The organism is Cellulosimicrobium sp. NPDC057862 (genome assembly GCF_042797035.1).
Classification (GTDB): domain Bacteria; phylum Actinomycetota; class Actinomycetes; order Actinomycetales; family Cellulomonadaceae; genus Cellulosimicrobium.
Map to the genome: position 1 here is coordinate 133514 of NZ_JBHVMH010000003.1, position 230038 is coordinate 363551.

Below are 230038 nucleotides of genomic sequence, written 5' to 3' on the forward strand. Positions count from 1 at the left end.
CACGACGTGAAGGCCGTCGAGTACTTCGTCAAGCGCCGCCTGGCCGCCGCGCCCGACGCCCTGGGCGCGGAGACCGTGCTCCCCGGCGTCGGCGAGCTCGTGCACTTCGCGTGCACCAGCGAGGACGTCAACAACCTGTCGTACGCGCTCATGGTGCGCGGCGCCGTCGAGCACGTGTGGCTGCCCGCCGCGACGGCGCTCGCCGACCAGCTCGCAGAGATGGCGCGCGACCTCGCCGACGTGCCGATGCTCTCGCGCACGCACGGCCAGCCCGCGACGCCGACGACGCTCGGCAAGGAGCTCGCCGTCCTCGCGCACCGCCTGCGCCGCCAGCTCCGCCGGGTCGGCGCGGCCGAGTACCTGGGCAAGCTCAACGGCGCGACGGGCACGTACGGCGCGCACACCGTCGCCGTCCCGGGCGTGGACTGGCCCTCGGTCTCGAAGCACTTCGTCGAGGGCCTCGGCCTCACCTGGAACCCGCTGACGACGCAGATCGAGTCGCACGACTGGCAGGCCGAGCTGTACGCCGACGTCGCGCGCTTCAACCGCATCCTCCACAACCTCGCGACCGACGTGTGGACGTACATCTCCCTCGGGTTCTTCACGCAGATCCCCGTGCCCGGCGCGACCGGGTCGTCGACCATGCCGCACAAGGTCAACCCCATCCGGTTCGAGAACGCCGAGGCCAACCTCGAGATCTCCTCCGCGCTGCTCGACACGCTCGGCTCGACGCTCGTCACCTCGCGCCTCCAGCGCGACCTCACGGACTCGACGACGCAGCGCAACGTCGGCCCCGCGTTCGGCCACTCGCTCCTCGCGATCGACAACGTGCGCCGCGGCCTCAAGGCCCTCGCCGCGAACGCCGACCTCATGGCGGCGGACCTCGACGAGAACTGGGAGGTGCTCGGCGAGCCCATCCAGTCGGCGATGCGCGCGGCGTCCGTCGCGGGCGTGCCGGGCATGGAGAACCCGTACGAGCGCCTCAAGGACCTCACGCGCGGCCAGCGCGTCGACGCGGCGCGCCTGCGCGAGTTCGTCGCCGGCCTCGGCCTGCCCGACGAGGTCGCGCAGCGCCTCGCGAACCTCACCCCGGCGACGTACACGGGCCTCGCGTCCCGCCTGGTGGCGGACTACCTGGACTGACCCGGCCCCGCGCCGACCACGACCTGAGGGCCGTTATCCACCGGATAACGGCCCTCAGGTCGTTCTCACGCAGCGTTGCGCTGGACGGCGCGGGCGTCAGACCGCGGTCGGCTCGACGGGGGGCGGCGCGGCCGGTTCCCGCGTCCCTCCCGCGGCAGCGAGCAGTGTACGGTGCGAGGCCCGGGACGCGGCGAGCTCGTCGAGGCGGTTGACCACCCACCGGGCCACGAGCGTGACGACGGCCGACAGCGCGACCACCCCGAGCACGTTGCCCAGGTTCACGACCGTGGTGTCGAGCGCGCCGGACCAGAAGACGTCCGAACCGCTGAGGACCAGGGCGGTGAGCACCCCGGCCAGCGCGGGAGCGGACTGCCGCACGGGGCGGACGGCCACCAGCAGGACCGCCACGGCCACGAGGATCGCGGCGTCCGCCGCCAGCGTGAAGGGGTAGCCCGGGGCGGTGACCCAGACGCCCTCGTCCGCGACGACCGTCGCGCTCCGTGGCACGGAGACCGCCAGCGACACCGCCGTCAGCCAGAGCGCGGCCACACCCGCGCGCGCTCCCAGGGCGGGTTGCACGAGCCGCACCCGGGCGACGACCGCCCCGAGGAAGGCCACGAGGGCGACCACCCACCCGACCTCCTGGAACGCGACGGGCGCGCGCTCCGCCGCGACGAGCGACCCGACCGCGACGACGCCCGCCGCGGCGGCGAGCGCGGCGAGCACGACCCCGGTCCGCCGCAGGCGCGCTGCCAGGGCCACGACCGATCCCGCCCAGAGCAGCCAGGCCGGGGCGGGGGGCACCGCGACGAGCGCCGCCGCGACCGCCAGCCACGCCGGCGAGGCGGCCGTTCCCACCACCTCCCGCGCGGACTCGTCCCCCAGCGCGAGGCCGACGCGCAAGAGGCCCTGCGACGCGGGGGCGGCGAGCACCGCCGTCAGCGCGACGAGGACCACGACCGCGGCCGACGCACGCTGCCGCTCGGTCGGGCCCAGCGCCGCGAGCGCCCACTCGCGCGCGGCGGCACGCAGGAGGTCCCACCGCTCGGCACGGGTCGGGCGCGACCGGCCCGGCTGCGCGCCGTCGAGCAGGTGGCCGAGCATCTCCGCCTCGTGCGCCCGCCGGTACGTGTACGGGAAGAGCCGCAGGAGACGGCGGTAGTCCCGCACGAGCACCGGGGTGACGAGCACCGTCGCGCCGGGCTCTGCCCTCGGGTTCGCGGCTGCCGGCATGTCGGCCCCGGAACCCGCGGCGCGGGCGCGGCGCTCGCGGCCCTCGCTCATGCCGGCACCGCCCCGCCGTCGGCGAGGCCTCCCGCGAGGCCGCGGGCGGGGCGCGCCGCGGCGTCGTCGCGCGCCGCCGCGGACGCACGGCGTCGGGCACCGAGGCGCTCGAGCGCGCGGCGCGCCTGGGCCTCGGCGCGCTCGGCCTCGGCGGCGAGGCGCGACCCGCCCTCGGTGGTGAGCCGGTAGTAGCGGCGCAGGCGGGAGTCGACGACCTCCTCGTGGTCGACCTCGACGAGCCCGGCGGCGACGAGCCGGTCGATCGCGCCGTAGAGCGTCCCGGCACGCAGCGTCACGCGGCCGTCGGAGCTGGACTCGACGTCCTGCGCGATGCCGTACCCGTGCAGCGGACCGGCGGCGAGCGCGGACAGGACGAGGAACGCGGGTTCCTGGAGCGATTTGGATGCCATGGCGACAAACATACCCTCGCGACAAACCTATAGACCCGACTCGCTACAGGCCGAAACGTTTCGCACCCTCTCCGCCGCTCCCCGGCAGTCCCTACCGTGGCGATGTCCTGACCCCGAGGCGACGGAGCCCCGAGCATGAGAGCGACCTCCCCCACCCGACGACCCCGTGCGGCGAAGCTCGTCGCCGTCGCGACCCTCGCGACGCTGGGCGCCACGGCGACCGCCGGCGCCGCGCTCGCGACCTCCAGCGCGGCGGCGACGTCCACGGCCTGCACGGTCGACTACCGCATCACGAGCTCCTGGTCCGGCGGCTTCCAGGCCGACGTCACCGTCACCAACCTCGGCGCCCCGCGCTCGGGCTGGGAGCTGGCCTGGGACCTGCCGGCTGGCGAGAGCATCGGCCAGCTCTGGAACGGCACGCTCGTGCGCGACGGCGGCCGGGCCACCGTGGGCGACGTCGGCTGGAACGCGTCGCTCGCCACGGGCGGCAGCGCCTCCTTCGGCCTCGTGGGCACGGCCGCGTCCGCTCCGGCCGTGCCCGCGAGCTTCACGCTCGACGGTGTCGCGTGCGGCGGCGACGCCCCGCCCGACCCCACCGATCCCACCGACCCGCCCGAGACGCCGGGCGACGTGACGTTCCACGTGGACGAGACGAACCAGTCGTGGGAGGCCTGGCAGGCGGCGTCGGGCAGCGACCGGGACCTGCTCGCGAAGATCGCGCTCACGCCGCAGTCGTCGTGGGTCACCGACGCGGACGCGCAGGTGTCGCGCGCGAAGGTCGCCGCGTTCACGAGCGCGGCCGCGGCCGAGGGTGCGACGCCGCTCCTGACGGTCTACGCGATCCCCGGCCGCGACTGCGGCTCGCACTCGGGCGGCGGCACCGCCGAGGCGGCGTACCGGAGCTGGGTCCAGACGGTCGCGTCGGGCATCGTCGGCGAGCCGTGGGTGGTCCTCGAGCCCGACGCCCTCGCCCAGCTCGGCGACTGCTCCGGCCAGGGCGACCGCGTGGGCATGCTGCGCGACGCGGCGCGCATCCTGACCGACGCCGGGGCGCGCGTCTACGTCGACGCGGGCCACTCGGCATGGCTGAGCCCGGCGACCGCCGCGGCCCGCCTCCAGCAGGTGGGCCTCGACGACGCCGTCGGGTTCGCGCTCAACACGTCGAACTACCGCACGACGGCCGAGTCGCGAGCGTACGGCGAGCAGGTCGCCGCGGTGCTCGGCGGGGACGTGTCGTTCGTCGTCGACACGTCGCGCAACGGCAACGGGAGCAACGGCGAGTGGTGCAACCCGCGGGGTCGGGCGCTCGGCGAGCAGCCGCGCGCGGTCGACGACGGCACGCACCTCGACGCGCTGCTGTGGGTCAAGCTGCCCGGCGAGAGCGACGGGTCGTGCAACGGCGGGCCGCCCGCCGGACAGTGGTGGCAGGAGGTCGCGCTCGAGCTGGCGCGCAACGCGTCCTGGTGACACGACGCCCTCGAGCCTGACCTGCTCGCCTCGAACACGACATTGCAGCCGTTATCGCCCGGATGACGGCAGCAATGTCGTGTTCGGCGTCTCCTGGGGCGGGGCCGCAGCGAGCACGGTTCGCCGGTCGGTGTGACGATCGTCTGTGCCGGGCCCGGCCCGGCACGATCGCCCTTCGCCGGAACTGGGGCCGCGCGAGGGGCAGGCCCGACGGCGCGTGGCTCGCTGGGTGCGCCACGCGCCGTCGGGGTCCCGGCGTCGTGAGCCGTCGGCGCCGGACGGCGCCGCGGAGAGGGCACGACGGAGATGGCACAGTGGGGGCGTGACGTCGCACGACCTTCCCCGCACCGACCCGCCTTCCCCCGAGCCCGCCGCACTGCCGCCGCTGCGCACCGTCGGCTGGGTGAACGTCCGCGACGGGCGCCTGCTCGCCGTCCGCACGACCGGCAAGGACCGCTTCTTCGTGCCGGGCGGCAAGGTCGAGCCGGGCGAGTCGGACACCGATGCCCTGGTGCGCGAGATCCACGAGGAGCTGGGCGTCCGCCTCGACCCGACGTCGGTCCGCCCCGCGTTCGTCGCCGAGGCCCCCGGGCACGGACTCGGCGGTCGGGTCGTGCGCATGCACTGCCTGTACGCCGAGCCGGTCCCGGGCTCCCCCGAGCCGGCGCCGAGCGCCGAGATCGCCGAGCTCGCCTGGCTCACGCCGGCCGACGCGCACCGCGTCCCGCCGGCGGGCCAGATCGTCCTCGACCGGCTCGCGGGGGTCCTCTCCGCCTGACCGCGCGCCGCGCTCCCGTGCCGTGCGAGGCGCGCCATGGGGACCTCGCCCCATGAGCCGGGCGAGACGCGGTGGCGCCCGCCCACGTACGCTCCGGGTGCACGATCCGCAGCGACAGAGGGACGACCATGGGGTTCTACGGTGCCGACATCGGCGAGCTGCACGCGCTCGCGCAGAACCTCACGACGGCGTCCGAGGCTCTCACCACGACGCGCAGCACGCTGGACTCGACCGTGAGCGGCGCCCGCTGGGCCGGCCCGGACGGTGACGAGCTGCGCGGCCGCTGGTCCGCCGAGCTGGGCCCCGCGCTGGCCGCCGCGACCGCGACGCTCCGCGACGCGGCGGACAAGGTCCGCAAGAACGCCGACCAGCAGGAGAGCGCCAGCTCCGACGGCACGGGCGGCCCGGGCGGGGGCGGCAGCGGCGGCCCCGGCGGCGGGCCGGGTTCCGGCGGCGGTCCCGGCGGCGCCGCGGGTGGCGGGTCGGGCTCGGGCGACGAGAGCCCCGGCGGCCCCCAGGTCACGGTGAAGGGCGACCACGAGTCCGGCACGGACAACGGGAGCCTGGGCAACCCGGCGACCGAGGGCACGGACGCGAAGGTCGGGTTCGGGGTGACCCACGACCCCGAGAGCGGCGAGACCACGTACTCGGGCAGCGGCTCGCTCTCCGACTGGATGAAGACGACGAACGGGTCGAAGATCTCGTTCGGCGTCACCGGCGGTGCGGAGTACACGGTCGGGGAGAAGTCCGAGGACGGCTTCACCACGTACACGTCCAAGTCCGACGTCTCGATCGGCGTCGAGGGCGGTGTCGACAAGGGCGGCACGGGCGTCAGCGGCGGGTACACGACCGGCGTCACGTCCGAGTACACGGTCAAGGTGCCCGACGGCGCGGGCGTCACCGATCCCGGGAGCATCAACCCGTTCGACCCCCGGAGCATGCCGGTCGGCTCGTCCGTCACGATGGACGGCGGCAGCTACTCGGAGACCGAGCTCAACGCGGCGTTCCGCCACATCGCCGTCGAGTCGTCCGTCAAGGACGCGAGCGGCGTGACGAGCCTCATCGAGCGCACGGGCGACGACACGGTGCGCGTCACCGCTGGCCCCACCGAGGCCATCGCGAACCACGCCGGCCTCGGCCTCGACTTCGACGCCGTGAAGGTCATGCTCGGCAACACGACCTCGCTCGACGGCGCGTCGCTGCGCAGCGCCGAGTTCGACCTGTCGACGCCCGAGGGCCAGGCGGCGTACGACACCTACCTCGTCACCGGCGAGATCCCCGCCGACGCGTCGACCGGGATCTCCGGCACCACGAAGATCGAGCGGGTCGAGTTCGACTCGACGTCGACCGTCGGCTTCGACACTCCCGTCGGCGGTGCCGAGTGGGAGATCGGCAAGAACACGGGCTCGCTCGTCGCGACGACCAACCCCGACGGCAGCACGGAGCAGCTCCTCACCGCGACGTACGGCGACCGCGGCGACTTCCGCATGTCGCAGGCCTTCGACGCGTCGGGGACCGAGGACGTGTCCGCGCGGACGTACTCGTTCGACGTGACGGCCGACGACATGTCCTCGCAGTACTTCAACACGAAGGACTTCTCGGGCTTCTCCCCGTCGAGCGAGGTGTCGTCCGGCCAGCAGGTGACGATGACCCTCACGGAGTCGCAGATGAACCGCCTCGCGGACAGCGTGCGCACGGCGGTCGAGAACGACAGCCTGGGAATGCAGACGCGCATGATCGTCACCGACTACGACATGAAGCCGCTCACCGACCCGTACCAGCTCGCGACCAGCCTCGCCCGCGCGGCGGACTCCGACCTCGAGCTCGTCATGATGATCTCCGAGATCAACGCCGCCGGCGACGGGTCCGCGACCGACCGCTCGGCGGCCCGGTTCCCCGGCACCGTCACCGTCGGGCACTGACCCGGGCACGCGACCGGGGCGTCAGCGCGGCTTCGTGGCCGAGAGGTAGGTCGTGGAGACGTAGCCCGTGAGGCTGCCCACGGGCACCTTGAGCCAGCCCTCCGACGCGGTGCCCGCGTGCACGTCGGGTCCCGGTGGCGCGCCATGCGGACGCTCGCCCCGGACACACGGTCGGAGCCGGCGTAGCGTCGTGCCGTGGGAAGCACGACGGCACATGCCGGGCGCGGCCTGCTCGCGGGCACGCTGCCCGTCCTGGAGCTCGCGGTCGCGTCGGTCGTCGCCGTCCGCGACGCCGCGGCTCGTGCGGGCCGGTTCGACGCCGGAACGCCTCCCGACCCCGAGCGAGTCGCCGCGGCCTTCGCGAGCGACCGGCTGCTGCGCGTCGACGGAGCCCCGGTGGACGGCTTCGCCCCGCTCTCGGGCTTCTTCCGGACCGCGGACGGCTGGGTCCGCACGCACGCGAACTACCCGCACCACCGCGCGCGGCTGCTCGCGCTGCTCGACCTCGCCGACGACGTCCGCAACGTCTCGTCGCGCGACGTCGTCGCCGCCGCCCTCGCCGCGCGCTCGGCCCAGGACGTCGAGGACCGAGCGGCCGAGACCGGGGCGATCGCGGTGCGCGTGCGCTCCGAGGACGAGTGGCGCGGGTCCGCACCCGGTCGCGCCGCGGCGTCGGGCCTTCCCGTGCGGCGCTCGGTGCGCGACGACGCCGCTCCCCCACGCCCGCTCGAGCGCGGGCAGCGTCCGCTCGCCGGGCTCCGGGTGCTCGACCTGACGCGCGTCATCGCGGGTCCCGTCGCGACGCGCACGCTCGCCCTGCTCGGCGCGGACGTCCTGCGCGTCGACCCGCCAAGGCTCCCGGAGATCGAGGTCCAGCACCTCGACACCGGGCAGGGCAAGCGGTCGACGCTGCTCGACCTCGCGACGCACGACGGCCTCGCCCGCGCTCAGGAGCTCCTCGACCGCGCCGACGTGCTGGTGACCGGCTACCGCCCGGGGGCGGTCGAGGCGTTCGGGCTGCGGCTCCCGCTGGGCGCGGTGCACGCCCGCGTCACGGCGTGGGGCGACGACGGCCCGTGGGCCGACCGGCGCGGCTTCGACTCGATCGTCCAGGCGGTGAGCGGGATCGCCCTGGTGGAAGGGGCGCGGAACGACCCCGCTCCCGAGGACGCGACCCCAGGAGCTCTGCCCGCCCAGGCGCTCGACCACGCGACCGGCTACCTCCTCGCGGCCGCCGTCGTGGACGCCCTCACGGACCGCGCGGCCGACGGCCGGGGTCGCGAGGTCGACGGCGCGCTCGCCCGGACAGCCCACACCCTGCTCGCGGCTCCCGGCCGCGACCCCGCGCACGACGCGCCGCGCACGCCCGGCCCGCGCTGCGTCGTCGAGCACCCGGTGCGCCTGGACGGCCGCGAGGTCGTCGCGACGACGACCCGCCCCGCGCTCGACCGCCTCGGCGACGCCCGGGTCGACGACTACCCCGCGCCCGCCCGGCCGTGGGGCGCCGACGAGCCGCGGTGGACGTGAGCGTCGGGCCGACGTCGCGGTCCACCTGCGACCCCTGAGCGTGCGTGCCGCGCCGGCGTCAGCCGTGCGCCGGCGTCAGCTGTGGTCGAGGCGGCGCAGGATCGCACCCTCGCGCAGCGCCCACGGGCAGATCTCGACCTCGTCGACGCCGAGCGCGCGCATCGTCTCGACGGCGACGACGCCGCCCGCGACGATCTGGAACGTGCGCTCGGGCGTGATGCCGGGCAGCGCGGTGCGCCCCTCGGCCGTGATGCGCGCGAGCCGCGGCACCCAGTCGGCGAGCTGCGAGCGGCGCATGCGCCACCGGTCGTCCGGGCCGACGGACTCGATCTGCATCCCCGCGAGACGCGCGAGCGAGCGGAACGTCTTGGACGTGGCGACGACGTGGTCGGGCGCAGGCAGCGCCCGGAAGGCCTCGACGGTGGGGGCGAGCGTCGCGCGCACGTGCTCGCGCAGCGCCTCGACGTGCTCGGGCGCCGGCGGGTCGTCGGGCAGGAACGCCATCGTCATGCGCCCCGCGCCGAGCGGGACGGACGCCGCGAGGTCGGGCTCCTCGTCGACGCCGGACGCGATCTCGAGCGAGCCACCGCCGATGTCCAGGACGAGGAGGCGCCCCGCGGCCCAGCCGTGCCACCGTCGTGCGGCGAGGAACGTCAGGCGCGACTCGTCCTCGCCCGACAGCACGCGGACCGGCTGCCCCACGCGCTCGCCGATCGCGGCGAGCACCTCGGGCCCGTTGGTCGCGTCACGCAGCGCCGACGTCGCCATCGGCAGCATCTCGTCGACGGCGGACTCGCGCGCGAGCGCCATCGCGTCGTCGACCGCGGCGAGCATCGCGGCGACGCCGTCGGGCGACAACGACCCGTCGGGCTGGAGGTAGCGCATGATCCGCACGACCGTGCGCGCCCCCGCCGTCTGCACGGGGCGCGCCGCGTACGCGGCGTCCACGACCGCGAGGTGCACGGTGTTCGAGCCGATGTCGAGGACGCCCAGGCGCGTGGTGGTGCTCACGCGGCGAGCCTAGCGGCGAGGGCCGCCGTCGGGCGGGTTGCCCGACGACGGCCCTCGCGCGGGTGCGCGGCTGCGCCCCGTCCTGACCTGGCTGCGGGTCAGTCGCAGTCGAGCGCCTCGTACGCGGCGTCGACCCGGGACGTCGTGCCGTCTGCGGCGACGACCGTGACGGTCGCCGTGCCCGCCTCGACGGACGTGGCGCGCGTCGTGAACGACTGGTAGGCGTTCTTGCCCGGCTGCACGTGCCGGACCGTCCGCTCGCCGAACGGCGTCGTGAGCGTCACGTCGACGGGCTCGTCGGCCGTGCTGGTCGCTCGGACGGCGACGAACGCCCGGCCGCCGAGGCAGCGCGCGCTCGCCTCGACCGTGACCGGTGCGGGCGGGGCCGCCTCCGAGACCGACGGGATGCGGTCGGCCGCCCCGGTGCCCCATGTGAGGCCCGCGCTCGTGTCGGACAGGTCGAAGTCGAGCGTGCCGCCGTCCTGGAGCGCCGCGACGTCGAGCCACGCCGCGGTGTGCGCGACGCCGTCGACCTCGAGGCCCGCGACGTAGCTCGGGAGCTTCTCGTTCGCGCCCGCTGCGTCGATCTCCAGCGTCGCCCCGGCGTCGGTCGTGAGCGTCGCGGCCTGCACCTTGGGGGCGTTGAGCGCGAGGATGCCCGAGCCCGGCATGACCGGCTCGAAGCCGAGCGACGCCATGACGTACCAGGCCGCGAGCGTGCCGAGGTCGTCGTTCCCGACGCCGCCGCCCGGGGTGTCCGGGAAGCGGTTGAGGTTCGCGGCGAGGACGTCGTTCGTCTTCCACGGCTGGCCCACGTACCCGTAGAGCCACGCGTTCGTGATCGTCGGCTCGTTGCCGGGGTTGTAGCGGATCGTCGTGTAGTACGAGCTGCCGCCCTTGGCCCACGTGCTCGGCGAGACGCCGGGGTTCGCGGCGAGCGCCGGCTGGTCGAAGTAGTAGTCGAGCCGCTCGACGAAGCCGTCCTCGCCGCCCATGACCTCCTGGAGGCCGGTGACGTCCTGCGGCACCATCCACTGGTACTGCCACGGCACGCCCTCGTGGAAGCCGGAGCGCGTGACGTCGGTCAGCTCGGGCAGCGTGACGAACTCGCCCGTCGGGCGCTTCGCGTTGACCATGCCCTGGAAGCCGCCCGAGAGCTCGACGTCCGGGTTCCACAGGGTGCGCCAGTTACGGCCCTTGTCGAGGAACGCCTGGCCGCCCTCGCGGCCCGTGCGCTCCGCCGCGGCGCCGAGGCTCGCGTCGGCGAGCGCGAGCTCGAGCGTGGCGGAGCCGCCGTGACGGTACTCCTCGAACTGGCCGCCGAGGCCGCCCTCGTTCTCGGGGTAGAACGGCACGTGGCCGTGCTCGGCGTAGAACTCGGTGCTGCGCCGGCCGACCGACGCGACGTCCGCGGGGGGCGTCGTCGTGGCGTTCTCCACGACGTAGTCCCACAGCTCGTCCGCGATGTCGTCGGGGACGGTGCCGAGCGCGAAGTTCTCCGCGAGCCACGGCGTGACGGGGTCGCCCGCCATGATGTTCGTCTCCAGCGCGCCGAGCGACCAGCGCGGGAGCCAGCCCCCCTCGACGCGGTGCTGGTACATCGAGCGCACGATGTCCTGCGCGCGCTCGGGCAGGAGCAGCGCGTGCAGCGTCGCCTGCGTGCGGTACGTGTCCCAGAGCGAGAAGTTCTGGTAGTAGTCCCAGCCGTCGGCCTGGTGGACCTCGAGGTCCGTCCCGCGGTACCGACCGTCGACGTCGCTGCCGATCGTCGGGGACAGCAGGGTCTTGTAGAGCTGGGTGTAGAACACGCGGCGCTGGTCGGGCGACGCGTCGATCGCGGCGCGGCCGAGCTCGACGTTCCACGCGTCGCGGGCCTCCTCGCGCACGGTGTCGAACGCGACCTGGCCGCCCTCGTCCGTGGCCTCCGCCTCGCGGTTCGCCCGCGCGCCGTCGACGCTCACGAACGACACACCGACGCTGACCTCGACGTCGCGGTCCGTCGTCGTGTCGAACACCGCGACGGCACCGTTGTTGCCCTGCGCGACCTCGCTCGTCGGGGACCCCGCGACGTAGCGCGCGTCGGTCCCCCACGTGCCGCTCGACGCGACAGGGCGGTCGAACGTCGCGCTGAAGAAGTACCGCTGCTTGTCCGGCGTGCCGCCGCAGAACCCACCGTTGTCGACCCAGCCCTCGAGCGTGCGGTCGTCGACCCACGTCACCGAGCTGGCCCCGGCATCGCGCAGCGTCTGGCCCACGTTGAACGACAGGTGCGACGTCGTCGAGGCGGGGAACGTGTAGCGGTGCGCGCCGACGCGCGTGGTCGCGCTGAGCTCGGCGTGCACGTCGTTCGCGAGCGTCACCTCGTAGAACCCGGCGGACGCGTGCTCGGTGTTCTTCTGGTCCTTGATCGCGATGAAGGAGCGCGACGTGCGCGGGGTGGCGCTCGTGTCCGGCGTGACGAGCAGCTCGCCCGCCGCGGGGCAGCCCGCGCTGTTGACGTGCCGGTGGCTGAAGCCCCACACGCGCCCGGCGTTCGTGCTGTACGACGTCGAGGCGTAGGAGTTCGTGTTGTCCGGGCTGAGCTGGACCATGCCGAACGGCATGGTCGCTCCCGGATAGGCGTTGCCCTCGCTCTCGGTGCCGACGAACGGGTTGACCTCGAGCGTGAGGTCGGCGCCTGCGTCCGCGGTGACGGTGCCCTCGGAGCCGGGGGCGGCGCCCGCGGCGGCGGGCAGCAGCGTGCCCGGCGCGACGGCGAGCGCGAGCCCTGCGGCGAGCAGGGCGAGTCGTGGTCGTCTCATGCCATGTCCTCTTCGACGTGCGACCGGGCGTCGTCGCCCGGGGCGCCCCGGGTCCGTCGAGCAGGTGCCGCCCGTGACCGCTCGTGGCGGGGGCGACGGTGCTCCTGGTCGACGACGGGCGTCCGCCGGTCACTCTCTCCCGGCTATGACTGCGCTGTCAATTGCATGCCCGAACGAACGACTTGGTCGGCGATGAAGAGGTGCGGCACCCGAACCCGGGGTAGTTCCTCAGCGTGCGGCGGGCGTGGGGAGCGATCCCGGGCTCGCCGGCCGCGCCGTGCCCGCTGCCTCGTCGGCCAGTGCCTCCGCGTCGGCGACGACGGCGCGCTCCTCCGCCTGCGCGGCCGCTACGGCCTCGGCGCGGGCCTCGACGATCGCACGGTGCAGGTCGGCGTGGACGCGTCGTCGCACGTCGCGCGCGATCTCGTCGGTCTCGTCCGGCTCGACCAGGTCGCCGTCCGCCTCGCGCAGCGCGACGACGTCGGCCACCTCGAGCGCGATGCGTCGCTCCGCGTCGGCGAGGAGCGCGACGACCGCGGTGTCCGCCGCGCGGCCGAGCCGCGTCTCCTCGAACGCGCGCGTCGCGTCGTCCACGATCGCGCGCGCCTGCCCGACGAGCTCCGACGCGATCGACGGCGAGTGCGCGGCGAGCGTCGCGAGGTCGTAGAGCAGCACGCCCTCGACGTCCGCGACGCGCGGGTCGACGTCGCGGTGCAGTGCGAGGTCGAGCACGACGGTCGGGCGGGCCGCGGGCTCGTCCCCGGCACGGACCGCGGCACGCTCGCGCGCCCGGACCACGGCGGCCGCGTCGAGCACGTGCTCGATGGCCTGCTCACGGCGGTCGGTATCCCCTCCCGGACGCGCGGCGTCCGTCGCGAGCGCCCGCCCGCGCGCGCCCGAGCACGACACCACGAGGTCGGCGTCCTCGAGCGCCTCGACGAGGTCGGTCACGGCGTCGACCCCGCGCGCGGCGGCGAACTCCTCGGCGCGGCCGGACTGCGAGTAGACGCGCACGTCGTCGCACCCGAGCGCGCGCAGCGCGGCGAGGCTCGCGCCGGCGTACGACCCGGTCCCGATGAGGACGGCCCGCACCTGGTGCCACGGCGGCAGCTCGGCCGCCGCGAGGTCGAGGCCCAGCGCGACGACGGAGCGGCCCGCGCCGCCGAGCGTCGTGGAGGTGCTGACCTTCTTGGACGTGCGGGACGCCGTCTGGAACAGGAGCTCGAGCGTCGAGGAGGTCACGCCGTCGGCGTGCGCGGTCTCGAGCGCACGCTTCACCTGGCCGGCGATCTCGCGCTCGCCCACGACCATGGAGTCCAGGCCCGACGCGACGGCGAACAGGTGCTCGGCGACCTCGGTCCCGGCGCGCGTGCGGAACGAGGCGAGGGCCTCGGCGGGCGTGACGCCCGACGCGCCGGCGACCATGCGCGCGACGTGCTCGGTCGCGTGCTGCACGCCCGTCCCGTCGAGGGGCGCGTCCACGTCGAGGTACAGCTCGAACCGGTTGCACGTCGCGAGGACGACGGCACCGGTGATCACGTCGCACGCCGCGACCGCGGAGCCGCCGATCGAGTGGGCCCCGGTGGAGAGTCGTTCCAGGGCGTCGAGGTCGAGCTCGTGGTGGCTGGCCGTGAGGGAGAGAAGAGCCACAGTGCCTCCGATTTAATCATTCCACCGGGAGAGAGGCAGAATCGGTAGCTGTGATTCCTGTCGCCCTTTCCCCGGGCCATCCCCTGACCGACGGCCGTACGGACCGTTCGCCGCTCGTGCAGGCACTGCGCGCGGGCACGACCGGAAATCGCCCGGAAATCACACCGGTGTGGTTCATGCGCCAGGCGGGCCGGTCGCTCCCCGAGTACCGCGCGGCGCGCGAGGGCGTGAGCATGCTCGACTCGTGCCTGCGCCCGGACCTCGCCTCGGAGATCACGCTCCAGCCGGTGCGCCGCCACGGCGTGGACGCGGGCATCTTCTTCTCCGACATCGTCGTGCCGCTGCGGCTCGCGGGCGTCGCGGTCGACATCGCCCCGGGCGTCGGCCCCGTCATGGGCCAGGCGTACCGGACGCCCGACGACGTCGCGCGCCTCGTCGAGACCGAGCTCACCGAGGAGTCGCTCGCCCCGATCCGGGAGGCCGTCGCGCTGACCGTCGACGCGCTCGGCTCGACGCCGCTCATCGGGTTCGCGGGCGCGCCGTTCACGCTCGCGGCCTACCTCGTCGAGGGACGGCCGTCGCGCGACCACCTCGCGGCCCGCGCGCTGCTGCGTGGCGACCCGGAGACGTGGCAGCGCCTCGTCGACTGGGCCGCGGACCTCACCGGCACGTTCCTGCGCACGCAGGTCCAGGCGGGCGCGAGCGCCGCCCAGCTCTTCGACTCCTGGGCAGGCTCGCTCTCCCTCGCGGACTACGCGACGGGCGCCGCCCCGGCGAGCACGCGCGCGCTGTCGCACGTCGCCGACCTCGCCGTGCCGGTCGTGCACTTCGGCACCGGCACCGGCCACCTGCTGCCCGCGATGCGCGACGCCGTCACCGCGGCCGGGGTGCGCGACGTCGCCGTGGGCGTCGACTACCGCACGCCGCTCGATGACGCCGCCCGGCTCCTCGCCGACGGGCACGCCCCCGTCCCGGTCCAGGGCAACATCGACCCCGCCCTGCTCGCCGCGCCGTGGGACGTCCTGGAGGCGCACGTGCGCGACGTCGTGCGGCGCGGGCGCACCGCGCCCGGGCACGTGGTGAACCTCGGCCACGGCGTCCCGCCGGACACCGACCCGGACGTCCTCACGCGTGTCGTCGGCCTGGTCCACGCGCTCGGCGCAGACTGGACGGGACAGGACGACGCGCACGAGGAGGCGACCCGACGGTGAGCACCGAGCCGACGACGTCCCGCACCTCCCCCGGGGCCGTCCCCGAGGAGGTGGACGCGGTCGTCGTCGGCGCGGGGGTCGCGGGGCTCACCGCGGCCCGGACCCTGCGCGAGCAGGGCCTGCGCGTCGCCGTGCTCGAGGCCGCGGACGTCCCCGGCGGGCCCGTCCGCGGCGGTGACCTGCCCGGCCTCGACGGCGTCCACGTCGACCTGGGCGCAGAGTCCTTCGCGGCCCGGGGCGCGGCGGTCGGCGACCTCGTCGCCGCGCTCGGCCTCGACGTCGTCGAGCCGTCGGGTGCGGGCGCCTGGGGCTACGCCGCCGGCCGCGCCTACCCGCTGCCCCGAGCGGGCGTGCTCGGCATCCCGGCCCACCCGTGGTCCCCTGACGTACGCCGCGCGGTCGGCGTCGGCGGGGCCCTGCGCGCGAGCCTCGACCGCGTCCTGCCCCGCCGCTTCACGGACCTGCGCACGCTCGAGACGTTCGCGCGCTCGCGCATGGGGGCTCGCGTCACGGAGCGCCTCGTCGCGCCCGTGGCTGCCGGTGTGCACTCGGCCCCGCTCGACCGGCTGGACGTCGCCGCGGTCGCGCCGGGGCTCCGCGAGGCGTTCGAGCGCGAGGGGTCGCTCGCGCGCGCCGTCGCGTCGCTGCGCGCGCTCGCGCCCGCGGGCTCGGCCGTGCGTGGCATCGACGGCGGCATGCACCGGCTCGTCGAGGAGCTCGCGGCAGGCACCGACGTGCGGCTGCGCCAGGAGGTCACGGAGATCGCCCGGCGGGATCCGAGCCGTGAGCCGTCCGGCGACGGAGCGACCTCTGGCTCCTGGGCCGTCCGTGCCCAGACGCCCGACGGGCCGCTCGAGCTCGCCGCGCCGCGGCTCGTCGTGACGACCCCCGCGCTGGTCGACGCGCTCGGCCCGCTCGTCGGCACCGCGGCGGACCTGCTGCCGGACCCGGAGCCCGGCGCGGACGTCCGCCTCGTCACGCTCCTCCTCCGCGCGCCCGAGCTCGACGACGCGCCGCGCGGGACCGGCCTGCTCGTCGCGCCGCCGCACCGGGACGCGGGCCGCGCCGCTCCGCCGTCGGACGTCGAGGCCAAGGCGCTGACCCACTCGACCGCCAAGTGGCCGTGGCTGCGCGACCGCGTGCGCGGCGCCGTCGGACCGGGCCACCACGTGGTGCGGCTCAGCTACGGACGCATCGGCGCGACGACGGAGCCCGACCTCGACCGGGTCGTCACCGACGCCTCGCGGCTGTTCGGCGTGGACCTGCACGGTCGCGTGCTCGGGCACGTCGTGACGCGCTGGAACGGCGCGCTCCCCCCGCCGACCCCCGCGTTCCGGCGCGAGGTCGCGGCGTTCGTCGCGCGCGTGGACGCCGTCCCCGGGCTCGCCGTGACCGGGGGCTGGATCGCGGGCACGGGGCTCGCGGCGATCGTCGGGCACGCGCAGGAATGCGCGCGCGGCCTCGCCGTGGTGGAGTGAGGTAATCCTTACCGGAATCCCGAGAAAGGGGTTCGGCAATTCCTCAGGAATTGTCCTGACACATTGTCGGGACGTTCCTGACCGAGCGTCAGGACCACGTCACTCCCGTCCGCATTTCCCCCACCGTGACGTGCGCATTTCCGTGCACCGCCGAAGTGGGGAGAGACTGGGACCGTGAGCCCTGCAGGTACCCCTCCCCTCCGCGTGGGCACGCGCGGCAGCGCCCTCGCGACCACCCAGACCGGCCACGTCGCCCGACGCCTCGAGGAGCTGACCGGCCGGGACGTCGAGATCGTGCGCATCCGCACCGACGGCGACGTCCTCACCGGGTCGCTCGCCCAGATGGGCGGCACCGGCGTGTTCGTCACCGCGCTGCGCGAGGCGCTGCTCGACGGCCGCTGCGACGTCGCGGTCCACTCGCTCAAGGACCTGCCGACCGAGCCCGCCCCCGGCCTGACCGTCGTGACGCCGGAGCGCGAGAACCCGCGCGACGTGCTGTGCGCGCGCGGCGGCCTCACCATCGCGACGCTCCCGCGCGGTGCCCGCGTGGGCACCGGGTCGCCGCGCCGGGCCGCGCAGCTCCGCTCCGTGCGGCCCGACCTCGACGTCGTGGACATCCGCGGCAACGTCGACACCCGCCTGGCCCGCGCGCTCGGCCCGGACGCCGACCTCGACGCCGTGGTGCTCGCCTACGCGGGACTCGCGCGGCTCGGCCGGCTCGACGCGGTGTCCGAGGTCGTCGACACCGCGATCATGGCGCCCGCCGCCGGGCAGGGCGCGCTCGCGGTGGAGGTGCGCACGACGTCGCTCGACGACCCCGTGCTCGCGCGTGCCCTGCACGACCTCGACCACGAGCCGACGCGCCTCGCCGTGCTCGCCGAGCGGTCGCTCCTCGCGCGTCTCGAGGCCGGCTGCGCCGCGCCGGTCGGCGCGCACGCCCTGGTCGAGGACGGCGAGATCGCGCTGACGGCCGTCGTCGCCCGGGTCGACGGCGCCGAGCAGCTCACGCACTCCGGCCGCACGACGGTCCCGGTCGGCGCGCCGTCGCAGGACGCCCGGGACGACGCCGCACGCGCGCTCGGCGCGCGCGTCGCCGACGCGCTCCTCGCCGACGGTGCCGCCCGCCTCGCCCCGCTCCGTGAGACGGGAGCCGGTGCCGGGGCGGCCGGGTCGGTGCCAGGACCGGCCCCGGCCGCCGACGCCGCCCCGTCGCCCGAGCGCGCCGTGGAGACCGCGCGCGAGCAGCTCCGCGACGGCGGCTACCGCGGCGAGGCGGAATGAGCCCGGGCCCCCTGCGCGACCCGTCGCGCGGCCCCGCGCCCGTCGTGCCGCCCCCGCCTGCGCGGACGAGCCCGCGCGCCGACGCCGAGGTTGCCGGGCCGGCGTCGACCCGGCGCGGCGCGAGCCCGCCGCTCACCGGGCGCACGGTCCTCGTCCCCCGCGCGCCCGAGCGCGCCGCCCGGCTCGCGGCGACGCTCCGCGACGCCGGCGCGCGCGTCCTGGTCAGCCCCGCGATCGAGCGCGCCCGGGTCGAGGACACCGCCCCCGTGGACGGCGCCGTCGCCCGCCTCGCCCACGGCGACTTCGCCTGGGTCGTCGTGACGAGCGTCAACGCGATCGACGAGCTCGTCGCGAGCGCCGCCCGCGAGGGCGTCGACCTCGGCGACGCCGCTCGCCGGTCCCGCTGGGCCGCCGTCGGCCCCGCGACCCGCCGCGGCCTCGAGGCCGTCGGCATCCAGGTCGACCTCGAGCCGGCCGAGAACTCGGCCCGCGGCCTCGTCGCCGACTTCGCGGCCCTCGCCTCGACCGACCACGCCTCGACCTCGCCGAACCGAGCCTCTACCTCGGGGAACCAGGCCTCTACCTCGCGAGGCAGAGGCCTGGTGCTGCTCCCGCAGGGAGACCTCGCCGCGCCGACGATGCACGACGGCCTGCACGACCTCGGGTACGTCCCGCACGTCGTCACCGTCTACCGCTCCGTCACGCACGCCCTCGCGCCGGACGTCGTCGCGGCCTGGCTCGCGGGAGAGGTGGACGCCGTCGTGCTGACCTCGGGGAGCGTCGCGCGCGAGATCGCGGGCCAACTCGGCCCGCGCGCCGACGTCGCGGGCGTCGCGATCGGCGACCCGACCGCCCGGGCGGCTCGCGCCGTCGGGCTGCGGCTCGACGCGGTGGCCGCGCGCCCGACCGACGCCGCGCTCGCCGCCGCGCTCACCACCGTCCTGTCGGGCGACGCGGTCGCACCCCCGGCAGCCGACCCGACCGACGCCGTCGACCCGACCGACGAAGGAGATCCCTCGTGACCCACCCGCTTCCCGTCGGCCACCACCGGCCGCGCCGCCTGCGCACGAGCCCGCGCGTGCGGCGGCTCGTCACCGAGACACGCGTACACGCGTCGGACCTCGTGCTGCCGCTGTTCGTCAAGGAGGGCCTGGACGCGCCGCGCCCCATCTCGTCGATGCCCGGCGTCGTGCAGCACACCGAGGCGACGCTCGCGGACGCCGTGCGCGACGCCGCGCGCGCCGGGGTCGGCGGCATCATGCTCTTCGGCATCCCCGCCGAGCGCGACGCGACGGGTACGCAGGCGGACGCCGAGGACGGCATCCTGCAGCGCGGCATCCGGATCGCGGTCGAGGCGGCGCGCGAGCACGCGGGCGGAGGGCCGGTCGTCATGGCGGACACGTGCCTCGACGAGTTCACCGACCACGGGCACTGCGGCGTGCTGGCCGAGGGTCGAGACGGGGGCGTCGTCGTCGACAACGACGCGACGCTCGACCGCTACGCGTCGATGGCCGTCGCGCAGGCGCGCGCGGGCGCGGACGTCGTCGCGCCGTCCGGGATGATGGACGGCCAGGTCGGCGTGATCCGCGAGGCGCTGGACGCCGCGGGGTTCGACGACGTGGGCATCCTCGCCTACTCCGCGAAGTACGCGAGCGCGTTCTACGGCCCGTTCCGCGAGGCCGTGGACTCGGCGCTCCAGGGCGACCGCCGCACCTATCAGATGGACGCGGGCAACGCGCGCGAGGGCCTGCGCGAGGCCGACCTCGACCTCGCCGAGGGCGCGGACCTGGTCATGGTCAAGCCCGCCGGGTCGTACCTGGACGTGCTCGCGGCCGTCGCGGAGATGTCGCCGGTGCCGGTCGCGGCGTACCAGGTGTCGGGCGAGTACGCGATGATCGAGGCCGCCGCCGCGAACGGCTGGATCGACCGGCGCGGCGCGATCACGGAGTCGGTGCTGGGCATCAAGCGCGCCGGCGCGGACGTGATCCTCACGTACTGGGCGACGGAGCTCGCGGGCTGGCTGGACGAGAACGACGGAAGGACGCGGGCATGACGGACACCGGAGGCTTCGGGACGGCCGAGGCGGTCCAGGCGGAGCACGCGGCGCTGTTCGGCGCGCCGGGTGCGGGCGGGGCGGACAACCACGCCGCGTTCGTGCGCGCGCAGGGCGTGCTGCCGGGGGGCGTGAGCTCGCCCGTCCGCGCGTACGGGTCCGTCGGCGGCGACCCGCGGTTCCTGGCCTCGGCCCGCGGCCCGTACGTCACCGACGTCGCGGGGCGCGAGTACGTGGACCTCGTGTGCTCGTGGGGCCCGGCGCTGCTCGGCCACGCGCACCCGGACGTCGTAGGGGCGGTCCAGGAGGCCGCGGCCCGCGGGCTGTCCTTCGGCGCGCCGACGCTCGGCGAGGTCGAGCTCGCGGAGGAGATCCGCCGTCGGGTCCCCGCCGCGGAGCGCGTGCGCCTCGTGTCGACGGGCACCGAGGCGACCATGACCGCGGTCCGCCTCGCGCGCGGCGTGACCGGGCGCGACGTCGTCGTGAAGTTCGCCGGCTGCTACCACGGGCACGTGGACGCGCTGCTCGCCGAGGCCGGCTCCGGCGTCGCGACGCTCGCCCTGCCCGGCTCGGCCGGGGTCACCGAGGCGACGGCGGCCGAGACGCTCGTGCTCCCGTACAACGACCTCGCCGCCGTCGAGGCGGCTTTCGCGGAGCGCGGCTCCGAGATCGCGGCCGTCATCACCGAGGCGTCGCCCGCGAACATGGGCGTCGTCCCGCCCGCGGAGGGCTTCAACGAGGGCCTGCGCCGCATCACGGCCGCGCACGGCGCGCTGCTGATCCTCGACGAGGTGCTCACGGGCTTCCGGGTCGGGCCGAGCGGCTGGTGGGGGCTGGAGAACGCGGTGCTGCGCGGCCAGGGCGCGGACGGATACACGCCGGACCTGTTCACGTTCGGCAAGGTCGTGGGCGGCGGGATGCCGGTCGCCGCGGTCGGCGGCCCGGCGACCGTCATGGACCAGCTCGCGCCGCTCGGGCCCGTCTACCAGGCGGGCACGCTGTCCGGGAACCCGGTCGCGGTCGCGGCGGGCCTCGCGACGCTGCGCCTCGCCGACGACGCCGTGTACGCGCGCGTGGACGAGGTGGCGGGCGTGCTGTCGTCGGCCGTGGGCTCGGCGCTCGACGTCGCGGGCGTCCCGCACCGCGTGCAGCGCGCGGGCTCGCTCTTCTCGGTGTTCTTCGGCGACCTCGCGGCGAGCGCCGGCGTGCGCGACTACGCGCAGGCCCAGGCGCAGGAGACGTTCCGGTACCGGGCGTTCTTCCACGCGATGCTCGACGCGGGCGTGAGCCTCCCGCCGTCGGTGTTCGAGGCGTGGTTCGTCTCCGCGGCCCACGACGACGCCGCGGTGGCCCGCATCCTCGACGCCTTCCCCGCGGCCGCCCGCGCCGCCGCGGAGGCGACCCCGGCCTGACTCGGGCGGCCGCCCCCGCCCGGACCCCGGGGGCGGCCGCCGCGCGTCAGTAGGTCGCGGCCTTGCCCGCCTGCCTGCCGAGCGAGCGGATCTGGACGCCGAACGCGATGAGCATGACGCCCCAGAGGATCGCGAAGATCGCGAGGATCCAGACGATCGACACCAGGCCGGCATTGACGTTGAACAGCACGAGCAGGCCGAAGACGAGGCCCAGGATGCCGGCGAAGACGCCCCAGCCCCACCCGCTGCCGGGGACCTTGCGCAGGTCGAGGCTCGCGACGGTCTGGAACAGGCCGTAGACGACGGCCCAGAACCCGACGATCCACGTGAGGACGATCGCGGTCTTGCCCGGCCACACGAGCAGCACGATGCCGACGGCGAGGCTGAGCACGCCCATGGTCACGAGGAACGCGGTGCCGCTGCCCGTGCCGCGGCGCCGGATGCCCTCGATGATCTCGACGATGCCGTCGACGACCGCGAAGATGCCGATCACCCAGATGATCACGGCCGCGGTCTTGTCCGGCCACGCGAGCGCGATGATGCCGAAGAGGATGGCGAGCACGCCGCGGAGCACTGGCCAGTACCAGACCTGCTTCGCGGTGCTGGAGAAGGCGGTGAGGATCGGGTCCTGCGTCGTCATGGTCACTCCCCGTGCTAGGTGACGGGCCGGCTCACCGGCGGCCTGGGGCCTGTGTCGCCTCCCGCTTCGCCTCCATGGAACACCCAGAAATCCCGCGTGTCGCGGCGAAGCGCGCGTTTCGCCCGCTCGTGCCGAACGGTCACGCCCGCGCGGGTCGCGGCGCGAGGGCCGGCGCGGGTGCGCGCCGCCGTCGGCCGGACCAGACCACGAGGGCGGCGAGCGCCAGCACCGCCGTGAACGCGAGGACGGGACCGGCGAAGAACGGGCCGATCCGCTTGTCGGCCACGACGGCGAAGGTCGGCGCGTAGGCGACGTCGGCCGCGGCCTGCTCGAAGGCGAAGTCGGAGACGATCTCCGTCCCCGGGTCGGTGAAGACCTGCTCGTGCGACGTGACGAAGCTGCCGGCGGCGAGGAGCGCGGCGAGCTCGTCGGAGCTCACCGACGCCGGGTCGACGCGCCCCGCGAACCGCACGGTGGGCTCCTGCGCCGCGGCCGTCGCGTCGGTGCGGTCGACCCGGTGGTCGCCCAGGACGTACGTGCGCGTGCTCTGGGTGTCGTCCGCGACGACGGACATGCGCATGGGGTAGACGAGCGACCCGCTCGCGAACGTGACGCGCAGGGGCTGCAGCGTCCCGTCGAACGCGGCCGCCTCCTCCGGCGCGAGCCGGGCCGCGACGAACGACCAGCCCTCGCTCACGTAGGGCGCGAGCGCGGTCTGGATCGACTCGGGAAGCTGGAACCCTCGCTCCGTGAGCCACGCCCCGAGCTCGCCCGGGTCCGTCGCCGCGAGCGTCGTGACGTCGAGCGGGCCGAGCCGGACCTCGTCGAGCACCGCGACGCCCGGCGCGGCGCCGGCCCCGTCGGCACCTGCCGCGCCGAACCCCAGCTCGGGCCACCACCGGTAGTCGGAGACGACGGCGCGGGGCTGCGTGAGGTCGTCGAGCTCGCGGAAGACCTGCGGGTCGGCGAGCGCGACCTCGGCCGGCGCGGGTGTCGGCAGCAGCAGCCCGACCTCCGGGGCGTTGGACAGCGCGTCGAGCTCGAGCAGCATCGTCTCGGTCGTGCCGTCCCACTGGAGCACGGCCGTCTCCTGCGAGACCGACGTGTCGTACGCGGGCCCGTCGACGAGACCGCCGCACGCGCACGCGACGGCGGGCGGTGCCGCGACGACCGCCCCGCCCGCCAGCGCGAGCGCGACGACCGTCGCGCGGACCGCCCGTCCTGCCCCGGTTCCCCTGCCCATGCTTGGGAGGCTAGGGGCGCTCCGGCGGCCTCGCGCGGTGAGCGCCGCAATCGTGATGAGCCCGTGACAGCAGCGTGACCCACGGCCGCGCGAGCGGCGCGCGAGCCGCCGTCGGGCAGGCTCGGCGGGCCGTCAGGCGACGGCCGCGCTCACGCCGAGGTGCACCAGGACGCCGAGCACGACGGCCCAGGCCGTCACCGCGGCGACCCCCCACGCGAAGACGCGAGCGCGTGGCGCGCCGAACCCGACCATGGCGGCCGCGGTGACGTGGCTCGGCAGGAGCAGGGGCCCGAGGAGGCTCACGCCCGGCACGCCGTACCGGTCGAACACCTGCCGCATCCGCTGCCGCTTGGGCGACTGCTCCGCGGCGCGCCCGCGCGTGACGCCGGTGCGGGCGGCGCCGATCAGCCAGACGACGAGCGCGAGGGCGATCGCGTTGCCGACCACGGCGGCGAGGATCGCGACGACGGGGTTCACCCCGGCGACGACCCCCAGGATCGCGGCCCCCTCGGCCTCGACGTACGGGATCGCGCCCGCCAGGAGGACTCCGACCCAGCGCAGCAGGGGCGGAAGGCCCTGGGTGAGCTCCTGGAGCCCGGTGACGATGTCGGTCATGGTGCGCCTCTCGTAGTGGGTGCCTCCAGCCTCTCGGCGGCGCGGGGCCGCCGACAGTGCGCCCGCTCACCGCGGGAGGTGGACCCGTCATCGCGTGGGCATGACGAGTGTCACGACCGTCGCCGTCGTGCGACGAGAGCGACGTACCCTTGGGGGGTATCCATCAGTTACCCTGGTGGGGTATAGACGACGATCGACCCGCGGTCGCGGCACCGCGCCTGGACGAGGAGGAGAGCATGACCGACACCACCGAGGCCCCCGCCGTCGAGCACGAGCACGCGGCCCACACCGGTCCGCACGGCTACGCGTCCGACAAGGAGGCGTACCTCAAGCGCATGCGCCGCATCGAGGGCCAGGTCCGAGGCATCGCCCGCATGATCGACGAGGACGTCTACTGCATCGACATCCTCACGCAGGTCTCCGCCGTCACGAAGGCGCTCCAGGCCGTGAGCATCGGTCTCGTCGAGGACCACCTCGGCCACTGCGTCGTCGACGCGGCCCGCCAGTCCGAGGAGGAGGGCGCGGCCAAGGTCAAGGAGGCCGCCGACGCCATCGCCCGCCTCGTCCGCAGCTGACCCACCCCACCACCGAGGAGCACCATGAGCACCGTCACCACCCTGGGCGTCACCGGCATGACCTGCGGCAACTGCGTCGCGCACGTCACCAAGGACCTCGAGGCCGTCTCCGGCGTCGAGAACGTGAGCGTCGAGCTGCGCGTCGGCGGCGCGTCCGAGGTCACGGTCTTCTCCGACGACCCGCTCGACGAGGCCGCGCTGCGCGAGGCCGTGGACGAGGCCGGCTACGAGGTCACGTCGGTCGAGGTCCAGGAGGACGCGCTGGCCGCCCAGTACGCCGAGCAGGCCGCCGAGAAGCAGGAGGCGCACGCGTGCGCGTGCGGCTGCGGTACGGCCCCGAGCACGTCCACCGGCGACGCCACCCCGGCGACGAAGACCTACGACCTCCAGGTCCCGCCGCGCGCCTGACCCGCTCACAACCGGTCAGCACCCCGCGGGTCCCCGTGCTCGTGGGGTGCTGACAGCTCTTTCCCGGCCCGACGCCGGAGCACCCGTCGAGGAGTCACCCGCATGACCGCCCAGCCCACGCCCACCACGACGGCCGCCACCCCTCCGGGCGACGACGCGGGGCGACCGTTCGCCGAGGTCGACCTCGCGATCGAGGGCATGACCTGCGCGTCGTGCGTCGCGCGCGTCGAGAAGCGGCTCAACCGCGTCGACGGCGTCACCGCCACCGTGAACCTCCCGCTCGAGAACGCGCACGTCGCCCTCACGTCCGACGTCACCGACGCCGACCTCGTCGCCGCCGTCGAGAAGGCCGGCTACACCGCCCGGGTCACGACCCGCCGCGACCTCACCCCCGCAGACCAGGGCTCGACCGCGGCGGACCAGGATTCAGCCTCCGCCGACCTGGGATCTGCCTCGGCAGAAGGCGGGACGGACGCCGCGGCCGCCGGACCCGACCCGAGCGCCTCCGGCCGCCCCACCACGGAACGTGACCACGGTCCTGCCTCCCAGGACCAGGGCTCCACCTCGCCCGACCGGGGTGCCGTGCTGCTGCAGCGCCTGCGGGTCGCGGCCGTCCTCACCGTGCCGGTGGTCGCGGTCTCGATGATCCCCGCACTGCAGTTCACGGGGTGGCAGTGGGTGGTCGCGGCGCTCGCGCTGCCGGTCGTCACGTGGGGCGCGTGGCCCTTCCACACGGCGGCGTTCCGCGCGGCGCGACACGGGGCGTCGACGATGGACACGCTGGTCTCGCTCGGCGTGGTCGCGGCGACGCTGTGGTCGCTGTGGGCACTGCTGCTCGGCGGAGCGGGCGAACCGGGGATGCGGATGCAGCCCACGCTCGTCCCGTCCCGCGACACGATGGGACCGCCGGAGCTGTACTTCGAGGTCGCGGCCGTCGTCACGACGTTCCTGCTCGCCGGCCGGTACGCGGAGCACCGGTCGAAGCGGCGCGCGGGCGACGCGCTGAGGTCGCTGCTCGAGCTGGGCGCGAAGGACGCGGAGCGCGTGGTGCTCGGGCCGGACGGCTCTCCCCGCACGGGTGCCGACGGCGCGCGGGTCACCGAGCGCGTCCCGGTCGCGGATCTCGCGGTGGGGGACGTGTTCGTCGTGCGGCCGGGCGAGAAGGTCGCGACGGACGGCGTGGTGCTGGAGGGGTCGAGCGCGGTCGACACGTCCTTGCTCACGGGCGAGCCGGTGCCGGTGGACGTCGGCCCGGGCGACGACGTGACGGGCGCGACGGTCAACGCGGCGGGCGCGCTGCTCGTCCGCGCGACGCGCGTGGGCGAGGAGACGACGCTCGCGCAGATCGGGCGGCTCGTCACGCAGGCGCAGACGGGCAAGGCTCCGGTGCAGCGGCTCGCGGACCGGATCTCGGCGGTGTTCGTGCCGGTCGTGCTGGCGCTCGCGGTCGCGACGCTCGTCGGCTGGCTGCTCGCGGGCGCGGGGACGCAGCTCGCGTTCACGGCCGCGGTCGCGGTGCTCATCATCGCGTGCCCGTGCGCGCTCGGTCTGGCGACGCCGACGGCCCTCCTCGTCGGGACCGGCCGGGGCGCGCAGCTCGGCGTGCTCATCAAGGGCCCGGAGATCCTGGAGTCGACGCGGCGCGTGGACACGGTCGTGCTCGACAAGACCGGCACGGTCACCCAGGGTGCGATGGCGCTCGAGGCGGTCGTGACGCCGTCGGGCACCGTGCCGCTGGACGAGCTGTCACCGGACGGTCGCGCTCCGGCGCCACGAGACGCCGACAGGTCGCGCGAGGGCGTCGACGACGCGCGCGACGCCCTGCGGCACGCGGGCGCGGTCGAGGCGCTGAGCGAGCACCCGATCGCCCGGGCGATCACGACGGCCGCGCGCGACGTGGCCGCGGACCCGGCTTCGGCCGGCGGGGACGTACCCGTGGGGGCCGACGGCGTCGCGATCGGCTCGCTCCAGGCGTTCGACTTCCGCAGCGCCCCGGGCGGCGGGGTCGAGGCCGTCGTCCGCACCGCGCACTCCGGTCTCTCGCTCGGCGAGGGCGGGGGGCTCACCGCGCGGCGCGTGCTCGTCGGGCAGCCGTCGTGGCTCGCGCGCGAGGGTGTCACGAGCGACCCTGCGCTCGACGACGCGTTCGCCGCCGCCGAGATGACGGGGGCGAGCGCCGTCGTCGTCGCGTGGGACGGCCGGGCGCGCGCGGTGCTCGTGCTGCGCGACCCGGTGAAGCCGACGTCGGCCGAGGCCGTCGCCGAGCTGAAGGACCTCGGCCTGCGGCCCTACCTGCTCACGGGCGACGGCGAGGGCGCGGCCCGCGAGGCGGCGCGCGCCGTCGGGATCGCGGAGACGGACGTGGTCGCGCGCGTGCTGCCGGACCAGAAGGTCGACGTCGTCGCGCGGCTCCAGCGCGAGGGCCGCGTCGTCGCGATGGTCGGGGACGGCGTGAACGACGCCGCCGCGCTCGCGACGGCGGACCTCGGGCTCGCGATGGGCACGGGGACCGACGTGGCGATCGAGGCGAGCGACCTCACGCTCGTGCGCGGCGACCTGCGCAGCGCCGCGACGGCGATCCGGCTCTCGCGCCGGACGCTGCGGATCATCCAGCAGAACCTGTTCTGGGCGTTCGCGTACAACGTCGCGGCGATCCCGCTCGCGGCGGCGGGTCTGCTCAACCCGATGATCGCGGGGGCCGCGATGGCCGCGAGCTCCGTGCTCGTCGTCGGGAACTCGCTGCGCCTGAGCCGCGCCGCCTGACCCGACCGTCCCGCGCCGAGCACGCCACCACCCGCCGTCGAGCACGACATGAGGGTCGTCATCCTCGGGATGACGACCCTCATGTCGTGCTCGACGCGTAGGGGTCAGCGGAAGCGGCGGCCCTCGTCGCGGCGGTAGGCGCCGACGGCGAGGGCGGCGAACAGCACCGTCCAGCCGAGGAGCACGAACCACGCACCCGCGTACGCCGGCTCGCCGGTGAGGGCCTGGACGAGCAGGTCACGACCGGCGCGGGTCGGCGTGGCCATCGAGATCGCGTCCAGCCACGGGGGGAAGAGGAACGGCGGGAGGAACAGGCCACCGGCGAACGCGAGCGGGAAGAGGATCACCTGCACGACCGGCAGCGCCGCCTTCGCGGACAGCGAGTACCCGATCGCCATGCCGAGCAGCACGAACGGCACGGACACGAGCAGGACTGTCCCGACGCCCGCCAGGAGCTGGCTCCACGTCACCGTCGCCGACGTGAACAGCCAGCCGATGAGGATGAGCGGCACGAGACCGAACAGCGAGAAGATGCCGCCGTTGAGCACGCGCGCCGCCATGCGAGGCGCTGGGCCGGCGGGCAGCGAGCGCACGAACGGGTCGAACGGGAGCTGGCGGTCCTCCGCGACGCCGAGCCCGTAGGTGAAGAGGCTCGCGGAGCAGATCGCGAACAGGCCGAGCGAGGCGACGGCCGTGGTCGCGGCCACGGGGTTGCCGGCGGTCGCCTCCTGCGGCACGACGAAGAAGAACATCGCGAGCGCGGGGAACAGCAGGTTGCCCAGCACGGCGACGGGCACGCGCACCGTCTCGAGGAACTGGTACTTGAGGTGCAGCCAGGTGAGGCGCAGGGGGCCGGGCAACGCGGCGGCAGGTGCGGCGCCCCGGGTGGTCGTGGTGGTCATCGTGCTCGCGCCTCCGTCGTCGGGGCCGCGTCGCGCGCGACCATCTGCTCGAACGCCTCCTCGAGGCTCGCGCCCCGGATCTCGAGGTCGTGGAAGTCGACGCCCGAGGTGACGAGCTCGCGCACGAGCGCGTCGGCGTCGGGCGTGTAGAGCTCCTGGCGGCCGTCGCCGAGGCGGTCGGAGCGCACGACGCCGGGCCGGTCGGCGAGGTCGGCCGTCGACCCGACGACGACGCGCCGCAGCGACACGCGCCGCAGGATCGCGTCGAGCGAGTCGTCCGCCTTGACCACGCCCTGGTCGATGACGACGACGCGCTGCGCGAGCGCCTGCACCTCCTCCAGGTAGTGGCTCGTCAGGAGGACCGTGCCGCCGTCCGCGTGGTACGAGCGGATCGCGTCCCACAGCGCCTGGCGGGCGCTCACGTCGAGGCCCGTCGTCGGCTCGTCGAGCAGGACGACGCGCGGTCGGCCCACGAGGGACAGCGCGACGGCGAGGCGGCGCTTCTGCCCGCCGGACATCGCGCCCGTCTGGCGGCCCGCGAGCTCGGCGAGCCCGAACTGGTCGAGCAGCTCCGCCGTCGGGACGGGGTCGGGGTAGTGGCCGGCGACGAAGTCGACGACCTCGCGCACCTTGAGCGTCGCGGGCAGGCCCGTCTCCTGCGGCGTGAGGCCGAGGCCGACGCGGCTGCGCGCGTCGCGGGGGTCGCCGCCGAGCAGGCGGACCGTCCCCGCGTCGGGCTTGCGCTGACCGCTGATCAGGGAGAGCAGCGTCGACTTCCCGGCCCCGTTCGGGCCGAGCAGACCGACGAGCTCGCCCGCCCCCACGGTCAGCGACACGTCGTCGAGCGCGACGACCGTGCCGAAGCGGCGGGTCACGTGGTCGGCGGTCACCACCGGTCGGGCGTGGTCGGTGCCCGACGGCGCGGGGTCGGGCCGGGTGGTCGGGGCGGCGTGCTGGGCGTGGTCGGTGCTCATCCTGCGGCTCCCTTCAGGAGGGTGTTCAGGGCGGTCGTGTAGTCCTCGAACGCCACGCGACCGCGGGCGGTGAGGGCGAGGTAGGTGGCCGGGGTGCGGCCCTCGTGGGTCTTGGTGACGGACACGTAGCCCGCGTCCTCGAGCTTGCGCAGATGGGTCGAGAGGTTCCCGGCGGTCATGTCGAGAAGCTTCTGGAGCTTGGGGAACGACAGCTCGTCCCCGGTCGGGAGGGTGGCGAGCGTCGCGACGACGCGTAGCCGCGCCGGGGCGTGGATGACGGGGTCGAGCTCGGTGTCAGGCATCGGCCGCGCCCTCCCCCGCCACCGGGGCGGGCGGGGTGCCGGCGGCGAGGCGGCGCCGTCGGACCTTGAGGACGTGCTCGACGACGGCCATGACGAGGAAGCCTCCGCCGCCCAGCGCGCCCATGACGAGATAGGTGAGCGGGAGGCCGGCGATCGTCGCGACCCCGGCGACCAGCAGGATCCAGACCCCGACGGCGTAGAGCCGCTGCTCGCAGAACGCGACGCCGCCCCCGAGGTAGAGCAGGCCGACGACGACGCACGCGAACGCGTTGCTGGCCAGGGCCATGACCTCCTCGGACGCCCCGGCCCGGGCGAGGCCGCCGAGGACGAAGCCGTAGGACACGAAGCCGAGGGTCCACGACCAGCCGTACAGGGTCCCCTGCCGGGCGCTGACGCCGCGGGTGCCGACCGTGCGCGTGACGGTGTGGACGATCGTGAACGCGATGGCCGCCGCGATGAGGCTGAAGAAGACCCAGAACGCCCAGGGCTCGGGCTGCGCGCCCACCATGCTCCCGGTCCCCGCGCCGCCGTGCACGGCGCTCGCCCAGAGGCACAGGTAGCCGACGAGCCAGGCGACGCCCCACGCGAGGAAGAGCAGGCGGGCGTCGGGCTCGGTCGCGTCCCGCGCGCGGTCCTGCTGCTCGCGGATGAGGCGGAGCGTCTCGGCGACGTCGAGGGCCGGCTCGTCGGGCTCGGCGGCAGCTCCGTCGCGAGGGACGTCGCCGTGGTCCGTGGTCATGATGTCCCCTCGGGATCCTGGAAACTACTTTGTGCTGCAAACCTGTTTGTAGAGTCGCACGGGCGGTGCCGATCGCGCAACCCCCTCGGGCCGGGGCTTCGACGGGCCGGCCGGCGCCATCGACGGGACGGTCGCTAATGTGATATCACTTTGCTATACACGACGTGCGCGGCCGCCGGCCGCAGGAGAGGACGGGCCCCGTGACCGAGAGCGCAGCACCCCCGCAGGAGTCCGTCGGCGGCGAGCCGACCGGCCGGCCCGTCGGCCACGACGGCACGCGCGTCGACGTCACCGAGCAGCCCGCGTGGTCGCTCGGCGCGGGCGGTGGCGGCCTGGTGATCCTGCTCGTCCTCGCGTTCCTCGGCGGGTCGATCCCGCTGTTCGCGACCGCGACCCCGGTCGGTGCCGTGCTCGGCGTGGTCGCGATCCTGCTCGGCCTCTTCCTGCTCACGATGGTCAAGGTCATCAACCCCGGGCAGACGCTCGTCGTCCAGTTCTTCGGCCGGTACCTCGGGACGATCCGGCGCACCGGCCTCGTCGCGACGGTGCCGTTCTCGACGCGCAAGCGCGTGTCGGTCCGCGTGCGCAACTTCGAGACCAGCGAGCTCAAGGTCAACGACGCCGACGGCAACCCGATCAACATCGCCGCGATCGTCGTCTGGCAGGTCGCGGACACCGCGAAGGCGAGCTTCGCCGTCGAGGACTACACCGACTTCGTCCGTGTCCAGGCGGAGTCGGCGCTGCGCCACGTCGCGATGTCGCACCCCTACGACGACGCCGAGGCCGGCGAGCAGTCGCTGCGCGGGGCCACCGAGGTCGTGTCGGCGGAGATCGCGGCCGAGGTCGCGGCGCGCGTCGTCGTGGCGGGCGTCGAGGTCATCGAGGCCCGCATCTCCAACCTCGCCTACGCGCCCGAGATCGCCCAGGCGATGCTCCAGCGCCAGCAGGCGGGCGCGATCATCGCGGCGCGGTCGCGCATCGTCGAGGGTGCGGTGTCCATGGTCGAGGACGCGCTCTCGCGCCTCGAGGCCGAGGACATCGTCACGCTCGACGACGAGCGCCGCGCGACCATGGTCTCCAACCTGCTCGTCGTGCTCTGCGGCGACAGCCGCGTGACGCCCGTCGTCAACACGGGGTCGCTCTACCAGTGACCCCCCGCACCCCGGACGCGCCCGGCGACGGCGAGCAGCCGTCGTCGGGCCCCGGCGTGCCCGCGGACGACCCGCGCGTCGTGCCGGAGGGTGACGCGCCCACGGAGGGTGAGCGGCCCGCGTCGGGCACGGGCCGGGCGCCGCGTCCCCAGCGCAAGTCCGTGCTGCTGCGCCTCGACCCCGCGGTCCACGACGCGCTCGCCCGCTGGGCCGGAGACGACCTCCGCAGCGTCAACGCACAGATCGAGATGCTGCTGCGCCGCGCGCTCGACGACGCCGGCCGCCTCCCCCGCGACGTCCGCCCGCCTCGCCGCCCGGGGCGCCCACCCCGCTCCTGACCGGCGGCGGAGCGCCACCCGCTGACCCGCCGAGCACGACGATGCTGTCGTCCTGGGGCCGAGAACGACGGGAGCCCCGTGGTCGGCGCGGAGCAGGCTCGTGCTCGGCGGACAGCGGGCGTCCAGGCGACGTCGAGGCCGCTCCCGGCGACCGGTGCTATAACCGGACGGTGCCCGATCTGACCACCTCCACCTCCGCGACCGCGCCGGAGCCGCTGCCGGTGCCCGGCCCGGCGGCCCCACCGGTCGCCACAGCCGCCGCCCCCGCGCGCCCCGACCGTGCGACGCGACGGCGCATCGGCGCGGAGATCTGGATCGTCCTCGGCCTGAGCCTGGGCAAGTCGGCGGTCTACGCGATCATCAACATCGTCGCGCGGCTCACGGCCGGGACCCCGCTCGGCGAGCAGTCCGCGAGCCTCAACGTCAGCCAGTCCGCACGCCCCTACCTCGACCTCACCTACCAGCTCGTCGGCATCTTCTTCGCCGTGCTGCCCGTCGCGCTCGCGCTGTACCTGCTCAGCGCGCGCGGGCGCTCGGCCGTCCGGGCGATCGGGCTCGACGGGTCGCGGCCGCTCAAGGACGTCGGCTGGGGGTTCGCGCTCGCCGCCGCGATCGGCATCCCCGGGCTGGGGTTCTACGCGCTCGGGCGCCTGCTCGGCATCACGGTCGAGGTCCAGGCGTCGGCGCTCAACGCCGCGTGGTGGACCGTGCCCGTGCTGATCCTCGCCGCCCTCCAGAACGGGCTGCTCGAGGAGGTCATCGCCGTCGGCTACCTGTTCGAGCGCACGCGCGACCTCGGCTGGGGCCGCGTGAAGTTCGTCGTGTGGAGCTCGCTGCTGCGCGGCTCGTACCACCTGTACCAGGGGTTCGGCCCGTTCGTGGGGAACGTCGTCATGGGCGTCGTCTTCTCGTGGTTCTACACGTCCCGCTGGGGACGGCACCGCGTCATGCCGCTCGTCGTCGCGCACACGCTGCTCGACGTCGTCGCGTTCGTCGGGTACGCGCTCCTCCCCCTCGAGTGGAAGCAGTCGCTCGGCCTCGCGTGACGGTCGCGCTTCGCGTGCCGGGCGGTCAGGCGATCTCGAAAGCGCCCGTCTCGAGGTCGACCAGGTGGGTCTCGCGGTTGCCGTAGTCGACGCCCCACGTGGGGGTGGACAGCTCCAGGTAGTGCGGCGTGAAGTCGCCCGGGAGCGAGTCGACCATCGCCTCCGACGTCCCGCCGAGGTGGTCGTCCGCCCAGGGGCTCTCCCCCTCCGCGTACCCGGTCCACTCCTCGTCCCACGGCGAGACCCAGCCGTCCTCCTCCCGGCCCGGGGCGACGCCCGCGTTCGGGTCGTCGACCCTCGGGACGAGGTAGGCCCACCGGGTGACCGTCATGTCCTCGCCACGACGCGTGCCGAGCGGAGGGTCCCACGCGTTCTGCCCCTCGTCCGTCGCGACGTGCTCGCCCGGCCGCCGGGTGTCGGGCGGGGCGGGGGTGGGGCCGGCGGCGAGCTCCTCCTCGGTCAGCCAGAGCAGGGCGAAGCGCTGGCCGATGAGGTCGCTGAGCACGAGCGCCCGCGGGTGCTCCCGGGCCGCGCGCAGGTCCGCCACGAACGGGTCCTCCGGGTCGTTCGCGTCGTGCCCGACGGCGAACTGCCCCTCGCCGAGGAAGTACGCCACGCCCGGGAACCCGGGTCCCCGGCGCTGGTACTCGGCCGGGAGCCGCAGCGTGACCGCGTGCCGCATCGGCAGACCGGTGCTCGGGCTCCGCGGCCACGTCCGCGGCTCGATCCCCGGGCCGGCGTCGCCGATCCACCCCCAGGCGGCCTCGCCCCAGGGAGCGACGGGCGGCGGCAGCAGGTCCGCCGTCCCGACCGGTGACCCGTCCACCGCGTCCTGCGGGGTCAGGCCGAACAGGATGTCGTACGCAGCGACCACCGGTGCTCCTCGTTCTCGACGGACCGGAGTCACATGCTAGGGGCAGCCACCCCCGTGCCCGACCCGGCCCTGACCGGACACGTCCGGGCCAGGGTCAGGTCAGGACCGGGTCAGGTCCCGCGGAGGGCGCGGAGCCGGTCGCGGCGCTCCGCCTGGAGCACCGGGTCGGGGACGGGCAGGGACGCGAGGAGCCGCTGGGTGTACTCCTCGCGCGGGTTGCCCAGCACCTCGGCGCCCGTGCCCTCCTCGACGAGCCGCCCGCGGTAGAGCACCGCGATGCGGTCCGAGAGCAGGTCGACGACGGCGAGGTCGTGCGACACGAACAGGCTCGCGAAGCCCAGCTCGCGCTGGAGCTCGGTGAACAGCTCGAGCACGCGCGCCTGCACGGAGACGTCGAGCGCGGACGTCGGCTCGTCCGCCACGAGCAGCTCCGGGTCGAGCGCGAGCGCCCGCGCCAGCGAGGCGCGCTGCCGCTGTCCGCCGGAGAGCTCGTGCGGGAACCGGTCGCCGTACGACCGTGGGAGCTGCACCGCCTCGAGCAGCTCGTCCACGCGCCCGCGCGCCGCCTGCGGCGACTCCGCGCGCCCGTGCACGACGAGCGGCTCCGCCACGCAGTCCGCGATCGTGAGGAGCGGGTTGAAGCTCGTCGCCGGGTCCTGGAACACGAAGCCGATGCGCGGGCGCACCGGACGCAGCTCGCGTTCCTTGACGCCGTGCATCTCGACGCCGAGCACGCGCAGCGACCCGCCCGTCACCGGCGTGAGACCTGCCACGGCCCGCGCGAACGTCGTCTTGCCGGAGCCGGACTCGCCCACGAGGCCGAGCACCTCGCCGGGCCGGATGCTGAGCGAGACGTCGTCGACCGCGGTGAAGCCCGGGCGGCGCAGCCGGCCCGGGTAGGTGACCGTCAGCCCCTGCGCCGCCACCACGGGCTCCGCGTCCTCCCAGCCCGCGGCGCGGGCCGACGCGCGGGCCTCGGCCCGCGCGGTCCCCTCGCCGACGCGCGGCACGGAGTCGAGCAGCGCCTTCGTGTACTCCGCGCGGGGCGCCGCGAAGAGCTCGCGGGCGGGTGCCTGCTCGACGACCTTGCCCTGGTACATGACCGCGACGCGGTCGGCGAGGTCCGCGACGACGCCCATGTTGTGCGTGATGAGCACGATCGCGGTGCCGAACTCGTCGCGGCACCGGCGCAGGAGGTCGAGGATCTCGGCCTGGACGGTGACGTCGAGCGCCGTCGTGGGCTCGTCGGCGACGATGAGCCCCGGGTCGAGCACGAGCGCCATGGCGATGACGACGCGCTGCTTCTGCCCGCCCGAGAACTGGTGCGGGTAGTGGTCGACCCGGGTCTCCGGGTCCGGGATGCCGACGCGCCGGAGCACGTCGACCGCGCGCTTGCGCGCCTCGCGCCGGGACACCTTGGCGTGCGCGCGGATGCCCTCCATGATCTGCCAGCCGACCGTGAAGACGGGGTTGAGCGCGGCGGACGGCTCCTGGAAGACCATCGCGACGTCGGTCCCGCGGACCTGGCGCAGCCGCTCCCCGCCCAGCGTGACGACGTCGTGGTCGGCCGTCCCGTCCTTGTTCGTCAGCACGACGGCGCCGCGGGCCGTCGCGGTCGGCGGCAGCAGCCCGAGGATCGTCTTGGCGGTGACCGTCTTGCCGGAGCCGGACTCGCCCACGACCGCCAGGACCTCCCCCGGGACGACCTCCAGGTCGACGCCGTCGACGGCGCGAACGGCACCGGCGTCGGTCGCGAACGAGACCGCGAGGTCGCGGATCGTCATGACCGGGCGCGCGGCGTCGCCGTCGGTGCGGCGGGTCGTCTCGGTCGCGGCGCTCATCGCCGGTCCTCCGTCTCGTCGTGGGGTGCGTCGGCGGGTGCCGGGGCAGGGTCCTCCGGAGTGCCGCCGGGCCGCCCGTCGAGCCCGACGGCGTCGGGGTCGGGTCGGCCGGGGACGGCGGCGAGCTCGTCGGAGCGCGAGCCCGCGCCCTCGATCGCGTCGAGCCCGCCAGGGCCGGCGGTGAGCGTGCCGCCCGGCACGACCGACGTCTCCGCGACGTCGCCCGACACCTCGACGGTCGCGCGGCGCGAGCGCAGCCGGGGGTCGGCGAGGTCGTTGAGGCTCTCGCCGACGAGCGTGATGCCGAGCACCACGAGCACGATCGCGAGGCCCGGGAAGAGCGCGGTCCACCAGATGCCGCTCGTCACGTCCGAGACGGCCTTGTTGAGGTCGTAGCCCCACTCGGCGGCCGCCGTCGGCTCGATGCCGAACCCGAGGAACCCGAGCCCGGCGAGCGTGAGGATCGCCTCGGACGCGTTGAGCGTGACGATGAGCGGGAGCGTGCGGGTCGAGTTCCGCAGGACGTGGCGGAACATGATCCGCCGGTGCGGCGTGCCGAGCACGCGCGCCGAGTCGACGAACGCCTCGCCCTTGATCCGCACGACCTCCGCGCGCGTGACGCGGAAGTACTGCGGCACGAACACCACCGTGATCGACAGCGCCGCGGCGAGGATGCCGCCCCACATGCTCGACTGTCCCCCCGAGATGACGATCGCCATGAGGATCGCGAGGAGCAGGGACGGGAACGCGTAGATCGCGTCGCAGACCACGACGAGCAGACGGTCGGCCCAGCCGCCGAAGTACCCGGAGACGAGCCCGAGCAGCACCCCGACGACGATCGAGGCGAGGATCGCGACGACGATGACGAGGAGCGCCGTCTGCGCCCCCCAGATGACGCGCGACAGCACGTCGTACCCGCCCACGGTCGTGCCGAGCAGGTGCTCGGCCGACGGCGGCTGCTGCGCGCCGAACGGCCCGTCCGCGGAGCGGAGCTGGCTGTACCCGTAGGGGGCGAGCACCGGCGCGAGCGCCGCGGTGAGCAGGAAGAGGCCCGTGATGACCAGGCCCGTGACGAGCATGCCGCGCTGCAGCCCCACGCTCTGCCGGAGCTGGTGCACGACGGGCAGCCGCTTCCACCACGCGACGCGGCCGCGCTCCGGGACGACGACGGGGGTGGGGCCTCCGGTGCCCGGACCAGCCGGGACGACGGTCTCCGCGACCATGTCAGTACCTCACCCTCGGGTCGATGAGCGCCGCGATGATGTCGACGAGGAAGTTCGTCACCGCGACGATCACGGCCATGAGCACGACGATCCCCTGCACGGCGACGAAGTCGCGGGCCTGGAGGTACTCGGCGAGCTGGAAGCCCAGGCCCTTCCACTCGAACGTCGTCTCGGTGAGCACGGCGCCCGCGAGGAGCATCGCGACCTGGAGACCGATGACGGTGATGATGGGGATGAGCGCGGGGCGCCACGCGTGGGCCCGCACGAGCCGCGACTCACGGACACCGCGCGAGCGCGCGGCGGTGACGTAGTCGGTGGAGAGCGTCCCGATGACGTTGGTGCGCACGAGCCGCAGGAAGACCCCGGCGGTGAGCAGCCCGAGCGCGAGCGCCGGCAGGACGGCGTGCTGGAGCACGTCGCCCACGATCGCGGGGTCGCCCGTGCGGATCGCGTCGACCAGGTAGAAACCGGTCGGGTCGTCGAGGAACTGCAGCTCGATCTCGGCGTCGGTGGACGCGCGCCCGGAGACGGGCAGCCAGCCGAGCCACACGGAGAAGACGAGCTTGAGCATGAGCCCGGCGAAGAACACGGGCGTCGCGTAGGCGAGGATCGCGGAGACGCGCAGCATCGCGTCGGGCACGCGGTCGCGCACGTACCCCGCCAGCATGCCCAGCGGGATGCCGACGACGAACGCGACGAGCAGCGCGTAGACCGCGAGCTCGAGCGTCGCGGTGCCGTACGTCGCGAGCACCTCGGTGACGGGTCGGTTGTCGCTGATCGTCGTGCCGAAGTCGCCGCGCACGATGCCACCGAGGTACTCGAGGTACTGCACGATCACCGGGCGGTCGTACCCGGCCTCGTGGATCCTCTCGGCGAGCTGGTCCGGCGTGAGCCGGCCGCCGAGCGCCGCGGTGATGGGGTCGCCCGTGGCCCGCATGACCACGAACACCGTGGTCACGAGGATGAAGACGGTGGGGATGATGAGCAGCGCGCGGACCAGGACGTAGCTCCCGAGCCCGCCGCCGCGTCGGCGGGTCGGGCGCGGCGCGCGCGCAGGTCCCTCGCGGCCGGAGCCGCCACCGGCGGCGTCCTCGCCGACCGGTGCGTCGGTGGTGGTGGTCGTCATGTCGTCTCTTCCTCAGGTGCCCGGGGCCTCGGCGTGGTCGCCGTCCCGGACGAGCGGTGCCCGGCCCTCCCCGCGGGTCGCGCGAGGAGGGCCGGGCGAGCGGGTCAGCCCTTGGACAGCGCCGCGTAGCGGAACTTGAAGGACGGGTCGAGCGTGTCCTCGGCCCCCTCCACGTCCGTGCCGACGACCGCGACCTGCGCACCCTGGAGGTACGGGAGGGTCGACAGGTCCGCCGCGACCTTGTCCTGGATCTCCTCGATGAGCGCGGTGCGCTCGTCGGCGTCGGGCGTCGCCGCCTGCTGGAGGATCAGGTCGTTGACCTCCTGGTTGGCGTAGTGGTTCACCAGGAAGTTCTCCGTGAGGAAGAACGGCGTGAGGTAGTTGTCCGCGTCGGAGTAGTCCGGGAACCAGCCGAGCTGGTAGGCCGGGTAGACGTCGGACGTGCGCTCCTCGGCGTACGTGACCCACTCGGTGGTCTGCAGGTTGACCGTGAAGAGGCCGTCCTTCTCGAGCTGGTCCTTGATGAGCGCGTACTCGTCGGCCGACGACGGGCCGTAGTGGTCGTTCGAGTACTGCAGGTTGAGCGTCACGGGCGTCTCGACGCCGGCGTCGGCGAGGAGCTGCTCGGCCTTCGCGGCGTCGGGCTTGCCCGCGCCGTCGCCGTACATCTCCTTGAGCGGCTCGACGGCGCCGGTCAGGCCCGCGGGGACGTAGGAGTACAGCGGGGTGTACGTGCCCTTGTAGACCTGCTCGGACAGCTCGTCGCGGTCGATGAGCGAGGCGGCGGCCTGGCGCACGGCGAGCGCCTTGGCGGGGTCCGCCTCGGGGGTCTTGGCGCCGAACGGCTGGGTGTCGAAGTTGAACGTGATGTACCGGATCTCGCCGCCGGGGCCGTCGACGACCTTGACGTCGTCGTTGCCGCGCAGGTCCTCGATGTCCGTCGCGGACAGGCTGCGCCACGCGACGTCGATCTTGCCCTGCTGGATCTCGAGCTTCATGTTCGACGCCTCGGCGAAGTACTTGACCGCGACCTTGTCGGTCTTCGCCGGGCCGAGCAGGCCCTCGTAGCCGTCGTACGCCTCGTAGGAGACGAGCTCGTTGAACTTGTAGCCCGTGATCGTGTACTGCCCGGCGAACGCCTTGCCGTCGACGATGTCCTGGTCGGAGGTGAGGGCGTCGGCCGCGAACACGTCCTCGTCGACGATCGGGCCGGCCGGGCTGGACAGGATCTGCGGGAAGAGCTGGTCGTTCTCGCTCTTGAGGTGGAAGACGACGGTCGTGTCGTCGGGCGTCTCGACGCTGTCGAGGTTGTAGAGCAGCGACGCCGGCCCGTTGGGGTCGTTGATCGCGACCTGGCGGTCGAACGTGAACTTCACGTCGGACGACGTGAGGTCGTTGCCGTTGGCCCACTTGAGGCCCGGCTTGAGCTTGACGGTGTACTCCGTCGGCGACGTGAACTCGGCCGACTCGGCGATGTCGGGCTCGACGTCCGGGCTGCCGTACGGGGTGTTCAGGAGGAACGGGAAGATCTGGTTCATCACGGCGAACGAGCCGTTGTCGTACGAGCCGGCCGGGTCGAGCACCGTGACCTTGTCGGTCGTGCCGATGACGAGCGAACCGCTCGACGAGCCACCGCCGTCGCCGTCGCCCTCACCACCGTTCGAGCCCCCGCCGCACGCGGTCAGGGTCAGCGTCACCGCCGTGATGCCGGCGGCCGCGGCGAGGAGCCGCTTCTTGGACACCGCTGTCATGTGTCTACCTCTTTCTCGGGTTTCTCGGGGTGCGAGACACCGGTGGCGCGACCTTGCACGCACCAGGACCCCGACCTGTCGGCGGAGTGCCGTGATTTCTAGCACAGCGCCGTGTCGCGCAGGTGTCAGGATCGGCAGAAACCCGGACAGAACGCCAGCGTTGTTACCCGGTCGTAACCCTGAGCCCCGGGCAACCGTCGTGACGTGAGACACACTCACGACGTCTCGGCCGCAGGTGTAGAGTCCGCCCCTTTTCGGGTCGACCGGCCCTGGCGGACGGCGCACCCGACGGTGCACCGGCCCCCGGACGGCCAGCGCGGCCTCGCGGTGGGGTCAGAGACGCCCGCGACCCTCCACCTCGTCCGCTCCCGGCCCGCCGGGGGACGGTGCGTCCGGGGAGGGAGCGCGTGAGGCGGGGTCGGGAGCGGGCTCGACGGGCGCGGGCTCGACGGGCGCGGGCTCGTCGGGCGCGGCCGGGCCGGGCGCGGCCGGGGAACCGGCGGACGCGGCGCCGACGGCCGACGGCGGTGCGACGCCCGGGTGGGCGGCGGGAGCGCCCAGCACGGACCCACCCGTCACGACGACGCCGGCGGCGACGGCCTGCGCGCGCAGGTCCGCGAGCTCGCGCGCGACCGCGCGGACGGCGAAGCCCGACACCACGTGGATCGCACCCGTCACGAACGCGTAGAGCGCGAACACGACGGCGACGAGCCGCAGCACGTCGAAGGAGTCGAGCGGCCGCGTGACGAGGAGGACCCCGAACAGCACCGAGACGATCCCGACGGCGAGCATCCACGCCCAGCCCAGGTCGCGGTTGCGGACGAGCGCGGCCGCCCCGGCGATCGTCGTGATCCCGAGCACGAGCACCCAGACGGCGAGCACGTAGTAGAGCGCGGTCGCGGTGAGGTCCGGCCAGAGCGCCACGACGACGCCGAAGACGACGTTGACGCCCGCCTGCGCGAGCCACCACGCCGAGCCCACCTGCTTGCGGTGCACGAACCCCTGCACGGCGACCAGCACGCCGTCGGCCACGAGGAACGCGCCGAGCACGACCCGCAGCGTCCCGAGCTGCTCCAGCGGCTCGATCATGAGGAGGAGCCCGAGGACGACGAGGAGGGTCCCCCGCACCACGGGCAGCCACCACACCTTGCGGAAGGGGTTGCGCTCCTGCCCGTTCGCGTCGGGCGTCGCCGGGCCGTCGGGACCGGCGGGGCCGTCCGCGGCGCCGCGCTCCGTCGTCGTGCCACGTGCCATGCCGACCTCCCGGGTCCGTCGCTCTGCCCATGCTAGGGAGGCCTTGCTCACACCCGCCCGTCGAGCGGGGGTCACGAGCCGTCCGGCATGCGGGCGAACGGGGCGAATCACCCGGAGGAATCGGCCAAATACCGCGCCTGCTCAGGGCCCCCGACCTAGACTCGCTCGCATGGCCTCCCCCGCCCCCGAGCCGACCGAGCGCGACGCTCCCCACGTCGGCGCGGTCGTCGAGGTCGGCTCGCTCGCCCGTCCCGGGCAGGCGGACCCCCGCCCCCAGACCGGCGCGCTCGAGGCCCTCCTCGCTCGCCGCGAGCACGACGACGAGGGGACGGTCCGCGTCGTCGACACGGCCGAGCAACGCGTCCGGCACCCGATCGACCTGGTCAACCTCGTGCTGTGCGCGGTCGGCGTCGCGGTCGTCATGCTCATGTCGGTGTACGCCCACGGGACGACCGAGGGCGTCGCGGAGGACGTGCAGAACTTCTCCGACGTGCTCGCCCGGGTCCTCTTCCTCCCGGTGACCGTGCTCGAAGGGCTCATCACGCTCTTCGTCCCGCTCGCGGTGCTGGTCGAGCTCGGCCTCCGCCGCCTCGGGCGGCAGGTCGTCGAGTCCATCGTCGCCGCCGCGCTCGGCCTGCTCCTCGGCGTCCTCGTCGTGCTCGCGCTGCGCACCTGGGGCTCGGACGACCTGATCCGCGGGCTCTCCGCGTTCATCGACGGGTCGTGGCAGCTCACCATCCCGGACTACCTCTACGTCGCCGCGATCGGCGGACTGCTCACGGCGGCGGGGACGCGGACCCGACGGCGCACGGTCAAGTGGTCGTGGAACCTCCTGTTCGTCGCGATCGGCGTCGTGCTCATCACCGGCCAGGTCTCGCTGCCGGGCATCATCATCACGCTCCTGCTGGGCCGCATCGCCGGGCTCGCCGTGCGCTACGTCTCGGGCGTGCGCAGCGAGCGCGCGTACGGCCCCGACCTGGTGGCCGGGGTCCGGCGCGCAGGCTTCTCCCCGACCGCCCTCGTGCGGGTCCGCGACGTCACGGACGACGAGGAGCTCGCCGAGGCGGCGGACGACCCCATCACCGAGGTCGACGCCGAGGGTCGCATCACGGCGGAGGTGCACGTCGGCGTGCTGCGCGCGCCCGGCGCGGCCGCCGACGCCGGGACCGTCCTCACCGCGGACGCCGCCCTCGCGGCGCGGCACCTCGGGGCCGCGCACGCCACCGAGGGCGCCTCGCCGGACCGCACGGACGGCGCCACCCCTGCTGCCGAGTCGCAGGACGCGCCGTCCGACTCGGCCGCCATCGCGCTGACCCGCGCGGGAGACAACCGCGTCTACGCGATGCTCGCCGAGGACGACGTCCGTCGTGACGTCGTCGTGCTCGACGGCGACCGGCAGGTCGTCGGCTTCCTCGCCCGGTTCTGGCGGTCGCTGCGGCTGCGCGGAAGCGAGGGCCGTGCGGCCATCTCGCTGCGCGCCGCGGCCGAGCGCGCGGCCCTCCTGTCCTACGCCGCACGGGCGGCGGGCGTCCGCACCCCGCGGCTGCTCGGCGTCGCCGAGTCGGACGACTCCATGGTCCTGGTCCAGGAGCACGCGACGGGCGCCGTCTCGCTGCGCGACCTGCCCGTGGAGGACCTCACCGGCTCGGTGCTCAACGAGGCGTGGCGCCAGCTCCGGCTCGCGCACGCCGCGGGCATCGCGCACCGTGCGCTGACCTCCGACGTCATGCTCGTCTCGCACGAGCCCGCGACCGGCGCCCCGCAGGTGTGGCTCACCGGGTGGGAGCAGGGCGACATCGCGTCGTCCGAGCTCGCACGACGCATGGACCTCGCCCAGATGGTCGCGCTCCTCGCGCTGCGCGTCGGGGCGAGCCGCGCCGTCGAGTCTGCCGCGAGCGTCCTGCCCGACGACGACATCGCCGCCATCGGACCTCTGCTTCAGTCGGTCGCGCTCCCCCCGAGCACGCGCGAGGAGATCCGGCAGAACAAGGAGCTGCTCAAGGAGCTGCGCGCCGCGCTGGTGGAGCGGCTCCCGGAGGCGGACGTCGAGCCCCAGCGCATCACGCGGTTCGGCGCACGGACGGTGCTCACCATCGCGCTCGTGATCGCCGCCGTGACGGCCCTCGTCACCTCGTTCAACTTCGAGCAGATCGCCGAGGCGGTGACCGAGGCGAACCCGTGGCTGGCGGTGCTGTCGTTCGTCCTCGGCATCCTCACGTGGGTCGGCGCCGCGCTCACGCTCACGGCGTTCTCGCCGAAGCGGCTGCCGTTCTGGCGCGTGAACCTGACCCAGGCGGCCGGCTCCTACGTCGCGCTCGCCGCGCCCGCCGGCATCGGCCCGGCGGCGCTCAACCTGCGTCTCCTGACCCGACGTGGCATCTCGACGCCCATGGCCGTCGCGACCGTCGCGCTCGTCCAGGTGTCGCAGTTCGTCGTGACGATCCTCATCCTGGTGGTCCTGTCGGTCTTCACCGGAGAGGGCGGCCTCGTCCAGCTTCCCTCGACCACGGTCCTCCTGGCGATCGGCGGCGTCGCCCTGGCCGTCCTCGCGACGTTGCTCGTCCCGGCCGTGCGCACCTGGGCGCTCGCCAAGATCCGGCCGACCGTCCAGCAGGTGTGGCCTCGCCTGTCGGAGATGCTGGGCCAGCCCGGGCGTCTCGCCATCGGGTTCGCCGGCAACATCGTCATGACGCTCGGCTACGTGCTCGCGTTCGACGCGGCGCTCGCCGCGTTCGGGCAGGAGCTCGACCTGGTCGACGTCGCCGTGATCTACCTGGTGGGCAACGCCGCCGGGGCGGCCGTCCCGACCCCTGGCGGCCTGGGCACCATCGAGCTCGCGCTCACCGCCGGCCTCACGGCCGCCGGGGTCCCGGTCGCGCTCGCCACGTCCGCCACGCTCCTCTTCCGCGTCGCGACGTACTGGGCGCGCATCCCGATCGGCTGGGTGGCGATGCGGTACCTGCAGAAGAAGGGCGACCTGTAACCTCCGTCAGCCCTGCGGGGTCTCGGCGACCTTGACGTCCACGTGGTACTTCGTCCCGTCGACGTCGGACAGCGTGACGGTCGTGTCGTAGACGTTCCCGGACGCCGGGTCGGTGAGCTCGCACTCGACGACCTCGCCGTCCACCAGGTCGACGTCCTCCTCGCCGCAGTCGACGTCCGCCTCGCCGATCTCGGCGAGCGCGCCCTCGGCGTCCTGCGCGATCTTCGAGGCCGGCACGGTGAGGTTCGCGTTGACGGAGCACGCGGCGAGCGCGAGGGCGCAGAGCGCGACGACGGGCGCGAGGACGGTGGTACGGCGCATGGTTCCCCCTGGGTTCGGAGCGGATGGCGCCCCGATCCTCGCGGACCCGGCGCCCGGGGCGCCACCTCGCGCGATGGTGAGAACTCCCCGCTGGTCCTCGCGGGGCGACGAGCGCCCACCGGGTCGAGGCTCGTCCCCTCGGGGACGTTCGGCCCGGGACGACGAGGGCGACCCCCGATAGGCTCGCCGCGCACCCGCCGTCTCCGGTCGCGCGGGCGCCCACGATGCTCGACGAGGTGAGGAGCCCGCACGTGAGGATCGGTGTCCCCCGCGAGGTGAGGGACGGGGAGCGGCTGGTCGCCGCGACCCCGCGCACGGTCGAGCGCCTGCGGGCGCTCGGGTACGAGGTGGTCGTCGAGCACGACGCCGGTGCGGGCGCGACGTTCTCCGACGCCGCGTACGGGGCGGCAGGCGCCGCGGTCGTGGATGCCGCGACCGCGTGGGGCGCCGACGTCGTCACGGCCGTGAACGGGCCCACCGACGCCCAGGTCGCGCTCCTGCGCCCGGGCGCCACCCTCGTCGCGATGCTCGGTCCCGCGAACGACCCGGACCTCGTGCAGCGCCTCGCGGCCCACGGCGTCACCGCGCTCGCGCTCGACGCCGTGCCGCGCATCTCGCGCGCGCAGGCGCTCGACGTGCTGAGCACGCTGTCGAACGTCGCGGGGTACCGCGCCGTCGTGGAGGCCGCAGGCGAGTACGGCGGGATGTTCGCCGGGCAGGTCACGGCCGCGGGCAAGACGCCGCCCGCGAAGGTCTTCGTCATCGGCGGCGGCGTCGCGGGGCTCGCCGCGGTCGGCGCGGCGGCGAGCCTGGGAGCGCAGGTCCGCGCGTTCGACGTTCGGTCCGAGGCGGCCGAGCAGATCGAGTCCATGGGCGGCACGGCCGTCCGCGAGCCCGCGGCGCAGCAGGGCATGTCCGCAGACGGCTACGCGAAGCCGCTCACGCCCGAGCAGGAGGCGGCGGCCCTCGCCGTGTACGCGCGCGAGGCGGCCGAGGCCGACGTCGTCGTCACGACGGCGCTCGTCCGCGGCCGGGCGCCGCGGACGCTCACGGCCGAGGCCGTTGCGGGGATGCGACCGGGGAGCGTCGTCGTCGACCTCGCGGCCTCGGGCGGCGGGAACTGCGCGCTCACGGTGCCCGGCGAGCGCGTCGTGACGGAGAACGGCGTCGTGGTCGTCGGCTGGACCGACCTCGCCGGGCGCCTTCCCCAGCACACGTCGCAGCTCCTCGGGACGAACGTCGTGCACCTGCTCGAGCTGCTCACGCCGGGCAAGGACGGCACGCTCGCGCTCGACCTCGACGACCCCGTGCAGCGCGGCATGACCGTCGCGCGCGACGGCGAGGTGCTGTGGCCGCCGCCGCCCGTCGCGGTGAGCGCCGCGCCCGCCCCCGGGTCGACCGTGCCGCCACCACCACCCGACCCGGCCCGGGAGGCCGCGGAGCGCGAACGGGCCGCCGCGGAGGCGGCCTCGGCCGCGAGCCTGCGCCGGCGTCGTCGGACCGTGGGCGCCGCGCTCGCCGCGGTGCTCGTGACGCTCGCGCTGTCGTTCGCGCCGCCGTCGCTCGTCGGCCACGTCACGGTGTTCACGCTCGCGGTGATCGTCGGCTACTACGTGATCTCGAACGTCACCCACTCGCTGCACACGCCGCTCATGGCCCAGACCAACGCGATCTCCGGCATCATCCTCGTCGGCGCGCTCCTGCAGATCGGCTCGGACGACTGGGTCGTCACGACCCTCGCGCTGCTCGCCGCGACCGTCGCGAGCATCAACATCTTCGGTGGCTTCCTCGTGGCGAACCGCATGATCCGCATGTTCCGCAAGGACGCCCCGGCGCGTGCGCAGGGGGTGGCCCGATGACCGCGACGTCCGTCGCCCAGGCGGTCTACGTCCTCGCCGCCGTCCTGTTCGTGCTCAGCCTCGCGGGCCTGTCGAAGCAGGAGTCCGCACGCCGCGGCAACCTGCTCGGCATGGTCGGCATGGTCCTCGCGCTCGCCGCGACGATCGTCCTCGCGCTCGGCACGAGCGCACGCCCCGTGCTCGTCACCGCGCTGCTCATCGCGCTCGTGCTGCTCGTGGGCGCGGCGGTCGGGACCTGGCGCGCGCGCCGCGTCGAGATGACGCAGATGCCGGAGCTCATCGCGATCCTGCACAGCTTCGTCGGGGCCGCGGCCGTGCTCGTCGGCTTCAACTCGTACCTCACGGCCCACGCCGCCGGGGCCGACGACGTCGCGCACCTCGTCGAGGTCTCGCTCGGAGTGCTCGTGGGCGCGGTGACCTTCACGGGGTCGGTCGTCGCGTTCCTCAAGCTGTCCGGGCGCACGCGCTCGGCGCCGCTCCAGCTCCCCGGCCGCAACCTGCTCAACCTCGCGGCGCTCGTCGTGAGCGTCGGGCTCGTCGTGTGGTTCGTCGTCGCGCCGTCGATCTGGCCCCTGCTCCTGCTCACGGTCGTGTCGCTCGCGCTGGGCTGGCACCTCGTCGCGTCGATCGGCGGCGGCGACATGCCCGTCGTCGTGTCCATGCTCAACTCGTACTCCGGCTGGGCAGCCGCCGCGGCGGGCTTCATGCTCGGCAACGACCTGCTGATCGTCACGGGCGCGCTCGTCGGGTCCTCGGGTGCGATCCTCAGCTACATCATGTGCAAGGCCATGAACCGGTCGTTCGTGTCCGTCATCCTCGGCGGGTTCGGTGCCGAGGAGGGCGCGGCGCCCGCCGGGGGCGGCGAGGGCCCGCAGGGCGAGCACCGCGAGGTGCGCGCCGACGAGGTCGCGGCCCTCCTGCGCGACGCCCGGAGCGTCGTCATCACGCCGGGCTACGGCATGGCGGTCGCCAAGGCGCAGTACCCCGTCGCCGAGCTCGTCGAGCTCCTGCGCGACGGCGGCGCGGAGGTCCGCTTCGGGGTGCACCCGGTCGCGGGCCGCCTGCCCGGGCACATGAACGTCCTGCTCGCCGAGGCGCGCGTCCCGTACGACATCGTGCTGGAGATGGACGAGATCAACGACGACCTGGCGCAGACCGACGTCGTGCTCGTCATCGGCGCGAACGACACCGTCAACCCCGCTGCGCTCGACGACCCCGGCTCCCCCATCGCGGGCATGCCCGTGCTGCACGTGTGGGAGGCCGGGCAGGTCATCGTCTTCAAGCGCTCGATGGCGGCCGGCTACGCGGGCGTGCAGAACCCGCTGTTCTTCCGCGAGAACACGGGCATGCTGTTCGGCGACGCGAAGCAGCGGGTCGAGGACATCGTGGCGGCGCTGCGCGTCGGGTGACGCGTCGACCTCCCCGACCCGCCGCGCCGCGCTCGGGACCTACGGCTCCGGCCGCTACAGCACGCGCTCGAGCGCACCCGTCAGCGCGACGGGCGTGATCTCGAGGCGGTCGATCCGCCAGCCGACCTCGGTGCGTCGCGCCCCGTAGCGGTGGACCGCGGCGGCGATCGACTCGGTCGTGTCGTCGACCACGAACACGGCGAGGTCGTGCGCGCGCACCGTCGCGGAGTCGCCGTCGACCTCGACGACGAGGTTCCCCTTGTGGTGCAGGGTGCGGGCGTAGCCGTCGTGGCCGCGTCGTACGAGCGCGACGAGCGCGTCGAGGCCCCGCGCCTCGCCGCGCAGCGAGCTGACGACGACGTCGTCGGTGAAGAGCCGGTCGGTGTCGTCGTACCGGCGCTCATCGATCCACAGGCTGTGGCGGGCGACGAGGTCGGCCAGCTCGGCACGGTCGGCGAGCTCCCGGACGAGCGTCTCTGTCGTGGTCGTGCGCTCGGTCGTGGTCATGTCTCCTCCTCATATCATGAGAGCAACTAACGTTTGCTCGTCTCACGAAATCTAGATCGTTAGTTCGACTAACACAAGGGGTAGGATCGGGCCGTGGACACCGAGGACGACCTCCGCTTCGACCGCGGCGACGAGACACCGGCGCGGCTCAGGGGACAGCTCTCCCGGCTCGTGGGCATGACCGCGGCCCAGACCCGCCGTGTCGCCGGCGACGCCCTGCGGGCCGTCGGCGCGCACAAGGACCACTTCGTCGTGCTCGCCGCGCTCGCGGAGCTCGGCCCCGCCAGCCAGTCGGCCCTGTCGGACCGCACGCGCGTCTACCGCAGCGACCTGGTCTCGGTGCTCAACGAGCTCACCGACGGGGGCTGGGTCCGCCGCGCACCGGACGCCGCCGACAAGCGCCGCAACGTCGTGTCGATCACCGCCGCGGGCGAGCGACGCCTCGACGAGCTCGACGCGATCCTCGGCGACGTCAACGACCAGGTCATGGCGCCGCTCTCCCCCGACGAGCGCACGGAGCTCTTCAGGCTCCTGGAGCGGGTCAACGCCCACCTCGCGGCCGGGACCGACCGCGCCGGAGAGCCCGGAGCGTCAGGGCTCAGCCGAGCACGCGCTCGCGTGCGTGGCCGAACGTGAGCGACGGCAGCGTCTCGAGCGCACCGTGCCTCGCGACGTAGTCCTTGAGGTCGCCCCGGAAGACGACTCGGCCCGGGAGGTCGAGCAGCGTCTGCGGGCGCACCTGCCAGCGCTCGACGCCGAGGTCGCAGACCCCGGCGCCGTGCAGCACGTGGTAGACGAACTCCGAGCAGAAGAACCGGTCCTCCGCCTCGTGGCCCCGGCCGAAGCGGGCCCCGACGAGACCGCGCACGTTGTAGGAGAACGCGTGCGAGTCCAGCAGGAACTCGGTGATCCGCACGCGGATCGCCTCGTGCTGCTCGGGCGTCACGGGGACCTCGAGCACGACCCCGGGCACGACGTCCATGCCGCGGTACAGACCGTCGTCGAACCGCTCGCGCCGGAAGCACCCGACGAACGGGTTCCCGGCGCGGCGGCGCCCGAAGCTGAACATGAGGTCGAGCCCCGGGTCGAGCGCGAGGGAGGAGTGCGTGAACTCGTCGCGCGTCGCCAGCGCGATGGTCCGGGAGAGGACCGTACGGCTGCGGGACAGGGCGACGTAGACGTTCACGCGAGTGACCATACGATGCCCAGGCCCGCAAGTGGAACGGGCCGGACGCGTCTTTTGTCCGGTCAGCCCGCGTCGAGCGCTCCGAGGACCTCCTCGGCGAGCCGCGGGGGGAACTGGGCGGCAGCGTCGCGCACGTCGAAGCCGAGGTCCTCGGCGAGCGAGAACGCCCGGCCGGCGCGAGCCGGGTCGGGCAGGGAACCATCCCCCGTGAGCATCATGACGCCGGCCGTGAACGCCGCACGGCCGTTGCCCTGGTCCCCCGCGGCGAGGTAGAGCTCCAGGGCCCGCGCGGAGTCCCGCGGACGACCGCGGCCCGTCGCGTGCTCCGCCGCCAGGTTGTAGAGCGCGCGGGGGTGGCCTGCCTCTGCGGCCTGCTCGAGGAACGCGCGCGAGCGCGCCTCGTCCACCGGTGTGCCCTGGCCGGTCGCGGTGAGGACGGACAGCTCGAAGAGCGCGTCGGCGTTCCCCCGCCGCGCCGCCTCCTCGTGGTCGGCGACGGCGGCCGCGGCGTCCTGCGCGAACCCGTAGCCGTTGTACCGCATCCACCCGCGCAGCACGTGCGCGCCGCCGTCGGGGTCGTCCTCGGCGAGCCGGCCGACCCGCTCGGCGGCCTCCGCGGCGAGCGGCAGGCGGCGGAAGTACGCCTCGCGCACCCAGGACGTCGCCGCCTCGCGCGACACCGCGTCCGCCCCGCCCGCGTCGGCCCGGCGGTACGTGTCGACGAGCACCTGCTCCGCGTCGCCCGGCAGCAGGCCGATCACGTGCTCGTTGCGGACGAACGCGTCGCGCAGCCCGTGCGCGGCGGCCAGGACCCGCTCGCGGCTCACGGCACGGTCGTCGAGCGCGTCGCGCGCGGCCCCGTACGCGACGCTCCCTCGCGGGCGGGTCGTGCCCGACTCCGCGGCCGCGGGCGCGCTCGCCGGGGCGTCGCTCGCCGAGGAGGTGGCAGCCGGGGTCTCGGCTGCCGGGACGTCGCCGGTCCCCGTGTCCGCCGCCGGAGCGGGTGCGCCCGTCGGCGTCTCCTGCTGCGCCGCAGCGGCCGTCTTCGCCGCGTCCCGCGCGTCGGCGTCCCAGACGAGCTCGCCGTCCGGGTTCCAGATCTGGTTCGTCCGGTTCTTCGCCCACACCGCCCGGAAGCCCTCGGGGAGCGAGAGGTACCGCACGAGGTGCGGCGCCCGGCGGTACAGCTCGTGCGCCGGCACGGGGAGGAGCCCGCCGCGGGGCTGCGCGGCGATCGACTTCACGACCCACCCCGATGCGCCGTCACCCGCCGGCCGGGTGCGCTCGACGTACATCTCCGGGGCGTCGTACACGTCGTTGTAGACGAGCACGGTCTCCGTGAAGCGCGTGCTCTTCGAGCCGACCTTGCAGAACGCGACCATCTCGCGCTGCTGCCGGTACGTGTCGAGCATCGGGTCCACGTCCCACGTGAGCGTCGAGATCCCGTCCTTCGTGAGGTCCGTGACCGCGACGCGCAGGTCGTCGCCCGACTCCGCCAGCACGACCCACCAGAAGCCGTGCCAGACCTGGTAGCCCTGGACGACCTTCTCCGCGGGGAGGGTCGCGACCCAGTCGAGGAACGACTGCGCGGTCGGGGCGAGGAACGGCGTCGTCTCCGTCCACACGCGGCGACCCGTGACCGACCGGACGTCGAGCACGACGCGCGCGGGCGGCGTCGTCGGCGTGCCGTCCGCCCACCAGCGCACCGCGTCCGCGGCGGGCGGCGGCCACGCCGTGCGCCCGTTGGCGATCGGGTCGAGCGCGACCACGTCCTCGCCGTCGAAGAAGGCGACGTACCAGTGGCCCGGGCCGTGCGCGCGGTCGACGCCGACGACGACGAACGCGCCCTTGCCGCGGGCGCGCAGCCGCTCGGCGATCTCGTCCGGCGTCGTCGGCTCGAAGCCGCTGCCGACGAGCTCGGCGAGCTCCGCCTCGCTCGGGCCGGTAGGCGTCGCGGGCTGGGCCGGGCCGCCGCGCAGGATCCCGACCATCGAGGCCACCGCGGACGCGGCGTGGTTGACCGGGAGGGTCGCGGCGTTCGCGTCGTTGCGGTGACCGGCGTGGAACGCCTGGACCAGCTGAGCCTGCGTGAAGCACGACTCGCGCACGTACGCCGACCCGTCGAACCCGACGATCGCCTGCGCGCCGCCGCGGCCCGGGGTCCACACGTGGAAGCCGCCCGGGACGACCTTGTTGTGGCGCGCGACCGTCGCGACGTCGACGCCGAGCAGGGTCGCGGCCCGGTCAGCGAGGTGCGGGAAGCCCTCGGTCCAGTGCTGGTGCTGCGGGTCCTGGGCGTTCGCGTCGGTCACGGGGAGAGGCTATGCGGCACCCCCGGCGCGCCGCACCGACCTGGCATGGGGACCGGTCCCCATCGTGCGACCGGTCAGGTGCCCGCCCGGCGCAGGACCGCCTCGGCGTGCCGCAGCACAGGGCCGTCGACCATCCGGCCGTCGTGCGTGAAGACCGCGTCGGGGCCGCCGGGGTTGGCGGCCGCCGCGTCGAGCAGGGCGCGCGCGGCCGTCACCTGCTCCGGCGTCGGGGCGTACGCGGCGCGGATCACGGGGACGTGGCTCGGGTGGATGCACGCGGTCGCGGCGAACCCCGACGCCGCGGCGTCCTCGGCCTCGGTCCGCAGCCCGTCGAGGTCGCCGACGTCCACGTGCACCGCGTCGACCGCGGCCTTGCCCGCCGCTCCGGCCGCGAGCAGCACCGCGGACCGCGCGTGGCGCGCGACGTCCCGGTACGACCCGTCCGGGCGCCGGCTCGACGTGCCGCCGAGCGACGCGACGAGGTCCTCCGCGCCCCACATCAGCGCGACGACCTCGGGCCGCCGGGCGAGCTCCGGCGCCGCGAGCACCCCCGCCGCCGTCTCGCAGAGCGCGAGGACGCGCACGCCCGGCAGGGTCGTCGCCAGCGCCCCCAGGGAGCCGAGCAGCTCCGGCCCGGCCTTGGGGACCATGACCGTCCGCAGCCGCGTGTCCGCGAGCGCCGCCACGTCGAGCGCGTGCTCGGGCGTCCCGACGGCGTTGACCCGCACGACCGTCCGCGCCGGGTCGAGCGTCGCGGACGCCTCGACGACGGCGCGTCGGGCCGCGTCCTTCGAGGCTGCGGCGACCGCGTCCTCGAGGTCGAGGACGACGGCGTCGGCGCGGTCGGCGGCCTTGCCGAACCGGTCCGGCCGGTCGCCGGGGCAGAACAGCAGCGCCGGCCCGAGCCCGAACCCGTCGCTCACCACGCGCTCTCCTCGTCGCCGCGCTCGAGGACGGGCTCGTGCGCCCCCGCCGCGTGCTCGCCGAGCCCGGGTCTGTCGTCACGCCCGGTGCCGAGCCCGGGGATGTCGCCGGGCTCGGCGGCCTGGGTGACCACAGACCCGGTTTCGGCGGACTGCCCAGGGGACCGGGCGTCGTCGGGCACTGCCGCGGACGCGGCCTCGTGGGCGGCGCGGGTCCAGAAGAGCGCGGTGCGGACGGCGCGCGCGACGAGGACTCCGTCCTGGTTGAGGCCGCGGTGCTCGAGCGTCACGACGCCCTGCCCCGGGCGGGACGCCGACAGTCGCTTCTCGACGACCTCCGTCTCCGCGTAGAGCGTGTCGCCGTGGAACAGCGGCTTCGGGAACTCGACCTCGCGGAAGCCGAGGTTCGCGACGATCGTGCCCTGCGTGACCTGCCCGACCGACAGCCCGACGAGCGTGGACAGCGTCATCATCGAGTTCACGAGCCGCTGCCCGAACGGCTGCGTCGCGGCCCACGCGGCGTCGAGGTGCAGCGCCTGGTGGTTCATGGTGAGCGTGGAGAAGACGACGTCGTCCGCCTCCGTGAGCGTACGGCCGGGCCGGTGGCGGTACACCACCCCGGTCTCGAGCTCGTCGTAGTACAGGCCCCGCTGGACCACCTCGCGCATGCCGCCCCTCCCTAGCCGTCCAGCCCCAGGCTCCTCGCGATGATCATGAGCTGCACCTCGGTGGTGCCCTCGCCGACCTCGAGCACCTTCGCGTCGCGGTAGTGGCGCGCCACGGCGTTCTCGTTGAGGAACCCGTAGCCGCCGAAGATCTGCGACGCGTCGCGCGCGTTCGCCATCGCGGCCTCGCCGCCCACGAGCTTCGCGACCGACGCCTCCGCCTTGAACGGCTTGCCCGCGACGAGCTTGTGCGCGGCGTCGAGCCACGCGAGGCGGGCCGTGTGGACGCGGGCCTGCATGCGCGCGAGCGTGAACGCGACGTGCTGGTTCTCCCCGATCGACCGCCCGAACACGACCCGCTCCTTCGCGTACCGCAGCGCCTCCTCGAGGCAGCCCTGCGCGGCGCCGGTCGCGAGCGCGGCGAACGCGATGCGGCCCTCGTCGAGCGCGCGCAGGAAGTTCGCGTAGCCCCGGCCGCGCTCGCCGAGCAGGTTGCCCTCCGGGACCCTGACGTCGGTGAGCGTGAGGGGGTGCGTGTCGGACGTGTGCCAGCCGACCTTGTCGTACGACGCACCGACCTCGAGCCCGGGCGTCCCCGCGGGGACGATGATGCTCGACAGCTCCTTGCGCACCTCCCCGTCCTGGCTGACGTGCTCGCCCGTGACGGCGGTGATCGTCACGAGGCTCGTGATCGGGGTCCCCGAGTTGGTGATGAACTGCTTGGAGCCGTCGATCACCCACTCGTCGCCGTCGAGCCGCGCGGTGGTGCGCGTGCCGCCCGCGTCGGAGCCGGCGTCGGCCTCCGTGAGCCCGAACGCCGCGAGCGCCCGCCCGGCGAGCAGGTCGGGGAGCCAGCGCTCCTGCTGCTCGCGCGACCCGTGCCGGAAGATCGGCACGATCCCCAGCCCGACCCCGGCCTCGAGCGTCACCGCGATGGACTGGTCGACGCGCGCGAGCGCCTCGACGGCGAGGCACAGGGACACGTAGTCCTTGCCCTGGCCGCCGATCTCGCGCGGGAACGGCAGGCCGAACAGCCCCAGCTCCCCCATCTGCGCGATGATCTCCATCGGCAGGCGGCGCTCGGTGTCGTACCGGTAGGCGGCGGGCGCGACGACGCTGTCCGCGAAGTCGCGCACCACCTGGCTGAGCTTCCGCTGCTCGTCGTCGAGCAGGACGTCGGCCTCGATCATGATGCTCCCTGGGTGTCGGGTTGCGGGACCGGGGCGGCGGGGTCTGCCGCGCCGGAGTCGTGGGGGTGGACGACGGCGACCACCTGGTCCCGGCGCACGAGGTCGCCGGGGCGCACACGCACCGTCGCGACGCCGTCGTGCGGGGCGAGGAGCGGGTGCTCCATCTTCATGGCCTCGACCGTGACGAGGACGGCCCCGGCGGCGACGGCCTCGCCGTCCGCGACGGCCGTCACGACCGTGCCGGGCATGGCCGCGCGCACCTCGGGGTCCGTCGCACCGGGCGCGTCGCCCCGGGCCCGACGGCGCTCGTCGCGCGCCCGCGCGGCGCGCCGCTCGCGGTCCGGGGCCGCCAGGGCGACGGTGCGCCCGCCACGCCACAGCCACACCGCCGCGGGGTCGCCGTCGGCGGGCGGTGCGTCGAGCACGAGCCGCACGCGCTCCCGGACGCCGTCCACGGTGAGCCACCACGCGCCGTCGGCCCCGGTGTCGCGCTCGATCGACGCCCGCACCGCGCGCGGCGGCGCGCCCGCGGGCTGCCACCCGTCGTCGTGCCGCGCGGGGAGGTGCACGACGGCGTCGCGCGCCACCCCGGAGACCCGCACCTCGTGCGCGTCCCCAGCGACATCGACCAGCACGACCCGTCGCGCGGCAGGGGGAGCGTTGAGCCGCCACCCATCACGCACCCGCCACGGATCGTCGCCACCAGCCTCCCCCGCCCCGCCGAACCCGGGGTTGTCGCGCGAGCCCGCGGCGAACCTGTCGACAACCCCAGGTTCGGCACCACCCGAGGTCGCGACGAACAACGCCGCGGCCACGAGATCGACCCACGCGACGCCGTCGGCCGGCCCCTCGCCGGACTCGGCCGAAGACCCCGACCCCGACGAGACGAGCCGGTCGATCAGCCCCGTGTCGAGACGGCCCGCCCGCACGTCCCCGTCCGCGAGCAGAGACCGCAGGAACGCCGTGTTCGTCTCGACCCCCAGCACGACCGTCCGCGCGAGCAGCCCGTCGAGACGGTCGACCGCCTCGTCGCGCGTCTCGCCCCACGCGACGGCCTTCGCGAGCATGGGGTCGTAGTGCCCACCCACCACGGCACCGGCGGAGATCCCGGAGTCGAGGCGCAGCGGCGAGGCGCCGGGCCCGGAGGGGACGCCGCCGTCGTCGTACACCAGGACCGACCCGGTGGCCGGGAGGAACCCGCGCTCGGGCGACTCGGCGTAGAGGCGCGCCTCGACGGCGTGGCCGCGGAGCACGACGTCGTCCTGGGCGATCCCGAGCGGCGCGCCCGCCGCGACGCGGAGCTGGAGCTCGACGAGGTCGAGGCCGGTGACCATCTCGGTGACGGGGTGCTCGACCTGGAGCCGCGTGTTCATCTCGATGAAGAAGAACTCGTCGGGGCTCCCGGCGGGGACGAGGAACTCGACCGTCCCCGCGCCCACGTACCCGACGGACCGCGCGACCTCGCACGCGGCCTCGCCCATGCGGGCGCGCTGCGCCGCGGTGAGGAGCGGCGACGGCGCCTCCTCGACGACCTTCTGGTGCCGGCGCTGGAGCGAGCACTCGCGCTCGCCGAGGTGGACCACGGTCCCGTGCGTGTCGGCCAGCACCTGCACCTCGATGTGGCGCGGCGCCTCGACGAGCCGCTCGAGCAGGAGCGTGTCGTCGCCGAACGACGACGCCGCGACGCGACGCGCGGACGCGAGCGCGCCCGGCAGGTCGGCTTCCGTGCGCACGACGACCATCCCCTTGCCCCCGCCCCCGGCGGACGGCTTGACGAGCAGCGGGAACCCGACGGTGCCTGCGGCGGCGAGCAGGTCGCCGTCCGACATCCCGGGCTCGCCCGCCCCCGGCACGACCGGGACGCCCCGCGCGCCGACGATGCGCTTGGCCGCGAGCTTGTCGGCCATCGCCTCGAGGGCCTCCACCCCCGGGCCGACGAACGCGATCCCGGCGCGCTCGCACGCGCGGGCGAGCTGCGGGTTCTCGGACAGGAAGCCGTAGCCCGGGTGGACCGCCTCGGCGCCGGTCGCGACCGCCGCCGCGACGACGGCGTCGACGTCCAGGTAGCTCTGCGTCGCGGGCGCGGGACCGAGCCGGACGGCGACGTCGGCCTCGCGCACATGGCGCGCACCGGCGTCGGCGTCGGAGAAGACGGCGACGGACCGCACGCCGAGGCGTCGCAGCGTGCCGATCACGCGGCACGCGATCTCGCCCCGGTTGGCGACGAGGACCGTGCGGAACCCGGGGCCACCGGTCGCGAGGTCGGCCGGCAGGGTGGAGGGCCGGTCCGCCGGCCGGGCGGTCGCCTCGTGGGGGGTGTCGGAGGTCATCGGCTCACATCCGGAAGAGGCCGAACCGGTCGCCGGTCCAGGTCTCGGCGAGGGGCCTGCGCGCGCACACGCCGAGGGCGAGGCCGAGCACGCGGCGCGTGTCGGCGGGGTCGATCACGCCGTCGTCCCACAGGCGCGCGGTCGCGTAGTAGGGGCTGCCGTGCTCGTCGTAGTCGGCGCGGATCCCGGCGGAGAACGCGGCCTCCTCGTCGGGGTCCCACGTCTCGCCGCGCGCGGCGAGCTGGTCGCGCGTGACGGTCGACAGCACGGACGCGGCCTGCGGTCCGCCCATCACGGAGATGCGGCTCGCGGGCCACGACCACAGGAAGCGCGGCGAGTACGCACGCCCGCACATCGAGTAGTTCCCCGCCCCGAACGACCCGCCGACGATCACGGTGAGCTTCGGGACGCGCGTCGTCGCGACCGCCGTGACCATCTTGGCGCCGTCCTTCGCGATCCCGCCGGCCTCGGCGTCGGTGCCGACCATGAACCCGGAGATGTTCTGCAGGAACAGCAGCGGGACGCCACGCTGGTCGCACAGCTCGATGAAGTGCGCCCCCTTGAGCGCCGACGCCCCGAAGAGCACGCCCTGGTTCGCGAGGATCCCCACCGGGTGGCCGTGGATCCGTGCGAAACCGGTGACGAGCGTGTCGCCGTACTCGCGCTTGAACTCGTCGAACCGGCTGCCGTCGACGAGCCGCGCGATGATCTCGCGCGGGTCGTACGGCGCTTGTACATCGGTCGGGACGGCGCTGTACAAGCTTCCGCTCGCCGCTCCCTGCCCGTGCGCTCGGGCGTCGTCGTGCCCGACGGCGGGCGGCAGGCTCGCCGCGACGTCCCACGCGGGAGCCGGGTCGGGCGGGAGCGTCGCGACGATGCGGCGCACGGTGTCGAGCGCGTCCTCGTCGTCGTCGGCGAGGTGGTCGACGACGCCGCTCCGCCGCGCGTGCAGCTCGCCGCCGCCGAGCTCCTCGGCCGTGACGACCTCGCCGATCGCCGCCTTCACGAGCGGCGGCCCGCCGAGGAAGATCGTGCCCTGCCCGCGCACGATGACGGTCTCGTCGCTCATCGCGGGCACGTACGCGCCGCCCGCGGTGCACGACCCGAGGACCGCGGAGATCTGCGGGATGCCCGCGGCCGAGAGGCGCGCCTGGTGGTAGAAGATGCGGCCGAAGTGGTCGCGGTCCGGGAACACCTCGGCCTGCCGGGGCAGGAACGCACCGCCCGAGTCCACGAGGTAGACGCACGGCAGGCGGTTCTCGAGCGCGATCTCCTGCGCCCGCAGGTGCTTCTTCACCGTGAGCGGGTGGTACGTCCCGCCCTTCACGGTCGCGTCGTTGCACACGACCATGACCTGCCGCCCGCTCACCACCCCGATCCCGGCGACGACCCCGGCGGCCGGCCACGCGCCGTCGTCCACGCCGTACCCGGCGAGCGGCGCGATCTCCAGGAACGGGCTGCCCTCGTCGAGCAGCCGGTCGACGCGGTCGCGCGGGAGCAGCTTGCCGCGCGCGACGTGCCGGTCGCGCGACGACGCCGGACCCCCGCGCGCGACGCTCTCCGTGCGCTCGCGCAGCTCGTCGGCGAGCGCCCGCTGCGCGGCGTCGTTCGCCCGGGCCGTCTCGGACCCAGGGTCGACGGCGCTCGTCAGGACCGTCATCCGGTCACCCCTCCTTGCCGAACCCGGGATCGCTCCCCACCCGAGGCCGATCCTGGGGAGGCATCCAGGGCTCGGCCGGGCGCGGTACCGCCGACAGGCGACGAGCCACCAGCCAGGAGCGCGAGTGCCGGGTCCTCGAGCAGCGCGCCGAGGTCGGCGAGGAAGCGCGCGCCCTGCTCGCCGTCGACCACGCGGTGGTCGAACGACAGGCTCAGGGTGACGACGTCGCGCAGCGCGGCCTCGCCGTCGTGCTCCCAGGGCCGACGACGCACCGCGCCCAGGCCGAGGATCGCCGCCTCGCCCGGGACGAGGATCGGCGTGCCCGCGTCGACGCCGAAGACCCCGACGTTGGTGATCGAGACCGTCCCGCCGCTGAGGCGCTCGGGCGTCGTGCGGCCGTCCCGCGCCGTGACCGTGAGGTCGGTGAGCGCGGCGGCGAGGTCGGGCAGGTCGAGGTCCTGCGCGTCGGGCACGTGCGGCACGACCAGCCCCCGGTCCGTCGCGACCGCGATCCCCAGGTGCACGCGGCGGTGCCGCACGATCTCCGCGGTGCCGTCCGGGAGGTCGTGCCACGCGCTGTTGAGCGCGGGGTGGCGCGGCAGCGCGAGGCACAGCGCCCGGGCCGCGAGCGCCAGGACCGTGATCCGCGCGCCGCGCGCGAGGCGGTGCGTCCGCAACCGCTCCAGGAGCTCGACGCTGCGCGTCACGTCGACCGTGAGGAACACCGTCGCGTGCGGCGCGGTGAACGCGCTCGCCACCATCGCCGCCGCGGTGTGCTTGCGGACACCCCGCACCGGCACGACCTCGGGCTCGAGCCCGGCCCGCGCGTCGGCGCCCGAGGCTGCCGAGACGGGAGACGTGGCCCCTCGGACGAGGTCTCGCGGGGCCACGTCTCCCGACTCGTCCGCGGCCGCCGTCGGGCCGGGGGGAGTCGCCGTCGGCGCGGGTACCGCCCCGTGCGCGTCGCGCGGCGCCCGCACGACGTCGCGGTGGCAGCTCACCGCCGCGAGGACGTCGTCGCGCGTGATGAGGCCGTCCGGGCCGGTGCCCTCCACGCGGTCGATGCGCACGCCGAGCTTCTTCGCGAGCGCCCGCACCGGCGGCGTCGACCGCGGCCGCTCGCCCACCCGACCGGGAGTCCCGCCGGACGCCCCGGGCGCCGTCGTGCCGCCGAACCCGGGGATGTCGCCGGGCTCGACGAGGCGAGTGACCGCAACCCCGGGTTCGACGACGGGCGCGGCGAGGTGCGCTGCGGGGGTCGGCGGACCGTCGGCAGGGCGGGCGCGACGGCGTCGCGCCGGTCGGCCGGTGGTCTCCGGCCGCGCCCCGTACCCGACGAGGTTGGGCTCCGGCCCGTCGTCAGCCTCCGGCGGACCGGCGGGCTGCGGCGCGTCCTCGGACGTCGCGTCCCCGGCCGAAGGCGCGCCGAACCCGGGGTTGTCGTCGGCAGCGGCGCCGAGCCCGGCGACATCCCCGGGTTCGGCGCCGTGCGGGGCGGGGGTGCCGTCGTCGACCTCGAAGGTCACCAAGGGCTCGCCGACGGTGACGGTCTGGCCCTCCTCGGCGTGCAGCGACGCGACGACGCCGGCGTACGGGGACGGGAGGTCGACGAGGGCCTTGGCCGTCTCGACCTCGGCGATGACCTGGTTGAGCTCCACGTGGTCGCCCGCGTGGACGTGCCAGCTCACGATGTCGGACTCGGTGAGGCCCTCCCCGAGGTCGGGGAGGCGGAACTCGCGCATCGTCATCATCGGGCCACCGCCTCGGCGGTGCGGACCGACCCGGCGTGGCTGCCGACCCCGCCGGACGAACCGGCGTCGGGCACCGCGCGCGGCACGAACGGCTCGACCCGCCCCAGCACGCGGTCGACGCCGTCGAGGATGCGGTCGAGGTCGGGCAGGTAGTGGCCCTCGAGCTTCGCGGGCGGGTAGGGCATGCCGTGGCCGGTGACGCGCACGGGCGCGGCCTCGAGGTACTCGAAGCAGCGGTCGGTCACGGTCGCGGCGATCTCGGCGCCGAGCCCGGCCTGCCGCGGCGCCTCGTGCGTCACGACGACGCGCCCCGTCTTGCGCACCGACGCCGCGACGGTGTCGTGGTCGATGGGCGAGAGCGAGCGCAGGTCGATCACCTCGACGGACACGCCGTCGTCGGACGCCGCGACGGCGGCGTCGAGCGCGGTCCCGACGAGCCCGCCCCACGTGACGAGCGTGACGTCGTGGCCCTCGCGCACGACGCGCGCCCGGTCCATGGGCAGCGGGTCCACCGGGTCGGGGTCGACCTCGCCCTTGAGGTGGTAGCGCCGCTTGGGCTCGAAGAAGATCACCGGGTCGTCGCACGCGACCGCCTGGCGGAGCACCGTGTACGCGTCCTGAGGGTTCGCGACCGACACGACGCGCAGGCCCGCGACGTGCGCGAACAGCGCCTCGGGCGACTCGGAGTGGTGCTCGGCCGCGCCGATGCCGCCGCCGACGGGGATGCGGATCGTGATCGGCAGGCGCACCTTCCCGCCGGTGCGCGCGTGCATCTTCGCGAGCTGGGAGAGGATCTGGTCGAACGCGACGAACACGAAGCCGTCGAACTGGATCTCGCACACCGGCCGGTAGCCGCGGTACGCGAGCCCGACCGCCGTGCCGATGATCCCGGACTCCGCGAGCGGCGTGTCGAGCACGCGGCGCGGGCCGAACTCCGCCTGGAGCCCGTCCGTCACGCGGTAGACGCCGCCGAGCCTGCCGACGTCCTCGCCCATGACGACCACGCGGTCGTCGTCCGTCATCGCACGGCGCAGCCCCGCGCCGAGCGCCTTCGCCACGGTGAGGGTGCTCATCGCGCCACCCCCGTCACGGTCGCCCCGGTGCCCGACGCCGCCCGGTCGCCCGCGGCGCCCGGCCCACCCGCGCCGTCGTCCCCGCCCTCGCCGTCTCCGAACGACCCGAGGTAGTGCGCGTACTCGGCACGCTCGCGCTCCAGCGCGTGGTGCGGCTCGGCGTACACGTGGTCGAAGAGCGACAGGGGCGGCGGGTCGGTGAGCGCGACGCACCCGGCCCGCAGCTCGGCCGCCGCGGCGTCGGCGACGCCCTGCACCCGGGCCGCCTCCGCGTCGTCGAGCACGCCGACGGAGCGCAGGTACGCCTCGAACCGCGCGAGCGGGTCGCGCCCGGCCCACTCCTCGACCTCGCCCGCGTCGCGGTAGCGCTTGGGGTCGTCGGCCGTGGTGTGCGGGCCCATGCGGTAGGTGACGGCCTCGATCAGCGTCGGGCCGCCGTCGTGCCGTGCCCGGTCGAGCGCCGCGCGCGTCACGGCGAGCACGGCGAGCACGTCGTTGCCGTCCACGCGCACGCCGGGCAGGCCGAACCCGCGGGCGCGCTCGGCGAGCGGGACGCGCGACTGGAGCGCGACCGGCTCGGAGATCGCCCACTGGTTGTTCTGGCAGAAGAAGACGACCGGCGAGCGGTACGTGGACGCGAAGACGAACGCCTCGTTGACGTCGCCCTGGCTCATCGCGCCGTCTCCGAAGTACGCGACCCCCACGGGGAGCCCGGCGGACGCGTCGACCCGACCGGCGTCGACGTCGTTCTGCACGCCCATCGCCCAGCCCGTCGCGTGGAGCGTCTGCGCACCGATGATGACCTGCGGCGACGCCATCCCGATCGCGTACGGGTCCCACCCGGAGACCGCGACGCCGCGCCACACGCGCACGAGGTCGACGAGCTCGGCGCCGCGCACGCGCGCGACCGCGTGCTCGCGGTAGGAGGAGAAGACGAAGTCGTCGTCGCGCAGCGCGCGCGCCGAGCCGACCTGAGCTGCCTCCTGCCCGAGCAGCGGGGGCCACAGCGCGAGCTCGCCCTGCCGCTGGAGGGCCGTCGCCTCGGCGTCGATGCGCCGCGCCACGACCATGTCCTCGAAGAGCCGCAGGAGCGTCGTCCGGGCGGTCTCGCGCGCGTCGTCGTCGAGTGCCGCGGGGTCGAGGTCCGCGAGCCACCGGTCGAGGTCGGGGTCCGGGAGCCGCGTGCCGTCCTCGGTCAGCACGCGCAGGGTCGGCGTCGACGCGCCGTCCCCCGGGTCCTGCCGCGGCACGTCGGTACGCGCGTCGGCACGCCCGTCCTCGCGCACGTCGTGCGCCACGTTCTTCCGGTCTGCTCGTGCGTCGCGCGGGGTTGCCGCCCGGTGACCGTTCTGCGCCTTCGGCGGGGTCGCCGCCTTCGGCCCGGTCCGCACCGCAGGTTCGCTGGGCATCGTCGCCACCTCACCTCGGGGAGCCGGTCCTCACCGTCGAGGACCGAGGTAGGGCGAACGTAACCCCTGCCGCGCACATGGCTCCACCGACGTCCGACACGCTGTGCAGTGTGACCGCCGTCACTCGGCTAGGGTGAGCACCATGCACAGCGCCGACGCTGTCGACCTCGACCTCCTGCTCGCCCTCGCCGACGACCCGCGGGCGACGATCGTCGCGCTCGCCGACCGCCTCCGGCTCTCGCGCAACACCGTGGCGGCGCGGCTCGCCCGGCTCGAGGCCGAGGGCGCGTTCCTCGACCTCGACCGGCGCATCGACCCGCACGTCCTGGGTCACCCGCTCACGGCGTTCGTCGAGGTCCAGGTGCGGCAGAAGGAGCTCGCCCGGATCGTCGACGACGTCGCGCGCATCCCCGAGGTCGTGCAGGCGTTCGGGCGCAGCGGGACGGCCGACCTGCGCGTCACCGTCGCGTGCCGCGACACCGACCACCTGTTCCGCATCGACGCCGCGATCCTCGCGATCGACGGCGTCGAGCGCACGGAGACCTCGCTCTCGATGGGCGAGCTCATCCCCTACCGCCTGCGGCCCCTCATCGAGCAGCAGCGCCGCGCCGCCCGGTGAGGCGGGCGGCGGCACCGACGCCTGCCCCGGTGTCGGCCCGCCCGGTCAGCTGAAGCCGATGGCGCGCTGCGCGACCCGGTAGGCCAGGACCGTCACGCGCCGGCCCGCCGGGCCGGGGAGGTTGGAGATCTGCCCGAGGCCCGACCAGCGCACCTGGTGGTAGAGCTCGGGGTCCTGGGCGCGCAGGCGCGACCAGAGCCGCTCCTTCTCCACGAGGCACGCGGGCGTCCCCGCGCGCACGAGCAGGATCGACGACACCGCGCAGATGATCTCCACGTAGTGCAGGAGGTAGCGGCGCAGGCGCCGGTCGGTCACCGGGGTCCGGGAGACGTGCTCGAGCATGAGCCAGTTGACGCGCAGCTGCTGGTCGAGGCGCTTGAGCATGACCGCCTCGTGCACCGACTGGTCCTCGCGGCCGATGAAGTACCGGTAGAGGTCGACGTCGAGGTAGTACAGCGTCCGGACGTGCGCGAGCGGGACGAGCGCGTACAGGTTGTCGACGTAGAACGTGTGCTCGGGCAGCCGCAGGCCCGCGTCGCGCAGCACCTGGGTCCGGTACATGAGGGCGTGCATCATCATGTACTGCCGCTTGGCGAAGCGCCGGGTCTGCGACCACGTGAGCACGCGCCCGCGCGGCAGCGCGCCGCGGTACCGGACCGTCGTCTTGACGCGCTTGCCGACCTTCTCGTAGACGAAGTTGCTCACCAGCAGGTCGACCGGTGCCGCGCCGGGGGTCCCGGGGTCCACGAACCGGCGCACGAACCCGCGCAGCGTCGTGAGCACCTGTGCGAGCGCGGCGCGGTCCACCCAGTCGTCCGCGTCCACGACCTTGAGGTACTCCCCGCGCGCGTGGTCGAGCCCGGTGTTGATCGCCGAGCCGTGCCCGCCGTTGGCCTTGCGGAGCACGTGCAGCTCGCCCGGGTGCCGGTCGGCGTAGCCCTGTGCGAGCGCCGCCGTGCCGTCGGTCGAGCCGTCGTCGACGACGAGCACCTCCACCTCGGGCCCGAACCCGACGAGCGAGTCGAGGGCGCGCGCCAGGTACGGCTCCGCGTTGTACGCCGGCACGACGACGGTCAGGAGCGGGGTCACGACGCACGCACCTCTCCGGCGTGCTCCGCCTCCGGGGCGGCGGGCGCCTCGGGCACCTGCTTGAAGATGACCTTGAAGATCGGGAAGAACACCCAGAACGAGATCGCCGCGTTGATGATCATCGTCGTGAAGTCCGCGAGGGTCTCGCCCGCGGCGCCCAGGCCCCACGTGTCGATGAACAGCTCGTAGATCGGGGTCTTGTACAGGCCCTGCGCGGCAGCCGCCGCGATCGAGATGACGACGTACGCGATGGTGTACCAGAGCGCGGCCTTCGCGACCGACGAGTTGGACTTGAACGTGATGTTGCGCTGAGCGAAGAAGTTGATCACCTGCGCCACCAGCAAGGTGATCTGCACGGCGAGGAAGTATGCCAGCCCTCCGCCGCCGCCCGGGAGCGGGCCGGCGGCGTAGTCGAACACGTAGTACGCCGACCCGTCCGGGTTCGTCCCGATCGGCCACACCTGGAACGCCACGTCCACCAGGGCGGTCATGCCGAAGACCCACTTGATGAGGGGCATGAGCGCGAGCTGGAGCACGGTGATGCCGTTGCTCAGCACGAAGAACACGACGAACTGGGCGGTCCCGGGGCGCTTCTCGGAGAACCGGCGCCAGGCGTCGCGGAGGCGGGTGAACATGGGTCTTCCCTTCGAGCAGGTCAGGCGTCGCCGCGGAGGGTGCGGGCGGTACGACGGTCGGCACGGCGGTTGCGGACGAACCCGCGCAGGACGGCGCCGGTGCCGCGGAAGAAGTGGCCGTTGACGATGTGGACGATGCCGTCGACCATCGCGGCGTCGACCAGGCCGCCGGTCATCTTCCCGATGGCCCGGAACGGCATGTTGAGCAGGAACAGGATGTTGAGGTCCGGCGTCCCCTTGCGGTCCGCGGCGTCGCGCCGCCAGGACAGGATCCGGAACGCGAGGCGGGCCAGCGGCGAGCGCGCGTCCGTCAGGCGCGACAGCGGGTCGTTCACGCCGAGCGGACCCGACCACGCCGCCGCCGGGACGGGACGGCCCAGGAGCGCCGCGAACTGGGCGTCCGACACGTCGTGGACGCGGCCGGTGCGGTACGGCTCCGGCAGGTCGTCCTCGGTGCGGGGCGGCACGGTGCCGGCGAGCTCGACCGTCGCGCCGAGCGGCAGGTCGTCCACGTGGGAGCCGACCAGCACCGACCACGCGCCCTGCTCGACCTGCCACGCACCGGTCGCCACGTCCCAGTGCCGGAACGCCGCGTCGCTCAGCGGGACGGTCACCGTGCGCGACTCGCCCGGCTCGAGCTCGACGCGCACGAACCCGGCGAGCGTGCGGACCGGGCGGTGGACCCCCGGCGTCTCGCGGCTCGCGTAGACCTGCACGACGTCGGCCCCGGCGACCGGCCCGGTGTTCGTCACGGTCACGGTCGCCGTGACCGTCGCGGGGTCCGTCGTCGAGGCCGTCGCCGAGCCCGTCGTCGGGCCGGCGTCGACCACGAGGCCGGAGCGCGCGAACGTCGTGTACGACAGGCCGAACCCGAACGGGAACGCCACGGGGACGTCGGCGCTCGTGTAGTAGCGGTAGCCGACGTACAGGCCCTCGCGGTAGACGGCGGTGCGCCCGGTTGCAGGGAACGACCCGGCGGTCGGGGTGTCCGCGAGCCGCACGGGCAGCGTCTCCGCGAGCCGGCCCGAAGGGTTCACGACGCCCGTGAGCACGTCGAGGATCCCGCCGGCCCCGGCCTGCCCGGAGAGGTAGCCGTGCACGAGAGCGCGGGCCGAGCCGAGCCACGGGGTGGAGATCGCGCCGCCGCCCGCGAGCACCACGACGGTGGCGGGGTTCGCCGCGGCGACGGCCTCGAGCACCTCGACCTGCGCCGCGTGCAGCGCGAGCGTCGAGCGGTCGAGCCCCTCGGACTCGGCGATCTCGTCCAGGCCGAGGAAGAGCAGCACGACGTCGGCGCCGCGGGCGGCCTCGACGGCCTCCTCGCGCAGCGCGGCGTCGGGGGTGCCGTCGCGGTGGAATCCCGGCGCGAACGACGTCAGGTCGAGGCCCGAGTCCCCGATCACGTCGAGCACGCTGTCGAGGCGGGTCGGGTTCACCGCGGACGAGCCGGAGCCCTGGTAGCGCGGGGTGCGCGCGAAGTCGCCGACGACCGCCACGCGCGTCCCGGCGGCGAGCGGCAGGATCGCGTCGTCGTTCTTGAGCAGCACCGCCGAGCGGGCCGCGACCTCGCGGGCGAGCGCGTGGTGCGCGTCGACGTCGACCGCCGGGGCGGTGCCCGGCTCGCGGGCGTCGGCGACGAGGCGCAGGACCTCGGCGGCGCGCGCGTCGAGGTCGGCCTCGTCGAGGCGTCCGGACCGCACCGCGTCCACGAGCTGGCGCGCCGAGCCGAGCCCGGCCGCGGGCATCTCGAGCGTCCCGCCCGCCGCGGCGGCGGCGACGACGTCGTTCGACCCGCCCCAGTCGGAGACGACCGCGCCGTCGAAGCCCCACTCCCGGCGCAGCACCTGCGTGAGGAGGAACGGGTCCTCGTGGGCGTAGACGCCGTTGACGAGGTTGTAGGAGGACATCACCGTCCGGGGCCGGGCCTCCGCGACGACGATCCCGAACGCCGTGAGGTAGACCTCCCGGAGCGTCCGCTCGTCGACCACGGAGTCCGAGACCATGCGGCGCAGCTCCTGGGAGTTCACCGCGAAGTGCTTGGGGCACGCCGCGACGCCGCGGGACTGGATCCCGCGCACGTACCCCGCGGCCATCCGGCCCGCGAGCAGCGGGTCCTCGGAGAAGTACTCGAAGTTGCGCCCGCCGAGCGGCGAGCGCTTGATGTTCAGGCCCGGGCCGAGCAGCACGTCCACGTCCTGCGCCGCGGCCTCGGCGCCGAGCGCGGCGCCCACGCGCTCGGCCAGGTCGACGTCCCACGTGTTCGCCACGGCGGCGGCCGTCGGGAAGCACGTGGCCTCCTGCGAGGCCGCGATGCCGAGGTGGTCGGCGGCGCCGAGCTGCTTGCGCACGCCGTGGGGGCCGTCGGCCAGCCAGAGCGAGCGGATGCCGAGCCGCGGGACGTCGTGCGTCTCCCACACGGTCTTCCCCGTCAGGAGCGCGGCCTTCTCCAGGAGGGTCAGGCTCGCGGTCGGGACGACGCCGGTCGGCGCGGTCGTCGTGCCCGGGGCCGAGGCCGTCTCGCCGGCCGCGGCGGTGGTCTCGCCGTGGAGCTGCACGATGTTCTCCTTGCGTGGTCGTGGGTGGTGCGTGGTGGGTGCCCGAGCGGTCTCCGGGCATGCCGGGTCCGGCCGTCGGCGGCGTGCCGACGACGGCGCTGCTCGGGTCGTGCGGTTCCGGGGACCCGGTGCCGGACGGCGGTCCGGGGTCCCGGCGTCGGGCCGGCGGTGGTGGGCGCCACCGGCCCGACGGCGCCGGGTGCCGGGTCCCCAGGCGGTCGCCCGCCCGGGGACCCGGTGGCCACCGGCTACCGGGCGGCGGGGACCGCCGGCTCGGAGGTGGGCGCGGGGGACGCGTCGGTCGCTCCCCGGTGCCGGCGGACCCGCCGGACCACGAGGAAGGTGCCGACCAGGACCAGCAGCCCGAGGAGGACCGACACGCCGATCTGGACGTACACCCACGTGGGCGGCGTGTAGGTGACGGTCGCTCCCGGGGCGAGCCCGTTCATGGCGTTCGAGTTGGCCACCGTGAACAGGATGTTGTGGGTCGCGTTCCGGATGTCTGTGACCGCCTTCGCGGACGTCGTGTCACCGAACGACTTCGACGGCTGGAAGGTGAGCGTCAGGTCCGTGCCCCCGTCGATGCCCTCGTTGGGGTTCATGTACGGGTACAGGTTGAAGTCCGTGATCGCGAAGCCCTCGAAGCCCCACTCGCCCCGCAGGACGTCCGTCATGAGCGGCTTCGAGCCGCCCGTCCACGTCGCGCCGATCCGGTTGAACGAGCTCATGATGCCGAGCGCCCCGACCGTCGTCTCCTCGATCGTGCCCTCGTCGTCCGCGATGTACCGGACGTCCAGGGAGACGTCCTTGATCGCGAGCTCGAACGGCTTGAGGTAGATCTCGCGGATCGTCTGCTCCGTCGCCCAGGTCGCGGGGCCGTTGTCGACGCGGTTCGTCTCCTGCTCGTTGAGCGCGAAGTGCTTGAGCATCGTGTAGACGCCCTTGCTCGCGGCGCCGTTCGACACGGCGGCGGCCATCTGGCCCGAGAGGAGCGGGTCCTCCGAGTAGTACTCGAAGTTGCGGCCGCCGAACGGCGAGCGGTGCAGGTTCACCGCTGGCGCGTACCAGCCGTTGAGGCCCTTCTGGAGCGCCTCCTCGCCGATCATCGTGCCCATCGCGGTGCCGAGGTCGACGTCCCACGTCTGCGCGATGAGGACCTCGGACGGGTAGGCGACACCGTTGATCGACGAGTTGATGAAGGACGAGAAGCCCGCCGGGCCGTCCGGCTCGACCGTCTGCGGCTTGGCGATCGAGGCGATCGCGGCCGTCTGGTAGGCGCCGTTGAGGAGCATGTCCGTCATGTCGCCGACCGTCAGGGAGTCGAGCAGCTCGTCCCACTGCGGGTCGTCCTTGGGCAGGCCGCGCAGGTCGACGAGCGTCAGGTCGGAGCGCTCGCCCGTCGTCGGCATCTCGCCGTCGAACGCGGCGGCCTCGGCGTCGTGGTCCCAGGCGGCGAAGCCCTCCTGGGTGGCCTCGTCGGCGACGGACTGCTCGGCCGTCGGGGCCTGCGGGAACGTGCCCGCGAAGTCGGCGCGGGACATCGGGACGACGGTGCCGGCGCCGCCGTCGGCGCTGAAGCGCGCCGAGACGTCGTCGAACCGGTTGGTCACCTCGGCGAGGTCCGTCGCGCGGTGGTTCTCGCCCGAGTACACGACGTCGGACGCGACCGGGTAGGTGATCGGCTCCGTGCCCGCCGCGACGGTGTGGGAGTCGGTGCGCAGGCTGATCGTGTAGTCGCCCGCCTCGAGGACGTACGCCTTCTCGCCCAGGTGGTCGTAGGACGCCATGTCCTCGACCGCGAGCTCCAGCGTCACGGTCTCGCTCGCGCCGGGCTCGATCACGCCGGTCTTGGCGAAGTCGCCCAGGACGACCTCGGACTTCTCGATGCCGCCGGGGGTGTAGGGAGCGGTGTAGTAGAGCTCGACGACGTCGCGGCCCGCGACGGCGCCGGTGTTGGTGACCTCGACCGTGACCGCGACGGTCCCGTCGACGTCGCCCGCCTCCGTGCCCGTGACCGCCCAGGTGAAGTCGGTGTAGCTCAGGCCGTACCCGAACGGGTACACGACGGCGTCGTCGTAGTCGACGAAGCCCTCGGCCGCGGCGGTCTCGTAGTACCGGTACCCGACGTAGATGCCCTCGGTGTAGTCGACGAACGGGGCGTTGCTGGTGACGGTCGCGTTGGACGTCGCCTTCTCGACCGCCGAGACCGGGTAGGAGGCCTCGATGTTCGAGTAGAAGAAGCTGCCGAAGTTCGCGAACGTCGGGTCGGCGGTGAAGTCCGCGGCCCAGACGTCGGTCGTGCGGCCGGACGGGTTGACCTCGCCCGTGAGGATCGTGCCCAGGGCGTTGAAGCCCGTCGCGCCGGGCGAGCCGGCGAGCAGGATCGCGTCGACCTCGGGGTCGGCCTCCAGGTCGCCGAGCTCGAGGGTCGTGGACGCGTTGACGACCACGACGACCGTGTCGAAGCTCGCCTTCGCGAGCGCGATCAGGTCCTTCTCGTCCTTGTTGAGCTCGAGCTGGTGCTGGCCGGGCTCGGCGTCGTCGTCCCAGCCCGTCATGTCGCGCGTGAGGTCGCCGCCCTCGCCGCCGGGGCGGCCGATCGTGACGATCGCGGCGTCGCCGAACTCGGCGAACGTCCCGGACTGCGACTCGTAGTCGCCGACGGGCAGCTCGCCGATCGTGTAGCTCGACGCGTCGGGGTTGTCCATCTCGATGTGGCCCCGCGGGTTCTCGGCCGCGAACGCCTCGATCGTGGCGTAGACGTCACCGTTGACCGTGAGGCCCGCGTTCTCGAGGCCGCCGCGGACGGTCACCGCGGAGTTCGTGTCGACCGAGCCGGAGCCCGAGCCGCCGAACACCGGGTCGGCGGACGCACGACCGAGCATGGTCACGCGGGCGTCCGCGGCGAGGGGCAGCGCGCCGGCCTCGTTCTTCGCGAGGACGATGCCTCCGGCCGCGATCTCCTCGACGAGCGCCTTGGCGGCCTCGTCGACCGACTCCTGGCTGTCGTGCTCCGCCGTGTAGTACGCGGTGTCCCAGCCCGAGGACTCCTCGGAGTTGGTGAACGTGTAGGTGCCGGACCCGAGCTGGGACGCGACCCAGCCTCCCGCGACGTTGAGCGCGACGTTCGCGACCACGACGAGCACCGTCACCGTCGCGAGCACGGGTACCCAGATCCACAGGAACTTCTTGTTCGACATCGGCGTCCTGCCACCGTCGGCGTTCTTCGCCCTGGCGTTCACTGCATTCCTCCTCGAGTGCGGGCCCGTTCCTCAGGCTAGGAGCGGGGTACGGCGCCGCCCGCCGCGGCTGCACGATCGGTCGTTTCTGCGGCACGGACAGTCGTCGTCGTGCGCGACCCGTGCGCGGGGTGGTGCCTCGTCCGTCCGGCGGTCCGGCCGGCGGTCCGGCCGGTCGGGCGCGCGCCGGACGGGCGAGGCACGGTTCGGCTACTCCCCGGCCGGGGTGATGGTGCCGTCCTGGTCGATCTGCCAGGTCTCGCCGGTCGCGGCGGAGTCGGCCTCGATCGTGTACTCGCCGTCCTTGATGTCGACCGTGCCCTGGACGCGCGAGGCGGCGTCCGAGGGGACGAAGGGCACCACGAGGAGGCCGTACTTCACGGTCGGCTCCTTGACGTCGCTGGCGAGCATGATCTGCGCCCAGCTGTCGTCCTCCGCCAGCGCGTCGGCGACCGCCGTGCGCGCGTTCTCGAGGTCGGTCGCCACGTCGACGTCGGTCGACTGGCTCTCGGACGACGACGACCCGGCAGCGGAGTCGTCCCCGCTCCCGCACGCCGTCAGCCCGAAGGCCCCCGTGACGGCGACGAGCAGCCCGATCCCCGTGGTCAACGCCTTGTTCCGCTTCACTGTCCTGCTCCTTGGTTCGTTCGCGCCGCGGGCCCACCCCGCGGCCTGGTCGGGGCGGACGGCGCCGGGCGGGCGCCGCCTGCCCCGGACGGGCGGCCGCTGGTGCGACCGCCCGCCCGTGCGGTCCGTCAGTCCGTGATCGGTCCGCCGTAGCTCAAGCCGAAGCCGTAGTCGTAGGCGTTGCCCGCGGCGTCGGTGTAGGGCGTCATGTCCTTCGCGACGTCCTCCTGCTGCGCCTCGACCGTGTCCATGTCCTGGGGGAACTGGACGGGGAGGCGGCCCTGGGGCTCGTGGAGGCCGAGCACGACCTCCAGGAGCGCCTGGTCGCTCGTGCCGAAGCCGACGACGATCGCGTCGGACGCGGCCTCGAACTCGGCGGGGACGATCGGGTTGGTCGCCTTGAGGACGGTGACGACCGGGATGTCCTTGCCGGTCGCCTCGACGGCCGCCACGGCACGCTCGAACGCGTCGAGGTCCGACTCGTTCGCGATCTTCGACGTGTTGCCGAAGTACGAGCGGTTCTGCCGCGTGCCGTCCGCGAGCAGGTCGCCCGAGATCGAGGTCTGGCGCACGTTCGCGCCGTCCGCGGTGTACGGGCGGTACTGCAGCGACAGCGGGTACCAGGTGTCGTTCTCGACGTCGTGCCCGATGTTCGAGAAGGTGCCGCCGTTGTCCGGGCTGTCCATGCCCACGAGCACGAGGTCCACGTCGGACAGGTCGGGCGCGGTGTAGCTCGTGACCTTGTCGTCCGCGTCCGTGACGGCCTCGTCCGTGACGACCGTGCCGAAGTACTGCTCCGCCACCTCGAGGTCGATCCCGGCGCCCTCGGTGTACTCCCCCGGTCCGAACGAGCTCGCGAAGCCGGTGTTGAAGTTGCGCGGGATGTAGACGGTCTTGTCCTTCCACGCCTCGGCGTCCGCGGCGGTGACGGTCTCGCCGTCGTTCTTGAGCAGGACCACGGAGTCGAGCTGCGCCGCGTAGCCCGCGTCGACCTTGTCGTCGCTCGCGAGGACCTTCGTGGACTCGTCGAGGTCCAGGTACGCGTTCTCGTACAGGCCCGGGTTGAAGAACATCGTGAGGATGCGCGCACCGGACTCGCGGAAGCGCGTGTCGGCGTCGACGTCGTTCGTGCCGGCCTCGAAGTCGGCCTGCCACAGCTCGTGGGCGGCGAGGACCGGTGCGACGTCGTTGTTGCCGCCGAACATGTCGTGGCCGGTCTTGAGGATCTCGTAGTGGCGCTGCTCCTTGGTGAGGTCCTCGGCGCCCCAGCCGGTCGCGATGACCGCGCCCTCGTCGTTCACCCCGGTCGTCACGCCCCAGTCGGTCACGACGACGCCCTGGTAGCCGTTCTCCTCGCGCAGCAGGTTCATGCGCGTGTCGTCGTACGCCGTGCCGACGCGCTCGCCGAACAGCGGCTCGCCCGCGCCGTCGAGCGCGATCGAGTACGCGGACATGACGGCCGCGGAGTCGAGGGACCCGAGGAACGCCTCGGTGTGCGCGTCGAAGTTGCCGCCGGGGTACACGCCGTACTTGCCGGCGTCGGTGTGGGCCTCACGGCCGCCCTCGCCGGGCCCGTCGCCCGCCCAGTGCTTGATCATCGCGTTGACCGACTCGGGGCCCCAGCCCTCCTGGCCGGTCGTGCTCTGGTAGCCGTCGACGTAGGCGGCGGCGAGCTCGGTGTTCTGGTCGACGTCCTCGCCGAACGTGCCGCCGACGCGCAGCCAGCGGGGCTCCGTCGCGAGGTCGATCTGCGGGCTGAGGGCCGTCGTGATGCCGAGCGCGCGGTACTCCGCGGAGGACATCTCGGCGAAGTTGTCCATGTGCTCGACGTCGAACGTCGCGGCGAGACCCAGGTTCGACGGCCACCGCGAGATGTCCGCGCCCTCGGCGTTGTAGCCGCCCGACCCCGCGGTCGAGCGCGGGTCGGAGGCGAAGTTCACCGGGACGTACGGCTCGTCCGCGCTCGCGAGCGACTCGGCGTACGCCTGCATCTCGTTCGCCCACGTGACGGTCGCCTCGACGTCGCTCGGGCCCGCGTGCAGGACGTTGCGCAGGTGGGAGTCCGTCAGGTACTCCTTCTGCGCGTCGGTGAGGCCGTCCGCCTGCGAGCGCTCGTGCGAGCTGAACAGCATGAGGCCGGCGATCTGCTCGATCGTCAGCTCCTCGGACAGCGCCGCGGCGCGGTCCTGCGCGGTCTCGCGCCAGTCCTCCCAGGTGTCGAGCGTCCCGTTCGCGTTCATGTCCTTGAACGCGTACTCCTGGCCGTCGACCTCCTCGGTCAGCAGCTCGACGGCGCTGTCCGCGCCGTAGGAGAGCGTGGGGCCGTCACCCGGGTTGTCGACGACCACGAAGGTCGTGGTCCCGTCGGTGACCTCCCGCGTGGTGAACGCGTCCGCCGCGCTCTCCTCGTCCGGGGTGCCGGCCGTGCACCCCGCCGTGGCCACGAGGGCCAGGCCCGCGAGCGCCGCCGCTCCCCGGACGCGCGCCGCCCTGCCGTCGAGCTTTCCCGCCGTTGTCGTTGTCTTCATCGACCTTCCCTTGTCGTCTCCGCGCTCGTCGGCCACCGCGCCGTCCCCGCCGCCCCACCCGGGGTACGTGCGTGGCTGAGCGAGCTCTGCGAACCCGTCGAGGCCCGGGACGTCGTGGTCCTGAGCCGCGCCGCCACGCTATGGACGGCGCGCGCGGCCCGGGCGGCCCGGTGCACGAACCGTCGCTTTGCGTGCACGATCGGTCGGCGAGGTCACGAGGTGGTCACGGCACGCGGGCCGGAGGTCCCGTCGGATCGGGACGGGAAGACCTACGCCGTGGTCGTCGCCGACGCGGCCGACCGGGGGGTGCCGGCGGTGGGCGGGCGGTCCTGCGGCAGCGGGAGCAGCACGCGCAGCAGGAACCAGCGGTCCTCGGTGTTGACCGTCATGGAGCCGCCGTACTTCTCCGCGGTGTACCGGATGGACTTGAGCCCGTACCCGTGCCGGGTCCGGTCGGAGCGCCGCGTCACGATGTCGCCGCCCTCGGTGTGGAGCTCGCCGGAGAAGTAGTTCTCCACCGTCAGCAGCACGAACCGGTCGCGCGCGTAGACGGCGACCTTGATGATCCGCTGCTCCGGGTCGGGCACGGCCATGACGCCGTCGATCGCATTGTCCAGGGCGTTGCCGAACACGGCGGCGACGTCCATGGCGGACATGAAGTCGAGCAGGGCGCCGTCGACCACGCACGTCAGGTCGATGTCGCGCTCGGCGCACTCCTGGCTCTTCGTCGTGAGGATGACGTCGAGCACCCCGTTCCCGGTGTCCGCCTGCCGGGCGTGACCCGAGATGCTGGCCTCCAGGTCGTCCAGGTAGGACGCCCGCCGTCGCGGGTCGACCTCGGCGCGGATCACGCCGATCTGGTGCTTGAGGTCGTGGTACTTGCGGTGGACGATCTTCATGTTCCGCTTGGACTGGAGGTACTGCTCGTGCTGGCGGCGGAGCATCTCGTCGATGGCCCGGACCTCCGACCGTGCCTGGTGCTGGAGCCGCTGGCCCTGCTGCGCGTACAGGGCGACGAACCCGCACAGGTCGACGAGCGTGCGGATGTAGAAGATCTCCAGGCCGAGGCGCCCGCTGAACGGGGTGTTCGCGTTGAGGAAGCTGATGTTGCTCATGAAGAACGTGACGAGCGCGATCGCGACGGCCGACGCGAGCTCGCCGACCGTGACGTCGAGCTCCTGGTCGGGGCGGAAGTGCCGCGACTCGACGACGTACGCGACCCCGTACCCCACCGCGTAGACGAGGACGAAGAACGCGACCTGCCACGCCGTCCCCGGCCGGCCCTCCGGCAGGAAGAAGAAGCAGTGGACCTGCCAGTGCAGGGCCGCCACGAGCTCGGCGAGCACGAGCGCCCGGGCCGCGAAGTACCCGGCGTCCCGCGCCGAGACGCGGGCCGCCGCGACGATGAACCCGTACATGCACGCGACGGCGGCCGCCATGCCCACGGTCCAGAGCTGCCGCGGGAGCAGGTCGGCGAGGGCCTGCACGCCGACCTGCGCGCCGAGCGCCGCGGCGGCGAGCAGCACGAGCTGCGGGCGGGGCAGGCGCGGCCGCCGCAGGAGCACGTAGACCAGGCACGCGAGCCACTCGGCGAGCCCGGTCAGCGCGCGCGGGATGTCCGGCAGGGTCTCCAGGATCGAGGCCGCCTGGGTCATGCGCGCCGCTCCCCCAGGTAGTCGGTCAGCGCCGCGAGGAACGCCTTCTTGCGGGCCCGGCTGATGAGCAGGTCGTGCCCGCCGACCAGGAGCACGCTGCTGCCCTGGATGGCCAGCACGTGCCGCAGGTTCACGAGGTAGCCGCTGTTGCTCCGGAAGAAGTCCTTGCCCTCGAGCTGGGCCTCGAGCGCCTTGAGCGGCCCGACCACGGAGTGCCGCCCGTCGACGGTGTGCACGGTCGTGCGGTGCTTCGCGCTCTCGAGGAAGACGATGTCGTCGGTCGCCACGCGCGCGAGCCCGCCGTCGACGGCGAGGAGCAGATAGTCGGCCGACCGGCGGCGGAGCCGCGCGACCGAGCGCTTGAGCTCCTGCGAGAACGCGAAGTACCGCAGCGGCTTGAGCATGTAGCTCAGGGCGTCGACCTCGTAGCCCTTGATCGCGTGCTGCGTCATGTTGGTGATGAAGATCAGCACGACGTCGGCGTCGATCTGCCGGATGCGGTGGGCGGCGCTGAACCCGTCGAGGTTCGGCATCTCGACGTCGAGGAGCAGGATGTCGAAGTCGGGCCGGTACCCGGCGACGACCTGCTCGCCGTCGGTGAACATCGCGACCGCGAACTGCTCGTCGTGCTCCCGCTCGTACCGTCGCAGGTACTCCACGAGCAGCGCGCTGCTCGCGGGGTCGTCCTCCACGATGCCGATCCTGATCACGATGCCGTTCTCCAGGGACTACGCCCCCTGGGCGTGACCGCTTCGACCGGACACTGCCGTGTGCCGTCGCGGTCCCGCCCTGCGCCTACGTTGCCGTCGGGCCCGTCGTCACGCCGACGGGCCCCGGCCATTATGGGCTACGCGGCGCGAAAACAAGTCATGCGGTAGGGATCTGTGGTCAGCGGAGGTCGCGCACGTAGGCCGCGGCACCGTCGTACGCGGCGATCCGGCGCTCGTAGTACGTCGCGATGATGAGCAGCAGCCCGCCCGCCGCGGCGAGCGTGAGCATCCACGGCCCGGCGGAGATGCGCGTGCCGAGCTGGGACACGAACACGACGAGGATCTCGACCGGCAGCACCGCGACGCCGAGCAGGAACGGTGCCGCGAGGTGCGTGCGCGTCCCGACGAGCACCGCGGCCAGCGCGAGCACGATGACCAGGACGGCGCGCCACGTACGCGCGTCGGTGTACGTCGCGAGGACCGACGGGCCGAGCAGCGCGAGAAGGCCCGGGGCGAGCGTCCGCCACGACCCGGAGAACCCGACGGGCCACCCGGCGAGGGTCGGCGTCGTGCGCGCAGGAGCTCCACCGGGGCCCGGGGCCCGGCTGCTCCCCGGGCCGCCCGGACCGGCCAGGGCACCGGGGTCGCCGCCCGCCGCACCGGGCACCGCCGTCGTGCCGGCCGCGAGCGCGAGGTACCCCGCGACGAGCAGGCCCGCGCCGAGCGGGAGCGAGAAGACCTCGACGCGCAGCTCGCGCGGCCACCACGCGCCGATCGCGGCGACGAGCGCGAGCGACCACGTGAACCACGCGGGCGGGAGGTCGAGCCGGCCGCGGACCGCGCGCCGCACCCCGACGACGAGGAGCGCGAGCAGGGCCACCTCGACGAGCCAGACCGTCGCGATGACGCCCCACACCGGCCGGACGTTCGCGACGGTCCCCACCACCGCGAGGGCGGCGGCGGGCGCCACGGCCCAGCGCCGCGCGACGGCGGCGCCCCGGCCCCGCGGAGCCACCCCGGCCCCGACGAGGCCCGCGCCGAGCGCGACCCCGCCCGCGGCGAGCGCCCAGGCGAACCCGAGCGCGAACACCGTGCCGCCGCCCGACGCGTGCGCCACGTGGAGCGACTCGACGGTCCCGCCGGTCGCGGCGAGCACCCCGGCGCCCGCGAGCCGCAGGGCCGCAGCGCGGCTCCACGTGCCCTCTCCCGCCCCGCGACCCAGCAGGACCGCGGCGAGGACGGCCGCGGCCCCGGCCGCGACGAGGAGCGGCGCCCGCACGTCGCCAGCCCCGGGCGCCGCACCCAGGGCGAGCACGGACGGCACGACGAGCAGCACCAGGCCCGCGCTCGCGAGCTCCCACCAGCGGCGCGAGCGCCGGGCGAGCAGCGCCCCCGTGACGAGGGCCGCGAGAGCGGGAGGCGCGGTGTACGCCTCGACGAGGCCGACGTCCGCGGCCGCGAGGGCCGTCCACAGCGCGGCGGTCCCGAGCGCGGCGGCGAGCCACCACTCCGCGCGCCGGTCGCGTTCGCGCGCGGCGAGCCCCGCGCCCACCGCGAGCAGGAGCAGCACCGCGACCGCGACGGTGGGCCCGGCGGCCGGACGCCCGAACGCCAGCCCGACGGCGATCGCCCCCGTGAGCGCGGCGCTCGCCTCGACCGCGACGCGGCCGGCGGTCAGGTGGATCCGGGCCGTGACCGGGCGGGCCGCGGCGAGCGCCGTCGCCACGAGCAGCGCGACGACCGGCAGCACGACGGGCGAGCCGCTGCCCGGCAGGACGAGGGCACCCGCGCTCACGACGGCGACGGCCGCCGTCGGCAGGACGAGGGCGGCGGCGAGCACGCGCAGCGCGGTGACCGACCCCGGGCGCCGCGAGCCGACGAGCACGACCTCGAGCGCGAGCATCGCGACGCACGCGGCGACGGACCACCAGCTGCGCTCGTCGACGACCGTGAGGACGCCGAGCCCGAACGGCACGGCGGTCACGCCGAGCACCGCCCACCACGAGTCCCGGTCGACGCGCGGGGCGAGCGTCACCGCGAGCGCGGCGAGCGAGGCGACCCCGGAGACCGCGCACAGGACCGCGACGGTCCCGGCGCCGCTCCATGCGAGGGTGACGCCGAGCACGAGGAGCACGTACCCGTACGCGGTGCCGACGAGCGGCGCGTGCAGGCCCCGCGGGGCCGCTGCGCGCGCCGCGAGCAGGAGGACCCCGACGACCACCGCCCCGGCCGTCGCGGTCGGGCGCGTGACCCACGACCCGGCGACGAGGAGCAGGACCGCGGCGATCGCGCCCGCGACGGCGGCCGCGCGCCAGACGCGCGCCTCGGCCCGCCCGACGGGGAGGACGCCGCGCCGCACCGCCGTGCGCGGGCCGGGGAGCCGCCGGACGGCCGGGCGCAGGGCACGACCGAGCCCGCGCCGGACCGCCCGGACGAGCGCGCCGGGAGCGGCGCCGCTCCCGGGCGCACCGGTCGCGACGGGGCGGGCGGTCGCGACGACGAGCAGCGCGGCGAGCAGCGTCAGCAGGGCGAGGGAGGTGGCCCCCGCGAGCCGCGGGTCCAGCACGAGCGCGACGACGAGCGCGAGCTGCACCCACGGCCCGAGCGCGCGCCCGGTCCGCACGACCGGGGCGGCGCCGAGCCGTCGCGCACCAGCGAGGCGGGGGAACGGCACGGGAACCGGCGTGCGCAGCGAGAGCCGGGCGGCGACGAGGAGGACGACCAGGGCGGACAGGAGGCCGGCGATCGTCGCGTCGAGCAGCGCAGCGCCGGCGGTGCCGCCCCGGACGCCCTCGCCCCACAGCCCCGCGGAGAGGACGCCGACGCCGAGCGGCGCGTCGTCGAGCGTCGCGGCGGTCCCGGCGGTGCCGGTCACGAGGACCTCGGCCGCGCGCACCCCCGCGACGGCCAGCGCGGGCCCGGCCCCGACGAGGGCGACGACCGCACCGCCGAGCAGGGCGTCCGACCGACCGACGGCCGGGACCGGGGAGCCGAGCACCCCGGACACCACGCGCGGCGACGTGAGCACCAGGACGAGGAGCCACGTCACGGCGGCGAGCGCGGGGACCAGGCCCAGCCACGCGACGTCGCCCCCGGTCCCGAGCAGCGCCCCCGCGAGGACCGCCGACGCACCGCCCACCGCGTACCAGCGCCGCTCGCGGGTCGCGACGCGCAGGAGCGTGGCCGCGAGCGCCGCACCGAGCGCGACGAGGGCGGCTCCGGAACCGGTCGGCAGGCCCGACGGGGCGGCGACCGTGAGCCCGACGACCACGGCGAGGGGCACCGCGACCGTGCGCACGACGCCGAGCAGCACCTGCTCGCCCCGCAGGGCGCTGCCGACCCGCGCGCCGGAGCGCGCCGCCACGGGCGCCGCGAGTGCCGTCAGGCACGCCGTCGCGAGGAGCGCGAGCGCCCAGCCCCAGGGCGCCCCCGCAGCCGGCGCCGCGACGAGCGGGACGAGGGGCCCGAGCACGACGGCGCTCGTCACCCAGGCGCGGACCCGCGCCCGGTCCCCCACCACGCCGAGGCCCGCGACGACCGCGGCGAGCAGCGACGCGCGCGCCGCAGCGGTGCCCACCGGGTCGAGCGCCCACGCGCTGAGCGCAAGCTCGACGTCCACGACCGCGAGCACGACGGCGAGCGCCGCGACCGCCTCGGCGGACGAGCGCAGGCCGCGCGACCGCAGGAGCACCGCGGCCCCGACCGTGAGCACCGTGACGACCCCGGTCACGAGGGCGCGCAGGGCGAGGTCGTCCGCGAAGGTGAAGAAGACGAAGACCACGGTCGCGACGGCGAGGAGCCCCGCCCCTGCCCCGGCGAGGACGGGCTGGAGGCCCACGGAGCGCGAGGGCGCCGCGCCCGGTACGACGACACCGCGTGGTCCCGCCACCGCGGGGACGGGCGGGACCGGCCCGACCGCCCCGGGACGGGCGGGAACCGGACGGCGTGGCCCGAGCGCGGGTCCGGGCACGGACCCCGGCACCGGCGCGACGGCCGGCGGGCGCGCGCCCGCCTGGCCGCGACCGGTCGCGTCGAGGGGGCGCATCGCGCGCGGAGGACCGGCGGGGACCGCGCGCGCGCCGGGCGGTATCGCGGCCGCCGTGCGGGCCGCCCACGCGGCGGCCTCGGGCTGGCTCGCGCGCAGGGCGTCGAGCGCGACCTGGCGGCGCGAGAGCGCGTCGGCCGCGTCGCTCGACGCCGCGGCGACCTCGAACGCGAGCGGGCCGGTGAGGTCGAGCAGGCACCGGTCGCAGCGGGACGACCGCAGCGTCGCGGCGCACGCGGGGCAGGAACGCGTCTCGGGCAGCCGCGCCAGCGCGACGTCGACCCACGGCTCTCTCATGACGGACATCCTGGCGAACCTGTGAGGCTCCTGGGGACGCGTCCACAGGGGGTCGCGTGGCGGTCCGGTGAAGGCTCCCGGCCGACGCCCTCCCCGGAGCTCGGCCGTCAGCCGCCGAGGCCGGCGACGAGGGCGCGCGTGAGCGGCGCGTCCACGCCCGCGCGGTCGGCGGCCCGGACGATCGCGCCGCCGATGGCGTCCACCTCGAGCGGGCGCCCGGCCTCGGCGTCGCGCAGCATCGACGACTTCGCCTCGGGCGCGAACCGGTCGTAGAACGCGAGCGTGCGCTCGGGGTCCGACGGTGCGCCGCTCGCCGCGGCGACCGCGGCCACCTCGCGCACGAGCGCCTCGAGCTCGGCGCGGAACGTGGTCCGCACCTCGCCGATCGGGGCGCGGTGCGTCGTCGTGAGCAGGGCGAACGGTGCGAGGAAGCCGAGCTTGGCCCACATCAGCGCCGTCTCGTCGGGGTGGACCGTGGTCGAGATCCCGGCCCCGTCCAGGAGCGCGCGCACGGCCTCCACCCGCTCGGGCGGGACGCCGCCGGGCGCGAGGTCCACGTCGGTGAACGCGCTCGTGTGCTCGATCTCGCCCGGCGCGACGCGCGTCGACTCGACGCGGATCGTCGCGGGGAGCACGCGCTCGGTCCCGTACCGCGCGCGCAGCACGTCGAGGTGGTCGAGGCCGTTGAGGAACGGCACGACGACGCCGTCGCCGACCACCTCGGGCGGGACGCGGTCGAGCGCGGCGTCGAGCGCGGTCTGCTTGACCGCGACGAGGACGACGTCGACCGGCCCGTCGAGCCGCGTGGCCGCCCGCGCGGGGACGTGGAGCTCGCCCACCTGGCGGCTGCGCACGTGCACGCCGTGCTCGGTGAGCGCCGTCGCCGTGGCCTCCCCCGCGAGGAAGGTCACGTCGACCCCGGAACGCGTGAGCAGCGCACCGACCAGCCCGCCGACCCCGCCCGGCCCCAGCACCGCTGCCCCTCGGCGGCCCCGGCCGCTCGTCGTCTCCGTCACCGTCGTCCTCCCGTCGTTCGGGTCGTCCCGTCCGGACGGGCGGGGACGCCCCGTCGTCACGCCGCGGGGACCTCGACCCTACCCACGGGGACGGACGCCACCGACGCGGTGCCGGGCACGGTGAGCGCCGCGATGGCCGTCGTGACCGGGATCGCGAGGACGAGGCCGATCGAGCCGACGAGCGTGCGCACGACCTCCTCCGCGATCTCGCCCGAGGTGAGGCTCGTGGCGAGGTTCTGGTCGGACAGGTAGACCGCCATGAGCAGTGGCAGCGCCGCGCCGACGTACGCGAACGCGATCGTGTAGACGGTCGAGGCGATGTGGTCGCGCCCGATGCGCATCGCGCGCGCGAAGAGCTCGCGCCGGGTCGCGAGCGGCGCGACCGCCCGCAGCTCCCACACCGCCGAGGCCTGGGTGATGGTCACGTCGTTGAGCACACCCATGCCCGCGAGCACGATCCCGCACAGCACGACGCCCTGGATGTCGAGCGAGGGCGCGTACTGCGGTATCCACAGGGACTCCTCCGAGGTGAGCCCCGTGATGTTCGACGCGCCCGACCCCCACCACCCGAGCACCGCCGTGATGGCGAGCCCGACGAGCGTGCCGAGGAGCGCCGTCGACGTCCGCGCGGTGAACCCGTGCGCGACGTACAGCACGACGAACATGACGAGAGACGACGTCACGAGCGCGACGCCCAGCGCGTTCTGCCCCGTGAGCAGCGCGGGCAGCGTGAACCACGTGATGACGACGAACGCGCCCGCCAGCCCGGCGAGCGCGGCGAGGCCGCGCCAGCGCGCGACCGCGAGCACGACGACGGCGTAGGCGATCGCGAGGACCCCGATGGGCAGGCCCCGTTCGAAGTCCATGAAGACGTACGGGCTGACCCCCGCCCCCGCTGCCTCGGCGATGTAGAGGACGCGGAGCCGGTCGCCCTCGTCGAACCCGTAGGCGACGTACTCGGGCGGGGCGTTGACCGTGATCGCGTCGCCGCCCACGTCCTCGCCGCCCGCGCGGGACCCCGCGTCGAGGCGGGCGGGCACCTCGTCCGTCTCGGGGTCGATCGGCCCGGTGACGGTGGCGCGCAGGACCGTGCTGCCCTCGGCCGCGACGGGGATACGGTCCGGCACGTCGGCCGACGCCGGCCACAGCGCGACCAGCCCGGCGAGCGTCGCGAGCAGGGCCGGGACGAGGAGCGCTGCGAGCGTGAGGCGCACACGCCGCGTCGCCGGGGCCGCCGGCCCGTGCGCGTGGCCGTGCCCGTGCAGGTCGGCGCGCGACCGCCCGGTCTGCTCGCGGCGCTCCCGGCGCCCGGGGACGGGGTCGGGCGTCGGGTCGGGGCTCGGCTCGCTCACCCGAGGATGCTGCCACGGCGGGCCGACGGCGCGGGGCGGCACGCGCCGTCGGGCACCGGGGTCACTCCGGGAGCGTCACGTAGCCGCGGCGCACGCCCGCGACGAGACGGCGCGGGAGGGTGACCTCGCGCCCGTCGACGACGACGGTCACGAGCTCCGGCACCTGCGCCTTCCACTGCGAGCGGCGGGCGCGGGTGTTGGAGCGGGAGAGCTTGCGCTTGGGCACGGCCATGGGGAGGTCCTTCCGGTGGGTGGTGCGCCCAGCCTAGCGGTTCCTGAGAACGATTCTCAAGACGGTCGAGGGGACGACTCCGGACGGCGGTAGCATCCCGAGGGCCGTCCGCCCGTCCGGCGGCGGCACAGCGGTCACACCCCCGTCCCGACAAGCCACCGAACGCAACGAGGAGCCACCATGGCCACGGTCGACTACTTCCTGTCCGGCGACCCCGAGGTCGCCAAGCAGCACCTGCACGCCGCGCTCCAGGAGCAGGGCTTCACCGTCACGACGCGCCCCACGGGCCAGTGGGCCGCCGAGCGCGGGAGCAAGCAGAAGACGTTCTGGCTCGGCGCGTTCGCCGGCAAGGCGCAGCACCTCGTGTTCACGGTCGACTTCATGCTCCACGGCGACCAGGTCGTGGCCCGCATCGACCGGCCGACCGGGCACGGCGCCATGGCCGGCGCGGTCGGCGTCGCGCGTTCGAACAAGGCGTTCTCCGAGGTCGACCAGGCGATCGGCACGCGCCTGACCCAGCAGGGCATCCTCGCGAACGTCGTGCACGCCTGACCGCGAGCGACGCCGCGCACGACGAAGGCCCGGAGCCCCTCGCGGGGTTCCGGGCCTTCGTGCGTGCTGACCGGACCGACAGCGGCCGGTCAGCGAGACGTCACTTGGCGACGGCCTTCTTGAGCAGGCTGCCGGCGCTGATCTTCACGCCGAAGCCGGCCGGGATCGAGATCTCCTCGCCCGTACGGGGGTTGCGGCCCGTGCGGGCGGCACGCTCGACGCGCTCGACGGACAGGAGGCCCGTGACCTTGACGGCCTCGCCCTTGCCCAGCGACTCGACGAGCACCTCCTGGAAGGCGTTGAGAGCCTTCTCGGCGTCCGCCTTCGACAGGTCGGCCTTGCTGGCGATGGCCGAGACGAGCTCGGACTTGTTGAGCGACATGCGAATCCCTTCTTCGGTTCACGACGCGCGGTGGTCACCACCCGTCGTCACGGTCTCAGTGTGCCAGCCGCGAGGCCGTGCACCGGGGACAACACTAGGGAACACGCGGAGTTTCGCGCGACTTCTCGCGGCCTCCGGGCGTCGCGTGTCTGCGCTCAGCCCTCCTCGTGCTCGTGGTCGTGGCCCTCGTGACCGTCCTCGGCGGGCTCGTCGTGGCCGTGCTCGCCCTCCTCGTGGGCGTGCTCGTGGTCGTCGTCCGCGCCGGCAGCGGCCGGCTTGCCGGTGACCCCGTTCAGCTCGTTCGGCACGACGTCGAGCTCGGCGCTCTTCCACACCTCGCCCCCGACGTAGTCGACCGCGTGGATCGCGCGGCCGGCCGGGTCGGTGACGTACGCGATGCCGTCCTGTACGAGCAGCGCGGGGCGCGGCTCCTGCCACTCCTCGGGCTCCTCCCACGCGTCGACGACCGGGATGGACCGCACGACGGTGCCCGCCTCCGGGTCGATGACGTGCAGCGACCCGTCCGTGCCGAGCACGAGCGCCTCGCCCGCGTCACCGCGGCCGAGCGAGCGGAACGTGTAGCTCGCGGGAAGGTCGACGAGGCGCAGGCTGGCGTCGCGCGTGTCGATGAGCGAGACGCGCGTCGGCCGCTCCAGCTCGGCGTCGGGGTCGGACTTGTAGTCGCCCAGGACGAACGGGGACTCCTCGCTGCCCGCCTGGTTGCCGATGCGCCCGTAGGCGTCCGGGGCCGCGACCTTGGTGATCGCGCCGCCCGCGAGGACGACCGCGCCGTCCTCGCAGCCGATCACGACGGCCTCGCCCGCGGCGACGGCCTCGCCGTGCACGCCGGGGCACTGGTCGGTCTTCGCGACCTCCTCGCCCGCGGCGTCGAGCAGGCGGACTCCTGTGCGGGCGTCCTCGGTGCCCTCGGAGACGACGAGCGAGCCGTCGGACAGCTCGACCGCGACGCCGTGGTGCGCCTCGGGGGTCGTCAGGGTGCGCGCGTCGTCGACGCCGTGCGGGTCGGCGACCGCGGCCGAGTCGAGCACGGTGATCTCGCCCGTGCCGTCGTCGAAGAGGGCCGTGCGCCCCTCGTGCACGACGACGTGGCCCGGCTTCTCGGCCGCATAGGTCACGTCCGTGAGGATCGGGTCCGCCGTGTAGTAGTGGGAGTGGTCGCCGTGCGGCTCGGCCCACGTGCCGGCGTCGAGCACCTGGAACCCGCCGGACGTGGACACCAGCAGGTGCCGTCCGTCGCCGGCGGGGTTGAGGCGGTTGAAGCCGGCGAGCTCGAGGTCGTCGACGACCTCGAGCGTCGTCGCGTCGAGGACCTGGATCCCGCCGTCGTACGTGATCGCGAGGCGCGGCGTGAGGGCGGCCGCCTCGCTCACGTCGGAGGTGGTCGACGGCGCGGGCTCCGCGGGGTCCGCCTGCTCGCCCTCGGAGCCCGCCCCCTGCGCGCACGCCGCGACGAGCGTGAGCGGGAGGGCGAGGCCGAGCGCGAGGGCGAGCGGGCGCCGTCGGGACCGCGTGCCGGCGGGGTCCGCGTCACCGGAGGGGGCGGGCGCCCCGGCGGGATCGGCGTGGGCGTCGGTCGGGTCGGGTGCGGTGTGGTGCATGCGTGGTCGGCCGCCCGGGGACCCGGGCGGCCGCTCCTCTCCGGTGGTGGTGGGTGCGAGGGTCAGCCCTGACGGGCCTTCCACCGCGGGTTGGCCTTGTTGATGACGAAGGTCTTGCCGTGCCGGCGCACGACCTTCGCCCCGGGCTTGTCCTTGAGCGAGCGGAGCGAGGCGCGGACCTTCATCGCGCGCCCCCGCCCTGCGCGCCGCGGGCGCCGTAGCGCTGGCGGAACTTCTCGACGCGGCCGGCGGTGTCCACGACGCGCTGCGTGCCCGTGTAGAACGGGTGGCTCGCGCTCGAGATCTCGACGTCGACGACCGGGTAGGTGTTCCCGTCCGTCCAGGTCACGGTCTCGCGCGGGACGCCCGGGCCCTGCGGGTGGTCGCCCGCGAGGGTGGAGCGGGTCAGGAACGCGAAGTCGGCGGACTTGTCGCGGTAGACGACGGGCCCGTACTCCGGGTGGATGGTCTTCTTCATGGTGCTCTCCTTGCTGGGCCAGTGACGTGCCGGGACCGGCCGCCGCTCGGGGCGGCAGCGGTCACCAGCTCGACTTCGTGACGCCGGGCAGCTCGCCGCGGTGCGCCTGCGAGCGCAGGCGGACGCGGGAGAGCCCGAACTTCCTCAGGTAGCCGCGCGGGCGGCCGTCGACGACGTCGCGGTTGCGGACGCGCGTGGCGCTCGCGTCGCGGGGCTGGCGCTGGAGCTCGCGCACCGCGGCCGCCTTCTCGTCGGGCGAGGAGGACGGCGACGCGACGACGCGCTTGAGCTCCGCGCGGCGCTCGGCGTAGCGGGCGACGACCTCGACGCGCTGGTCGTTGCGCGCGACCTTGGACCGCTTCGCCATCAGCGCTCCTCGCGGAAGTCGACGTGGCGGCGGACGACGGGGTCGAACTTGCGCAGGACCATGCGGTCGGGGTCGTTGCGGCGGTTCTTGCGGGTCACGTAGGTGAACCCGGTGCCGGCGGTGGACCGGAGCTTGATCACGGGACGGAGGTCGGTGCGGGTAGCCATCAGAGCTTCTCCCCTCGGGCGAGGATCCGCGCCACGACGGCGTCGATCCCCTGGCGGTCGATGGTCTTGATGCCCCGGGCGCTGACGCGCAGGGTCACGTGGCGACCCAGCGACGGCACCCAGTAGCGCTTCTTCTGGATGTTCGGGTCGAAGCGACGCTTGGTCCGCACGTGGGAGTGCGAGATCGCGTGGCCGAACCCGGGAGCGGTGCCGAGCACCTGGCAGACGGCGGACATGGCGGTTCCTCTCGGGGTCGGGTGAGGCGACGGGAGACGACACTAGATAGTGAGAATCATTCCCGTCAAGACGCTATGCTGACCCGCTGTCGAGAACAGTTCTCAGGAGCAGGTTGTTCCCGGTGCCGGCCGCGAGGTCGCGCGGGACGCCCCAGACCACGGATCGGAGCGCTTCATGCCCTTCTCGTCACCCTCCACGTCGGGGGCCTCGCCCGACGACGCACCCTCCGGCGCCGGGGACCCGCGCGTCGCGCTGAGCGTCCTCGCGACGATCGACCCCGTGCTGCGGGACAGCGCGGTGTTCGGGCTCGTCGTCGGGGCGCCGCGCGTCGTCGCGCTCCGGCACGACATCCGGGCGAGCGAAGGCGCGCTGCGCCGGGTCGTCGTCGACGCGACCGGGGTCGTCGAGGACGAGGAGGTCCCGCTCGAGCACGCGTGCCTGTCGTGCGCGGTGCGCGAGGACGCCGTCCCCACGCTGCGGCGGCTCGCCGCCGACGGCCGGTGGGACCACGTGGTCCTCGCGCTGCCCGTCGCCGCCGAGTCGCTGCCCGTCGTCCGGGCTCTCGCCGCGCAGGCCACGCCCGGCAACGAGCTCGAACGCCTCCGCCTCGCGACCGTGCTCGCCGTCGCCGACGTCGACACGCTCGAGCACGACCTGCTCGACGACGACCTCGTCACCGAGCGCGGCGTCGGCCTCACCGAGGACGACCAGCGCGCGGTCGGCGAGGTGCTGGCCGCCCAGCTCGAGCACGCCGACCTCGTCGTGACGACCGGGGACCTCGCGGCCGCGGCCACCGGCTCCGGGCTCGTCGACCGGCTCCGCGGCGCCGGCACCCGGCGGGTCGACGGACTCCATGCGCTCGCGGCCGACGACCTCGCGCGGCACACCCACGACCCTGCCGCCGGCGAGCGCCGCGCCCACCCGCTCGGCGTGCGGGGCCCGCTGCCCCGGCACGAGAAGCCGGCCGACGACCGGAGCTGGACGATCGAGCTGTGGTCGGCCCGGCCCTTCGATCCCGAGCGCCTGCTGCGCCGCATCGAGGACCTCGGCACCGGCCGGGTCCGGTCGCGCGGGGTGTTCCACGTCGCCAACCGCCCGGACTCGCTGTGCGCGTGGGACGGAGCGGGCGGTCAGCTCTGCATCGGCACGCTCGGTACCTGGGACGACGCGACGACCGCCGAGGGCCGACCGGTCGACCCGCACACGCGGGTCGTCATCGTCGGGGCGACGGAGGCGGACGGCGAGGAGGGCGACGGCGGTCGCAGCCGGCTCCTCGACGCGTTCCGCGACGTGCTCGCGACGCCCGACGAGCTCACCGACGGCGGCCTGCGCTGGCTCGGCCGCACCGACGTCCTCGCACCCTGGCTCGGCGCGCGGAGCGACGCCGTGTGAGCCGCCGCGCAGCCGCGAGGCGGCCGACGGGTCAGGTCGTGACGAGCAGGACCACGAAGAGCACGAGCGCGCCGCCGACGGTGGCGACGAGCCACGCACATGTGCGACGGGGGCGGGCGATCACGAGCCCGAGGAGCAGCGGCGCCGCGACGAGGCCGACCGCGAGGGCATAGGCCTGCGGCGCCCTGTCCCGTCGACGCGCGGTCGTGCTCCATGCCGACGAGTCTCGCGCCTGCCACCCGCTGGGACCAGCAGCACTCGGGCGCGCCCCTTTCCCGTGGACCGACGGCACGGCGCTGCGCACCGCACCGCCTCCTTGGCGCGCGAGGCTCACCGCGGTGCCGACGAGGGCCGCCCAGGTAGCGAGGCCCAGGCAGGCTGCGATCACACCCGTCCGCCGCGGCCAGCTCGTCCCGGCGATGTAGACGGCCAGGACCGCCGGGGCGAGGAGCCCCACGACCCCGTCGGCGAACACCTGATCGACGTCGCGGCCGTAGCGGGTGGCTCCAGGGCGGTGACGTTGCCGGGTCCCGGTGCCACCGTCAGTACGGTGACCTCATGGGGGACGACGAGGGCGCTCGGTCGGAGATCGAGCTGATCGAGGCGCGGCTGCGCGCCCTGCGCGCGACCAGGCTCGCGCAGTCGCGGTGGCGCGAGGTCGCCGCGGCGATCGCGGCGGGCATGCCACTGCCTGTCGACGACCTGACGCCGGACCAGGAGGAGACGGTCGGCAACCTCCAGCTCCGGCGCCTCTCGCCGCAGGACCGCGAACGGGTCCGCGCCGAGATCGACGCGCTGGAGGCCGCGCTGCGGCGGCTGACGTCGAACGAGGTCACCGTCGCACCGGAACCCGACCGACCCACGCCGGACGGAGGCGGGGAGGGCGCTCACGAGGACGCGCCCCCGGACGCGCGATGGTTCGCCGTCGCGCCCTTGTCCGGGACGGCCTTCAGCCCGGGAGGCGCGTCCGTGACAGGACGGCCACGGCTCCGACGAGAGGAGCACGCGCTCCGCCTGATGAACGACTATGCGGCGGACTGGCCGCTGTGGCCCGCGACGCCCGCGGCCGCGGAGGAGCTGGGGCCGCTCATCGACCCGCCGCTCGCCGCTCGCCTCCACCGGTGGGCGCGGACGTTCAACGACCACTTCCACCACCTCGACGGCTGGGACGACCCTGCGGTCGCCGCCGAGCACCGCGCCGAGGCCGAGCGCCTGCTCGCCGTTCTCCGGGAGACCCTCCCGCCGCCGTGGACGGTCAGCCTCGACTACTGGGAGACGACGGGCGACGGCCGCTGAGGCGTCACCCGACGACGCGGCGGACCAGCTCGTCGACGCGGCGCTCGTGGTTCTCGGGGGAGAACCTGCCCGCGCGCTGCAGCGTGGCGACCCCGTGCATCGCGCCCCAGACGACCTCGGCAGCCGTCCCCACGTCCGACGGCGGCCGGTCGAGCGCGAGGAGCGTGCCGACGATGGCCTCGTACCCCTCGCGCATCGCGCGCGGCGTCTCGTCCGAGGCGAAGGCCGCCCCGATCGGCAGGTGGAACATCGCCTCGTACGTCGCCGGGTGGCGCGCGGCGAAGTCGAGGTAGGCCACGACCAGCGCCCGGACCCGGGCCTCGCCGCTCGCGCCCGCGCCGGGCTGCGGACGGGCCGCGGACAGCGCGGCGGCGAGCTCCTCGAAGCCGAGCAGCGCCACGGCCGTGACGATCTGGGACCTGCCCTCCGGGAAATGCCCGTAGAGGACGGGCTGGCTGTACCCGATCGCGTCCGCGAGCCGGCGCGTGGTGACGGCCTCCCACCCCTGCTCCTCGGCGAGCACACGCGCCGCCGCGACGAGCTGCGCCTCCCGTTCCTCGAGGAGCCGTGCCTTGCGCGCTGCTGCCGGTGTGCTCATGCCACGAGTCTAGCGTCGCTAGATTGTCTGTGCTAGTTTTCCTAGCGTTGCTAGATTCCCTGGATCGAAGGAGCCGGACATGCAGTGGTTGCCGATCGTCGCAGTGGTCGTCCTGGGCGTGATGGTGGGGGTCGAGGTGTCGGTCGCGTTCGTCGTGAACCCGATCGTCGACCGGCTGCCAGGGGACGCCGGCCTGCTCGCCCGGGCCGACGGCGGGCGCATGCTCGGGCGGGCGATGCCGTTCTGGTACTTCGGCTCGCTCGCGCTCACCGCGGCGACGGCCCTCGTGCTGCCGGTCGGCGCATGGGCTGCCTGGACCGCAGCCGTCCTCCTGGCGCTGAGCGTCGTCCTGTCGGTCGCCGTGCTCGTCCCCATCAACAACCGCGGCAAGACATGGACCCCCGAGACCGCACCCGCCGACTGGCGCGAGCAGGCCCACCGCTGGGACCGGTACCACCTCGTCCGCATCGCCCTGCTCGTCGCGGCGTTCACGCTGCTGGCCGTCGGGATCGCCGCCTGACGGCAGGGCCGGCAGGTCCCGCAGACAGAGGAACCGGTGGCGATCCGCCGCGAGAGCTCCCCCCAGCGAAGCTCTCGTCGCGGACCGCCACCGGTCCAGGTGTCGCCGCGTGACCCGTCGCGACGACGTCCCCCACCAGTGCGAGAGGCGGCGGGCACATGTTCGGGACGTTCACGAACAGTGATCTGGATCACAGTACGTCGGTCGTCGCCCCGATGCCCGTTGACCAGGCCCGGCGTCACCCCGCCGTGGGTCGGCCAGACGTGGGCGAGCCCGAGGCCGACCTCATCCGCCGAACACGAACTCCCCGATCACCGTCTCCCCGTCCGACTCGTACACGGGGACGCTGACGGTCGTGCCCTCGCGCTCCTCCTGCCACGCCGCGGCCTCCTCGGGGCTCGACGGCGTGCCACCCTGCGCCTCTTGGAAGTCCCGCGCGTACGCGTAGCCGACCCGCCCGTTCGTCGCGTAGACCGAGACGAGGTCGGGCCAGCCCGTGTCGTTCGCGACCCCGTACGTGTCGCCGTTCGCGTTGGTCGCCCACGCGGTGACCGTCTCGTCGACGTAGGTGGCGACGAGGTGCCACCCCGCACCCGGCTCGGCGTCGACGCGCACCGACCCGTCGCCCGGCACCGCGACGACGCTCCAGCCCATGCCGACGGGATCCCCCGCGGCGAGCCGGCGCGCCTGGTCCTGCGCGTCCTGCGCCGAGCACGTCATGTTCGCGCCGCCGTCGAGCACGAACCGCCCCGCGTCGAGGCACATGAGCGAGAGCTCGACGTGCGTCGCGCCGTCCGGCCTGGGCCCGAGCTCGACGGTCCAGGTGCCCGCGCGCGTGACCTCGATCGGCTCCGCCAGCCGCGTCACGACCGTGCCCCCGGGTTCGACGAGCGCCGTCACGGCGTACGCGGTCCCGCCGGCGACCGCGAGCGCACCGAGCGCCCCGACGCCCGCCCACCATCGGCGTCGTGCCGGGCGACGGGGAGCCGCCACCGACGCCTGGTCCACGAGCGCGGCACGCAGCCCGTCGGCGAACACGGGATCGAGGTCCGGCATGCGGTTCTCGCTGGTCATGAGCGCCCTCCTTCGACGAACGCACCGCTCGGGCGCAGCCTCGCCCGCCCTGGTTCCACCTCTCCGACCGCGGTGCGGAGCCGGACGCGCGCTCGGTGCAGCCTCGACTTGGCGGCCGACGGCGTCAGACCGAGCACCTCGGCGGCGTCGGAGAGCGACCAGCCCTCCAGCGCGACGAGGGTGAGGAGCCGCAGGTCGGCCGCCGGCAGCGCGCGCAGCGCCGCGCCGAGCGCCGGGTCGACGACCTCGGCCGGGTCGTCGACGAACGCGGCGTCCTCGGCGGCGGGCACGTCCCCGCCCCGGGGCAGTGCGTCGAGCAGCCGGCGGTGGCGCCCGGTCCCCCGGCGGACGTTCCGCGCGACGTTCGACGCCGTGACGAGGAGCCACGGCAAGGGCGAGCCGTCGACGAGCCGCACCGACGACCGGCGGCGCCACAGCTCGAGGAACGCCGCCGCCAGCACGTCCTCCGCCTGGTGCCGGTCGACGACGAGCCGGTACGCGTGCCGGAACACGCGGTCGCGGTGCCGGTCGAAGAGCACGCCGAACGCCGCGCCGTCGCCGCCGAGTGCGGCGGCCCACAGCGCGGCGTCGGCCTCTGCGTCACCCTGCTCGTCGGCTGGGCCCGGGTCGCCGTCCATGCCCCGTAGTGTCCAGGAGGGCCCGGACGGTTTCACCCGACGGCGGCGTCGGTCGTCAGGTCGCCCGGACCCGCCGCCGGGAAGCCAGGCCGCCGGCGATCCCGATCACCACCGCGCCGACCACGACGGCCGCGACGAGGGGCGCCGTCGGCGTCGGGGAGGCCCCCGCGACGGCGGGCGCCGGGGCGAGCGACGCCGCCGTCGCGACGAAGGTCGGTGCGGGCCGAGCCCCCGACGGGTCGGTGTCCGTCCACGCGTACGACGCCCCCGACGGGCACGCCTGCACGGCGGGGAAGACGAACGCCTGACCCACGTCGCCCGTGACCCGGACGTCGAGCGTGAAGGCCGCGCGCTCGCCGTCCGGCACGGGCTCGCCGGACCACGCCACCGCGTCGTCCGTCACGTCGGAGGTCCACCCGTCGGGCTGGCCCGCCGCGAGCGCCTCGACGCCCTCGGGGAGGGTGACGCGCAGCGCGTCGGTGGGCTCGCCGTCGCACCCGTGGTCGAACGTGAAGGTGAGCGTCGACGTGCCGTCGCCGTGGGGTTCCACGGTCTCGATGAGCACGTGCGCGGCAGCCGGTCCGGCCGCCAGCACCGCCAGGGCACCGGTGGTGACCGCGACGGCGACGAGGCGGGACGCGCGCCCGGCGGCCCGGCGGTGACGGGTCATGAGGACACCTCCACGGGGATCTCGACGATCGGGTTCTCGTACTTGGACGTCCGGACGCTCACGTGGAGGGTCCAGTCGCCGGCCATCGGCAGGTCGAGCGTCGCCTCGTACGCGCCCGTCCCGGTCTGCGTGAGGGGACGGGTGAACGGCCCGAGCGCGGGGTCGGCGAGCGTCGTGGACAGCTCGGGCACGGCGACGGGCTCCAAGGGCTGCCCGTCGGCGTCGAGCAGCTCGATCTCGAGCGCGTTGACCCCGACCCGTCCGGGCGTGACCCGCGCGCGGAGCGTCCCGTCGCCGAGCGACTCGACCACCTCGACCGCCGGGGTCGAGGCCTCCTCGGCGGACGGGTCCGTCGCCACGACCGGGCTGCGCGACACGAGCACGCCCGTCACCGCGAGCACGAGCGCGAGCAGCACCGCCTCCGCCGCGACCGTCCGCCCGAGCCGACGGCGCGCGGTCGCCCCGGTCGTCCCACCCACCGGCCCGGCGCCTCGCCCGCCGGGACCGCCGTCGGCCACGACCGCCGGGACGAGCCGGTAGCGGTTCCAGGCCGCGACGCCGACGAGGCAGAGCGCGACGCCGACCTTGACGAGCAGGGTCTGGCCGTAAGTCGTCGACACGAGCGCGTCGAACGTCCCGAGGATGCGCCACCCCAGGACGGTCCCGGTGACGGCGAGCGCGAGGACGACCCACGCGCCGAGCGCCGAGAACCGCGCGACGGTGACCGCCGCCCGCCGCGCGTCGACGCGCGCGGAGGGCGCGAGCACGAGCGCGAGCCCGACGACGCCGCCGAGCCACACCGCCCCCGCCACGACGTGGAGCGCGTCCGCCGTGACGACGAGCCACGGCGGCCCGAACGTGCGCGTGTGCCCCACGAGCACGAGCGAACCCAGCGCCAGGGCCGCTGCGCCAAGCACGACGCCGGCCGGCCACGCCGTCCGGGTGTCGCGCGCCGCGCGGGGCGCGAGCAGGGCCGCGACGACGAGCCCGGCGAGGCCGAGCGCGCCCGCGAGCGTGGAGTCGGTCGCGAGGCCCGCGGCCCAGGTCGCCGGGTCGGCGAGCGCCCCCAGCCCGCCGCCGGCCTGCCAGGCCGGGGTGAGCGGGACCCCGAGCACGATCCCTGCCGCCGCGGCGACGAGCGCCGCTCGCCGGACGCGCTGCACGCGACGCCGCAGGACCGGCGCCGCCCCGGGCGACACGTGGAGCACGAGGAGCTCGAACCCGACGAGGCCCGCGACGAGGAACGTCCCCGCGTAGACCGCGGCCTGGTCGAGCGCGCGCACGGCGACGAGCGCCGCCGTCGGCTCGGCCACCCGGGCCTCGACGGACGTCGTGCTCGGCGCGCCCACCGAGAACGTGAAGGCGCCCGCCACGGGGTGGGTGTCGAGGGACACGACGCGCCAGCTCACGACGTACGTGCCGTCGTCGAGCGTCGCGTCCGGGGTGACGACGAGCGCGTCGTCGACCGCGACGACGTCCACGTCGACGGGCGAGCCGTCGGCGGCGAGGACGGTCGTCCCGCCGGTCACGGCCTGGACGGGCTCGTTGAAGGTGATGGTCAGCGCGTCGGGCGGCGCGTCGAGGACGGTGCCATCCCGCGGGTCCGTGCCCACGAGGACGGCGTGGGCCGCGGCCGGGCCGCTCGCGAGGATCGCGAGCAGGACCGCGGCCGCGGCACCGACGACGACGGCCACCACCCGGCGCAGCGCCGAGGGGCGGCCCACCGGTCAGGCCTTCGGACGCGAGCGCACGAACCCGAGCGCCCCGAGCACGAGGCCCGCCGCCGCGAGGACGAGCGCCGTCCAGGTGAGCGCGGCGGGCGCGCCGTCCGACCCGTCCGCGGGCTCCGCGGACGCCGCACCGTCGGCTGCCGAGCCGTCCGACGCCGCGGCGTCGGCGTCGTCCGCGACGGTCTCGGCCGGGGCGTCGTGCCCGTCGCCCTCGGCGGCCGTCAGCTCGAACAGCGGCGCGGGCAGCTCGAGGTCGTGCCCGTCCTCACCGTCGGCGGGGACCTGCACCCAGGCGCTCTCGCCCTCGGCGCACTCCTGGACGGTCGGGAACACGAGCGTGTCCCCCGCCGCGTCGGGGAGCTTGAGCGAGAGCACGAGGGCGTCGCGGTAGCCGTCGGGCAGCGGGGCCTTGGCGGTGTACACGACCTCGGCGACGCGCTCGGTGTACTGGCCGCCGTGCCCGTCGTCGACCGGCTCGTCGAGGGCCGCCATGACCTTCTCGACGTCCCAGCCGGGGTTGACGGTGGGCGTCACGGTGACGATCTGCTCGGGGACCTGGATGGAGACCTTCGTGGTCGGCGAGTCGCCGCAGCCGTGCGGGACGCCGAACGTGAGCAGCGCGTACGCGCCCGCGTCGGTCGTGTCCGGCGTGACGGTGACGTGGGCGGACGCGGCGCCCGCACCGACGACGACGATCCCGGTGGTCAGGGCGGCGGCGCCGACGGCGCGCAGGGTCTTTCGCATGGTGGTGCCTTTCGGGGAGAAGAGGAGGGTCGGCCCCGGCGCGCGAGCGCACGACGGCACGCCCCGGGACGACCGGGCGGAGCCGGCCGGGCGGGGGTGCGCTGGACGCGCGGGCGCGCAGGAGCGGGACGCCGCGGAGGTGTCCGACGAGGCGTCCGGGAGGGGTCAGGCCACGGCGGGCGGACCGCGCCCGGGCGCGGCACCGCGCACGAGCAGGTCGCGGACCGTCGGCAGCGCGCCGACGGCGGGAGGCGCCGCGGGGACGACGACGGTGCGCGGGCGGCCGGGGACCCGGCGCCCGGCGAGCCACGTCCACAGGCGCCACAGGACGGCGTCGCCGTACCGCAGGACGAGCGCGACGGCGAGCGTCGCGACGGCGTGCGCACCGAGCATCGTCAGGGGTGACGCGGCGTGCGCGTGCGCGGACGCGTCGGCCGGGGACAGCGCGGCGCAGCGGTCGAAGACGACGTGCAGCACGAGCTGGCCCGCGCCGAGCAGCCCGAGCAGCCGCGGCAGCCCGACCTGGCGCCGGGTGAGGGGCCGCACCGCGACGGCGGTGAGGACGGCGAGGACGCCGAGCGGGACGGCTCCGGGGTCGGTACCGCCGGCGAGCCCGTGCGCGACGACGGACAGCCCGACGACCGCGGCGGCGAGCAGCAGCACCCGCACGCCGCGGAGCACCCCTGCTCCGGGCGACGTCACGGACGCACCCTAGCGGCAGGAGGGGTGCGCGCGGCAGGGGCGGCCGCCGTCCTCCCCGGACCGGGGAGGACGGCGTGCACCGGCACGGTCAGTCCTCGGGGTCGTGCGGGGCGCCCTCGTCGGTCGCCTCGTCGGTCGCCGCGCCGCGGCGGCGCACGACGAGCACGACGACGACCGCGGCGGCGACCACGAGCACGCCGAGCCCCACGAGGACCGGCAGGACCGAGGACCCGCCGTCCTCCGCGTCCGTGGCGGCGTCCGTGGTCTGGGGCGCCGGCGACTCCTCCGCCGCGTCGGTCGTCGCGTCCTCGGTCGCGGTCTCCTCCGGCGTCGCCTCCTCCGTCGTCGGCTCCTCGGACACCGGCGCCTCGGGCTGGGCCGCGACGGTGAACGCGAACGTGCCCTCGATGGGATGGCCGTCGGACGAGACGACGCGCCACGCGACGGTGTACGTGTCGCCGCCGAGCGCGACGGCGGGGTCGAGCGCGAGCGTCGCGGTGCTGCCCTCGATCGTCGGCGCGCCCTGCGTGACGACCGTCCCGGCGGAGTCCGAGACCACGACCTGCGGCTCGACCGGGAGCGGCTCGGTGTTGAAGGTCAGCGTGATCGCGGTCGGGGGTGTCGCGAGCTGTGCGCCGTCGGCCGGGTCCGAGGAGAGCATGCGGTCGTGCGCGGACGCCGGGGCGGCGGTGAGCGTCGCGAGCGCGGCGGTGAGGCCCAGGGCCAGCGCGGCGGCGGCGAGGAGGGCGAGGAGGGCGGGCAGGGCCGACAGGGGTCGGCGGAGGGAGAGGGTCATGAGGGTTCTTCCGTCCGAGGCGCGGCGGTGGCCGCACGGTGGTGCCCCGTGGCCCGGTCGTCACCGGGTCGGCCTCGTCGGGGGCCGCGTCAGGACGCGGCGAGGGGGCGCAGCAGTGCTCCCGACGGGCCGTCCGCCGTCGGCGGGCCGCGCGTCGGGGCACGCCGCGCACGCCACAGGGACGCGACGCGCACGGTGCGCGCTCGCGGCGCGCCAGGACGCGCCCGCGGCACGACGGGGACGAGCGCAGGGAGGGCGGCGCGCGTCGTCACCCACGCGAGGAACCGCTCGAGGGCGCGCTCGCCGCGCGCGAGGACGAGCGCCAGCACGACGGTCGCCACGGCGTGCGCGACGACCATCCACAGCCCCGCGGTGCCCGACGCCACGAGGTGCTCCGGGTGCACGAGGCTCGCCCCGCCGCCGGTCGGGACCGGCGTGCCGACGGGCGCCGCGCAGACGACGTCGCCCACCGAGGCGACGTGCCCGCCGTGCCCGGACGTGACCCCGACCGGGACGCACGACCCGACCGGGGCAAGCACGACGAGCGCCTGGTGCAGCACGACCTGGGCGCCACCGAGGAGCACGACGAGCCGGGTGGGCGTGAACCGCAGCCGCGCGGCCGCCGTCGTGCCGGCGAGCGTGAACGCGGCGAGCGCGGCGAGGACCAGCGGGTCCGGGAGGGCACCCCCGGCCACGCGGTGCGCGAGCGCCGTCAGCGCGAGCACGAGGGTCGCCACGAGCGCGGCGCGGGCGACGCGCAGCGGACCGACGACCGGGGAGGGCACGACGGCCACCCTAGCGCGACCCGGGCGCGTCGTCCGGGTTGCCCGTCACCCCCGCCGGCTCCGACGACGCGACGGCCGGCGAGCGGTCCGCGTACCGACCGATCAGGGGGCCGGTGGGCAGGAGCCGGTCGATCCCGACGATGACGAGGCCGAGCACGAGGAAGCCGGCCCCGTACAGCACGACGTTAACGAGCAGGCCGGTCCAGCCCAGCGCGTCGAGGTCGACGAACCCGTACGGGTACTCGCTGCCGGGGCTCACGAACCCGCGGATCGTCGTGAACGCGAAGTACGCGAGCGGGTACAGGAGCCAGCGCGCGGCGTCGAGGCCGCGCAGGCGCCGGTGGGCGTCGAGCAGGAGGAAGTCGACGAACACCGCGAGCGGCAGCAGCTCGTGCTCGATCTGGCCGTCGGTCAGCCCGAGGAACACGGCGGGGGCGTCGGGGTCCTCGGGCGCGAGCACGAGGTTGGCGACGAGCCCGGTGATGGCGGCGAAGAGCGTCACGCCGCCCTTGAGCCACCCCGGCGGCTGCCGGCGGCGCAGGAGCGACGCCGCGCCCGCCCACGCGAACACGACGGCGATGAGGAAGCCCGTCTGGTTCGTGAAGTAGATCAGCCCCTCGATGTCTCCGTCGCGCCAGATGGCGCGCGTCCCGACGAGGGCGAGGACGACGAGGAACAGCCGGAACAGTCCGACGACGACGTGCATGCGAGCTCCTTCGCGCGCGGTGCGGTGGTGCGTTCAGGAGCCTAGTGCTCCCCACCCACCCGGGCGGACCCGAGCGGCGCGCGCGACCTCCTCGATCGGGACCGCGAGCCTGCTCGACGAGCCGGCCGGTCCGCCGCGCCCGGGAACGCCGAAGGGGCCGCGCGGAGGCGCGGCCCCTTCGGGACGTCGTCGCCGAGGTCAGAGAGCCTGGATGTTCGTCGCCTGCGGGCCCTTGGGACCCTGGGTGACGTCGAACGAGACGCTCTGGTTCTCCTCGAGCGAGCGGTAGCCGCTCGAGTTGATCTCGCTGTAGTGGGCGAACACGTCGGCGGTGCCGTCGGAGGGGGCGATGAAGCCGAACCCCTTCTCCGCGTTGAACCACTTCACGGTGCCTGTAGCCATGCTGACTTCCTTCGTTGGTGCGACCGGCCCACGAGCGCGGGTCCGGTTGTCGCGCCCCGCGGGGCGCCGACGATCGTGGGGGCGGGTCCCGCGAGGGCCCGCCGGGCGTTCACGCCGGGCGACGAGATGCCGCTTCGCGTGGTGGAGGTCGGCGACGACGCCCACCGGCCGCGTGAAGCGGTCGTGGACGTGGAAGCCGTCGGGGAGTCGGGTGACCAGACCGGCGTACTCGCCGTCCGCCGTCGCGACCCACAGGTCGCCGTCGGCGCGGCGCAGCACCAGGTCTGGTCCGGGCGTACCCGCGACCGGCACAGCGGTCTCGGGGCGTTCAGAAGGGGAAGAAAGGATGTTCTCTGCTCTCGCTCCGCGCTCTGTGGGCGGAGATCTCGACGGCAGCGTCTGCTGCCGGGCGCGCACGGTCTTGCTTCGATGCTGAGGACCGAAGATCGTCGCAGGACCGCGTCCCGCGACCTGAGCGCGACCTCCAGGATACCTCAGGAGCGTCGGCCTGCGGGCGACGGGCCGACGACGACGCTTGCCCAGGGCGATGATGGGGGCATGACGACCTCATCCGCCCCCACCTCTTCCTCCCGCCCCGTCCCGCGCACCGCGCGTCGCAGCGTCGCCGTCGTGAACGGCTACGTCGTGCCCGTCGCCGCGGACCCGATCGAGAACGGGACCGTCCTTGTCGAGGACGGGATCATCACCGCGGTCGGGGCGGACGTCGTCGTGCCCGACGGCGTCCCCACCCTCGACGCGCGCGGACGCTGGGTGCTGCCCGGCTTCGTCGAGGCGCACGCGCACATGGGCGTCATGGAGGAGGCCGAGGGCTGGGCCGGCAACGACACCAACGAGATGACCGACCCGAACGGCGCGGCGCTGCGCGCGATCGACGCGATCAACGTCGAGGACGAGGGCTTCCGCGACGCGCTCGTGGGCGGTGTGACGAGCGCCGTCGTGAAGCCGGGCTCGGGCAACCCGATCGGGGGCCAGACGGTCGCGATCAAGACGTGGGGCGGGCGCACGGTCGACGAGCAGGTGATCCGCGAGGCGGTCTCGGTGAAGTCGGCGCTCGGCGAGAACCCCAAGCGCGTGTACGGGGACCAGAAGAAGACGCCGTCCACGCGGCTCGGGGTCGCGAAGGTCATCCGCGCGGCGTTCGTCGACGCCCAGAACTACGCCGCGAAGCGCGACGCGGCCGAGGCGAAGGGCGAGCCGTTCGACCGCGACCTCGCCAAGGAGACCCTCGCGCGCGTCCTCGCGGGCGAGCTCTACTGGGACCAGCACACGCACCGCGCCGACGACATCGCGACGGCGCTGCGCCTCGCGGACGAGTTCGGCTACAAGCTGGTCGTCAACCACGGGACCGACGGCGCCGCGGTCGCCGACGTGCTGGCCGAGCGCGACGTGCCGGTCATCTTCGGCCCGCTGTTCACGTCGCGCTCCAAGATCGAGCTGCGCAACCGCGACATCGCGAACCTCGGAGCGCTGGCGCGCGCCGGCGTGCGCGTGGCGATCACGACCGACCACCCCGTCGTGCCGATCAACTTCCTCGTGCACCAGGCGTCGCTCGCGGTGAAGGAGGGGCTGGACCGCGACACCGCGCTGCGGGCGCTCACCGTCAACCCGGCGGCGTTCCTGGGCCTCGACGACCGGGTCGGCGCGCTCGCCCCGGGTCTCGACGGCGACGTCGTCGTGTGGTCGGGCGACCCGCTGGACGTGACGTCGCGCGCCGAGCACGTGCTCGTCACGGGCACCGAGGTCTACGCGTGGGACGCGACGGCGAACGACGGCCGCGGCGCGGGGCGCGTCGTCGAGCGCGCCGAGCGCTTCCGCGCCTGACCCGAGATCGACCCCCGCGGCCCGAGATCGACCCTCCGCGGGTCGATCTCGGCCGTGCGGGTCGATCTCGCCGCGGACGGTCCGGCGCGGGCTTCCCGTGGCGCGACCGGTCACGACGGCGGACCATCGAGTCATGCGCACCCTCGACCCCTCGCGTCCGCGCCGCGCCACCGGGCTGCTCCTCGGCCTCGTCGCCGTCGGCGGTGTCCTCGCGGCGTGCTCCGGACCCGGGCCGGGCGAGAAGGACGTCAGCTACGACTCCCTCGACGCGCTCCACGAGTCCGCGACGACGGCGGGCCTCACGTGCCTGTCGTTCGTCCCCGAGGACACCGGGACCCCTGACGCCGAGATGGGGGCGTGCGACGACACGACCCTGCTGGCCGTGTTCGCCGACGACGTGGACGAGGCCGAGTACTTCGCGCTCCTGCCCGAGACGCCTGCCGCGGAGGGCGAGGCCGCGCTCGTCGGGCCGAACTGGGTGATCGTCGGCGACACCGGCGACCTGCTCGAGACCCAGGCGGGGATCGGCGGGGACTTCGCGTCCGACCGCTGAGCGTCAGCGCGCCACCGCCGCGCACGCGACGCACGTCCGTGCCGTCGGTCGCGCCTCCAGGCGACCGGCTGCGACCGGCTGCCCGCACGCCTCGCAGACGCCGTAGGTGCCCGCGTCGAGGCGGGCGAGGGCGGCGTCCACCTCCTCCACGCGCGCCGCGGCGTCGCGAGCGAGCGCGTCCACCTGTGCCCGCTCGAACGCGATGGTGGCGCCGTCGGGGTCGTGCTCGTCGTCCGCGTTCGAGTCGCGCGAGGCCTCGACGATCCCCGCGACCTCGGCGCGCAGCGCACCCAGCCGCGCGACCGCGTCCGCGCGCACGACGAGCAGGCGCTCGCGCGCGGCGTCGTCGGGGCCGGGTGCTCGGCCGGTGCCTGGTGTCGTCATCTCGCTCCCTCAACGTCGGGGAGGGGGTGAAACCGTCCCGGACGGGGAGTCCTGCCCGTGGCCGGTGCATGACAGCGGCGGCCGACGGATGGAAGAGTGGAACCACCCGGCTCCCCCCGGGCCCGCCGCGCGGTCTCGCCACCGCGGCGCGCGACCGACGTCCGACGGCGAGACCACAGGGGGTCTGCATGAGCACGGTCGTCGTCTTCGAGGCCTTCGGCGGGCCGGAGACGCTGCGGGTCGACGACGAGCACGTCGGCGAGCCCGGAACCGGCCAGGTGCGCGTCGCGAACCGCGTCGTCGGCGTCAACCCCGCGGACCTCAAGCGGCTCGCGGGCGCGTTCGGGGGCCGCGTGCCCGGCGTGCTGGGGTTCGAGGCCGCGGGCGTGGTCGACGCCGTCGGGCCGGACGTGCCCGACCTCGCCCCCGGCGACGAGGTCGTCTGGCACGGGACCGGCGCGCAGCGCGAGCTCTCGCTCGTCCGCGCCGACCACGTGCGCCGCAAGCCCGCGTCCGTGCCCTTCGAGCAGGCGGCCGTGCTGCCCGTCGCCGCGGCGACCGCGTTCTCCGCCCTCGTCCAGGCCGACGTCGGCGAGGGCGACGTGGTCCTGGTGCACGGCGCGAGCGGCGGCGTCGGGTCGGCGGCGGTGCAGATCGCGACCGCGCTCGGGGCACGCGTCGTCGGCACGGCGTCGCCCGCGAACCACGACTACCTGCGCGGCCTCGGGGCGACGCCGGTCGCGTACGGGCCGGGGCTCGTCGACGCCGTGCGCGCGCTGCCGGACGGCCTCGACGAGGTGAGCGTCGTCGTCGACCTCGTGGGCTCCGCGGACACGGTCGCGGCGACCGTCGCCCTGCTGGGCGAGGACCTGGCGCCCGCCACGCCCGACGACCCGCCGAGCGCGGTGACGGTCGTCGGGTCCGACGCGTCCCGCGCTGCGGGCGTCGTCGACAAGGTCGACGCGAAGGGGGCCCTCGACGAGGTGCTCGCGCTCGCGGAGGACGGACGGCTCCGGGCCGAGGTCTCGGCCCGGTTCCCCCTGGCGGAGGCGGCCGAGGCCCTGCGGCTCGTCGCCGACGGGCACGTCCGCGGCAAGGTCGTCCTCGACGTCCCCTGACCGGGACCTCGGTCCCGGAAGGTTGTGACGCTGGGCACAAGGTTGCCCCGGGAACCGCGGGATTCCGCCGTCCCCGAGGGCGCCGCCGGCGAATCTTCTTGCGTCCCGCGTGCGCGAGAGTGTGAAATCGTTAGCATGCGTAAGTTTCTTGCCGCTACCGCGGCGCTTTCCTGTGCCCTCCTGCTGGCGTCCTGCGCCTCGCCGACCGACCCGGCGAGCGACGACGCGGCAACCCCCGAGACCACGACCACGACCGAGGCGGCCCCCGAGGTGACGCCCGCCGTCGTCGCCGTGACCACCACGTGCGGCATGTTCTACGGCGGCGAGTACTCCGCCGAGCGCCTCGTCACCGAGACGACGCCGCTGCTCGAGACGCCCGAGGACGAGACCGCCGCCGCCGCGATCTTCACCACGCGCGAGCGCCTCGCCGCGGTCCAGAACTTCGCGGACCCCGAGCTCCAGGAGAACCTCAACGAGATCAAGGCTCCGTTCGAGGCTGCCGTGCAGGGCGAGACGATCGACACGTCGGGGCAGCAGGCGGCTCTCGACGCCTTCCGCGCGCAGTGCACCGAGGCCGGGTACGCCTTCGCGTCCTGACCTTCCCGCGCCGCGGTCCGGGCGGCCCGTCCCTCACGAGGGGCGGGCCGTTCGCGCGTCCGGTCCCGCGACCCGTGGCGGACGACCCGGCCTCCCGGCGCGGAGCGGGGTGACGGCGACCGTGGGAGCATCCGACCATGCCCGTGGTCGAGTCCTCGCTCGTGGTCCCCGTCGACACCGCGACGGCGTTCGCCGTCTCGCAGACGACCGGCGACGTCCGTCTGCGCTGGGACCCGTTCATCCGGCGGCAGCACTTCCTCGACGGTGCCACAGCGCCCGCGAAGGGGGTGCGCACCTTCACCCGGCACCGCAGCGGGCTGTCCATGGTGAGCGAGTACGTCTCCTACAACCCGCCGACGAACGTCGGGATGCGCATGGTGCGCGGCTCCTGGTTCTTCGAGAACCTCGCGGGCGGGTGGCGGTTCGCCCCCGACCCGTCCGGCGGCACGCGCGCGACGTGGCGCTACTCCTTCCGGTGCCGCCCCCGCTGGCTCGCCCCGCTCGCGGAGCGCGTCGGCTCGTGGGTCCTCGGGCGCGACGTCGACCACCGCATCGCGGGCTTCGCGCGCGGCTGCGCCGACCCCGTCGTGCTCGCCGCGGTGCGCACCCCCGGCCGGTGACCTGACCGGTCATCGGGTGAGGGCCGCCTCGGCGTCGACACGCGCCAGCTTGCTCGGGTTGGCCACCGCGAAGAGGTGCGTCACACGGCCCCCGACGACGGTCACCGCGACCGCCGTGGCCAGCACACCGTCCAGCTCGATGCGCAGACCGGGCGCTCCGTTGATCGAGACCGTCGACGCCGTGAGCTCCCCGGCAGTCTTGCGCAGCCCGCCCACGAGGTAGGCGGCGACGCGCTCGGCGCCCACGACGGGCTTGCGTGCCGCGCGGGCGAGGCCGCCGCCGTCGGCCACCGCGACGACGTCGGGCGCGAGGACGTCCAGGAGGCCCTGGAGGTCGCCCGTGAGGAGCGAGTCGAGGAACCGCTCGACGACGCGCTCCTGCTCGGTCCGGTCGACGCGGACGCGCGGGCGCCGCGCGGCGACGTGGTCCCGCGCCCGGTGCGCGACCTGCCGCACGGCGGCCGGCGACTTGCCGACCGCCTCGGCGATCTCGTCGAACGGCACGTCGAACACCTCGCGCAGCACGAACACCGCGCGCTCCGTGGGACCGAGCGTCTCGAGCACCGTGAGCATCGCCATCGAGACGCTCTCGGCGAGCTCGACGTCCTCGGCCACGTCCGGGCTCGTGAGCAGCGGCTCGGGCAACCACTCGCCCACGTAGTCCTCGCGCCGCCGGGCCAGCGTCCGCAACCGGTTGAGCGACTGCCGCGTGACGATCCGCACGAGGTACGCGCGCGCGTCCCGCACCTGCGCGTGGTCGACGTCGGACCACCGCAGCCACGTCTCCTGGACGACGTCCTCCGCGTCGGCGGCCGAGCCGAGGAGCTCGTACGCGACGGTGAAGAGCAGGCTGCGGTGGCGGACGAAGGGGTCGTCGCTCATGCGTCCGACCCTACGGCCGGGGCCGCCGCGACGGGCCGGGACGCGAGGGGCGGCAGGCCGCACGACGCCGCGAACTGCTCGGAGCGGATGCCGAGCGCGACGTTGGAGCGGGCCGTGGCGTTCATCAGCCCGACGCGCGCGGCGAGCTCGACGAGCCCGGCCGGACCGAGGTCGTCGAGCAGCGCGGCCGACAGGTCGTCCGTCACCGCGGGCGGGGTCTGGCTCATGCCTTCCGCGTACTCCATCACCCGCCGCTCGACGGGCGTGAAGACGGCGGACTCGCGCCAGCGCGGCACCTCCCGGGCCTTGACCTCGTCGAGGCCCTCGTTGCGCGACCGGAAGTAGTGCAGGTCCAGGCAGAACTCGCAGCCGACCGTCGCGGCCGACGCCATCTGCGCGAACGTCACGAGGTTCGGGTCGAGCCGGTCCCACTTCTCGGACTTGCGCCCCACCCCCATGAGGTCCTTGAAGACCGCGGGGTGGTGCCACAGCACGCCGATCGACTCCGGCACCTCGCCGAACATCGAGCGGGTCGCGCGCTTGACCAGGGAGCCGTAGAGCCCGGTGACCTCGGTGGGCGGCACTCGTGTCGTCATGTCTCCTCCTGCGTGTCGCGTGTCGTCCCCGTGCCGTGCCGACGGGGTGTGTCGGGCATGAGACACCGGCGGGGCCCCTCGTGTGACACCTCTGCCGGAGCGGGTCGCATCGCGCACCTGGCCCGCCCGGGCACGGCACCCCGGGACGACGGCGCCCGGCACCCCGGTCGGACGCGGTCCGGCCGAGCGCGGCGTAGCGTGCGACCCATGGGCCCGCTCGACCGTCGCCGCCCCCGGGCGTTCCTCGCCGTGGTGCTCGCGGTGGTCTCGGTGCTCGGGTCGGTCGGCGCGACGCACGGGCAGCCGGGCGCGAGACCGCTCGACCTCGCCGCCGTCGCCCTGCTCCTCGTGTCCCCGCTCGCGCTCGTGCTCCTCGTGCCGCGCCCGGTCGTCGCCGTCGCGGTGTCGGTCGCTGCGGTCGGCGTCTTCCTCGTCGCGGGGTACGCGTGGGGACCCGCGCTCGCGGGGCCCGTCGGCGTGCTCGTGGGGGTGCTGCTCAGCGGACCCGCGGAACCTGCACGCCGCGTGGCGTGGGGCGGGGCCGTGCTGCTCGCAGGGACCGTTGTCGCGGCGGCCGCGCTGCGTCCCGACGCCCCGCCGCGGGCGACGCTGCTCGGCGGGGCGGCGTGGACCGTCGTCGTGCTGCTCGTCGCGGGCGCGGTCCGCGACCGGTCCGCCCGCATCGCCGCCGCGCGGGAGGCCGAGCAGGTCGCACGCGCGGAGCGGGAGCGCACCGCCGTCGCGGACGAGCGGCTGCGCATCGCGCGCGAGGTCCACGACGTCCTCGCGCACTCGCTCTCCGCGATCACGGTGCAGGCAGGCGTCGGGCTCCACCTCCTCGACCGCGACCCGGACCAGGCCCGCAGCGCCCTCACCGCGATCCGCACGACGAGCACGGAGGCGCTCGACGAGGTCCGGGCGGTGCTCGGCGTCGTCCGGGGGGAGTCGCGCACGGACGCGGTCGTGGCGCACGACCTGGCCGTCGCCGGCGCCCCGCTCGCCCCGACGTGGGACCTCGCCGCGCTCCCCCGGCTCGTGCGGCAGGCGGAGGGAGGCGGGCTCACGGTCGCGCTCGCCGTGGACCCGGCCACCGCCGGGCTGCCCGACCGGCTCGCCGGGGTCGTCTACCGCGTGGTGCAGGAGGCGCTGACGAACGTGCGACGGCACGCGCACGGCGCGACGCGCGTCGACGTCCGCGTGGTCGTCGACGCAGGCAGCGGGTCCCGGTCCGACCTGAGCGACGCCGGGGCGGACGGGGACCGCGCCTCGCGCCGCGTGACGGTGACGGTCACCGACGACGGCACGGGCGCGCCGTCGGACGCCGAGCCCGGCTACGGGCTGCGCGGCATGCGCGAGCGCGTCGAGAGCGCCGGCGGATCGCTCGTGGCGGGACCGGTGCCCGGTCCCGCTCCGGGACGAGGATCGGGCTCCGGCACCGCTGGACGCGGCTTCCGCGTGCGGGCAGTCTTTCCCTGGCCGGGCACCACGCCCCGGCCGAGCACCACCGGGCGGTCCGGCGAGGGACCGCCGCGGCGCGAGGAGGCACCATGATCGACGTCGTGCTGGCCGACGACCAGGCGCTCGTGCGCGGCGGCTTCCGTGCGCTCATCGACTCCGAGGACGACATGCGCGTCGTCGCCGAGGCCGCGACCGGGGACGACGCCGTCCGGCTCGCGCTGGAGCACCTGCCCGACGTCGTGCTCATGGACATCCGGATGCCCGGGCTCGACGGGCTCGAGGCGACCCGCCGGATCGTCGCCGACCGTGCGGCCGCGCACGTGCACGTCGTGGTCGTCACGACGTTCGAGCTCGACGAGTACGTGACCGACGCGATCCGCGGCGGCGCGAGCGGGTTCCTCGTCAAGGACACCGAGCCCGTCGACCTCGTCCGGGCGGTGCGGGTCGCGGCGCCCGGCGACGCTCTGCTCTCGCCCACGGTGACCCGGCGCCTGCTGTCCCGGGTCGCGGTCGCGACGCGCGCCGTCGGGCCGGTCCCCGGCCTCGAGGAGCTCACGCCCCGCGAGCGCGAGGTGCTCGTCGAGGTGGCGGGCGGGCTGTCGAACGACGAGATCGCGGGGACGCTCTACCTGTCGGAGTCGACCGTGAAGACGCACGTGTCGCGCGTCATGGCCAAGGTGGGCGCGCGCGACCGCGCGCAGCTCGTCGTCACGGCCTACGAGTCAGGGCTCGTGCGCCCGGGCTGGGCGGGCTGACCGTCCCGCTGCGCTCCACGGGGCCCGACCGGCACCACGGGACGAGCGAGGTCGGCACGCACGGGTGACGACGCGACGTCGGGCGACGGGAAGCCTGGAGGTGCGGCCGGATCGCGGCCGTCCCCGCCGCCCGGCGGGGCGCACCGACACCGGAGGTCGTCATGCTCACCGCACTCACCGGGGCCGTGGTCCCCACGGAGGCCGTCGCGCACGTGGCGCACGCCGGCTGGGGGCCCGGGCCCTGGTGGTTCGTCTTCCCCCTGCTGTGGTTCCTGCTGTTCGCGTCCGTGATCTTCCTGGTTGCCCGCCGCGCGCGCCGCGGCTGGGGTCCGGGCGGCCCCGGCGCGTGGCGCGCCGCGGGCCCCGACCCGGTCGCGATCCTCGGCGAGCGGTACGCGCGCGGCGAGATCGACGAGCAGGAGTACCGCTCGCGCCTCGCCGTCCTGCGCGAGGGTCGCCCCCAGCCCTGACGCCGAGAACGACACGGGTGCCGTCGTCGCGTGGACAACGGCACCCATGTCGTGCTCGGCAGCGCGTGGATCGCGCGCTCGGCGTCAGGCGGAGGCGCCCACCGGCTCCTTGGTGCCCGACGGCGCAGCCTCCGCGGTCTCGGCCGTCGCCGTGGTCTCGGTGGTCGCCTCGGACGACGCGTCGTCGTCCTCGTCCACGAAGAGGTCCTCGGCCGTGGCGGCCTCGTACTGCTCGAGGTCGAGGATGCCCTCGCGCTTGGCCACGATGGTCGGCACGAGCGCCTGGCCCGCGACGTTCACCGCGGTGCGGCCCATGTCGAGGATCGGGTCGATCGCGAGGAGCAGGCCGACGCCCGCGAGCGGCAGGCCCACGGTCGAGAGCGTGAGGGTCAGCATGACGATCGCGCCGGTGAGGCCCGCGGTCGCGGCGGAGCCGACGACGGACACGAACGCGATGAGCAGGTAGTCGGTGATCGACAGGTCGATGCCGAAGATCTGCGCGACGAAGATCGCCGAGATGGCCGGGTAGATCGAGGCGCAACCGTCCATCTTGGTGGTCGCGGCCAGCGGCACGGCGAACGACGCGTACTCGCTCGGGACACCGAGGTTGCGCTCGGTGACGCGCTGCGTCACAGGCAGCGTGCCGATCGAGGAGCGCGAGACGAACGCGAGCTGGATCGCGGGCCACGCGCCCTTGAAGTAGCTCGAGATCTTCAGGCCGTTGGTGCGCAGCAGGATCGGGTAGACGACGAACAGCACGACCGCGAGGCCGACGTAGATCGCGACGGCGAACCACGCGAGCGACGCGAGCGACGTCCAGCCGTACGCCGCGATGGCGTAGCCGATGAGGCCGGCGGTACCGATCGGCGCGAGGCGGATGATCCACCACAGGACCTTCTGCACGATCGCGAGCGCGGAGCGGTTGAACGCGAGGAACGGGTCGGCCTTCTTGCCCGACTTGAGCGCGGCGATGCCGATGACCAGCGCGACGACGAGGATCTGGAGCACGTTGAAGCTCACCGACGTGCTGGCGCTCGCACCGGCGTCGGTCACCTCGACCTGCGTGCTCGCACCCAGGCCCAGGACGTTGCCCGGGATGAGGCCGTTGAGGAAGTCGAGCCACGTGCCCGTACGGCCCGGCTCGGACGCGGCGTCGAGCGAGACCGACGCGCGGTTGCCGGGCTGGAACAGCAGGCCCAGGCCGATGCCGACGGCCACGGAGATCGCGGCGGTGATGGCGAACCACAGGAGCGTCTGACCGGCGAGGCGCGCGGCGTTGGTGACGGTGCGCAGGTTCGCGATCGACGCGACGATCGCGGTGAAGATCAGCGGCGGCACGACGGCCTTGAGCAGCGTGACGAACGACGAGCCGATGGTGTCGAGCGTCGTCGTCAGGCCGTTGGGGACCTCGCCGGCCGCGTCCTGCGGGCCCATCGCGAGGGCGACGGCGCCGAGGCCGACGCCGACCGCGAGGCCGAGCAGGATCTGGACGCTGAACGAGGGGAACCGGCGCTTCTTCTTCGCGGGCGCCGAGGCCGGGGCCTGGCTCGCCTGCTGCGGGTCGGCCTTCGAGACGGCCGACGAGGGGGTCGAGGACACAGGGGACCTTTCGGGGGTGACGCGGGCGCACGAGCGCCCGCTCTCGGGAGAGGGGCTCGGGACGTCGTCGCGGGGCGCCGGCAGCAGCGCGGCCCGGGGCAGGGACGCAGGGCACGGAAGCGACCTGCGACCTGACGGAGGGGCGCGCCACGCGCGTCAGCGGCTCAGGTCGCGAGGCGACCCGGGGTCCTGACGGGTGTGCGGAGGCGGAGAGGCGTCAGCGGCGACGGGGGGTCAGCGACACAGCGCGCTGGCGACTCGACGGAAGTCGACGTCGCGGCGCTGGGTGAGCTGCCAGGCAGGCACGCTGACGAACACGGAGGTTCTCCCGGAGCGGTGGGTTCTCGCTGACGAGGCGGGCAGATCGACGCCCGCGGCAACCGATCATACCCGCTCGTGGTCAACCACCCGGCGCCCGGTCCTATTCCGGACGCCCGAGGAGACCGAGGATCAGGCGTTCGGCGCGTCGAGGAACGCGTGCATCAGCGGACCCGCGGTGACGGCGCCGCCGTCGCCCGTCTCGACGAACACGGCCACCGCGAGGTCGCCCTGGGTCGCGATCATCCAGGCGTGGGACTGGCTGCCGTCGCCGTACTGGGCGGTGCCGGTCTTGGCGCCGGGCTCGCCCGGCAGGTCCTGGAGGACCGACGCCGAGCCCTCGGTGACGACGGCGCGCATGAGCCCGCGCAGCGTCGTCGCCTCCTCCTCCGTGAGGGTCCCCGCGGGCTCCTCGTCGGCGACGGTCTGCACGTCCGGGTGGACCATGACCGGCGACACCGTGTGCCCGGCGGCGACGCTCGCCGCGACCGTCGCCATCGCGAGCGGCGAGGCCTGGACCTTGCCCTGCCCGATCATCGACGCGGCGTGCTCGGTGCCCTGCGAGTCGGTCGGCACGTCGCCGAAGAACGCCGGCGCCCCCAGCTCGGACTCGACGCCCAGCCCGAGCGACGCCGCGGCGTCGTGCAGCGCCTGCTGCGTCACGGCGTCCCGCTGCCCGATCATCGCGGTGTTGCACGAGTTCGCGAACGCGGTGCGCAGCGGGACGTCGCCGAGCGCGCCCGTCGGGTAGCCCGGGACGTTCTGGAACTCGCGGCCGTCCACCGAGATCGTGGGCGGGCACGCGACGGTCGTGTCGGGCGTGAGCCCCGCGCGGAGCATCGCGAGCGTCGTCGCGACCTTGAACGTCGAGCCCGGCGCGAACTGGCCGGTCGTCGCGGTCGAGAGCCCCTCGCCCGCCGTCGAGCTCGCGGCGGCCAGCACCGCGCCCGTCGAGGGCTGGATCGCGACGATCGCGCTCGGCCCCTGCCCCGCGAGCACCGCCTCGGCGGCGACCTGCATGTCCGGCCGGAGGGTCGTGCTCAGCGGCGTGCCGTCCACGGGGTCGATCGCGAAGACCTCCGTCGTCTCCCCCTCCGCGTCGCCCTCGCCGGGCACGATCTCGATGGACAGGCCCGGGACGCCGCGGAGCTGCTCGTCGTACTGGCGCTGGAGGCCGGAGAGCCCGACCTGGTCGCCCGCGGCGACCGCCCCCTCGGACTCGTCGACGATCTCGGCCGTCGCGTCCCCGACGCGACCGAGGATCGGGCGGGCGAACTCGCGCGTCGGCGCGAGCGGGAGCTCGTCGTCGAGCACGCGGACGCCGGCGACGCCACGTGCCGCGTCCACGTCCACGCCCGCGGTGTCCTCGGTGCGGACGGTGATCGCCTCGACGAACGCCTTCTCCCCCGCCCCGGCGACGCGCTGCGCGTACTCCTCGGGGTCGAGCCCGACGACCCCGGCGAGCTCGCGCGCGGCGCGGTCCCAGGCGCCGGAGGCGACGAGCGTCTTGTCGACGCCGATCCGGTAGACCGGCCGGTCCTGGACGATCGGGACATCGTCCGCGCCGAGGATGCCCGCGCGCACGGCGGCCACGCGGTTCACGGCGATCCGGTCGCCCTGGCCGAGCTCGGGGACGAGCACGTCCGGCTCCCACACGACGTCCCACGCCCCGGGGCCGTCCTCCCCGTCGGCGGCCTCGGCGAACGACAGCTCGGCCGTCGTCGTGTACTCCCAGGCCTGCTCGCCCGCGACCTCCCAGCGGTAGGCGAGCGTCGCCGTCGCGCGGTCGCCCGCGTCGTCGCCCTCCTCCACGACGTCCACGGTCTCGACCTCGACCGTGCGCTCGTACGGCGCGAGCGGCTCGAGCACGGCCGCGAGGTGGCCCTGGACGTCGGCGGCCGCACCGTTGCGGAACTCCAGCCCGCTCACGTCGCCCGCCTGGATCGCCTGCGCGAGCGCCGCCGCGGCGTCCGCCGCCTCCGGGCGATCCGGCGTGCACGCCGCGAGCGGCAGGGCCAGGACGGGCGCGAGCGCCGCGGCGCTCGCCCAGCGCACGACCCGGTGCCGGCGGTGCGGCCGGTCCTGCGTGGTCGTCCGGCCGTGGTCGTGCGCGACGCTGCTCACTCGCTGCTCCCCTGCTCCGTGCCGTTCGGGACGGGAGGGACGCTACCCCACCCCCCGGACGTCCCGGACGCTCGGGACGAACCGGCCCGGTTCGTCCCCGGCTTCTTCACGTCCTGCCCGGCGGCCGCGACCGCGGGGCAGCCTCAGTCCGGGGTGACCGGGCTGATCGCGTACCAGAGGCGGATGCTCTCGTCGCCGCCCGGCCCGGGCTCGTGGCTGATCTGCACCGACGTCACGACGTCGCCGTTGGACCCGTTGATGCCGGTGCGCTCCCGCGTCCCGCCCGCGCGCGACGCGTCGAGCGACGCGGGCAGCTCGTCGAGCCACCGGTCGACCTGCGAGCGGGGGAAACCCAGGGCGTCCGCGTCGGCGACGAGCTGGTCGTGGACCGCCTGTCCGCCGGACAGCGTGCGGAACACGTTGATCGTGCTCACGTAGCCGCGGCGGGGCTGGATCGTCAGCTCCTCGGCCGTCGTCGACCACGTGCCGTCGGGGAGGGTCAGCTCGACCTGCGCCGCGCCGTCGGGCACCTGCACGACGGCCTGCGACTCGCCCAGCCCCACGGACTCCGCCGTGATCGGCCTGCTCACGTCCCAGCGCATGGGCTCGCCCCTCTCGATGTCGTCGATCGTCGTCGTCCCGGCCTCGCCGCCCGACGACGCCCCGCCGGGCGCCGTGCTCGTCCCGCCCGGGGTCGTGGTCGCGTCGTCCGGGTCGCCGAACGTCACCGTGCACCCCGCCAGGGCGAGCGACCCGGCGAGCAGGACGACCGCGGCCCGCACCGCCCGTCGCCGCCCGCCCGCTCGGAGCCGGCTCACTGGTCCACGTCCACGTCCCACTCGGTCAGTCTGTCAAGGATGCGACCGATGCGTGCGGGGTTCGTGAGCCGGTAGTCGTCGATCCGGTCGGACACGTCGGTGCCGATGATCTGCGCCGCCTGGTCGGGATGCTGCGTGATGAGCTGCTGGTAGGCGGGGAGCGTGTCGTTCGAGATGTACTCCCAGCGGGTCCCCTGGTCGGCGATGTTGCCGCCCGGGAGCGGCGTCTCCACCGTCACCGTGCCCTGCACGGGGTTGTCGAACGAGATGCCCGTGAACGGGATGCCGAGGTTCTCCGGACCGGGAGTCTCGACGCTCACGGTGAAGGGGTCGTACTGCGCGTACGTGCCCGCGCCCGGGATGGACGGCTCGCCGACGAGCGTCATGAGGTAGGTGAACGCCTCGCCCGTGACGGGGTGGCCGCGCATGGTCTGCCAGTCGTCCGCGATGATCTGGTTCTGCTCGCGCCACAGCAGCGCGGTGTTGCCGTCCGCGAGCGCCTGCGCGTCGCCCGCGCGCCCGGCCTCGATGTCCGCCCAGGCCTGGTACGCGGCGTCGTCGATGACGCCGGCCTCGAGCAGGCGCTCCATCTCCTCCATGCCGCCGTTCAGGTACGCCTCGTGCATGACGGCCTGGTCGACGAAGATCTCGCGCTGCATCGAGAGGAACTGGTTCTCGTAGAACCCGAGCTCGGCGTCGGACATGGTCGCGATCGCCTCGAGCGCCGCGCGGTCCACGCCGGGCGGGAGGGCCTGGGCGCCGCTCGCGACGCCCTGCGCGAGCTGTCGCATCATGTCGAGGTCGAAGAACCCGGCGGCGAACGACGGCCCGATCATCGCGGCCATGCCTGCCCACTGCATCCACGGGTTGTCGAGGTAGAGCTCGCCGTAGTACGTGTAGACGCCCTCGATGATCTCGCGGTTGGCCGACGCCCCGGCGGACGGGTCCCAGTCGGCGAAGTCGAAGCCCGCCTCGGCCGCGGCGACGCGGGTCCAGTGCGCGACGGCGAGGTCGGAGAACCCCGGGGAGTCGGGGTCGACGCCGAGCCGCACCATCTGGGCGTAGAGCGCGGCGACCTGGGCGTCCGTCGCGTTCTCGAGCCACTCCGCGCGCTCGCTCGCGTCCATCGCGGCGTACTCGCCCGGGGTGGGTGTGGGGACGGTCGGCTGCTGCCCCCCGGGGCCCGACGTCGGACCGCCGCCCGGGCCGCCCAGGGTGCCGCCGCCGTCGCTGCTCGCTGACTCCTGCTGGTCGGCGTCGGCGGCGAGCTGGTCGGCCGCGGCGTCGAGGAGCGTCGCGGTGGTGGCCAGCGAGGGACCGAGGCTCGACGCCCAGTCGTTGCGGAACTCCGCGGCGTCGGGGCCCTCCCAGCGGGTCGCGGCGTCGACGACGGACGTCACCTGCGCGCGGTGGGCCCGCAGCGCGTCCGCACCCCCACGCAGGGTCGACGCGAGCGCGCGCAGCGCCCGGACGTCGGCGCCCCACATGCCGCTCATGCCGTCTCCTCCCAGCACCTGCGCGTGTCCTCTCGCGCGCACGTGTCGACAGCCTCGTCTCGACGGTCGCACGCCGACGCTACGCGGCGCGCACGTCCGCCGCGATGGGGAGCACTGCCCATCCCCGCTGCCGAGAGGAGCGCGTCGTAATGATTGGATGAAGAGCGAGGGATTTCCCGGTTCTCCTTGACCCGGGGGCGCCCTTCCGCCACATTGGTCGATGACACATCGGATGATTCCTGGGCCCTGGCGTAGTCCGAGCGCCGAACCCGACCGACCGCGGCGCACCGACGCGCCGCCCTTGGAGGCCACTGATGTCCCGAGTCCGACCCCTCGCGCGACCCGCCGGCGCCCGCCGGCTCGTCGCCGCGACCGCAGCAGGGGCGCTGGCGGTGCCGCTCGCGCTCCTGGCGGCGCCCGCGTCCGGGGCGAGCGCCCCGACGTCGGGCACGCTGGGTGCCGTGACCGCACCCGGCGCGACGATCCCCGGCGACCCCGACACCATCTGGTTCGACGAGCCCTTGAACACGGCGGCGTCGAACCTCCAGCAGGAGTGGGAGCAGCGCGCGCTGCCCATCGGCAACGGCGCGATGGGCGCCACCGTCTTCGGCGGCGTCGCGCGCGAGCAGCTCCAGCTCAACGAGAAGACCCTGTGGACCGGTGGCCCCGGGGCCTCCGGCTACGACTTCGGCAACTGGACCACCCCGCGGCCCGACGCGATCCAGCAGGTCCGCGACCGGATCGACGCCGAGGGGAGCGTCAGCCCCGAGGACGTCGCCGCCGTGCTCGGCCAGCCGAAGACGAACTTCGGCTCCTACCAGACGTACGGCGACCTGGTGCTGGAGATGGCCGGCCAGACCGGCACCGCCACCGACTACCGCCGGGCGCTCGACATCGGCGACGCCGTCGTCACGACGACCTACGCGCTCGACGGGACCACGTACACGCGCGAGTACTTCGCGAGCGCGGCCGACGACGTCGTCGTCGTGCGGCTCACCGCCGACGAGCCCGGTGCGATCGGCTTCGAGGCGCGGCTGGACCTGCCGTCGGGCCGGTCGAACGTCGCGCAGACCGCCGCGGGCGGCCGGATCACGACGTCCGGGACCCTGACCAACAACGGCCTGCGGTTCGCGTCGCAGGCGCAGGTCCTCACCGACGGCGGGACGCGGACCGACGGCGCGAACGGCCGGGTCACGGTCGCGGGCGCCGACTCCGCGACGATCGTCTTCTCGGCCGCGACCGACTACGAGGGCGAGTACCCGGCGTACCGCAGCGGCGTCGCACCGCTGGACGTCGTGACGCCCCGCGTCGACGCGGCGGCCGGCAAGGGCGCGGACGCGCTGCGCGAGGCGCACCTCGCCGACTACCACGAGCTCTACGAGCGCGTGCGGCTCGACCTCGGCGCGGAGCTGCCCGACGTCCCGACCGACGAGCTCCTCGCCGCCTACCGGGCGGGCACGACCCCGGAGAACCAGCGTGCGCTCGAGGCGCTGTACTTCCAGTTCGGCCGCTACCTGCTCGTGTCGTCGTCGCGCGACGGGTCGCTGCCCGCGAACCTCCAGGGCGTGTGGAACCGCGTCAACAACCCGCCGTGGGACGCCGACTACCACGTGAACATCAACCTCCAGATGAACTACTGGCCGGCCGAGACGACCAACCTCTCCGAGACGACCGCCCCGCTGTTCGACTACGTCGACTCGATGGTCGCGCCCGGCGAGGTGACCGCGAGCACGATGTACGGGGCGGACGGCTGGGTCGTCGGCAACGAGACGAACCCGTACGGCTTCACGGGCCTGCACCAGTACCCGCAGTCGTTCTGGCAGCCCGACGCCGCCGCCTGGCTCGCGCAGCACTACTGGGAGCACTACCTGTTCACGGGCGACGAGGAGTTCCTCGCCGAGCGCGCCTACCCCATGCTGAGGTCGGTGTCGGAGTTCTGGTTCGACTTCCTCGTGGTGGACCCGCGCGACGGCTCGCTCGTCGTGACGCCGAGCTACTCGCCCGAGCAGGGCGACTTCACCGCGGGCGCGTCGATCTCGCAGCAGATCGTCACGCAGCACCTCGCCAACACCGCCGCGGCGGCCGAGGCGCTCGGCGAGACCGACACCGCGTTCCTCGACGAGCTCGCCGCGACGCGCGCCGACCTCGACCCCGGCCTGCGCGTCGGGTCGTGGGGCCAGCTCCAGGAGTGGAAGGAGGACCTCGACGAGCCCAACAACACCCACCGGCACGTGAGCCACCTCTGGGCCCTCTTCCCGGGCGGGGCCGTCTCGCCGTCGTCGTCCCCGGACCTCGCGGCCGCGGCACGCGTGTCCCTCGACGGCCGCGGCGACGGTGGCACCGGCTGGAGCAAGGCCTGGAAGGTCAACTTCTGGGCGCGCCTCCTCGACGGCGACCGCGCGCACAAGCTCCTGCGCGAGCAGCTCACCGGCAGCACGCTCGACAACCTGTGGGACAACCACCCGCCGTTCCAGATCGACGGCAACTTCGGCGGCACGTCCGGCGTGGCCGAGATGCTGCTCCAGAGCCAGGACGCCGTCGTCGACGTGCTCCCGGCGCTGCCGTCGGCATGGGCCGAGGGGTCGTACACCGGGCTCGTCGCCCGTGGTGGCACCGAGGTCGACGCGGCCTGGACCGGCGGCGCGGCGCGCGAGCTCACGGTCCACCCCTCGCGCGACGGCGACCTCACGGTCCGCAGCCCGCTCTTCGCGTCGGGCGCGTACACGCTGGTCGACGGCGACGGGTCGCCCGTCGAGCACACGCGCGACGGCGCCGAGGTGACGTTCGCGGCGTCCGCGGGGGCGTCGTACACGGCGTCCGCGCTCGCGACCGTGAGCGTCACGGCCCCGGCCAGCGCGACGACGGGCGACGTCGTCGACGTGGTGGCGCGCGTGTCGGCCGTGGGCGACGCGCCGATCGAGGGCGGCGAGCTCGCGCTCGTGCTCCCGGCGGTCGAGGACGGTCAGGCGGCCTGGTCCGCCGAGCCGGCGGGCGCCGACCTCGAGACGATCCCGGCGGGCGAGTCGCGCGACGTCTCCTTCCGCGTCACCGTGGGCGCGGGCGGAGCGTCGGGGACGTCCGCCGTCGTCGCCCGCCTCACCGCGGGCGAGGGGACGGTCGAGGGCCGGGCCGCGATCGCCGTCCGGCCGCCGTCGCCGTGCCCGGCTCCGCCCGCCGCCGACACGCTGCTCGCGTGGGACCTCGGCGAGAGCCCGCTCACGGACGCGTCCGGCCACGGGCGCACGCCGCGCGTCGTCGGGACGGGCGCCGTGCTCGCCGAGGGTCCGACGGGCTCGGCCCAGACGCTCGGCCCGAACACGTACGCCGCGAGCGAGCCCTTCCAGCTCGGCTACCTCTACCAGGCGTCGTTCGCGGGCGAGTTCCGCATCGACGCCGGGCAGTCGTCGTACCGCCGGCTCTTCGACGCGCAGCCGGTCGGGCAGGACGCCGACGGCATCCTCGTCGACCTCACGCCGTCGAACAACGTCCGGGTCATCACGGCCGGGACCGGCACCACGACCCCGGTCACGGTGCCCACGGGCCGCTGGTTCGACCTCGTCGTGACGATCGCGGAGAACGGCGCGATCACGGTCTACGTGGACGGCGTCGCCCGCTCGGGCGGCACGGTCGGCGGCTACGACGCGATCAACGGGTGCCAGACGCGTCCGTTCCACGTCGGCGCCAACCAGGGCGGCGGGGAGGTCCAGCGCGGCGCCGTGGACCGGGTCGCGGTGTTCGCCCGCGCGCTCACCGCGGACGAGGTCGCGACATGGCAGGAGCTCGCGTTCGACGCCGAGGAGCCGGGGCCGGACGTCAGCGTCGAGGTGCAGACGCGCTGCCTCGCCGGCCGTGCGTACGTCGCGGTCCGCGCGACCAACGACGACGACGCGCCGCTCGACGTGACCCTCACGACGCCGTACGGCACGCGCACGGTCACGGGCGTCCAGCCCGGGGCCAACGCGTACCAGTCGTTCGCGGTGCGTGCGACCACGGTCGAGGCGGGCGCCGCCACGGTGACCGCGCGGGCGTCGGCCGACGGCCCGGTGACGACGCACGACGTCGCCTTCGAGGGCCGCGACTGCTGACGCCCCCACCGGCTCCACGGCGCACGGGCCCCGGCTCTTCTCCGGCCGGGGCCCGTGCGCCGCGTCGGCCCGTTCGACGCGCGGCGCGCCGCGCCCGTGTGAGCGTCACTCATTCGATGTCTTGACGCGGATTGGTCGGAGGATCCTTGACCTTCCGACGAGAACTGCCTAGATTGTGACCAGTCATCAGATGTATTCCGCGGTCTCCCGCGGGGACGGCGAGGGGTACGCATGGCGAGGATCACGCGGGTCGAGATCGAGGACGTCCGGTTCCCGACATCGCTCACGGCCGACGGCTCGGACGCGATGAACAAGGACGCGGACTACTCCGCCGCCTACGTCGTGCTCCGCACCGACGCGACCGACGAGTCCGGAGAACAGCTCGCCGGTCACGGCCTGACCTTCACCATCGGGCGCGGGAACGACATCGTCGCCGAGGCCGCGCGCCAGCAGGCGAGCGCGCTCGTCGGCCGCGACGTCGACGAGCTCGCCGCCGACATGGGAGGCGTGTACCGCACCCTGACCTCCGACTCGCAGCTCCGCTGGCTCGGCCCGGAGAAGGGCGTCGTGCACCTCTCCGTGGCGGCGGTGCTCAACGCGACGTGGGACCTCGTCGCCCGCCGCGCCGGCAAGCCGCTCTGGCGCCTCCTCGCCGACCTGACGCCCCGCGAGCTCGTCGCCGTCGCCGACCTGCGCTACCTCTCCGACGCGCTCACCGCGGACGAGGCCGTCGCGCTCCTCGAGGCCAAGGCCGCGACGAAGGCCGAGCGGATCGCCCACCTCGAGCGCACCGGCTACCCCGTCTACACGACGTCCGCAGGGTGGCTGGGGTACGACGACGAGAAGCTGCGGCGCCTGTGCCAGGAGGCCGTCGACGCCGGGTACGGGCACATCAAGCTCAAGGTCGGCGCCGACCTCGCGGACGACGTGCGCCGCCTCACCATCGCGCGCGACGTGATCGGCCCCGACCGCAAGCTCATGGTCGACGCGAACCAGGTGTGGGACGTGCCGCAGGCGATCGAGTGGATGGCCGCGCTCGCGCCGTTCGACCCCCTGTGGATCGAGGAGCCCACCTCCCCCGACGACGTGCTCGGGCACGCCGCGATCCGGCGCGCCGTCGCGCCGATCGGCGTCGCGACCGGGGAGCACTGCCACAACCGGGTCATGTTCAAGCAGTTCTTCCAGGCCGAGGCGATCGACTTCTGCCAGCTCGACACCGGCCGGCTCGCGAGCGTCAACGAGATCGTCGCCGTCCTGCTCCTCGCCGCGAAGTTCGGCGTGCCCGTGTGCCCCCACGCGGGCGGCGTGGGGCTGTGCGAGATGGTGCAGCACGTGTCCGTGCTCGACTACGTCGCGATCGCCGGCGACCTGACCGACCGCGTGACCGAGTTCGTGGACCACCTCCACGAGCACTTCACCGACCCGTGCGTCGTCGCGGACACCGGCGCCGGCAGCGGCTACGTGCTCCCGTCACGGCCCGGGTACTCGACGCAGATGCACGCCTCGTCCGTCGCGCAGTACCGGTTCCCCGGCGGCTCGTACTGGACGGAGCGACGCGCGAGCGCGGCACCCGGCCGCGTCGCGCAGTCATCGGAGGAATCCGCCGCGCCCGTGCTGCGATAGGCCATACTGCACCCATGTCCCGCACGGATGAGGTCGTCGACGGCATCAGGCGCATGATCCTCGACGGACAGCTCGGTCCCGGCGACCGGCTGCCCGTCGAGAAGGACCTCGCCGAGGCGCTCGGCGTCTCGCGCGGCTCCCTCCGCGAGGGCGTGCGCGCCCTGTCCATCCTCGGCATCGTCGACACCCGCCAGGGCGACGGCACCTACGTCACGAGTCTCGACCCTCGACGGCTGCTGTCGCCCATGGGGTTCGTCGTCGACCTCCAGGGCGACGGCAGCGCGCTCCCCTTCCACCACGTGCGCCGCATCCTCGAGACCGAGGCCGCCGGGCTCGCCGCGACCCACATCACCGACGAGGCCCTCGCCGAGGCGCGCGGCGTGCTCGACCAGGTCGAGGAGATCCTGCGCGAGCCCGCCGTCGACCACGAGCGCTTCATCGAGACCGACATCGCGTTCCACCGCATCATCGCCGTGCACTCCGGCAACCCCGTCCTCGCCGCGCTCGTCGAGTCGCTCGCCAGCCGGACCGTGCGCGAGCGCCTCTGGCGCGGGCTCCACGAGGAGGGCGCCGAGGAGCGGACGCACGGCGAGCACGAGGCCATCTGGCGCGCGCTCGCCGCGCACGACCCCGAGCGCGCACGCCTGCGCATGGCGAACCACCTGCTCGGCGTCGAGGAGTCCCTCCCCCGCGTCCCGGACGACCTCCCCGACGACGACGCCTGACCCCTGCCACGACTCCACCGAGGGAGATCCGTGGTCGGCCGAAGTAGAGCCATGGTCGGCCGAGGTAGAACCGTGGTCGGCCGAGGTAGAGCCCGGGTCGGCCGAGGTAGGCCCGTGGTGGTCGTGCCCGACGGCGGTCGGGTCACCGCCGCAGTCGGGTCACCGTCCGAGCTGACCGGGCCCGCCGACGGCAATCGGGTCGCGCGGCCCGTCGCGGCGAGGTGCATGTCCCGGGCGACCAGGCCGTCTGTGCGGGTCGAACAGCCAGTCTGGGCGGTCGAGCAGGCAGTCTGGGCGGTCGAGCAGGCAGTCTGGCGGGTCTGGCAGGTGACCCAAACGTGTCCGGCGAGACGACGAGCCAAGGCCACCCGTTCGCCGCAAGGGCGCAGCGCGCGACGGACGGCGCGGTGCCGGACGAACCCGACACCGCGGGCAGTCGCCCGAGGCGAGCGACGACCAGGGCGAGTCGAAGCCGGGCGGGGTGGGTGGTGGTGCCGCGTCGTGGCGGGCCTGGCGGGAGCCGCGAGGAACGAGCGGCGGATGGTAGACGCGGCACCACCACCCACCCCGACCACCCAGGGCGACCAGAACGCCGTCGGGCACAGGAACCACGGTTCTACCTCGGCAGACCAGGGTTCTACGTCGGCCGATCAGGGGTCTACCTCGCGCGATCGGGGTCTGCCTCGGCGGGTCAGAGGGCGTCGTTCATGGCCTTCGCGAGAGAGCGCAGGCGGGCGGAGTCGAAGAGGTCCTCCAGGAGGACGACGTTGCCCGACGAGTCGCCGAGCGGCACCTTCCAGTTGGGGTACTCCTGGTCCGTGCCGGGCTGGTTCTGCGAGCGTCGCTCCCCCACGGCGTCGGCGAGCGAGACGCCGAGCAGGACGGCGGGCGTGCTGCGGACCAGGCGGTGCAGGGCCTCGACGAGCTCGCGCTCGGACGGGTCGTCGCCGACGAGCCCGCGCTCGCGCAGGAACGCGACCATGGCGTCGCGCTCGGCACGGGCGGCGCGACGCACATCGGCGACGTCCTCGGTGAGGACGCCGAGCCGGTCGCGCAGCTCGACGTGCTCGCCCGCGAGGTAGCCGGCGGACGGCGGCAGGTCGTGGGTCGTGACGGTGGCGAGCGCGAGCCGGCGGTAGTCCTCGGGCGGCAGCGGCGCGCCGTCGCCCGTCTTCTCGAACCAGAGCACGGACGTGCCGAGCACGCCGCGGTCGGCGAGGTAGTCGCGCACCCACGGCTCGAAGACGCCCAGGTCCTCCCCGATGACGATCGCCCCGGCACGCTGCGCCTCGAGGCACAGGATGCCGATGAGGGCCTCGTGGTCGTACCGGACGTAGGCGCCGGCGTCGGCGCGCGCCCCGCCCGGGATCCACCACAGGCGGAAGAGCCCGATGACGTGGTCGATGCGGATCGCGCCCGCGTGCCGCAGCACGGTCCGCAGCATGTCGCGGTAGGGCGCGTACCCGGCGCGCGCGAGGGCGCGCGGGTGCCACGGCGGCTGGGACCAGTTCTGGCCCTGCTGGTTGTACATGTCCGGCGGCGCGCCGACGGAGACCCCGGTGGCGAGCACGCCGCGGTGCGCCCACACGTCGGCGCCCTCGGGGTGCACCCCGACCGCGAGGTCGTGCATGATCCCGACCGACATACCGGCCTCGCGCGCGGTGCGCTGGGCGGCCCGGAGCTGCTCGTCGGCGACCCACTGGAGCCAGCAGTAGAACTCCACCCGGTCGCCGAGCTGGTCGCGCAGCGCCGCGACGGTCGGGCCGTGCGGGTCGTAAGCGCCGGGCGGCCAGTCGCGGTCGCCGTAGTGGTCGGCGAGGGCGCACCACGTCGCGAAGTCCTCGAGCCCCCGGCCCTGCTCGGCACGGAACGCGTCGAGCGACGCCTGGCGCGCGGTCGAGCGCGGCGCGGCGAAGACGACCTCGAGCGCCGCCTTCTTGGCGTCCCAGGCCGCGTCGCGGTCGATCGGGCCTGGGTCGGTGTCGAGGTCGCGCACGGGATCGAAGGCCCACTCGACGAGCGAGCGGTCCGCCGCTGACAGGTACCCCGTCTCGCGGATGTCCTCGACACGGACGTAGAGCGGGTTGACGAAGCGCCGGCTCGTCGGCAGGTAGGGCGACGGCGTCATCGGCGTGCGCGGCTCGGCGGCGTGCAGCGGGTTGACGAGCACGAAGTCGGCCCCGGCCTCGCGCGCGGAGAGCCAGGCGAGGTCGGCCAGGTCGGAGAGGTCGCCGACGCCCCACGAGGCGCGCGAGCGCACCGAGTAGAGCTGGGCCATGAAGCCCCAGGCGCGCCGCTCGAGGACCGCGGCGGGGAGCTCGAGGCGCTGCGGCGTCACGACGAGCGTCGCGCGGGCCTGCGTCCCGTCGCTCTCCGCGTGCAGGTCGTGCCACCCGAGGGGTAGGTCGGCGGGCACCTCGAACGTCGCGCGCCCCACGCGCCGGCCGTCGACCGTGCGCGGCTCGACGAACACGTCGAGCTGGTCGAGGTCGCGGCGCTCGCGCGCGGCCCGTGCCGCGTGCTGACCGGTCGGCTGGCCACCGTGACGCGACGGCTCCGCCTCGAGCTCGACCCACACCTGGACGGCGGACCCGTCGGCGACGTGCACGGGGAGCGGGACGGCGTCGCCCTGCCGCACGACGACGGTCGGCGGCAGCATCTGGCGCCACGCGTCGTCGCGCGAGTGCTCGAGGCTCACCGCGACCTTCTCGGGCGACGAGGCCGGGACGCCGAGGGCCTCGAGCACCGCGACGAGCGTCGAGGCGCGGACCTGGCGGCGCGACCCGTCGAAGTCCCAGAAGTCGGACGCGACACCGTGGGCGTCGGCCAGCTGCACCAACGGCTCGGGCAGGTCCGTCTGCGGGGGTTCGCTCACGCCTGCATCCTGCCAGAACGCGCGCCCGCGAGCAGCGCGTTCGCCCGGCGCGCCCAGGGACCGCCCACCTGTCCCGGGTACCCTGCGCTCATGTCCCACCCCCTTCTCGCCCCCGTCCTGCGCCTGCCCGCGGACGTCCCGGAAGAGGTCCGCAACGGCTTCGACCCCGGCAACCCCGACGACTGGTTCGAGTGGTTCGTCGGGGTCCCGCTGCGGGTCCTCCTCATCATCGGTATCGGAGCGATCGCGCTCGCGGTCGTGCGCCGCCTCATCCGCAGGATCACCGAGCACATCGCCGACGGGACGCCCGCCCTGCGCAGCAAGCGCCTGCGGGGTGTGGCCGAGTCCGGGGTCGGCAGCGTCCTGCTGCGCGCGAACCCGCTCGCGTCCGCGCGACGGGCCCAGCGCGCGCGGACGGTGGGATCGGTGCTGCGGTCCGTCGCCAACATCGTCATCGGGGCGACGATCGTGCTCCTCGTGCTCACGGAGCTGGGCGTGAACATCGCGCCGTTCCTCGCCTCGGCGGGCATCGCGGGCGTCGCGCTCGGCTTCGGCGCGCAGAGCCTCGTCAAGGACTTCCTGTCCGGGACGTTCATGCTGCTCGAGGACCAGTACGGCGTCGGCGACACCGTCGACTTCGGCGAGGTGACGGGGACCGTCGAGGAGGTCGCGCTGCGCGTCACCAAGGTGCGCGACGGCAACGGGACCCTGTGGTTCGTGCGCAACGGGGAGATCCTGCGCACGGGGAACAAGACCCAGGAGTGGGGCCGCGCCGTGGTCGACGTGCGCGTCGCGTACTGGGCGGACGTCGAGGCGGTGCGCGCGGCGCTGCTCGCCGCGGCCGAGGACGTCGGGGCCGACCCCGTGCTCGGCACGTACTTCCTGGAGCCGCCGGAGGTCACGGGCATCGAGTCGATGACGGCGGAGGCGCTGCTGCTCAAGGTGCAGGTCAAGACGCAGGCCGCGATGCAGTGGGAGGTGGCGCGCGCCCTGCGCACCCGCGTCCGGCAGGGGTTGTCCGACGCGCGGATCCCCCTCGCGGGGGCGCAGCAGGTGGTCGTCCTCGACCACTCGCCGTCCGTACCGGACGACCGGCCCGACGACGGTGCCGGCACCTCGGGGCGGGACGAGCAGGCGGCGCGCGACCGGCGCGGCGCCGCGGCGGCGTCCGTCGTGCAGGACCGCACCGGCGGCGCGGCCGGACCGACCGCCTGAGCCGGGTGGCGCCGTCGGGCACGCGGACCGACGGCGCCGGCCCTCCGCTCCGGAGGGCCGCAGGGGTCAGCGCAGGCCGTCGAGCTCCGCGGCGAGGTTGTCGGCCTCCGGGCCGACGATGACCTGGACGACGCGGCCCGAGCGCACGACGCCGAACGCGCCGGTCGCCTTGAGGCGCGCCTCGTCGACGAGCTGCGGGTCGGTCACCTCGACGCGCAGGCGCGTGATGCACGGCTCCAGGTCGACCACGTTGCCCTGGCCCCCGAGGGCTTCGAGGATCTGCTGTGCCTTCTGGTCCGAGGGGGTGCTCATCGAAAGTGTCTCCTGAGGCGAGTCGCGGGTGGGATCCGCGCGGGGGATCCGGGGTGTCGGGGTGCCGTGCACCTGGGATCAGCCTAGTCTCCTCGCGAGGTTGTCACCGGATCGACGCGGGCCCGCAACCACGGCGCAACAGACGTGTGCCGAGCGTGTGCGACGGTCGGGACGGTGGCGGGCACGCGTGCGCACCGGCCCGGGCACCCGGGTCGCACGCCCGAGACGGACAGGAGCGAGGTCGTGACGGGCGGAGTTCAGGACGAGGCACAGCAGGTCATCACAGGCATCGGCGTGTGCCCCGGCACGGTGGTCGGGCCCGTGGTGCTCATGCCGGAGCCGATCGCGGAGCCTGCACCCGGGCTCCGGATGGGCCCGCGTGAGGACCACGAGGCGCAGGCCCGGCGTGTCGACGCCGCGGCCGCGCAGGTCGCCGCCGACCTCCAGCGCGCGGCGGACGCCGCCGACGGCGACACGCGCGACGTGCTCGAGGCGACGGCCGCGATGGCGGTCGACCCCACGCTGGCCGCCGACGCGCGGCGCCGCGTCCTCGACGAGCACCTGGTGCCCGAGCGCGCGGTGTGGGAGGCCGCGGAGGAGGTCGTGCGGCAGTTCACCGAGCTGGGCGGGTACTTCGCGGAGCGCGCCCGCGACGTCGCGGACGTGCGCGACCGGCTCGTCGCGGCGCTCACGGACCGCCCCGCGCCCGGCGTGCCCGAGCACGCGGAGCCGTTCGTGCTCGTCGCGCCCGACCTCGCACCGTCGGCCACCGCCGCCCTCGACCCCGCACGCGTGCTCGCGATCGTCACCGACGGTGCCGGGCCGACGTCGCACACCGCGATCGTGGCGAACGCCAAGGGCATCCCCGCGGTCGTCGCGGCGACCGGGGCGAGCGCCGCGCTCGCGCCGGAGGACGTCGTCCTCGTCGACGGCGCCGCCGGGACCGTGGTCGTGCACCCGTCCGAGGAGCAGGTCGCCGCGGCGCGGGCGCGCTCGCTGCGGGTGCGCACGTTCGACGGCACCGGGCGCACGCGCGACGGGCACCGCGTGCAGCTCCTCGCGAACGTCGGCGACCCCGCGGGCGCGGCGCCCGCGGCCGCGGCGGGCGCGGAGGGCGTGGGGCTGTTCCGCTCCGAGTTCTGCTTCCTCGACCGCGAGCAGCCCCCGACCGTCGAGGAGCAGGTCACGGCGTACCGCACGGTGTTCCGCGAGTTCGGCGGCCGCAAGGTCGTCATCCGCACGCTCGACTCGGGGGCCGACAAGCCGCTGCACTTCCTCACCGTCGACGACGAGGAGAACCCGGCGCTCGGCGTGCGCGGGCTGCGCACGGCCGCGCGCTGGCCGGACCTGCTCGAGCAGCAGCTCGACGCGATCGCGCAGGCCGCCGCCGCGGAGGAGGCCGAGGTGTGGGTCATGGCGCCCATGGTCTCGACGGTGGGCGAGACCGAGTGGTTCGTCGAGCGCTGCCGGGCCCACGGCCTCGACGTCGCGGGCGTCATGGTCGAGGTCCCGAGCGCCGCCCTGCTCTCCGGGCCGATCCTCGCGCGCGCCGCCTTCGCCTCGATCGGCACGAACGACCTCACGCAGTACACGATGGCGGCCGACCGCCTCCTGGGCTCGCTCGCGGAGCTGAGCGACCCGTGGCAGCCCGCCGTGCTCCGGCTCGTCGAGGCGACGTGCGCGGGCGGGGCCCAGCAGGGCCGGCCCGTGGGGGTCTGCGGCGAGGCGGCCTCGCAGCCGGTGCTCGCCGTCGTGCTCGTGGGGCTCGGGGTGTCGTCGCTTTCCATGACGGCCCGGGCGATCCCCGACGTCGCCGCGCTCCTGCGCGAGGTGGACCTCGACGAGTGCCGACGGCTCGCGCGGCTCGCGGTCGAGGCGGAGAGCGCGGCGGAGGCCCGCGCCGTCGTCCGCGAGAACCTCCCGGTGCTCGCCGAGCTCGGCCTCTGACGTCGACGGCGCGGTGCGGCGCTCGTCACGGCGAGCGCCGCGGGGACGCCCCCGTGTGACGTGCACCCCGGTCCCCGCGCTCGAGCCGGACAGGGCCGTGCCCGGTGCGATGATGGGCGGGTGACGACCGAGCCCAGCCCCCGCACGTCGCTGCCCGTCGCCGGCATGTCCGGCGGCCCGTCGACCAGCACGACGACCGGCACGACGAACGGCACGACGAACGACCCAGCGCCGGTCCGCCCGAGCCGCACGTTCTACGACGAGGTCGGCGGCCACGAGACCTTCGTCCGCCTCGTCGACGCGTTCTACGAAGGCGTCGCGGACGACCCGGTCATGCGGCCGATGTATCCCGAGCAGGACCTCGGCCCGGCGCGCTGGCGCCTCACGGCGTTCCTCGAGCAGTACTGGGGCGGCCCGACGACGTACAGCGAGCAGCGCGGGCACCCGCGACTGCGGATGCGGCACGCGCCGTTCAAGGTCAACCCCGAGGCGCGGGACCGCTGGCTCGCGCACATGCGCGCCGCGGTCGACACCCTCGACCTGCCTCCGATCCAGGAGGCGACGCTGTGGGACTATCTGGAGCGCGCGGCGCACTCGCTCCTCAACACCTTCGAGGACTGACCGACCCGCCGCCCGAGCGAAGGAGCCCCCACCCGTGACCCCCGAGCCCACGCCGCCGTCGACCTCCTCGGCCTCCCCCGGCCCGACGTCGGACGCCGCCCCGCGCGCGCAGGTCCCCAACCCGCTGAGCCACCTCCTCGACGTGCTGCGCCTCGAGCGCGTCGGCGACGGCGACGGGTCGGCCGCCGACCCCGAGCACTTCCGCGGCGAGAGCGTGCACCAGCCGACGGGCCGGGTCTACGGAGGCCAGGTGCTCGCGCAGGCCGTCCTCGCCGCGGGGCGCACCGTCCCCGAGGGTCGTCTCCCCCACTCCCTGCACGGCTACTTCCTGCGACCCGGCGGTCTCGACGTCCCGATCGACTTCGCGGTCGAGCGGCTGCGGGACGGGCGCTCGTTCAGCGCGCGCCGCACGCACGCGATCCAGCACGGCAAGCCGATCCTGTCGATGATCGCCTCGTTCCAGGAGGACCAGGGCGGCATCGAGCACTCGTCGCCGATGCCCGACGCCCCCGCCCCGGAGGAGGTGCCGTCCGCGCTCGACGTGCTCGGCGGCATCGACCACCCGATCGCGCGCTTCTGGTCGCACCACTCGGCGTTCGAGCTGCGGCACGTGGGCGGCTCGCTCTACCTCGGTCCCGACCACGAGCCCAAGGACCACCAGATGGTGTGGATGCGGGCGCGCGGCGACGTCGGCGACGACCAGCTGCTGCACCGCGCGCTCATGGCGTACGCGTGCGACCAGGTGATGCTCGAGCCGATCCTGCGCCAGTCGGGCACGAGCTGGGTCACGCCCGACCTGTCGATCGCGAGCCTCGACCACGCGATGTGGTGGCACCGCGACGCGCGCGTCGACGACTGGCTGCTCTACGTCCAGTCGGCGTCGAGCGCCCAGGGCGGCCGCGGGCTCGGCGCGGCGCGCGTGTTCGCGCAGGACGGGACGCTCGTCGCGTCCATCGCGCAGGAGGGCATGGTCCGCCTCCCGGCGCTGTGAGCACCGGGAGGCGGACCGCCCTCACCGCGGTTCTCAGCCGGGTGTCAGCCCGGTGTCAGCCGCACGCGACCGTCGACGACGACGGCGGCGCACCCGTGCCGATGAACCCGAACGACGTGCTCCCGCCGGCGGCGAGCGTGCCGTTCCAGCCGACGTTCGTCGCGGTCAGGACGCTCCCGCTCACGCTCGTCGTCGCGTTCCAGGCCTGGGACAGGCCGCCGGGCGCGAGGTCGAGCGAGACGGTCCAGCCCGAGACGCCGGACGGTCCGGCCGTCACCGTGACCTCGCCCTGATACCCGCCCTGCCACGACCCGCGCGTCGCGTAGGTCGCCGTGCAGGTTCCGGGCTCCGGTCCCCCGTCGTCCTCGAGCGTGGTCGCCTGGGCCGCGAGCGAGACGGGCGAGATGTTCCCCGCCGCGTCGCGCGCCCGCACCGTGTACCGGTAGGTGGTCTCCGGCGCGAGGTCCTCGTCGGTGTACGCGGTGCGAGCCGTGGACCCGACGACCACCTCGTCGCGCAGCACGTCGTAGGCGACCACGCGCACGTCGTCCGTCGACGCCGTCCACGACAGCGACGCGGTCGTCGCCGTCGTCCCCGTCACGGCGAGGTCGGCGGGCGTCGTCGGCGGCTCGGTGTCCGGCTCGGTCGGGACGTCCTCGCCGAACAGCCGGTCGTAGTCGGCGAGCGCCGTCGCGACGGCGGTCTGGGCCCAGAACCGGTGGTACGTGAACTCCGGCGCCGGCCCGCCGTCGAGGTGCGCCTGGACCTTCGACCAGTCCGGGTCGTCGAGGTAGAACGACCGCAGGTCGAGGAACGACACGCCGGGCTCGATCACGTCGCCGTTCGGCATGGTCCCCGTCCACCCGGCCGGTACGTAGGTCCCGTTGCCGGTGCTCGACGTGAGGACGTCGTCGAAGCGCGCGTAGTCCCCGCGCGTCTCGGTCGTCGCGACGCCGACCGGGTCGCTGTTCTGCTCCCAGATCGCGTCGAGCAGGTCGCGCGCGACCTGCTGCGCCGCGTCGTGCTGCGGCCCCTCGCCGCCGGCCGCGTAGTACATGAGCGAGCGGGCGAGGGCGCCGGCGACGCCGACGTCCTGGCCGTAGCCCGTCACCTCGACGCTCAGGCCCGCGTTGTCTCCCGGGTTCTCGGGGTCCCAGTCGTCGGGCTGTCCCGACCACGCGAGGTTGGACGGGATCTGCCAGGAGTCGTCTTTGACGGTGACGTGGTCGATCACCCACGGCACCCATTTGTCGAGGATCCCCTCGGCGCGCTCGTCGCCCGTCTCCTCGTAGAGCTGCGCGATCCGCTCGACCCCCCAGCCCTGCATGCCCATCCACGAGTTGGACGGCGGGTCGTGGTAGACGGGCGCCTCGGTGTACGCCATGCCGTAGAACGTCGCGACGTCGTCGGGGCGGTCGGCATAGTGGCCGTCCCACGAGTTCGTGCTGCCGCCCGCGATCCCGCCCTCGGGCGACTGGAGCCACTGGAAGAGCTCGATCTGGCGGTCGAGGCTCGTGCCCCAGTCGTCGCTCGCCGTGGGCGAGGCCGGCTGGAGCGCCGGGTCGTTCGCGAGCGCCCAGGCCGCCATCGGGTTCTGGTACCCGAAGTGCGCGTGGCTCGACCCGATGCGCCAGGCCCACGGGCCGGAGGTGTCGAGCGCGCCGCCCCACGCGTAGTACCAGGACAGGAGGTAGTGCGCGCTGTTCCGGCCCGACCCCGCGGCGCACGACGTGGACTCGCAGCCCGGCGTCTTGAAGTACTTGTCGAACAGCGCGTAGCGCAGGTAGTCGCCCATCTTCGAGGCCTTGCCGACCGTGTCGGCGACGGCCTCGGGCTGGCCCTGCTCGGTCGCGAACTTGTTCGCCCAGTAGGCCGCCTCGACCGCGCGCGCGTCGGCGTCGGGCGCGTTGGTGTACTTCCACTGCTTCGCGTACGACGCGTCGCCCGTGAAGAGGTCGAGGTAGCCGTTCTCGCCGCCGTAGCTGAAGTCGTCGATCGACGGCTGAGGCACCGTCTCCCAGACGGACTCCTGCGGGCCGCGCTGGAACGTGTTGATGTACGACGTGCCCTCGTGATCCGGCCCGAGCAGCGTCGAGGAGCCCGGTGCGGCACCGAAGCCGTACACGTTGTCGACGTCGGCGAGCCAGTGCATGCCGTAGACCTCGGGCGTGCCGTAGGTCGACCGCAGCTCGGCCGCGATCGGGTCGGAGCCGACGGAGACCGACGTGTCGAGCTGCGACGGGTACTGGCTCGGGTGGTTGAACTCCGGCGCGTACGTCGCAGGCTTGGCGGGGTTGTACGCCCCGTTGGTGGGCTGGTTCTCCGTGGTGGGGATCATGTACGCCTCGAGCGTGTCCCAGGCGTGGTTGAACGGCTCCCAGTCGCCGGTCACCTGCCCGTACGACGTCTCGAGCCACAGCCAGAAGGAGTACGCCTCCGACGTCGTCTCGTGCCCGTAGTCCGGCGCCTCGACCATGAGCGTCTCGACGGCGTGGTACGGGATGCCCTGGGGCGAGAAGTACCCGTTCGTCGGGTCGTGGATCTTGGCGTACAGCTCCAGGAAGCGCTGCGTGTACTCGCCGTCGACGAGCGCCGCGGCCGTCGACGCCGTCGTGGACCGGGGTTCCGCAGGGTCGGCGCTCGCCGGGGGGACGGTGGCGAGCGCCGCGAGCGCGACGCCCGCGGCGAGCGCGGCCGCCGTCGTGCGCCGGCCGCGCGCGGCTCGCGCGTGCGGGGCGGTGGGTGGTGGCGCTGCGCGCCGGGACGTGCGTGGCATCGTGCTCCCTCTCGTCGTCGAGCCCCGCGGCGGCGGTCGCGGGGGCGCCGTCGTCGGCTCCCCCCACCCCGCGGGTCGGTCGACTCTCGGCGCCCGCGACCGGCCGTCACAACGCACGAAACGTTTCGGACGGCGCCGACCACGGCACGACGGTGCCGTGCGCGCGGGCCCGGCGTCGCGCGAGCGCCACCCCGGCCCGGCGCAGCACCTCGAGAGCGTCCGGACACCCCGTGACGTCGCCCAGGTGCTCGACGAGCGCGGACCCGCACGCCCCCGCCGCGCGGACCGCGGCGTGGCGGGCCGCGTCGTCGGACACGCCGTCGAGGAGCACCACGAGGTCGGTCGGCGCGAGCACGCACAGCGAGCCCGCCGGGCCCAGCGCGCCGCCGAGGCGGTGGATCGTGGGGACCGTCGGAGGCGCCTCGAGCCCGACGGCCAGGACGTGCGCGCCGTACCCCTCGACCCGCCCGCCACGCCCGATCGCCTGCTCGAGCCGGTCCACGAACAAGGTGCGGTGCAGCACCCCCGAGTCGGGGTCGACGAGCGCCCGCTCGCGCAGCTCGCTGCGGTACCGCTCGACGTCGGACAGGACGGCCAGGGCTCCGACCATGCGGGCCGGGCGCCCGCCGGCGTCGTGCACCGTCACGGCGCGGCAGCGGACGCGCACGTGCTCGCCGTCGGAGCACCGGAGGCGGTGCTCGACGTCGAGCGGCTCGGTCGTGCCCGCGAGCTGCGCGGCGACGGCCGCGTGCACGGCCTGGAGGTCGTCGGGGTGCACGCGGCCGAGCCACTCCTCGGGGTCGTCCCGGAGGTCGCCCACGTCGCAGCCCACGATCCGCGCCCACGCCGGCGACCAGCGCACGGTGCCCGTCTCGACGTCCCAGTCCCACGTGCCGTCGTGGGCCGCGATGGACACGAGCGCGGCCCGCTCGGCCCCCGCCTCGACCTCGAGCGCCAGCTCGCGGACCCGGTCGGCCGCGTCGGCCAGCGCGTGCTGCTGCTCCTGCAGCGAGCTGACCAGGGTCTCCCGGTCGAGCGCGACCGCGAGCATCGCCGCCCAGTGGTTGTACCGCTCGCGGGTGCTCGTCGTCCGCGTGTCCACGAGGCCGCCCACCACGAGGAAGCCCCAGTCGGAGCGACCGAACGCGACGGGCGCGACGACCGTGAGCGACCGCGGGTCGAGAAGCTCGCGCGGCGGGAACTGCGCGGTCGGCAGGACCGTCCCCACGAGCCGCTCGACAGCCGTCCCGCCGCCGCGCACCCCGACGACCCGCAGCACACGGCGACCGGAGCCGTCGTCGGCGTCCTCCCACAGCGCGAGGGCCGCCGTCCCGCCCACGCCGCGAGGGAGCCAGTCGAGACGACGCAGCCCTGCTTCGTCACCGCGCAGCAGGCCGAGGTCGACCTCGTAGAGGTCCACCAGGTCCTGCTCGAGCCGTCCCGTGCGCGCGACGGTCCCGTGCGCGCACCCGCGGGCGACGGCGACGACCACCTCGGCCGCGGTCGCCCGGACGGCCTCGGCGCGCGCGGCGGCGGAGCTCGCCGGGGCGTCCCGGTGGGCACCGCGCGACAGGACGGTCCGGCCGAGCTGGGACGCGCGGGCTCCCGGGCGGCGCCGCCGCACGTCGCGCACGAGCGCGGTGACCTCGGTCTCGAGGGCGGGCACGAACTGCTCGAGCGCCTCCTGCGACGGGCGCAGGGCCGCCGTCCGGTCCGCGAGCGAGCGCAGCGCCGCGGCCGGCGGGACGGCGCCCGTCTCCGCGGCACCCCGGAGCAGGTGCCGGAGCACCAGGAGCCACGCGTCGACCGGGGCGGGGCGCTGGCCCCCGTCCGGCCCGCGTCGGCGCAGGACGCCGCGCGCGTCCGACCGTTCGAGGACGGAGGCGAAGACGACGCGGGCGACGTCGTCGAGGGGCCGCTCCGGGTCGGCAGGCGCCGCCACGGCCGCGGACCGGGCGGCCGGGGCGCCGATGAGCTCGCCCTGCGTCCCCTCCAGGCACCCGCACGACTCGCGCCGGATGAGGGCCGCACGCCCCAGCCGGTTCTCCCTGCCCACGTTCTCGCCCCGCGCCCGCGCGACGAGAAGCTCCGCCACCCGCTCGCCGACCTGGTCGTGCAGGGGGTCGACCGTCGACAGGCGAGGACGCGAGCGCGCGCCCGAGTCGGCGTGGTCGAACCCCACCACCGCCTGCTCCGCCGGCAGCTCGAACCCGCTGGCCTGGAGCCCGCGCATGAAGCCGATGGCGTTGCGGTCGGTCGCGGCGAGCGTCGCCGTCGTCGGCAGGCCTCGGGACGCGAGCCGCCGCGCGACGGCCTCGGCGCTCGCCTCCTGGTTGTCGCGCGTGCGGTAGACCCACGAGGGCGACCACGCGAGGTCGTGCGCCGCCAGCGCCGCGCGGTAGGCGTCGTAGCGCTCGAGCGTGTCGCGCTGCTCGGTGTTACCCACGAAGCCGATGCGCCGGTGGCCGTGCTCGACGAGGTGGTCGACGGCGGCACGGACGCCGCCCGCGTTGTCGGGCGACACCGCGGGAGCGCGCAGCCCGTCGGCGCGCACCCCGAGGAGCACGAGCGGGATGCCCGACGCGTCCAGCTCGCGCAGCTCGGCGTCCGCGAGCGCGGTCGTCATGACCACGAACCCGTCGAACGACGAGCGGCCGAGCAGCGGCCGGCGGCCCGGCGGGCCGGGGAACTCGTCGCGGTCGAGGTCCGCCGGGTAGGTCTGGAGGGCGACCACCCGGTGCCCGTGCGCCCGCAGGACCCGGGCGATCCCCGCCAGGGACCGCCCGAAGTAGAAGCCTCCGACCACGGGGCACAGCACACCGAACGTCAGGTGCTCCCCCGCCTGTCTCGGGCGCCTCGTCGCGTCCGTCGACATCCTCGTCACCGTCCCCGTCACGTCATCGTCACCGAGTCCTGGTAGGCATCATGCACCCAAACCGGGCACAGTGTGGGAGCGTGACCACCAACTCCCCCGGCGGAGCACCCTCGCCACGCCCCACCAGCCCCACCGAACGGCGCATCACGATCACCGACGTCGCGCGCGCCGCGGGGGTCTCGATCGCCGTCGTCTCCTACGCGCTCAACGGCCGCCCGGGCGTCTCCGAGCGGACCCGCCGACACGTCCTGCGCACCGCTGCCGATCTCGGCTGGCGCCCGAGCGCGGCCGCCCGCTCGCTGCGCGCCAGCGCCCGCAGCGTGGCGCTCCAGGTCGTGCACGCGGCGGAGGGGGCGGCCGGTCCCGTACGCGCCCTCGCGCTGGCCGCCGGCATGCGCGCCGTCCTCGCGGAGCACGACCTCGCCCTCGGCCTCGAGGTCGCCGACGACCGCGACGAGGGCGCCCGGGAGCTCGAGGCGGGCTGGTCCGAGCGGCGGCACGCCGCGTACGTCGTGGTCGACGCCCACGCGCACGACCCTCGGGTCCGGATCGCGCGCGACGCCGCGATCCCGCTCGTCGAGGTCGCTCCCGGCCCGCCCGACCCCGACGCCCCGGGCGTGCGGACCTGGTTCGCGGGCGACGCGGACGCCCGCGCGGCCCGCTACCTCGTCGAGCTCGGCCACCGCCGGATCGCGGTCCTCGTCTCGGACGCGCAGGACGAGGTGGCGCGCACCCTGGTCGCGGCGACCCACGACGCGGGCGGCCCGGAGGCCCGGGTCGACGTCGTCGAGTGCCGCACGTGGGAGGAGACGCGCTCGCGCGCCGCGCGGCTGGTCGCGCACGACTCGCGCCCCACCGCCGTGCTCACCGACACGGACGTCGCGGCGCTCGCGGTGCTCGAGGCCGGGCGGAGCCACGGGCTCGAGGTGCCGTGGGACCTGTCGGTGCTGTCCGGCGAGGACTCCGCGACGTGCCGGCTGGTCGCCCCCGCGCTCACCGCCGTGCACCGGCCGTTCCAGCGGCTCGGAGCGCACGTCGCGGACGTCGTCGTCGCACGGCTGGGCCTCGGGCGCCCGGTCGCGCGCCCCGACGCCGACCCGGCCGCGACCCGTCCTGCCGTCGACCGCGAGCGCCCCGCCGCGCGCCTCCTCCTGCGCGGGACGACGGCGCCACCGCGGGACGCCTAAACGTTTCACGTGGTAGCCGACGACGGTCCTGGTTCGTCACGTTGTCCCCGCCGGGCAGAGCCGCCCGGTGCGCGGACCCGTCCGCGCCCCCGGACCCTTGGAGGACCACGTGCCATCCCGATCCAGCCGACCGCGCAGGGGCGCGGCCGTCGCCGCGTCGCTCGCGCTGCTCGCCGCCCCGCTGGTCGCGACCGCCGCGCCGGCGAACGCCGCCGAACCCCGCGTGAGCAACCCGTTCGCGGGTGCCACGCAGTACGTCAACGACTTCTGGTCCGCCAACGTCGAGGCCGCCGCCGACCGCGCCGGCGGCGACCTCGGGTCCCGCATGCGGGCGATCGCCGACGAGCCCACCTCGGTCTGGATGGACCGCATCAGCGCGATCGAGGGCAACGCCGACGGCCCGGGCCTGCGGCACCACCTCGACGCCGCGGTCGAGCAGAAGCAGCCCGGCGTGCCGATGGTGTTCAACCTCGTGATCTACGACCTGCCCGGTCGCGACTGCTACGCGCTCGCGTCCAACGGCGAGCTCAAGCCGAACGCCACGGACATGGCGCGGTACAAGACCGAGTACATCGACGTCATCGCCGACATCCTCGACGACCCTGCCTACGAGGACCTGCGCGTCGTCGCGACGATCGAGCCGGACTCGTTGCCGAACCTCATCACGAACATCAGCACTCCCGACTGCCAGGCGTCCGCGCCGTACTACCGCGAGGGCGTGAAGTACGCGCTGGACGCGCTCCACGACGTCGGCAACGTGTACTCCTACATCGACGCGGCGCACGCCGGCTGGCTGGGCTGGCCGAGCAACGCAGGCCCGGCGGCGAAGCTCTTCAAGGAGGTCGTGCTGTCGACGGAGGCGGGCTACGCGTCCGTCACGGGCTTCGTCACGAACACGGCCAACTCCACGCCGCTCCACGAGCCGTTCCTCGAGGACGTCCAGCTCGGCAGCACGCCCGTGCGCTCGGCCACCTTCTACGAGTGGAACGCCGACTTCGACGAGGCCGACTGGACGGCGCACCTCTACGACCTGCTCGTCGCGGAGGGCTTCCCGGCGTCGATCGGCATGCTCGTCGACACGTCGCGCAACGGCTGGGGCGGCGACGGCCGCCCGACGGCGGTGAGCACGTCGACGAACCTCAACACCTACGTGAACGAGTCGCGCGTCGACAAGCGCATCCACCGCGGCGCGTGGTGCAACCCGGCCGGCGCCGGGATCGGCGAGCGTCCGCAGGCCTCGCCCGCGGGCTTCCCGGAGTCGCACCTGCACGCCTACGTGTGGGTCAAGCCTCCGGGCGAGTCCGACGGCGCGTCGTCCGACATCCCGAACGACCAGGGCAAGCGGTTCGACCGCATGTGCGACCCGACGTTCGTCTCGCCCAAGCTCGCCAACCAGCTCACCGGCGCGCTGCCGGACGCCCCGCTCGCGGGTCAGTGGTTCGAGTCCCAGTTCCGGATGCTCGTCGAGAACGCCTACCCGGCGATCGAGGGCGACGGGAGCGGCGGCCCCGCGGACACGACCCCGCCGTCGGTCCCGACGGGCCTCACGGCCGGGGCGACCACGACGACGTCGGCGAGCGTGAGCTGGACCGCGTCGACCGACGACCGCGGCGTCACGGGCTACACCGTGCTCGTCGACGGCACGGCCGTGGGTACGACGGCCACGACCTCGTTCACGGTCTCCGGTCTCGACGCGGGCACGTCCTACACCGTGACCGTCCGGGCGCGCGACGCCGCGGGCAACGTCTCGGCCGCGTCCGCGCCGCTCACCGTGACGACGGACGAGGACGGCGGCCCGGGCGGCGACGACCAGGCACCGTCCGCCCCGACCGGGCTGCGGGTCTCGGGCGTGACGACCTCCACGGTCGCGCTCGCGTGGAACGCGTCCACCGACGACACCGGCGTGACGGGCTACCGCGTGTTCCGCGACGGGACGCAGGTCGCCCAGGTGACCACGACGTCGTTCACCGACACGGGCCTCGCGGCAGGCACGGCGCACGTCTACGCGGTGCGCGCCGTCGACGCGGCGGGCAACGTGTCCGCGACCTCCGGCACGGTGACCGGGACGACGACACCGGGGGGCGGCACGCCCGGCGCCTGCACGGTCGCGTACACCGCGAGCTCGTGGAACACCGGGTTCACGGGATCGCTGCGGATCACCAACGACTCCGCCGCCGCCCTGCAGAGCTGGACCCTGACGTTCGCCTTCGCGAACGGCCAGACCATCACCCAGGGCTGGTCCGCGCAGTACGCGCAGTCCGGCTCGACCGTCACCGTGACCCCCGCCGCGTGGAACACCACGCTCGGCGCGGGCGCGAGCGTCGAGGTCGGCTTCAACGGCTCCCACACCGGGACCAACACCGAGCCGACGTCGTTCACCCTCAACGGCGCGACCTGCACCGTCGCCTGACCCGACGCCGACGGCCGGGGCGCGCGCGCCCCGGCCGTCGGCGCGTCGAGGGCGGCGCATCACGGCGTCCCCGACGCGCGAGCGGGCAGTGCGTCCCGCACGATGACCGGGTGCGACTGCGTCGGGTGTCCGTGACCTCCCTCGGGTACTCGCGGCGCCCGAAGGGCGACGCCTGGGTGTTCCTCGACATCGAGGGTCTTCCGCTCACCGACGAGGACGAGCTCGCGCGGTGCACGCGCCTCGCGGTCCCGCCCGCCTGGTCCGACGTCTGGATCTGTCGCTACCCGAACGGGCACATCCAGGCGTTCGGGCGCGACGTCGCCGGTCGCGGCCAGTACCTCTACCACGAGCAGTGGCAGGTGCGGCGCGCGCGGCGCAAGCACGACCACGTGCTCGACGTCGGCCGGCGCCTGCCCGCGGCCCGGCGCCGCGTCGCGCGCGAGCTCGCGCAGCCCGGCATGGGTCGCGACACGGTGCTCGCCCTCGCGTTCCGGCTGCTCGACCTCGCGTACTTCCGTGCCGGGGGCGAGATCTACGCGAAGCAGAACAACAGCTACGGCCTGGCGACGATCCGCAAGGAGCACGCGCGGGTCCGGCGCGACGGGAGCGTGCACTTCCGCTACCCCGCGAAGTCGGGCCAGGTGCGCGACGTCGTCGTGGACGACCCGGTGGTCGCCGACCTGGTCACGACGCTCAAGCGGCGCCGCGGCGGTGTCGAGCTGCTCGCGTGGCGCGAGGACGGCCCCGACGGGCGCGCCGGGTGGCACGACGTCACGAGCGCCGACGTGCAGGCGGGGATCAAGGAACGGCTCGGCGACGACGCGACCCCCAAGGACTTCCGCACCTGGCACGCGACGGTCCTCGCGGCGAGGGCGCTCGCGGACGCCGGCGCTGCACCCGCCTCCGAGCGGGCGCGGCGCAAGGTCGTCACGGGGATCGTCAAGGACGTCGCGGAGGAGCTCGGGAACACGCCCGCCGTCGCGCGGTCCTCGTACATCGACCCGCGCCTGTTCGACCTGTGGGAGCGCGGCGAGACCATCGGGTCCACACGCTCGCAGACGCGGGCCGAGCGCGAGCTCCTGGAGCTCCTCTCATGAGGGCCGCCGTCACCGGGGTCACCGGGTACGTGGGCGGGCGGCTCGTGCCCGAGCTGCTGCGCGCGGGGTTCGAGGTGCGCGCGCTGGCACGCCACCCCGAGCGGCTCGCGGGGCGCGAGTGGGTGCACGACGTCGAGGCGGTGGCCGCCGACGCCGCCGACCTCGAGCAGACCCGCGCGGCGCTCGAGGGCGCCGACGTCGCGTACTACCTGGTGCACTCGCTCGGCACCGGCAGCACGTTCGAGGCGCGCGACCGCCGCACCGCGCTGACGTTCGCGCGCGCGGCGCGCGAGGCGGGCGTCGGGCGGATCGTGTACCTCGGCGGGATGTTCCCGGACGTCCCGGAGGGTGAGCTCTCGCGCCACCTGGCCTCGCGCAAGGAGGTCGGTGAGATCCTGCTCGCGTCGGGCGTCCCCACGACGGTCCTGCAGGCGGCGGTGATCCTCGGCTCCGGGTCCGCGTCGTTCGAGATGATGCGCTACCTCACCGAGCGGCTCCCGGCCATGACGACGCCGAAGTGGGTCGACAACCGCATCCAGCCCATCGCGGTGCGGGACGTGCTGCGCTACCTGGTGGGGTCCGCGACGATGCCGCCCGACGTCTCGCGCGCGTTCGACGTCGGCGGGCCCGACGTCCTCACGTACCGCGACATGATGCAGCGCTACGCGAGGGTGGCCGGGCTCCCCCGCCGCGCGATCGTCAGCGTCCCGGTGCTCACGCCGAAGCTCTCGAGCCACTGGGTCGGGCTCGTCACGCCCGTGCCGTCGGGCATCGCACGACCGCTCGTCGAGTCGCTCCAGCACGAGGTCGTGTGCCGGGAGCACGACATCCGGCAGTACGTGCCCGACCCTCCCGAGGGGCTCCTCGGGTTCGACCGCGCCGTCGGGCTGGCCCTGGAACGCATCCACGACGGTGAGGTGGTGACGCGCTGGTCGTCGGCCTCGGTCCCGGGAGCGCCGTCGGACCCGCTGCCGAGCGACCCCGACTGGGCCGGCGGCTCGCTGTACGTCGACGAGCGGCGGACCGTCGTCGACGCACCGCGCGACGTGCTGTGGCGCGTCGTCGAGGAGATCGGCGGGCAGGGCGGCTGGTACTCGTGGTCGCTCGCGTGGCGCGTGCGCGGGCTCCTGGACCGCGCCGTCGGCGGGCCCGGGCTGCGTCGCGGTCGGCGCGACGAGCGGCACCTGCGCGTCGACGACGAGCTCGACTGGTGGCGCGTCGAGGCGATCGAGCCGGGTCGTCGACTGCTGCTCCGGGCCGAGATGCGCCTCCCGGGGCTCGCCTGGCTCGAGCTGCGCGTCGACGAGGCCGCCGCCGAGCTCCCCGACGCGACCGACCCCGACGCGCCCGGACCCTCGCCCGAGGACGCGAGCGGGCCCGGCCGGACCTACTTCGCGCAGCGCGCGCTGTTCTACCCGCACGGCCTCGCGGGCCAGCTCTACTGGTGGGCGGTCAAGCCCTTCCACGGCGTCGTGTTCGGCGGGATGCAGCGCAACGTCGCCGCCGCCGCGGAGCGCGCCGCTGACGACGGCTAAACGTTTCGCCGTCGCGCACGTCCTTGACCCCGGCTCCGCCGCGTCCGGACAGTGGCGTCGGACCTGCGTCGACGCGGACGCAGCCGGACCGAGAGGCAGCCATGCACCCACGACCCACCGCGGCCCTCGCCGCGGGCGCCCTGCTCGTCGCGAGCCTCGCGGCCACGACCCCGGCCTCTGCCGCGCCGAGCCCGGCGTCGAGCCCACCGTCGAGCGCAGCGCCGGCCCACGCAGCGGCCACCGCGGCGGCCGCGGAGCCCAACTACGCCGAGGCGCTCCAGAAGTCCTTGTTCTTCTACGACGCGCAGCGTTCGGGCGACCTCCCCGACGACTTCCGGGTGAGCTGGCGCGGCGACTCCGCGCTCGACGACGGCGCCGACGTCGGGCTGGACCTCACGGGCGGCTGGTACGACGCGGGCGACCACGTGAAGTTCGGGCTGCCCATGGCGTTCACGACGACGATGCTCGCGTGGGGCGCGATCGCGAGCCCCGACGGGTACGCGGCGTCGGGCCAGCGGGACGAGCTGCTCGACTCGCTGCGCTGGGTCAACGACTACTTCATCAAGGCCCACCCCGAGCCGGACGTGCTCTACGCGCAGGTCGGCGACGGCGACGCGGACCACAAGTGGTGGGGCCCCGCCGAGGCGATGCAGATGGCCCGGCCGGCGTACAAGGTCGACCGGTCGTGCCCCGGGAGCGACGTCGCGGGCGAGACCGCGGCGGCCATGGCCGCGTCGTCGATCGTCTTCGCGGACTCCGACCCGGCGTACGCGGCCGAGCTCGTCGAGCACGCCGAGCAGCTCTACGCCTTCGCCGACACCTACCGGGGCAAGTACTCCGACTGCGTGCCCGTGGGCGCGTTCTACAACTCGTGGTCCGGCTACCAGGACGAGCTCGTGTGGGGCGCGGCGTGGCTGTACGAGGCGACGGGCGACACGGCGTACCTCGCGAAGGCCGAGCAGGAGTACGCCGGCCTCTCGCGCGAGAACCAGACGAGCACGCCGTCGTACCGCTGGACGATCGCGTGGGACGACAAGACGTACGGTGCGTACGCGCTCCTGGCCCAGGCGACCGGCGAGCAGCAGTACGTCGACGACGCGAACCGGTGGCTCGACTACTGGACCACGGGGTACCAGGGGTCGCGCGTGCGGTACTCCCCCGGCGGGCAGGCGTTCCTCGACTCGTGGGGCTCGCTGCGCTACGCCGCGAACACGGCGTTCGTCGCGCTGACCTACGGCGAGTGGCTGCGGGGTCGCGGCGACACGACCCGCGCGCAGACCTACCAGGACTTCGGCGAGCGCCAGATCGGCTATGCGCTCGGCGACAACCCGCGCGGCGCCTCGTACGTCGTCGGGTACGGCGAGGGCTCGCCGCAGAACCCGCACCACCGCACCGCGCACGGCTCGTGGCTCGACTCGCTCGCCGAGCCCGCGGCGACGCGGCACGTGCTGTACGGCGCGCTCGTCGGAGGTCCGGGTGCACAGGACGACGCCTACACGGACAGCCGCTCGGACTACGTCGCGAACGAGGTCGCGACGGACTACAACGCCGGCTTCACGTCGGCGCTCGCGTTCCTCGTCGGCGAGCACGGGGGTGTCCCGCTCGCCGACTTCCCCCAGCCCGAGACCCCTGACCAGGACGAGTTCTTCGTCGAGTCGCGCCTCAACCAGCCCGGCACCGCGTTCACGGAGATCAAGGCCGTGCTGCGCAACCGGTCGGCCTTCCCGGCGCGCGTGCTCGACGACGTCCGCCTGCGGTACTGGTTCACGCTCGACGACGGCGCCGACCCGGCGACCCTGCGCGCCACGACGAACTACTCCGAGTGCCCCGGCGCGACGGCGGGCGTCGGCCACGCGGGCGGCGACCAGTACTTCGTCGAGATCGACTGCTCGGGCTCGGTCGTCTACCCCGGCGGCCAGTCCCAGCACCGCCGCGAGGTGCAGTTCCGGGTGACGGCGGACGTCTGGGACGCCTCGGACGACTGGTCGTTCGCTCAGGTCGCGACCGGCGACACGCTCACGAAGAACGCCCGCATCACCCTCTACGAGGGTGCCGAGCTGCTGTGGGGCGACGAGCCGTCGTCCGGTCCGGTCGAGCCGGACACCACGCCGCCGTCGACGCCGGGAGCGCCGACGGTCTCGGGCGTCACCGCGACCGGGGCGTCCCTCGCGTGGGCGCCCTCCTCGGACGCGGGCAGCGGCGTCGCCGGCTACGACGTGCTGGTCGACGGCGTCCGGGTCGCGACCACGTCGGGCACCAGCCAGGCCCTGACGGGTCTCGCGCCCGAGACGACCTACCGCGTCGCCGTCGTCGCGACCGACCGCGCCGGGAACGCGTCGGCACCCGGTCCTGCGGCGACCTTCACGACCCCGGCGACGTCGACGGGTCCCGCGCCCGGCGCGTGCGCCGTCCGGTGGTCGTCGAGCGACTGGGGCTCGGGCGGGACCGTGACCCTCCGGCTCACGAACACCGGGACCACGCCGCTCGACGGGTGGACGCTCGCGTTCATCCTCCCGTCCAGGCAGACGGTGACGAACGGCTGGAGCGCGACGTGGACGCAGTCGGGCGCCGACGTCACGGTGCGGTCCGCCGCGTGGAACGGCACCCTCGCCCCGGGGGCGTCCGTCGAGGTCGGCGCGAACGTCGCGCACGGCGGGGTGAACACGCCGCCGGCGGGCTTCACGCTGGTCGGCGCGTCGAGCGGGACGGCGTGCGGCGTGGGGTGAACCCGCGCGGCGGCCGAGGATGATCGTCGCCTGCGTCGGGACGCTGCTCCCCGGCGCGGGCGACGGTCATCTCCGGCGGCGGAAGGTCAGCGGCTCCTCGACGAACGGTTCCCACGCCGCACGCTCGGTCTCCGTGATGCGGCGGGGTGAACCGGTCGCCGCGTCGACCACGACGATCGTGGTCACGGCCTTCGCGTAGGGGGCTCCGCCCGAGGTGGGACCGGTGCGCTCGAAGCGGGCGGCGCCGTCGTGCACCTCGTAGCAGACCTCCAGGCTCGCGCCGCCCAGGTGCCCGATCCACAGCTCGACCCGCACGGGCGTGCGCGTGAAGCCGAGCGGGCGCAGGTACTCGATCTCCTGCCGCGCGACGAGCGTGTGGCTCGTCGCGGCCGGCCCGGTCTCGAGGACAGCCGTCGGCCAGGCGTCCTCGCCCGCCTCGGGGTGGGTCCAGAACGCCGTGATGCGCGCGTCCTCGAGCAGCCGGAACATCTCGACGTTGTTCACGTGGGCGTACGCGTCGAGGTCCGACCACCGCAGGGAGACGGGGACGTGCAGGCGGGTCATTCGGAGGTCCTCTCGCTCGACGGGGCGCGGCTGACGTTACCTCGTGACCGGCGGGTCAGGAGGCCGCGACGAGGGCCGCGGCGCGACAGCTCGCGAGCGCGGACAGCTCCTCGCCCACCGGGAGCCGCACGAGACGGTCGGCGACCTGCCCGACGGCGTCGCGCAGGCGGCGTCGGGCCCGGGCCGCGCGGCGACGCCCGCCCACGGACGCGGCGGCGCGCGAGAGCAGGGCGACGAGGACGCCGACGACGATGCCGCCGAGCGCGAGCAGGGTCGGCCACGGCAGCTCGGGCGCGCCCGGCCCGCCGAGCGTCAGCACGGGCGTCGGCGGCTCGGGCAGGCGCAGGTACGTGAACCCCCACAGCGCGGCGAGCCACAGCAGCCCGACGACGAGCGCCGCGAGCACGAGCCACTGGAACGCGCCCACGACGCGCCACCACACGGGGCGGCGCGACGCCTCGAGCTCCGTCCCGGCCACCGCCTGGTCGAGCGCGTCGGCGAGGTCCGCGGCGCCCTCGGAGGCCCGACGGCGCACGGCGAGCGCCCAGTCGTCGGGAAGGCCCGCGGTGGCCTCGGCCGCGTAGTCGCGCACGGCCGTCTGCGCACCGGCGCGCAGCGCCGCGCCGACCGCGGGGAGCGACGTCCGGGCGAGCTCGGGGCGCACCTCGGCCTCGCCTGACCCGAGCTCCTTCGCGGTGCGTGCCCGCGCCGATCCCGGGGCGGGTCCGGTCCGCAGCCCGATGCGCCGCAGCGGGTCGGGGCGGAACCGCCCGACCCAGCGCGTGACGGGCCAGCCGGTCGCGGCGCGCGCGTCGCGGACCGCCGAGCCCCGCACGGCCGCGACGACCGTCGGTACGCCGGCGGCGGCCTCGAGCGCGTCCACGAGGCCGTCGCGCGCCCGGCGTGCGGCCCGCTCCGGGACGGGCTCGCCGCACGCGGCGGCGACGCGCCGGGCCACCGCGCGCACGTCGGCGGCGAGCCGGTCGTTCGCCGCACGGCGTCGCGCGGCGGCGTCCGCGAGCAGGCCGCGCAGCTCGTCCAGGCCCTGGCCCGTGCGCGCCGAGACCCCGAGGACGCGGGCGTCACCGAGCCCGTCCTCGGCGGCGAGGCGGCGCAGGTCCGCGAGGCACGCGTCCGCGTCGGCGGGCGAGAGCCGGTCCACCTGGTTGAGCACCAGCACGACGACCGAGCCGTGCCCCGCGAGCGGGCGCAGGTAGCGCTCGTGCAGCGCGGCGTCCGCGTACTTCTGCGGGTCGACGACCCACACGAGCAGGTCCGCACGCTCGACGAGGCGCTCCGCGCGCACGCGGTGCTCGACGACGACCGAGTCGTGGTCCGGCAGGTCGAGCAGCACGAGACCGCTCGTGACCTCTGCGGCGCGCCGGCCCTTGAGGAGCCCGCGGAGCCCACCGCCAGCCCGCGCGTCGTCGGGGTCCCCCGACGTGAGCGGCGTGCCCATCTCGTGCCGGCGCCGCACCTCGAGCCAGTCGAGGAGCGCCCCGGCCCCTGCCGCGCCGGGCGTGGTGCTGGACGGGCTGCCGCTCGCCGGGTGCGCCGCCCCACCGGTGCCCCACACGGCCGCCAGGGGGTGCGCCGTCGTCGGCCGCTGGACCCCGACCGTCGCGAGATCGTCCCCGGCGAGCGCGTTGAAGACCGACGACTTGCCCGAGCCCGTCGCGCCGGCGAGCGCGACGACGGTGTGGTCGGCCGAGAGGCCCGCCCGCTCGCGCGCACGCGCGACGACGGTGCGCGCGTCGGCGAGCAGGTCGGCGTCCACGCGCCCTTCGCCCGCGCGGACGGCGGTCTCGAGGGCGGACGTGCGCGCGGCGAGGTCGATCGTCATGCGCGCTCACCGCCCAGGAGCCGCCGCCAGAACCCGGGGCGCGGCGCGGGCGCCGGACCTTCCTCGCCCGGTGCGGCGACCGGATCGTCCTCCGGCGCCGCACGCCACCCCGCGCCGCGCAGGAGCCGTGCGGCGTGCCGTCCGACCGCGGCGCGACCCGCGTCGGGGGCCGCGCCTCGCGTGGAGCGCTCGACGCGCGCCGCCGCCTCGACCGCCCGCGCGGCCTCGCGCACCGAGCGCGCCGTCTCGTCCGCGTCGGCCGTGCCGAGCGCGTCGAGCTGGGCCGTGTAGCGCCGGGCCTCGTCGTCGAGCACGGCCCGCACCCGCTCGGCGAGGCGCTCGCGCGCGGTGCGCGTGAGGCGGCGCACCGCGTCGTCGCCGAACACGGCCTCGAGCAGCTTCTGCGCGAGGATCGCGGTGCCGCCGGCGATGCCGACCTCGGCCCCGGTGAGCCCGCCGGTCGACGCGAACACCACGACCATGAGGCTCAGCCCCAGGCCGTTGATCCCGAACGACAGCGCGCGTGCCGCCCCGCGCTTGCCCGCCCCCTGCTCGCGTACCAGGTCGAGGACGTCCGACTGCCAGCCCCGGATCTCCTCGGCGACCCGCGCCCGCACGCCCGCGGACGACCGCGAGAGGTCGAGCCCGTCCAGCAGCGCCGTGCCGGCCGGGTCGGCGCGCCACCCGCCGTACGCGCGCTCCGCGGCCGCGTCCGTCGCGTCGAGGACGACGGCCTCCAGCCCGTGCGCGATCGCCTGCTCCACCTGCGGTGCCTGCGCGGGTCGCCCGCGGAAGAACGCCGCGACGGCGTCGCGCACGCGCCCCACGCCCTGCTCCACGGACCGGAACAGCTCGCTCGTCCCGACGAAGTCCTGCCAGCGAGCGAGCACCTCACCGCGCAGCAGCGCCCCGTCGCTCGTCGCGGCGTCCACGGTCGCCGCGGCCTCGTCGTACGCGCGTCCGACGACGGCCCGCAGCCGCGCGTCGGACGTCGCCTGGGCGTCGGCCGCGCCCGCCACGAGGACGGCCCGCCGCACGAGGTCGTCCACGACGCCGTCCCGCGTCGCGGTCGCGACCCGGTCGCGCGCGTCGCCGTCCGCGCCGAGCGCGGACAGCCACGACGCGACCTCCGCGACCGAGGGCTCCGGGAGGAAGCCGTCCACCAGCTCCGACTCCCCCACCGCGAACAGCGGCGCGGCGTCCAGCCCGTTCTCGTCCATCATGCGGCGCAGGTCGTCGGCCACGGCCTCGGCGCCCGGGTCGACCCGGTCGAGCACGATCGCGACCTGCGCACGACGCTCGGCCGCGCGGTGCAGCAGGTCCCACGGGACCGCGTCGGCGTAGCGCGCGGCGGTCGTGACGAAGAGCCACAGGTCTGCGGCCGCGAGGAGCTGGGCGGCGAGCTCGCGGTTCGCCGTCTCCACGGAGTCGACGTCGGGCGCGTCCACGAGCGCGAGCCCCTGCGGCAGCGCGTCGCTCGCCACGAGTCGCAGCGTGCGCGTCGGGTCAGGCTGCCCCGCGGGCGCGGTCCCGCCCGTGGTGACGTCGGCGCCCGGGCGGGGTCCGTGCTCGCTCACGCGTGCGAGGCCCGGCAGGACGCGATCGGTGGAGAACCACCGCTCGTCGAGCGGGTGGTGGACCAGGACGGGCGCGCGCGTCGTCGGCCGCAGCACGCCGGGCGCGGAGACGTGCTCGCCCAGCAGGGAGTTCACGAGCGTCGACTTGCCCGCGCCGGTCGACCCGCCGACGACGACGAGCAGCGGCGCGGCGTGCGACCGCAGCCGGGGCAGCAGGTAGTCGTCGAGCTGGTGCACCGCCAGGTCGAGGTCCTCGCGCGCCGCCGCCGAGCCCGGCAGGTCCAGCGGCAGCCGCGCGGCCGCGAGCCGGCCGCGCAGGATCTCCAGGGACTCGACGAGCCCGGCCGTCGCCGCGGCGCCCGCGGCGATCGACCCGTCCGGGGCGGCGCCGTCCCGTGCCTCGGCGTCCCCTCCGGACGCGTCCGCGCGGACCGCGTCGTCTCCGGGGTCACCGCTGGCTGTCATCCCGCCAGTCTGCCGGAACGCCGCTGGTCAGGCCCGGTGTGACACGGCCGCCGCACGAGATCGACCCGCCCGGCACCAGATCGGCCCCCCGAGGGTCGATCTGGAACGCACGGGTCGATCTCGCGGTCGTGGCTCACTCCCTCAGGCGACGTCGGAGCCACGCGACCCCGACCTCGGCCTGCGCCCGCTGGAACGCCCGCACGTGCGGGATGCCCGGGGGCGCAGGGTCGAGCGAGGACGCGAGGAAGTACCCCGTGAGCGCCGCGAGGTAGCAGGTCACGGCGTCGGGCTCGACGTCGCGCGGCAGCGGGTGGCGCCGCAGCACCTCCTCCGGCGGCGGCCCGCCCTCGACCTGCACGGCCGGGAGCATGCCGACCGCGTCGCAGAACGCGGCGCCGCGCGCGGCGTACGGCCAGTCGACGGCGACGGCGACGGGCCTGTTCCTGGCGCGCTCGCCGCGGGCCGCGGCGCCGGGCGCCGCGCGCCCCACGAGCAGGGCGTTGTCACCCCGGAGGTCGCCGTGGACGAGGTGGTCGCCCGCCGTGGCCTCGGGCCAGGGCTCGGCGAGCGCCGCGAGGCGGTCGAGCCGGGCCGCGACCCACGGGTCGTAGGTGCCGAGGCCCTGCGGGCGGCGCTCCGCGAGGTCCTCCCACTCGCGCCACTCGACGGTCTCGGCGAACCGCGGGAGCGGTGTCTCCGCGGGAACCTCGACCTCAGCGACACGGCGCGCGAGGTTGGCCACCGCGGCGAGCTCGTCATCCCGCCACGGCGTGGCGACGGACCGGCCGGGCACGGCGTCGAACGCGAGCGCGACCCACTCGCCGGCCCCGTCGAGGTCGCCGTCGAGGACCCACCGGAGCGCGGGAGCCGGAGTCTGCGCGGGCAGCGCCGCGGCGACGCGCGCCTCGAGCCGGTACAGGTCGCGGGTGAACGCGTGCTCGGGCCCGACCGCCTTGACGAACACGTCCCCGCCGCTCGTCCGCAGCGTCGACGCGAGCCCCTGCGAGTAGCCGCCGTCGTGGCTCGTCCACCCCGAGACGTCGGCGCCCAGCCGGGACTCGACGGCGGCGCGTACGGCCTGCGGGAGGTCGGGCCAGGTGGGGCGTACGCGTGCGGGCGCCAGGTCGAGGGTCATGCCGCGCGATCCTGCCGAGGGCCCGAGGGCGGCGTCAACGGGATTCCGCGCCCCGGGGGCAGCGCGGGCGCGGGACCGCGGGCTCCGGGACCCACGGGCATCCGGACGCACCCGGACGCACAGACGCCGGGCGGGAACGCGTCCCGCCCGGCGTCGTGGTCGACCGAGGTCGCGGCGTCAGTCGCGCGTGAGCTTGCGGTACGTCACGCGGTGCGGACGCGCCGCGTCGGCGCCGAGGCGCTCGACCTTGTTCTCCTCGTAGGACGCGAAGTTGCCCTCGAACCAGTACCAGTTCGCCGGGTCCTCCTCCGTGCCCTCGTACGCGAGGATGTGCGTCGCGACGCGGTCGAGGAACCACCGGTCGTGGGACACGACGACGGCGCAGCCGGGGAACTCGAGCAGCGCGTTCTCCAGCGAGCCCAGGGTCTCGACGTCGAGGTCGTTGGTCGGCTCGTCGAGCAGCAGGAGGTTGCCGCCCTGCTTGAGCGTGAGCGCGAGGTTGAGGCGGTTGCGCTCACCGCCGGACAGCACGCCCGCGGGCTTCTGCTGGTCCGGCCCCTTGAACCCGAACGACGCGACGTACGCGCGCGAGGGGATCTCGACGTTGCCCACCTTGATGAAGTCGAGCCCGTCGGACACGACCTCCCACAGCGTCTTCTTGGGGTCGATGCCGCCGCGGGACTGGTCGACGTAGGAGATCGAGACCGTCTCGCCGACCTTGAGGTCCCCGCCGTCGAGCGGCTCGAGCCCGACGATCGTCTTGAACAGGGTCGTCTTGCCGACGCCGTTGGGGCCGATGACGCCGACGATGCCGTTGCGCGGCAGCGTGAAGCTCAGGCCGTCGATGAGCTGGCGACCGTCGAAGCCCTTCTGGAGGTTCGACGCCTCGAGGACCAGGTTGCCCAGGCGCGGGCCCGGCGGGATCTGGATCTCCTCGAAGTCGAGCTTCCTGGTGCGCTCCGCCTCGGCCGCCATCTCCTCGTACCGGGCGAGGCGGGCCTTCGACTTGGTCTGGCGGCCCTTGGCGTTGGACCGGACCCACTCGAGCTCCTCCTTGAGGCGCTTGGCGAGCTTCGCGTCCTTCTTGCCCTGGACCTGGAGGCGCTCGCCCTTCTTCTCGAGGTAGGTCGAGTAGTTGCCCTCGTAGGGGTACAGGCGGCCGCGGTCGACCTCGCAGATCCACTCCGCGACGTGGTCGAGGAAGTACCGGTCGTGGGTGACGGCGAGGATCGCGCCGGGGTACGTCGCGAGGTGCTGCTCGAGCCACAGCACGGACTCGGCGTCCAGGTGGTTCGTGGGCTCGTCGAGCAGCAGGAGGTCCGGCTTCTCCAGCAGGAGCTTGCACAGCGCGACGCGGCGGCGCTCACCACCGGAGAGCACGGACACGTCGGCGTCCGGCGGCGGGCAGCGCAGCGCGTCCATCGCCTGCTCGAGCTGGGAGTCGAGGTCCCACGCGTCCGCGGCGTCGATGGCCTCCTGGAGCGTGCCCATCTCCGCGAGGAGCGCGTCGAAGTCGGCGTCGGGCTCCGCCATGAGCGCGGAGATCTCGTCGAAGCGCTGCTTCTTGGCGAGGATGTCCGCGACGGCCTCCTGGACGTTGCCGAGGACCGTCTTCTCCTCGTTGAGCGGCGGCTCCTGGAGCAGGATGCCGACGCTGTAGCCCGGGGAGAGGCGCGCCTCGCCGTTCGAGGGCGTGTCCAGGCCCGCCATGATCTTGAGGATCGTGGACTTCCCGGCGCCGTTGGGGCCCACGACGCCGATCTTGGCGCCGGGCAGGAAGTTCAGGGAGACGTCGTCGAGGATGACCTTGTCTCCGTGCGCCTTGCGCGCCTTGTACATGGAGTAGATGAACTCAGCCACAGCCTGTCGTTCCACCGTTTCGGTCGGGAGAGGTACGGGATTCGTCGACCACTCAGCCTACGCGGTCGGGCCGCCGGGGCGCGCCCGACGGCGCCGCGACCCCCGCGGGCCGCGGCACCGCCCGCACGGAGCCGCTCAGGCGGACGCCAGCGCGCCGGTCTCGGCGTCGGCGTCGTCCTCGGACTCCTCGCGGGGCTCGCCCGCGAGCGCCGTGCCGGCGTCCGCGAGGGTCCACGGGTCGTCGAGCGCGCGCCCGTCGAGCGGTCCGCCCTCGAACGCGGTGCCGTCGTGCGCCGTGGCACCCGGTCCGCCGGACGACCGGTCCGCCCCGCCCCCGCCACCGGGGGACGCGGCGATGCCGGCCGCGTCGCCCCGGCGCGCGCCGTCGTCCTCCCTCCGGTGGACGGTGCGGGCGAACCGCGCCTCACCGAGCGTGAGGTCGGGGCCGAGCGCCGTGGCCTCCACGACGAGACTGGTGCGCGGGCCGTCAGGGCCGTCCCACTCGTCGAGCGAGAGCCGCCCCGTGACCACCACGGGGTCGCCCTTGTGCAGGGACAGCGCGACGTTGCGCGCGACGTGCTTCCACGCCTTCACGGTGAACCACAGCGTGCGGCCGTCGACCCACTCGCCGCGCTCGCGGTCGAGGTAGCGGCGCGTCTGGGCGATGCGGAAGCTCGTGAAGTCGTTGCCGGACTGCGAGCGGAACAGCGTGGGCGTGGTCGCGACGAAGCCGGACAGCGTGACCGTGACGTCACCGGGCATGGTTCCTCCTGAGGTCGGCGGCCGGGCTGGTCCCGGCCACCGCCTCAGGGTGCTGTCGGAGCGGCGGCGCCGTCCGTCGTCGTGCCCTCGCCTGTGGACGGGTCACCGAGATCCGGGCCTGTGGGTAGGCGTAGCGCCCCGGTGAGCGGCGCCGCCGGGGCCTTGTCCCGGGCGGACTGTGCCAGCTCGCGGACCTGGCGGTGGGTGTCGAGGAGCGCCTGGGTCGGCTTGCCCATCGCGTCCTGCACGACGCGCTCGATCGCTCCGCGGCCGGAGGCGAGCACCTGCTGCTCGCGGCGTCGCGCGAGGGTGCGCCGCACCTGGAGCGCGACGAGGAACGCGACCACCGCGCCGAGCACGGCGACCGCCGCGACGATCGCGCACACGGTGACGAGCGTCCGCCCGAGGTCGAGCACGCGCAACGAGCCCAGCACCGCGAGCACGCCCGCGACGACCCCGACCGCGAGGGCGACCCACGCCGCGCGCCGCGTCGGGCGCGACGACGACGGCCCGCGCGTGTCGAGGGGGATCTTCGCGAGTGCGGACCGCGTCGCCTCCGCGACCTTGCCCGCCGGCGCGACCGCGTCGTCGAGCGCCTTCTGCCACCCCGGTCGCAGCGACCGCCCCGCGCGGGCGAGCCAGCGCGAGCGCGAGAGCGCGACGGCGTCGGGCTGCGGGGGCGAGAACTCGGGCCTGCCGTAGCCGTTGCGCACGGCCGCGCCGACCTGGCCGGCGACGGCGGCGAGGCCGGTCGCGTCGGCGAGCGCGTCGACCTCCTCCTCGACGGCCGTGCTCATGGTCCACGGGACGTCGCCCGGGAGCTGCTCCAGCAGGAGCGCACCCGCCCGGTCGAGCTCGCCCGCGACGCGGCTCGCGGCGACGCTACGCCGCGCGACGGCCTGCTCGAGCAGCGAGCGCAGCTCGTCCAGCCCCTCGCCCGTGCGCGCGGAGACGGTCGTGACGTAGACGCCGTCGAGCCCGTCCTCCTCGAGCAGCCGCCCCATGTCCTCGACGAGCGCCGCGCGGCGCGCCTCGGGGACGGTGTCGATCTGGTTGAGCGCGACGACCATCGACCCCTCGAGCCCTGCCGACTTCTGGAGGTAACCGGAGTGCAGCGCGTCGTCCGCGTACTTCTGCGGGTCCACGACCCACACGAGCAGGTCGACGAGCGGGAGCACCCTGTCGACGACGTCGCGGTGCGCCGGCTCGATCGAGTCGTGGTCCGGCAGGTCGAGCAGGACGAGTCCGCCGAGCGCCGCCTCGTCCTCGGCGTCGAGCTCGCCGTCACGCGTGATCCGGCGCTCCGGGTCCACGGCGAGCCAGTCGAGCAGGGCCGTCGCCGCGCCGCTCCACGAGCACGCCGTGACGCGCGCCGTCGTCGGGCGCTTCACGCCGACGTCCGCGAAGTCGAGCCGGGACACGCGGTTGAACAGGCTCGACTTGCCCGACCCGGTGCCGCCCGCGAGCGCGACGACCGTGTGGTCGACGCCGAGGACGAGGCGCTCGCGCACGCCCCCGATCGCGTCGCGCACCTGGGCCGCGACCGCGGGGTCGAGGCGGTCCCCCGCGAGGTCCACCGCGCGCGCGAGGTCGTCGACCCGGGCACGCAGCTGGGCGTCGTGGGACGTCACATGAGCCTCCTCAGCTCGGCGAGCCGTAGGCGCAGCCCGACGGCGGCGTCCGCGGCGAGCGCGGGGTCGGCGAGCGCGGTGAGGACGGGCTCCGCCTCGCGCTCGACCATGGTGACGGCCCGGTCGGCCAGGTCGTCGCGCAGCGCCGCGAGCGCGTCGTCGCCCGTGTCGGCGAGCACGGTCCGCACCAGGCGGGCCGCGTCGTCGCTCCCGGCGGCACCTGCGAGCAGCAGCGCGGCCAGCCCGGTCTCGCCGAACGCCTTCACTGCGGCCCGGGCGGGCTCGCTCGCCGTCGACGCGGCGAGATCGGACACGACCTGCTCGGCCCGCCGGGACCACTGGAGCACCTGGGTCGTGGCCGAGGCCTCGCGGCGCGCCGCGGCGTCCTCCTCGGTCGGCAGGACGTCGGCGGCGCCCGGCAGCGGCCGGTCCCCGTCGAGCGCCGCGCGCAGCGCCTCGTGGGCCAGGACGCCGTTCGCGGCGAGCGTGCGGTGCGCGGCGTCGCGCGTCTCCTCGAGGAGCGGGGCGAGCACGAGGTCGCGCGCGCGTCCGCGCCGCTTGGACGACCGGACCACGCCGCCGCGCACCTTGACGCGGTCCACGCGCTCGGCGCCCGTCACCTGGGCCCACCGCGCCTCGAGCGACCCGTGCGCGACGGCACCGTCCAGCACGGCCTGCCGCGCGGCGTCGCGCACGGGCGGGACCGCCTTCTCCGCCGCCGAGCGCAGGTCGGCCGCGGCCTCCACCTGCTGCTCCACCGCGTCCGAGACGCCCGTGACCCACGCGGGCAGCGCACCGAGCGCACCCTTGAGCGTGCGCACGATCACCGCGCGCGACCGGTCCGGGCCCGCGAGCATCGTCAGCCAGCGCGCGACCGGCGCCACGACCGCGCGGTCGAGCAGCCCCTCGTGCGGGCCGACGTCGGGCACGACGAACAGCGGGGTCCCGTCCATGCCGTGGTCCCGCAGGCGCTGGAGCAGGTCGCCGCGGATCGTCGTCAACGTCTCGCGCGGGACACGGTTGAGCACCATCGCGACGCTCGCGCCGCGCTCCTTCGCGCGCGACAGCGCCTGCCACGGCAGCGCGTCGCCGTAGCGCGAGGCGGTCGTGACGAACAGCCACAGGTCCGCCGCCTCGAGCAGCAGGCTCGCCGTGTCGCGGTTCTCGGACAGGAGCGAGTCCAGGTCCGGCGCGTCGAGCAGGCCCGTGCCGCGCGGGACGCCGTCGTGGTCGACGACGCGCGCCACGCGCGTCACCGGGCCCTCGACGATCACGTCCGCGTCCAGCGGGTTGAACGCGAGCACCGGCTCGCGCGTCGTGGGCCGCAGGACGCCCGCCTGCGACACCTCCTCGCCGAGCAGCGAGTTGTACAGCGTCGACTTGCCGGCACCCGTCGAGCCCGCGATCACGACGATCGCCGGCGACGACAGCTCGCGCAGGCGCGGCAGCAGGTGCTCGTCGAGCTGCGTGAGGAGCCGGCGCCGCGAGGCGTCCGCCTCCGACGCGCTGTCGATCGTGAGCGGGAGGCGCACGTCCGCCACGTCGCGCCGCAGGTCGCGCGCGACGTCGTAGACCGTGACACCGAGCTCCTCGGTCGCCTTCGCGGGCCTCCACGAGCCCGGCGACCGGCCGGGCGCGGTGGGGCTCGCGTCGCTCGTGGCGGCGTCTGGGGTTCTCACTGGTTCATAGTGACGGCTGCCGGGGGCCCCGCCAAACGCACGCGCCGCACGACGCGCGACCATGCCACCTGCGGGTCCGTCACCACGGCCTCCACCTCCCGAGCACGCCCGACGCCCACTACGATGGGCGCGCGCCTCGATAGCTCAATGGATAGAGCAACGGCCTTCTAATCCGTAGGTTGCAGGTTCGAGTCCTGCTCGGGGCACCACTCCTCAGCCGAACGACGGCGCCGTCGCGTGGTCGATCTCGACCAGGTAGGCGTGCCGTTCCTCCCCGCGCGGGTAGGGGGCCGCCGGTGTAGAGGACGGAGAGGCGGTCGACGACCGCCCAGCCCGCGTCGCCGTCGAGCACCTCGACGACGCGCCCGCGCAGGGTCGCCATGACGTACGGGTTCCCGGTCTCCGTCACGGACACCGCGACGCGCGGGTCGCGCGCGAGGTTGCGGGCCTTGCGCGAGCCGGGGCCGGTGAGGAACGCGAGCCGGTCGCCCTCCCAGCCGACCCAGAGCGGCACGACGTGCGGGCCGCCGTCGGGCAGGACGGTCGCGAGGTGCGCGACGTGCGGGCCCGCGACGAGCGCGCGGGCGGCCTCGGGGACGTGGGCGGGGCCGGCGCTCACACGATCGCCCCGCACGAGAGGTCGACGACGACCCCCGTCGTCGCACCCGCGGCGTCGGACGCGAGGTAGACGGCCGTGCCGGCGACCTCGGAGAGTCGCGGCAGGCGGCCGAGCAGCGTGTCCTGGACGAGCATGGGCAGGTCGTCGTCCGACGCGCCGACGGTCTCGGGCGTGAAGTTGGGCCGGAGCCCGACGACCCGCACGCCGTGGCGGCCGACCTCGCCGGCGAGGCTGCGCACGAGCGTCTCGATCGACGCGCACGCGAGGCTGAACCCGCCCATCTCGTGACGCGACTCCCGCGCGGCCGTCGACGAGAGCATGACGATCGCCCCGGACCCCTGGGCGACCATGTGCCGCGCCGCGGCGGTCGCGGTGAGGAAGTGGGTGGTCGTCGCGGACACGATCGGCGCCACGAAGTCCTCGAGGGACATGTCGACGAGCGGGACGTTCTGGAGCACGTCGTAGGCGACGGCGTTGAACGACACGTCGAGGCTCCCCGCCTGCTCGACCACGCCGGCCGCGTGCGCGTCGACCGACTCCTTGTCCGTCGCGTCGACGACGGCGGCGTGCGCCTGCCCGCCGGCGGCGCGGATCTCCGCCGCGAGCGCGTCGAGCGTGGCGGCCGTGCGTCCCGCGAGGAAGACGCGCGCGCCCGCGGCGGCGAAGGCGCGGCTCACCGCCGACCCCATCGACCCCGCGGCCCCGTAGACCACCGCGTTCTTCCCGGCGAGCTGCATCTGACGTCCCTTCCTCGACGGCGGCGCGCACGTCCGCGGAGGGCGTGCGCAGCGAACTCTCGCAGACGGACGACGGCGCGGGCGGGCGGAACTCATCGGCCGCCCGGACGTTGGTTCTGGCATGGGGAGTTCTCACCCTCTCGATCCCCGGAAAGGGTAAAGATCGAGCCACCCGCCGTAGATATACTCGCCCGACCGGCGCAGGCCGGTTCCGCCCGGTTCGCCCGGGTCGAGGGGGAGCTCGCGAGGGCCGCCCCCACCCGCCACCGACGGCGTCCGACGGCACGCACGAGCGAAGGACCGACATGACCGAGGCAGCACCGCTCCAGCCCCCCGCCCCGACGGAGACGCTCACGCTCAGCGCCCCGGAGCCCGTCAAGCCCGTCGCCACCACGCAGGCGCCGTCGCTCGCGCCGCGCGTCGACGAGGCCGCGATCCCGGGCCTCCAGTCGAAGGTCTCCTCCTACCTCGACCAGCTCCTCGCGACGGACACGCGCTCGCCCGAGTTCGCGGCGAAGGCCGACGACATCCGCAAGATGGGCGACAAGGACATCCGCGCGGCCTCCGACGTCTCGAACCGCATGCTCGAGATGCCGGTCCGGGAGCTGCGCGAGGGCGGCGTCTCCGAGAGCTCCAAGGTGAGCAAGTCGCTGCTCGAGCTGCGCCGCACGGTCGAGGACCTCGACCCCAGCGAGGCGAGCATGGGCAAGAAGTTCCTGGGCCTCATCCCGTTCGGCGGGAAGCTCCAGGACTACTTCCGCCGCTACGAGAGCTCGCAGAAGCAGCTCAACGCGATCGTCCAGTCGCTCTACAACGGCCAGGACGAGCTCCGCAAGGACAACGCAGCCCTCAACCTCGAGAAGCAGAACCTCTGGGACTCGATGGCGCGCCTCAACCAGTACATCTTCATCGCCGAACGGCTCGACACCGAGCTCTCCACCAAGATCGCCGAGCTCGAGGCGAGCGACCCCGAGCGTGCCCAGGCGCTGCGCGAGGACGTGCTGTTCTACGTCCGCCAGAAGCACCAGGACCTGCTCACGCAGCTCGCGGTGTCCATCCAGGGCTACCTCGCGATGGACATCATCATGAAGAACAACGTCGAGCTCATCAAGGGCGTCGACCGCGCGACGACGACGACGGTCTCGGCGCTGCGCACGGCCGTCATCGTGGCGCAGGCGCTCGCGAACCAGAAGCTCGTGCTCGACCAGATCACGGCGCTCAACACGACGACGTCGAACATGATCGCCTCGACCTCGAAGATGCTGGCCGACCAGTCGGCGAGCATCCAGCAGCAGGCCGCGAGCGCGACCGTCGGGCTCCCGCAGCTCCAGCAGGCGTTCGCGAACATCTACGCGACGCTCGACTCGATCTCGACGTTCAAGACGCAGGCGCTCGACTCCATGGCGCAGACCATCGGCGTGCTCGAGACCGAGACGACCAAGGCGAACGAGTACCTCGACCGCGCGCGCCGCTCCGACCAGTCGCAGGTCGGCAACGGCTCGCTCGACATCGGGCGTCTGTGACCCCTGGCGACGTACGCGCCCCGTCCTCCCGCGGCCTGACCGCCGCTTCCCGCACCACAGATCGGACCCCGAGCTAGATGGGCTGGTTCTCCGACGTGATCGGCCGCCTCGGCGGCCGGTCCCCCGCGCCCGAGCCCGCGCTCGAGCTGCCCGCCCCGCCGACGTCTGCCGAGATCCTCGCCTCGGTCGAGCGCGTGGAGCAGCAGATCGAGGGGCGCGTGCCGCCCGCCGTCACGGCGCGCGTGCACCGCATCACCGGCACCGTCGAGGAGATGGTGCCGCGCCTCGACCGCCTCGGTGGCGGGTCCCAGCAGGCGCACACCGTCGTCGCGACCGCCACGAGCTACCTGCCCGAGGCCGTCGGCGCGTACCTGCGCCTGCCGCGCGACTTCGCCGACCGGCGGGTCGTCGCGCAAGGCAAGACGTCGCTCATGCTGCTGTGCGACCAGCTCGACCTGCTCGGCGTCACGCTCGACAAGATCTCCGACGCGGTCTCGCGCGCCGACGCCGCGGCGCTCGTCGCGCACGGCGCGTTCCTCGCGGAGAAGTTCCGCGACTCGTCGATCGCGCTCGACCCCGGGGCCGGCCAGGGCACGCCCCAGCCGCCGAGCGGCCCGACGTCCGAGCCCGGACGACTGGAGGCGCCATGACCGGCCCGGTGACCCCGAGCCTCGCTGCGGCGCTCGACGCGCTCGACGCCGTGGCGCACGCCGCGGGCGTGGACGAGGAGGCGGCGCGCGACGAGGGCGCCCGCCTCGCGGCGGCCGTCGCCGAGTCCTCCCCCGGGGCGCCCGCGGCGTGGCTCGCGGCGCTCGGGCACGACCCCGCGGCGACGGGCGCGTTCTTCACCGCCGCGTCGAGCGCCCGGCGCTGGCGCACGTCACCGACGGACGTCCTCGCCGCCCTCGGCGCGGCGCGATCGAAGCACGCCGCCGCGTACGGGCGGGCGCTCGCCGACGTCGCGCGCGCGGCCGGGCGCCTCGGCTCCCCCGGCCCGCACGTGGCCGGGGCCGCCGCGGCCACCGCCGCGGTACAGCAGTCGGGCGGCGCCCCGGCACCGGCACCGGCACCGGCACCGGCAGCCTTCCCGGGTGCCGGTCGCGCGCCGTCGGGCCCGACGGCGCTGCCCGCCGCGGGCGGCCCAGTCGCTGCACGCCCGGCGACCGGCGGTGCGGACCCGTTCGACCTCGGCGACCTGCTCGCCGCGCAGGGCTCGCTCGACGCGCTGCGCCGCACCGCGCCCGAGGTCCCGTCCGTCGAGTCGATCCTCGACGCGCTCGGCGCACGCCCGACCGCGGCGCCGTCCGGCACGCCCGCCGCGCCGTCGGGCACGACGCCGGTCGGTGCGCCTGCGGGAGGCGCCGACGCCACCGCCACGCAGCCCGCGGCGACGACGACGACCGAGGCCGCGGTCGAGGAGGAGGCGCCCCGCTCGATCGAGGAGCTGCTCGCGGAGCTCGACGCGCTCACGGGCCTCACCCGCGTGAAGGACGAGATCCATCGCCAGACAGAGCTGCTGCGCGTCGAGAAGCTGCGCACCGAGGCAGGGCTGACCCGCCCGACGCTGACGCGCCACCTCGTGTTCCTCGGCAACCCGGGCACGGGCAAGACGACGGTCGCGCGCCTCGTCGCGGGCATCTACCGCGCGCTCGGGCTGCTCGAGAAGGGCCACCTCGTCGAGGTCGACCGCTCCGAGCTCGTCGCGGGCTACCTGGGCCAGACCGCGGTGAAGACGTCCGAGGTCGTCGCCACCGCGCTCGGCGGCGTGCTGTTCGTCGACGAGGCGTACGGGCTCGCGGAGGACCAGTACGGCGCCGAGGCGATCAACACGCTCGTCAAGGACATGGAGGACCACCGCGACGAGCTCGTCGTCATCGTGGCGGGCTACCCCGGGCCGATGGCGGACTTCCTCGCCACGAACCCCGGCCTCGAGTCGCGGTTCTCCACGACCATCACGTTCGAGGACTACGCCGACGCCGAGCTGCGCGACATCTTCGCGGGCATGGCGGCGAAGTCCGACTTCGAGCCGACGCCCGAGGCGCTCGACGTGTTCGCGCGCCTCGCCGCGGCGCAGCCGCGCACCGAGGGTTTCGGCAACGCGCGCTGGGCGCGCAACGTGCTCGACGCCGCGATCGCGCGCCACGCCTGGCGCCTCAAGGACACGGAGGCGCCGACGATCGACGAGCTCCGCCTCCTGCTGCCGGTCGACGTGGTCGACGGCGAGGGCGCCCTCGCGCTCCTCGCCACGCTCGACCCGCCGGTGGCCGACGACACCCAGGACGACGCCCCGACCCCGGGCGCCCCCACCGACGACGCACCGTCCTCCGACGTCGCGTCCGACGACGCGCCCGAGACCGCCCCCTCCACCGCCGAGGAGAACGCATGACGACCACCCCGGTCCGCCCTGCGGGCCAGCAGATCGTCCCCGCGGGCGGCCCCGCGCCGGGCAGCGCGCCCGGCCCGGTCGGCACCCCGAGCGGAGCACCGAGCGCCGGCGTGTCCCGCGCCCGCGGCGCGCTCCGCCGCACGCCCGGCAAGCTGCGGCTCGTCATGGCGCTGTGCGTGCTCGCCGCCGTCGCGCTCGGCGTGCTCGGTTTCCAGGCGGGCAGCGTCCAGTCCCGGGCGCTCGAGGCCGCGAGCGAGGACACCGCGCAGCTCGTCGGGGTCCAGGAGGTCCGCAACGCCCTCGTCGCGGCGGACGCGACGGCGACCGGCGCGTTCCTCGTCGGCGGCCTCGAGCCCGCCGACCAGCGTGCCCGGTACGACGACCTCGTCGACCAGGCTGCGAGCGGGCTCGCCACGCTCTCCGGGAGCAACGAGGGCGACGCGGAGCTGCTCGGCCAGGTCGCGGCCGACCTCACGGTCTACACCGGCCTCGTCGAGCAGGCGCGCGCCAACAACCGCCAGGGCTTCCCGGTCGGCTCGGCGTACCTCGACCAGGCGTCGACCATCCTGCGCGAGCAGATGCTCCCGGCGCTCGACGAGGTCGTGCTCGACGACGCGGACCGCGTCGCCGCCGACTTCTCCGGCGTCCGCAACGCGCTGTGGGTGCTCGCGGGCGGGCTCGTCGCGCTCGCGGTGCTCGTCGTGAGCCAGGTCTGGCTCGCGCGCCGCACGCACCGCGTGCTCAACGTCGGCCTCGCCGTCGCCACCGCCGTCGTGCTCGTCGTCGGCATCGTGTCGACGGTCCTGCTGGCCCAGGCGAGCTCGCGCGCGCAGGACGTCCGCACCGGTCCCTACGCCGCGACGCTCGCCGCGTCCCAGGCGTACTCGCTCGCCAACGACGCGAAGTCGATGGAGGCGTTCACGCTCATCAAGCGCGGGTCCGGGCAGGCGTACGAGGAGGCCTTCGTCACGGCGACGGATGACGCCGCGGCGCGGCTCGACACCGCGGCGTCCGAGGGGATCCTCGACGGGTCGACCGCCCAGGCGCTCGACGCGTGGGTCACCCGGCACGCGGACATCCGCGCGCTCGACGACGCAGGAGACTGGGACGACGCCGTCGCCCTCGCCACGGCGACGGACCCCGAGAGCCCCAACGCCGCGTTCGACGCGTTCTCCGCGTCCGCGCGGGACGACATCGAGACCAACGCGGCCGCGACGAGCCAGCGGCTCGACGGCGCGTCGACGACCGCGACCGTCGCCGGCTGGCTCCTGCTGGCCGCGGGCCTGGTCGCCGCCCTGCTCGCGTGGCGCGGCGTGACCGCACGACTGGAGGAGTACCGGTGACCACGACGCTCGCCACCCCCGACCGCAGCCGTCGCGCCGGTGCCCGTCGGCGCCGCAGCGGCGTCGTCGCCGCAGGGCTCGCCGCGGTGCTCGCGCTCGCCGCGTGCTCGGGTCCGTCCGGCGCGGACGACCTCCGTCTCACCGAGGCGCCGCAGGACGAGGCCGCCGAGGAGGCGCCGGCCGCACCGGCCGCCCCCGCGGAGTGCGCCGACCCCCTCGCCTCGTACGCGCCCGAGGGTGCGCTGCCCGGACCCGACGCCCTGCCCGGCGGCAGCACCATGGCCGCGATCCGCGACCGCGGCTCGCTCATCGTGGGTGTCTCGGCCGACACGCTGCTCATGGGCGCGCGCAACCCGCTGTCGGGCCAGATCGAGGGCTTCGACATCGACGTGCTCCACGAGATCTCGCGCGCGATCTTCGGCGACCCCGACCGGCTCACGTTCCGCGTGATCACGTCGGGCCAGCGCCTGGAGGTGCTCGAGAACGGCGAGGTCGACCTCGTCGCGCGAGCGTTCACCATCAACTGCGAGCGGTGGGAGTCCATCGCGTTCTCGGCCGAGTACTACCACGCGGGCCAGAAGGTGCTCGTCTCGCGGGACTCGACCGCCGGCGGGATCGCGGACCTCGAGGGCCAGCGCGTGTGCGCCCCCGAGGGCACGACGACGCTCACGCGCCTCGAGCAGTTCGCCGGCATCGAGCCCGTCCCGGCCACGACCCACACGCAGTGCCTCGTGCTGTTCCAGCAGGGCAAGGTCGACGCGATCACGGGCGACGACACGATCCTCGCGGGCTTCGCGGCACAGGACCCGTACGCGAAGGTCGTCGGCGAGGCGATCAGCGACGAGCCGTACGGCATCGGCGTCCCCGCGCAGAACGTGGACATGGTGCGGTTCGTCAACGGCGTGCTGGAGCAGCTGAAGTCCGACGGACGCTGGGCCGCGATCTACGGCGAGTGGCTCGGCGGCCTCGGCCCGGCACCCGCCCCGCCGACCGCGGTGTACGGCCGGACGCCGTGACCCGCACGACCGCACCCGAGGCGCCGGGGCGGCTCGGCGAGGCGATCCCCGCCGCCGACCTCCTGGCGTACCTCGCCGCGCTCGAGACCTGGCTCGACGAGCGGCGCACGGAGCTCGACCGGCTCGACGCCGCCGCCCAGGCGGCCGCGACGCCCGACGTCTACACGGCCGACCTCGTGCTCGCGCTCTCGCTCTGGCAGGCGATCCGCACGCGCGCGGACGAGATCCGGCCCGTCTGGGACTCGGGCAGGGCCGACGCCGTCGCGCGCGAGAAGATCTCCCAGCTCGTCTGGGGCCGGCTCGACTCCGGGTCCGGCGCCGCGCTCGTCTCGCTCGTGGAGGCGGTGAAGCTGTGCGACGCGCTCGTCGTCCAGCTCCGCACGCGACTGTCGTTCGACCCGCACACGGCCGACCAGGTCGCGCGCCTGCGCGGCGTCCGCGCCGAGCTCGTGCGCTGCGAGGACCTCGCGGGCTCCGACGCGGACGCGCGGGGCCGCGTCGAGACCCTGCGCGGTCGCCTCGACCACCTCGTCGCCCAGGCCGCGCGCGGGGCCGACGTCTCGGGCCCCCTCGCGGAGCTCGAGACCGAGGTCGCGCGGGCCGAGCGCGACCTCATCGTCGCGTCGGCGCAGCGCCGCGAGCTGCGCCGCGACCGCGCGCGGACCGAGGAGCAGCGCGACGCGCTCGAGGCCCGCGAGCCCGCGCTCCGCGAGCTCGTCGCCCGCTGCCGGCGCGAGATCGCGCACCCGCCGCGGCTCGCGGTCCCCGACGTCTCGCGACTCGGGCCCGTCCCCGACTCCCGGTTCGAGCTCGACGCCTACACGGCGCGGCTCGCGACCGTGGCCCGCGCCGTCGAGACCGTCGAGGACGCCTACACCCGCCCGCTCCGCGAGCGTGCGGAGCTGCGCTACAGCCTCGAGCGGCTCGCGGCGAAGGCTCGGGCCAACGGGCGCTCGGCGTCGCCCACCGTGCGCTCCGGACACGTCGAGGCGCGCGAGGCCGTCGAGGCCGTCCCGTGCGACGTGACGCTCGCCCGCTTCCTCGTCGAGCAGTACCAGTTCCTCACCCGCGACCTGCCCACCCCGGAAGGAGCGTCGTCGTGACCACCACCGCGACCGTCCCGTGCTCGGAGCCCGGCTGCCCGGGCACCATCGAGGACGGCTACTGCAACGTCTGCGGCGCGCCCGCGGGCGGCTCCGGCGGCACGCCGACGGGGACCTCGACCGGCACCACCGGCGCGCCGGCGCCGGGCACGGCCGCTGCCGCGTCGCCGTCCGCGATGCTCGGGACCGGCTTCGTCCAGGGTCGCCCCGGGACCGGGTCGGCCGCGGGCGCGGACCCCGACGCCGAGCGCTCGACCCGCACGGGCCGCACGAGCTCGAGCCGCCTCGCCACGGCCGCGCTCGGCTCGGCGCGCACCGCCGCGACCGGCTCGAAGGCGACGCGACGCGTCGGCACGTCCTCGACGCGCCTGCGCGGGCGCGGCCTCGGCGCGGGCCTGACGACCGTCCCGTCCGTCCCCGCGCGCGACCCGCTCCAGTCCGTCATGGCCGTGCCCGAGGTCGCGGAGCGCAAGCGGTTCTGCCCCGCGTGCGGCGAGAAGGTCGGCCGCGGTCGCGACGGGCAGCCGGGCCGCACGTCCGGCTTCTGCCCCCACTGCGGCAACCGGTTCGACTTCACGCCGCAGCTCCAGCCGGGCGACCTGGTCGGTGGGCAGTACGAGGTCGTCGGCTGCCTCGCGCACGGTGGCCTCGGCTGGATCTACCTGGCTCGCGACCAGAACGTGTCGGGCCGGTGGGTCGTGCTCAAGGGCCTGCTCAACTCGGGCGACCCGGACGCGTACGCGGCCGCGATCTCCGAGCGGCAGTTCCTCGCGGAGGTCGAGCACCCGCTCATCGTCGAGATCTACAACTTCGCCATGCACGACGGCGCCGGCTACACCGTCATGGAGTACGTCGGCGGCGAGTCGCTCAAGGAGATCCTCCAGGACCGCCGGGACGCCAACAAGGGCGCGATCGACCCGATGCCGGTGGACCAGGCGCTCGCCTACGTGCTCGCGATCCTGCCCGCGTTCGCCTACCTGCACGACCACAACCTGCTGTTCTGCGACTTCAAGCCGGAGAACGTCATCCAGCAGGGCGACGGGGTCAAGCTCATCGACCTCGGCGGCGTGCGGCGCAGCGACGACCTCACGTCGGCGATCTTCGGGACCGTCGGGTACCAGGCACCCGAGGTGGCGGAGGTCGGCCCGTCGGTCGCCTCTGACATCTACACGATCGGGCGCACGCTCGCGACGCTCGTGCTCGACTTCCGCGGCAACACGACGACGTACGTCGCGTCGCTGCCACCGGTCGCGGACACGCCGGTGTTCCAGCAGTACGACTCGTTCTACCGCCTGCTCGCCAAGGCGTGCGCGCTCGACCCGGCGGACCGCTTCGCGACCGCCGACGAGATGCGCACCCAGCTCCTCGGGGTGCTGCGCGAGGTCGTGGCCGCCGACGCGGGACCGGGCAACCCGGCGCTGCACTCGGCGGCGTCGGTGCTGTTCGAGGCCCCGGTCGCCGACGTGGCGGCCCGGCCGCTCGCGTGGGACGAGCTCCCCACGCTGCGCCGCGACGACCACGACCCGATGGCGAGCTGGCTCGCCGGCGTCAACGTCGTCGACCCGGACGCGCGCCTGGCCGCGCTCGCCGACGCGCCCGAGGACACCGTCGAGGTGCACCTCGCGCGCGCCCGCGCGGCGATCGAGGCGGGCCGCTTCGACGTGCTGCGCGGCACGATCGGCACGATCCTCGCGGACGACCCGTGGGAGTGGCGCGCCGCGTGGCTCGGCGGCCTGGGCGAGCTCGCCCAGGGCGACCCTGTCGCCGCGCGCGCCTCCTTCAACGCGGTCTACGGCCAGGTGCCCGGCGAGCTCGCGCCCAAGCTCGCGCTCGCCGCGGCCTGCGAGCTGAGCGGTGAGCCGGACATCGCGGAGTCGCTCTACGTGATCTGCGCCCGCACCGACGCCAACTACACCGCGCCCGCCGCGTTCGGGCTCATGCGCATCCGCGAGGCGCGCGGCGACCTCGACGGGGCGCTGCACGCGCTCGACCTCGTCGGGCCGACGCGCGGGTCGTACGTCGAGTCCCGCACCCTGCGCGCGCACCTGCTCGCCGAGTCGGGTCGGGGGCTGCCCGCGCTCGCCGACGCGATGGCGAGCGTCGCGGCGGTGTCGATCGCGCCGCGCGAGCGTGCCGAGCTCTCGGTCGGCGTACTGCGCTCCGCGCTCGAGACCGTCACGCGGTCCGGGCCCGAGCCGACGACGCGGATCGCGGGCGTCCCCGCCGACGAGCCTGCGCTGCGCGACGCCCTCGAGGGCGCGTACCGCGAGCTCGCGACGCTCACGGACTCGCGCGACGAGCGCATCACGCTCGTCGACCGCGCGAACGAGGTGCGACGGTGGACGGTCCGATGAGCGACGCCCCAGCACCCGTGCCCGGCAAGGCCGTGCCCGAGCTGACGGTCCCCGGCCAGGCCGCCCCGGCGCAGCCCGTGGTGCTCGCGTGCCCCGCGTGCGGCGAGCCGTCGCCCGAGGGTGCGCGGTTCTGCGAGGCGTGCGGAACGCCGCTCGCCCCGCTCCCGCAGACCGGGAGCCCGGAAGACGGGGGCCCGCAGGACGGGGACACGGCGGGCGGCGCGTCGGCCGGTCCCGGGGCGGAACGACTCGTGCCGCCGGACGGCTCGGCCGCGCACCCGGACGGCTCCCCGCTGAGCGGCGCGACCGCGCCGGGCACCGGAGCCCGGCCGTGCGTGCGCTGCGGTGGCCGCGTCGCCGACGACGGGTACTGCACCGAGTGCGGCGAGCCGGCCGCCTCCGAGCGCGACCACTGGGCCGAGCGGCCCGCGACGTGGGTCGCCGGCGTGTGCGACCGCGGCGTGCGGCACTCCCGCAACGAGGACGCGATGGCGCTCGCCGCCAGCCCGTCCGCCGCGGCGGACCGGGCGTTCGCCGCGCTCGTCGTGTGCGACGGCGTCTCCTCCGCACCCGACTCCGACGTCGCGAGCCTCGCGGCCGCGCGGGCGGCGCGCGACGTGCTCGCTGCGGGAGCCCCGGAGGGGGCCTCCCCCGTCGTCGGCGAGCCGACGGCGCGGGTCGCCGCCTGGTCGACGCTCGTCGGGGACGCCTCGCGCGCCGCGCAGGACGCAATCCTGACGACCGTCGGCGCGATGGCCGACCGCGAGAACCCGCCGTCGTGCACGTTCGTCGCCGCCGTCGTGGACGGCCCGCTCGTCGTCACGGGCTGGGTGGGCGACTCGCGCGCCTACTGGATCCCGGACACGGGCGAGGCGCACCAGCTCAGCGTCGACGACTCGTGGGCGCAGGAGATGATGGCGCAGGGCATCCCCCGCGCCCAGGCGGAGAGCTCCCCCCAGGCCCACGCGATCACGCGCTGGCTCGGCCCCGACGCCCCGGACCCCGTAGCGCGGACGGCCGCGACGTTCCCCGACCGCGACGGCTGGGTGCTGGTGTGCTCCGACGGCCTGTGGAACTACTGCTCCCCGGCCGCCGACCTCGCTGCGCTGCTCCACGCCGTCCAGGAGCGGGTCGGCCACGACCCGCAGACGGTGGCGGGCGCTCTCGTGGACTGGGCGAACGCCCAGGGCGGCCGCGACAACATCACGGCGACGCTCGCGCGGTTCGACCGGTCCTCGGACCCGGACTCCCCGGAGCTCGACCCGGACCTCGAGACGACGATCCCCACCACCTGACGCGGGCCCCGCGCCGCGGTGCGACCCCACCCACGCGCGACCCGCCCACGACCCGATAGCCTGCACGAACACCCGCACCACCGAAGGAGCCCCCATGGCCGAGTTCGCCGCCGAGGTCTACCAGAACGAGTTCCTGTCCGAGGGCGCGACGGACGTCCACGCGATCGTCACCGTGACGTGCACGGGGGCCGGGAGCGCGGGGAGCGTCGGCGGCGCGGGCGGGGTCGCCGAGATCATCATGGTCGACACGTCCGGGTCGATGTCGGGCCGGAACATGGAGGCCGCGAAGCACGCGGCCCAGGTGGCCGTGGACCAGATCCTCGACGGTACGTGGTTCGCGATCGTCGGCGGCAGCCACGTCGCCAACCGCGTCTTCCCCTACCCCAACGCCCGGATGGCGATGGTCCAGATGGAGCCGGGCGCGCGCGCCGAGGCGAAGCGCGCGATCTCGATGCTCACGCCCGGCGGCGGCACGGCGATGAGCACGTGGCTGCGCCTCGCGGACCAGCTCTTCGCGACCGTCCCGCAGGCCGCCCAGCGGCACGCGATCCTCCTCACCGACGGCAAGAACGAGTCGGAGCCGCGCGCGAACCTCTCCGCCGCGGTGCGTGACGTCACCGGCCACTTCCAGTGCGACGCGCGCGGCGTCGGCTCGCGCTGGCAGGTGGACGAGCTGCGCGAGATCTCGACCGCGCTGCTCGGCACGGTGGACCTCATCGCGGACCCGAACGAGATCGCGGCGGACTTCGAGAAGCTCATGCAAGCCTCCATGGCCCGCGGCGTGGCCTCGGCCGACCTCCGCGTCTGGGCCCCGCAGGGCTCCCAGGTGCTCTTCGTCCGGCAGGTCGCGCCGACCGTCGAGGACCTGACCCACCGCCGCGCCGAGGTCAACCCGCTCACCGGTTCCTACCCGACCGGCTCGTGGGGCGACGAGTCGCGCGACTACCACGTCGCCGTGCGCGTCGCGTCGAAGCCGGTCGGGTCCGAGCAGCTCGCGGCACGCGTCCAGCTCGCGGTCAACGGCGAGGTCGTCTCCTCCGGCCTGGTCAAGGCCAAGTGGTCCGACGACGAGTCGCTCACCACGCGCATCAACCCCGAGGTCGCGCACTACACGGGCCAGACCGAGCTCGCCGCGGCCATCCAGGAGGGCCTCGCGGCCAAGGCGTCGGGCGACGAGGCGACGGCGACCGTCAAGCTCGGGCGCGCCGTGCAGCTCGCCCAGCAGACCGGCAACGAGGAGGCGACGTCGCGGCTGCGCAAGGTCGTCGACATCGACAGCGAGGAGCAGGGGACCGTGCGCCTCAAGCGCAACACCTCGGCCCTCGACGAGATGGCCCTCGACACCGCCTCGACGAAGACGACGCGGGTCCGCCGGTGAGCGCCGTCGTCTGCCCCAACGGGCACCCGTCCGAGTCGACCGACTACTGCGACGTGTGCGGCGAGCCGATCGGCGCCGCGTCGACCCCGGCCGCGTCCGCGCCGAGCGGCTCGACGCCCGCGCCGGGCGGCGCCTCGGCCGCGCCCGCGACGACACAGCCCGTCCAGTGCCCCAACTGCGGGTCCCCGGCGCCCGGCGGCGCGCTGTTCTGCGAGAACTGCGGCTACGACTTCACGACGGGCTCTCTGCCCGACCCGGTCGAGCCCCCGTCCGCGCTCTCGCTCGACCCGCCGTCGCGCCCGACGCCGCCCGCGGCCCCCGTCCCGGGCACGCCCTCGGCGTCCACGCCGCCCCCGCTGCCGGCCTCCGCAGCGACGCCGGCGTCGTCGTCGACGCCGCCCCCGCTGCCCGCCTCGGCCGCGCCCACCGCACCCGGCGCGGGCGCCGTGGGCGAGCCGGCCGCCCCGGGCGAGCCCGCGACGTCGGGCACCCACCTGCCGACGCCGCCGGTCCCCGGGCCCGACCAGTGGGTCGTGGAGATCTGGATCGACCCCGACTGGTACACGGCGCAGCAGCCCGAGGACCCGATGCCCTCGGCGGGCCTCCCCGGCCTCGTCGTGCTGCGCGAGCGCAGCGTGCTCGTCGGACGCCCGTCGGTGTCGCGGGGCATCCACCCGCAGGTCGACTGCGGCGCGGACACGGGCGTCTCCCGACGGCACTGCCAGCTCAGCACGGACGGCCAGCGGTGGTGGGTCGAGGACCTCCAGTCGTCGAACGGGACCTACGTGAGCCCCGCGGGCGAACCGCTGCCGACCGACCCGATCCCCGCCGGGCAGCGACGCGAGCTGTCCGACGGCGACCGCGTGTACCTCGGCGCGTGGACGCGCCTCGTCGTCCGCAAGGCGCTCCCGGGCGAGGTCTGACCCGCTCCCCCGCACCATCGACGCCCCGCTTGGAGGTTTCCTCCGGGCGGGGCGTCGCCGTGTCCCGGACGCGTTGTGCGGAACCTCCAACCGGTTGTGCGAACCGGCAACGATCCGCGCACCGCGTGGTCGCGCCGCGCGTCGCCCGGCGGGCGTCGGGGACGGGAGAGTGGGGTCGACGGCGCAGGCGGTCACCCGCAGGGGGAGCCGGTCGTCGCCGTCTGACCCCGCACCCGACCCCGGACCCGACCGAGGAGCCGCACGTGACCGACGCCCCGCACGACACCGTGACCGAGAGCCCGACGCCCGCCCGCGCCGCGATGGCCGCCGGGGAACCCGCACGCCGCGGGCGGTTCGCTCTCGACGCGGCCGACGCCGCGCGCGTCGCCACGTTCGCGGCGCTGATCGCCGCGCTCGGCATGCCCGGGTCGGTCGCGCTGTTCGGGAACGCCGTCCCGATCACCCTCCAGACGCTCGGCGTCATGCTCGCCGGCACGATCCTCGGCGCGTGGCGCGGCGCGCTCGCCGTCGCGACGTTCCTCGCGCTCGCGGCGGCAGGGCTCCCGGTCCTCGCGGGCGGGCGCGGCGGCCTCGGGGCGTTCGTCGGCCCGTCCGCCGGCTACCTGGTCGGGTTCCTCGTCGGGGCGGCGGTCGTGGGCTGGCTGGTCGACCGGCTGCGCCGGGTGACGTTCGTCGGCGTGCTCGTCGCGTGCCTCGTCGGCGGGGTCGCGGTGGTCTACGCGTTCGGCGTGCCGGTCCAGTCGCTCGTCACGGGGGTGCCGCTCGCGACCACCGCGCAGCTCTCCCTCGCGTTCGTGCCCGGCGACGTCCTCAAGGCGCTGGCCGCCGCGGCGATCACCGTCGGCGTCGTGCGTGCCTACCCGGCCGCGCGGCGGTCGGGCCGCCCCGCAGGCCGTCCCGCGGCCGCCGACCCCGCCTTCTCCTGACACCTGCGAGAGTGTCCGCGTGCCCGTCGCCCACCAGGTCCTGACGCACGCCGCCGACCCGGCGGTGCGCGACCGTCCCGCCCTGCGCACCCCCGAGCGGTCGCGCACCTACGCCGCGCTCGCCGCGGACGTGCGCGCGGGTGCGACGCACCTCATCGCGACGGGCACGCGTCCCGGCGACCTCGTCGCCGTGTCGCTGCCCGACCCGCTGGACCTGCTGACGGCGGTCCTCGCCGCCGACCACGCGGGCGCGACGCCGCTGGTGTGCGACCCGGCGTGGCCGCGCGCGCACCGTGCGGAGGTCCTGCGCACGCTGGCCCCCCGCACGTTCGTCGAGGTGCCGCTGCCGCGCGGGACCGGCGCCGTCCCCGACCTCGTGCCGGGGCTCGTCCCGCAGGGGGGTGCGAGCCCCGGCACGGGCCACGTGCCCGCCCCGGACGACCTCGCGTGGGCGGGCTTCTCGTCGGGCAGCACGGGCCGGCCGCGCGCGGTCGTGCGCACCCGCGCGTCGTGGGCGGGGTCGTTCGACGACGTCACACGGCTCCTCGGCCTGCGCCCCACGGACACCGTGCTCGTCCCCGGGCCCCTCGCGTCGTCGCTCTACTGCTTCGCCGCCGTGCACACGCTCGCCGTCGGCGCGTGCGCGTACCTCACGCGCACCCCGGCGGCCACGACCTCCGCGCTCGCGAGCAGCGACGTCGTGCACCTCGTGCCGCAGGTCCTCGACGACGTGCTCGACGCCGTCGCGGCGGGAGCGCCGTCGCGGCTGCGGCACGCGGTCGTCGGCGGCGCGTCGCTCGCCCCGGGGGCGCGGTCGCGCGCGACGGCCCTCGGCATCGACGTGCTCGCGTACTACGGCGCGGTCGAGCTCTCCTTCGTCGCCTACGACCCGGACGGGTCGGGGCTGCGCGCGTTCCCGGGCGTCGACCTGGCCGTGCGGCCGCTGCCCGCGGCGAGCGTCGGCGAGGTCTGGGTCCGATCGCCCTGGGTCTCGCGGGGATACCTCGCGCGCGCCACCGGCCCGCTGCGCCGCGACGGCGCGTGGAGCACCGTCGGCGACCTCGCCGACCCCCTGCCCGAGCCAGCGACGGGCACCGCGCCCTCGTCAGGGTCCGCCTCGGTGCCGTGGCCGGCGACGTCGGCCGGTGGGACCGCCCGCGGCGCTCTCGTGCTGCGCGGCCGCGGGGACGGGGCGATCCTCACCGGAGGGTCGACCGTCGTGCCCGAGGACGTCGAGGTCGTGCTGCGCGCCGTGCCGGGCGTCCGGGACGTCGTCGTCCTCGGGACCGCACACCGCCGCCTCGGCGCGGTCGTGAGCGCGGTCGTGGAGTGCGACGACCGGCCGGGGCTGCGCGCCCACCTGGAGCGCGTCGCGCGTGCGGCGCTCGCCCCGGCGCAGCGGCCGCGGCGCTGGTACGGCACGCGCGCCCTCCCCCGGACCCCGTCGGGCAAGCCCGCACGCGGGGCCGTGAGCGAGGCCCTGCGCGGGCCCGAGCCCGCGCGGTCGGGCCTGGAGCCGCTGCGATGAGCCCGGCCCGGGGGACGCCGGACGACGCGCCCGTCGTGGTCGCGGCACGCCGCACGTGGGTCGGGACGGCCGGGCACGGGCACCGGTCGCTGTCCGAGGTCGACCTCGCGGCCGCGGCTCTCGGCGCGACGCTCGGCGACGCGCGCGCGCTGGGGGTCGAGGACGACGTCGCGGACGTCCTGCTGGGCTGCTGCACCGGGCCGGGCGGGAACGTCGCCCGCGTCGCGGCGCTCGCCGCGGGCCTGGGCATCACCGTCCCCGGCCTCACCGTCGACCGCCAGTGCGCCTCCGGTCTCGCGGCGGTGCTCCTCGCCGCACAGCAGGTCCGCGCGGGCGAGGCCCGCCTGGTCCTCGCCGGCGGGACCGAGAGCGCGTCGCGCGCCCCCGCCCGCGCCCACCGCACGGCCTGGGGCGACGTGCCGTACGCGCGGGCCGCGTTCGCCCCGACGCCGTGGGCCGACCCCGGCATGGGCGCGGCCGCCGACGAGCTCGCGCGCCGCCGCGGCGTGACCCGGGAGCGCCAGGAGGACTACGCGCGGCGCAGCCACGCGCGCGCCCTCGCGGCGCACGCGGGCGGGCGGTTCGCGGCCGAGACCGTCCGGGTCGGCGGGCCGGGGAGGTCGCTCGCGCGCGACGAGCGGGCGCGGCGCCTCGACGCCGCGGTGCTCGCCCGGCTGTCCCCCGCGTTCACGTCCGACGGCACCGTCACCGCCGCCACCGCGAGCCCGGTGAGCGACGGCGCGGCGACCGTCGCGGTCGTGCCCGAGCGCGTCCGACGCGGCCTCGGCGCCCCCGGCCTGCGCCTTCTCGCGTCGGCGACGGTCGGCTGCGACCCCGCGCTGCCCGGGTGGGGCCCGGTCCCCGCGGTGCGCGCCGCGCTGGACCGCGCGGGCGCGCGGCTCGACGACGTCGCGGCGGTCGAGGTCGTCGAGGCGTTCGCCGCGCAGGTCCTCGCGGTGACCGACGCGCTCGGCCTCGACCCGCTCGGCGACCCCGACGACGACGCGCGGGTCTGCGCCGACGGCGGCGCGCTCGCGCTCGGGCACCCGTGGGGCGCGAGCGGCGCCGTGTCGGTCGTGCGGCTGTTCTCCCGGCTCGTGCGCGCGGGCGCGCCGGCCGGGACGCTCGGCCTCGCGACGGCCGCGGTCGGGGGCGGCCTGGGCGTGGCGGCCGTGCTGGAGGTCGTCCGGTGATCGCGAGAGCCCGGGCCCGGCAGCGGCGACGAGACGCCGTCGGGGGCGCCCCGGTGGAGACGCCCGGCGCGACCGCCGGGACCGGCGCGTCGGGTACGACCTGCCCGGAGACGCCCGGGCCCGGCTGCGCGATCCGGCTCGAGGACGTGCACGTCCGCCTCGGCGAGCGGGACGTGCTGCGCGGGATCGACCTGGCGCTGCGCGAGCGGCGCGTGGGGATCGTCGGGGCCAACGGCTCCGGCAAGAGCACGCTCGCGCGCCTGGTCAACGGTCTCGTCGTGCCGACGTCGGGGCGCGTCCTGGTCGACGGGCTCGACACCCGCCGCGACGGCGCGGCGGTCCGCCGGCGCGTGGGGTTCGTGTTCACCGACCCGGACGCCCAGATCGTCATGCCGACCGTCGCGGAGGACGTCGCGTACTCGCTGCGGAGCCACGCTCCGGCCGAGCGCGACGCGCTCGCGCGGGCTGCCCTCGCCGCGCGCGGCCTGGCGGACCACGCGGACCACCCCGCCCACCTCCTCTCGGGCGGGCAGAAGCAGCTCCTCGCGCTCACGTCCGTGCTCGCCGCCGGGCCGCGGCTCGTCGTCGCCGACGAGCCCACGACGCTCCTCGACCTGCGCAACACGCGGCGGTTCGCCGCCGAGCTCGCGGCGCTCCCCCAGCAGGTCGTGCTCGTCTCGCACGACCTGACGCTCATGGACGCGATGGACCGCGTGCTCGTCGTCGACGACGGGCGGGTCGTCGCGGACGACGAGCCGGGGCCCGCCGTCGCGCACTACCTGCGCCTCGTCGACGGGGCGTCGCCGTGACCCCGGGGACGTACCGGCCGGGCCGGTCGGCGCTGCACCGGGCTCCGGCCGGGGCCAAGCTCGTGGGTCTCGCGGCGGCCTCGGCCGTCGTGCTCCTCGTGTCGTCGCCGGCGGGGGTCGGCGCGGTGGTCCTCGTCGTCGGTGCGCTCTACGCGGTCGCGGGCGTGGTTCCGCGGGCGGCGTGGGACCAGGTCCGGCCCCTGCGCGTGGTGGTGCCCGTGCTCCTCGCCGTCCAGTGGCTCGCCCTGGGGCCGGTGCCCGCGGTCGTGCTCACGACCCGGCTCGTCGCGCTCGTGGCGCTCGCGGGGCTCGTGCTGCTCACGACCCGGACGTCCGCCGTCCTCGCCGCGATCGAGCGAGGGCTGCGGCCGCTGCGACGCCTCGGCCTCGACGTCGACCGCGCGGCCCTCGTCCTGTCGCTCGCCGTGCGCTGCGTCCCCGTCGTCGCCGCCCTGGCGCAGCGCGTGCGCGACGCCTGCCGGGCCCGGGGCCGCGAGCGCGACGTGCGCGCCTACGCGGTCCCGCTCGTCGTCGGCGCCCTGCGCCAGGCCGACGCGCTCGGCGACGCGCTGCGCGCCCGCGGCCTCGACGACTGACGGCCCGTCCCGCCGTCGTGCCGAGGGAGAGCCGTGGTCTCGCGAGGTAGTGCCGTGGTCAGGACCAGACCTCTACCTCGCCGTACCAGACCTCTACCTCGTGGAGAGGACGCTCTCATCGGGCCGCAGGTTCGCCGGTGGCACGTCGGCCCCGGAGGGAGACGACCGCGGCGGCGAGGATGCCGACCACGGTCACGACGAGCAGGGCGCGGTAGTCGACGGCGCCCACGAGGGCCGCGCCGACCACGGTCAGCACGAGCTGCGGGACGTTGACGAGCAGCAGGCTCGCCGCGGCGACGCGCCCCTGGAGGCCCGGAGGCGTGCGGAGCTGGCGCTCGGTGACGAAGCCGACGATGGACCACGTCGCGCCGAGCCCGACCGCGCCGAGCCCGAGGACGATCGCCACGACGTTCGTCCCCGTCGCGGGGACGATGCCGAGCGCGAGCACGAGCAGTCCCAGGGCGACGAGCCGCTGCGCGCCCCACCGCGCGACGAGACGGGCCGCCGTGAGACCCGCGACGATCGCGGTGAGGGCCTGGACGGAGGAGATCGGGCCCAGCAGCGCCGCAGGCAGACCGAGCCCGTCCTCGACGATCGCGAGGCTGACCGCGTTCAGGAGCCCGACGCCCGCGAACGCGACGAGCATCGCGAGCGTGAGCACGCCGAGCGGTGCCGTGCGCACGAGGTGGCGGAAGCCCGCCGTCAGTTCGGCCAGGTACGGCTCGCGCTCGGCGGCGGGGGTCGGCGGCGTCTCGACGAGGCGGATACGGCCGATCACGGTGCCTGCGACCGCGAACGCGACCGAGGCCGCGACCACGAGCGGCCAGGCACCGGCGAGCGCGTACGCGCCCGCGCCGACGACCGGCATGAGGAGGCGGAAGACCTGGTCGATGGTCGTGAGCCGACCGTTCGCGGGGGCGATCGCCTCGTCCGGCAGCATGTCGCGCACGAGGCCCGCCTGGGCCGCCGCGGTCGCGAACCCGACGCCCGAGTAGACGACCGTCACCACGAAGACGAGCCAGACCTGCTCGGGCCCGCGGACCGCGAGGAGGGCGAGCAGGCTCACCGCGCCGACGACGTACGTGACGACGAGCATCCGACGGCGCGACACCCGGTCGGCGAGCTGGCCGAGGAGCGGTGACGCGAGCGCCGGCAGGCCGAGCGCCGCGAACACGAGCCCGGCCGCGCCGTTGGACCCGGTGAGGTCCTTCACCCACACGGCGAGGATGATCGCGAGGACCGAGTCGGCGAAGTTCGTGAACCCCCACGCGACCGACAGGAGGCGGAAGGGGCGGGAGCGCAGCGCGGCGCGGGGGTCCGGGACGCTGTCGGGGGCACCGGCGCGGGCAGCGGTGGGAGCAGCGGTGGGAACGGCCGCGGCGACGGTCTCCGGCGCCCCCGCGGGAACGTCCTCGGGCGCGGTCCGGGCGGTGACGGCCGTCGGCTCGGGGTGCGTGCTCATCGGGGGGCCTCCGGGAGGTCGGCGTTGACGATGGAGAAGAGGCGCGCGCGACGTGCCCCCGCGGGACGGAGCGACGGGTCGTCCCAGCGCCCCCGGAAGCGGTCCGTGAGCGCCTCCACCTCGCGGGCGAGCGCGTCGAGCTCCTCGCGCGTCGCGTAGAAGGACGCGCCGGTCATCGTCGAGGCGAGGAGCCACTGCGGGTCGTCGGCGGCGGACCCGGCGAGCCACGCCCGGACGCGCGCCGTCTCCTGGTCCAGCATGAGCGTCGCCACGGCGCCCGCGGCGTGCAGGGACTCCGGGACGTCGGGGTCGAACTTCGTCTGACGGCCGCGCCCGACGGAGCGCCACGGCCGCTCCTTGCCGCGCCGCTCCGCGGGCTCGACGTACCCGTACTTGGCGAGCATCCGCAGGTGGAACGAACAGCTCGCGACGGACTCGCCCGTCACCTCGGCGCACCGTGTCGCGGTGACCTCGCCCTCGTCGTCGAGCAGCGCGAGGATCCGCAGGCGCAACGGGTGGGCGAGCGCCCGGATGGTCGCCGGGTCGGTCGCGACGACCTGCCCCGGCTCGGGCCTCGGGCCGCGCGGGAGGCGTTCCGACGGCGCCGAGCCGGGGCTCGTCGGTACGACCGGGACGTCCGGCGGGCTGGCGTGCGGATCGGCTGGCGTGCTCATGCCGACCACGCTAGTTCAGGAAAGAGTTCTTGCGCAAGAGTTCTTTAGTGAGAATCGCCCGTCGCTCCGGGAGCCGCACGACGCGCGACCACGAGGTCGTGGACGCGGCTCACCGCGACCACGACCCCCAGCACCGCCACGGCGAGCGACAGGCCCGCCAGGACGTCGGTGAGGAAGTGGTACCCGAGGTAGAGCCTGCTCAGCGCGACGGTGCCGATCACGAGCACGGAGGCCGCCGCCCAGACCGCGAGGACCCGCGCGTCGTGATGGCGGTGCCACACGAGGTAGCCGCCCACCAGGACGAGCGTCGCCGCCCCGATCGTGTGCCCGGACGGGAAGGAGAACGACCGCTCCACCCCGGCGACGACCATCGAGACGTCGGGCGGTCGCGGCCGGGCGACCACCGCCTTGAGCACCGTCGAGACCAGCGTCGCGAGCACCATGGCCCCCGCGAGCAGCCCGGGTTCCCACCACGTCCCCGTGCGCCGCGCCCACACCACGCACCCCACCGCGACGAGGACGGGGAGCACGAACGGGCCGAACACGGTCGTGACCACGGTGAGGACGCCCGTAGCGACCGGGGTGCGGTGCGCGACCATCCACGCGAGCAGCGAGTCGTCGAGCCGCCACAGGTCCTCCTGGTCGCGGACCGCGTCGAGGAGGAGGGCGAATCCCGCGACCCCGGCGAGCACCAGGAGCACGCCCGGCCACACGCTCGCGAGGACCTCGCGCGCGGACGTGCCGCGCCGCTCGCCCGTCGTGCCGCCTGCCTGCCCGTCCCCCGCGCTCATCCCCGGAGGCTACGCAGGGCGAGCCGACGGCGCAGCGCGGCCGGCCGCCGTCGTGCGCCCGGCCCCCGACGCTCGTGGCGAAAAAGGGATGCACCGCCCACGACGACCGTGGTCGTATGTACCCACACCGCGGTGACGTCCGTCCGGTCCGTACCGGGCGGTGGAGGGTCCGGCCAGACCCACGAACCCAGCGTCACGAGAGCAGACCATGCATCCCTTGATCACGTACGACGTGGCGGCCCTCAGCCGTCGCGAGCAGCTGCAGGAGCAGACCCTGCGCCGGTCGCAGCTGCGCCGCACCACGACCCGCGTCCCGGCGAACACCCGGCAGGCCCGCCTGCCGCGCCGTACCGCATGACGCGCACCGACCGCTCGCCGGGCCGGGGACCCTCCCCGACAGGCGACGGCGCACCTCGCCGAAGGCCCCGACCGTCCGGACCCCCGTGGACCGGACAGCCGGGGCCTTCGTCGTGCGCGCCGCGGCTAGGCTGTGGCCCGTGAGTCCTGTGAACGCGAACGAACGCATCGTCTGGATCGACTGCGAGATGACCGGGCTGGACCTGGGCGCCGACGCCCTCGTCGAGGTCGCCGCCGTCGTCACCGACTCCGAGCTCAACGTGCTCGGCGACGGGGTCGACGTCCTCGTCCGGCCCCCGGCCGAGGCGATCGAGCAGATGGGCGACTTCGTCCGCCAGATGCACACGACCTCCGGGCTGCTCGACGAGCTCGACGAGGGCCTGACGCTCGCCGAGGCCGAGCAGCGCGTCCTCGACTACGTCCGCACGTGGGTCCCCGAGCCGGGCAAGGCACCGCTGGCCGGCAACTCCGTCGGCACCGACAAGGGCTTCCTGGACCGCGACATGCCCGCGCTCATGAGCCACCTGCACTACCGGATCATCGACGTGTCGTCCGTCAAGGAGCTCTCGCGCCGCTGGTACCCGCGCGCCTACTTCTCGTCGCCGGAGAAGCACGGCGGTCACCGCGCGCTCGCAGACATCCTCGAGAGCATCGACGAGCTGCGCTACTACCGCGCCGCCGTGTTCGTCCCCCAGCCCGGTCCCGACTCCGCGACGGCGCGCAAGGTCGCCGAGCAGGTCGTGGCGACGAGCGTCACGCGCGGCCGGACCCGACCCGCCGACGACGACGCCGCGACCTCCGTGGCCACCGTCACAGGGTCCGCCGACTCCTGACCTCGAAAAGCGGTCCGGGAGCCCCTCCGGAACCAGGTACACTTTTCGACGGCCGGTGCTTCACGCGCCGGTCATGGTGGGTATAGCTCAGCTGGTAGAGCACCTGGTTGTGGTCCAGGGGGTCGCGGGTTCAAGTCCCGTTACTCACCCCAGACGGACGAGGCCCCGGGCCCGCGTCGAGGAGTCCTCGACGTCGGCCCGGGGCCTTTCCGCGTTCCGACGCGACCCGTACGACGACGCGCCGGGCCGCAGCCGTCCGTGCTCAGGTCGTGCGGTGCGAGGCGACGGCGAGCACCCCGCCCAGGCCGATCATCATGCCGCCGCCCGTCGCGCGGACCGCGCTCAGGCGGCGCGGCGAGGAGGCGAACCACGACCGTGCGGCTCCCGCCGCGAGCGCCCACGCGCTGTCGCAGACGAACGCGATCACCGTGAAGACCAGCCCGAGCACCATCATCTGGGCGGGCACGCGCCCGGCGTGGAAGTCCGTGAACTGCGGCAGGACGGCGACGAAGAACACGATGGTCTTCGGGTTCGTCACCCCGACGACGTAGCCCTGCCGCACGACGCGCCACCACGGCTCGCGCACGGGCACGACCGCGACGGCGACGGCTCCCTCCCGCCGGTGCCGGACCGCCTGGACGCCGAGGTAGACGAGGTAGGCCGCACCGACGAGCTTGACGACCGTGAACACCGCGACGGACGTCGCGACGACGGTCCCGACCCCGAGCGCCACGGCGGCGACGAGCGTCAGCGCCCCGAGCTCGTTGCCGAGGACGCTCAGCACCCCGCCCCGGTGCCCGAGCGCGAGCGACCGGCCGACGACGAAGAGCACGCTCGGACCGGGGATCACGACGAGCACGAGCGAGGCGAGCGCGAAGGCGAGCAGGGAGTCGAGGTGCGGCACAGCGCCACGATAGGCCGATGCGTGACGCACGTCACGAGAGATACCTCGGTGCCGTGCCGAGCGCCCGACGGCGCGAAGCCGACGTACCGGTGCGAGTGCGACGTGTCGGTGGTTCGACGTACGGTCGGTGGACGCGTGGCAATGCGCTCGGCTGGCCGGCCACGGTCGTGGTTGGGTGGGAGGCCGGTTCACCGACTGTCGGGAGGCAGCGCCCCATGATCGAGTTCCGATCGGTCACCAAGACGTACCCGGACGGCACCGCAGCGGTCGCGGACTTCGACCTGGTGATCCCGCCCCACCGCACGACCGTGCTCGTCGGGTCGTCCGGGAGCGGCAAGACGACGCTCCTGCGCATGATCAACCGCATGGTGGAGCCCACGTCCGGCACGATCGAGATCGACGGCGCCTCCATCCTCGACCGGGACCCCGTGAAGCTGCGCCGCAGCATCGGGTACGTCCTCCAGAACGGCGGCCTGCTCCCCCACTACAAGGTCGTCGACAACGTGACGACGGTCCTGCGCCTCGAGGGCACGCCGCGGCGGCAGGCGCGCGAGCGGGCCCTCGAGCTCCTCGACACCGTCGGCCTCGACCGGGCGCTCGCCGACCGCTACCCGAGCCAGCTCTCGGGGGGCCAGCAGCAGCGCGTCGGCGTGGCGCGCGCGCTCGCCGCGGACCCGAACATCCTGCTCATGGACGAGCCGTTCGGTGCCGTCGACCCGATCGTGCGGGCCGAGCTCCAGACCGAGACCATCCGGTTGCAGCGCGAGCTGGAGAAGACGGTCGTCTTCGTCACCCACGACATCGACGAGGCGTTCCTGCTCGGCGACCAGGTCGTGATCCTCGAGAAGGGGGCGCAGGTCGCGCAGATCGGGTCCCCGAGCGAGATCCTGGAGAACCCGGCGAGCGACTTCGTCGCGAGCTTCATCGGGGCGGAGCGCGGCACGCGCGCGCTGCACACGAAGCGCACCGACCACGGGACCGTGCTCGTGGACGGCACCGGCCGCACGCAGGGCGTCCTGGTCGACGACCTCGTCGAGGGCAGCGCATGACCTGGGTCCTGGACAACCTCGACCTCATCGGCCGTCTCACCGTCGAGCACCTGAGCCAGTGCGTCGTGCCCATCGTGCTGGGGTTCCTCGTCTCGATCCCGCTGGGCTGGCTCGCGTTCCGGTTCCGCCTCACGCGGGGCCTCGTGCTCACGCTCGTCGGGCTGCTCTACACGATCCCGTCGCTCGCGCTGTTCGCTCTGCTCCCGCCGCTGCTCGGCATCAGCTTCCTGTCCGAGCTGAACCTCGTCGTCGCGCTGACCATCTACGCCGTCGCGATCATGACGCGGTTCGTCGCCGACGCCCTCGCCTCGGTCGACCCGACGGTCCGGCAGGCGGCCCTCGCGGTCGGGTACGGGCCGTGGCGACGCTTCTGGCAGGTCGACCTCCCGCTCGCGGGACCGGTCGTGCTCGCCGGGCTGCGCGTCACCGCCGTGTCGACCATCTCGCTCGCGACGGTCGGCATCCTCATCGGGATCGACAACCTCGGCTACCTCTTCACCAACGGCTACCAGCGGCAGATCGTCGCCGAGATCCTCTCCGGCGTCGTCGCGGTCGTCGTCATCGCGCTGCTCGTCGACCTGCTGCTCGTGCTCGCCGGACGAGCGGTCATGCCCTGGTCCCGGAAGGTGCGCGCATGAACCTGTTCTCCGACGCGATCGCCTGGATCTTCTCCCCCGACCGGCTCACGGGCGCGCTGCCCCTCCCCGAGGCGATCTGGACCCACCTCGCGTTCACGTTCGTCTCGGTGCTCATCGCCGCGGCGATCGCGATCCCCGCGGGCTGGGCCATCGGCCACACCGGACGCGGGCGGGAGCTCGCCGTCGCCCTCTCGGGCGCGGCCCGTGCGGTCCCGTCCTTCGGGCTCGTCCTCCTCCTCGTCCTCGTCCTCGGGGTGACGCACAAGATCGCCGCGTCCACGACGGCGTTCGTCCTCCTCGCGATCCCGCCCATCCTCGCGGGCGCCTACGCCGGTGTGGAGGCCGTCGAGCGGCGCGTCGTCGACGGTGCCCGGTCCGTCGGCATGACGGGGTGGCAGGTGCTGCTCAAGGCCGAGGTGCCGCTCGGGCTCCCGCTGCTCATCGGCGGGCTGCGCTCCGCGACGCTCCAGGTCGTCGCGACCGTGACCCTCGCGGGGTACGTCGGCAACTGGGGCCTCGGCTTCTACATCGTGCAGGGCATCCAGATCCGCGACTTCTCCCAGATCCTCGGCGCCGCCCTCGTCATCGTCGTGCTGGCCGTCGTGCTCGACGCGCTGTTCGCGATCCTCCAGCGGGTCGTCGTGCCGCGTGGCGTGACCGCCGGCCGCTCCTCGGACGACGAACCTGCCCGGCGGCGGCGCCGCCGGGCCCCCGAACCGACCACCGCCTGACGCGCCCGGAGCTCCCGACCGCGGTCCCCGCGCGCCCGACCCATCCAGAACCTCCCGGCCCCCGGGACGGCCCTCAGAAAGGCAGACACATGCGCACCACCCGACGCACCGCCGCCCTCGTCGCCGCCGCGGCGACCGCCGTCCTCACGCTCAGCGCCTGCGGCGGCGGGGACGACCCGCTCGACGCCGACACCGGGACGTCCGGCGGCAGCGCCTCGTCCGACACGATCGTCGTCGGATCCCAGGCGTACTACTCGAACGAGATCATCGCCGAGATCTACGCCCAGGCCCTGGAGGCCGAGGGCTTCACGGTCGAGCGGAACTTCTCGATCGGCCAGCGCGACGCCTACATGCCGGCGCTCGAGAGCGGCGAGGTGCAGGTCTTCCCCGAGTACACGGGCAACCTCTTGCAGTTCTTCGACCCGGAGACCACCGCGACGTCGCCCGACGACGTGTACGCGGCGCTCCAGGACGCCCTGCCCGACGGGCTCACGGTCCTCGACCAGTCGAGCGCGACGGACCAGGACTCGTACAACGTCACCGAGGCCTTCGCGACCGAGAACGGGTTGACGAGCATCGCGGACCTCGCGGGCCTGGACGTGCCGCTGACGCTCGGCGGTCCGGCGGAGCTCGAGCAGCGCCCCTACGGCCCGCAGGGCCTCAAGGACGTGTACGGCGTCGACGTCTCGTTCGTCGCGACGGGCGACACGACCGTCCAGGACCTCGTCGCCGGCACGGTGAACGTCGCGAACGTGTTCAGCGCCGACCCGCGCATCCAGACCGAGAAGCTCGTGACGCTGGAGGACCCCGAGGGCCTGTTCCTCGCCTCGAACGTCGTGCCGCTCGTCAACGCGGACGTCGCCGAGGAGATCGCGGACGTCCTCAACCCCGTCAGCGCGGCGCTCACGCCCGAGGGCCTCGTCGCCCTGAACGTGGAGTCCACCGAGGGCCAGCGCTCGCCCGAGGACATCGCGGCGGACTGGCTGTCGGAGAACGGCCTGGCCTGACCTTGGGCCCGATCCCTCGCCCCGGCGCGACCGTGGCCCCGTCCCGACGTCGGTCGGGGCGGGGCCACGGTCGTGGACCTGGTGCGCGGAGCGACGTCAGCGCGCGACGCGCGCGGCGATCGCGTCGGCGAAGCGGTCGAGCGACCCCGGCGCGAGGGCGAGGAACAGCGACGGCTCGGTGAGCTCGAGCTCGATGACGACGACTCCGCCGTCGTTGCCCGTCACGACGTCGACGCGCGCGTACAGGAAGCTCGCCGCGTCCCCGCCGCCGACCGCGTCGGCCGCCGCCGCGAGCGCCCGGCGCGCGACGTCGAGCTGCTCCTCGGTCGCGGTGAACGGGCTCATCTCCTCCTGCTGGTACAGGCCGCGGGTCGGGCGGTGCGGGCCGGTGAGGAGCGCGTTCTTGCGCACGGCGTGGGAGAACTCCCCGTCGACGAAGACGAGGCCCGTCTCCCCCGCGGTGTCGACGCTCGTCACGTACGGCTGCACCATGACCTCGCGGCCCGAGACCAGCAGGTTCTTGGCGTGCTGGATCGCGAGCCCGCGCGAGTGCGCCTCACCCGCCTGGTAGCGGCCGGTGTCCTTGGCGCCCGCGCTCACGACGGGCTTGATGACGAAGTCGCCCTGGGCGGGCAGGCGCGTGTGGATCGCGCGCGAGGAGAGGTTGCGCGCGGGGTCGAGCCACAGCGTCGGGATGACGGGGATGCCCGCGCGCTCCAGCTCGCGCAGGTAGCCCTTGTCGGTGTTCCAGCGCAGCACGGCCTCCGCGTTGAGGATGCGCGGGACGCGCGTCGCCCACGCGACGAACTCGTCGCGCCGGGCCGAGTAGTCCCACGTCGAGCGCACGACGACGGCGTCGAACGTGCCCCACTCGACGTCCGGGTCGTCCCAGACGGCGGGCTGCGCGGCGACGCCGCGGGCGTCGAGCGCGCGCACGAGCGGCGCGTCGTCGGGGTCGAGGTGCGGCAGGACGGAGCACGTCGCGAGAGCGACGCGCGGGGCTGAGGTCTCGGTCGTCACGCCCCGAGCCTAGGCCCTGGCGGGCACGGGCGGCCTCCGAAGTACCGCGGGCGGCGCTCAGACGTCCGGCCGGACGGACTGGTGCAGGAACTCGAGCACCGCGGCCACGCGATGGTTGGCGCCCTCGGGCAGGTCGAGCAGGCGGTAGATCACCGTGAGCTGCGCCTCGACGGCCTTCGGCGTGATCCCCAGCTCGGTCGCGACGGCACCGTTCGCCCGGCCCTCGGCCACGAGCTGGAGGACGCGGAACTGCGCGACGGACAACCCTGCGAGCGGGGTGTCCGTGCGGGGCACCGACCGCCGTACGAGCGCGGGATCGATGACCACCCGTCCCTTCGCGACGTCGGCGAGCGCGCGGACGAGCTGGCCCGGCCGGGCGGAGGACCGCTTGGAGAGGTAGCTCCACGGGGTGGGCGCGCTCGCGCTGATCGACCGCACCAGGGCGAGCAGGTTGTGGCTCGACACGAGGAGGATCCGGAGACGGGGATCGCGTTCCTGCAGCGCCCGTCCCAGAGCGATGCCGTTGCCGTCCTCGAGCTCGATGTCGAGGATCGCGACGTCGACCTCGCCTGGCGAGACGACGGCGAGCGCCTCGGCCTGGCCGGCGGCGTCGGCCACGACGTCCATCCCGGGCTGTGCCCGGAGGAGGGCCAGGACCAGGCCCCGCACCATCGCCTCGTCCTCGACGACCGCGACGCGCAGGCGGGGCGCGGTGCTCACGACCGCTCCTCGGCCTCGGCCGCGGGACTCAGCACCGGGATCCTCCCGGCGAGCCGGGCTCCTCCCCGCGCCGACGGACCCAGCACGAGGTCCCCGCCCCGCGCGCGGACGCGGGCCTGGAGGTGCGCGACCCCGGAGAGCCGCGGCTCCGCGGAGAGGCCGGCGCCGTCGTCGTCGACCACGACGTGCGCGAGGCTGCGTCGCTCCGTGAGCGGCTCACCGCGCAGCACCACGCTGATCGCGTCGGCCCGACCGTGCAGCATCGCGTTGTTGACGCCCTCCTCGACGATCGAGAACAGCAGCACCCGGTCGGCAGGAGGCAGGGAGTACCCGGCGAGGACGGCGTCGGCCACGCCCTCGAAGCGCACATCCATGTGCACCGAGGGCGGGAGCCGGTCGGCGAGGAGGAGCAGCGCGGTCGACAGGGAGAAGTCGCCCGCCAGGGGGTAGAGAGAGTGCGCGACCGCGCGGACCTCGGACTCGCGGAGCCGGTCCAGCCGCTCGGACACCGCCTCCAACGAGTGGGCGGCGCGCTCCTGGCCGCCGAGCTCCAGCTCGTCACGGATCGCGTCCACCTCGTGGATCGCGAGGACGAGGCGCTGCTGGAGCCCGCCGTGCAGCTGGCGCGAGACGTCGCGCCGGACCCGGAGCTCCTCCTCCTCCGCCTCGGCCCGGGCGCGCTCGGCACGATACGTCTCCTCGAGGCGGCGGCGCTCCTCCGCACGGATGCGGCGACGTGCCCCGACGTAGTAGAGCGCGACCGAGATCGCGAAGCACGCCTCGAGCGTGCCGAGGGCGACCTGGGCGGCGACGAACTGCCCGGGGGCGCCGCGTGGGAGGGTGAGGTAGAGGGCGCCCGCGCGCACGGCGCCGATGCCGAGGCTCATCCCGAGCACGAGGGCGACCTGCCGCCGCAGCGGCCACGCGAGGACGTGCAGCCGCACGAGGACAGCGGCTGCGAGTCCGCTCGCGGCCGCGACCGCGAGGACCAGGGCGAGGGCGACCTGCGCGACGCGGTCCAGCTCGGCCCCGGCGAGCATGGGCTCGCCGTCGGGGGCGACCGGCCCGAAGTCCTCGATGGCCCACAGGACGAGCTCGACCGCCGGGACGGCAGCGATCAGCACGACGCCTGCCATCGCGATGAGGGCGACGGCGCGGCGCTCGGCACGGTCCCCGTCGCGCACCACGTCCTAATGCTGGCAGAGGCGCGCGCACGTCACCCGTTCAGGCGAGCACCGCGTGGATCACGAGGTTCTCGCGCGCGGCCCCGGACGTCCCCGCGCGCTGCAGGCACGTGAGCACCACGAGGCGTCGCGCGCCGTCCGGGCGGCGCCCCCAGACGTCCGGCGAGACGGCCGCGGCGCCCTTGGAGAGGACTTCCGTGCCCTCGACCACGTACGTCGCCCCGTCCACGCGCAGCACGTCACCGGGGGCGACCGTCGCGGCCGGGTCCCGCGCGCCGCGCTCGAAGAACGCGTTGCCAGGAGCGCGACCGTCGCGCACCGCGTGCATCGCGACGACGAGCGGCCGCACCTCCGCGTCGGTCGTGCGGCCGGGGTCGTCGAGCACGAACGCCTCGGTCAGGGTCGGCGGGTCGAGCACACCGTCCGCCCCCGAGGTCACGCTGAGCGGCACGTCGAGGCCCTGCGCGGGGGCCTCGAACCGACCGCCGGTCGGGCGCGCGTCCGGGGCTGCGGCGCCGGGCGGCGCGTCGAGCCGGACGCACCGCCCGTCGAGGTCGCGCAGGGTGGCGGAAGCGCGGCACGCGCCGCCGTCTCCGAGCCCGAACCACGTGACCGCGCCCGCGCCGAGGAGCGCGAGCACGAGGACCACGACCCAGCCGGCGCGGCCCGCCACGCTCACGGCCCGGTCCTGACCGACCCGTCCGGGACCCCTCCCGGACGCCGCCCGTCCGGACCGTCGGAGCGCCGCCGCAGGGCGCGGGCCGCGCCCGCCGCGACGAGCACGAGCCCGCCCGCGGCCGCAGCCCACCAGGGCGCACCGTCCGGCTCGGCCGCCCCTCCGGTCCGGGCGACGAGGCCGCGCGCGCGATCGACCGCCGTCCCGCCGGAGGTCGCGTCGTCGCCGTCTGTCGCGGAGACGTCCCCGCCGATGCGCACGAGCAGGTCGAAGGAGAACAGCCGCTCGCCGACGAGCGCACGGTTGCCGGTCGTCACCTCGGCCGGGACGTCGTAGGTGACGGGGACGTCGACGCTCCCCCCGCGCGCCAGCGCCGCCTCGTGCACCACCGTCCGGCGGCCCTCCAGGCGCGAGGCGGGGACGCCGTTGACCGTGAGGTCGTCGTAGAAGGCGTCGTCCGCCCAGCCGTCGCCGCCGGGGTCGCGGTGCGCGACCGCGTCGACGACGCTGACCGTGAGCGTGCCCCCCGTCGGGCCCTCGTTGCGCACGCGCAGCACGGCCCCGCCGGAGTCGCCCGGCACGACGACGACCTGGCCCAGCAGCGAGCCGTCGACGAGCACCGCGTCCTCCGGGGTCACGGGGCCGGTGAGGCGCAGCAACGGCGTGCCGTCGGCGTCTCGCTCCAGCCCGACCGGGTCGGCTCCGGTCGACCGTGCCACCCCGGCGACTGCGCGGGAGGCGGGCGCCGGCGCGTCGGCCACGCGCGCGGTGGCGACGACGGGCACGGCCACGGCGGTCGTGGCGGGGACGGCGAAGGGCGTCAGGGTGAGCGCCGCGACGAGCGCGGCGGTGCGGGTCCTGACCATCACGAGGCCTCCTGTCGGGAGCTGGTACCGGCCGGGTCGGTGCGACGCCGGCCGTGGCGGCGGGAACCGTGCGGCGTCACGACCGCGACGACGCCGTAGAGGAGGAGCGCGACCGCACCGGCCCTGAGCACGGTCGGGCCCCAGGAGGCGTTCGTCAGATGACCGACGAGCGGCACCGAGTAGGCCACGCGTCCCTGCACCTGGTCCGGCACGATCGGGTCGTCTGCGGCGTCGTTGGCGTCGCCACGCGTGGTGAGTCCGGCCACGCCCTCCGCGCCCTGCGTGACGCCGACGACGCGGTGGGTCACGAGCGACGGGTCGTCGGAGACCGGCTGGAAGGTCACGACGTCGCCCACGTGGACGTCCGCCGGGTCGACGGGCCGGACCACGACCACGTCACCGGGTGACAGCGCCGGCTCCATCGAGCCGGTGAGCACCGTGAGCGGCGCGGCGCCGAGGAGCGCCGGGAGCACGACGACCGCTGCGACCAGCGCCAGCAGGACCGCCATGACGGTGCCCACCACGACGGACCACGCCCGGCGGAGCGGGCCGCGCGTCGCGCGGTCGGCCGTCGCGGTCCCGGCGGCCGGCGCGGCGGAGAGCGTCGCGGCGCTCATGACCTCGCCTCCTCGAGCCAGGCGAGCAGGTCGTCGCTCGCGACGTCGTGCGCGGCCGCCCAGTCGGCGATCTCCGTGGGCAGCGGGTCGAGGTCGAGCGTGACCGGGTCCAGCCCGGCGTCCCCGAGCAGCTCCCGGAGCTCCGGCGCCCACGACGGTTCCGCCCCGGCGCCGGTGCCCGTGGGGGCCTGGGGGTCCGTCTCGCCGTCCGTCTCGACACCGGTGCCCGCCTCAGCCTGGACGTCCGTCTCGCCGCCCGCCTCGGCGTCCGTGCCCGTGGCCGGGTCGGCCTCGGGAGCCTGGACGGGGCCGCCCGGCGGTTCGTCCGACTGGGCCTCCACCCCGAGGGTGCCGGTCGCGACGGCAGGTGCGGGCGCGGTCTGCGCGTCGTGCCAGAGCCGCCCGGGCCCGATCGCCTCGCCCGGGCGGGTCTGCCACAGGTCCGCGACGAGCACGGCGTCCGGGAGCCGTCGGCCCTGGTACTCGTTCCCGGCCCACGGGTGCATCCGCACGGTGAGCGTCACGGCGAGCTCGTCGGTGCCGTGCGACGGGCCGACCGGGACGTCGGGCGACCCGTCGAACAGCAGGCCCCCCGACGGGTCGAGCGTGCCCGTCGCGACCACGCCTGCGTCCCGCGTGATCGTGACCGTGACGTCGAGCGTGTCGAGGAGCGGGTCGTCGTGCCACGCGGGCACGGACAGCCGCAGGACGGCTTCGAGGTTGTCCCCGGTCAGCGTCGTCCTCAGCCGGTAGGCCGTCGACGCCTCGACCCCCGGTTCGAGCAGCACCGGAGCGGCGCCGTCCGGCTCGAGCGCGACGTCGAGCGCTCCGGCCGCCACGACGGCGCCGCCCGGGGACGACTCGTCCCGCCAGGCGGCGGTCGTCGTCCCCGTCCCTCCGACGAGCAGTGCGACGACCGCCCCCGTGGCGAGGATGGCTGTGCACCTCATGGTGGTACTCCTTCCCGTCTTGACGACGGCTGCCGGGGCGCTCCCGGGGCGGACGCGGTGCCCAGCCCGGGAGCGGCGCCGGCGTGCGGCGTCGGTCAGCGGTCCTGCTCCAGCCGCACCTGGAGGCCGTCCAGGTATGCCTCGGCGGCGATGAAGTCCTGCGCCTGGATGCCGTGCGGGAAGGTCACGAGGACGAACACCTGGAGCTCCTGGAAGCCCTCGTCCTCGAGCACGAGGCCGACGGGGTAGTCGATGTCGTGCGCCTGGTCCCTGGGGGTGCCGTCCTGGTCGGCGACGATGACCTTCACGCCGAGGGCGTCGGCGAGGTCGCCGCTGTGCGCGCCCGCGCCGTGGAGGGAGAGCACCGCCCGCATGTTGTCGCCCTCGGTCCTCGCGGTCACCCGCGTCTGGCCGAGGACGTAGTCGCCGGGAACCGCCTGCCATGCCCCGAGGTCGTCGATCGGGTGACCGACGACGTCGCCCGTGCCGGAACCCGTCCCGTCCGGGTCGAGCCGCTGGAACTCGGTCGGCACGCCGTTCCACACCGTCTGCTCCGGACCGAGCCAGCCCGTGTCCCAGCGCAGTCCCGGGCCGACCTCCCCCACGAGGTCGGCAGCGTCGCCCTGGTCGGGCGAGACGTCGAACCAGCGGGTCTCCTGCGTCTCCACGTCGAGGAGGCCGCTGCGGATCGTCCCGCCAGCGACCCCTGCCTCGTCGTGCCACAGCGCGAACGTGCCGCCCGCGCCGAGGAGCAGCGCACCCCCGGCGACGCCGGCGACGACTCCCTTGATCTTCGTGTCCATGATGGGCGATCCCCTTCGTGCGTCACGTTGCGCGTCCCGCGAGGGTGCTCGCCACCGGAGATCTGCTCCGTCTCGACGACTCGCCGCCGCAACGGTCCCCAGTCTTCGGCGGCCCCGGAGCACGCCCCGGCGCGGGGTAGGGGAAACCCCAAGAGGGCTCGGGCCCACGGGTGCCGGACACCCCGGACGCGACGGCGGGCCGCCGTCCCGCGGACGACGACCCCGACGCGTGGTGGCGAGGTGGGCTACAGCCCGTACTCCTCCAGGAAGCGCAGCCAGACCTCGCTCACCGTCGGGTACGACGGCACCGCGTGCCACAGGCGGCGCAGCGGGACCTCGCCCACGACGGCGATCGTCGCGGCGTGCAGCATCTCCGCCGCGTCGGGGCCGACGAACGTGGCGCCGACGACGACCTCGCGCGCGGCGTCGACGACGAGCTGGGCGCTGCCGGCGTAGTCCTCGGCGCGCACTGCGGCGCCGGAGACGTTCGCGAGGTCGTACCGCACGACCCGCACGTCGATCCCGGCCTCGCGGGCCGTCGCCTCGGTGTGCCCGACGGACGCGACCTCGGGACGTGTGAAGACGACCTGGGGCGACGCGACGCCGTCGGCCGTCGCGGCGAACCGCGACCACGGCTCGGGCGTCGCGCCGACGGCAGGCGCGCGCTCCCCCGCGGTCGGCGCCCCGTCGGCGTCCGGGTCGCCGAACCGGGCCGCGACGACGTCGCCCACGACCCGGCCCTGGTACTTGCCCTGGTGGGTCGTCGCGACCCTCCCGGTGACGTCGCCCGCGGCGTACAGCCAGCCGCCGGCGTCCTCGGCGCCCGGCGCGACCCCTCGGACGAGCATCGTGTCGTCGACCTCGAGCGCACGGCCCGCGACGAGCCCGACCGCGTCGACGCCGAGGTCCTGGGTCCGCGGGACGCGGCCCGTCGCGACGAGCACGCGCTCCGCGGCGACGGGCGACAGGTCCGGCGCCTCGTCGTCGCCACCCCGGTCCCGCCGCGACCCCGCGGCCGACAGCGCGAGCCGCGCCCCGCCGTCGGGCAGCGCCTCGACCGAGGCGACGCCGACGCCGATCCGCACGTCCACGCCCAGCGCGCGCAGAGACTCCGCGACCGCCTCCCCCGCCCAGGGCTCCGTCCGACCGAGCAGGCCACCACGCGACAGCACCGTGACGCGGGCGCCCAGGTCGGTGAACGCGACGGCCATCTCGGTCGCGACCACTCCCCCGCCCACGATCGCGAGCGACTCCGGCACGTCCTCGACCGCCGTCGCCTCGCGGCTCGTCCAAGGGTTCGCGTCGGCGAGGCCGGGCACGTCCGGGAGCAAGGGGACGCTCCCGGTCGCGACGATCACGGCGTGCCGGGCCGCGATCCGCCGCACGCGCGGGAGGCCGTCCGGGTCGGCGTCGGGCTCCTCCGCGACGACCTCCACGAGGCGCGGTCCGACGATCCGCCCCAGCCCGCGCACGAGCGCGATCCCCGCGCCCTCGACCCACGAGACCTGGCCGCCGTCGTCCCAGTCCGCGACCATCGCGTCGCGGCGCGCGAGCACCGCGGGGACGTCGAGCGCGTCGTCGATGCCCACGCCGGGGACGCCCCGCGCCTCGGCGCGTGCCGCGCCGGGCCGCAGGAGCGTCTTGGAGGGGATGCACGCCCAGTACGAGCACTCGCCGCCCACGAGCTCGGCCTCGACGAGCGCGACGCTCAGGCCCGTGCGCCCGGCGCGGTCGGCGGCGTTCTCCCCGACGGGCCCGCCGCCGATCACGATCACGTCGTAGGTCTCGTCGGGCGCGGTCTCCTGCTGCGGGTCGCTCGTCATGGGCCCATCCTCACGCGGTGTCGCGGTCGTCGCTCAGCGGGACGTCGACGGCCTCAGTCGACGCGCGCCTCGTCGAGCCGGTCGAGGACCTGCCGGACGGTCTCGGCGACGGACCACCCGGTCGTGTCGAGGTGCAGGCCGCCGGGCGTCTCCCGCGCGGCGGCCGCGAACTCGCCCGGAGTCCAGTCCCCGTACCCCTGCTTGTGCCGGGCCGCGTCGCGCGCGGCGAGCGTCGCGGCGTCGGGCGCGAGCACGACGGCGTAGCACGGGCGGGTGCGCACGCGCGCCGTGAACCGCTCCAGGTCGGGCCCGAGCAGGATGTCCTGGACGACGGCGACCACGCCGGCCGCGGCGTACGTGTCCGCGGCCTGGGCCGCGAGCTGCTGCCGCAGGTCGAGCTGGGCGCGGGCAGCGGGCGACAGGGGCGGCGCCATCGACGCCTGCCCGCTCACGACGAACCGCCGGAACAGGTCGCCGCGCACGTGCGCCGCGAGCGGGAACGTCCGCGCGAGCGCCTCGGCGACGGTCGACTTGCCCGAGGCCATCGCCCCGGTGACCACGAGGACCGGCGCCGGCGTCCCCGTGCGAGCGGCCGCGGCGGGTGGGGTCGGAGACGTCATGGCGCGACCGTACGTCGCGCGCCGTGCCCACGGCGACGGGATTGCGGCGCGAGGGCCGTCGACCGGCGGGACGGCAGCCGCGCACGTCGACCGGGCCACCGGACGCGCGGACGCCCCCGGCCCGGGCGGACCGGGGGCGCCGCGTGCGGAGCGGAGGAGCGTCCCGCTAGTGCGTGACCGCCTTCTCGGCGCCCGCGCCCGTGAGCGAGCGGACCTCCATCTCGGCGAACTTCTCCGGGTGCGGCTTCTCCTTGCTGAGCAGCGTCCCGACGATCCCGAGCAGGAACGCGAGCGGGATGGAGATGATGCCGGGGTTGCTCAGCGGGAAGATCGCGAAGTCGATGTCGGTGTTCTTGATCATCGACAGGCTCGCGCCCGTGACCGGGTCGACCTTGCCGGAGACGACGGGCGAGAACGCGATGAGCACGACGCACGAGACGAGCCCGCCGTACATGCTCCACAGGGCCCCGGACGTGTTGAAGCGCTTCCAGAACAGCGAGTAGAGGATCGTCGGCAGGTTCGCGCTCGCCGCGACGGCGAACGCGAGCGCCACGAGGAACGCGACGTTCTGGCCCTGCGCGAAGATGCCACCGAGGATCGCGAGGATCCCGATGACGACGACGGTGATCCGCGCGACCTTGACCTCGCCGTCGGGCTTCACCTCGCCCCGCTTGATGACGTTGGCGTAGATGTCGTGGGCGAAGCTCGCCGCCGCGGTGATCGTCAGGCCCGCCACGACGGCGAGGATCGTCGCGAACGCGACGGCCGAGATGAAGCCGAGCAGGATCTCGCCGCCGAGCGCGAACGCGAGCAGCGGTGCCGCCGAGTTCACGCCGCCTGGTGCGGCGCTGATCGTCTCCGGCCCGACGAGCGCCCCGGCGCCGTACCCCAGCACGAGCGTGAACAGGTAGAAGATGCCGATGAGCCAGATCGCCCAGACGACCGAGCGGCGGGCCTCCTTGGCCGACGGCACGGTGTAGAAGCGCATGAGCACGTGCGGCAGCCCGGCCGTGCCGAGCACGAGGGCCAGGGCGAGCGAGAGGAAGTCGAGCTTGGTGGTGCCCGTCGCGCCGTACTGCTTGCCCGGCTCGATGAGCGCCTCGCCGCCTGCCCCGGCCTTGTCGATCGCGCCCTGGAGCAGGTCGGAGAGGTTGAAGCCGAACTTGGCGAGCACCCACACCGTCATGACCGCGGCGCCCGCGATGAGCAGCACGGCCTTGATGATCTGCACCCACGTGGTGCCCTTCATGCCGCCGACGAGCACGTAGAGGATCATGAGCGCGCCCACGACCGCGACGACGACGCTCTGCCCCGCCGTCGAGGAGACGCCGAGCAGGAGGGCCACGAGCCCGCCCGCGCCCGCCATCTGGGCGAGCAGGTAGAAGAACACGACGGCCAGGGTCGCGAGGGCCGCCGCCATGCGCACGGGGCGCTGCTTGAGCCGGAAGGACAGCACGTCGGCCATCGTGAACTTCCCGGTGTTGCGCAGCAGCTCGGCGACGAGCAGCAGCGCGACGAGCCACGCGACGAGGAACCCGATCGAGTAGAGGAAGCCGTCGTACCCGTTGATCGCGATGGCCCCGCAGATCCCGAGGAAGCTCGCGGCGGAGAGGTAGTCGCCCGCGATGGCGGTGCCGTTCTGCGGGCCGGTGAACGAGCGTCCGCCTGCGTAGTAGTCCGCGGCGGACTTGTTCTGCCGCGACGCGCGCAGCACGATGACGAGCGTCACGGCGACGAAGACGCCGAAGATCGCGACGTTGACGACCGGGTTACCGACGTCCGTGGCCTCCGCGGCCAGGAGGTGAGCGCTCACAGCTCGTCCTCCTCGATCTCCCGGCGCAGCTCGTCCGCCGCGGCGTCGAAGCGCTTGTTGGCCCAGCGCGCGTAGATCATGGTGATCGCGAACGTGGACACGAACTGGCCGAGGCCGAAGAGCAGCCCGACCGTGATGTTCCCCCACACCCGGATGCTCATGAAGTCGTGCGCGTAGTTCGCCAGCAGGACGTAGACGAAGTACCACACGAGGAACAGCGCGGTCATCGGGAACACGAAGTTCCGGAAGCGCCTACGTAGGTCCTGGAACTCGGGCGAGCGTTGTACGCGCTGGTAGTCGGTCTCTTCGGCGGGCCCCGTTCCGGGGTCGGCCGTCACGTCGGTCATGACGCCTCCGTTGGCTCATTCCGTGGACTGACACAGAGCCCGCACCCGCAGACGGCCACCTGTCGACGCGACCGCACGCGACACTGCGTGCCCGGGGCGACGTTCCACCCCCGGCACAATGTGCCGTAGATCACTTCTGTCCGCAAGAACCTGGCGCGGCCGGTCGGGCGCCGGTCCCCGACGCGTCAGACGCGCACGTACTCCAGGTCGGTGATGACGCGGCCGGCGTTCTCGCCCTTGCGCTCGAACCCGGTGAGCACGCGGCCCTCGAAGCGCGGCGCCACGCCGCGCGGGCCGTGGACGTTGCGCAGCCCGGGCGCGGCGTCGAGCACGTCGATCATCTGCTCCGCGTACTCGGCCCAGTCCGTGGCGAGGCGCAGCGTCCCACCGGGCCGCGCGCCGTCCGCCTCGCCCGGGGCCCGCAGCACCCGCTCCGCGAGCGCCGCGAACGACGGCGCCACGAGGCGCCGCTTGTGGTGGCGGGACTTGTGCCACGGGTCGGGGAAGAAGATCCACAGCTCGTCGACGCTCCCCGCGGGCAGCGTCGTGGCCAGCAGCTCCGCCGCGTTCGCCTGGACCAGCCGCACGTTCGGCAGGTCGCGCTGGGACGCGCGCAGCACGGTCTGCGCGAGGCCCGGGGCGTAGACCTCGACCGCGAGGAAGTCGGTGCCCGGCTCGCGCTCGGCCGCGGCCACCACGGCCTCGCCCTGGCCCGAGCCGATCTCGACGACGAGGCGCGCCTCGCGCCCGAACGTCCCCGCGACGTCGAGCACGTACGCCGGGTCGACCGACGTCCGCGCGACGTCACGGGGCACGTCGACCACGTAGCGGTCCCGGTGCTCGTCCCACGCGCGCTGCTGGCGCGGGGCGAGGCGCCCGCTGCGTCGCACGAACGACACCGGCTGCGTGCGGTAGCGCGGGCGGTCGTCGAGGGTGTCGGGGGTCGGGTCGGGCATCGCACCAGGGTACGGGCGCCCCGCGCGGGGACCTACCGCGCGGGGCGCCCGGGCGTCCGTCAGACGTACGCCGCGTACGCCGGCAGGTCGAGGACGCCGTTGCCCGACAGCCCGAGCACGATCACCTCCGCCTCGGTCGCCGCGCGCGCGTGCGCGACCGCCGCCGCGACCGCGTGCGTCGACTCCGGCGCGGGGATGATGCCCTCGCTGCGCGCGAACAGCGTCCCGGCCGTGAACGCCTCTTCCTGGTCGACGGCGACCGCGTCCATGAGCCCGAGGTTCACCGCGTGCGACACCATCGGCGACATGCCGTGGTAGCGCAGCCCGCCCGCGTGGATCGCCGGCGGGACGAAGTCCTTGCCGAGCGTGTGCATCTTGAGCAGCGGCGTGAGGCCCGCGACGTCGCCGAAGTCGTAGCGGTACTCGCCCTGGGTGAGCGACGGGCACGCGGCGGGCTCGCACGCGACGAGCCGCGTCGTCGTGCCCTCGCGCAGGTTGCGGCCGAGGAACGGGAACGTCAGGCCCGCGAGGTTGGACCCGCCGCCCGCGCACCCGAAAACCACGTCCGGCGCGCCCTCGCCCGCCTCGTCGAGCTGGACGAGCGCCTCCTGGCCGATGACGCTCTGGTGCAGCATGACGTGGTTCAGCACGCTGCCCAGCGCGTAGTGCGCCGCGGGGTCCTTGGCCGCGGTCTCCACCGCCTCGCTGATCGCCATGCCGAGCGACCCCGTCGTGTCCGGGTCGGCGGCGAGCATCGCGCGGCCGGCCTCGGTGAGGTCCGACGGCGACGGGTGGCAGATCCCGCCGTAGACCTCCATCTGCGCGCGGCGGTACGGCTTGGAGTCGTACGACGCGCGCACCTGCCACACCTCGACGTCGAGCCCGAGCAGCGCGCCCGCGAAGGACAGCGAGGCGCCCCACTGGCCCGCACCCGTCTCGGTCGTGAGCTTCGTCGTGCCCTCGAGCGCGTTGTAGTACGCCTGCGCGACCGCGGTGTTCGGCTTGTGCGAGCCGACCGGGCTCACGCCCTCGTACTTGTAGTAGATCCGGGCCGGGGTGCCCAGGGCTCGCTCGAGGCGCCGCGCGCGCACGAGCGGCGACGGCCGCCACAGCGCGTAGATCTCGCGGATCGTCTGCGGGATCTCGACGTAGCGCTCGGTCGTGACCTCTTGCTGGACGAGCGCGAGCGGGAACAGCGGCGCGAGGTCGTCGGGCGTGAGGGGCTCACGCGTGCCGGGGTGCAGGTGCGGCGGCACGGGCTCGGGCAGGTCCGCGGCGAGGTTGTACCAGTGCGTCGGGACGGTCGAGGGCACCTCCGCGCCGGTCGGCTCGAGGGACCGGACGGGGACGGGAGACTGCTGTGTCGTCATTCTGGGGGCTCCAGCTCAGGTACGGCCGCTGGGCCGACGACGCGTGCTCCGGGGTCCGCCGAGGCCGCCCACGTCGTCGGGGCACGGCCGGATGAGGTCACCGGCCGTCAGGCGGCCGGCCACCAGGGGGTCACGGACGGGTGCGTCACGCCGCCGACCCTACCCCGGCGTGCGCGGCCGGGACACCACCGGTAGGGACCACCGGCACCGGCCCCGGGACGATCGGCCCTCGCGCGCGCGAGGAGAGGCAGATGGGATGGGACCAGGACGCCGGACGACGGCAGTGCCGGCGCGGACGGAAGGAGCCGTCATGGTCAGCAACCACGTTCCCGGCCGGTTCGAGGGCCGCACCGCGATCGTCACCGGCGCGGGCGCCGGCATCGGGCGCGCGACGGTCGAGCGGCTGCTCGCGGAGGGCGCGCGCGTCGTCGCGACGGACGTCCGGGAGGACCGCCTGGAGAAGCTCGTCGCGGACGTCGGGACCGACGCCCTCGTGACGGTCGCGGGCGACGTGAGCGAGCAGACGACGGTCGACGCGGTGGTCGCCGCCGCGGACGGTCGCGTGGACGCGCTCGCCAACGTCGCGGGCATCATGGACGGCTTCCTGCCGAGCGCCGAGGTCGACGACTCGACCTGGGACCTCGTCATGGCCGTCAACGTCACGGCCGTCATGCGGCTCACGCGCGCGGTGCTCCCGCTCATGCTCGACGCCGGGAAGGGGTCGATCGTCAACGTCGGGTCCGAGGCGGGTACGCGCGCCTCGGCCTCGGGCACCGCCTACGCGACGTCGAAGCACGCGATCGTCGGCTTCACGAAGAGCACGGCCTTCTTCTACACCCCGCAGGGCGTGCGGGCGAACGTCGTCGCGCCGGGCGCCGTCGCGACGAGCATCGAGGCGCCCTTCCGCTCGCAGCTCGCCGGCGAGCGGCTCGGCCCGATCATGGCGACGACCGTCCCGCCCGCCGCGAGCGCCGACGAGCTCGCCGCGGCGATCACGTGGCTGCTCTCGGACGACTCGGCGAACGTCTCCGGCGCCGTGCTGCACAGCGACGGCGGCTGGGCCGCCGTCTGACCACGACGGCCACCGGGCCGAGAACGGAGAAGCGGCCCCCGAGCGCGCGTGCTCGGGGGCCGCTTCTCACCTCTCGACGCCGCGCGTCACCGGGTCACGCCGGTCACGCGCGCGGCGCACGCGTCAGCCGCACGACAGCGCGTCGAACGCGGCGTCGCCCGCGAACGTGCGGCCGTCGCCGGTCGCAGCCACGTGGGCGCTGCCCGCGGCGACCTGCGTCGAGCGCACGGCGAACGACTGGTACGCCGACGCGCCGGGCTGCACGCCCGCGACCGTGCGCTCGCCGTACGGCGTGGTCAGCGTGACGTCGACCGGCACGGTGTCGGCGTTGGTCGCGCGGACCGCGACGTACGCCTTGCCCGCCATGCACTGGCTGCGCGCCGTCGTCGAGACGACGAGGCCGTCCTGGTCGGGGGCTGTCGTGAACGTGGTGACCGGCGAGACCGCCGTGCCGCCGCCCGCGCTCGTCGCCGTGACGACCCACGCGTGCAGTGCCCCGCCGTCGAGACCGTCCCAGGTCACGCGCGCGACCTCGCCCGACGGGACGGAGACGCTCCCGATCTCCTCGGCCGGGGCGTAGAGCGCCACGGCGTCCGTCACGAGGGTGGTCGTGCGGGTCGTCAGGTCGACCGGCACCGTGAAGTCGTCCTCGAGCCCGTTGTAGCGCTGACGGTCGTCGTACTCGGTGGCGCCGAAGTTCTCGAGCCACGGCGAGTACGTGTCGACGACGAGCTCGGAGCGGTCGACGTCGAACTGGAGCAGGCGCAGGTAGCTCGACCCGAGCCGCAGGCCCTGGTCGGGCGCGTACCCGCCGATCTCGGTGAGGCCTGCCTCCTCCGCGGTGACCTCGTAGAACTGGTAGTCCGCGAGCAGCTCGACGACGCCGTTGCCGGGCGTGCCGACGTCGCGCTTCACGTTGATCCCCACGCCGTGCTCGTGGCCCGAGAGCACGAGGAAGACGTTCGGGTTCGGCTCGACGACCTTCGAGTACAGCAGCCGCCCGTCGGGCGTGGAGAACGGCGCCCCGCGGCCGTCGGGGTTGGTGCTGGGCGCGAGGTAGTCGTGCGCGAGCAGGATCGCGTTGCGGTCAGCGAACTGCTCGAGCACGCCGTCGGCCCAGGCGGCCTCCTCGTCGGTCACGCCGTACGAGAGGTACACCGCGACGAAGTCCAGGCCGCCGGCCGTGAACAGGTCGTAGTGGTTCTGGTTGTCGCCCTCGCGCCAGGGCCCGCCGTAGACAGCGTCCTGCCAGCCGGCCGACAGCGCCTCGTACCGGTCCGGGCCGTAGTACGCGTTGTAGAGCGCGCCGGGGCCGTTGTCGGCGCCGGTGAGGTTGTCGTGGTTGCCCGCCAGGACGCCGTTGGGGATGCCCGCGTCGTCGAGCAGGCGCTGGGCGGACGACGAGAACTCGTACTCGCCGCGGACCTGGGCCGCCATCGCGTCGTCCGCCGGCGTGCGCGTGTAGTTCTCGATGATGTCGCCCGTGTGCGCGACGTACTCGATGCCGCGCTCGTCGGCGTTGTCGACGACCCACTGCACGAGGTCCGTGTAGGTCTTCGCCCAGACCGCGCGCTCCTCGGCGGTCTCCTGCTCGACCGCCCCCTCGGACAGGTACTGCGTGTCCGTGAAGTGGACCATCGAGAAGTCGTAGGCGTCGCGGTCCGCGAACGACGTCGGTTCCTCGGTGCCGACGCCGTCGTCGATGTCGTCGGCGAACGGGTCGGTGCCGGTGACGAGGACGTGGACCGTCCCCTGCGTCGCGTGCCGCGCGGACAGCGTGGCCGTCAGGCTCGTCGCCCCCTCGACGGCACCGCGTGCGGAGACGAGCGCCTCCCAGGCCGCGCCGTCCCAGACGTGGAGCGTCGCGAGTCGCTGCGGGTCGATGACGCCGTCCCACCGGACGGTCTGCCCGGCCACGTCCCCCTCGGCCGGGATCTCGAAGCGCTGGAACGCGACGTCGGCGGCGGGCGCCGCGTCGAGCGTCGCGCCGTCGCCCGGGACGAGCGCGTCGACGTCGGCCGGGTTCTCGCCCTCCACGTGCAGCACGTCGGTGGGCACCGTGGCGGTCTCGCCCTGCGCCGCGGCGACGGGCGAGCGCACGTCGGCGCGTGCGAACGTCGCCGTGACGTCGCCGCCGCCGGGGGCGCTCACGCGCGCCCCGAGCTCGACGGCGCCCTCGACCCCGGTCGTCCCGGTCGCGGGGGTGATGTCGGTCGGGACCTCGGGGACCCCGAGGCTGGTGAAGCCGATCTCGTGGGTGCTCTCGTTGCCGAGCACGTCCGTCGCCGTGACGACGAGCGCGTGCGCCCCGGGCTCGAGGCCCGGGCCGACGAGCGCGCCCGCCTCGACGGCCTCGCCGTCGAGCGTGACGGACGGGCCCTCGAGCACGCCCGAGGCGTCCGTGAGCTCGACCGCGAGGCTGGTCGCCGTGGCGAGCTCGGCCCCGGCGGCGGGCGTGCTCGACGCGACCGCGGGTCCCGTGTTGTCGGTCGTGACCGTGCGACGGGCCGTGGCGCCCGCCGCGGTCGAGGAGGTCAGGACGTGCTCGCCGTCGGTCAGGGTGGCGGTGTCGAGGTCGGCGCGCAGGCCGGGCGCGGGGGCGTCGGCGGCGGGGACGACGTCGAACGTGAGGACGGCCTCGCGCGGCTTGGTCGCGCTCGAGCCGCAGTCGCCGTCACCGAGCGAGTACGACGACGCGACGTCGACCGGGGTCGCGGTGCCGTGGCTCGGCACGAGGCCGATGCCCGAGATCGCGAAGTCGTCCCGGTTGTCGCCGCACGAGGTCGGGTAGGTGCCCGTGACGAACCGGACGGTGTTGCGCCCGGCGCCCAGGTACGCGTTGGGCACGTCGACGCGCACGGTCTCGCTCACGTAGTCCCGGTCGACGAGGTCGATCCGCTGGCCGTTGACGAGCAGGTGGTTGGCGTAGCGGGCCTCGATCGAGTTCGAGCCCACCGTGAAGACGAACTGCGACGAGCCGGCACCGAGGGTCGCGGTCGTGGTGAGCGGCAGGCCGTCGACCTCGATCCCCGTCGGGGCGTCGCCCCCGGCGGGCGGGGTCGCGAGGACGGTCCGCGCGCCGTTGAGGAGCTCGCCGTCCGCCGGGGTGAGGGCCGGCGCGCCGGGCGCGGAGTTGTTCACGGTGACGCCGCTCGTCGCGGTCTGGCCCGAGGCGGACGTGGCCGTGAGGGTGTGCGCGCCGTTCTCGAGCGTCGTCGTGTCGAGCTCCGCCGCGAGGCCGGTCGTCGCGGCCGGGTCCTGGGCGACCGTGAACGTCAGGTCGGCCGTCAGGACGCGGGACGTGTTCGTCCCGCACGAGCCGTCGCCGAACTGGTAGGTGAAACGGTTGCCGGAGCCGTCGGCGACCTCGCCGAGCAGCTCGAGCGAGACCTCGGTGAGGTCGAAGTCGTCGTAGTTCGAGCCGCACGACGTGGGGACGGCGCCCACGACGAACCGCACCGCGTTCTCCCCCTGGACGAGCAGGTCGTTCGGCACGTCGAGCGCCACGCGCTCGGAGACCATGTCGCGGTCGAGCTCGAGCCGCGTGCCGTTGACGAGCACGTGGCTGCCGTAGCGCTTCTCGATCGAGTTGCTGCCCACGTCGAACAGGAGACGCGACGTGGCGGGGGTCGCCGTGGCGCCCGCGAGCGGCTGGCCGTCGACGGCCAGCTCGCGGACCGGGTCGCCGGCCAGGACGGGGTGCGCCGTGACGGTCACGGTGCCGTCCAGGTACGTCCCGGAAGTCGGGTGGAGCACCGGCGTCCCGCTCGGCTCCTCGGCCGCCGCGGCGGCGCGCTGCGTGGGCGCGCGGTCGGCGGCCACGGCCGCCGTCACGGGGAGCGCGGTCCCCACGGCGAGGCTCGCGCCGACCACGGCGGCGAGCCCTCGGCGTCTTCTCCGGGTGCGGGGCGTGTGCACGGGCGTGCGCATCGGTGTGTCCTTTCGTCGTCGACAGGCGAGGGCACGACCGGTCCGACGTCCGCGGCGGGCGCACCCGTACCGGACCATTCCGGGCACGGGTGAACTCTCGGACGAGACGGGACGAACGCGATCCGAACGCCGGGAGACGGTCCGGTGCCCCGGCACGGTGACGGGGCAGATGACAGGACGCCTGGCCGGAGCGGCGCGCGACGGTGGCGGCGCGGGCCCGGGACGACGCAGGCCGCCCACCCGGAGGGTGGACGGCCTGGTCAGGAAGGGTGCGCCATCAGGGACTCGAACCCCGAACCCGCTGATTAAGAGTCAGCTGCTCTGCCAATTGAGCTAATGGCGCGCGAGAGGGAACACTACCAGCGGCCGCGGGTCGTCCTGCACGAGGAGTTCCGCTCCCGCCGCCGCCCCGGCCCCTCGACCGGCACGGCTCAGGCCGCCCGCCATGCGGACGGCCCGATCGGTGGTGGTGCGCCATCAGGGACTCGAACCCCGAACCCGCTGATTAAGAGTCAGCTGCTCTGCCAATTGAGCTAATGGCGCGCGAGAGAAAACACTAGCAGCCGTGGGCGCGCCGGGAAAATCCGTTCCGCCCGCACCCGTGTGACGTCGGCGACAACGCCCGGCGCCCCGTCCTGCGGCGGGCTCACGGCCCGGTTCAGAGGTACAGCCCGGTCGGGCCGTCCTCCTCGAGCTCCTGGGAGACGGCGTGCACGTCGCGCTCGCGCAGCAGCACGAGGTCCCGTCCCCCGAGCTCGACCTCCGCGCGGTCGTCCGGGTCGAACAGGACGCGGTCGCCCACCGAGACCTGGCGCACGTGCTCACCAGCGGCGACGACGACGGCCCACGCCAGGCGCTTGGGGCCGACCGCCGTCGCGGGGATGACGAGGCCCGCCGAGCTCTGCCGCTCGCTCGCGTCGACCTCCGGATCGACGAGGAGCCGGTCGTGCAGCATCCGGATCGGCAGGTCACGGGCTGCAGGCCGGGCCGAGGACGGGCGGGTCGAGGACGCGGAGGGGGCGGACGTCGTCTTGCTCACAGCCACAACGCTACCTGTGCCACGACACCTCACCTACGCTCGAACCCTCACCCTGGCCGGACCGAAGGAGATCCATGTCCACGCGCCTCACCGTCGGCGACACCGCTCCCGACTTCACCCTGCCCGCCGCCGACGGCAGCACCGTCACGCTCTCCGAACTGCGCGGCAAGCACGTCGTCGTGTACTTCTACCCGGCCGCCGGCACCCCCGGCTGCACGACCGAGGCGTGCGACTTCCGCGACAGCCTCGCCTCGCTCCAGGGCGCGGGGTACTCGGTCGTCGGCGTCTCCCCCGACCCGGTCGAGAAGATCGCGGCGTTCGTCGAGGCCGAGCACCTCACGTTCCCGCTCGTCTCCGACGTCGACAAGACGGTCCTCGAGGCCTACGGCGCGTGGGGCGAGAAGAAGCTCTACGGCAAGACGGTCGTGGGCGTCATCCGCTCGACGGTCGTCGTCGACCCGGAGGGCAAGGTCGAGCTCGCGCAGTACAACGTCAAGGCGACGGGCCACGTCGCGAAGCTGCGCCGAGACCTGGGCATCGACCCCAGGTAGTCGCCACGGCGCGGGCGCTGCGTCCCCTCACGGGTGCTCGGCGCTCGCGCCGTAGACTGACGTCCGCGCGCGAGTGGCGTAACTGGCAGCCGCGCCAGGTTTAGGTCCTGGTGTCCTCGGACGTGCGGGTTCGAGTCCCGCCTCGCGCACCCTGGGCGACGCCCACGCTTTCACCCGGCCATCAACTGGACGCTCGTCCAGTTGGACGGCTAGCCTGACCTCAGAGCCGGTGCCCGCACCATTGCCCCCTGCCGGTGCGGGCACCGGCTTCTTCCGTCGAGGCGCATCCTGCGCGCGCACGACGGCCTCTGACCGAGACGCGAACGGCCCGGCACCTCGAGGTGCCGGGCCGTTCGCGTGCGCGGAGGCGGGTCAGGCGTCCTGCGCCGGGGTCCCGTCGTTCGCCGCGGCGATCTGGCGACGCACGTCGTCCATGTCGAGGCCCTTCACGGCGTCCACGACCTGCTTGAGCGCGGGAGCGGGGAGCGCGCCGGGCTGGGAGAAGACGAGGATGCCCTCGCGGAAGGCCATGAGCGTCGGGATCGACGTGATGTTCGCGGCCGCCGCGAGACCGCGCTCGGCCTCGGTGTCGATCTTGCCGTGCACCACGTCCGGGTTCTCCTCCGAGGACGCCTCGAACACGGGGGCGAACATCTTGCACGGGCCGCACCAGTCGGCCCAGAAGTCGACGAGGACGATGTCGTTCTCCGTGATCGTCTGCTCGAAGGTGGACTCGGTGAGCGTCTGCGTGGCCATGGATGATCCTCCTGGGACGGTGGGGGTGTCTGCCTCGTAGAGCAACGATCCTCCCCCACGTATTCCCCTCGCCGCCCTGGTGCGGCACGCACCCGGGCCGCCCCGCGCCCGACCAGCCTCTACGCTGCCCCTGTGACGAACGCCACCACCACACCTCGGCTCTCGCGCGCCACGATCGCCGGCTACGCCGCCGGTTCGGTCGGCACCGGGGGCTTCGGCACCCTGCCCGGGCTCGTGCTGCTCGTGTACCTGACCGACGCGCTCGCGGTCCCCGCCGCGGTCGCGGGGCTCATCGTGACCGGGGCGAAGGTCTGGGACGTCGTGATCGACCCGTTCATCGGGTACGGCTCCGACCGCGACCTCGCCCGCACCGGCTCGCGCCGGCGCTTCATGACGATCGGCGCTCTCACCCTGCCCGTCTTCTTCGCGTTGACGTTCGCCGTCCCCGCCGCGGCGGGACCGACCGCCGCGGCGATCTGGGTGCTCGTCGCGTTCCTCCTCGCCGCGACGTCGTTCTCCCTCTTCCAGGTCCCCTACATCGCCCTGCCGGCCGAGCTCGACCCGACCTACGACGGCCGCACGCGGTTGCTCGCGTGGCGCGTCGCGGCGCTCGCGTTCGCCATCCTGCTGTTCGGCGCGGGCGGGCCCGCGCTGCGAGGCGGCGGCGACTCGACCTCGGGCTACCTCGTCATGGGCGTCGTGTCCGGCGTGGTCATCGGCGCGGGCATGCTCGTCGCCACCCGCGTCGCCCCCCGGACCGGCCGCTCGGCCTCCACGGAGGACTCGGCGCCGGTCGCGGGCACGACGCCCCTCGCCCCCGCCGCCTCGACGTCCGCCGCGCGCGCGTGGACCCTCGCGGTCCGCGAGGCGTTCGACGCGCTGCGCCGCTCGCGGCCGTTCCGCACGCTGCTCGCCGCGTTCTTCCTCCAGGCGGTCGCCACCGGCCTCATGCTCGCCGGGGCGGCGTACGTCGCGCGGTACGTGCTGCACGACGAGGCCGCGGTGAGCTACCTCTTCGCAGCCCTCATCGCCCCCGCCCTGCTCTGCATGCCGCTGTGGACCCGGCTCGCGCGCCGCGACGGGAAGGAGCGCGGGTTCGTCGTCGCCACGGTGCTCTTCGCGGTCGCCGCGCTCGGCATGGTCCCGCTCCTGTGGGCGCCCGGCGCCTGGGTGTACGTGCCGACGGCGCTCGCCGGGATCGCCTACGCGGGCATGCAGGCGCTCCCGCTCGCCATGCTCCCGGACGTCATCGCCCACGACGCGCGCACGCACGGCGAGGGCCGCGGCGGGGCCTTCAGCGGCGTCTGGACGGCGGGCGAGACGACCGGCATGGCGCTCGGCGCCGCCGTGCTCTCTCTCGTCCTCGGTGTCACGGGGTACGTGTCGACGCGGGCGGGCGAGACGGTCGCGCAGCCGGACGCCGCCGTCGACGGGATCGCCCTGTCGTTCTCGGTCGTCCCCGCGGTCCTCGTGCTGGTGAGCCTCGTACCCCTCGTACGGTACGGTCTGCGCAAGGGGGACATCGACGACACAGCACCGGAGCTGCCGCGTGACCACGCCCCCACCGACCGAGCCCACGACTGACCTCTCCTCGGAGCGCCCCGGGGCGGCGCCGTCCGGCGACGTCCCCCTGCGCACGGACGGGATCCTCGACCGGCTCGCCACGCTCCGCGCCGCCGACGCCCCGACGCACGGGGGCCGCGTCCTGTCCTACGTCTACGACCCGGGACTCGCCGAGCTCGACGAGCTCGCCGCCGCGGCCGCTCGCGCGGTCCAGCCCGTCAACGGCCTGGACCCGACGACCTTCACGTCGGTCGCCGTCATGGAGTCCGATCTCGTCGCCTTCGCCCGGAGCATGCTCCGCGGTCCCGCGACGGGTCCGGACGCGGTCGTGGGCTCGGTGACCTCCGGCGGGACCGAGAGCTGCCTGCTCGCGGTGAAGATCGCCCGCGACGCCGCGCGCGCGGCCCGGCCCGGCGTTCGCCCCCGCGTCGTCGCCCCGGTGAGCGTGCACGCGGCGTTCCGCAAGGCCGCGCAGTACCTCGAGGTCGACCTCACGCTCGTCCCGGTCGACCCCGCGACCGGGACCCTCGTGGCCACCGACCTCGTCGCGGAGCTCGACGACGACGTCGCGCTGGTCGTCGTGTCCGCGCCGTCGTACCCGCACGGCGTCGTCGACCCGGTGGCGGACGTCGCCGCCGCAGCCGCCGCGCGCGGCGTGCCGGTGCACGTCGACGCGTGCGTCGGCGGGTGGGTCCTGCCGTTCTGGGAGGGCGCGGGCGGCGACCCGGTGCCGGCGTTCGACTTCTCGGTGCCGGGCGTGACGAGCATCTCCGCCGACGTGCACAAGTACGGCTACGCGCCGAAGGGCACGTCGGTCCTGCTCGTCCGCGGCCGCGACCGCCAGCGCCGCCAGTTCTTCGCGACGACGGGCTGGCCCGGCTACCCGGTGGTCAACCCGACGACGTCCGGCTCGCGCTCGGCGGCCCCGCTCGCGGCGGCGTGGGCGGTGAGCCAGGCCCTGGGCACGCCCGGGTACACGGCCCTCACCGCGCGGTGCGTCCGCGCGACCCGGGCCCTGCACGAGGCGATCGAGGGGATCGACGGGCTGCGCGTCGTCGGCCGCCCCACCGGTCCCCTGGTCGCGGTGGCGTGCGACGAGACGGTGCCGCTCGCGCGGCAGGTCGACCCGCACCAGTGGGCCGACGCCGTCCGATCGCTCGGCTGGGTCCTCCAGCCCCAGCCCGGCCTCGCCCAGGACGACGGGACCCACCTGCCGCACACGACCCACCTCACGGTCACCCCGGTGACCGAGGCCGGCCTCGACGACCTCGTCGCGGCGCTCGTGCAGGGTGCCGACGCGGTGCGCGGCGAGCCGCGGCCCGACGTGAGCGCCGTGCTCGGCGCGCTCGCCGGGGCGTTCGCCCCCGGGCCCGACGCCGACGCCCCTCTGCCGGAGCCCGGCGCCGACGCCGTCTGGGAGGCGCTGCTCGCGGCGCTCTCCGCGGACGGTGGCGAGCCCCGCGGGACGACCCGCTCCGTCCTGCCCGACCGGCTCGCACCGCTCATGGCGGTCATGGAGGTGCTGCCCGCCGCGGTGGCCGAACGGGCGCTCGTCGAGATCGTCGCGCGGGTCGCCGAGCCGCCCGCCGGTCCCGGTACGCCGTGAGCGGACTCGCCCCGGCGCACCGCACGGGGTAGAACAGTCGCGTGACCGACACCGCCGACTTCGTGCCCGACGACTTCTCCCACGAGAACCCGCAGCCTGCGGGCTGGCTCAGCCCCGAGGAGATCGCGGTCGCGCGCGCGCAGCTCCCGCTCGTCTACGTGGACGCCGTCCCGGTGCGGGTCGACGACTCCGGCGACGTCGTCGCCGTCGGTCTCCTGCTGCGCGTCACGCCGGAGGGCATGATGACGCGCGCCCTCGTCTCCGGCCGCGTGATGTTCCACGAGCGCATCCGCGACGCCCTGCTGCGCCACATCGAGAAGGACCTCGGCCCGGTCGCGCTCCCCCAGGTCCCCGCGTCGCCGCAGCCGTTCACGGTCGCCGAGTACTTCCCGACGCCGGGCATCACGTCCTACCACGACCCGCGCCAGCACGCGGTGTCGCTCGCGTACGTCGTGCCGGTGACGGGCGACTGCCGCCCGCAGCAGAACGCGCTCGAGCTCGCGTGGCTCACGCCCGAGCAGGCGTGCAGCGACGAGGTACAGCTCGAGATGCGGGGCGGCCAGGGCGTGCTGCTGCGCCAGGCGATGGCGTACGTCGGCCGGTTGCCGTGACCGGCCCGGCAGACCGCTCGGTCGCGACGGCGACGACGACGGCGCGCGGGCGCGCGACGGGAGCACGGTGGTGGCACGGGGTCGTCGCCGCGATGACGCTCGCCGGCGTCGTCTGGGAGCTCGGAGCCACGCTCTCCCGCGGCCCCGTCGACGGGACCGGGTACGCGGAGCTCGTCGTCCGGTTCTTCAGCTACTTCACGATCCTGTCCAACATCGCGGTGGGCGTGACGTCGACGATGCTCGTCGTGGACCCGCGGCGCGACGGTCGTCTGTTCAGGGTCGCGCGCCTCGACGCGCTGCTGTGCATCGCCGTCACCGGGATCGTCTACAACACGGTCCTCGCCGGGCTGCAGGAGCTGAGCGTGGCCGGCATGGTGACCAACCTGTTCATGCATCAGGCAGGGCCGCTCCTCGCGGTCGTCGGGTGGCTCGTCGTCGGTCCTCGACCACGGATCGACACGCGGACCGTCTGGTGGTCGCTCGCCGCGCCGCTCACCTGGATCGTCTACGTCTTCGTCCAGGGAGTGCTCACGGACTGGTACCCGTACCCGTTCATGCGGGTGACCGACATCGGCTACCCCCGGGCGCTGCTCAACACCGCGGTCGTCGCGGTGATCTTCCTCGCGCTGGCCTGGCTCCTGCGCTGGGTCGACACGCGGTTGCGCCCGGCGCCCTGACGCCTCCGTCCGAGACCCCGCGACGGTCGCGCGGACAGCCGCACCACGAAGGACCAAGGGCCTCCGTCCTTCGTCCGCTCGACCCTGGGTCGGGCACGCCCCCGCCCGGACGCTGGAGGGAGGGGACCCGTCCGGCCCGGACGGGCGTACGACGAAGGGGCGCGCCATGGATGCCGCAGTGGTCTACGAGTCGATGTACGGGAACAGCGAACGGGTCGCGCAGGCCGTCGCCGAGGGGCTGGGCGAGACGGTCCGCGTGACGGTGGTCGACGTGACCGACCCGGCGGCGAGCCCCGAGGCGCTCCGGCACATGGGCCTCGTGGTCGCCGGCGGCCCGACGCACGCGTTCGGCATGACCCGGCCCGCGACCCGCGCCGAGGCCGTGCAGCGCGCGAGCGGGGACGTGTCCGACCGCGCGACGGGTCTGCGCGAGTGGGTCGAGTCCGTCCCGCGCCAGGACGAGGCGCGGCTGGCCGCGACGTTCGACACGCGCGTCACCAAGGTCAAGCCCCTGCCGGGCTCCGCCGCGCGCGGGGCGGCCAAGGTGCTCCGCCGGGCCGGCTTCCGCCTGGTCACTCCCCCGGCGTCGTTCTACGTCGGGGACGTGGAGGGCCCGCTCGACGACGGCGAGCTGGACCGCGCGCGGGCGTGGGGCCGCGCGCTGGGCAAGCTCCTCGTCCCGGCGGGCAGCCCGGTCGAGGGCCGCTGAGGGAGCGCCCCGCGGGGTCGGCGCGGTCCGCCGCCCGGGTCAGCCCGCGAGCTCGAGCCGCGGCCAGTCCTCGAGGTCCTCGCGCATGCGCCGGTCGTGCGTCGCGACGACCACGGCCGCGGGCGTGACCCGCAGCGCCTGCGTGAGCTCGTCGACGAGGTCGATCGAGAGGTGGTTGGTCGGCTCGTCGAGGATCAGCACGTGCGGCGCGGCCAGGAGCGCCCGGGCGAGGTCGAACCGGCGCCGCTGCCCCGCGGACAGCTCGCGCAGCGGGCGCTCCAGGTCCTCCTCGGTGAGCAGGCCGAGGAACGCCACGGGCACGAGGTGGTCCGGGTCCAGCCGGTTCGCGTCGAGCAGCTCGAGGGCCTCGCGCGCGTACTCGTCGAACCCCGTGCGGTGCTCTGCGTCCGGCGGCAGGGCGGGTCCCTCCTGCGCCACGACGCCCAGGCGCACGCCGTCGACCACGGATCGCGTCCCCCGGTCCAGGGCCACGAGGCCCGCGAGCGCCGCGAGGAAGGTCGACTTCCCGCTCCCGTTCGGCCCGGTCACGAGGAGCCGCCCGCTGGGCGGGAGCGCGACCCGGTTCCCGGGCAGGTCGAGGCGCGCGCCGCCGTCGGGCCCGACGCGCGGGCTGCGCAGCTCGAGCACCGCGTCGCCCGGGTCCCAGCCGGGAGACATCGCGGGGAGCTCGGGGAAGACGAGCTGGAGCGGTGGCACCGGAACCTCGACGGCCTCCGCCTCGAGCTGCTGGAGTCGCCGGTCGGCGGCCTTGACGTGGAGGCGGGCGCGCGTGGCGCGGCGGTGCTTCTGGCTGCCCTTGGGCGGGCGCCACTCGTCGGACAGGCCCTCGTACGACGCGTCGAGCACGGCGGCGAGCTTCTCCGCGCGCTTCTGCTCCGCCCGGAACCGCTGGCGCCAGCGGTGCAGCGCCTGGTTCTTCGCGAACCGGTAGGACAGGTACCCCGGCTGCCCGTAGAGCACCGGCTTCCCGTCCATGGCGGGGTCGAGGTCGAGGATCTCGGTCGCGACGTCGTCGAGGAGCTGGCGGTCGTGCGTGACCATGACGACTCCCCCGCGCCACGCGACGAGCTCGCCCGTGAGGAAGTCGATCCCGCCCGCGTCGAGGTGGTTGGTGGGCTCGTCGAGGAGCAGCAGGTCGGCGCGCTCGGCGAGCCGGCACGCGAGCCGCACGCGGTAGCGCTCGCCCACGGACAGCGTCGCGAGCTCGCGGTCCCGGTCCCTGCACGCACCGAGCCGGGACAGCGCGACGTCGACGCGGCGGTCGGCGTCCCACACGGCGAGGTGCTCGGCCCGCGCGAGGATCTCCGTGAGCTCGGCGAGGTCCCCGGCCTCGTGGTCGAAGTCGCGGGCCGCGGCCTCGAGCTCGGCGGCGACCGCCCGCAGCCCGCTCAGCGTCGCGGCGACGAGCGTGCCGACGGTCTGGCCCGGCTCGATCGCGAGCTCCTGCTCGACGAGCGCGAGCGAGCCCGCGCGGCGCACCTCCCCGCGGCCGGGGGTCAGGTCACCCGAGAGCACGTGCAGCAGCGTCGACTTGCCCGTGCCGTTCTCCCCCACGACGCCCAGCCGCGTCCCTCCGGCCACGCGCAGGCTCACGCCGTCGAGGACGGGACGTCCGGGGTAGGCGAAGGCGAGGTCGTCGGCGGCGAGATGCACGGGGACCACCCTAGGTGGCGACGTGGCCTCCGCGAGATCGACCCCCGCGTCGCGAGATCGGCCCCCTGAGGTTCGACCTCGACCGTCCGGGTCGATCCCGCGGGCGGGGTACGGTCGTGAGCATGACCGACCCCGCGCCCACCGGAGCGAGCCCGCGCCGTCCCGGGCTCGTCCTGCTCGCCGCCCTCGCCGACGTCGCGTGCGTCCTGGCGCTCGCGAGCGGCGGCCTCGCGACGCACTCCGCCGACGAGGGCATGGCCCGGCTGCTCGTCGTCGCCTGGCCGTTCGCGGCAGGCGCCGCGCTGGGCTGGCTCGTCACGCGCGCGTGGCGCCGCCCGTGGGCCCTGTGGCCGGCGGGAGTGGTCATCTGGGCCTGCACCTGGGCGCTCGGCGTCCTCCTGCGCGTCCTCACCGGCCAGGGCGTCGCCCCGGCGTTCCAGCTCGTGTCCTTCGGGTTCCTCGCGGTGACGATGCTGGGCTGGCGTGGCGTGGTCGCGCTCGTCGGCGTGCTCCGACCGGGAGACCGGCGGCGGCGCGCGCGCGACCTCGCCGGCGGCCCGCTACCGCGCTGACAGGGCGGCGACGACGTCCGGGGCGAGGGCGCGGAACGCCTTGCCCCGGTGGCTGATCGCGTTCTTCTCCGCCGGGCTCAGCTCGGCCGCGGACCGGGCACCGTTCTCGACGCCGCCCGGCTGCTCCTCCGGCAGGAGGATCGGGTCGTACCCGAACCCGTTCTCGCCCCGCGGCGCGGTGAGCAGCGTCCCGCGCATCTCGCCCGTGCGCACCACCTCGGTACCGTCGGGCGTGACGAGCGCCGCAGCGCACACGAAGCCCGCGGCCCGGTGCTCGGCGCGCACGTCCCCGAGCTGGGCGAGCAGGAGCTCGAGGTTCGCGACGTCGTCGCCGTGCCGCCCGGCCCAGCGGGCGGAGAAGATGCCCGGCGCGCCGCCCAGCACGTCGACGGCGAGACCGGAGTCGTCCGCGACGGCCGGCAGCCCGGTGGCCGCGACCAGGGCGCGCGCCTTGATGAGCGCGTTCTCGGCGAACGTCACGCCGTCCTCGACGGGCTCGGGCGCGCCGACGTCGCCGGCACCGACGATCGCCCCGGGCGCCAGCTCGAGGCCGGGGTGCGCGTCGAGCTCAGCCGCCAGGATGGCGCGCAGCTCGGCGATCTTGCCCGGGTTGTGCGTCGCGAGGACGAGGCGCGCGCCGTCGGGCACGACGACGCCCGTCGCCTCGGGAGCGCCGCTCACCGCGCGTCCGTCGCGAGCGCCGCGCGCTGGATCGCCGTGAGGTCCGCGGCGCCCGCGACGGCGAGGTCGAGCAGCGCGTCGAGCTCGGCGCGGTCGAACGGGGCGTGCTCGGCGGTGCCCTGCACCTCGACGAACGTGCCCGAGCCCGTGACGACGACGTTCATGTCCGTCTCGGCGCGCACGTCCTCCACGTAGGGGAGGTCGAGCATGGGCGTGCCGTCGATGATCCCGACGCTCACGGCGGCGACGGAGTCGGTCAGCACGGGCTTGCCGCCCTTGATGTGGCCGTGGCGTTGGCCCCACGCGACCGCGTCGGCGAGCGCCACGTAGGCTCCGGTGATCGCGGCGGTGCGCGTGCCGCCGTCGGCCTGGAGGACGTCGCAGTCGAGCACGATCGTGTTCTCGCCGAGCGCCGAGACGTCGATGATCGCGCGCAGGGACCGGCCGACGAGGCGCGAGATCTCGTGCGTGCGGCCGCCGATCTTGCCCTTGACCGACTCGCGCTGGCTGCGCTCGTTGGTCGCGCGCGGGAGCATCGCGTACTCGGCGGTGACCCAGCCCTCGCCCGACCCCTTGCGCCAGCGCGGCACGCCCTCCGTGAACGACGCCGCGCACAGCACGCGCGTGCGGCCGAACTCGACGAGCACGCTGCCCTCGGCCTGGTCGAGCCAGTGGCGGGTGATGGTCACGGGGCGGAGCTGGTCGGGCGTGCGGCCGTCGGCGCGCACGACCGCGGAAGAGGCAGGGGTGGTCATGCGGCCACCTTACCGACCCCCCGACACCCGCTGAGTGCATGAAATAGTCGCGCCGATCGGCCTGCGGCGCGACTATTTCACGCACTCACGGTCAGAGGTCGAAGACTGCGCCCGTGGTCGCCACGTCGACTCGGCCCGCGTACGACTCGCGGGCCTCCGCGCGCGAGCGCTCGGGGTCGTTCCACGCGGGGAGGTGGGTCAGCACCAGGCGGTGCGCGCCGGCCGCCGTCGCGACCTCGCCCGCCCGGCGCCCCGTGAGATGGATGCCGCGCTCGACGCCGTCGTCCCGGCCCTCGTGGAACGCTGCCTCCGACAGCAGCAGGTCGGCGTCGCGCGCGAGCTCGACGACGCCGTCGCACGCGTCGGTGTCGCCCGTGTACGCGAGCACGGCCTGCTCGCCCGGCCGCAGCGACGACGGCCCCGTGACGCGGACGCCGTACGCCTCGACCGGGTGGAACACGCGGTACGGCTCGAGCGTGAGCGGTCCCACCCGCACGGGCGTGCGCGGGTCCCAGACCCGCACGTCGAGCTCCTCGCTCATCCCGTCGCCGGGCTCGGCCCCGTACGCGGCCTCGACGCGCGCCGCCGTCCCCGACGGGCCCAGCACCGCGAGGCGGCTCGGCACCCCGGTGCGGGTCGAGCCGCGCTCGGGGTGGTAGCGCAGGTACACGTACAGCCCGCAGACGTCGACGAAGTGGTCGGGATGCAGGTGCGACAGCGCGACGGCGTCGAGGTCGAGCGGGTCGACGAACCGCTGGAGCGCGCCCAGAGACCCGTTGCCGAGGTCGAGCACGACGTTCCAGTCGCGCGCCTCGAACCCCGCGGCCTCGGCCTCGGAGGCCGGGACCTGGACGAGGTACGACGACGCGGGCGACTCGGGCCCCGCGAACGACCCCGAGCACCCGACCGTGACGAGGCGCATCAGGCAGCCTCCACGCTGAGCACCTCGGGGCCGAGGAACCGGCGCGCGAGGTGCTCGAACGGCTCCGCGCTCCCCGTCGCGAGGAAGCGGTGCCGCGGCGGGCCCGCGTCGCGCGAGCGCTCGAGGTCGTGCGCGACGAGCGTGCGGTAGACGTCCTTGGCCGTCTCCTCCGCGCTCGACACGAGCGTGACCTCCTCGCCCATGACGTACGAGATCGCGCCCGTCAGCAGGGGGTAGTGGGTGCACCCGAGCACGAGCGTGTCGACGCCCTCCGCCTTGACGGGGTCGAGGTAGCGGTGCGCGACCTCCAGCACCTCGGGCCCCGACGTCACGCCCTGCTCGACGAGGGGCACGAAGTCCGGGCACGCCTGGGTCGTCAGGTGCAGGCCCGGCGTGACGGCGAAGGCGTCCTCGTAGGACCGCGACGTGATGGTGGCGCGCGTCCCGATGACCCCGATCCGCCCCGAGCGCGTCGCCGCGACCGCGCGCCGCGCCGCCGGGAGGATCACCTCGACGACCGGCAGGCCGTGGCGCTGCGTGTACCGCTCGCGCGCGTCGCGCAGGACCGCCGAGGAGGCCGAGTTGCACGCGATGACGAGCATCTTCACGCCGTCGTCGACGAGCTGGTCCATGATCGCCAGCGCCATCGCCCGGACCGCCGCGAGCGGCTTGGGCCCGTAGGGGCCGTTCGCGGTGTCCCCGATGTAGAGGAGGGACTCGTTCGGGAGCTGGTCCAGGATCGAGCGCGCGACGGTCAGGCCGCCCACGCCCGAGTCGAAGATCCCGATGGGAGCGTCGTTCACCCGCCCGAGCCTACTGGCGCGCCCGCACGCGAGGCGCACCGAACCGCGGCTCCCGTCTGTGGCAGCGCCCACAGGGGGCCGTGCCGAGTCCGACGCGCGGGCCGACCCTCAGGACCCGCCGCGCCCCGCCCGGAGGTCGGCGAGCATGCCGTCCACGAGCGACTCCTGGAGGAGGCCCGTCAGCAGGAACACGCTCACGAGGAAGCGGCGCGGCGCGCCGCCCACCTCGCCGTCGTCCGGGCCGTCGTCGCCCTCGCGGTCCAGCTCGTCGTACAGGCCCTCGACCTGCTCGTCGGTCCGGAGGCCGAGCCGCTCGGCGAGCACCAGGCGCACGTCCGTCAGCGCCCCCGCGACGTCCTTGGCCTCCTCGCGGGCGACCGCGAACGGGGCCGCCTCGGACGGCTCCGAGTCCACGAGCATGCGCGCCAGCAGCACCAGCCGCCCGACCTTGCGCGCCGCCAGGTCGTCCTGCGTGAACCGCCGGAACTCGGCCGCCACCTCGACGTCGTCCGACGCGTCCGGGAGCAGACGCCGCACCGCCGGGTCGGGCGGCGGCGTCGCGTCCGTCGCGTGCCCGCCGGGCACCGGGCCCGTCCAGCCGGGGGGCGACCACGCGTCGTCGGGCACGGGCGGCCCGGGCTCGCCCGGTGCCCGCCCCGGCACGCCCTCCTGGAGCATCTGCGCGACGTCGCCCGCGAGCTGCGCGAGCACGATCCGCTCCGACGGCTCGAGCTCCGCGACGTACCCGTGCGCCTCGGCGCGGAAGGGCTTCACTGCTCGCCGTCCTTCTGGAGCGTCGCCCACAGCCCGAACGAGTGCATCGCCTGCACGTCGACCTCCATGCGCTCGCGGTCGCCTGTCGACACCACGGCGCGACCCTCCTGGTGCACCTGGAGCATGAGCTCGTGGGCGCGCTCCGCGGCGTACCCGAAGTACGACTCGAACACGTACGCGACATAGCTCATGAGGTTGACCGGGTCGTTCCACACGAGGGTGACCCACGGGCTGTCGGGGAGGACGGTCTCGTCGACCCGCGTCGCCTCCTCGGGCACGGTCACGGACGCCCGCGCGCCGGTGGCGCGGGTGAAGATCGGCTGGGGGCTCACGCCACCACTGTATTCGTGGGCCTGTCGACGCCCGTCGCGCCGGCCGCTGCCCTACCGTATTCCGCATGAGCCTCGCCGACCCGGGCAGCGTCGCCCTCGCCCCCACCGACAGCGCTGCCTCGCTAGGACGACAGGCCGGCCCGGCGACGCAGCGCCCGCCCTACCAGCCGGTCGCGTCGACCGCCCTCCTCACCGACCGCTACGAGCTGACGATGCTCCAAGCCGCGCTCGCGGACGGCACCGCCGACCGGCACTGCCTGTTCGAGGTCTTCACGCGCCGACTCCCCCCGGGGCGCCGGTACGGGGTTCTCGCGGGGACGGGACGCGTCCTCGAGGCGCTGTCGTCGTTCCGCTTCGGCACCGAGGAGCTCGACTGGCTCCACGCGCAGTCGGTCGTCGACGACCGCACGCTCGAGTACCTCGCCGGCTACCGGTTCACCGGGACCGTCTCCGGGTACGCCGAGGGCGAGGTCTTCTTCCCGCAGTCGCCCGTGATGAGCGTCGAGGGCACGTTCGCCGAGGCGGTCCTGCTCGAGACGCTCGTGCTGTCGATCCTCAACTACGACTCCGCCGTCGCCTCCGCCGCGTCGCGCATGACGAGCGCCGCCGTCGAGCGCCCGTGCCTCGAGATGGGTGCGCGGCGCGCGCACGAGCAGGCCGCGGTCGCCGCGGCACGCGCCGCCGTGGTCGGCGGGTTCGCCGGGACGTCCAACCTCGAGGCGGGACGCCGCTACGGGCTGGCGACCATCGGCACCGCCGCGCACGCCTTCACGCTCCTGCACGACGACGAGGAGGCGGCCTTCGCCTCGCAGGTCGCCTCGCTCGGCCCCGGGACCACGCTCCTCGTCGACACCTACGACGTGCGCAGAGGCGTCCAGAACGCCGTCCGCGCCGCCGGCGGTCGCCTCGGTGCGGTCCGCCTCGACTCGGGCGACCTCGGCGTGCTCGCCGTCGAGGTGCGCCGCCAGCTCGACTCCCTCGGCGCGCACGACACGAAGATCACCGTCACGTCCGACCTCGACGAGTACGCCATCGCGTCGCTCGCCGCCGCGCCCGTCGACTCCTACGGCGTCGGCACGTCGCTCGTCACCGGTTCGGGCGCGCCCACGTGCGGCATGGTCTACAAGCTCGTCGCCCGCGCCGACTCCTCCGGCGTGCTCCAGCCCGTCGCGAAGGCGTCCACGGCCAAGACCAGCACCGGCGGGCGCAAGGTCGCCGCGCGCCGGTACGACGTCGACGGGCGCGCGGTCGAGGAGGTCGTCGTCACCGGCGCCGACCTCGCCGTCCGGGAGTGGGAGGCCGACGACGGCGACCTGCGCCCGCTCCAGGTCCCCCTCGTCGTCGACGGCGCGGTCGACTCGCGCTGGGTCGGGTCCTACGGCGTGCAGAACGCGGCCCTCCGCCACCGCGAGGCCCGCGCCGAGCTGCCGCGCGGCGCCCGCCGCCTCTCAGCGGGCGACCCGGCGATCCCGACGGTCGTACGCACGCTCCCCTGACCTGCGGTGATCGGCCGGGCGGGCGGCCGGCACGCCCCCGGGCGCCGAGGCCGCCACGCGACGTCGCGTCCCGGAGACGTGGGGCGCCGCGAGCTCTTCCCGTAGCCGCCACGCTTCGCTAGCATCGGCGCTGGCCGATTCGTTATGGACGCGCACTAATGACGGTGCCGGACGGGTCGGAGGTAGGGGAACCAGAATGAAGAAGTCCGTCCAGGCCGCCGTCGTCGCCCTCGCCGTCGCGGTATCTCTTCTTTCCGGCGCGAGCACCGCGTCCGCCAACGTGAACGCGTACCCCGACACGAGCTGCTCGGCAGCATCGGGCGGGTCGTGGGTCGCCGGCACCTCGAAGTACAGCGTGAGCATCTGGGCTCCGGGGCGGAGCCGGATCGGCGCCCCCTCGGGCAAGTACGACTGGGGCACCTCCGCCACCAAGACCTACCGCTACAACGCCTACGGCGTCCGCTCGGGCGAGTGGCTGGTGTGGGGCGGCGGATCGACCCTGTCGATCAGCAAGGGCTGCATCTACTGATGCGCCGTCCGCCACGAGGGCTGTCCGGGATCCGCGGATCCCGGACAGCCCGGCGGGTCGGGCACCGCCTGCCCACGACGGTGGGGGCGGCGGCCCTGCTCCTCACGGTCGTGGCGTGCGGCAGCGGCTCGGAGCCGGTGGAGCCGGCGCGCACCGCGACGGCGTACGAACGCCCAGCCTGGATGGACAACCAGCTCGCCGAGGACGCCGACCTGGTCGCCCGACAGTCCCGCTGCCTCACGGAACGTGGTCTCGACTTCCGCACGGACGAGCTCGGTGGCTTCTACTCGATCGACCCGGCCCTCGACTCAGCCCTCGGTGAGGCGCTGGGTGAGTGCACCCGTTCCATCCTCGGCTCGGCCTACCGCGCCCCGTTGACCACGAGCCAGCTCCACGGGCTCTACGACCGCCAGCTCGACACGAGGGAGTGCCTGCTCGCCCAGGGCTACTCGATCCCCGAACCGGTGAGCGAGTCGGACTTCGTCGCGTCGGAGGGAACGGCGTGGAGCGCCTACGAGGCGTTCGTCGAGGCACTCGGCGCGCTGCCCGCCGAGAGTGCCGACGCCGAGCAGGTGCGGATGAACGCCGAGTGCCCACAACCCGGCCTCGCCGGGCTGTGATCCCGGTGTCCGGCCGCGTCGTCCCGGCCGGGCACCGGGTCCACGACGGCCCTATCGCTTGCCGACGAACCAGCCTCGGACGGTAGCGACGCGCGCGTCGAGCTGTTCGACCGTCGCGAGCGGCACCTCGGGTCCGCCGCAGCGCCGCCGCAGCTCGGTGTGCACCGAGCCGTGCGGCTGCCCGCTGCGGCGCGACCAGGCGGACACGAGCTGCTGGAGCTCCTTGCGCAGCTCGGCCGCGCGCCGGTGGTCCATCTCGGCCCGCTCCCGCTCCGCCGATTGCGTGTTCTTCGAGCGAGCGCTGAGCTGGTCGGCCTGGCGCTGGCGCAGCAGCGTGGTGACCTGGTCCGCGTCGAGGAGGCCGGGGAGACCGAGGAAGTCGAGCTCCTCGTCCGACCCGACGTCCGCGCCCGTCCCGAACTCACCGCCGTCGAAGAGCACGCGGTCGAACGACGCCTGCGCCTCGAGCGCCTCGAACGAGCCCTGGACGAGCTCGCCCGACGCCTTGTCCTCGCGGTTCGCCTCCGCCAGGAGTGCGTCCTCGGGGTTGAAGCCCTCGCCCTGCTCCTCCGCCGTGAGCGGGCGGTCGAGCGCGTGGTCGCGCTCGATCTCGAGCCCGTTCGCCAGCTCGAGCAGGTGCGGCACGCTCGGCAGGAACACCGACGCCGTCTCACCGCGCTTGCGCGCCCGCACGAACCGTCCGACCGCCTGCGCGAAGAACAGCGGGGTCGCCGTCGAGGTCGCGTACACGCCCACGGCGAGGCGCGGGACGTCGACGCCCTCGGAGACCATGCGGACCGCGACCATCCAGCGCCCGTCGCCGTCCGAGAACTCGTCGATGCGGCTGCTCGCGTCGTCGTCGTCGGAGAGGACGACCGTCGGTGACTTCCCCGTGATGCGGGCGAGGTGGCCCGCGTAGGCGCGGGCGTCGGTCTGGTCGGTCGCGATGACCAGTCCCCCCGCGTCGGGGATCGCGCGCCGCACCTCGCTGAGCCGCTTGTCCGCCGCCGCGAGGACCGACGGGATCCACTCGCCGTTCGGGTCGAGCGCCGTGCGCCACGCCTGGCCGGTCATGTCCTTGGTCAGCGCCTCGCCGAGTCGCGCGCTCACCTCGTCGCCGGCCTTCGTGCGCCAGCGCATGTTGCCCGAGTACGACAGGAACAGCACCGGCCGGACGACGTGGTCGCGCAGAGCGTCGCCGTAGCCGTACGTGTAGTCCGCACGCGAGCGGCGGATGCCGTCGGGTCCGCGCTCGTACTCGACGAACGGGATCGCCGCGGTGTCGGACCGGAAGGGCGTGCCTGTGAGGGCGAGGCGGCGCGTCGCGTCCTCGAACGCCTCGCGCACCGCGTCGCCCCACGACAGCGCGTCGCCGCCGTGGTGCACCTCGTCGAGGATGACGAGCGTGCGGTCGGCGGTCGTGCGTGCCGCGTGCAGCGCGGGCTTCGCGGCGATCTGCGCGTAGGTCAGCGCGACACCGTCGTAGTGGGCACCGTGCCGGCCCTGGCTGTTGCGGAAGTTCGGGTCGATCCGGATGCCGACGCGCGCGGCGGCGTCGGCCCACTGGTGCTTGAGGTGCTCGGTCGGCGCGACGACCGTCACCCGCCGTACCACGCCCTGCTCCAGGAGCTCGGTCGCGACGCGCAGCGCGAACGTCGTCTTGCCCGCTCCGGGGGTCGCGACGGCGAGGAAGTCGCGCGGCGCACGTGTGCGGTAGAGCTCGAGAGCCTCCGCCTGCCACGCGCGCAGCTTCGACGCCGAGCCCCACGGGGCACGGCGCGGGAACGCGGGCGAGAGGTGCGACGCCGCGGCCGACGACGGGCTCTGCGGCGCGGGTGGGGTGGTCCTGCTACGGGTGTCGGGGACGGAGTGACCGGTGGACGTCGTGTGGTGCTCCGCGCTCACTTGCCGGAGTCACCCTCGCCGTCCTGCGGGTCCCGCAGACCGTCGTAGATCTCCTTGCACGTGGGGCACACGGGGAACTTGTTCGGGTCGCGCCCGGGCACCCAGACCTTGCCGCACAGCGCGATCACCGGCTTGCCGGAGAGCGCGGACTCCATGATCTTCTCCTTGCGCACGTAGTGCGCGAAGCGCTCGTGGTCGCCCGGCTCGGTCTGCTCGCGCGTCTCCTCGCGCTCGAGCACCCCGGTCGACGTGCCGGTCGTCGGCTCGGTCGCGGGGTTCCGGAACGGGTCCTCAGGACCCCCGGGGGGCGTGCTCGCACGGAGTTCGATCATGGAGGGAAGTCTACGTCGGTGCGCCGACACCCGTGCGGCGCGGCGTCGTCCGCACGTGCCGCCCACCGCCCCGGACGGGCGACGACAAGAGCCCGCCGGCGCGGCGGTCCAGGGGCGTGGACCGCGCGCCGGCGGGCGGCTGCGCGTCGCGGGCGACAGCCCGCGAGAGTTCAGTGGCAGATCGGCTACAGGCCCTGCCAGTCGGGCTTGGACGCGTACGTCTGGCGGTAGTAGTCCCCGAGCTGCAGGCGCGAGGCCGCAGCGTCGTCGACCAGCACCGTGGCGTGCGGGTGCATCTGCATGATCGTCGCGGGCCACAACGCGCTGATCGGACCCTCCACGAGCTGGTGCACCGCCTCCGCCTTGCCCTTGCCCGTGGCCAGCAGCACCAGGTGCCGCGCCGACATGATCGTGGCCAGCCCCTGCGTCAGGCAGTGCCGCGGCACCCGGTCCACGTCGTCACCGAAGAACCGCGCGTTGTCCACCCGCGTCTGCGCCGTCAACGTCTTGATCCGCGTCCGCGACGCCAGCGACGAGCCCGGCTCGTTGAACGCGATGTGCCCGTCCGTACCGATCCCCAGGACCTGCAGGTCCACACCCCCGGCCGCCGCGATCGACTCCTCGTACGCCGCGCACGCCGCGACCAGGTCCTCAGCGTTGCCGTCCGGGCCCTGGACCGCGCCCGGGCCGAAGTCCACCCGCGAGGCGATCTCCGTCTCGATCACGTTCCGGTACCGCTCCGGGTGCTCCGACGGCAGGCCCACGTACTCGTCGAGCATGAACGCCCTCACCCCCGCGAACGACAACCCGTCCTCACGGTGACGCCGCGCCAGCTCGTCGTACACCCTCAACGGCGACGAACCCGTCGCCAGCCCCAGCACCGCCTCCGGCCGCGACCGCACCACCTTCTCGATCGCGTCCGCAGCCAGCACCGCCAACCGCTCCGCAGGAGCGATCACGACCTCCATCACTTCACCTTTCGACGGCCGACGAGGGCAGCACCCACCGCGGCGACGGGCACGTCCGCCGGAGCGAGCGAGACCCGCTCGGCGAGACGCAACGAGGACAGGAACGGGGACGTGCTCGACTGCGCGTCGAGCGCGGCGCGCACGGCGTCGAGGAGCGGCTGCCCCAGGGCGGACACACCGCCACCGAGGACGACGTGCCGGACGTCGACCGTCAGCTCGAGGATCCGCACCGCGGAGGCGACGGCGGACGCGAAGTCGTCCTTGATCCGGATCGCCTCCGGGTCGCCCGCCGCGGCCGCGTCGAAGAGCTCCGCGGGCGCGGGCCGGCCGTGGCGCGACGGCCACCGGGCGGACACCGCGGAGCCCGAGGCGTAGACCTCGACGCACCCGCGCTGGCCGCACGCGCACTCGGGGCCGTGCGGGTCGATCGGGATGTGACCGATCTCGCCCGCCGCGCCGCTCACGCCCCGGCGCAGCTCGCCACCGAGCACGATCCCTGCGGCCAGACCGGTCCCCAGCGCGAGGAACGCGAGGTCCGACCCGTCGTCCCCGCGCAGGTGCGAGGCACCGAGCGCGGCGACGTTGAGGTCGTTGTCGACCTGGACCGGAAGGCCGCCGAGCTCCGCCGACAGCGCCTCCGCCAGCGCGAAGCGCCCGCCCTCGATGCCGAGGTTGACGGCGTGCATGACGGAGCCGTCCTCGGGGTCCACCAGTCCCGGCACGCCGACGCCGACGCCGTCGACCTCCGCGAGCTCCACGCCCGCACGGCGCACCACCTCGCGGACCGCGCGGGCCGCGCTGGACACCACGCCCTGCGGACCGCGGACGGTCGGCAGGCGCAGGGTCTCCCGCGCGACGCCGTCGGGTCCGAGGAAGGCGGCGAGCACCTTGGTCCCGCCGATGTCGAGACCGACCGCGTTCCCGGTCGCCGCGGAGTCGCATCGCGGCGTGCCACCGGGACCGGGGCTGCCGGCCAGGGCTGCGGCTGCCTCGCCGTTCAGCGAGGCAGCCGTGCTCAGGTCGCTCACGTCAGCCCTTCACCGCACCCGAGACGAGGCCACCGGTCATCCGACCCTGGACGATGAGGAAGAAGACCACCACGGGAATGGCGATGATCACCGAACCTGCCATGAGGGCTCCCCAGTTGGTCGCCTGGGTCGCCTGCTGGAACGTCCGCAGCCACACGGGCAGCGTCATGGACTCGGGGCGGTTCATGATGATCAGCGCCATGACGAACTCGTTCCACGCCTGGATGAAGGCGAACACGCCCGTCGCGACGAGGCCCGGTGCGAGGAGCGGGAAGGTGATCTTCCAGAAGGCCCTGCCGCGCGAGCAGCCGTCGATCATGGCCGCCTCCTCGAGCTCCGCGGGCACGCCGTTGACGAACCCGCGCAGCGTCCAGATCGTGAAGGGCAGGACGCCGGACACGTAGACGATGCCCAGACCCACGATCGTGTTGAGCATCTGCCAGCCGTCGATGATCCGGAAGATCGAGATCATCATCGCCTCGCCCGGGATCATCTGGACCACGAGGATCGCGATGATGAAGGCGCGACGACCGGTGAACCGGAACCGCGTGACCGCGAGCGACGCGAGGAAGCCGAACACCATCGCGATGACGAGGGTGAAGAACGTCACCATGATCGAGTTCCCCATCGCCGGCGGCAGCGGGGCGCGCGACGTGTCGGTCCACGCCGACACGTAGTTGTTCAGGGTGAAGACGTCCGGCGTCGGGAAGAAGTGCAGGTCCGTGCCGCGGATGAGGCTCGACGGCAGGAACGAGGTGTTGATCATCCAGTAGACCGGGAAGATCGAGGCGACGAAGACGATGATCGCGAGGATCGCGAAGCCGACGTTGGCGGCCTTCTTGCGCTGCGTCTCGCGGTTCTTGCGCGGAGCCGGCTTGCCCGCGGGCGAGGCGTGCCGCACCGAGGTCCGGGGGGTGGTCGAGATGGTGCTCACAGTTCTTCCTCCCGGATCGTCTGGCGCACGTAGTAGAAGGAGATGGCGAGCATGATGAAGACGAAGATCACCGAGATCGCGCCGGCCAGCCCGTAGTGCCCCTGCGCCATGCCCATCTGGTAGATGTACACACCGATGGTGTTCGTCTTCTCGCGGTCACCGCCCACGCCCTGGAGCGCGTAGATCTGCGTGAACACGCGCAGGTCCCAGATGATCGAGAGCACGATGAGCACCGTGATGATGCTGCGCACGTACGGGATCATGATGAGCCGGAAGCGCTGGACCGGACCCGCACCGTCGAGCTGCGCGGCCTCGAGCACCTCGCCGGGGATCTGCGTCAGGCCCGCGTACATCGTGAAGGCGACGAACGGGATCGCTCCCCACACGATGATGATCGTGGCGATGAGGAAGAACTGGAGGGGGTTGAGAAGCCACGAGTGACCCATCCAGTTGTCACCCGTGATCTTCGTCAGGAGGTTGTTGATCACGCCGTACTGGGTGTCGAAGATCCAGCCCCAGACGATCGTCGCGGCGAGGGCGGGCATGGCCCAGGCGAGGAGCAGGCCGACCGAGACCAGCAGGCGGAAGCCCTTGCCGAGCCGCATCATGAGCAGCGCGATGAGCGTGCCCAGGACCATCGTCAGCGCGACACAGACGACCATGAAGATGAAGCTGCGCAGCAGCACGGTCCAGAAGCCGTCGACGTCCGTGAGGACCTGGACGTAGTTGTCGAAGCCGACCCACTCGGCGGGCTGCCCCATGAGCTGGGCCCGCTCGTACTCCTGGAACGACATGACGATCAGTCGGACGATCGGGTACCCGACCAGGACCCCCAGCACGACGAGGCTGGGGACGAGGAGCGTCCAGGGCAGGATCGGTGGACGCCGCTTCTTGGGTGGCCGCACGGCGCCGGGGCGCTCGGTGCGGGGTTCGAGGGTGGTTGAGCTCATTTCCTCACTCCGTCAGGGGTGCGCGGTGGTGCGCAGGTGACGTGCCGACGGCCCGTCATGGGAAGGGGTGGGGGCTCCCCACGAGGAGACCCCACCCCTGACGGCTCGAGCCTCCGGTGGCGCCCGGACGAGCCGGGCGCCACCGGACGGGCTCAGCTGTTGAGGATCTCCTCGATCTTCGCGTCCAGGTCGGTGGCGACGGTCTTGACGTCGTCACCGTTCGCGATCCGCGTGAAGGCGGTCTGGAGCACGTTCTGCGCCTCGACGTCGGCCCACTTGGGCGACGGCGGGGTGAGGCGCGTGTTCGCCGCGGCGGCGACACCGGCCTGGGCGATCGCGTTGTCCTGCGGGACCTCGCTCGAGAGCGAGACGCGGGCCGGGATGAGGCCGTTCTGCGCCAGGATCGTCTGGTACTCGTCGCTCATCATGATCTCGAACGCCTTGAACGCGAGCTCAGGGTTGTTCGACTTCTGCGCCACGGCGATGTTCGAGCCACCGGCGAAGACCTGCGCGGTCGTGCCGGCCTCCTTGCCCGGGAGCGGGAAGGCGGTGAGGTCGGCGCCGTAGGTCGAGGCGCAGCCCGGGACGCCGTCCGGCGTCTCGGGCTCCTCCGGGGCGTTGATGGACCACTGGATCCACGTCGGCGCCGAGAGGAACGCGACGTTGCCCTCGCAGAACGGCACCTGGAGGTCGGTCTCCTGCCCGTCCTTCGGCGCGAGCGACGCCTTGAGCATGAGGTCCTGGACCTGCGCGAGACCGGCGAGGCCGCCCTCGCTCGAGAAGCCCGCCTCCCACTCGCCGGAGTCGTTCTGCTCCGCGATGAAGCCACCGTTCTCCCACACGAACGGGAGCGCGTTGTACCAGTCCTGGCCGGGCCAGTAGACGCCCGAGCGGGTGTCCGTCTTGAGCGACGTGCCCAGCGTGACGTACTCGTCGAGCGTCGTCGGGACGGTGATCTCCGAGCCGATGGCCGACGGCGAGTAGAAGACGGCGCGCGAGCCCGCGTAGTACGGCAGGGCGTAGTGCTTCTCGTCCCAGTCGCCGGCCTCGACGAAGCCCTTGAGCAGGTCGTCGCCGCCGAAGGACTGGAACTCCTCCTCCGTGATCTCACGGAAGTAGCCCGCGGACGTGAACGCCGGGGACTGCGTGTTGCCGACCTCGACGACGTCCGGGCTGTCCGACCCGGAGAGCGAGGTCGTGAGCTTGTCGACGAGGCCGGTCCAGGACTGCTCCTCGATCGTGAGGGTGCTGCCCGGGTTCTCCTCCTCGAACGTCGTCTTGAGGTACTCGCGCGCGGCGTCGGGCGTGTCCGAGCCGTTGAGCCAGACACGGATGTCGCCGGTCGTGGCCTCGGTCTCGCCGGAGCCGTTGTCGCCGCTCCCGCCGGTGCTGCAGGCGGTCAGCGCGAGCGCCAGGGTGATCGTCGACGCCACGGAGGCGGCGACGAGACGGTTCCTCTTCACTGGGTGCTTCCTCTCGGTGTTTCTTGGTGGCGGCGTCGGTGACGCCACCGGAGGTGTGGCAGGAGTCCTGCGTAATCGAGCACGTGCAGGGGTACTGCATTCCTGGGGATGCTGCTCTGGGGTTCCCAGGAGGTCTGAGGGGGCTGGGTCGGGACCCGGCCCCGGTCGGGCGTGGAGGTCAGTCCGAGCGTCGTCGGCTCAGGAGACCCCCAGCTGTCCGGACAGGACGAGGACGGCTGCCCCAGCGAGGACGACGTCTTCGTCGAGCGTGGCCATCCGCACCTGGAGCCCGCTGCCGATGACCGGCATCGTGCGGGAGCGGATGGTCTCGAACGCCGCCTCGCGCAGAGGCCCGTCGAGCAGGTCCGCAGGACCGCTGATGAGCACCTCCGCGAGGTTGAGCGCACTGACGACAGGTGCCAGAGCGATGCCCAGCGTCCTGCCCACCGACGCCAGGACGGCGTCGGAAGCCTCGGTGTCGAGCCCGTCCACCGCGCGGCGCAGCGCCGGCACGGACAGCACGGTCTCGAGGCAGCCGCGGCGCCCGCAGGCGCACGGCTCGCCGTCCTCGACCACGGTCACGTGCCCGAGCTCGCCGGCGGCGTCCGCGTGCCCGTGCACGCGCGCGCCGTCGACCATGATGCCCGCGCCCACGCCCTCTCCCACGGTGAGGACGAGCAGCCCGTCGCCGGCCGCGCCGCCGAACGTGAACTCGCCGAGAGCGGCGATGTTCGCGTCGTTGGCCACGTGGACGGCGAGACCGAGCCGCTCGGTGAGCTGCGCGGCGAGCGGGACGTCGTACCAGCGACGGTTGGGCGCCTCGATGACTCGCCCCTCGGCGTCGACGACGCCGGGCGACCCGATCCCCACGCCGATGACCGGCTGGGTGGCGGACGCGATGAGCCCGCGGCAGAAGCGCGTCAGGAGGTCGACCAGCTCGGTGCCGGTGCGACCGTCGACCGCCAGGCTCTGCCGGACGACGAAGTCGCCGGTGAGGGTGAGGACCGCGCCGCGCAGCACCTCGTCGTCCGTGAGGTCCACGGAGACGATCTGGTACGCGCTCGTGCGCATCCCGACGAGGATCGCGGGCTTGCCGACGCGCTGGCCCGGGCGGACGCCGAGCTCCTCGACCAGGCCCTCGGCGATGAGCACGGAGACGAGGTCGGAGATGGTCACGCGGGTGAGGGACGTGGCGCGCGCCAGGTCGGCGCGCGAGGTGGGCCCCTCGTGGAACAGGTGCTGCAGCACGAGGGACCGGTTGTGGGCCCGAGCGTGCTCGGGCAGCACCTTCGAGGTCGGCCTGAGCCCTGTGCTCAGACGCCTCCTCGGTGCTCCGGTCCCGGTGACTGCCGTTGTCATGTTTGTTAGTAGACTGCCTTTACTAAGTGGCTGTCAACTTCCTCGCGGCTTCGTGACCGAAATGTTGCCGATCGGCCCGCACCCCGGGACCTGGGTCCCGGTCGTGGCGGCCCGTCGACCCGGCCCGTCCGCGTCAGGGCGAGCCCGCCGCGTCGACCCAGCCCCGCGCGCCCGGGTGCTCCACCGAGCGCGACGCGACGACGACGGCCTGCTCGAGCGCGGCCCGCCACGACGCGCCGCGCGCCGCCCCCGCCGCGAAGGCCCCGTGGACCACGTCCCCCGCCCCGAGCGTGTCGACGACGCGCTCCGGCTCGGGGACCACGACGTCGTACCGCTCCCCCGCGTCGAGCACCTCGACCGGACCCGGACCGCGGGTGCGGGCGACGAACCGCGGGCCGAGCCCCGCGACCGCGGCGAGCACGTCGCCCGCCCCGACCCCCGGTGGCCGGAAGTCCGCCGACACCACGACCGCGTCGCACGAGCCGATCATCTCCGCGGCGTCCGGCTTCCACGACCCGCCGTCGAGCACCACGGCCGCACCCCGTTCGCGCGCCTCGCGCGCCACCGCGAGCGCGAGGGCCGGCAGGTGCCCGTCCAGCAGCAGGACGTCGCCCGGCCCGACGCCGTCGAGGAGCCCGCGGCCGCCCGCCGCCGCGCGGCCCGCGAGGTCGTCGAACCCGGACGCGTTGGTGCTCACGACGGCCCGTTCACCGGTGGCGCGCGTGACGAGCACGGTCGAGACGGCGAGGCGGCCCCCGGTCGTCCCGGCCGCGGCGTCGACGAGCTCGATCCCGCACTCCGCGAGCTCGCGACGCACGACCTCCGCGAGCGGCCCGCCCCCGACGGCGGTGACGAGCCGCGTCGGGACGCCCAGCGCGACGGCGGTCGCCGCGGCGTTGGCCGCCGGCCCCCCGAAGGTGGCGGCGACGGACCGCGCGACGACCTTCTCGTCGGGTCGCGGCAGCGCGTCGACGACCTGGACGACGTCGAGGGTCACGAGACCGCAGCACACGAGCACGCACCCATCCTGCCGTGCCGGGGCCGGGGACCGCGCCGCCGTCCACGGTCCGGGGTGTCGCGCTGCGGTTGGATCACGACCAGTTCACAAGACGGTCACGATGTCGCGCGCGGTGTCCGGTTCGCACGCTTGGCCCCCTACTCTCGCAGCATGCGGACCACTCGCCCCCTCGCCGTCGTCGCGGCGCTCCTGCTCGGCGGCGCTCTCCTGGCAGGCTGCTCCGCGTCCTCGGGCGACATGGCGTCCCTCTCCGAGGGCGACGGCGGCGCGGTCTCGGAGGTCGCGGAGGGCGGCGGCGCGGACGCCGCCGAGGACAGGTCCTCGGGCATCGCCCCGGGCGACGAGGATGCCGTCGCCGCGGCGGAGCGGGAGATCGTCACCACGGGGTCGGTCACGGTCGTGGCCGACGACCCGGCGGTCGCGGCCGACGCGGTCGCCGACCTCGCGGAGAGCGCGGGCGGCCGGGTCGAGAGCCGGCGGCAGTCGGAGCCCGTGGGCGACGCGCGCGCGTCCGCGGAGCTGACGATCCGGGTGCCCTCGACCCAGACGACCGCCACCGTCGACGCCCTCGACCAGGTGGGCGAGGTGCGCGACCTCTCGATCGAGGCCGTCGACGTGACCGGGACCGCGCGCGACCTCGACGCCCGGGTCGACGCCCTGACGACGTCCGTGGAACGGCTGCGCACGCTCATGGGCGACGCCGCCACGACCGCGGACCTGCTCGCCGCGGAGCAGGAGCTGACGACACGACAGGCCGAGCTGGAGTCGCTCCAGTCGCAGCGAGCGGCGCTCACGGACCAGGTCTCGATGTCGACCCTGCACGTCACCGTCGTGGAGGTCGTGCCGACCGAGCGGCTCGCCCCCGGCGGCTTCCTCGGGGGCCTGCAGAACGGCTGGAACGCCCTGCTCACCACGCTGAACGGGCTCGTCGTCGTCCTCGGTGCGCTGCTCCCGTGGCTCGTGGTCGCCGGAGTGGTGCTGCTCGTGGTGCGCTGGGCCCTGCGCCGGTTCCGGCGGCGAGCCCAGGACGGTGGCACGCCGCCGGCAGACGCCGACCGCCCAGGGCCTGACGACGGC

197 protein-coding genes, 5 tRNA genes and 1 pseudogene (2 of these 203 cut by a window edge) are annotated in these 230038 nt (G+C 74.8%); 82 read left to right on the plus strand and 121 right to left on the minus strand.

The window, feature by feature from the left end; genetic code table 11:
• Positions 1-1143: the 3' portion of an adenylosuccinate lyase gene (gene purB / locus ACFVN3_RS06120; RefSeq protein WP_378231670.1), read on the plus strand. Its footprint begins 345 nt before the window's first position; only the last 1143 of its 1488 coding nucleotides appear in the window; its start codon lies off the left edge, out of view; the stop codon is at positions 1141-1143.
• 96 nt (positions 1144-1239) lie between these two features.
• Here purB and ACFVN3_RS06125 read toward each other — a convergent pair whose 3' ends face one another.
• On the minus strand, positions 1240-2427 hold the full coding sequence (locus ACFVN3_RS06125; protein ID WP_378231672.1) for a hypothetical protein: 1188 nt from the start codon (positions 2425-2427) through the stop codon (positions 1240-1242).
• Positions 2424-2837, minus strand: a complete 414-nt coding sequence (locus ACFVN3_RS06130; protein ID WP_378231674.1) for a PadR family transcriptional regulator — start codon at positions 2835-2837, stop codon at positions 2424-2426. Before ACFVN3_RS06130 ends, ACFVN3_RS06125 begins: the two co-directional genes overlap by 4 nt.
• A gap of 135 nt (positions 2838-2972) precedes the next feature.
• On the opposite strand from ACFVN3_RS06130, the gene ACFVN3_RS06135 reads away from it, so the two are divergent.
• The 4 genes from ACFVN3_RS06135 (at position 2973) to ACFVN3_RS06150 (ending at position 8531) form a co-directional block, all read left to right on the plus strand.
• Positions 2973-4304 carry a glycoside hydrolase family 6 protein gene (locus ACFVN3_RS06135; protein ID WP_378231676.1) on the plus strand — a complete coding sequence of 444 codons (1332 nt, stop codon included), beginning with the start codon at positions 2973-2975 and terminating at the stop codon, positions 4302-4304.
• Between the two features lie 322 nt (positions 4305-4626).
• The gene (locus tag ACFVN3_RS06140) at positions 4627-5082 is read left to right on the plus strand and encodes an NUDIX domain-containing protein (RefSeq protein ID WP_378231678.1); all 456 of its coding nucleotides are present in this window, start codon (positions 4627-4629) and stop codon (positions 5080-5082) included.
• A gap of 128 nt (positions 5083-5210) precedes the next feature.
• The gene (locus ACFVN3_RS06145; protein ID WP_378231680.1) at positions 5211-7004 is read left to right on the plus strand and encodes a hypothetical protein; all 1794 of its coding nucleotides are present in this window, start codon (positions 5211-5213) and stop codon (positions 7002-7004) included.
• Positions 7005-7199: 195 nt separating this feature from the next.
• Positions 7200-8531 carry a CoA transferase gene (locus ACFVN3_RS06150; protein WP_378231682.1) on the plus strand — a complete coding sequence of 444 codons (1332 nt, stop codon included), beginning with the start codon at positions 7200-7202 and terminating at the stop codon, positions 8529-8531.
• 75 nt (positions 8532-8606) lie between these two features.
• On the opposite strand, the gene ACFVN3_RS06155 is transcribed toward ACFVN3_RS06150, so the two are convergent.
• From ACFVN3_RS06155 to ACFVN3_RS06165, 3 genes are all read right to left on the minus strand, one after another.
• Entirely contained in the window at positions 8607-9542 is a 936-nt protein-coding gene (locus ACFVN3_RS06155) for a Ppx/GppA phosphatase family protein (protein ID WP_378231685.1), read from the minus strand.
• 98 nt (positions 9543-9640) lie between these two features.
• Positions 9641-12343 carry a GH92 family glycosyl hydrolase gene (locus tag ACFVN3_RS06160; RefSeq protein WP_378231687.1) on the minus strand — a complete coding sequence of 901 codons (2703 nt, stop codon included), beginning with the start codon at positions 12341-12343 and terminating at the stop codon, positions 9641-9643.
• Between the two features lie 228 nt (positions 12344-12571).
• Positions 12572-13993, minus strand: coding sequence for a glutamyl-tRNA reductase (locus ACFVN3_RS06165; protein ID WP_378231689.1), 1422 nt, complete (start codon positions 13991-13993; stop codon positions 12572-12574).
• Between the two features lie 50 nt (positions 13994-14043).
• Between ACFVN3_RS06165 and hemE the strand changes: the two genes are divergently transcribed.
• The 6 genes from hemE to hemL all read left to right on the plus strand — a co-directional run bounded on the left by hemE (position 14044) and on the right by hemL (position 21428).
• Complete coding sequence (hemE, locus tag ACFVN3_RS06170) at positions 14044-15204, plus strand: uroporphyrinogen decarboxylase (protein WP_378231691.1); 1161 nt, start codon at positions 14044-14046, stop codon at positions 15202-15204.
• The gene (locus ACFVN3_RS06175; protein ID WP_378231693.1) at positions 15201-16682 is read left to right on the plus strand and encodes a protoporphyrinogen/coproporphyrinogen oxidase; all 1482 of its coding nucleotides are present in this window, start codon (positions 15201-15203) and stop codon (positions 16680-16682) included. The genes hemE and ACFVN3_RS06175 overlap by 4 nt, the downstream gene beginning before the upstream one ends.
• Positions 16683-16856: 174 nt before the next feature.
• A complete protein-coding gene (gene hemC, locus ACFVN3_RS06180) occupies positions 16857-17963 on the plus strand; it encodes a hydroxymethylbilane synthase (protein WP_378231695.1) in 1107 nt (368 codons plus the stop codon).
• A complete protein-coding gene (locus tag ACFVN3_RS06185) occupies positions 17960-18985 on the plus strand; it encodes a uroporphyrinogen-III synthase (RefSeq protein WP_378231697.1) in 1026 nt (341 codons plus the stop codon). The genes hemC and ACFVN3_RS06185 overlap by 4 nt, the downstream gene beginning before the upstream one ends.
• Positions 18982-20016, plus strand: a complete 1035-nt coding sequence (hemB, locus tag ACFVN3_RS06190; protein ID WP_378231699.1) for a porphobilinogen synthase — start codon at positions 18982-18984, stop codon at positions 20014-20016. Before ACFVN3_RS06185 ends, hemB begins: the two co-directional genes overlap by 4 nt.
• Entirely contained in the window at positions 20013-21428 is a 1416-nt protein-coding gene (gene hemL, locus ACFVN3_RS06195) for a glutamate-1-semialdehyde 2,1-aminomutase (RefSeq protein WP_378231702.1), read from the plus strand. The genes hemB and hemL overlap by 4 nt, the downstream gene beginning before the upstream one ends.
• A gap of 46 nt (positions 21429-21474) precedes the next feature.
• Here hemL and ACFVN3_RS06200 read toward each other — a convergent pair whose 3' ends face one another.
• The 3 genes from ACFVN3_RS06200 to ACFVN3_RS06210 all read right to left on the minus strand — a co-directional run bounded on the left by ACFVN3_RS06200 (position 21475) and on the right by ACFVN3_RS06210 (position 23926).
• Complete coding sequence (locus ACFVN3_RS06200; RefSeq protein WP_064316652.1) at positions 21475-22068, minus strand: HdeD family acid-resistance protein; 594 nt, start codon at positions 22066-22068, stop codon at positions 21475-21477.
• Between the two features lie 139 nt (positions 22069-22207).
• Positions 22208-23311 (minus strand): DUF2330 domain-containing protein, encoded by a 1104-nt coding sequence (locus ACFVN3_RS06205; RefSeq protein WP_378231704.1) that lies wholly within the window; start codon positions 23309-23311, stop codon positions 22208-22210.
• Between the two features lie 132 nt (positions 23312-23443).
• The gene (locus ACFVN3_RS06210) at positions 23444-23926 is read right to left on the minus strand and encodes a hypothetical protein (protein ID WP_378231706.1); all 483 of its coding nucleotides are present in this window, start codon (positions 23924-23926) and stop codon (positions 23444-23446) included.
• Positions 23927-24162: 236 nt separating this feature from the next.
• Here ACFVN3_RS06210 and ACFVN3_RS06215 point away from each other — a divergent pair, with 236 nt between their 5' ends.
• The 3 genes from ACFVN3_RS06215 to ACFVN3_RS06225 all read left to right on the plus strand — a co-directional run bounded on the left by ACFVN3_RS06215 (position 24163) and on the right by ACFVN3_RS06225 (position 27672).
• Complete coding sequence (locus ACFVN3_RS06215) at positions 24163-24501, plus strand: metal-sensitive transcriptional regulator (RefSeq protein ID WP_375824010.1); 339 nt, start codon at positions 24163-24165, stop codon at positions 24499-24501.
• A 24-nt stretch (positions 24502-24525) separates the two neighbouring features.
• Entirely contained in the window at positions 24526-24909 is a 384-nt protein-coding gene (locus ACFVN3_RS06220) for a heavy-metal-associated domain-containing protein (RefSeq protein WP_378231708.1), read from the plus strand.
• A 102-nt stretch (positions 24910-25011) separates the two neighbouring features.
• Complete coding sequence (locus ACFVN3_RS06225; protein WP_378231710.1) at positions 25012-27672, plus strand: heavy metal translocating P-type ATPase; 2661 nt, start codon at positions 25012-25014, stop codon at positions 27670-27672.
• Positions 27673-27776: 104 nt separating this feature from the next.
• On the opposite strand, the gene ACFVN3_RS06230 is transcribed toward ACFVN3_RS06225, so the two are convergent.
• Genes ACFVN3_RS06230 through ACFVN3_RS06245 form a run of 4 tightly spaced genes read right to left on the minus strand, consistent with a single transcriptional unit; the run spans position 27777 to position 30589 of the window.
• Entirely contained in the window at positions 27777-28574 is a 798-nt protein-coding gene (locus tag ACFVN3_RS06230) for an ABC transporter permease (protein ID WP_378231712.1), read from the minus strand.
• Positions 28571-29548: an ABC transporter ATP-binding protein gene (locus ACFVN3_RS06235; protein WP_378231716.1), complete on the minus strand. Its 978-nt coding sequence runs from the start codon at positions 29546-29548 to the stop codon at positions 28571-28573. The genes ACFVN3_RS06230 and ACFVN3_RS06235 overlap by 4 nt, the downstream gene beginning before the upstream one ends.
• Positions 29545-29850, minus strand: coding sequence for a transcriptional regulator (locus ACFVN3_RS06240; RefSeq protein WP_087470732.1), 306 nt, complete (start codon positions 29848-29850; stop codon positions 29545-29547). The genes ACFVN3_RS06235 and ACFVN3_RS06240 overlap by 4 nt, the downstream gene beginning before the upstream one ends.
• A complete protein-coding gene (locus ACFVN3_RS06245; RefSeq protein ID WP_378231718.1) occupies positions 29843-30589 on the minus strand; it encodes a hypothetical protein in 747 nt (248 codons plus the stop codon). The genes ACFVN3_RS06240 and ACFVN3_RS06245 overlap by 8 nt, the downstream gene beginning before the upstream one ends.
• Before the next feature lie 200 nt (positions 30590-30789).
• Between ACFVN3_RS06245 and ACFVN3_RS06250 the strand changes: the two genes are divergently transcribed.
• From ACFVN3_RS06250 to ACFVN3_RS06260, 3 genes are all read left to right on the plus strand, one after another.
• On the plus strand, positions 30790-31740 hold the full coding sequence (locus tag ACFVN3_RS06250) for an SPFH domain-containing protein (RefSeq protein ID WP_378231720.1): 951 nt from the start codon (positions 30790-30792) through the stop codon (positions 31738-31740).
• Positions 31737-32078: a hypothetical protein gene (locus tag ACFVN3_RS06255; protein WP_378231722.1), complete on the plus strand. Its 342-nt coding sequence runs from the start codon at positions 31737-31739 to the stop codon at positions 32076-32078. The genes ACFVN3_RS06250 and ACFVN3_RS06255 overlap by 4 nt, the downstream gene beginning before the upstream one ends.
• Before the next feature lie 221 nt (positions 32079-32299).
• Positions 32300-33124, plus strand: coding sequence for a CPBP family intramembrane glutamic endopeptidase (locus tag ACFVN3_RS06260; protein ID WP_378232059.1), 825 nt, complete (start codon positions 32300-32302; stop codon positions 33122-33124).
• Positions 33125-33149: 25 nt separating this feature from the next.
• On the opposite strand, the gene ACFVN3_RS06265 is transcribed toward ACFVN3_RS06260, so the two are convergent.
• From ACFVN3_RS06265 to ACFVN3_RS06290, 6 genes are all read right to left on the minus strand, one after another.
• On the minus strand, positions 33150-33998 hold the full coding sequence (locus ACFVN3_RS06265; RefSeq protein WP_378231724.1) for a hypothetical protein: 849 nt from the start codon (positions 33996-33998) through the stop codon (positions 33150-33152).
• Between the two features lie 110 nt (positions 33999-34108).
• Complete coding sequence (locus tag ACFVN3_RS06270; protein ID WP_378231726.1) at positions 34109-35839, minus strand: dipeptide ABC transporter ATP-binding protein; 1731 nt, start codon at positions 35837-35839, stop codon at positions 34109-34111.
• Positions 35836-36918, minus strand: coding sequence for an ABC transporter permease (locus ACFVN3_RS06275; RefSeq protein WP_378232061.1), 1083 nt, complete (start codon positions 36916-36918; stop codon positions 35836-35838). Before ACFVN3_RS06275 ends, ACFVN3_RS06270 begins: the two co-directional genes overlap by 4 nt.
• Positions 36919-37063: 145 nt before the next feature.
• Positions 37064-38188: an ABC transporter permease gene (locus ACFVN3_RS06280; protein WP_378231728.1), complete on the minus strand. Its 1125-nt coding sequence runs from the start codon at positions 38186-38188 to the stop codon at positions 37064-37066.
• 104 nt (positions 38189-38292) lie between these two features.
• A complete protein-coding gene (locus ACFVN3_RS06285) occupies positions 38293-39939 on the minus strand; it encodes an ABC transporter substrate-binding protein (protein ID WP_378231730.1) in 1647 nt (548 codons plus the stop codon).
• Between the two features lie 333 nt (positions 39940-40272).
• Positions 40273-41193 (minus strand): HdeD family acid-resistance protein, encoded by a 921-nt coding sequence (locus ACFVN3_RS06290; protein ID WP_378231731.1) that lies wholly within the window; start codon positions 41191-41193, stop codon positions 40273-40275.
• A gap of 169 nt (positions 41194-41362) precedes the next feature.
• Here ACFVN3_RS06290 and ACFVN3_RS06295 point away from each other — a divergent pair, with 169 nt between their 5' ends.
• The gene (locus ACFVN3_RS06295) at positions 41363-44176 is read left to right on the plus strand and encodes a flippase-like domain-containing protein (RefSeq protein ID WP_378231733.1); all 2814 of its coding nucleotides are present in this window, start codon (positions 41363-41365) and stop codon (positions 44174-44176) included.
• Positions 44177-44182: 6 nt separating this feature from the next.
• Here ACFVN3_RS06295 and ACFVN3_RS06300 read toward each other — a convergent pair whose 3' ends face one another.
• The gene (locus tag ACFVN3_RS06300; protein WP_378231735.1) at positions 44183-44497 is read right to left on the minus strand and encodes a hypothetical protein; all 315 of its coding nucleotides are present in this window, start codon (positions 44495-44497) and stop codon (positions 44183-44185) included.
• Positions 44498-44748: 251 nt separating this feature from the next.
• Between ACFVN3_RS06300 and ACFVN3_RS06305 the strand changes: the two genes are divergently transcribed.
• Both ACFVN3_RS06305 and pntB read left to right on the plus strand, forming a co-directional pair.
• Positions 44749-46356: a Re/Si-specific NAD(P)(+) transhydrogenase subunit alpha gene (locus tag ACFVN3_RS06305; RefSeq protein WP_378231737.1), complete on the plus strand. Its 1608-nt coding sequence runs from the start codon at positions 44749-44751 to the stop codon at positions 46354-46356.
• Positions 46353-47765: a Re/Si-specific NAD(P)(+) transhydrogenase subunit beta gene (gene pntB / locus ACFVN3_RS06310; RefSeq protein ID WP_378231739.1), complete on the plus strand. Its 1413-nt coding sequence runs from the start codon at positions 46353-46355 to the stop codon at positions 47763-47765. The genes ACFVN3_RS06305 and pntB overlap by 4 nt, the downstream gene beginning before the upstream one ends.
• Before the next feature lie 54 nt (positions 47766-47819).
• Here the strand turns inward: pntB and ACFVN3_RS06315 are convergent, their stop codons facing one another.
• On the minus strand, positions 47820-48272 hold the full coding sequence (locus ACFVN3_RS06315) for a nuclear transport factor 2 family protein (protein ID WP_378231741.1): 453 nt from the start codon (positions 48270-48272) through the stop codon (positions 47820-47822).
• 93 nt (positions 48273-48365) lie between these two features.
• Here ACFVN3_RS06315 and ACFVN3_RS06320 point away from each other — a divergent pair, with 93 nt between their 5' ends.
• A complete protein-coding gene (locus ACFVN3_RS06320) occupies positions 48366-48908 on the plus strand; it encodes a MarR family winged helix-turn-helix transcriptional regulator (protein ID WP_378231743.1) in 543 nt (180 codons plus the stop codon).
• Here ACFVN3_RS06320 and ACFVN3_RS06325 read toward each other — a convergent pair.
• From ACFVN3_RS06325 to ACFVN3_RS06370, 10 genes are all read right to left on the minus strand, one after another.
• Complete coding sequence (locus tag ACFVN3_RS06325; protein WP_378231745.1) at positions 48871-49458, minus strand: hypothetical protein; 588 nt, start codon at positions 49456-49458, stop codon at positions 48871-48873. The two genes, ACFVN3_RS06320 and ACFVN3_RS06325, sit on opposite strands and share 38 nt — an antisense overlap.
• Before the next feature lie 62 nt (positions 49459-49520).
• Positions 49521-51770: a tetratricopeptide repeat protein gene (locus ACFVN3_RS06330; RefSeq protein WP_378231746.1), complete on the minus strand. Its 2250-nt coding sequence runs from the start codon at positions 51768-51770 to the stop codon at positions 49521-49523.
• A 74-nt stretch (positions 51771-51844) separates the two neighbouring features.
• The gene (locus tag ACFVN3_RS06335) at positions 51845-52693 is read right to left on the minus strand and encodes an HpcH/HpaI aldolase/citrate lyase family protein (protein WP_378231748.1); all 849 of its coding nucleotides are present in this window, start codon (positions 52691-52693) and stop codon (positions 51845-51847) included.
• A complete protein-coding gene (locus tag ACFVN3_RS06340; protein WP_378231750.1) occupies positions 52690-53361 on the minus strand; it encodes a MaoC family dehydratase in 672 nt (223 codons plus the stop codon). Before ACFVN3_RS06340 ends, ACFVN3_RS06335 begins: the two co-directional genes overlap by 4 nt.
• Before the next feature lie 11 nt (positions 53362-53372).
• Entirely contained in the window at positions 53373-54548 is a 1176-nt protein-coding gene (locus ACFVN3_RS06345) for an acyl-CoA dehydrogenase family protein (protein ID WP_378231753.1), read from the minus strand.
• The gene (locus tag ACFVN3_RS06350) at positions 54545-56878 is read right to left on the minus strand and encodes an acetyl/propionyl/methylcrotonyl-CoA carboxylase subunit alpha (RefSeq protein ID WP_378231755.1); all 2334 of its coding nucleotides are present in this window, start codon (positions 56876-56878) and stop codon (positions 54545-54547) included. Before ACFVN3_RS06350 ends, ACFVN3_RS06345 begins: the two co-directional genes overlap by 4 nt.
• A 4-nt stretch (positions 56879-56882) precedes the next feature.
• The gene (locus tag ACFVN3_RS06355; protein ID WP_378231757.1) at positions 56883-58538 is read right to left on the minus strand and encodes a carboxyl transferase domain-containing protein; all 1656 of its coding nucleotides are present in this window, start codon (positions 58536-58538) and stop codon (positions 56883-56885) included.
• A complete protein-coding gene (locus ACFVN3_RS06360) occupies positions 58535-60289 on the minus strand; it encodes a dihydrolipoamide acetyltransferase family protein (RefSeq protein WP_378231760.1) in 1755 nt (584 codons plus the stop codon). Before ACFVN3_RS06360 ends, ACFVN3_RS06355 begins: the two co-directional genes overlap by 4 nt.
• Positions 60286-61362: an alpha-ketoacid dehydrogenase subunit beta gene (locus ACFVN3_RS06365; protein ID WP_378231763.1), complete on the minus strand. Its 1077-nt coding sequence runs from the start codon at positions 61360-61362 to the stop codon at positions 60286-60288. The genes ACFVN3_RS06360 and ACFVN3_RS06365 overlap by 4 nt, the downstream gene beginning before the upstream one ends.
• Entirely contained in the window at positions 61359-62771 is a 1413-nt protein-coding gene (locus ACFVN3_RS06370) for a thiamine pyrophosphate-dependent dehydrogenase E1 component subunit alpha (RefSeq protein ID WP_378231765.1), read from the minus strand. The genes ACFVN3_RS06365 and ACFVN3_RS06370 overlap by 4 nt, the downstream gene beginning before the upstream one ends.
• Before the next feature lie 142 nt (positions 62772-62913).
• On the opposite strand from ACFVN3_RS06370, the gene ACFVN3_RS06375 reads away from it, so the two are divergent.
• The gene (locus ACFVN3_RS06375) at positions 62914-63390 is read left to right on the plus strand and encodes an Lrp/AsnC family transcriptional regulator (RefSeq protein ID WP_047231804.1); all 477 of its coding nucleotides are present in this window, start codon (positions 62914-62916) and stop codon (positions 63388-63390) included.
• Between the two features lie 45 nt (positions 63391-63435).
• Here ACFVN3_RS06375 and ACFVN3_RS06380 read toward each other — a convergent pair whose 3' ends face one another.
• The 12 genes from ACFVN3_RS06380 to rpmF all read right to left on the minus strand — a co-directional run bounded on the left by ACFVN3_RS06380 (position 63436) and on the right by rpmF (position 83370).
• Positions 63436-64479 carry a glycosyltransferase family 2 protein gene (locus ACFVN3_RS06380; protein ID WP_378231768.1) on the minus strand — a complete coding sequence of 348 codons (1044 nt, stop codon included), beginning with the start codon at positions 64477-64479 and terminating at the stop codon, positions 63436-63438.
• Positions 64476-65114, minus strand: coding sequence for a hypothetical protein (locus ACFVN3_RS06385; protein WP_378231770.1), 639 nt, complete (start codon positions 65112-65114; stop codon positions 64476-64478). The genes ACFVN3_RS06380 and ACFVN3_RS06385 overlap by 4 nt, the downstream gene beginning before the upstream one ends.
• Positions 65115-65134: 20 nt before the next feature.
• Positions 65135-67669: a glycoside hydrolase family 3 C-terminal domain-containing protein gene (locus ACFVN3_RS06390; protein ID WP_378231772.1), complete on the minus strand. Its 2535-nt coding sequence runs from the start codon at positions 67667-67669 to the stop codon at positions 65135-65137.
• Positions 67670-67917: 248 nt separating this feature from the next.
• Positions 67918-70911: a glycoside hydrolase family 3 C-terminal domain-containing protein gene (locus ACFVN3_RS06395; protein WP_378231774.1), complete on the minus strand. Its 2994-nt coding sequence runs from the start codon at positions 70909-70911 to the stop codon at positions 67918-67920.
• 207 nt (positions 70912-71118) lie between these two features.
• Positions 71119-71535, minus strand: coding sequence for a hypothetical protein (locus tag ACFVN3_RS06400; protein WP_047231800.1), 417 nt, complete (start codon positions 71533-71535; stop codon positions 71119-71121).
• A gap of 128 nt (positions 71536-71663) precedes the next feature.
• Positions 71664-74063, minus strand: coding sequence for a glycoside hydrolase family 3 N-terminal domain-containing protein (locus tag ACFVN3_RS06405; RefSeq protein WP_378231777.1), 2400 nt, complete (start codon positions 74061-74063; stop codon positions 71664-71666).
• 269 nt (positions 74064-74332) lie between these two features.
• Positions 74333-75718, minus strand: coding sequence for an ATP-binding protein (locus tag ACFVN3_RS06410; protein ID WP_378231779.1), 1386 nt, complete (start codon positions 75716-75718; stop codon positions 74333-74335).
• Complete coding sequence (locus tag ACFVN3_RS06415) at positions 75715-76428, minus strand: LytR/AlgR family response regulator transcription factor (protein ID WP_378231782.1); 714 nt, start codon at positions 76426-76428, stop codon at positions 75715-75717. The genes ACFVN3_RS06410 and ACFVN3_RS06415 overlap by 4 nt, the downstream gene beginning before the upstream one ends.
• 178 nt (positions 76429-76606) lie before the next feature.
• Complete coding sequence (locus ACFVN3_RS06420; protein WP_378231785.1) at positions 76607-80770, minus strand: SCO7613 C-terminal domain-containing membrane protein; 4164 nt, start codon at positions 80768-80770, stop codon at positions 76607-76609.
• 107 nt (positions 80771-80877) lie between these two features.
• On the minus strand, positions 80878-81786 hold the full coding sequence (locus ACFVN3_RS06425) for a ketopantoate reductase family protein (RefSeq protein ID WP_378231787.1): 909 nt from the start codon (positions 81784-81786) through the stop codon (positions 80878-80880).
• A 56-nt stretch (positions 81787-81842) separates the two neighbouring features.
• Positions 81843-83138 carry a YibE/F family protein gene (locus ACFVN3_RS06430; RefSeq protein ID WP_378231789.1) on the minus strand — a complete coding sequence of 432 codons (1296 nt, stop codon included), beginning with the start codon at positions 83136-83138 and terminating at the stop codon, positions 81843-81845.
• A gap of 61 nt (positions 83139-83199) precedes the next feature.
• Positions 83200-83370: a 50S ribosomal protein L32 gene (gene rpmF, locus ACFVN3_RS06435; protein ID WP_154797174.1), complete on the minus strand. Its 171-nt coding sequence runs from the start codon at positions 83368-83370 to the stop codon at positions 83200-83202.
• Positions 83371-83550: 180 nt separating this feature from the next.
• On the opposite strand from rpmF, the gene ACFVN3_RS06440 reads away from it, so the two are divergent.
• On the plus strand, positions 83551-83922 hold the full coding sequence (locus tag ACFVN3_RS06440) for a hypothetical protein (protein ID WP_378231791.1): 372 nt from the start codon (positions 83551-83553) through the stop codon (positions 83920-83922).
• 100 nt (positions 83923-84022) lie between these two features.
• Here ACFVN3_RS06440 and ACFVN3_RS06445 read toward each other — a convergent pair whose 3' ends face one another.
• From ACFVN3_RS06445 to rpmB, 7 genes are all read right to left on the minus strand, one after another.
• Complete coding sequence (locus tag ACFVN3_RS06445) at positions 84023-84304, minus strand: HU family DNA-binding protein (protein WP_047231792.1); 282 nt, start codon at positions 84302-84304, stop codon at positions 84023-84025.
• Between the two features lie 155 nt (positions 84305-84459).
• The gene (aztD, locus tag ACFVN3_RS06450; RefSeq protein WP_378231794.1) at positions 84460-85923 is read right to left on the minus strand and encodes a zinc metallochaperone AztD; all 1464 of its coding nucleotides are present in this window, start codon (positions 85921-85923) and stop codon (positions 84460-84462) included.
• Between the two features lie 62 nt (positions 85924-85985).
• The gene (gene ykgO / locus ACFVN3_RS06455; RefSeq protein ID WP_047231790.1) at positions 85986-86108 is read right to left on the minus strand and encodes a type B 50S ribosomal protein L36; all 123 of its coding nucleotides are present in this window, start codon (positions 86106-86108) and stop codon (positions 85986-85988) included.
• Positions 86105-86401, minus strand: coding sequence for a type B 50S ribosomal protein L31 (locus ACFVN3_RS06460; RefSeq protein ID WP_378231797.1), 297 nt, complete (start codon positions 86399-86401; stop codon positions 86105-86107). The genes ykgO and ACFVN3_RS06460 overlap by 4 nt, the downstream gene beginning before the upstream one ends.
• 61 nt (positions 86402-86462) lie before the next feature.
• Positions 86463-86768: a 30S ribosomal protein S14 gene (rpsN, locus tag ACFVN3_RS06465; RefSeq protein WP_378231799.1), complete on the minus strand. Its 306-nt coding sequence runs from the start codon at positions 86766-86768 to the stop codon at positions 86463-86465.
• Positions 86768-86935 carry a 50S ribosomal protein L33 gene (gene rpmG / locus ACFVN3_RS06470; RefSeq protein WP_021483268.1) on the minus strand — a complete coding sequence of 56 codons (168 nt, stop codon included), beginning with the start codon at positions 86933-86935 and terminating at the stop codon, positions 86768-86770. Before rpmG ends, rpsN begins: the two co-directional genes overlap by 1 nt.
• Positions 86935-87171 carry a 50S ribosomal protein L28 gene (gene rpmB, locus ACFVN3_RS06475; protein ID WP_021483267.1) on the minus strand — a complete coding sequence of 79 codons (237 nt, stop codon included), beginning with the start codon at positions 87169-87171 and terminating at the stop codon, positions 86935-86937. Before rpmB ends, rpmG begins: the two co-directional genes overlap by 1 nt.
• 175 nt (positions 87172-87346) lie before the next feature.
• On the opposite strand from rpmB, the gene ACFVN3_RS06480 reads away from it, so the two are divergent.
• Positions 87347-88564, plus strand: a complete 1218-nt coding sequence (locus tag ACFVN3_RS06480) for a CobW family GTP-binding protein (protein ID WP_378231801.1) — start codon at positions 87347-87349, stop codon at positions 88562-88564.
• 31 nt (positions 88565-88595) lie between these two features.
• On the opposite strand, the gene ACFVN3_RS06485 is transcribed toward ACFVN3_RS06480, so the two are convergent.
• Complete coding sequence (locus ACFVN3_RS06485) at positions 88596-89039, minus strand: hypothetical protein (RefSeq protein WP_378231803.1); 444 nt, start codon at positions 89037-89039, stop codon at positions 88596-88598.
• Positions 89040-89122: 83 nt separating this feature from the next.
• Here ACFVN3_RS06485 and ACFVN3_RS06490 point away from each other — a divergent pair, with 83 nt between their 5' ends.
• Complete coding sequence (locus ACFVN3_RS06490; protein ID WP_378231805.1) at positions 89123-89860, plus strand: hypothetical protein; 738 nt, start codon at positions 89123-89125, stop codon at positions 89858-89860.
• Between the two features lie 4 nt (positions 89861-89864).
• On the opposite strand, the gene ACFVN3_RS06495 is transcribed toward ACFVN3_RS06490, so the two are convergent.
• Positions 89865-90458, minus strand: a complete 594-nt coding sequence (locus ACFVN3_RS06495) for a TetR/AcrR family transcriptional regulator (protein ID WP_378231807.1) — start codon at positions 90456-90458, stop codon at positions 89865-89867.
• A 79-nt stretch (positions 90459-90537) separates the two neighbouring features.
• Between ACFVN3_RS06495 and ACFVN3_RS06500 the strand changes: the two genes are divergently transcribed.
• Positions 90538-90978, plus strand: coding sequence for an anthrone oxygenase family protein (locus ACFVN3_RS06500; protein ID WP_378231809.1), 441 nt, complete (start codon positions 90538-90540; stop codon positions 90976-90978).
• A gap of 285 nt (positions 90979-91263) precedes the next feature.
• Here ACFVN3_RS06500 and ACFVN3_RS06505 read toward each other — a convergent pair whose 3' ends face one another.
• The 10 genes from ACFVN3_RS06505 to ACFVN3_RS06550 all read right to left on the minus strand — a co-directional run bounded on the left by ACFVN3_RS06505 (position 91264) and on the right by ACFVN3_RS06550 (position 99225).
• Positions 91264-92052 (minus strand): peptidase M56 family protein, encoded by a 789-nt coding sequence (locus ACFVN3_RS06505; RefSeq protein ID WP_378231812.1) that lies wholly within the window; start codon positions 92050-92052, stop codon positions 91264-91266.
• Complete coding sequence (locus tag ACFVN3_RS06510) at positions 92049-92690, minus strand: RNA polymerase sigma factor (RefSeq protein ID WP_378231814.1); 642 nt, start codon at positions 92688-92690, stop codon at positions 92049-92051. The genes ACFVN3_RS06505 and ACFVN3_RS06510 overlap by 4 nt, the downstream gene beginning before the upstream one ends.
• A gap of 55 nt (positions 92691-92745) precedes the next feature.
• Positions 92746-93360: a DUF1775 domain-containing protein gene (locus tag ACFVN3_RS06515; protein ID WP_378231816.1), complete on the minus strand. Its 615-nt coding sequence runs from the start codon at positions 93358-93360 to the stop codon at positions 92746-92748.
• Entirely contained in the window at positions 93357-95084 is a 1728-nt protein-coding gene (locus tag ACFVN3_RS06520; RefSeq protein ID WP_378231818.1) for a FixH family protein, read from the minus strand. The genes ACFVN3_RS06515 and ACFVN3_RS06520 overlap by 4 nt, the downstream gene beginning before the upstream one ends.
• Positions 95085-95087: 3 nt before the next feature.
• On the minus strand, positions 95088-95834 hold the full coding sequence (locus ACFVN3_RS06525) for a YcnI family protein (RefSeq protein ID WP_378231820.1): 747 nt from the start codon (positions 95832-95834) through the stop codon (positions 95088-95090).
• A 165-nt stretch (positions 95835-95999) separates the two neighbouring features.
• The gene (locus tag ACFVN3_RS06530) at positions 96000-96536 is read right to left on the minus strand and encodes a hypothetical protein (RefSeq protein ID WP_378231822.1); all 537 of its coding nucleotides are present in this window, start codon (positions 96534-96536) and stop codon (positions 96000-96002) included.
• 88 nt (positions 96537-96624) lie between these two features.
• Positions 96625-97332, minus strand: a complete 708-nt coding sequence (locus ACFVN3_RS06535; RefSeq protein WP_378231824.1) for a copper resistance protein CopC — start codon at positions 97330-97332, stop codon at positions 96625-96627.
• Positions 97333-97421: 89 nt separating this feature from the next.
• On the minus strand, positions 97422-98117 hold the full coding sequence (locus tag ACFVN3_RS06540; protein ID WP_378231826.1) for a hypothetical protein: 696 nt from the start codon (positions 98115-98117) through the stop codon (positions 97422-97424).
• 10 nt (positions 98118-98127) lie between these two features.
• Complete coding sequence (locus tag ACFVN3_RS06545) at positions 98128-98823, minus strand: Pr6Pr family membrane protein (protein WP_378231828.1); 696 nt, start codon at positions 98821-98823, stop codon at positions 98128-98130.
• 198 nt (positions 98824-99021) lie between these two features.
• Positions 99022-99225: a cold-shock protein gene (locus ACFVN3_RS06550; RefSeq protein ID WP_087472681.1), complete on the minus strand. Its 204-nt coding sequence runs from the start codon at positions 99223-99225 to the stop codon at positions 99022-99024.
• A 558-nt stretch (positions 99226-99783) separates the two neighbouring features.
• On the opposite strand from ACFVN3_RS06550, the gene ACFVN3_RS06555 reads away from it, so the two are divergent.
• Together ACFVN3_RS06555 and ACFVN3_RS06560 are read left to right on the plus strand one after the other, a co-directional pair.
• Positions 99784-101067, plus strand: coding sequence for an amidohydrolase (locus tag ACFVN3_RS06555; protein ID WP_378231830.1), 1284 nt, complete (start codon positions 99784-99786; stop codon positions 101065-101067).
• A gap of 133 nt (positions 101068-101200) precedes the next feature.
• Positions 101201-101620 carry a hypothetical protein gene (locus tag ACFVN3_RS06560; protein WP_378231832.1) on the plus strand — a complete coding sequence of 140 codons (420 nt, stop codon included), beginning with the start codon at positions 101201-101203 and terminating at the stop codon, positions 101618-101620.
• 3 nt (positions 101621-101623) lie between these two features.
• Here the strand turns inward: ACFVN3_RS06560 and ACFVN3_RS06565 are convergent, their stop codons facing one another.
• Entirely contained in the window at positions 101624-102004 is a 381-nt protein-coding gene (locus tag ACFVN3_RS06565) for a TraR/DksA family transcriptional regulator (protein ID WP_378231834.1), read from the minus strand.
• A 188-nt stretch (positions 102005-102192) separates the two neighbouring features.
• Between ACFVN3_RS06565 and ACFVN3_RS06570 the strand changes: the two genes are divergently transcribed.
• The 3 genes from ACFVN3_RS06570 to ACFVN3_RS06580 all read left to right on the plus strand — a co-directional run bounded on the left by ACFVN3_RS06570 (position 102193) and on the right by ACFVN3_RS06580 (position 104339).
• Positions 102193-103122, plus strand: a complete 930-nt coding sequence (locus ACFVN3_RS06570) for a zinc-binding alcohol dehydrogenase family protein (protein ID WP_378231836.1) — start codon at positions 102193-102195, stop codon at positions 103120-103122.
• Positions 103123-103257: 135 nt separating this feature from the next.
• Positions 103258-103719, plus strand: coding sequence for a hypothetical protein (locus ACFVN3_RS06575; protein WP_378231838.1), 462 nt, complete (start codon positions 103258-103260; stop codon positions 103717-103719).
• A 137-nt stretch (positions 103720-103856) separates the two neighbouring features.
• Complete coding sequence (locus ACFVN3_RS06580) at positions 103857-104339, plus strand: SRPBCC family protein (protein WP_378231840.1); 483 nt, start codon at positions 103857-103859, stop codon at positions 104337-104339.
• 9 nt (positions 104340-104348) lie between these two features.
• Here the strand turns inward: ACFVN3_RS06580 and ACFVN3_RS06585 are convergent, their stop codons facing one another.
• Together ACFVN3_RS06585 and ACFVN3_RS06590 are read right to left on the minus strand one after the other, a co-directional pair.
• The gene (locus ACFVN3_RS06585) at positions 104349-105221 is read right to left on the minus strand and encodes an RNA polymerase sigma-70 factor (protein ID WP_378231842.1); all 873 of its coding nucleotides are present in this window, start codon (positions 105219-105221) and stop codon (positions 104349-104351) included.
• Complete coding sequence (locus ACFVN3_RS06590; RefSeq protein WP_378231845.1) at positions 105218-105817, minus strand: carboxymuconolactone decarboxylase family protein; 600 nt, start codon at positions 105815-105817, stop codon at positions 105218-105220. Before ACFVN3_RS06590 ends, ACFVN3_RS06585 begins: the two co-directional genes overlap by 4 nt.
• 207 nt (positions 105818-106024) lie before the next feature.
• On the opposite strand from ACFVN3_RS06590, the gene ACFVN3_RS06595 reads away from it, so the two are divergent.
• The 3 genes from ACFVN3_RS06595 to ACFVN3_RS06605 all read left to right on the plus strand — a co-directional run bounded on the left by ACFVN3_RS06595 (position 106025) and on the right by ACFVN3_RS06605 (position 108500).
• Positions 106025-107368 (plus strand): sensor histidine kinase, encoded by a 1344-nt coding sequence (locus ACFVN3_RS06595; RefSeq protein ID WP_378231848.1) that lies wholly within the window; start codon positions 106025-106027, stop codon positions 107366-107368.
• Positions 107365-108030, plus strand: a complete 666-nt coding sequence (locus ACFVN3_RS06600; RefSeq protein WP_378231850.1) for a response regulator — start codon at positions 107365-107367, stop codon at positions 108028-108030. The genes ACFVN3_RS06595 and ACFVN3_RS06600 overlap by 4 nt, the downstream gene beginning before the upstream one ends.
• A 161-nt stretch (positions 108031-108191) precedes the next feature.
• Complete coding sequence (locus ACFVN3_RS06605) at positions 108192-108500, plus strand: SHOCT domain-containing protein (protein ID WP_378231853.1); 309 nt, start codon at positions 108192-108194, stop codon at positions 108498-108500.
• 84 nt (positions 108501-108584) lie between these two features.
• Here ACFVN3_RS06605 and ACFVN3_RS06610 read toward each other — a convergent pair whose 3' ends face one another.
• The 4 genes from ACFVN3_RS06610 to ACFVN3_RS06625 form a co-directional block, all read right to left on the minus strand.
• A complete protein-coding gene (locus ACFVN3_RS06610) occupies positions 108585-109934 on the minus strand; it encodes a dicarboxylate/amino acid:cation symporter (RefSeq protein ID WP_378232063.1) in 1350 nt (449 codons plus the stop codon).
• Positions 109935-110549: 615 nt separating this feature from the next.
• Positions 110550-112541, minus strand: coding sequence for a penicillin-binding transpeptidase domain-containing protein (locus tag ACFVN3_RS06615; RefSeq protein ID WP_378231855.1), 1992 nt, complete (start codon positions 112539-112541; stop codon positions 110550-110552).
• A 143-nt stretch (positions 112542-112684) separates the two neighbouring features.
• Positions 112685-113359: a hypothetical protein gene (locus ACFVN3_RS06620; RefSeq protein WP_378231857.1), complete on the minus strand. Its 675-nt coding sequence runs from the start codon at positions 113357-113359 to the stop codon at positions 112685-112687.
• The gene (locus ACFVN3_RS06625) at positions 113356-114855 is read right to left on the minus strand and encodes a WXG100 family type VII secretion target (RefSeq protein ID WP_378231859.1); all 1500 of its coding nucleotides are present in this window, start codon (positions 114853-114855) and stop codon (positions 113356-113358) included. Before ACFVN3_RS06625 ends, ACFVN3_RS06620 begins: the two co-directional genes overlap by 4 nt.
• Before the next feature lie 314 nt (positions 114856-115169).
• Between ACFVN3_RS06625 and ACFVN3_RS06630 the strand changes: the two genes are divergently transcribed.
• From ACFVN3_RS06630 to ACFVN3_RS06640, 3 genes are all read left to right on the plus strand, one after another.
• Positions 115170-118940: a glycoside hydrolase N-terminal domain-containing protein gene (locus ACFVN3_RS06630; RefSeq protein ID WP_378231861.1), complete on the plus strand. Its 3771-nt coding sequence runs from the start codon at positions 115170-115172 to the stop codon at positions 118938-118940.
• A gap of 231 nt (positions 118941-119171) precedes the next feature.
• A complete protein-coding gene (locus tag ACFVN3_RS06635; protein WP_378231863.1) occupies positions 119172-120563 on the plus strand; it encodes an enolase C-terminal domain-like protein in 1392 nt (463 codons plus the stop codon).
• 14 nt (positions 120564-120577) lie between these two features.
• Positions 120578-121288 (plus strand): FadR/GntR family transcriptional regulator, encoded by a 711-nt coding sequence (locus ACFVN3_RS06640; protein ID WP_204538992.1) that lies wholly within the window; start codon positions 120578-120580, stop codon positions 121286-121288.
• A 691-nt stretch (positions 121289-121979) separates the two neighbouring features.
• Here the strand turns inward: ACFVN3_RS06640 and malQ are convergent.
• On the minus strand, positions 121980-124163 hold the full coding sequence (malQ, locus tag ACFVN3_RS06645; RefSeq protein ID WP_378231867.1) for a 4-alpha-glucanotransferase: 2184 nt from the start codon (positions 124161-124163) through the stop codon (positions 121980-121982).
• 90 nt (positions 124164-124253) lie between these two features.
• Between malQ and ACFVN3_RS06650 the strand changes: the two genes are divergently transcribed.
• Positions 124254-125378 carry a mechanosensitive ion channel family protein gene (locus tag ACFVN3_RS06650; protein ID WP_378231869.1) on the plus strand — a complete coding sequence of 375 codons (1125 nt, stop codon included), beginning with the start codon at positions 124254-124256 and terminating at the stop codon, positions 125376-125378.
• Between the two features lie 66 nt (positions 125379-125444).
• Here ACFVN3_RS06650 and ACFVN3_RS06655 read toward each other — a convergent pair whose 3' ends face one another.
• Positions 125445-125762, minus strand: a complete 318-nt coding sequence (locus ACFVN3_RS06655; RefSeq protein ID WP_255318904.1) for a glucose PTS transporter subunit EIIB — start codon at positions 125760-125762, stop codon at positions 125445-125447.
• 171 nt (positions 125763-125933) lie between these two features.
• On the opposite strand from ACFVN3_RS06655, the gene ptsP reads away from it, so the two are divergent.
• From ptsP to ACFVN3_RS06670, 3 genes are all read left to right on the plus strand, one after another.
• The gene (gene ptsP / locus ACFVN3_RS06660; protein ID WP_378231872.1) at positions 125934-127637 is read left to right on the plus strand and encodes a phosphoenolpyruvate--protein phosphotransferase; all 1704 of its coding nucleotides are present in this window, start codon (positions 125934-125936) and stop codon (positions 127635-127637) included.
• Positions 127638-127802: 165 nt separating this feature from the next.
• Positions 127803-128258, plus strand: a complete 456-nt coding sequence (locus tag ACFVN3_RS06665; RefSeq protein WP_378232066.1) for a globin — start codon at positions 127803-127805, stop codon at positions 128256-128258.
• Between the two features lie 142 nt (positions 128259-128400).
• Positions 128401-129249, plus strand: a complete 849-nt coding sequence (locus tag ACFVN3_RS06670) for an acyl-CoA thioesterase (RefSeq protein ID WP_378232067.1) — start codon at positions 128401-128403, stop codon at positions 129247-129249.
• 55 nt (positions 129250-129304) lie between these two features.
• Here ACFVN3_RS06670 and ACFVN3_RS06675 read toward each other — a convergent pair whose 3' ends face one another.
• Together ACFVN3_RS06675 and ACFVN3_RS06680 are read right to left on the minus strand one after the other, a co-directional pair.
• Complete coding sequence (locus tag ACFVN3_RS06675) at positions 129305-132025, minus strand: glycoside hydrolase family 48 protein (RefSeq protein ID WP_378231874.1); 2721 nt, start codon at positions 132023-132025, stop codon at positions 129305-129307.
• 106 nt (positions 132026-132131) lie between these two features.
• Positions 132132-134831 (minus strand): substrate-binding domain-containing protein, encoded by a 2700-nt coding sequence (locus ACFVN3_RS06680; RefSeq protein ID WP_378231876.1) that lies wholly within the window; start codon positions 134829-134831, stop codon positions 132132-132134.
• 149 nt (positions 134832-134980) lie between these two features.
• Here ACFVN3_RS06680 and ACFVN3_RS06685 point away from each other — a divergent pair, with 149 nt between their 5' ends.
• The 5 genes from ACFVN3_RS06685 to ACFVN3_RS06705 all read left to right on the plus strand — a co-directional run bounded on the left by ACFVN3_RS06685 (position 134981) and on the right by ACFVN3_RS06705 (position 143855).
• Entirely contained in the window at positions 134981-136087 is a 1107-nt protein-coding gene (locus tag ACFVN3_RS06685) for a LacI family DNA-binding transcriptional regulator (protein WP_378231878.1), read from the plus strand.
• Positions 136088-136196: 109 nt separating this feature from the next.
• Entirely contained in the window at positions 136197-138497 is a 2301-nt protein-coding gene (locus ACFVN3_RS06690) for a glycoside hydrolase family 6 protein (RefSeq protein ID WP_378231880.1), read from the plus strand.
• Between the two features lie 110 nt (positions 138498-138607).
• Positions 138608-139594 carry a DNA topoisomerase IB gene (locus ACFVN3_RS06695; RefSeq protein ID WP_378231882.1) on the plus strand — a complete coding sequence of 329 codons (987 nt, stop codon included), beginning with the start codon at positions 138608-138610 and terminating at the stop codon, positions 139592-139594.
• Complete coding sequence (locus tag ACFVN3_RS06700) at positions 139591-141129, plus strand: SDR family oxidoreductase (RefSeq protein ID WP_378231884.1); 1539 nt, start codon at positions 139591-139593, stop codon at positions 141127-141129. The genes ACFVN3_RS06695 and ACFVN3_RS06700 overlap by 4 nt, the downstream gene beginning before the upstream one ends.
• Before the next feature lie 101 nt (positions 141130-141230).
• Positions 141231-143855 carry a glycoside hydrolase family 9 protein gene (locus tag ACFVN3_RS06705; protein ID WP_378231885.1) on the plus strand — a complete coding sequence of 875 codons (2625 nt, stop codon included), beginning with the start codon at positions 141231-141233 and terminating at the stop codon, positions 143853-143855.
• Positions 143856-143921: 66 nt separating this feature from the next.
• Here ACFVN3_RS06705 and ACFVN3_RS06710 read toward each other — a convergent pair whose 3' ends face one another.
• The 8 genes from ACFVN3_RS06710 to ACFVN3_RS06745 all read right to left on the minus strand — a co-directional run bounded on the left by ACFVN3_RS06710 (position 143922) and on the right by ACFVN3_RS06745 (position 155371).
• Positions 143922-144419 carry an acyl-CoA thioesterase gene (locus ACFVN3_RS06710; protein WP_378231887.1) on the minus strand — a complete coding sequence of 166 codons (498 nt, stop codon included), beginning with the start codon at positions 144417-144419 and terminating at the stop codon, positions 143922-143924.
• A 55-nt stretch (positions 144420-144474) separates the two neighbouring features.
• Positions 144475-146262 (minus strand): dynamin family protein, encoded by a 1788-nt coding sequence (locus ACFVN3_RS06715; protein ID WP_378231889.1) that lies wholly within the window; start codon positions 146260-146262, stop codon positions 144475-144477.
• Complete coding sequence (locus ACFVN3_RS06720) at positions 146259-148304, minus strand: dynamin family protein (protein ID WP_378231891.1); 2046 nt, start codon at positions 148302-148304, stop codon at positions 146259-146261. Before ACFVN3_RS06720 ends, ACFVN3_RS06715 begins: the two co-directional genes overlap by 4 nt.
• Before the next feature lie 133 nt (positions 148305-148437).
• On the minus strand, positions 148438-149439 hold the full coding sequence (locus ACFVN3_RS06725; protein ID WP_378231893.1) for a phosphotransferase family protein: 1002 nt from the start codon (positions 149437-149439) through the stop codon (positions 148438-148440).
• A 177-nt stretch (positions 149440-149616) separates the two neighbouring features.
• Positions 149617-151299, minus strand: coding sequence for an energy-dependent translational throttle protein EttA (ettA, locus tag ACFVN3_RS06730; RefSeq protein WP_168731906.1), 1683 nt, complete (start codon positions 151297-151299; stop codon positions 149617-149619).
• 135 nt (positions 151300-151434) lie between these two features.
• Positions 151435-152061 carry a single-stranded DNA-binding protein gene (locus tag ACFVN3_RS06735; RefSeq protein ID WP_378231895.1) on the minus strand — a complete coding sequence of 209 codons (627 nt, stop codon included), beginning with the start codon at positions 152059-152061 and terminating at the stop codon, positions 151435-151437.
• A 44-nt stretch (positions 152062-152105) separates the two neighbouring features.
• Positions 152106-153692 (minus strand): ABC transporter, encoded by a 1587-nt coding sequence (locus tag ACFVN3_RS06740; protein ID WP_378231897.1) that lies wholly within the window; start codon positions 153690-153692, stop codon positions 152106-152108.
• Positions 153689-155371, minus strand: coding sequence for a GTPase (locus tag ACFVN3_RS06745; protein ID WP_378231899.1), 1683 nt, complete (start codon positions 155369-155371; stop codon positions 153689-153691). Before ACFVN3_RS06745 ends, ACFVN3_RS06740 begins: the two co-directional genes overlap by 4 nt.
• A 133-nt stretch (positions 155372-155504) precedes the next feature.
• Between ACFVN3_RS06745 and ACFVN3_RS06750 the strand changes: the two genes are divergently transcribed.
• A tRNA-Arg gene (locus ACFVN3_RS06750) sits at positions 155505-155580 on the plus strand.
• 92 nt (positions 155581-155672) lie between these two features.
• Here ACFVN3_RS06750 and ACFVN3_RS06755 read toward each other — a convergent pair.
• Positions 155673-156005: pseudogene (locus ACFVN3_RS06755) on the minus strand (TIGR03618 family F420-dependent PPOX class oxidoreductase); the annotation flags it as partial.
• Positions 155987-156727: an SDR family NAD(P)-dependent oxidoreductase gene (locus ACFVN3_RS06760; RefSeq protein ID WP_378231901.1), complete on the minus strand. Its 741-nt coding sequence runs from the start codon at positions 156725-156727 to the stop codon at positions 155987-155989. The gene ACFVN3_RS06760 and the pseudogene ACFVN3_RS06755, both read right to left, overlap by 19 nt.
• Positions 156728-157032: 305 nt before the next feature.
• Here ACFVN3_RS06760 and ACFVN3_RS06765 point away from each other — a divergent pair, with 305 nt between their 5' ends.
• The 15 genes from ACFVN3_RS06765 (at position 157033) to ACFVN3_RS06835 (ending at position 175121) form a co-directional block, all read left to right on the plus strand.
• Entirely contained in the window at positions 157033-158250 is a 1218-nt protein-coding gene (locus tag ACFVN3_RS06765) for a toxic anion resistance protein (protein WP_087471651.1), read from the plus strand.
• 77 nt (positions 158251-158327) lie between these two features.
• Positions 158328-158900: a hypothetical protein gene (locus tag ACFVN3_RS06770; RefSeq protein WP_047233197.1), complete on the plus strand. Its 573-nt coding sequence runs from the start codon at positions 158328-158330 to the stop codon at positions 158898-158900.
• Complete coding sequence (locus tag ACFVN3_RS06775; protein ID WP_378231903.1) at positions 158897-160636, plus strand: AAA family ATPase; 1740 nt, start codon at positions 158897-158899, stop codon at positions 160634-160636. Before ACFVN3_RS06770 ends, ACFVN3_RS06775 begins: the two co-directional genes overlap by 4 nt.
• On the plus strand, positions 160633-161979 hold the full coding sequence (locus ACFVN3_RS06780; RefSeq protein WP_378231905.1) for a hypothetical protein: 1347 nt from the start codon (positions 160633-160635) through the stop codon (positions 161977-161979). Before ACFVN3_RS06775 ends, ACFVN3_RS06780 begins: the two co-directional genes overlap by 4 nt.
• Entirely contained in the window at positions 161976-162995 is a 1020-nt protein-coding gene (locus tag ACFVN3_RS06785; protein WP_378231907.1) for a glutamate ABC transporter substrate-binding protein, read from the plus strand. Before ACFVN3_RS06780 ends, ACFVN3_RS06785 begins: the two co-directional genes overlap by 4 nt.
• Positions 162992-164098, plus strand: a complete 1107-nt coding sequence (locus ACFVN3_RS06790; protein WP_378231909.1) for a hypothetical protein — start codon at positions 162992-162994, stop codon at positions 164096-164098. The genes ACFVN3_RS06785 and ACFVN3_RS06790 overlap by 4 nt, the downstream gene beginning before the upstream one ends.
• Positions 164095-166452, plus strand: a complete 2358-nt coding sequence (locus ACFVN3_RS06795; protein WP_378231911.1) for a tetratricopeptide repeat protein — start codon at positions 164095-164097, stop codon at positions 166450-166452. The genes ACFVN3_RS06790 and ACFVN3_RS06795 overlap by 4 nt, the downstream gene beginning before the upstream one ends.
• Positions 166449-167747 carry a PP2C family serine/threonine-protein phosphatase gene (locus ACFVN3_RS06800; protein ID WP_378231913.1) on the plus strand — a complete coding sequence of 433 codons (1299 nt, stop codon included), beginning with the start codon at positions 166449-166451 and terminating at the stop codon, positions 167745-167747. Before ACFVN3_RS06795 ends, ACFVN3_RS06800 begins: the two co-directional genes overlap by 4 nt.
• A gap of 94 nt (positions 167748-167841) precedes the next feature.
• Positions 167842-169125, plus strand: coding sequence for a VWA domain-containing protein (locus tag ACFVN3_RS06805; RefSeq protein WP_378231915.1), 1284 nt, complete (start codon positions 167842-167844; stop codon positions 169123-169125).
• Positions 169122-170048: an FHA domain-containing protein gene (locus tag ACFVN3_RS06810; RefSeq protein ID WP_378231917.1), complete on the plus strand. Its 927-nt coding sequence runs from the start codon at positions 169122-169124 to the stop codon at positions 170046-170048. The genes ACFVN3_RS06805 and ACFVN3_RS06810 overlap by 4 nt, the downstream gene beginning before the upstream one ends.
• 320 nt (positions 170049-170368) lie before the next feature.
• A complete protein-coding gene (locus ACFVN3_RS06815; protein WP_378232069.1) occupies positions 170369-170995 on the plus strand; it encodes a biotin transporter BioY in 627 nt (208 codons plus the stop codon).
• 19 nt (positions 170996-171014) lie between these two features.
• Positions 171015-172523: a class I adenylate-forming enzyme family protein gene (locus ACFVN3_RS06820; protein WP_378231919.1), complete on the plus strand. Its 1509-nt coding sequence runs from the start codon at positions 171015-171017 to the stop codon at positions 172521-172523.
• Positions 172520-173716: a thiolase family protein gene (locus ACFVN3_RS06825; protein WP_378231921.1), complete on the plus strand. Its 1197-nt coding sequence runs from the start codon at positions 172520-172522 to the stop codon at positions 173714-173716. Before ACFVN3_RS06820 ends, ACFVN3_RS06825 begins: the two co-directional genes overlap by 4 nt.
• A 131-nt stretch (positions 173717-173847) precedes the next feature.
• Positions 173848-174525, plus strand: a complete 678-nt coding sequence (locus ACFVN3_RS06830; protein WP_378232070.1) for an energy-coupling factor ABC transporter ATP-binding protein — start codon at positions 173848-173850, stop codon at positions 174523-174525.
• The gene (locus ACFVN3_RS06835) at positions 174522-175121 is read left to right on the plus strand and encodes an energy-coupling factor transporter transmembrane component T family protein (RefSeq protein WP_378231923.1); all 600 of its coding nucleotides are present in this window, start codon (positions 174522-174524) and stop codon (positions 175119-175121) included. The genes ACFVN3_RS06830 and ACFVN3_RS06835 overlap by 4 nt, the downstream gene beginning before the upstream one ends.
• A gap of 115 nt (positions 175122-175236) precedes the next feature.
• Here the strand turns inward: ACFVN3_RS06835 and ACFVN3_RS06840 are convergent, their stop codons facing one another.
• From ACFVN3_RS06840 to ACFVN3_RS06850, 3 genes are read right to left on the minus strand one after another with little or no spacing between them, the layout of a single operon-like run.
• Complete coding sequence (locus tag ACFVN3_RS06840) at positions 175237-176583, minus strand: MFS transporter (protein ID WP_378231925.1); 1347 nt, start codon at positions 176581-176583, stop codon at positions 175237-175239.
• Positions 176580-177257 (minus strand): ArsR/SmtB family transcription factor, encoded by a 678-nt coding sequence (locus tag ACFVN3_RS06845; protein WP_378231927.1) that lies wholly within the window; start codon positions 177255-177257, stop codon positions 176580-176582. Before ACFVN3_RS06845 ends, ACFVN3_RS06840 begins: the two co-directional genes overlap by 4 nt.
• 44 nt (positions 177258-177301) lie before the next feature.
• Positions 177302-178048 carry a phosphatase PAP2 family protein gene (locus ACFVN3_RS06850; protein ID WP_378231930.1) on the minus strand — a complete coding sequence of 249 codons (747 nt, stop codon included), beginning with the start codon at positions 178046-178048 and terminating at the stop codon, positions 177302-177304.
• Positions 178049-178256: 208 nt separating this feature from the next.
• Between ACFVN3_RS06850 and ACFVN3_RS06855 the strand changes: the two genes are divergently transcribed.
• The 3 genes from ACFVN3_RS06855 to ACFVN3_RS06865 all read left to right on the plus strand — a co-directional run bounded on the left by ACFVN3_RS06855 (position 178257) and on the right by ACFVN3_RS06865 (position 179390).
• Positions 178257-178406 carry a hypothetical protein gene (locus tag ACFVN3_RS06855; RefSeq protein ID WP_156533217.1) on the plus strand — a complete coding sequence of 50 codons (150 nt, stop codon included), beginning with the start codon at positions 178257-178259 and terminating at the stop codon, positions 178404-178406.
• Positions 178407-178593: 187 nt separating this feature from the next.
• Positions 178594-179238, plus strand: a complete 645-nt coding sequence (gene orn, locus ACFVN3_RS06860) for an oligoribonuclease (protein ID WP_378232072.1) — start codon at positions 178594-178596, stop codon at positions 179236-179238.
• Between the two features lie 76 nt (positions 179239-179314).
• Positions 179315-179390 (plus strand) — tRNA-His (locus ACFVN3_RS06865).
• A gap of 110 nt (positions 179391-179500) precedes the next feature.
• On the opposite strand, the gene ACFVN3_RS06870 is transcribed toward ACFVN3_RS06865, so the two are convergent.
• Positions 179501-180142, minus strand: a complete 642-nt coding sequence (locus ACFVN3_RS06870; RefSeq protein ID WP_378231933.1) for a LysE family translocator — start codon at positions 180140-180142, stop codon at positions 179501-179503.
• A 215-nt stretch (positions 180143-180357) separates the two neighbouring features.
• On the opposite strand from ACFVN3_RS06870, the gene ACFVN3_RS06875 reads away from it, so the two are divergent.
• From ACFVN3_RS06875 to ACFVN3_RS06890, 4 genes are all read left to right on the plus strand, one after another.
• On the plus strand, positions 180358-181191 hold the full coding sequence (locus tag ACFVN3_RS06875; RefSeq protein ID WP_378231935.1) for an ABC transporter ATP-binding protein: 834 nt from the start codon (positions 180358-180360) through the stop codon (positions 181189-181191).
• Positions 181188-181829, plus strand: coding sequence for an ABC transporter permease (locus ACFVN3_RS06880; protein WP_237842265.1), 642 nt, complete (start codon positions 181188-181190; stop codon positions 181827-181829). Before ACFVN3_RS06875 ends, ACFVN3_RS06880 begins: the two co-directional genes overlap by 4 nt.
• Positions 181826-182560 (plus strand): ABC transporter permease, encoded by a 735-nt coding sequence (locus ACFVN3_RS06885; protein WP_378231937.1) that lies wholly within the window; start codon positions 181826-181828, stop codon positions 182558-182560. Before ACFVN3_RS06880 ends, ACFVN3_RS06885 begins: the two co-directional genes overlap by 4 nt.
• Positions 182561-182649: 89 nt before the next feature.
• Positions 182650-183567, plus strand: a complete 918-nt coding sequence (locus ACFVN3_RS06890; protein ID WP_378231939.1) for an ABC transporter substrate-binding protein — start codon at positions 182650-182652, stop codon at positions 183565-183567.
• 96 nt (positions 183568-183663) lie between these two features.
• On the opposite strand, the gene ACFVN3_RS06895 is transcribed toward ACFVN3_RS06890, so the two are convergent.
• The 14 genes from ACFVN3_RS06895 to ACFVN3_RS06960 all read right to left on the minus strand — a co-directional run bounded on the left by ACFVN3_RS06895 (position 183664) and on the right by ACFVN3_RS06960 (position 197332).
• The gene (locus tag ACFVN3_RS06895) at positions 183664-184587 is read right to left on the minus strand and encodes a RimK family alpha-L-glutamate ligase (protein ID WP_378231941.1); all 924 of its coding nucleotides are present in this window, start codon (positions 184585-184587) and stop codon (positions 183664-183666) included.
• Positions 184588-184644: 57 nt separating this feature from the next.
• Complete coding sequence (locus tag ACFVN3_RS06900) at positions 184645-185307, minus strand: response regulator (RefSeq protein WP_378231944.1); 663 nt, start codon at positions 185305-185307, stop codon at positions 184645-184647.
• Complete coding sequence (locus tag ACFVN3_RS06905) at positions 185304-186494, minus strand: sensor histidine kinase (protein WP_378231946.1); 1191 nt, start codon at positions 186492-186494, stop codon at positions 185304-185306. The genes ACFVN3_RS06900 and ACFVN3_RS06905 overlap by 4 nt, the downstream gene beginning before the upstream one ends.
• A gap of 37 nt (positions 186495-186531) precedes the next feature.
• The gene (locus ACFVN3_RS06910; RefSeq protein WP_378231948.1) at positions 186532-187170 is read right to left on the minus strand and encodes a hypothetical protein; all 639 of its coding nucleotides are present in this window, start codon (positions 187168-187170) and stop codon (positions 186532-186534) included.
• Positions 187167-188033: a hypothetical protein gene (locus ACFVN3_RS06915; protein ID WP_378231950.1), complete on the minus strand. Its 867-nt coding sequence runs from the start codon at positions 188031-188033 to the stop codon at positions 187167-187169. Before ACFVN3_RS06915 ends, ACFVN3_RS06910 begins: the two co-directional genes overlap by 4 nt.
• Positions 188033-188650 carry a signal peptidase I gene (locus tag ACFVN3_RS06920; protein ID WP_378231952.1) on the minus strand — a complete coding sequence of 206 codons (618 nt, stop codon included), beginning with the start codon at positions 188648-188650 and terminating at the stop codon, positions 188033-188035. Before ACFVN3_RS06920 ends, ACFVN3_RS06915 begins: the two co-directional genes overlap by 1 nt.
• A complete protein-coding gene (locus tag ACFVN3_RS06925; RefSeq protein ID WP_378231954.1) occupies positions 188647-189600 on the minus strand; it encodes a hypothetical protein in 954 nt (317 codons plus the stop codon). Before ACFVN3_RS06925 ends, ACFVN3_RS06920 begins: the two co-directional genes overlap by 4 nt.
• Positions 189601-189695: 95 nt before the next feature.
• Positions 189696-190403: a SipW-dependent-type signal peptide-containing protein gene (locus ACFVN3_RS06930; RefSeq protein ID WP_378231956.1), complete on the minus strand. Its 708-nt coding sequence runs from the start codon at positions 190401-190403 to the stop codon at positions 189696-189698.
• Positions 190404-190648: 245 nt separating this feature from the next.
• The gene (locus tag ACFVN3_RS06935; protein ID WP_378231958.1) at positions 190649-192226 is read right to left on the minus strand and encodes a dihydrolipoyl dehydrogenase family protein; all 1578 of its coding nucleotides are present in this window, start codon (positions 192224-192226) and stop codon (positions 190649-190651) included.
• A 53-nt stretch (positions 192227-192279) separates the two neighbouring features.
• Positions 192280-192846 (minus strand): AAA family ATPase, encoded by a 567-nt coding sequence (locus ACFVN3_RS06940; RefSeq protein WP_378231961.1) that lies wholly within the window; start codon positions 192844-192846, stop codon positions 192280-192282.
• 166 nt (positions 192847-193012) lie between these two features.
• A complete protein-coding gene (locus tag ACFVN3_RS06945) occupies positions 193013-194659 on the minus strand; it encodes a cation acetate symporter (protein ID WP_378231963.1) in 1647 nt (548 codons plus the stop codon).
• The gene (locus tag ACFVN3_RS06950; RefSeq protein WP_378231966.1) at positions 194656-195006 is read right to left on the minus strand and encodes a DUF485 domain-containing protein; all 351 of its coding nucleotides are present in this window, start codon (positions 195004-195006) and stop codon (positions 194656-194658) included. The genes ACFVN3_RS06945 and ACFVN3_RS06950 overlap by 4 nt, the downstream gene beginning before the upstream one ends.
• A gap of 185 nt (positions 195007-195191) precedes the next feature.
• The gene (gene trmB / locus ACFVN3_RS06955; protein ID WP_378231968.1) at positions 195192-195962 is read right to left on the minus strand and encodes a tRNA (guanosine(46)-N7)-methyltransferase TrmB; all 771 of its coding nucleotides are present in this window, start codon (positions 195960-195962) and stop codon (positions 195192-195194) included.
• Between the two features lie 59 nt (positions 195963-196021).
• A complete protein-coding gene (locus ACFVN3_RS06960; protein WP_378231970.1) occupies positions 196022-197332 on the minus strand; it encodes a TrpB-like pyridoxal phosphate-dependent enzyme in 1311 nt (436 codons plus the stop codon).
• Positions 197333-197642: 310 nt separating this feature from the next.
• On the opposite strand from ACFVN3_RS06960, the gene ACFVN3_RS06965 reads away from it, so the two are divergent.
• Positions 197643-198404 carry an SDR family NAD(P)-dependent oxidoreductase gene (locus ACFVN3_RS06965; RefSeq protein WP_378231972.1) on the plus strand — a complete coding sequence of 254 codons (762 nt, stop codon included), beginning with the start codon at positions 197643-197645 and terminating at the stop codon, positions 198402-198404.
• Positions 198405-198527: 123 nt separating this feature from the next.
• Here ACFVN3_RS06965 and ACFVN3_RS06970 read toward each other — a convergent pair whose 3' ends face one another.
• From ACFVN3_RS06970 to ACFVN3_RS06985, 4 genes are all read right to left on the minus strand, one after another.
• Positions 198528-202334 (minus strand): metallophosphoesterase, encoded by a 3807-nt coding sequence (locus tag ACFVN3_RS06970; RefSeq protein ID WP_378231974.1) that lies wholly within the window; start codon positions 202332-202334, stop codon positions 198528-198530.
• Positions 202335-202604: 270 nt separating this feature from the next.
• Positions 202605-202677: transfer RNA gene (locus tag ACFVN3_RS06975), tRNA-Lys, on the minus strand.
• 124 nt (positions 202678-202801) lie between these two features.
• Positions 202802-202877, minus strand: a tRNA-Lys gene (locus ACFVN3_RS06980).
• A gap of 115 nt (positions 202878-202992) precedes the next feature.
• Entirely contained in the window at positions 202993-203289 is a 297-nt protein-coding gene (locus ACFVN3_RS06985) for a GroES family chaperonin (protein WP_378232074.1), read from the minus strand.
• A 158-nt stretch (positions 203290-203447) separates the two neighbouring features.
• Here ACFVN3_RS06985 and bcp point away from each other — a divergent pair, with 158 nt between their 5' ends.
• On the plus strand, positions 203448-203924 hold the full coding sequence (gene bcp / locus ACFVN3_RS06990; protein ID WP_378231976.1) for a thioredoxin-dependent thiol peroxidase: 477 nt from the start codon (positions 203448-203450) through the stop codon (positions 203922-203924).
• A 67-nt stretch (positions 203925-203991) separates the two neighbouring features.
• Positions 203992-204073 (plus strand) — tRNA-Leu (locus ACFVN3_RS06995).
• 223 nt (positions 204074-204296) lie between these two features.
• Here ACFVN3_RS06995 and trxA read toward each other — a convergent pair.
• Complete coding sequence (gene trxA, locus ACFVN3_RS07000; protein ID WP_253051165.1) at positions 204297-204680, minus strand: thioredoxin; 384 nt, start codon at positions 204678-204680, stop codon at positions 204297-204299.
• Positions 204681-204812: 132 nt separating this feature from the next.
• Between trxA and ACFVN3_RS07005 the strand changes: the two genes are divergently transcribed.
• From ACFVN3_RS07005 to ACFVN3_RS07025, 5 genes are all read left to right on the plus strand, one after another.
• A complete protein-coding gene (locus ACFVN3_RS07005; protein ID WP_378231979.1) occupies positions 204813-206264 on the plus strand; it encodes an MFS transporter in 1452 nt (483 codons plus the stop codon).
• A complete protein-coding gene (locus ACFVN3_RS07010) occupies positions 206230-207849 on the plus strand; it encodes a pyridoxal phosphate-dependent decarboxylase family protein (RefSeq protein WP_378231981.1) in 1620 nt (539 codons plus the stop codon). Before ACFVN3_RS07005 ends, ACFVN3_RS07010 begins: the two co-directional genes overlap by 35 nt.
• Positions 207850-207890: 41 nt before the next feature.
• Positions 207891-208460 carry an NUDIX hydrolase family protein gene (locus ACFVN3_RS07015; protein ID WP_087471623.1) on the plus strand — a complete coding sequence of 190 codons (570 nt, stop codon included), beginning with the start codon at positions 207891-207893 and terminating at the stop codon, positions 208458-208460.
• Positions 208457-209137, plus strand: a complete 681-nt coding sequence (locus ACFVN3_RS07020; protein ID WP_378231983.1) for a Pr6Pr family membrane protein — start codon at positions 208457-208459, stop codon at positions 209135-209137. Before ACFVN3_RS07015 ends, ACFVN3_RS07020 begins: the two co-directional genes overlap by 4 nt.
• Positions 209138-209303: 166 nt before the next feature.
• Positions 209304-209846: a flavodoxin family protein gene (locus ACFVN3_RS07025; RefSeq protein ID WP_378231985.1), complete on the plus strand. Its 543-nt coding sequence runs from the start codon at positions 209304-209306 to the stop codon at positions 209844-209846.
• 39 nt (positions 209847-209885) lie between these two features.
• Here ACFVN3_RS07025 and ACFVN3_RS07030 read toward each other — a convergent pair whose 3' ends face one another.
• A complete protein-coding gene (locus ACFVN3_RS07030; RefSeq protein ID WP_378231987.1) occupies positions 209886-211520 on the minus strand; it encodes an ABC-F family ATP-binding cassette domain-containing protein in 1635 nt (544 codons plus the stop codon).
• A gap of 122 nt (positions 211521-211642) precedes the next feature.
• On the opposite strand from ACFVN3_RS07030, the gene ACFVN3_RS07035 reads away from it, so the two are divergent.
• The gene (locus ACFVN3_RS07035) at positions 211643-212092 is read left to right on the plus strand and encodes a DUF3054 domain-containing protein (protein WP_378231989.1); all 450 of its coding nucleotides are present in this window, start codon (positions 211643-211645) and stop codon (positions 212090-212092) included.
• Here the strand turns inward: ACFVN3_RS07035 and rdgB are convergent.
• The 6 genes from rdgB to clpS all read right to left on the minus strand — a co-directional run bounded on the left by rdgB (position 212081) and on the right by clpS (position 216311).
• Positions 212081-212773: an RdgB/HAM1 family non-canonical purine NTP pyrophosphatase gene (gene rdgB, locus ACFVN3_RS07040; RefSeq protein WP_378231991.1), complete on the minus strand. Its 693-nt coding sequence runs from the start codon at positions 212771-212773 to the stop codon at positions 212081-212083. The genes ACFVN3_RS07035 and rdgB overlap by 12 nt on opposite strands.
• On the minus strand, positions 212770-213528 hold the full coding sequence (rph, locus tag ACFVN3_RS07045; protein WP_378231993.1) for a ribonuclease PH: 759 nt from the start codon (positions 213526-213528) through the stop codon (positions 212770-212772). The genes rdgB and rph overlap by 4 nt, the downstream gene beginning before the upstream one ends.
• Before the next feature lie 91 nt (positions 213529-213619).
• A complete protein-coding gene (locus ACFVN3_RS07050) occupies positions 213620-214450 on the minus strand; it encodes an MBL fold metallo-hydrolase (protein WP_378231995.1) in 831 nt (276 codons plus the stop codon).
• Positions 214450-215253, minus strand: coding sequence for a glutamate racemase (gene murI / locus ACFVN3_RS07055; protein ID WP_378231997.1), 804 nt, complete (start codon positions 215251-215253; stop codon positions 214450-214452). The genes ACFVN3_RS07050 and murI overlap by 1 nt, the downstream gene beginning before the upstream one ends.
• 108 nt (positions 215254-215361) lie before the next feature.
• A complete protein-coding gene (locus tag ACFVN3_RS07060) occupies positions 215362-216027 on the minus strand; it encodes a DUF2017 family protein (RefSeq protein WP_378231999.1) in 666 nt (221 codons plus the stop codon).
• Entirely contained in the window at positions 216024-216311 is a 288-nt protein-coding gene (gene clpS / locus ACFVN3_RS07065) for an ATP-dependent Clp protease adapter ClpS (RefSeq protein ID WP_047233255.1), read from the minus strand. The genes ACFVN3_RS07060 and clpS overlap by 4 nt, the downstream gene beginning before the upstream one ends.
• 113 nt (positions 216312-216424) lie before the next feature.
• Between clpS and ACFVN3_RS07070 the strand changes: the two genes are divergently transcribed.
• The 3 genes from ACFVN3_RS07070 (at position 216425) to ACFVN3_RS07080 (ending at position 219004) form a co-directional block, all read left to right on the plus strand.
• Positions 216425-217855, plus strand: a complete 1431-nt coding sequence (locus ACFVN3_RS07070; protein WP_378232001.1) for a nicotinate phosphoribosyltransferase — start codon at positions 216425-216427, stop codon at positions 217853-217855.
• Positions 217856-218051: 196 nt separating this feature from the next.
• Complete coding sequence (locus tag ACFVN3_RS07075) at positions 218052-218384, plus strand: hypothetical protein (protein WP_378232003.1); 333 nt, start codon at positions 218052-218054, stop codon at positions 218382-218384.
• Positions 218384-219004, plus strand: a complete 621-nt coding sequence (locus tag ACFVN3_RS07080; RefSeq protein WP_378232005.1) for a hypothetical protein — start codon at positions 218384-218386, stop codon at positions 219002-219004. Before ACFVN3_RS07075 ends, ACFVN3_RS07080 begins: the two co-directional genes overlap by 1 nt.
• A gap of 51 nt (positions 219005-219055) precedes the next feature.
• Here the strand turns inward: ACFVN3_RS07080 and ACFVN3_RS07085 are convergent, their stop codons facing one another.
• The 9 genes from ACFVN3_RS07085 to ACFVN3_RS07125 form a co-directional block, all read right to left on the minus strand.
• Positions 219056-220909 carry a DEAD/DEAH box helicase gene (locus ACFVN3_RS07085; protein WP_378232006.1) on the minus strand — a complete coding sequence of 618 codons (1854 nt, stop codon included), beginning with the start codon at positions 220907-220909 and terminating at the stop codon, positions 219056-219058.
• Positions 220906-221241: a DUF3039 domain-containing protein gene (locus ACFVN3_RS07090; RefSeq protein WP_034605677.1), complete on the minus strand. Its 336-nt coding sequence runs from the start codon at positions 221239-221241 to the stop codon at positions 220906-220908. Before ACFVN3_RS07090 ends, ACFVN3_RS07085 begins: the two co-directional genes overlap by 4 nt.
• Positions 221242-221426: 185 nt before the next feature.
• Positions 221427-222209 carry a glucosamine-6-phosphate deaminase gene (gene nagB / locus ACFVN3_RS07095; protein ID WP_378232008.1) on the minus strand — a complete coding sequence of 261 codons (783 nt, stop codon included), beginning with the start codon at positions 222207-222209 and terminating at the stop codon, positions 221427-221429.
• On the minus strand, positions 222209-223237 hold the full coding sequence (locus ACFVN3_RS07100) for an ROK family protein (protein WP_378232009.1): 1029 nt from the start codon (positions 223235-223237) through the stop codon (positions 222209-222211). The genes nagB and ACFVN3_RS07100 overlap by 1 nt, the downstream gene beginning before the upstream one ends.
• 1 nt (position 223238) lies before the next feature.
• The gene (locus ACFVN3_RS07105; RefSeq protein WP_378232012.1) at positions 223239-224171 is read right to left on the minus strand and encodes a carbohydrate ABC transporter permease; all 933 of its coding nucleotides are present in this window, start codon (positions 224169-224171) and stop codon (positions 223239-223241) included.
• Positions 224168-225121, minus strand: a complete 954-nt coding sequence (locus ACFVN3_RS07110) for a carbohydrate ABC transporter permease (protein WP_378232014.1) — start codon at positions 225119-225121, stop codon at positions 224168-224170. The genes ACFVN3_RS07105 and ACFVN3_RS07110 overlap by 4 nt, the downstream gene beginning before the upstream one ends.
• 152 nt (positions 225122-225273) lie before the next feature.
• Positions 225274-226584: an extracellular solute-binding protein gene (locus tag ACFVN3_RS07115; protein ID WP_378232016.1), complete on the minus strand. Its 1311-nt coding sequence runs from the start codon at positions 226582-226584 to the stop codon at positions 225274-225276.
• 198 nt (positions 226585-226782) lie between these two features.
• Positions 226783-227943, minus strand: a complete 1161-nt coding sequence (locus tag ACFVN3_RS07120) for an ROK family protein (protein WP_378232018.1) — start codon at positions 227941-227943, stop codon at positions 226783-226785.
• A gap of 133 nt (positions 227944-228076) precedes the next feature.
• Positions 228077-228961 carry a PfkB family carbohydrate kinase gene (locus tag ACFVN3_RS07125; RefSeq protein ID WP_378232020.1) on the minus strand — a complete coding sequence of 295 codons (885 nt, stop codon included), beginning with the start codon at positions 228959-228961 and terminating at the stop codon, positions 228077-228079.
• A 150-nt stretch (positions 228962-229111) separates the two neighbouring features.
• Between ACFVN3_RS07125 and ACFVN3_RS07130 the strand changes: the two genes are divergently transcribed.
• Positions 229112-230038 carry the 5' portion of a DUF4349 domain-containing protein gene (locus ACFVN3_RS07130; protein WP_378232022.1) on the plus strand. Its footprint extends 57 nt past the window's final position, so only the first 927 of its 984 coding nucleotides appear in the window; it begins with the start codon at positions 229112-229114; the stop codon falls past the right edge of the window.

Bases quoted from the DNA above. Each gene is read 5' to 3' on its own strand.
- ACFVN3_RS06700 (WP_378231884.1), top strand. From the start codon at position 139,591: ATGAGGGCCGCCGTCACCGGGGTCACCGGGTACGTGGGCGGGCGGCTC.
- ACFVN3_RS06845 (WP_378231927.1), bottom strand. From the start codon at position 177,257: ATGAGCACGCCAGCCGATCCGCACGCCAGCCCGCCGGACGTCCCGGTC.
- ACFVN3_RS06205 (WP_378231704.1), bottom strand. From the start codon at position 23,311: ATGGGCAGGGGAACCGGGGCAGGACGGGCGGTCCGCGCGACGGTCGTC.
- ACFVN3_RS06545 (WP_378231828.1), bottom strand. From the start codon at position 98,823: ATGCACGTCGTCGTCGGACTGTTCCGGCTGTTCCTCGTCGTCCTCGCC.
- ACFVN3_RS06300 (WP_378231735.1), bottom strand. From the start codon at position 44,497: ATGCGCCGTACCACCGTCCTCGCGCCCGTCGTCGCGCTCTGCGCCCTC.
- ACFVN3_RS06235 (WP_378231716.1), bottom strand. From the start codon at position 29,548: ATGAGCACCGACCACGCCCAGCACGCCGCCCCGACCACCCGGCCCGAC.
- ACFVN3_RS06855 (WP_156533217.1), top strand. From the start codon at position 178,257: ATGCATCCCTTGATCACGTACGACGTGGCGGCCCTCAGCCGTCGCGAG.
- ACFVN3_RS06505 (WP_378231812.1), bottom strand. From the start codon at position 92,052: ATGACCAGCGAGAACCGCATGCCGGACCTCGATCCCGTGTTCGCCGAC.
- ACFVN3_RS06760 (WP_378231901.1), bottom strand. From the start codon at position 156,727: ATGCAGCTCGCCGGGAAGAACGCGGTGGTCTACGGGGCCGCGGGGTCG.
- ACFVN3_RS06270 (WP_378231726.1), bottom strand. From the start codon at position 35,839: ATGAGCGCCGCGACCGAGACGACCCGCCGCACCGACGGCGACGCCGCG.
- ACFVN3_RS06295 (WP_378231733.1), top strand. From the start codon at position 41,363: ATGGCCTCCCCCGCCCCCGAGCCGACCGAGCGCGACGCTCCCCACGTC.
- ACFVN3_RS06575 (WP_378231838.1), top strand. From the start codon at position 103,258: ATGCGTAAGTTTCTTGCCGCTACCGCGGCGCTTTCCTGTGCCCTCCTG.
- ACFVN3_RS06515 (WP_378231816.1), bottom strand. From the start codon at position 93,360: ATGACCCGTCACCGCCGGGCCGCCGGGCGCGCGTCCCGCCTCGTCGCC.
- ACFVN3_RS06585 (WP_378231842.1), bottom strand. From the start codon at position 105,221: ATGAGCGACGACCCCTTCGTCCGCCACCGCAGCCTGCTCTTCACCGTC.
- ACFVN3_RS06635 (WP_378231863.1), top strand. From the start codon at position 119,172: ATGGCGAGGATCACGCGGGTCGAGATCGAGGACGTCCGGTTCCCGACA.
- ACFVN3_RS06960 (WP_378231970.1), bottom strand. From the start codon at position 197,332: ATGACGACACAGCAGTCTCCCGTCCCCGTCCGGTCCCTCGAGCCGACC.
- ACFVN3_RS06420 (WP_378231785.1), bottom strand. From the start codon at position 80,770: ATGAGAGAGCCGTGGGTCGACGTCGCGCTGGCGCGGCTGCCCGAGACG.
- pntB (WP_378231739.1), top strand. From the start codon at position 46,353: ATGACCGCGACGTCCGTCGCCCAGGCGGTCTACGTCCTCGCCGCCGTC.
- ACFVN3_RS06550 (WP_087472681.1), bottom strand. From the start codon at position 99,225: ATGGCTACAGGCACCGTGAAGTGGTTCAACGCGGAGAAGGGGTTCGGC.
- ACFVN3_RS06775 (WP_378231903.1), top strand. From the start codon at position 158,897: ATGACCGGCCCGGTGACCCCGAGCCTCGCTGCGGCGCTCGACGCGCTC.
- ACFVN3_RS06880 (WP_237842265.1), top strand. From the start codon at position 181,188: ATGACCTGGGTCCTGGACAACCTCGACCTCATCGGCCGTCTCACCGTC.
- ACFVN3_RS06705 (WP_378231885.1), top strand. From the start codon at position 141,231: ATGCACCCACGACCCACCGCGGCCCTCGCCGCGGGCGCCCTGCTCGTC.
- ACFVN3_RS06840 (WP_378231925.1), bottom strand. From the start codon at position 176,583: ATGAGCACGCACCCCGAGCCGACGGCCGTCACCGCCCGGACCGCGCCC.
- hemL (WP_378231702.1), top strand. From the start codon at position 20,013: ATGACGGACACCGGAGGCTTCGGGACGGCCGAGGCGGTCCAGGCGGAG.
- ACFVN3_RS06800 (WP_378231913.1), top strand. From the start codon at position 166,449: ATGAGCGACGCCCCAGCACCCGTGCCCGGCAAGGCCGTGCCCGAGCTG.
- ykgO (WP_047231790.1), bottom strand. From the start codon at position 86,108: ATGAAGGTCCGCGCCTCGCTCCGCTCGCTCAAGGACAAGCCCGGGGCG.
- ACFVN3_RS06200 (WP_064316652.1), bottom strand. From the start codon at position 22,068: ATGACGACGCAGGACCCGATCCTCACCGCCTTCTCCAGCACCGCGAAG.
- ACFVN3_RS06510 (WP_378231814.1), bottom strand. From the start codon at position 92,690: ATGGACGGCGACCCGGGCCCAGCCGACGAGCAGGGTGACGCAGAGGCC.
- ACFVN3_RS06215 (WP_375824010.1), top strand. From the start codon at position 24,163: ATGACCGACACCACCGAGGCCCCCGCCGTCGAGCACGAGCACGCGGCC.
- ACFVN3_RS06290 (WP_378231731.1), bottom strand. From the start codon at position 41,193: ATGGCACGTGGCACGACGACGGAGCGCGGCGCCGCGGACGGCCCCGCC.
- ACFVN3_RS06245 (WP_378231718.1), bottom strand. From the start codon at position 30,589: ATGACCACGGACCACGGCGACGTCCCTCGCGACGGAGCTGCCGCCGAG.
- ACFVN3_RS06930 (WP_378231956.1), bottom strand. From the start codon at position 190,403: ATGGACACGAAGATCAAGGGAGTCGTCGCCGGCGTCGCCGGGGGTGCG.
- ACFVN3_RS07070 (WP_378232001.1), top strand. From the start codon at position 216,425: ATGAGCCTCGCCGACCCGGGCAGCGTCGCCCTCGCCCCCACCGACAGC.
- ACFVN3_RS06720 (WP_378231891.1), bottom strand. From the start codon at position 148,304: ATGACAGCCAGCGGTGACCCCGGAGACGACGCGGTCCGCGCGGACGCG.
- ACFVN3_RS06135 (WP_378231676.1), top strand. From the start codon at position 2,973: ATGAGAGCGACCTCCCCCACCCGACGACCCCGTGCGGCGAAGCTCGTC.
- ACFVN3_RS06440 (WP_378231791.1), top strand. From the start codon at position 83,551: ATGGCCACGGTCGACTACTTCCTGTCCGGCGACCCCGAGGTCGCCAAG.
- rpmF (WP_154797174.1), bottom strand. From the start codon at position 83,370: ATGGCCGTGCCCAAGCGCAAGCTCTCCCGCTCCAACACCCGCGCCCGC.
- ACFVN3_RS06565 (WP_378231834.1), bottom strand. From the start codon at position 102,004: ATGACGACACCAGGCACCGGCCGAGCACCCGGCCCCGACGACGCCGCG.
- ACFVN3_RS07090 (WP_034605677.1), bottom strand. From the start codon at position 221,241: ATGATCGAACTCCGTGCGAGCACGCCCCCCGGGGGTCCTGAGGACCCG.
- ACFVN3_RS07035 (WP_378231989.1), top strand. From the start codon at position 211,643: ATGACCGACCCCGCGCCCACCGGAGCGAGCCCGCGCCGTCCCGGGCTC.
- ACFVN3_RS06370 (WP_378231765.1), bottom strand. From the start codon at position 62,771: ATGCCCAGCGAACCTGCGGTGCGGACCGGGCCGAAGGCGGCGACCCCG.
- ACFVN3_RS06770 (WP_047233197.1), top strand. From the start codon at position 158,328: ATGGGCTGGTTCTCCGACGTGATCGGCCGCCTCGGCGGCCGGTCCCCC.
- ACFVN3_RS06920 (WP_378231952.1), bottom strand. From the start codon at position 188,650: ATGAGCGCCGCGACGCTCTCCGCCGCGCCGGCCGCCGGGACCGCGACG.
- ACFVN3_RS06125 (WP_378231672.1), bottom strand. From the start codon at position 2,427: ATGAGCGAGGGCCGCGAGCGCCGCGCCCGCGCCGCGGGTTCCGGGGCC.
- ACFVN3_RS06490 (WP_378231805.1), top strand. From the start codon at position 89,123: ATGGGGGACGACGAGGGCGCTCGGTCGGAGATCGAGCTGATCGAGGCG.
- ACFVN3_RS06890 (WP_378231939.1), top strand. From the start codon at position 182,650: ATGCGCACCACCCGACGCACCGCCGCCCTCGTCGCCGCCGCGGCGACC.
- ACFVN3_RS06570 (WP_378231836.1), top strand. From the start codon at position 102,193: ATGAGCACGGTCGTCGTCTTCGAGGCCTTCGGCGGGCCGGAGACGCTG.
- ACFVN3_RS06815 (WP_378232069.1), top strand. From the start codon at position 170,369: ATGGCCGCCGGGGAACCCGCACGCCGCGGGCGGTTCGCTCTCGACGCG.
- ACFVN3_RS06375 (WP_047231804.1), top strand. From the start codon at position 62,914: ATGCACAGCGCCGACGCTGTCGACCTCGACCTCCTGCTCGCCCTCGCC.
- ACFVN3_RS06970 (WP_378231974.1), bottom strand. From the start codon at position 202,334: ATGCGCACGCCCGTGCACACGCCCCGCACCCGGAGAAGACGCCGAGGG.
- ACFVN3_RS06230 (WP_378231712.1), bottom strand. From the start codon at position 28,574: ATGACCACCACGACCACCCGGGGCGCCGCACCTGCCGCCGCGTTGCCC.
- ACFVN3_RS06240 (WP_087470732.1), bottom strand. From the start codon at position 29,850: ATGCCTGACACCGAGCTCGACCCCGTCATCCACGCCCCGGCGCGGCTA.
- ACFVN3_RS06610 (WP_378232063.1), bottom strand. From the start codon at position 109,934: ATGGGCCCGCAGGACGCGGCCGGCGAGGTCCCCAACGGCCTGACGACG.
- ACFVN3_RS07050 (WP_378231995.1), bottom strand. From the start codon at position 214,450: ATGCGCCTCGTCACGGTCGGGTGCTCGGGGTCGTTCGCGGGGCCCGAG.
- ACFVN3_RS06885 (WP_378231937.1), top strand. From the start codon at position 181,826: ATGAACCTGTTCTCCGACGCGATCGCCTGGATCTTCTCCCCCGACCGG.
- ACFVN3_RS06480 (WP_378231801.1), top strand. From the start codon at position 87,347: ATGCCCTTCTCGTCACCCTCCACGTCGGGGGCCTCGCCCGACGACGCA.
- ACFVN3_RS06650 (WP_378231869.1), top strand. From the start codon at position 124,254: ATGTCCCACCCCCTTCTCGCCCCCGTCCTGCGCCTGCCCGCGGACGTC.
- ACFVN3_RS06345 (WP_378231753.1), bottom strand. From the start codon at position 54,548: ATGATCGAGGCCGACGTCCTGCTCGACGACGAGCAGCGGAAGCTCAGC.
- ACFVN3_RS06950 (WP_378231966.1), bottom strand. From the start codon at position 195,006: ATGACCGACGTGACGGCCGACCCCGGAACGGGGCCCGCCGAAGAGACC.
- ACFVN3_RS07025 (WP_378231985.1), top strand. From the start codon at position 209,304: ATGGATGCCGCAGTGGTCTACGAGTCGATGTACGGGAACAGCGAACGG.
- ACFVN3_RS06315 (WP_378231741.1), bottom strand. From the start codon at position 48,272: ATGACCACGACCGAGCGCACGACCACGACAGAGACGCTCGTCCGGGAG.
- ACFVN3_RS06385 (WP_378231770.1), bottom strand. From the start codon at position 65,114: ATGTTCACCCGCCTCCGCGACGCCTGGCGCCGGTTCTCCGAGAAGCGC.
- ACFVN3_RS06590 (WP_378231845.1), bottom strand. From the start codon at position 105,817: ATGACGACACGAGTGCCGCCCACCGAGGTCACCGGGCTCTACGGCTCC.
- nagB (WP_378232008.1), bottom strand. From the start codon at position 222,209: ATGGAGGTCGTGATCGCTCCTGCGGAGCGGTTGGCGGTGCTGGCTGCG.
- ACFVN3_RS06405 (WP_378231777.1), bottom strand. From the start codon at position 74,063: ATGAAGACAACGACAACGGCGGGAAAGCTCGACGGCAGGGCGGCGCGC.
- rpsN (WP_378231799.1), bottom strand. From the start codon at position 86,768: ATGGCGAAGCGGTCCAAGGTCGCGCGCAACGACCAGCGCGTCGAGGTC.
- ACFVN3_RS06605 (WP_378231853.1), top strand. From the start codon at position 108,192: ATGCTCACCGCACTCACCGGGGCCGTGGTCCCCACGGAGGCCGTCGCG.
- ACFVN3_RS06500 (WP_378231809.1), top strand. From the start codon at position 90,538: ATGCAGTGGTTGCCGATCGTCGCAGTGGTCGTCCTGGGCGTGATGGTG.
- ACFVN3_RS06935 (WP_378231958.1), bottom strand. From the start codon at position 192,226: ATGACGAGCGACCCGCAGCAGGAGACCGCGCCCGACGAGACCTACGAC.
- ACFVN3_RS06875 (WP_378231935.1), top strand. From the start codon at position 180,358: ATGATCGAGTTCCGATCGGTCACCAAGACGTACCCGGACGGCACCGCA.
- bcp (WP_378231976.1), top strand. From the start codon at position 203,448: ATGTCCACGCGCCTCACCGTCGGCGACACCGCTCCCGACTTCACCCTG.
- ACFVN3_RS06525 (WP_378231820.1), bottom strand. From the start codon at position 95,834: ATGCGAAAGACCCTGCGCGCCGTCGGCGCCGCCGCCCTGACCACCGGG.
- ACFVN3_RS06340 (WP_378231750.1), bottom strand. From the start codon at position 53,361: ATGCGCGAGGTGGTCCAGCGGGGCCTGTACTACGACGAGCTCGAGACC.
- ACFVN3_RS07080 (WP_378232005.1), top strand. From the start codon at position 218,384: ATGCGCCGTCCGCCACGAGGGCTGTCCGGGATCCGCGGATCCCGGACA.
- ACFVN3_RS06625 (WP_378231859.1), bottom strand. From the start codon at position 114,855: ATGAGCGGCATGTGGGGCGCCGACGTCCGGGCGCTGCGCGCGCTCGCG.
- rph (WP_378231993.1), bottom strand. From the start codon at position 213,528: ATGACCACCCCTGCCTCTTCCGCGGTCGTGCGCGCCGACGGCCGCACG.
- ACFVN3_RS06725 (WP_378231893.1), bottom strand. From the start codon at position 149,439: ATGACCCTCGACCTGGCGCCCGCACGCGTACGCCCCACCTGGCCCGAC.
- ACFVN3_RS06360 (WP_378231760.1), bottom strand. From the start codon at position 60,289: ATGATGACGATGCGCGAGTTCCGCCTCCCCGACCTCGGGGAGGGCCTC.
- ACFVN3_RS06275 (WP_378232061.1), bottom strand. From the start codon at position 36,918: ATGCTCGTCACGGGCCTGGTCATCACGGGCCTCTTCCTGCTCACCGCG.
- ACFVN3_RS06595 (WP_378231848.1), top strand. From the start codon at position 106,025: ATGGGCCCGCTCGACCGTCGCCGCCCCCGGGCGTTCCTCGCCGTGGTG.
- ACFVN3_RS06185 (WP_378231697.1), top strand. From the start codon at position 17,960: ATGAGCCCGGGCCCCCTGCGCGACCCGTCGCGCGGCCCCGCGCCCGTC.
- ACFVN3_RS06925 (WP_378231954.1), bottom strand. From the start codon at position 189,600: ATGAGGTGCACAGCCATCCTCGCCACGGGGGCGGTCGTCGCACTGCTC.
- ACFVN3_RS06365 (WP_378231763.1), bottom strand. From the start codon at position 61,362: ATGAGCACCCTCACCGTGGCGAAGGCGCTCGGCGCGGGGCTGCGCCGT.
- ACFVN3_RS06410 (WP_378231779.1), bottom strand. From the start codon at position 75,718: ATGACCCAGGCGGCCTCGATCCTGGAGACCCTGCCGGACATCCCGCGC.
- ACFVN3_RS06710 (WP_378231887.1), bottom strand. From the start codon at position 144,419: ATGACCCGCCTGCACGTCCCCGTCTCCCTGCGGTGGTCGGACCTCGAC.
- ACFVN3_RS06805 (WP_378231915.1), top strand. From the start codon at position 167,842: ATGGCCGAGTTCGCCGCCGAGGTCTACCAGAACGAGTTCCTGTCCGAG.
- ACFVN3_RS06145 (WP_378231680.1), top strand. From the start codon at position 5,211: ATGGGGTTCTACGGTGCCGACATCGGCGAGCTGCACGCGCTCGCGCAG.
- orn (WP_378232072.1), top strand. From the start codon at position 178,594: ATGACCGGGCTGGACCTGGGCGCCGACGCCCTCGTCGAGGTCGCCGCC.
- ACFVN3_RS06965 (WP_378231972.1), top strand. From the start codon at position 197,643: ATGGTCAGCAACCACGTTCCCGGCCGGTTCGAGGGCCGCACCGCGATC.
- ACFVN3_RS06915 (WP_378231950.1), bottom strand. From the start codon at position 188,033: ATGGTCAGGACCCGCACCGCCGCGCTCGTCGCGGCGCTCACCCTGACG.
- ACFVN3_RS06350 (WP_378231755.1), bottom strand. From the start codon at position 56,878: ATGACCTCCGACACCCCCCACGAGGCGACCGCCCGGCCGGCGGACCGG.
- ACFVN3_RS06225 (WP_378231710.1), top strand. From the start codon at position 25,012: ATGACCGCCCAGCCCACGCCCACCACGACGGCCGCCACCCCTCCGGGC.
- ACFVN3_RS07075 (WP_378232003.1), top strand. From the start codon at position 218,052: ATGAAGAAGTCCGTCCAGGCCGCCGTCGTCGCCCTCGCCGTCGCGGTA.
- ACFVN3_RS06355 (WP_378231757.1), bottom strand. From the start codon at position 58,538: ATGACGGTCCTGACGAGCGCCGTCGACCCTGGGTCCGAGACGGCCCGG.
- ACFVN3_RS06735 (WP_378231895.1), bottom strand. From the start codon at position 152,061: ATGCCCGGTGACGTCACGGTCACGCTGTCCGGCTTCGTCGCGACCACG.
- ACFVN3_RS06130 (WP_378231674.1), bottom strand. From the start codon at position 2,837: ATGGCATCCAAATCGCTCCAGGAACCCGCGTTCCTCGTCCTGTCCGCG.
- ACFVN3_RS06580 (WP_378231840.1), top strand. From the start codon at position 103,857: ATGCCCGTGGTCGAGTCCTCGCTCGTGGTCCCCGTCGACACCGCGACG.
- ACFVN3_RS06765 (WP_087471651.1), top strand. From the start codon at position 157,033: ATGACCGAGGCAGCACCGCTCCAGCCCCCCGCCCCGACGGAGACGCTC.
- rpmG (WP_021483268.1), bottom strand. From the start codon at position 86,935: ATGGCTACCCGCACCGACCTCCGTCCCGTGATCAAGCTCCGGTCCACC.
- ACFVN3_RS06825 (WP_378231921.1), top strand. From the start codon at position 172,520: ATGAGCCCGGCCCGGGGGACGCCGGACGACGCGCCCGTCGTGGTCGCG.
- aztD (WP_378231794.1), bottom strand. From the start codon at position 85,923: ATGCACCACACCGCACCCGACCCGACCGACGCCCACGCCGATCCCGCC.
- ACFVN3_RS06665 (WP_378232066.1), top strand. From the start codon at position 127,803: ATGTCCGGCGGCCCGTCGACCAGCACGACGACCGGCACGACGAACGGC.
- ACFVN3_RS06675 (WP_378231874.1), bottom strand. From the start codon at position 132,025: ATGCCACGCACGTCCCGGCGCGCAGCGCCACCACCCACCGCCCCGCAC.
- ACFVN3_RS07120 (WP_378232018.1), bottom strand. From the start codon at position 227,943: ATGACAACGGCAGTCACCGGGACCGGAGCACCGAGGAGGCGTCTGAGC.
- trxA (WP_253051165.1), bottom strand. From the start codon at position 204,680: ATGGCCACGCAGACGCTCACCGAGTCCACCTTCGAGCAGACGATCACG.
- ACFVN3_RS06630 (WP_378231861.1), top strand. From the start codon at position 115,170: ATGTCCCGAGTCCGACCCCTCGCGCGACCCGCCGGCGCCCGCCGGCTC.
- ACFVN3_RS06460 (WP_378231797.1), bottom strand. From the start codon at position 86,401: ATGAAGAAGACCATCCACCCGGAGTACGGGCCCGTCGTCTACCGCGAC.
- ACFVN3_RS06640 (WP_204538992.1), top strand. From the start codon at position 120,578: ATGTCCCGCACGGATGAGGTCGTCGACGGCATCAGGCGCATGATCCTC.
- ACFVN3_RS06495 (WP_378231807.1), bottom strand. From the start codon at position 90,458: ATGAGCACACCGGCAGCAGCGCGCAAGGCACGGCTCCTCGAGGAACGG.
- ACFVN3_RS06600 (WP_378231850.1), top strand. From the start codon at position 107,365: ATGATCGACGTCGTGCTGGCCGACGACCAGGCGCTCGTGCGCGGCGGC.
- ACFVN3_RS06985 (WP_378232074.1), bottom strand. From the start codon at position 203,289: ATGCTGCACGACCGGCTCCTCGTCGATCCGGAGGTCGACGCGAGCGAG.
- ACFVN3_RS06780 (WP_378231905.1), top strand. From the start codon at position 160,633: ATGACGACCACCCCGGTCCGCCCTGCGGGCCAGCAGATCGTCCCCGCG.
- ACFVN3_RS06210 (WP_378231706.1), bottom strand. From the start codon at position 23,926: ATGACCGACATCGTCACCGGGCTCCAGGAGCTCACCCAGGGCCTTCCG.
- ACFVN3_RS06560 (WP_378231832.1), top strand. From the start codon at position 101,201: ATGCGCACCCTCGACCCCTCGCGTCCGCGCCGCGCCACCGGGCTGCTC.
- ACFVN3_RS06445 (WP_047231792.1), bottom strand. From the start codon at position 84,304: ATGTCGCTCAACAAGTCCGAGCTCGTCTCGGCCATCGCCAGCAAGGCC.
- ACFVN3_RS06280 (WP_378231728.1), bottom strand. From the start codon at position 38,188: ATGACGACCACCACCACCGACGCACCGGTCGGCGAGGACGCCGCCGGT.
- ACFVN3_RS06555 (WP_378231830.1), top strand. From the start codon at position 99,784: ATGACGACCTCATCCGCCCCCACCTCTTCCTCCCGCCCCGTCCCGCGC.
- ACFVN3_RS06285 (WP_378231730.1), bottom strand. From the start codon at position 39,939: ATGACAGCGGTGTCCAAGAAGCGGCTCCTCGCCGCGGCCGCCGGCATC.
- ACFVN3_RS07110 (WP_378232014.1), bottom strand. From the start codon at position 225,121: ATGAGCTCAACCACCCTCGAACCCCGCACCGAGCGCCCCGGCGCCGTG.
- ACFVN3_RS06535 (WP_378231824.1), bottom strand. From the start codon at position 97,332: ATGACCCTCTCCCTCCGCCGACCCCTGTCGGCCCTGCCCGCCCTCCTC.
- ACFVN3_RS06940 (WP_378231961.1), bottom strand. From the start codon at position 192,846: ATGACGTCTCCGACCCCACCCGCCGCGGCCGCTCGCACGGGGACGCCG.
- ACFVN3_RS06220 (WP_378231708.1), top strand. From the start codon at position 24,526: ATGAGCACCGTCACCACCCTGGGCGTCACCGGCATGACCTGCGGCAAC.
- ACFVN3_RS06715 (WP_378231889.1), bottom strand. From the start codon at position 146,262: ATGACGATCGACCTCGCCGCGCGCACGTCCGCCCTCGAGACCGCCGTC.
- rpmB (WP_021483267.1), bottom strand. From the start codon at position 87,171: ATGTCCGCCGTCTGCCAGGTGCTCGGCACCGCTCCCGGGTTCGGCCAC.
- ACFVN3_RS06160 (WP_378231687.1), bottom strand. From the start codon at position 12,343: ATGAGACGACCACGACTCGCCCTGCTCGCCGCAGGGCTCGCGCTCGCC.
- ACFVN3_RS06850 (WP_378231930.1), bottom strand. From the start codon at position 178,048: ATGAGCGCGGGGGACGGGCAGGCAGGCGGCACGACGGGCGAGCGGCGC.
- trmB (WP_378231968.1), bottom strand. From the start codon at position 195,962: ATGCCCGACCCGACCCCCGACACCCTCGACGACCGCCCGCGCTACCGC.